Source organism: Microbacterium sp. MYb64 (assembly GCF_002979495.1).
Classification (GTDB): domain Bacteria; phylum Actinomycetota; class Actinomycetes; order Actinomycetales; family Microbacteriaceae; genus Microbacterium; species Microbacterium azadirachtae_A.
In genome coordinates this window covers 57,544-263,750 of record NZ_PCOW01000004.1, presented here as the reverse complement: position 1 = coordinate 263,750, position 206,207 = coordinate 57,544, and the positions used below count along the sequence as shown (strand labels likewise).

182 protein-coding genes, 1 tRNA gene, 1 pseudogene and 1 riboswitch (1 of these 185 running past the window's edge) are annotated in these 206,207 nt (G+C 71.3%); of the genes and pseudogenes, 83 read left to right on the top strand and 101 right to left on the bottom strand.

Annotation, left to right across the window (positions count from 1 at the left end; translation table 11 throughout):
• Together CQ044_RS06345 and CQ044_RS06340 are read left to right on the top strand one after the other, a co-directional pair.
• A partial coding sequence (locus CQ044_RS06345) for a MoaF C-terminal domain-containing protein (RefSeq protein ID WP_308736921.1) occupies positions 1-866 on the top strand: 866 nt, incomplete at its 5' end.
• A gap of 1 nt (position 867) precedes the next feature.
• Positions 868-2,517, top strand: a complete 1,650-nt coding sequence (locus CQ044_RS06340) for an amidohydrolase (RefSeq protein WP_105687683.1) — start codon at positions 868-870, stop codon at positions 2,515-2,517.
• 23 nt (positions 2,518-2,540) lie between these two features.
• Here the strand turns inward: CQ044_RS06340 and CQ044_RS06335 are convergent, their stop codons facing one another.
• On the bottom strand, positions 2,541-3,176 hold the full coding sequence (locus CQ044_RS06335) for a hypothetical protein (protein WP_105687682.1): 636 nt from the start codon (positions 3,174-3,176) through the stop codon (positions 2,541-2,543).
• Complete coding sequence (locus tag CQ044_RS06330) at positions 3,173-3,535, bottom strand: PadR family transcriptional regulator (RefSeq protein WP_105687681.1); 363 nt, start codon at positions 3,533-3,535, stop codon at positions 3,173-3,175. The genes CQ044_RS06335 and CQ044_RS06330 overlap by 4 nt, the downstream gene beginning before the upstream one ends.
• A gap of 169 nt (positions 3,536-3,704) precedes the next feature.
• On the opposite strand from CQ044_RS06330, the gene CQ044_RS06325 reads away from it, so the two are divergent.
• From CQ044_RS06325 to CQ044_RS06315, 3 genes are all read left to right on the top strand, one after another.
• The gene (locus tag CQ044_RS06325) at positions 3,705-5,222 is read left to right on the top strand and encodes a class I adenylate-forming enzyme family protein (protein WP_105687680.1); all 1,518 of its coding nucleotides are present in this window, start codon (positions 3,705-3,707) and stop codon (positions 5,220-5,222) included.
• Positions 5,219-6,499, top strand: coding sequence for a beta-ketoacyl synthase (locus CQ044_RS06320; RefSeq protein WP_105687679.1), 1,281 nt, complete (start codon positions 5,219-5,221; stop codon positions 6,497-6,499). The genes CQ044_RS06325 and CQ044_RS06320 overlap by 4 nt, the downstream gene beginning before the upstream one ends.
• A gap of 196 nt (positions 6,500-6,695) precedes the next feature.
• Positions 6,696-7,868, top strand: a complete 1,173-nt coding sequence (locus CQ044_RS06315) for an acyl-CoA dehydrogenase family protein (protein ID WP_105687678.1) — start codon at positions 6,696-6,698, stop codon at positions 7,866-7,868.
• Between the two features lie 119 nt (positions 7,869-7,987).
• On the opposite strand, the gene CQ044_RS06310 is transcribed toward CQ044_RS06315, so the two are convergent.
• Genes CQ044_RS06310 through CQ044_RS06290 form a run of 5 tightly spaced genes read right to left on the bottom strand, consistent with a single transcriptional unit; the run spans position 7,988 to position 13,702 of the window.
• Positions 7,988-10,297 (bottom strand): arylsulfatase, encoded by a 2,310-nt coding sequence (locus tag CQ044_RS06310; RefSeq protein WP_105687677.1) that lies wholly within the window; start codon positions 10,295-10,297, stop codon positions 7,988-7,990.
• The gene (locus CQ044_RS06305; protein ID WP_105687676.1) at positions 10,298-11,080 is read right to left on the bottom strand and encodes an ABC transporter ATP-binding protein; all 783 of its coding nucleotides are present in this window, start codon (positions 11,078-11,080) and stop codon (positions 10,298-10,300) included. It lies immediately after the preceding gene.
• Entirely contained in the window at positions 11,077-11,913 is an 837-nt protein-coding gene (locus CQ044_RS06300) for an ABC transporter permease (RefSeq protein WP_105687675.1), read from the bottom strand. Before CQ044_RS06300 ends, CQ044_RS06305 begins: the two co-directional genes overlap by 4 nt.
• The gene (locus CQ044_RS06295; RefSeq protein ID WP_105687674.1) at positions 11,910-12,692 is read right to left on the bottom strand and encodes an ABC transporter permease; all 783 of its coding nucleotides are present in this window, start codon (positions 12,690-12,692) and stop codon (positions 11,910-11,912) included. The genes CQ044_RS06300 and CQ044_RS06295 overlap by 4 nt, the downstream gene beginning before the upstream one ends.
• A gap of 5 nt (positions 12,693-12,697) precedes the next feature.
• Positions 12,698-13,702 carry an ABC transporter substrate-binding protein gene (locus CQ044_RS06290; RefSeq protein ID WP_258133173.1) on the bottom strand — a complete coding sequence of 335 codons (1,005 nt, stop codon included), beginning with the start codon at positions 13,700-13,702 and terminating at the stop codon, positions 12,698-12,700.
• 219 nt (positions 13,703-13,921) lie between these two features.
• Here CQ044_RS06290 and CQ044_RS06285 point away from each other — a divergent pair, with 219 nt between their 5' ends.
• Positions 13,922-14,545 (top strand): TetR/AcrR family transcriptional regulator, encoded by a 624-nt coding sequence (locus CQ044_RS06285; protein WP_105687673.1) that lies wholly within the window; start codon positions 13,922-13,924, stop codon positions 14,543-14,545.
• On the opposite strand, the gene CQ044_RS06280 is transcribed toward CQ044_RS06285, so the two are convergent.
• The 3 genes from CQ044_RS06280 to CQ044_RS06270 form a co-directional block, all read right to left on the bottom strand.
• Positions 14,542-16,044, bottom strand: coding sequence for a GMC family oxidoreductase (locus CQ044_RS06280; RefSeq protein WP_105687672.1), 1,503 nt, complete (start codon positions 16,042-16,044; stop codon positions 14,542-14,544). The two genes, CQ044_RS06285 and CQ044_RS06280, sit on opposite strands and share 4 nt — an antisense overlap.
• A gap of 3 nt (positions 16,045-16,047) precedes the next feature.
• Positions 16,048-17,481: an aldehyde dehydrogenase family protein gene (locus CQ044_RS06275; RefSeq protein ID WP_105687671.1), complete on the bottom strand. Its 1,434-nt coding sequence runs from the start codon at positions 17,479-17,481 to the stop codon at positions 16,048-16,050.
• A gap of 136 nt (positions 17,482-17,617) precedes the next feature.
• The gene (locus CQ044_RS06270; RefSeq protein ID WP_105687670.1) at positions 17,618-18,763 is read right to left on the bottom strand and encodes a DUF998 domain-containing protein; all 1,146 of its coding nucleotides are present in this window, start codon (positions 18,761-18,763) and stop codon (positions 17,618-17,620) included.
• 101 nt (positions 18,764-18,864) lie between these two features.
• On the opposite strand from CQ044_RS06270, the gene CQ044_RS06265 reads away from it, so the two are divergent.
• The gene (locus CQ044_RS06265; protein ID WP_105687669.1) at positions 18,865-19,515 is read left to right on the top strand and encodes an HAD-IA family hydrolase; all 651 of its coding nucleotides are present in this window, start codon (positions 18,865-18,867) and stop codon (positions 19,513-19,515) included.
• Positions 19,516-19,599: 84 nt separating this feature from the next.
• On the opposite strand, the gene ptsP is transcribed toward CQ044_RS06265, so the two are convergent.
• The 3 genes from ptsP to dhaK all read right to left on the bottom strand — a co-directional run bounded on the left by ptsP (position 19,600) and on the right by dhaK (position 23,815).
• Positions 19,600-22,068 carry a phosphoenolpyruvate--protein phosphotransferase gene (gene ptsP, locus CQ044_RS06260; protein ID WP_105687668.1) on the bottom strand — a complete coding sequence of 823 codons (2,469 nt, stop codon included), beginning with the start codon at positions 22,066-22,068 and terminating at the stop codon, positions 19,600-19,602.
• Positions 22,069-22,075: 7 nt separating this feature from the next.
• A complete protein-coding gene (gene dhaL, locus CQ044_RS06255; protein WP_105687667.1) occupies positions 22,076-22,714 on the bottom strand; it encodes a dihydroxyacetone kinase subunit DhaL in 639 nt (212 codons plus the stop codon).
• Between the two features lie 105 nt (positions 22,715-22,819).
• Positions 22,820-23,815: a dihydroxyacetone kinase subunit DhaK gene (gene dhaK, locus CQ044_RS06250; RefSeq protein WP_105687666.1), complete on the bottom strand. Its 996-nt coding sequence runs from the start codon at positions 23,813-23,815 to the stop codon at positions 22,820-22,822.
• A 262-nt stretch (positions 23,816-24,077) separates the two neighbouring features.
• On the opposite strand from dhaK, the gene CQ044_RS06245 reads away from it, so the two are divergent.
• Positions 24,078-24,845 (top strand): IclR family transcriptional regulator, encoded by a 768-nt coding sequence (locus CQ044_RS06245; RefSeq protein ID WP_045271933.1) that lies wholly within the window; start codon positions 24,078-24,080, stop codon positions 24,843-24,845.
• Positions 24,846-25,083: 238 nt separating this feature from the next.
• Here the strand turns inward: CQ044_RS06245 and CQ044_RS06240 are convergent, their stop codons facing one another.
• The gene (locus tag CQ044_RS06240) at positions 25,084-25,593 is read right to left on the bottom strand and encodes a phosphoribosyltransferase (protein WP_105687665.1); all 510 of its coding nucleotides are present in this window, start codon (positions 25,591-25,593) and stop codon (positions 25,084-25,086) included.
• A 60-nt stretch (positions 25,594-25,653) separates the two neighbouring features.
• Positions 25,654-26,091, bottom strand: coding sequence for an Lrp/AsnC family transcriptional regulator (locus CQ044_RS06235; RefSeq protein WP_181158196.1), 438 nt, complete (start codon positions 26,089-26,091; stop codon positions 25,654-25,656).
• 151 nt (positions 26,092-26,242) lie between these two features.
• Between CQ044_RS06235 and pdhA the strand changes: the two genes are divergently transcribed.
• Genes pdhA through CQ044_RS06220 form a run of 3 tightly spaced genes read left to right on the top strand, consistent with a single transcriptional unit; the run spans position 26,243 to position 29,942 of the window.
• Positions 26,243-27,400 (top strand): pyruvate dehydrogenase (acetyl-transferring) E1 component subunit alpha, encoded by a 1,158-nt coding sequence (gene pdhA, locus CQ044_RS06230; protein WP_219844926.1) that lies wholly within the window; start codon positions 26,243-26,245, stop codon positions 27,398-27,400.
• Positions 27,397-28,455 (top strand): alpha-ketoacid dehydrogenase subunit beta, encoded by a 1,059-nt coding sequence (locus tag CQ044_RS06225; RefSeq protein ID WP_105687664.1) that lies wholly within the window; start codon positions 27,397-27,399, stop codon positions 28,453-28,455. The genes pdhA and CQ044_RS06225 overlap by 4 nt, the downstream gene beginning before the upstream one ends.
• Positions 28,452-29,942 (top strand): dihydrolipoamide acetyltransferase family protein, encoded by a 1,491-nt coding sequence (locus CQ044_RS06220; protein ID WP_105687663.1) that lies wholly within the window; start codon positions 28,452-28,454, stop codon positions 29,940-29,942. The genes CQ044_RS06225 and CQ044_RS06220 overlap by 4 nt, the downstream gene beginning before the upstream one ends.
• 453 nt (positions 29,943-30,395) lie before the next feature.
• Here CQ044_RS06220 and CQ044_RS06215 read toward each other — a convergent pair.
• Positions 30,396-32,533: pseudogene (locus CQ044_RS06215) on the bottom strand (RecQ family ATP-dependent DNA helicase).
• Positions 32,534-32,616: 83 nt separating this feature from the next.
• Between CQ044_RS06215 and CQ044_RS06210 the strand changes: the two are divergent.
• The 6 genes from CQ044_RS06210 (at position 32,617) to CQ044_RS06185 (ending at position 38,255) form a co-directional block, all read left to right on the top strand.
• Positions 32,617-33,036, top strand: coding sequence for a pilus assembly protein CpaE (locus CQ044_RS06210; RefSeq protein ID WP_105687662.1), 420 nt, complete (start codon positions 32,617-32,619; stop codon positions 33,034-33,036).
• A 64-nt stretch (positions 33,037-33,100) separates the two neighbouring features.
• Complete coding sequence (locus CQ044_RS06205) at positions 33,101-34,624, top strand: ATP-dependent DNA ligase (protein ID WP_105687661.1); 1,524 nt, start codon at positions 33,101-33,103, stop codon at positions 34,622-34,624.
• Between the two features lie 200 nt (positions 34,625-34,824).
• On the top strand, positions 34,825-36,471 hold the full coding sequence (locus tag CQ044_RS06200) for a thiamine pyrophosphate-binding protein (RefSeq protein ID WP_105687660.1): 1,647 nt from the start codon (positions 34,825-34,827) through the stop codon (positions 36,469-36,471).
• A gap of 56 nt (positions 36,472-36,527) precedes the next feature.
• Complete coding sequence (locus tag CQ044_RS06195; protein ID WP_105687659.1) at positions 36,528-37,388, top strand: PhzF family phenazine biosynthesis protein; 861 nt, start codon at positions 36,528-36,530, stop codon at positions 37,386-37,388.
• Positions 37,389-37,443: 55 nt separating this feature from the next.
• Complete coding sequence (locus CQ044_RS06190) at positions 37,444-37,923, top strand: helix-turn-helix domain-containing protein (protein WP_219844925.1); 480 nt, start codon at positions 37,444-37,446, stop codon at positions 37,921-37,923.
• On the top strand, positions 37,920-38,255 hold the full coding sequence (locus CQ044_RS06185; protein ID WP_105687657.1) for a DUF86 domain-containing protein: 336 nt from the start codon (positions 37,920-37,922) through the stop codon (positions 38,253-38,255). The genes CQ044_RS06190 and CQ044_RS06185 overlap by 4 nt, the downstream gene beginning before the upstream one ends.
• Positions 38,256-38,276: 21 nt before the next feature.
• Here CQ044_RS06185 and CQ044_RS06180 read toward each other — a convergent pair whose 3' ends face one another.
• Positions 38,277-40,145, bottom strand: a complete 1,869-nt coding sequence (locus tag CQ044_RS06180; RefSeq protein ID WP_105687656.1) for an FAD-dependent monooxygenase — start codon at positions 40,143-40,145, stop codon at positions 38,277-38,279.
• Positions 40,146-40,324: 179 nt separating this feature from the next.
• On the opposite strand from CQ044_RS06180, the gene CQ044_RS06175 reads away from it, so the two are divergent.
• A complete protein-coding gene (locus CQ044_RS06175) occupies positions 40,325-41,023 on the top strand; it encodes an IclR family transcriptional regulator (protein WP_105687655.1) in 699 nt (232 codons plus the stop codon).
• 24 nt (positions 41,024-41,047) lie between these two features.
• Here CQ044_RS06175 and CQ044_RS06170 read toward each other — a convergent pair whose 3' ends face one another.
• Positions 41,048-42,232: an FAD-dependent monooxygenase gene (locus CQ044_RS06170; protein ID WP_105687654.1), complete on the bottom strand. Its 1,185-nt coding sequence runs from the start codon at positions 42,230-42,232 to the stop codon at positions 41,048-41,050.
• 90 nt (positions 42,233-42,322) lie between these two features.
• Between CQ044_RS06170 and CQ044_RS06165 the strand changes: the two genes are divergently transcribed.
• The gene (locus CQ044_RS06165) at positions 42,323-43,033 is read left to right on the top strand and encodes a TetR/AcrR family transcriptional regulator C-terminal domain-containing protein (RefSeq protein WP_105687653.1); all 711 of its coding nucleotides are present in this window, start codon (positions 42,323-42,325) and stop codon (positions 43,031-43,033) included.
• A 118-nt stretch (positions 43,034-43,151) separates the two neighbouring features.
• Here the strand turns inward: CQ044_RS06165 and CQ044_RS06160 are convergent, their stop codons facing one another.
• Positions 43,152-44,534, bottom strand: coding sequence for an MFS transporter (locus tag CQ044_RS06160; protein ID WP_105687652.1), 1,383 nt, complete (start codon positions 44,532-44,534; stop codon positions 43,152-43,154).
• A gap of 184 nt (positions 44,535-44,718) precedes the next feature.
• On the opposite strand from CQ044_RS06160, the gene CQ044_RS06155 reads away from it, so the two are divergent.
• The 9 genes from CQ044_RS06155 (at position 44,719) to CQ044_RS06115 (ending at position 54,775) form a co-directional block, all read left to right on the top strand.
• Complete coding sequence (locus CQ044_RS06155; RefSeq protein WP_105687651.1) at positions 44,719-46,251, top strand: fumarylacetoacetate hydrolase family protein; 1,533 nt, start codon at positions 44,719-44,721, stop codon at positions 46,249-46,251.
• Positions 46,251-46,916: a GntR family transcriptional regulator gene (locus tag CQ044_RS06150; RefSeq protein WP_105687650.1), complete on the top strand. Its 666-nt coding sequence runs from the start codon at positions 46,251-46,253 to the stop codon at positions 46,914-46,916. Before CQ044_RS06155 ends, CQ044_RS06150 begins: the two co-directional genes overlap by 1 nt.
• Positions 46,917-46,959: 43 nt before the next feature.
• Positions 46,960-48,498 carry a 5-carboxymethyl-2-hydroxymuconate semialdehyde dehydrogenase gene (gene hpaE, locus CQ044_RS06145; protein ID WP_105687698.1) on the top strand — a complete coding sequence of 513 codons (1,539 nt, stop codon included), beginning with the start codon at positions 46,960-46,962 and terminating at the stop codon, positions 48,496-48,498.
• A 117-nt stretch (positions 48,499-48,615) separates the two neighbouring features.
• The gene (gene hpaD / locus CQ044_RS06140; protein ID WP_105687649.1) at positions 48,616-49,779 is read left to right on the top strand and encodes a 3,4-dihydroxyphenylacetate 2,3-dioxygenase; all 1,164 of its coding nucleotides are present in this window, start codon (positions 48,616-48,618) and stop codon (positions 49,777-49,779) included.
• Positions 49,780-49,964: 185 nt separating this feature from the next.
• Complete coding sequence (locus CQ044_RS06135; protein WP_105687648.1) at positions 49,965-50,750, top strand: 2-keto-4-pentenoate hydratase; 786 nt, start codon at positions 49,965-49,967, stop codon at positions 50,748-50,750.
• A complete protein-coding gene (locus CQ044_RS06130; RefSeq protein ID WP_105687647.1) occupies positions 50,735-51,538 on the top strand; it encodes an HpcH/HpaI aldolase/citrate lyase family protein in 804 nt (267 codons plus the stop codon). Before CQ044_RS06135 ends, CQ044_RS06130 begins: the two co-directional genes overlap by 16 nt.
• A 197-nt stretch (positions 51,539-51,735) precedes the next feature.
• Positions 51,736-52,638: a hypothetical protein gene (locus CQ044_RS06125; protein ID WP_146116743.1), complete on the top strand. Its 903-nt coding sequence runs from the start codon at positions 51,736-51,738 to the stop codon at positions 52,636-52,638.
• Positions 52,639-52,758: 120 nt separating this feature from the next.
• Complete coding sequence (locus CQ044_RS06120; RefSeq protein WP_181158195.1) at positions 52,759-54,006, top strand: MFS transporter; 1,248 nt, start codon at positions 52,759-52,761, stop codon at positions 54,004-54,006.
• Positions 54,007-54,043: 37 nt separating this feature from the next.
• Positions 54,044-54,775, top strand: a complete 732-nt coding sequence (locus CQ044_RS06115; RefSeq protein ID WP_105687644.1) for a DUF6882 domain-containing protein — start codon at positions 54,044-54,046, stop codon at positions 54,773-54,775.
• Positions 54,776-54,787: 12 nt separating this feature from the next.
• On the opposite strand, the gene CQ044_RS06110 is transcribed toward CQ044_RS06115, so the two are convergent.
• The gene (locus tag CQ044_RS06110; RefSeq protein ID WP_105687643.1) at positions 54,788-55,264 is read right to left on the bottom strand and encodes a DUF4188 domain-containing protein; all 477 of its coding nucleotides are present in this window, start codon (positions 55,262-55,264) and stop codon (positions 54,788-54,790) included.
• Positions 55,265-55,331: 67 nt separating this feature from the next.
• Between CQ044_RS06110 and CQ044_RS06105 the strand changes: the two genes are divergently transcribed.
• Together CQ044_RS06105 and CQ044_RS06100 are read left to right on the top strand one after the other, a co-directional pair.
• Positions 55,332-55,916, top strand: a complete 585-nt coding sequence (locus tag CQ044_RS06105; protein WP_105687642.1) for a TetR/AcrR family transcriptional regulator — start codon at positions 55,332-55,334, stop codon at positions 55,914-55,916.
• A 36-nt stretch (positions 55,917-55,952) separates the two neighbouring features.
• Positions 55,953-57,041: an N-formylglutamate amidohydrolase gene (locus CQ044_RS06100; RefSeq protein WP_105687641.1), complete on the top strand. Its 1,089-nt coding sequence runs from the start codon at positions 55,953-55,955 to the stop codon at positions 57,039-57,041.
• Between the two features lie 34 nt (positions 57,042-57,075).
• On the opposite strand, the gene CQ044_RS06095 is transcribed toward CQ044_RS06100, so the two are convergent.
• A complete protein-coding gene (locus CQ044_RS06095; protein ID WP_258133172.1) occupies positions 57,076-58,455 on the bottom strand; it encodes an anaerobic C4-dicarboxylate transporter family protein in 1,380 nt (459 codons plus the stop codon).
• Between the two features lie 82 nt (positions 58,456-58,537).
• Between CQ044_RS06095 and CQ044_RS06090 the strand changes: the two genes are divergently transcribed.
• Positions 58,538-59,104, top strand: a complete 567-nt coding sequence (locus CQ044_RS06090; protein ID WP_105687640.1) for a hypothetical protein — start codon at positions 58,538-58,540, stop codon at positions 59,102-59,104.
• A 72-nt stretch (positions 59,105-59,176) separates the two neighbouring features.
• Here the strand turns inward: CQ044_RS06090 and CQ044_RS06085 are convergent, their stop codons facing one another.
• Complete coding sequence (locus CQ044_RS06085; RefSeq protein WP_105687639.1) at positions 59,177-60,058, bottom strand: bifunctional methylenetetrahydrofolate dehydrogenase/methenyltetrahydrofolate cyclohydrolase; 882 nt, start codon at positions 60,056-60,058, stop codon at positions 59,177-59,179.
• A gap of 129 nt (positions 60,059-60,187) precedes the next feature.
• A complete protein-coding gene (glyA, locus tag CQ044_RS06080) occupies positions 60,188-61,477 on the bottom strand; it encodes a serine hydroxymethyltransferase (RefSeq protein WP_105687638.1) in 1,290 nt (429 codons plus the stop codon).
• Positions 61,478-61,512: 35 nt separating this feature from the next.
• Positions 61,513-61,595: riboswitch (ZMP/ZTP riboswitch) on the bottom strand.
• 84 nt (positions 61,596-61,679) lie between these two features.
• Between glyA and CQ044_RS06075 the strand changes: the two genes are divergently transcribed.
• The 6 genes from CQ044_RS06075 (at position 61,680) to CQ044_RS06050 (ending at position 69,262) form a co-directional block, all read left to right on the top strand.
• On the top strand, positions 61,680-63,278 hold the full coding sequence (locus CQ044_RS06075) for a beta-N-acetylhexosaminidase (protein ID WP_105687637.1): 1,599 nt from the start codon (positions 61,680-61,682) through the stop codon (positions 63,276-63,278).
• Entirely contained in the window at positions 63,275-64,450 is a 1,176-nt protein-coding gene (gene nagA, locus CQ044_RS06070) for an N-acetylglucosamine-6-phosphate deacetylase (protein ID WP_105687636.1), read from the top strand. Before CQ044_RS06075 ends, nagA begins: the two co-directional genes overlap by 4 nt.
• A 465-nt stretch (positions 64,451-64,915) precedes the next feature.
• The gene (locus tag CQ044_RS06065; RefSeq protein ID WP_105687635.1) at positions 64,916-67,018 is read left to right on the top strand and encodes a sigma-70 family RNA polymerase sigma factor; all 2,103 of its coding nucleotides are present in this window, start codon (positions 64,916-64,918) and stop codon (positions 67,016-67,018) included.
• 10 nt (positions 67,019-67,028) lie between these two features.
• On the top strand, positions 67,029-67,430 hold the full coding sequence (locus tag CQ044_RS06060) for a YrdB family protein (protein ID WP_105687634.1): 402 nt from the start codon (positions 67,029-67,031) through the stop codon (positions 67,428-67,430).
• A 7-nt stretch (positions 67,431-67,437) separates the two neighbouring features.
• On the top strand, positions 67,438-68,856 hold the full coding sequence (locus CQ044_RS06055; protein ID WP_105687633.1) for an FAD-binding oxidoreductase: 1,419 nt from the start codon (positions 67,438-67,440) through the stop codon (positions 68,854-68,856).
• Positions 68,849-69,262 carry an NUDIX domain-containing protein gene (locus CQ044_RS06050; protein ID WP_105687632.1) on the top strand — a complete coding sequence of 138 codons (414 nt, stop codon included), beginning with the start codon at positions 68,849-68,851 and terminating at the stop codon, positions 69,260-69,262. The genes CQ044_RS06055 and CQ044_RS06050 overlap by 8 nt, the downstream gene beginning before the upstream one ends.
• Before the next feature lie 164 nt (positions 69,263-69,426).
• Here CQ044_RS06050 and nagB read toward each other — a convergent pair whose 3' ends face one another.
• The 3 genes from nagB to CQ044_RS06035 form a co-directional block, all read right to left on the bottom strand.
• A complete protein-coding gene (gene nagB / locus CQ044_RS06045; protein WP_105687631.1) occupies positions 69,427-70,206 on the bottom strand; it encodes a glucosamine-6-phosphate deaminase in 780 nt (259 codons plus the stop codon).
• Positions 70,207-70,270: 64 nt separating this feature from the next.
• Complete coding sequence (locus tag CQ044_RS06040; RefSeq protein ID WP_105687696.1) at positions 70,271-71,188, bottom strand: ROK family protein; 918 nt, start codon at positions 71,186-71,188, stop codon at positions 70,271-70,273.
• Between the two features lie 5 nt (positions 71,189-71,193).
• Positions 71,194-72,345, bottom strand: coding sequence for an ROK family transcriptional regulator (locus CQ044_RS06035; protein ID WP_105687630.1), 1,152 nt, complete (start codon positions 72,343-72,345; stop codon positions 71,194-71,196).
• A gap of 283 nt (positions 72,346-72,628) precedes the next feature.
• On the opposite strand from CQ044_RS06035, the gene CQ044_RS06030 reads away from it, so the two are divergent.
• Positions 72,629-74,107, top strand: a complete 1,479-nt coding sequence (locus tag CQ044_RS06030; RefSeq protein WP_181158194.1) for a L,D-transpeptidase family protein — start codon at positions 72,629-72,631, stop codon at positions 74,105-74,107.
• A gap of 145 nt (positions 74,108-74,252) precedes the next feature.
• Here the strand turns inward: CQ044_RS06030 and CQ044_RS06025 are convergent, their stop codons facing one another.
• Positions 74,253-76,472, bottom strand: a complete 2,220-nt coding sequence (locus tag CQ044_RS06025; RefSeq protein ID WP_105687628.1) for an NADP-dependent isocitrate dehydrogenase — start codon at positions 76,470-76,472, stop codon at positions 74,253-74,255.
• 264 nt (positions 76,473-76,736) lie between these two features.
• Between CQ044_RS06025 and CQ044_RS06020 the strand changes: the two genes are divergently transcribed.
• A complete protein-coding gene (locus CQ044_RS06020) occupies positions 76,737-77,189 on the top strand; it encodes a GNAT family N-acetyltransferase (protein ID WP_105687627.1) in 453 nt (150 codons plus the stop codon).
• A gap of 315 nt (positions 77,190-77,504) precedes the next feature.
• Here the strand turns inward: CQ044_RS06020 and CQ044_RS19510 are convergent, their stop codons facing one another.
• Positions 77,505-78,350, bottom strand: coding sequence for a hypothetical protein (locus CQ044_RS19510; protein WP_181158193.1), 846 nt, complete (start codon positions 78,348-78,350; stop codon positions 77,505-77,507).
• 198 nt (positions 78,351-78,548) lie between these two features.
• On the opposite strand from CQ044_RS19510, the gene CQ044_RS06005 reads away from it, so the two are divergent.
• Positions 78,549-79,394, top strand: a complete 846-nt coding sequence (locus CQ044_RS06005; protein WP_181158192.1) for an endonuclease domain-containing protein — start codon at positions 78,549-78,551, stop codon at positions 79,392-79,394.
• Between the two features lie 125 nt (positions 79,395-79,519).
• Here CQ044_RS06005 and CQ044_RS06000 read toward each other — a convergent pair whose 3' ends face one another.
• Both CQ044_RS06000 and CQ044_RS05995 read right to left on the bottom strand, forming a co-directional pair.
• A complete protein-coding gene (locus tag CQ044_RS06000; RefSeq protein WP_105687620.1) occupies positions 79,520-81,328 on the bottom strand; it encodes an ABC transporter ATP-binding protein in 1,809 nt (602 codons plus the stop codon).
• A complete protein-coding gene (locus CQ044_RS05995; protein WP_105687618.1) occupies positions 81,325-83,262 on the bottom strand; it encodes an ABC transporter ATP-binding protein in 1,938 nt (645 codons plus the stop codon). The genes CQ044_RS06000 and CQ044_RS05995 overlap by 4 nt, the downstream gene beginning before the upstream one ends.
• Before the next feature lie 544 nt (positions 83,263-83,806).
• On the opposite strand from CQ044_RS05995, the gene CQ044_RS05990 reads away from it, so the two are divergent.
• From CQ044_RS05990 to CQ044_RS05975, 4 genes are read left to right on the top strand one after another with little or no spacing between them, the layout of a single operon-like run.
• Positions 83,807-84,991: a M20/M25/M40 family metallo-hydrolase gene (locus tag CQ044_RS05990; RefSeq protein WP_105687616.1), complete on the top strand. Its 1,185-nt coding sequence runs from the start codon at positions 83,807-83,809 to the stop codon at positions 84,989-84,991.
• Entirely contained in the window at positions 84,988-85,893 is a 906-nt protein-coding gene (locus tag CQ044_RS05985; protein WP_105687614.1) for a GNAT family N-acetyltransferase, read from the top strand. The genes CQ044_RS05990 and CQ044_RS05985 overlap by 4 nt, the downstream gene beginning before the upstream one ends.
• On the top strand, positions 85,890-87,017 hold the full coding sequence (gene menC / locus CQ044_RS05980; protein ID WP_105687612.1) for an o-succinylbenzoate synthase: 1,128 nt from the start codon (positions 85,890-85,892) through the stop codon (positions 87,015-87,017). Before CQ044_RS05985 ends, menC begins: the two co-directional genes overlap by 4 nt.
• A 19-nt stretch (positions 87,018-87,036) precedes the next feature.
• Positions 87,037-88,638, top strand: coding sequence for a CdaR family transcriptional regulator (locus CQ044_RS05975; protein ID WP_105687610.1), 1,602 nt, complete (start codon positions 87,037-87,039; stop codon positions 88,636-88,638).
• Here the strand turns inward: CQ044_RS05975 and CQ044_RS05970 are convergent.
• From CQ044_RS05970 to CQ044_RS05910, 13 genes are all read right to left on the bottom strand, one after another.
• Positions 88,622-90,700 (bottom strand): prolyl oligopeptidase family serine peptidase, encoded by a 2,079-nt coding sequence (locus CQ044_RS05970; protein WP_105687608.1) that lies wholly within the window; start codon positions 90,698-90,700, stop codon positions 88,622-88,624. The genes CQ044_RS05975 and CQ044_RS05970 overlap by 17 nt on opposite strands.
• Positions 90,697-91,950, bottom strand: coding sequence for an erythromycin esterase family protein (locus CQ044_RS05965; RefSeq protein ID WP_105687606.1), 1,254 nt, complete (start codon positions 91,948-91,950; stop codon positions 90,697-90,699). Before CQ044_RS05965 ends, CQ044_RS05970 begins: the two co-directional genes overlap by 4 nt.
• A gap of 63 nt (positions 91,951-92,013) precedes the next feature.
• Positions 92,014-93,867: an ABC transporter substrate-binding protein gene (locus CQ044_RS05960; RefSeq protein WP_105687604.1), complete on the bottom strand. Its 1,854-nt coding sequence runs from the start codon at positions 93,865-93,867 to the stop codon at positions 92,014-92,016.
• 185 nt (positions 93,868-94,052) lie between these two features.
• Complete coding sequence (locus tag CQ044_RS05955) at positions 94,053-94,958, bottom strand: ABC transporter permease (protein ID WP_258133171.1); 906 nt, start codon at positions 94,956-94,958, stop codon at positions 94,053-94,055.
• A complete protein-coding gene (locus CQ044_RS05950; protein ID WP_105687600.1) occupies positions 94,955-95,905 on the bottom strand; it encodes an ABC transporter permease in 951 nt (316 codons plus the stop codon). The genes CQ044_RS05955 and CQ044_RS05950 overlap by 4 nt, the downstream gene beginning before the upstream one ends.
• Positions 95,902-97,959, bottom strand: coding sequence for a dipeptide ABC transporter ATP-binding protein (locus CQ044_RS05945; protein ID WP_219844924.1), 2,058 nt, complete (start codon positions 97,957-97,959; stop codon positions 95,902-95,904). Before CQ044_RS05945 ends, CQ044_RS05950 begins: the two co-directional genes overlap by 4 nt.
• A gap of 148 nt (positions 97,960-98,107) precedes the next feature.
• On the bottom strand, positions 98,108-99,160 hold the full coding sequence (locus CQ044_RS05940) for a dipeptidase (RefSeq protein ID WP_105687596.1): 1,053 nt from the start codon (positions 99,158-99,160) through the stop codon (positions 98,108-98,110).
• Positions 99,157-100,536 (bottom strand): serine hydrolase, encoded by a 1,380-nt coding sequence (locus CQ044_RS05935; protein WP_105687594.1) that lies wholly within the window; start codon positions 100,534-100,536, stop codon positions 99,157-99,159. Before CQ044_RS05935 ends, CQ044_RS05940 begins: the two co-directional genes overlap by 4 nt.
• A 107-nt stretch (positions 100,537-100,643) precedes the next feature.
• A complete protein-coding gene (locus tag CQ044_RS05930; RefSeq protein ID WP_105687591.1) occupies positions 100,644-101,150 on the bottom strand; it encodes a methylated-DNA--[protein]-cysteine S-methyltransferase in 507 nt (168 codons plus the stop codon).
• Positions 101,147-102,700: a DNA-3-methyladenine glycosylase 2 family protein gene (locus tag CQ044_RS05925; RefSeq protein WP_105687589.1), complete on the bottom strand. Its 1,554-nt coding sequence runs from the start codon at positions 102,698-102,700 to the stop codon at positions 101,147-101,149. Before CQ044_RS05925 ends, CQ044_RS05930 begins: the two co-directional genes overlap by 4 nt.
• A 226-nt stretch (positions 102,701-102,926) precedes the next feature.
• Positions 102,927-104,534 carry a bifunctional phosphoribosylaminoimidazolecarboxamide formyltransferase/IMP cyclohydrolase gene (gene purH / locus CQ044_RS05920; RefSeq protein WP_105687587.1) on the bottom strand — a complete coding sequence of 536 codons (1,608 nt, stop codon included), beginning with the start codon at positions 104,532-104,534 and terminating at the stop codon, positions 102,927-102,929.
• A gap of 33 nt (positions 104,535-104,567) precedes the next feature.
• Positions 104,568-105,188 carry a phosphoribosylglycinamide formyltransferase gene (gene purN, locus CQ044_RS05915; RefSeq protein WP_105687585.1) on the bottom strand — a complete coding sequence of 207 codons (621 nt, stop codon included), beginning with the start codon at positions 105,186-105,188 and terminating at the stop codon, positions 104,568-104,570.
• A 34-nt stretch (positions 105,189-105,222) separates the two neighbouring features.
• Positions 105,223-106,482, bottom strand: a complete 1,260-nt coding sequence (locus CQ044_RS05910) for a DUF6350 family protein (RefSeq protein WP_105687583.1) — start codon at positions 106,480-106,482, stop codon at positions 105,223-105,225.
• 115 nt (positions 106,483-106,597) lie between these two features.
• Here CQ044_RS05910 and CQ044_RS05905 point away from each other — a divergent pair, with 115 nt between their 5' ends.
• Positions 106,598-108,019, top strand: a complete 1,422-nt coding sequence (locus CQ044_RS05905; RefSeq protein ID WP_105687581.1) for an NCS2 family permease — start codon at positions 106,598-106,600, stop codon at positions 108,017-108,019.
• A 153-nt stretch (positions 108,020-108,172) separates the two neighbouring features.
• Here the strand turns inward: CQ044_RS05905 and CQ044_RS05900 are convergent, their stop codons facing one another.
• Entirely contained in the window at positions 108,173-108,928 is a 756-nt protein-coding gene (locus CQ044_RS05900) for an MBL fold metallo-hydrolase (protein ID WP_105687579.1), read from the bottom strand.
• Between the two features lie 70 nt (positions 108,929-108,998).
• Here CQ044_RS05900 and CQ044_RS05895 point away from each other — a divergent pair, with 70 nt between their 5' ends.
• The gene (locus CQ044_RS05895; RefSeq protein ID WP_105687577.1) at positions 108,999-109,949 is read left to right on the top strand and encodes a GlxA family transcriptional regulator; all 951 of its coding nucleotides are present in this window, start codon (positions 108,999-109,001) and stop codon (positions 109,947-109,949) included.
• 67 nt (positions 109,950-110,016) lie between these two features.
• Here CQ044_RS05895 and sucD read toward each other — a convergent pair whose 3' ends face one another.
• The gene (sucD, locus tag CQ044_RS05890) at positions 110,017-110,919 is read right to left on the bottom strand and encodes a succinate--CoA ligase subunit alpha (protein ID WP_045271984.1); all 903 of its coding nucleotides are present in this window, start codon (positions 110,917-110,919) and stop codon (positions 110,017-110,019) included.
• A gap of 27 nt (positions 110,920-110,946) precedes the next feature.
• Complete coding sequence (sucC, locus tag CQ044_RS05885; protein ID WP_045271985.1) at positions 110,947-112,113, bottom strand: ADP-forming succinate--CoA ligase subunit beta; 1,167 nt, start codon at positions 112,111-112,113, stop codon at positions 110,947-110,949.
• A 195-nt stretch (positions 112,114-112,308) separates the two neighbouring features.
• Here sucC and CQ044_RS05880 point away from each other — a divergent pair, with 195 nt between their 5' ends.
• Positions 112,309-112,980: a TetR family transcriptional regulator gene (locus CQ044_RS05880; protein WP_045271986.1), complete on the top strand. Its 672-nt coding sequence runs from the start codon at positions 112,309-112,311 to the stop codon at positions 112,978-112,980.
• Positions 112,981-113,139: 159 nt separating this feature from the next.
• Positions 113,140-114,372, top strand: a complete 1,233-nt coding sequence (locus CQ044_RS05875) for an acyl-CoA dehydrogenase family protein (protein ID WP_105687575.1) — start codon at positions 113,140-113,142, stop codon at positions 114,370-114,372.
• Positions 114,373-114,414: 42 nt separating this feature from the next.
• Here CQ044_RS05875 and CQ044_RS05870 read toward each other — a convergent pair whose 3' ends face one another.
• Positions 114,415-114,918 (bottom strand): hypothetical protein, encoded by a 504-nt coding sequence (locus CQ044_RS05870; protein WP_105687573.1) that lies wholly within the window; start codon positions 114,916-114,918, stop codon positions 114,415-114,417.
• Positions 114,919-114,978: 60 nt separating this feature from the next.
• Between CQ044_RS05870 and CQ044_RS05865 the strand changes: the two genes are divergently transcribed.
• On the top strand, positions 114,979-116,430 hold the full coding sequence (locus CQ044_RS05865) for an NAD(P)/FAD-dependent oxidoreductase (RefSeq protein ID WP_105687570.1): 1,452 nt from the start codon (positions 114,979-114,981) through the stop codon (positions 116,428-116,430).
• Positions 116,431-116,483: 53 nt separating this feature from the next.
• Positions 116,484-117,527, top strand: a complete 1,044-nt coding sequence (locus CQ044_RS05860) for an ATP-dependent DNA ligase (RefSeq protein WP_105687568.1) — start codon at positions 116,484-116,486, stop codon at positions 117,525-117,527.
• A gap of 314 nt (positions 117,528-117,841) precedes the next feature.
• Here the strand turns inward: CQ044_RS05860 and ligD are convergent, their stop codons facing one another.
• Positions 117,842-118,906, bottom strand: coding sequence for a non-homologous end-joining DNA ligase (gene ligD / locus CQ044_RS05855; protein ID WP_105687566.1), 1,065 nt, complete (start codon positions 118,904-118,906; stop codon positions 117,842-117,844).
• Positions 118,907-119,003: 97 nt separating this feature from the next.
• A complete protein-coding gene (locus CQ044_RS05850) occupies positions 119,004-119,894 on the bottom strand; it encodes a LysR family transcriptional regulator ArgP (protein WP_105687564.1) in 891 nt (296 codons plus the stop codon).
• A gap of 71 nt (positions 119,895-119,965) precedes the next feature.
• On the opposite strand from CQ044_RS05850, the gene CQ044_RS05845 reads away from it, so the two are divergent.
• Positions 119,966-120,634, top strand: a complete 669-nt coding sequence (locus CQ044_RS05845) for a LysE/ArgO family amino acid transporter (RefSeq protein ID WP_181158191.1) — start codon at positions 119,966-119,968, stop codon at positions 120,632-120,634.
• Between the two features lie 18 nt (positions 120,635-120,652).
• Here CQ044_RS05845 and CQ044_RS05840 read toward each other — a convergent pair whose 3' ends face one another.
• Positions 120,653-121,216, bottom strand: a complete 564-nt coding sequence (locus tag CQ044_RS05840; protein ID WP_105687562.1) for a TetR/AcrR family transcriptional regulator — start codon at positions 121,214-121,216, stop codon at positions 120,653-120,655.
• 55 nt (positions 121,217-121,271) lie between these two features.
• On the opposite strand from CQ044_RS05840, the gene CQ044_RS05835 reads away from it, so the two are divergent.
• Positions 121,272-121,745, top strand: a complete 474-nt coding sequence (locus CQ044_RS05835; RefSeq protein WP_105687560.1) for a DUF1772 domain-containing protein — start codon at positions 121,272-121,274, stop codon at positions 121,743-121,745.
• Between the two features lie 59 nt (positions 121,746-121,804).
• On the opposite strand, the gene CQ044_RS05830 is transcribed toward CQ044_RS05835, so the two are convergent.
• Positions 121,805-122,944, bottom strand: a complete 1,140-nt coding sequence (locus tag CQ044_RS05830; RefSeq protein WP_105687558.1) for a Gfo/Idh/MocA family protein — start codon at positions 122,942-122,944, stop codon at positions 121,805-121,807.
• A complete protein-coding gene (locus tag CQ044_RS05825; RefSeq protein WP_105687556.1) occupies positions 122,944-123,750 on the bottom strand; it encodes a sugar phosphate isomerase/epimerase in 807 nt (268 codons plus the stop codon). Before CQ044_RS05825 ends, CQ044_RS05830 begins: the two co-directional genes overlap by 1 nt.
• 123 nt (positions 123,751-123,873) lie before the next feature.
• Here CQ044_RS05825 and CQ044_RS05820 point away from each other — a divergent pair, with 123 nt between their 5' ends.
• Positions 123,874-124,482, top strand: coding sequence for a TetR/AcrR family transcriptional regulator (locus CQ044_RS05820; RefSeq protein WP_105687554.1), 609 nt, complete (start codon positions 123,874-123,876; stop codon positions 124,480-124,482).
• Between the two features lie 105 nt (positions 124,483-124,587).
• Here the strand turns inward: CQ044_RS05820 and rplA are convergent, their stop codons facing one another.
• From rplA to CQ044_RS05795, 5 genes are all read right to left on the bottom strand, one after another.
• Positions 124,588-125,274: a 50S ribosomal protein L1 gene (gene rplA, locus CQ044_RS05815; protein ID WP_105687552.1), complete on the bottom strand. Its 687-nt coding sequence runs from the start codon at positions 125,272-125,274 to the stop codon at positions 124,588-124,590.
• 11 nt (positions 125,275-125,285) lie between these two features.
• Positions 125,286-125,717, bottom strand: a complete 432-nt coding sequence (rplK, locus tag CQ044_RS05810; protein WP_045272000.1) for a 50S ribosomal protein L11 — start codon at positions 125,715-125,717, stop codon at positions 125,286-125,288.
• Positions 125,718-126,066: 349 nt separating this feature from the next.
• Positions 126,067-127,089, bottom strand: coding sequence for a transcription termination/antitermination protein NusG (nusG, locus tag CQ044_RS05805; RefSeq protein WP_105687549.1), 1,023 nt, complete (start codon positions 127,087-127,089; stop codon positions 126,067-126,069).
• 55 nt (positions 127,090-127,144) lie between these two features.
• On the bottom strand, positions 127,145-127,420 hold the full coding sequence (secE, locus tag CQ044_RS05800) for a preprotein translocase subunit SecE (RefSeq protein ID WP_045272112.1): 276 nt from the start codon (positions 127,418-127,420) through the stop codon (positions 127,145-127,147).
• A gap of 39 nt (positions 127,421-127,459) precedes the next feature.
• Positions 127,460-127,532: transfer RNA gene (locus CQ044_RS05795), tRNA-Trp, on the bottom strand.
• A 230-nt stretch (positions 127,533-127,762) separates the two neighbouring features.
• Between CQ044_RS05795 and CQ044_RS05790 the strand changes: the two genes are divergently transcribed.
• Positions 127,763-129,655 (top strand): HSP90 family protein, encoded by a 1,893-nt coding sequence (locus CQ044_RS05790; RefSeq protein ID WP_374954850.1) that lies wholly within the window; start codon positions 127,763-127,765, stop codon positions 129,653-129,655.
• Positions 129,656-129,733: 78 nt separating this feature from the next.
• A complete protein-coding gene (locus CQ044_RS05785) occupies positions 129,734-132,559 on the top strand; it encodes a hypothetical protein (protein ID WP_105687547.1) in 2,826 nt (941 codons plus the stop codon).
• A gap of 51 nt (positions 132,560-132,610) precedes the next feature.
• Here CQ044_RS05785 and poxB read toward each other — a convergent pair whose 3' ends face one another.
• Together poxB and CQ044_RS05775 are read right to left on the bottom strand one after the other, a co-directional pair.
• On the bottom strand, positions 132,611-134,335 hold the full coding sequence (gene poxB, locus CQ044_RS05780) for a ubiquinone-dependent pyruvate dehydrogenase (RefSeq protein ID WP_105687544.1): 1,725 nt from the start codon (positions 134,333-134,335) through the stop codon (positions 132,611-132,613).
• Positions 134,336-134,403: 68 nt separating this feature from the next.
• Complete coding sequence (locus tag CQ044_RS05775) at positions 134,404-135,027, bottom strand: NAD(P)-dependent oxidoreductase (RefSeq protein WP_105687541.1); 624 nt, start codon at positions 135,025-135,027, stop codon at positions 134,404-134,406.
• A 54-nt stretch (positions 135,028-135,081) separates the two neighbouring features.
• Here CQ044_RS05775 and CQ044_RS05770 point away from each other — a divergent pair, with 54 nt between their 5' ends.
• Positions 135,082-135,684, top strand: coding sequence for a TetR/AcrR family transcriptional regulator (locus CQ044_RS05770; RefSeq protein ID WP_105687539.1), 603 nt, complete (start codon positions 135,082-135,084; stop codon positions 135,682-135,684).
• Positions 135,685-136,060: 376 nt separating this feature from the next.
• Here CQ044_RS05770 and CQ044_RS05765 read toward each other — a convergent pair whose 3' ends face one another.
• The 6 genes from CQ044_RS05765 to gabT all read right to left on the bottom strand — a co-directional run bounded on the left by CQ044_RS05765 (position 136,061) and on the right by gabT (position 144,444).
• The gene (locus CQ044_RS05765; protein ID WP_105687537.1) at positions 136,061-137,422 is read right to left on the bottom strand and encodes an aldehyde dehydrogenase family protein; all 1,362 of its coding nucleotides are present in this window, start codon (positions 137,420-137,422) and stop codon (positions 136,061-136,063) included.
• An 87-nt stretch (positions 137,423-137,509) separates the two neighbouring features.
• Positions 137,510-138,973, bottom strand: coding sequence for an NAD-dependent succinate-semialdehyde dehydrogenase (locus CQ044_RS05760; RefSeq protein WP_105687535.1), 1,464 nt, complete (start codon positions 138,971-138,973; stop codon positions 137,510-137,512).
• Positions 138,974-139,021: 48 nt separating this feature from the next.
• On the bottom strand, positions 139,022-140,584 hold the full coding sequence (locus tag CQ044_RS05755) for an APC family permease (protein WP_105687533.1): 1,563 nt from the start codon (positions 140,582-140,584) through the stop codon (positions 139,022-139,024).
• Positions 140,581-141,531: a universal stress protein gene (locus CQ044_RS05750; protein ID WP_105687530.1), complete on the bottom strand. Its 951-nt coding sequence runs from the start codon at positions 141,529-141,531 to the stop codon at positions 140,581-140,583. The genes CQ044_RS05755 and CQ044_RS05750 overlap by 4 nt, the downstream gene beginning before the upstream one ends.
• Positions 141,528-142,946 carry an NAD(P)/FAD-dependent oxidoreductase gene (locus tag CQ044_RS05745; protein ID WP_105687528.1) on the bottom strand — a complete coding sequence of 473 codons (1,419 nt, stop codon included), beginning with the start codon at positions 142,944-142,946 and terminating at the stop codon, positions 141,528-141,530. Before CQ044_RS05745 ends, CQ044_RS05750 begins: the two co-directional genes overlap by 4 nt.
• 136 nt (positions 142,947-143,082) lie before the next feature.
• Positions 143,083-144,444 (bottom strand): 4-aminobutyrate--2-oxoglutarate transaminase, encoded by a 1,362-nt coding sequence (gabT, locus tag CQ044_RS05740; protein WP_105687525.1) that lies wholly within the window; start codon positions 144,442-144,444, stop codon positions 143,083-143,085.
• A 112-nt stretch (positions 144,445-144,556) separates the two neighbouring features.
• Here gabT and CQ044_RS05735 point away from each other — a divergent pair, with 112 nt between their 5' ends.
• Entirely contained in the window at positions 144,557-146,050 is a 1,494-nt protein-coding gene (locus tag CQ044_RS05735) for a PucR family transcriptional regulator (protein WP_105687523.1), read from the top strand.
• Positions 146,051-146,183: 133 nt separating this feature from the next.
• Here the strand turns inward: CQ044_RS05735 and CQ044_RS05730 are convergent, their stop codons facing one another.
• Positions 146,184-146,882: an MBL fold metallo-hydrolase gene (locus CQ044_RS05730; protein ID WP_105687521.1), complete on the bottom strand. Its 699-nt coding sequence runs from the start codon at positions 146,880-146,882 to the stop codon at positions 146,184-146,186.
• Positions 146,883-146,977: 95 nt separating this feature from the next.
• On the opposite strand from CQ044_RS05730, the gene CQ044_RS05725 reads away from it, so the two are divergent.
• From CQ044_RS05725 to phoA, 3 genes are all read left to right on the top strand, one after another.
• The gene (locus CQ044_RS05725) at positions 146,978-147,541 is read left to right on the top strand and encodes a TetR-like C-terminal domain-containing protein (RefSeq protein ID WP_181158190.1); all 564 of its coding nucleotides are present in this window, start codon (positions 146,978-146,980) and stop codon (positions 147,539-147,541) included.
• A 74-nt stretch (positions 147,542-147,615) separates the two neighbouring features.
• A complete protein-coding gene (locus tag CQ044_RS05720; protein WP_105687517.1) occupies positions 147,616-148,272 on the top strand; it encodes an amino acid deaminase in 657 nt (218 codons plus the stop codon).
• 334 nt (positions 148,273-148,606) lie between these two features.
• Positions 148,607-150,487, top strand: coding sequence for an alkaline phosphatase (gene phoA, locus CQ044_RS05715; RefSeq protein WP_105687515.1), 1,881 nt, complete (start codon positions 148,607-148,609; stop codon positions 150,485-150,487).
• Between the two features lie 165 nt (positions 150,488-150,652).
• Here phoA and CQ044_RS05710 read toward each other — a convergent pair whose 3' ends face one another.
• Entirely contained in the window at positions 150,653-152,104 is a 1,452-nt protein-coding gene (locus CQ044_RS05710; protein WP_105687513.1) for a helix-turn-helix transcriptional regulator, read from the bottom strand.
• A 163-nt stretch (positions 152,105-152,267) separates the two neighbouring features.
• On the opposite strand from CQ044_RS05710, the gene aceB reads away from it, so the two are divergent.
• The 6 genes from aceB to CQ044_RS05680 all read left to right on the top strand — a co-directional run bounded on the left by aceB (position 152,268) and on the right by CQ044_RS05680 (position 159,410).
• On the top strand, positions 152,268-153,953 hold the full coding sequence (gene aceB, locus CQ044_RS05705; protein ID WP_105687511.1) for a malate synthase A: 1,686 nt from the start codon (positions 152,268-152,270) through the stop codon (positions 153,951-153,953).
• A 45-nt stretch (positions 153,954-153,998) separates the two neighbouring features.
• Positions 153,999-155,594, top strand: coding sequence for an isocitrate lyase (locus tag CQ044_RS05700; protein ID WP_105687693.1), 1,596 nt, complete (start codon positions 153,999-154,001; stop codon positions 155,592-155,594).
• A gap of 118 nt (positions 155,595-155,712) precedes the next feature.
• On the top strand, positions 155,713-156,177 hold the full coding sequence (rraA, locus tag CQ044_RS05695) for a ribonuclease E activity regulator RraA (protein ID WP_105687509.1): 465 nt from the start codon (positions 155,713-155,715) through the stop codon (positions 156,175-156,177).
• A 92-nt stretch (positions 156,178-156,269) separates the two neighbouring features.
• Positions 156,270-157,034 carry a hypothetical protein gene (locus CQ044_RS05690; RefSeq protein WP_105687507.1) on the top strand — a complete coding sequence of 255 codons (765 nt, stop codon included), beginning with the start codon at positions 156,270-156,272 and terminating at the stop codon, positions 157,032-157,034.
• Positions 157,034-158,641, top strand: coding sequence for an HD domain-containing phosphohydrolase (locus CQ044_RS05685; protein WP_105687505.1), 1,608 nt, complete (start codon positions 157,034-157,036; stop codon positions 158,639-158,641). The genes CQ044_RS05690 and CQ044_RS05685 overlap by 1 nt, the downstream gene beginning before the upstream one ends.
• A 22-nt stretch (positions 158,642-158,663) precedes the next feature.
• Complete coding sequence (locus CQ044_RS05680; protein ID WP_105687503.1) at positions 158,664-159,410, top strand: isoprenylcysteine carboxylmethyltransferase family protein; 747 nt, start codon at positions 158,664-158,666, stop codon at positions 159,408-159,410.
• Here CQ044_RS05680 and CQ044_RS05675 read toward each other — a convergent pair.
• The 8 genes from CQ044_RS05675 to CQ044_RS05640 all read right to left on the bottom strand — a co-directional run bounded on the left by CQ044_RS05675 (position 159,407) and on the right by CQ044_RS05640 (position 167,604).
• A complete protein-coding gene (locus CQ044_RS05675) occupies positions 159,407-160,234 on the bottom strand; it encodes a fumarylacetoacetate hydrolase family protein (protein WP_105687501.1) in 828 nt (275 codons plus the stop codon). The two genes, CQ044_RS05680 and CQ044_RS05675, sit on opposite strands and share 4 nt — an antisense overlap.
• Positions 160,234-160,656 (bottom strand): RidA family protein, encoded by a 423-nt coding sequence (locus CQ044_RS05670; RefSeq protein ID WP_105687499.1) that lies wholly within the window; start codon positions 160,654-160,656, stop codon positions 160,234-160,236. Before CQ044_RS05670 ends, CQ044_RS05675 begins: the two co-directional genes overlap by 1 nt.
• Before the next feature lie 64 nt (positions 160,657-160,720).
• Positions 160,721-163,120: a bifunctional salicylyl-CoA 5-hydroxylase/oxidoreductase gene (locus CQ044_RS05665; RefSeq protein WP_105687497.1), complete on the bottom strand. Its 2,400-nt coding sequence runs from the start codon at positions 163,118-163,120 to the stop codon at positions 160,721-160,723.
• A 1-nt stretch (position 163,121) separates the two neighbouring features.
• Positions 163,122-164,783: an AMP-binding protein gene (locus CQ044_RS05660; protein ID WP_105687496.1), complete on the bottom strand. Its 1,662-nt coding sequence runs from the start codon at positions 164,781-164,783 to the stop codon at positions 163,122-163,124.
• A 29-nt stretch (positions 164,784-164,812) separates the two neighbouring features.
• The gene (locus CQ044_RS05655; RefSeq protein ID WP_105687495.1) at positions 164,813-165,679 is read right to left on the bottom strand and encodes an acyl-CoA thioesterase II; all 867 of its coding nucleotides are present in this window, start codon (positions 165,677-165,679) and stop codon (positions 164,813-164,815) included.
• Positions 165,676-166,116, bottom strand: coding sequence for a cupin domain-containing protein (locus CQ044_RS05650; RefSeq protein ID WP_105687494.1), 441 nt, complete (start codon positions 166,114-166,116; stop codon positions 165,676-165,678). The genes CQ044_RS05655 and CQ044_RS05650 overlap by 4 nt, the downstream gene beginning before the upstream one ends.
• A 181-nt stretch (positions 166,117-166,297) precedes the next feature.
• Positions 166,298-167,116, bottom strand: coding sequence for a PaaX family transcriptional regulator C-terminal domain-containing protein (locus CQ044_RS05645; RefSeq protein ID WP_105687492.1), 819 nt, complete (start codon positions 167,114-167,116; stop codon positions 166,298-166,300).
• A 17-nt stretch (positions 167,117-167,133) separates the two neighbouring features.
• Entirely contained in the window at positions 167,134-167,604 is a 471-nt protein-coding gene (locus tag CQ044_RS05640; RefSeq protein WP_105687490.1) for an Lrp/AsnC family transcriptional regulator, read from the bottom strand.
• Between the two features lie 165 nt (positions 167,605-167,769).
• On the opposite strand from CQ044_RS05640, the gene kynU reads away from it, so the two are divergent.
• The 3 genes from kynU (at position 167,770) to CQ044_RS05625 (ending at position 170,888) form a co-directional block, all read left to right on the top strand.
• Complete coding sequence (gene kynU, locus CQ044_RS05635; RefSeq protein WP_105687692.1) at positions 167,770-169,038, top strand: kynureninase; 1,269 nt, start codon at positions 167,770-167,772, stop codon at positions 169,036-169,038.
• Between the two features lie 55 nt (positions 169,039-169,093).
• The gene (locus tag CQ044_RS05630; protein ID WP_181158189.1) at positions 169,094-169,543 is read left to right on the top strand and encodes a hypothetical protein; all 450 of its coding nucleotides are present in this window, start codon (positions 169,094-169,096) and stop codon (positions 169,541-169,543) included.
• Positions 169,544-169,685: 142 nt separating this feature from the next.
• Positions 169,686-170,888, top strand: coding sequence for a pyridoxal phosphate-dependent aminotransferase (locus tag CQ044_RS05625; protein ID WP_105687488.1), 1,203 nt, complete (start codon positions 169,686-169,688; stop codon positions 170,886-170,888).
• 140 nt (positions 170,889-171,028) lie between these two features.
• Here CQ044_RS05625 and CQ044_RS05620 read toward each other — a convergent pair whose 3' ends face one another.
• From CQ044_RS05620 to paaA, 11 genes are all read right to left on the bottom strand, one after another.
• The gene (locus CQ044_RS05620) at positions 171,029-171,427 is read right to left on the bottom strand and encodes a VOC family protein (protein WP_105687486.1); all 399 of its coding nucleotides are present in this window, start codon (positions 171,425-171,427) and stop codon (positions 171,029-171,031) included.
• A 48-nt stretch (positions 171,428-171,475) separates the two neighbouring features.
• Positions 171,476-172,612, bottom strand: coding sequence for a UDP-N-acetylmuramate dehydrogenase (locus tag CQ044_RS05615; RefSeq protein WP_105687484.1), 1,137 nt, complete (start codon positions 172,610-172,612; stop codon positions 171,476-171,478).
• A 1-nt stretch (position 172,613) separates the two neighbouring features.
• A complete protein-coding gene (locus CQ044_RS05610; protein WP_105687481.1) occupies positions 172,614-173,015 on the bottom strand; it encodes a MaoC/PaaZ C-terminal domain-containing protein in 402 nt (133 codons plus the stop codon).
• Positions 173,012-173,482, bottom strand: a complete 471-nt coding sequence (locus tag CQ044_RS05605) for a MaoC family dehydratase N-terminal domain-containing protein (RefSeq protein WP_105687479.1) — start codon at positions 173,480-173,482, stop codon at positions 173,012-173,014. Before CQ044_RS05605 ends, CQ044_RS05610 begins: the two co-directional genes overlap by 4 nt.
• A 45-nt stretch (positions 173,483-173,527) precedes the next feature.
• Complete coding sequence (locus tag CQ044_RS05600; protein ID WP_105687691.1) at positions 173,528-174,310, bottom strand: sulfite exporter TauE/SafE family protein; 783 nt, start codon at positions 174,308-174,310, stop codon at positions 173,528-173,530.
• Positions 174,311-174,392: 82 nt separating this feature from the next.
• Positions 174,393-175,163, bottom strand: coding sequence for an enoyl-CoA hydratase/isomerase family protein (locus CQ044_RS05595; RefSeq protein WP_105687477.1), 771 nt, complete (start codon positions 175,161-175,163; stop codon positions 174,393-174,395).
• Positions 175,164-175,229: 66 nt separating this feature from the next.
• Positions 175,230-176,471, bottom strand: a complete 1,242-nt coding sequence (paaE, locus tag CQ044_RS05590) for a 1,2-phenylacetyl-CoA epoxidase subunit PaaE (RefSeq protein WP_105687475.1) — start codon at positions 176,469-176,471, stop codon at positions 175,230-175,232.
• Entirely contained in the window at positions 176,471-176,965 is a 495-nt protein-coding gene (gene paaD / locus CQ044_RS05585) for a 1,2-phenylacetyl-CoA epoxidase subunit PaaD (RefSeq protein ID WP_374954849.1), read from the bottom strand. The genes paaE and paaD overlap by 1 nt, the downstream gene beginning before the upstream one ends.
• A complete protein-coding gene (gene paaC, locus CQ044_RS05580) occupies positions 176,962-177,804 on the bottom strand; it encodes a 1,2-phenylacetyl-CoA epoxidase subunit PaaC (RefSeq protein WP_105687471.1) in 843 nt (280 codons plus the stop codon). Before paaC ends, paaD begins: the two co-directional genes overlap by 4 nt.
• A complete protein-coding gene (gene paaB, locus CQ044_RS05575; protein ID WP_045272044.1) occupies positions 177,801-178,106 on the bottom strand; it encodes a 1,2-phenylacetyl-CoA epoxidase subunit PaaB in 306 nt (101 codons plus the stop codon). The genes paaC and paaB overlap by 4 nt, the downstream gene beginning before the upstream one ends.
• Positions 178,103-179,071 carry a 1,2-phenylacetyl-CoA epoxidase subunit PaaA gene (gene paaA, locus CQ044_RS05570; RefSeq protein ID WP_105687469.1) on the bottom strand — a complete coding sequence of 323 codons (969 nt, stop codon included), beginning with the start codon at positions 179,069-179,071 and terminating at the stop codon, positions 178,103-178,105. The genes paaB and paaA overlap by 4 nt, the downstream gene beginning before the upstream one ends.
• A 130-nt stretch (positions 179,072-179,201) precedes the next feature.
• Here paaA and paaI point away from each other — a divergent pair, with 130 nt between their 5' ends.
• Positions 179,202-179,624, top strand: a complete 423-nt coding sequence (paaI, locus tag CQ044_RS05565) for a hydroxyphenylacetyl-CoA thioesterase PaaI (protein WP_105687467.1) — start codon at positions 179,202-179,204, stop codon at positions 179,622-179,624.
• Positions 179,621-180,922 carry a phenylacetate--CoA ligase PaaK gene (gene paaK / locus CQ044_RS05560; protein WP_105687465.1) on the top strand — a complete coding sequence of 434 codons (1,302 nt, stop codon included), beginning with the start codon at positions 179,621-179,623 and terminating at the stop codon, positions 180,920-180,922. The genes paaI and paaK overlap by 4 nt, the downstream gene beginning before the upstream one ends.
• A 98-nt stretch (positions 180,923-181,020) precedes the next feature.
• On the opposite strand, the gene paaZ is transcribed toward paaK, so the two are convergent.
• The 4 genes from paaZ to CQ044_RS05540 are packed head-to-tail and all read right to left on the bottom strand — an operon-like array spanning position 181,021 to position 185,913.
• On the bottom strand, positions 181,021-183,075 hold the full coding sequence (gene paaZ, locus CQ044_RS05555) for a phenylacetic acid degradation bifunctional protein PaaZ (protein ID WP_105687463.1): 2,055 nt from the start codon (positions 183,073-183,075) through the stop codon (positions 181,021-181,023).
• A complete protein-coding gene (locus tag CQ044_RS05550) occupies positions 183,075-183,974 on the bottom strand; it encodes a 3-hydroxyacyl-CoA dehydrogenase family protein (RefSeq protein WP_105687461.1) in 900 nt (299 codons plus the stop codon). The genes paaZ and CQ044_RS05550 overlap by 1 nt, the downstream gene beginning before the upstream one ends.
• Entirely contained in the window at positions 183,971-184,726 is a 756-nt protein-coding gene (locus tag CQ044_RS05545) for an enoyl-CoA hydratase/isomerase family protein (RefSeq protein ID WP_105687459.1), read from the bottom strand. Before CQ044_RS05545 ends, CQ044_RS05550 begins: the two co-directional genes overlap by 4 nt.
• Positions 184,726-185,913, bottom strand: a complete 1,188-nt coding sequence (locus tag CQ044_RS05540) for an acetyl-CoA C-acyltransferase (RefSeq protein WP_105687457.1) — start codon at positions 185,911-185,913, stop codon at positions 184,726-184,728. Before CQ044_RS05540 ends, CQ044_RS05545 begins: the two co-directional genes overlap by 1 nt.
• A gap of 145 nt (positions 185,914-186,058) precedes the next feature.
• Between CQ044_RS05540 and CQ044_RS05535 the strand changes: the two genes are divergently transcribed.
• Positions 186,059-186,730, top strand: a complete 672-nt coding sequence (locus CQ044_RS05535; protein ID WP_105687455.1) for a TetR/AcrR family transcriptional regulator — start codon at positions 186,059-186,061, stop codon at positions 186,728-186,730.
• A gap of 185 nt (positions 186,731-186,915) precedes the next feature.
• Here CQ044_RS05535 and CQ044_RS05530 read toward each other — a convergent pair whose 3' ends face one another.
• A complete protein-coding gene (locus CQ044_RS05530; protein WP_105687453.1) occupies positions 186,916-187,557 on the bottom strand; it encodes an MIP/aquaporin family protein in 642 nt (213 codons plus the stop codon).
• 233 nt (positions 187,558-187,790) lie between these two features.
• Between CQ044_RS05530 and CQ044_RS05525 the strand changes: the two genes are divergently transcribed.
• Positions 187,791-187,970: a hypothetical protein gene (locus tag CQ044_RS05525; protein ID WP_105687451.1), complete on the top strand. Its 180-nt coding sequence runs from the start codon at positions 187,791-187,793 to the stop codon at positions 187,968-187,970.
• Positions 187,971-188,039: 69 nt separating this feature from the next.
• Here the strand turns inward: CQ044_RS05525 and CQ044_RS05520 are convergent, their stop codons facing one another.
• Positions 188,040-188,927, bottom strand: coding sequence for an alpha/beta hydrolase (locus CQ044_RS05520; RefSeq protein ID WP_105687449.1), 888 nt, complete (start codon positions 188,925-188,927; stop codon positions 188,040-188,042).
• Positions 188,928-189,093: 166 nt separating this feature from the next.
• On the opposite strand from CQ044_RS05520, the gene CQ044_RS05515 reads away from it, so the two are divergent.
• The 5 genes from CQ044_RS05515 to CQ044_RS05495 all read left to right on the top strand — a co-directional run bounded on the left by CQ044_RS05515 (position 189,094) and on the right by CQ044_RS05495 (position 193,249).
• A complete protein-coding gene (locus CQ044_RS05515; RefSeq protein ID WP_105687447.1) occupies positions 189,094-190,317 on the top strand; it encodes a DNA polymerase domain-containing protein in 1,224 nt (407 codons plus the stop codon).
• A 220-nt stretch (positions 190,318-190,537) separates the two neighbouring features.
• Positions 190,538-191,368, top strand: coding sequence for a class I SAM-dependent methyltransferase (locus tag CQ044_RS05510; protein WP_105687446.1), 831 nt, complete (start codon positions 190,538-190,540; stop codon positions 191,366-191,368).
• An 85-nt stretch (positions 191,369-191,453) separates the two neighbouring features.
• Complete coding sequence (locus tag CQ044_RS05505; protein ID WP_105687444.1) at positions 191,454-192,275, top strand: N-acyl homoserine lactonase family protein; 822 nt, start codon at positions 191,454-191,456, stop codon at positions 192,273-192,275.
• A gap of 4 nt (positions 192,276-192,279) precedes the next feature.
• Positions 192,280-192,747 carry a MarR family winged helix-turn-helix transcriptional regulator gene (locus CQ044_RS05500; protein ID WP_105687443.1) on the top strand — a complete coding sequence of 156 codons (468 nt, stop codon included), beginning with the start codon at positions 192,280-192,282 and terminating at the stop codon, positions 192,745-192,747.
• A gap of 64 nt (positions 192,748-192,811) precedes the next feature.
• Positions 192,812-193,249: an SRPBCC family protein gene (locus CQ044_RS05495; protein ID WP_105687441.1), complete on the top strand. Its 438-nt coding sequence runs from the start codon at positions 192,812-192,814 to the stop codon at positions 193,247-193,249.
• A 33-nt stretch (positions 193,250-193,282) separates the two neighbouring features.
• Here the strand turns inward: CQ044_RS05495 and CQ044_RS05490 are convergent, their stop codons facing one another.
• The 8 genes from CQ044_RS05490 to CQ044_RS05455 all read right to left on the bottom strand — a co-directional run bounded on the left by CQ044_RS05490 (position 193,283) and on the right by CQ044_RS05455 (position 200,949).
• Positions 193,283-193,648, bottom strand: a complete 366-nt coding sequence (locus CQ044_RS05490; RefSeq protein WP_105687440.1) for a cupin domain-containing protein — start codon at positions 193,646-193,648, stop codon at positions 193,283-193,285.
• Entirely contained in the window at positions 193,645-194,553 is a 909-nt protein-coding gene (locus CQ044_RS05485; protein ID WP_105687438.1) for an NAD-dependent epimerase/dehydratase family protein, read from the bottom strand. The genes CQ044_RS05490 and CQ044_RS05485 overlap by 4 nt, the downstream gene beginning before the upstream one ends.
• Positions 194,550-195,524, bottom strand: a complete 975-nt coding sequence (locus CQ044_RS05480; RefSeq protein WP_105687690.1) for an amidohydrolase family protein — start codon at positions 195,522-195,524, stop codon at positions 194,550-194,552. Before CQ044_RS05480 ends, CQ044_RS05485 begins: the two co-directional genes overlap by 4 nt.
• Entirely contained in the window at positions 195,521-196,903 is a 1,383-nt protein-coding gene (locus CQ044_RS05475; RefSeq protein ID WP_105687437.1) for an amidase, read from the bottom strand. Before CQ044_RS05475 ends, CQ044_RS05480 begins: the two co-directional genes overlap by 4 nt.
• The gene (locus CQ044_RS05470; RefSeq protein WP_105687435.1) at positions 196,900-197,580 is read right to left on the bottom strand and encodes a TetR/AcrR family transcriptional regulator; all 681 of its coding nucleotides are present in this window, start codon (positions 197,578-197,580) and stop codon (positions 196,900-196,902) included. Before CQ044_RS05470 ends, CQ044_RS05475 begins: the two co-directional genes overlap by 4 nt.
• Before the next feature lie 71 nt (positions 197,581-197,651).
• Positions 197,652-198,941 carry an MFS transporter gene (locus CQ044_RS05465; RefSeq protein WP_105687433.1) on the bottom strand — a complete coding sequence of 430 codons (1,290 nt, stop codon included), beginning with the start codon at positions 198,939-198,941 and terminating at the stop codon, positions 197,652-197,654.
• 20 nt (positions 198,942-198,961) lie between these two features.
• Positions 198,962-199,939: an alpha/beta hydrolase gene (locus tag CQ044_RS05460; protein ID WP_105687432.1), complete on the bottom strand. Its 978-nt coding sequence runs from the start codon at positions 199,937-199,939 to the stop codon at positions 198,962-198,964.
• Positions 199,936-200,949, bottom strand: coding sequence for an alpha/beta hydrolase fold domain-containing protein (locus tag CQ044_RS05455; protein WP_105687430.1), 1,014 nt, complete (start codon positions 200,947-200,949; stop codon positions 199,936-199,938). Before CQ044_RS05455 ends, CQ044_RS05460 begins: the two co-directional genes overlap by 4 nt.
• 84 nt (positions 200,950-201,033) lie before the next feature.
• Here CQ044_RS05455 and CQ044_RS05450 point away from each other — a divergent pair, with 84 nt between their 5' ends.
• The 5 genes from CQ044_RS05450 to CQ044_RS05430 all read left to right on the top strand — a co-directional run bounded on the left by CQ044_RS05450 (position 201,034) and on the right by CQ044_RS05430 (position 205,699).
• A complete protein-coding gene (locus CQ044_RS05450) occupies positions 201,034-202,020 on the top strand; it encodes a LacI family DNA-binding transcriptional regulator (protein WP_105687428.1) in 987 nt (328 codons plus the stop codon).
• A gap of 208 nt (positions 202,021-202,228) precedes the next feature.
• A complete protein-coding gene (fabG, locus tag CQ044_RS05445; protein ID WP_105687426.1) occupies positions 202,229-202,978 on the top strand; it encodes a 3-oxoacyl-ACP reductase FabG in 750 nt (249 codons plus the stop codon).
• A gap of 8 nt (positions 202,979-202,986) precedes the next feature.
• Positions 202,987-203,430: a MaoC family dehydratase gene (locus tag CQ044_RS05440; RefSeq protein ID WP_308736919.1), complete on the top strand. Its 444-nt coding sequence runs from the start codon at positions 202,987-202,989 to the stop codon at positions 203,428-203,430.
• The gene (locus tag CQ044_RS05435) at positions 203,427-204,491 is read left to right on the top strand and encodes a phosphotransferase family protein (RefSeq protein ID WP_105687423.1); all 1,065 of its coding nucleotides are present in this window, start codon (positions 203,427-203,429) and stop codon (positions 204,489-204,491) included. The genes CQ044_RS05440 and CQ044_RS05435 overlap by 4 nt, the downstream gene beginning before the upstream one ends.
• Entirely contained in the window at positions 204,491-205,699 is a 1,209-nt protein-coding gene (locus tag CQ044_RS05430) for an acyl-CoA dehydrogenase family protein (protein ID WP_105687422.1), read from the top strand. The genes CQ044_RS05435 and CQ044_RS05430 overlap by 1 nt, the downstream gene beginning before the upstream one ends.
• A 39-nt stretch (positions 205,700-205,738) precedes the next feature.
• On the opposite strand, the gene CQ044_RS05425 is transcribed toward CQ044_RS05430, so the two are convergent.
• Positions 205,739-206,207, bottom strand: the 3' portion of a protein-coding gene (locus tag CQ044_RS05425; protein WP_105687420.1) for a TetR/AcrR family transcriptional regulator. 116 nt of this gene lie beyond the right edge of the window; only the last 469 of its 585 coding nucleotides appear in the window; its start codon lies off the right edge, out of view; its stop codon occupies positions 205,739-205,741.

The following is a 206,207-nucleotide window of genomic DNA, read 5'->3' as shown; positions in this document are numbered from 1 at the left end:
CGAACCACCCACCAAGGAGCATCATGAGCACCATGAACCCCGCCGACACGTCCACCTGGCTTCCGCTGGACGGCCTCGCCCCCGGCTTCGACGCGAACAAGGCGCCGCACACCACCGCCCTGTCCGGCCGCGAGATCAACCTCACCGCACCCAACGGCACCCGCATCGCGCACCGCTTCGCCGACGAGGAGGTCACCTGGACCTACTCCCCCGGTGAGGGCGACCCCACCGCGCCGGCCAGCGACACCGACGCCTACGAGGCGTTCGAGGTCGACGAGGATCTCTTCTTCGTGCAGTTCCACCACGACTACCTGCCGAACGAGGCCGTGTCCCTCGTGGTCGACCTGCGCGCGGGGCGCGTGCTGTCGATCCTCAGCGAGATCCTCCCCGCCGACGAGAAGGGCCGCACCCGCGTGCAGCACCACTTCGGCACCGCGACCATCGACGGCACTGCGCCCTCCGGCGACGAGCCGCACCCGACGACCGCGCTGATCGGCCGTCGCGTGGAGTGGGTGTACAGCACGGAGCACGCGTACGAGCACGTGTACCTGTCCGAGCGCTGGTACAGCTGGCAGTGCCTGGCCGGTCCCGAGCGCGGGCTCGCCGACACCGACGAGAACAGCGTGTGGGAGGTCCGCCCCGGCATCTACGTGTTCGCCTGGCGGGAGAAGGTCATCCCCTGCGCGTCGGTCACGATCGCCGACCACCGCGACGTCACCAAGATCCGCTCGCACGGCGTGCTGTTCGGGTTGGACGAATCGGGCGAGGTGCCCACGCACTTCACGTTCGGCGCCTGGGGCCGCCTCATCTCCGTGACGCAGCACGCGCCGGAGCTCGAGCCCGCGTACTTCGGAACCGGAGCCTGACATGACGACCGCCCCCGCCGAGCTCATCGTCGTCGCCGACGTCATCCGCACCGTGGATCCCGCGCGGCCCGCCGCCGAGGCGTTCGCCATCCGGGACGGCCGCATCGCCGCGATCGGCCCGCGCGCCGAGGTCGAGGCGCTGCGCGGACCCGGCACGCGGATCCTCGAGCTCGGCGGGGCCGCGGTCTACCCCGGCTTCGCAGACGTGCACAACCATCACGCGATGGCAGGACGCACGGATCTGTTCGAGCTGGCCCTGCCGTCCTCGCTCACCCTGGACGAGATCCTCGGCCGCGTGCGGGAGAAGGCGGCGACGCTGCCGGAGGACGCGTGGATCATCGGCGGACCCGTCGCGAGCACGTTGCTGCCGACGCTCGCGAACACGGCCTCCCGTCGCCTGCTGGACGAGGCCGGCGGCGGACGTCCTGTGATGCTCGTGGAGGACTCCCGGCACAACCGCTGGGTGAACTCACGCGCCCTCGAACTCGCCGGCATCAGGCCGGACTCGATTCCCGAGGGCGGTGTCACGATCCTGGACGACGAGGACGGCACCCCCACCGGCGTCCTGCTCGAAGCCGCCGGGATCCCCGTGCAGGAGGCCTACGACCGCTCGGGCGGACTGACCTCCGCGCAGCACAGGGCGGCGTCGGCGCACGGCGTGCGGCTCGCGAACAGCTACGGGATCACGGCCTTCCAGGACGCCGGCGTCTCCACCGACATCCTCGGCGCCCTCCGGGAGCTCGACACCGACGGCGAGCTCGACGCCTGGGTCGTGTCATCGCTCCTCATCAACGACGAGATCTTCGGATTCGACCCCATCGGATCCCCGCTCATCGCGCGCGGCGAGGAGTTCCGCACCGCGCACCACCGCCCCGATTTCGTGAAGATCTTCCTCGACGGGGTGCCGCCCGCACGCACCGCCTCGTTCCTGGAGCCGTACGTCGCCGACGCCGCGCACGGCGCGCACTTCCACGGCGAGACCATCATGACCTTCGACGAGCTGTACGGCTGGCTGCGGCAGGTCGCCGAGCGCGGCCTCGGCGCCAAGGTGCACTGCACCGGCGACGGATCGGCCCGCCTCGTGCTCGACGTCGCGGAGCGGCTGCGCACCGAGGGCTTCACGACGCCGATCCAGATCGCGCACGGGCAGTTCCTCGCCGAGGACGACATCCCCCGCCTCGCCGCGCTCGATGTCGTCGCCGACATCTCCCCGTTCATCTGGTTCCCCGGAGTCATCCCGCAGATGCTCGCCGAGGTCCTCGGCGAGCGGGCCGAGCACTCCCAGCCGAACCGCGCCCTCCTCGACGCCGGGGCGCTCGTCGCCGGCGGATCCGACTGGCCGGTGAGCGAGTCCCCGAACCCGCTCGAGGGCATCCAGGGTCTCGTGACCCGTGCGGATCCGCTGCGCCGCGCGCCGGGGACGCTCTGGCCGGAGCAGGCGATCACGGCCGAGGAGGCGCTGCAGGTGTTCACCCGCAACGCCGCGGTCGCGATGGGCCTCGCGGCCGAGACCGGATCCCTGGAGATCGGCAAATCGGCCGACTTCGTGGTGCTGGACCGTGACGCGATCGGCGGCCCCGCCGACGCCATCATCGACGCGCGCGTGCTGTCGACCTGGTTCGCGGGGCGCGAGGTGTACGCAGCGGGCTGAGCCCGGGCGCCGCGGGGCTCGACTCAGCGCAGTGGCGCGTCCCTGCCGCGCAGGCGCCAGAGCAGCCACAACGTGCCGGCCGGGATGAGGATCATCAAGACGAAGGCCACGTTCGCCAGGTCATAGGCGGTGGGGAGCAGCGGATTCCGGGAATCGGAGGTCGACCAGACCGAGAGCGCGCGGAGCAGCCCGCTGAGGAGGAACATCAGCGCCCACGCGACGAACGGCAGCAGGACCGCCACCGCCTTCTCCCAGCGCCGCCAGAACCGGCTCGACGTGACCAGCGCCGCGCCGATGACCCACCCGCCGATGGGGAACAGGAACCCGCCGAAGCCGAGCGCGAGCGCACCGACGATCGCGAACCACTTCGTGTCGACCATCGCCGGCTTGGCCCCGAACGCCGGCAGCGACGCGGGCGCCACGACGATGATGGGGGCGGGCGGCGCTGATGCGGCCTCGTCCCCGGCGGCCTCCGCGATCCGCACCGGATCCCCGAGCTGCGCGATCCGCTCCCGCACCGCCGTGGCGTCGAGGCCGTCGAGCTCTTCGGCGATGCCGCTGCGCAGCTCGTTCGCGACGCGCCAGGGCAGCTCCGCGATGGCCGCGTCGAGCCGGTTCAGGTAGTCGTCGCGCAGGTTCTGCGCCTCGGTCTCGGTCATGCTTCCCCCTCTGCGATCGTCCGCGCCATCGGCGGGACGTGGGCGATCAGTTCCGCCACACTGCGTGCGAACGGCGTCCAGGATGCCCGGAACTGCGCGAGCTGCTGCACGCCGCGATCCGTGAGCTCGTAGTAGCGGCGCACCGGCCCCGACGCCGAAGGGCGCTCGAACGTCCGCACCCAGCCGCTCTGCCGCAGCCGCGACAGCAGCGGATAGAGCGTGCCGATGCTGGCGATGAGGCCCTCCGCGATCAGCCGTTCGGACAGCTCCCAGCCGTACATCGGGCCGCGTGCGAGCAGGCCCAGCACGCAGTACTCGACCACGCCCTTGCGCATCTGCGCGCCGACGTCCGGTGTCATGCCTCACAAGCTAGCTTGCACGGCAAGAGAGGTCAAGGACGGGACACCGGCGGCCCGGCCGACCGCGGACCGCTGCCCGAGGCCCGGTCCTGTGACCGTGGCCCGGTCATAGACTGGATCGGCGAAGCCGGCCGCGCCCGGCGCGCACGCGTCACGGGAAGGGCGGGGAATGCCGATCACCAGGACCGTGCTCTCCGCCGCCGCCGAGCACCCCGCGCAGCAGGCGATCGTCAGCCCCGACGGCGCGCTCGACTATGCCGGCCTCGTCGCGGATTCGCGCCGCGCCTTCGCGGTGGTGGACGCGGCGCACCGCGCGCAGCTCGCTCCCCCGTCTCCCGCCCCTGAGACCGGCGGGATCCCGATCACCGCGGTCAGCGTCGCGAGCGCGTTCCACGCCGCGCGGATCGTCGCGGGCCTCGCCGGATACCGGGCTGTGTCCGCCACGATCGACCCGCACTGGCCCCTCCCGCACCGAGTGCACGTCATCACCGCCGCCGGTATCGGCCTCGTGATCAGCGACGACGCCCGGCTCGCCACGGCCCTCGGCGACGCCGGATGGACCGGATCCGTCCTCACGCTCGCCGAATTCCGGGATCGCGAGCGGGCGTCGATCCCGGCGGATCCGCCGACCGTGCGCGACGGCGACGAGGCCTTCCTGCTGCTCTTCTCCTCCGGCACCACGAGCGATCCGAAGGCGTTCCTGAAGACCCGGCGGCAGTACCGCGAGAACGTCGCGGTCTCCCGCGCGCACCTCGAGCCGCTGCCCGGCGTCGAGACCCTGGCCCCCGGACCGCTGTCGTACAGCCTCACGCTGTACGCGCTCATCGAGTGCCTCGCGACCGGCGGCGGGGCGCATCTCGCGGACGCGTTCGACGCCGCACATCTCGCCCGCCGCGTGGCCGCAGAGCGGATCACCCGCATCGTCGCGGTCCCGGCCGTGGTGCAAGTGCTGGTCGACGCCGCCCGCCGGGATCCGTCCGCATTCGCCGGGCTCGAGCTCGTCATCACCGGCGGCGCGAACCTGCCCTCCATCCTGCGCGAGGGGCTCGCCGCGGCGCTGCCGCACGTGCGACTGATCAGCTACTACGGCGCCGCCGAGATCGGCTTCATCGGCGACAGCCGCAGCGGCGACGGCACGCTGCTCGACGTGTACGACGAGTTGGCGGCCGAGATCCGCGACGACGACGGTGACGCCGTCCCCGAGGGCGAGCTCGGCACGCTGTGGATCCGCGCCGCGGCCTGCTCGGACGGATACCTCGCCGCGACGACCGACGCCGTGCTGCGGGGGCCCGACGGCTGGGCCACCGTGCACGACATGGGCCGCCTGGCGGGCGGGCGGCTGCAACTGGCGGGGCGCGCCGGCGACATCGTCGCGACCGGCGGGCACAAGGTCTCTCTGCCCGAGGTGGACCGCGCCTTCACCGCGATGCCCGGACTCGGCGCGGTCTGCGCGGTGGCCCTGCCCGATGCGCGGCTCGGCGCCGTGGTCGCGCTCGTGGTCGAGGACGGCCCCGACGCACCGGCCCCCAAGGCCGACCTGCAGGCGTGGGCGCGCGAGCGGCTCGCGCCGCAGTTCGTGCCGCGGCGGTGGTACCGCGTGCCGCGGCTGCCGCGCACGGCGGGCGGGAAGATCCGCCGCCCCGCCACGGCCGCGCTGGTCGAGTCCGGCGAGGCGGTGCGGCTGTGACCCGCGCGGATCGGCGCGTCGTCGTCACCGGCCTCGGCGCGATCACGCCGAGTGGCCTCGATGTCCCCTCGCTGTGGGACGCGGTCGTCTCCGGCCGCAGCGCGATCACGGCCCTCGATGAGCCGGAGTTCCGGGGCCTCGCCGTGCGGATCGGCGGCAGGGTCCGCGGATTCGACGCGACCGGGGTCGTGGATCCGCCGCTGAGCCGTCGCCTCAGCCCTCTGCTGCTCTGGGCGATCGCCGCCGCGGACCAGGCCCTCGCGGGCGCCGGCATCGATCCCGCTGCACTGAGCGCGGGAGGCGAGCTCCCCTGGGATCCGACGCGCACGGCCATCCTCGCCGCCACCGGATCCGGCCCGGTCGACGCGATGCAGGCGGCCACCCGCGCCCTCGACGCCCGAGGTCCGCGCGGCGTGCCGCTGAGCGTCGTCGTGCACGGGGCCCCTGATGCGGCGGCGGCGCTGCTCAGCGAGCGGTTCGGCGCCCGCGGCACCGCGCACGGCGTGACCGCGACGTGCGCATCGAGCGCGATCGGGCTCGGCGAGGGGCTGCGCCGCATCCGGCACGGCTACGCGGACGCGGTGCTCGTGGTCGGCATGGAGGACTGCCTCAACGCGGTGAACCTCGCCGCGAATGCGAACCTGCGGGCGCTCGCGAGCGGATACGAGGCGGATCCGACGGCCGCCAGCCGGCCGTTCGACCGCGGACGCCGCGGGTTCGTGATGTCCCAGGGCGCGGCCGCCCTGCTGCTCGAGGCGGAGGACGTCGCGCGTGATCGCGGCGCGGAGCCGCTCGCCGTGCTCGCCGGATTCGGCGAGTCGAGCGACGCGCACCACCCCACGGCTCCGCATCCGCAGGGCCGCGGCGCCGCCCAGGCCGTCGCCGCAGCGCTGGCCGACGCGGGACTCGATCCGTATGCCGCAGACGGCATAGACCACGTCAACGCGCACGGCACCGGCACGCCGGCCGGGGACGCGGCCGAGCTCGCGGCCCTCGACGCCGTGTTCGGCGATCACGCCAGGACGATCCCGGTCACGGCGACGAAGTCAAGCACGGGCCACCTCCTCGGCGCCTCGGGGGCGGTCGAGGCGATCATCGCGATCCGCACCTTGCAGACGGGCCTGATCCCGCCGACCGTCAACCTCGACGATCCGGAGTTCGCGGACTGGGACATCGTCCACGGCACCGCGCGCGACGCCGGGCGGATCCGCCGTGTGCTCTCCCCGTCGTTCGGCTTCGGCGGCCACAACGGCGCCCTCGTGCTGGAGCGGCCGTGATGGCGCGCCTCGGCCCTGTTCTCGGCCCTGCCGGCCGCCCCGCTCTCGGCCGTGTTGCCGGTTTTGGGGCGCACCATCACCGTTTGGGGCGCCGTACGCCGTCCCGACCCGGTGTCACGCGCCCCAAAACGCATGATGACGCCCCGAAACGACCCGGATCCGGGCCAGGATCCGCACTCTCGCCCCAGGAGGCACGATGACCGACCGTCTCACCCGCCACGCCGAGCTCGCCGAGCGCTATCTGCCGGATGAGCTGCTCGCACGGTTCCGCGAGCGCGCGGCCGTGTACGACCGGGAGAACCGGTTTTTCGACGAGGATCTCGCCGAGCTCACCGAGCGCGGATACCTGCTGCTGTTCATCCCGGAGGCGCACGGCGGGCCGGGGCTGAGCCTCGACGAGGTCTCGCACCTGCAGCAGCGGCTCGCGACCGCGGCTCCTGCGACGGCCCTCGCGGTCAATATGCACCTCATGTGCACGGGCGTCGCGAAGGCCCTCGCCGACCGCGGCGACCACTCCCTCGACGAGGTCTTCACCGAGGCCCTGGCCGGCGAGATCTTCGCGTTCGGGATCAGCGAGCCGTCCAACGACTGGGTCATGCAGGACTCGAAGACGGCCGCCGTGCCGCAGGCCGACGGCGGCTACCTCCTCAACGGGGTCAAGATCTTCACGTCGCTCTCCCCCGTCTGGACCCGTCTCATCACGCACGGCCGGGACGACACGGATCCGGACGCCCCGATGCTCGTCTACGGCTTCCTCGAGCGCGGCGCGGAGGGCATCACCGTGTCGGACCAGTGGAATGTGATGGGCATGCGGGCGTCGCAGAGCCGTGCCACGATCCTGAAGGATGTGCGCATGGCGCCGGAGCGGGTGAACCGCCGCATCGCCGTGGGCCGGGTTCCGGATCTGCTCACCTTCGCGATCACGAGCAACTTCCAGCTGCTGATCGGATCCGTCTACGCCGGCGTCGCCCGCCGCGCCCTCGATCTGGGTGCCGCCGGGCTCAAGAAGCGCCGCTCCGCCAAGGCCGGAGCGACCTACGCCGAGGTGCCGGAGTCGCGTACCAGGCTCGCCGACGCGCATCTCGACTTCCTGGCGGTGCCCGCGCAGCTCGAGGCGTACTGTCGCGACTTCGACGAGCTGCTCGACCACGGTGCGCGCTGGCCGCTGCTGCTCGTGAGCGCGCGCCTGAACGCCTCGACCGCCGCGCGCCGTGCCGCGGAGGCCGCTCTCATGTGCACGAGCGGAGGCGGCTTCGACAACGGCCACGAGCTGAGCCGGCTGTACCGCGACGCGACCGCCGGCCTGTTCCACCCGCCGAGCGCCGACGCCGCCCGCCCGATGTTCGCCGCCGCGCTGCTGGACGACTGACCCGAGCCCGCCCACCTCCGTCGACGCCCCCTCGCAGCACCCGGGCCCCCTCGCAGGTGCGTCACTGCGAGGGGGCGCGGATGCTCAGAGGGGGCGTCGACGAATCACGCCCGCACCCCTCAGTCCACGAGGTCGCGCATCTCCTGCTCGATCGCGCGGAGCACGGTCGCGTCCTCGGGCGACCGCTCCCCCGGCGCGTAGCGCAGGGAGAGGATCCGGCCGCCGCGGAAGCGGTAGGAGCGGTGCCGCTCGTAGATCTCCCGGTCCACCGGGCCGCCGTAGTCGTAGCCCACGCTGATCCCGGTGAACGGTGCCATGCCGACGAGCATGGGCACATCGTCCAGGCGGAGCTGCTCCACACCGTCCACGTCGACCGCGAGACTCCAGCGCAGCCCGAGATCGGCCCGCACCCGGAGGGCGACACGATGACGCCCCGGCCCCGGCGCGCTCGCGCGCACCCGGCGCATCGCCCCGTACGCGTTGTACGAGAGCAGTAGCCGATCCCCGTCCAGGGCGAGCAGGTATCCCCCGCCCTGGTCGCCGTGCGCGAGGACCACGCCCTCTGCGCCGACCTCGAGATCCAGCTCGGCGTGCACCTCGAAGGAGCGCAGCACGGTGAGCCGCGCGGACCGGAAGCGCTCCAGCGGCGGCCGGAACGGGACGAGGTCCACCGGCTCCGACAGCGGCGCCTCGGTGTCCGGCCGCACCGAGTGCAGCGTGCCGTCGTCGTCGAGCGGGAACACGGTGTTGCGCCACGCCTCCTCGCGCCACCGTTCGGCGAGGGCCTGCACCCGCTCGGGCTCGTGCCCCGCGCGATCGCGCGTCTCGGTCGGGTCGCTCGGCAGGTGGTAGAGCTCCCACGTGCCGCCGGCGGCACCCTGCGCTCGCGTCGGCGGGATCGGCGAGACCGCCTTCCACTCCCCTTCGACGAACGCGCGCCGGCCGACGCACTCGAAGTACTGCTGCTCCCGCCCCGGCGCCCCCGGATCCGCGAGGATCCCGACGATGCTGTCGCCGTCGACCTCTGGCACGGCCACCCCGTTCCACTGCTCCGGGCGGACGACGCCGGCGAGCTCGAGGAGCGTCGGGGCGAGATCCGACACGAAGACGAACTGGTCCCTGAGCCCCGGCGACGCCGCCCCGGCGGGCCAGGAGATCACGAGCGGCGCGTGCACCCCGCCCTCGTAGGTGCTCGACTTGAACGACCGGAACGGCGTGTTCGACACCCGCGCCCAACCCGTCGGGTACTGCCCGTACAGCCGCGGCCCGCCGATCTCGGACAGCTCGCGAGGCACATCGCCGACCCATCCGTCCGGGACGGCGCCGTGCAGCCCGAACTGCGAGAAGTAGCTGCGCGTGCCCGTCGGTCCCCCTTCGGCCGTGCCGCCGTTGTCGCTCGCGATCACGATGATCGTGTTCTCCCGCTCGCCGAGTTCGTCGAGTCGGTCGAGCAGCCGCCCCACGCTCTGATCGATCTCGTCGACCGCGGCGGCGTAGACCTCCATGTGGCGGGCGAAGAGCGCCCTCTCGTCGGCGCCGAGGTCGTCCCAGTGCGGGATCCGGTCGCCGTCCGCGAGGGCGTCGACCGGAAGCTCCGCGTGCGCGGGGACGATGCCGCGGGCGCGCTGACGGGCGAAGCGGTCCTCGCGCAGTGCGTTCCAGCCGCGCTCGTAGTGGCCCCGATAGCGCTCGATGTCCTCCTCCTTGGCCTGGATCGGGCCGTGCACCGAGGTGTGCGCGTAGTAGAGGAAGAAGGGCTTGCGCCGCTCGTTCACGCGGAGCTCGTCGATCATCCCGATCGCGCGATCCGTCAGCTCATCCGTCAGGAAGAACCCGTCGGGGAACTCGGCGACGTCGAGCACGGAGTTGTCCTGGACGAGGCGGTGCGGGTGATGCAGCGAGGTGAAGCCGTCCATCGAGCCGAAGTAGCGGTCGAACCCGCGCTGCAGCGGCCACGACGACCGGTCGGCGCCGTCGTGCAGCCGCGACTCGAGCGTCAGGTGCCACTTGCCGACCATGAAGGTCGCGTAGCCCCCCGCCCGCAGCGACTCCGCGAGCGTGGGCGCGGCCGCCGGCAGCTCGCAGGCGTAGCCCGGATAGCCCGGATCGATGTGCGCGACGAAGCCGAATCCCGCCCTGTGCGGGTTGAGCCCCGTGAGCAGCGCGGCACGGGACGGGGAGCACATGGGCGCCGTGCGGTAGTTCGTGAACAGCCAGCCGTCGGCCGCGAGTCCGTCGATGAACGGCGTCCTGATCTCGCTGCCGAACGGTCCGAGGTCGCTGAAGCCGAGATCGTCGACGAGCATGACGACGATGTTGGGCGCTCCCTCCCTAGCGGTCGGCCGAGGGCGCCAGGCGGGATCCGACTCGGAGGCGAACTCGCCGATGCGTCCGGCGAAGCCCTCGTAGCCGCGTGCGGCGCTGTGCATTCAGCCCGCCTTCCGGATGAGCCCGAAGATGCGGGTGCGGAGCTCGGCGAACGCCGCGGTGGCACGGGTCTCCAGCTGATCGCGAGGGCCGCCGAAGTCGATCTCGATGATCTCCGTCACGCGGGCGGGACGCTCTCCGAGCACGATGACGCGATCGGACAGGTACACGGCCTCGTCGATGTCGTGCGTCACGAGCAGGATCGTCATGCCGAACTGCTCGCGGATCCGCAGGCACAGGTCCTCGAGCTCGAACCGGGTCTGCGCGTCGACCGAGGCGAACGGCTCATCCATCACCAGCACCTCCGGCCGATAGGCGATCGCCCGGGCGATCGCGACGCGCTGCTGCATGCCGCCGGAGAGCTGCCACGGGTACTTCGCCTCCGCGCCGGCGAGACCCACCGCGGCGAGCGCCGACGTGATGCGCTCCTCCCGCTCCGCGGCGCTCAGTCGCAGGTGCCGGAGCGGCAGCCGGACGTTCTTCGCGACCGTGAGCCAGGGCATGAGCGAGCGCGTGTACTCCTGGAAGACGAGGGCCATCTCCTCTGGTGGGCCGTCGATCTCGACGCCGTCGATGCGCGCGGATCCCGAGGTGATCGGCTGCAGCCCGGTGAGGCACTTCAGCAGCGTGGTCTTGCCGATGCCGGACGGCCCGACGATGCAGGCCACCTCGCCGGCCTGCACGTCGAAGGTGAGGTCGGCGATGACCGGCACATCGCCGCTCTTGGTGCGATAGGTCTTGGCGAGGCCCTGGACGCTGAGCCGGGGGCTGGTGGTGATGCTCATTCGCTCTTCTCCAGTTGTTGTGAGGCGATGTACCAGCGCAGGACGGCGCGGCGGAACAGGACGAACAGGGCGGTGGACAGGTAGCCGAGCACGCCGAGCACGATGATGCCCGCCCACATGTCGGCGATCGCGAAGGACTGCTGCGCGAGGAGCGTCGCCGCTCCCAGGCCCGAGGAGGATCCGAGCATCTCGCTCGCGATCATCACCACGAACGCCGTGATGAGGCTCACCTGCATGCCGGAGAGGATCCGCGGGCTCGCGGCGGGCAGCGTCACCTGGAACAGGCGCTCCGAGCGGGTGAGCCGGTAGACCCGCCCCACCATCTGCAGCGTCGGCTCGCCCGCGCGCACGCCGTCGATCGTCGAGATGAGGATCGGGAAGAGCGCGGCGAGGGAGATCGAGAGGATGCGGGTGCCGTTGCCGAAGCCGATGAGCGACACGAAGATCGGCACGAGCGCGACCGGCGGGATCGCCCGGAAGAAGTGGATCGTCGGCTCGACGAACCAGCTGAGCGGCGCGATCAGACCGAGCGCGCAGCCGAGCAGCACGCCGGCGACCGTCGCGATGAGGAAGGACACGACGAGGTTCAGCACCGAGATGCCGATGTCGCCGAGGAACGCGGGCGTGCCGATCAGCTCGGCGAGACGCGCGAGGATCGCGGACAGCGGCGGGAAGAACGTGTTGGTGGATCCGGCCGAGACGATCCACCACAGCGCGACGAGGACGACGGGGACCGCGACCTCGACGAGGATCAGCAGCCAGCGCGGGGACGTGCTCACGCGGCGACCGCGCCGCAGCCGGGCGCTCGTCTGCACGGACGTGGTGAGGGTCATGCGTGTTCCGCCTTCCGATACTGCGGGTGCCAGTGCAGCAGCCGCCGCTCGCCCCACTGGCTGAGCCCCTGGATGAGCAGGCCGAGCACCCCGAGGATCAGCACGTAGCCGAACAGCTCGGGCTGGTTGCCGGAGATCTGCGACATGAGCAGGCTCTGGCCCAGCCCCGGCCCTCCTCCGAGGAGGCCCGCGACGACGGCGATGACGAGCGAGGTGGGGGCCGCGACGCGCAGCGCGGTGCCGATGTAGGGCAGCGCGCTCGGGATCACGATCCGGGTGAGGATCTCCGCGCGGCTCATCCCGTAGGAGGCGCCCGTCGCGCGGGCCACGGGATCGGTGTCGAACACGCCCGCGGAGGACTGCACCGCGATCGCGATGAACGAGCCGAAGAAGACCAGGAAGGTCCCCATCCCCGAGGTGGGGCCGAGCACGAGCACCACGACCGGGAGGATCACGATGGGCGGGATCGGCTTGAGGAACTCCAGCGGCACCCTGGTCGCGTGCATCGCGAGCGGAGAGGATCCGATCGCGATGCCCAGCAGCACGCCGACGAGCGCGGCGACGATGAGGCCGGTGAGCGCCATGACCAGGGTGGCCGCCATCGCCTGCCAGAGCTGCGGCGTGCCCAGCAGCCGGCCCGCCGCGCCCAGCGCCTCGAGGGCGGAGGGCAGCGGCGCACCGGCGAGCGGGCCGACCGTCGCCGCGAGCTGCCACACCACGAGAGCGGTCAGCGCACCGGCGGCGCCGAGCAGCGCGGGGAGGATGCGGGAGCGGGTCATGGCCGTCACTTCGTGAGGATGACGCCCGAGAGGTCGACCGGCTTCTTCAGGAACCCGAGATCCACCATCTTGTCGTCGGGACGCTGCAGGTCCTGGTCCGTGACGGTCGCCGGCCACACCGGCACCTTGACCTGATCGACCGCGAGCGTCGACGTCGTGTAGGCGAGACCGGCCTTGATGGCCTCCTCGGGGTGCGCGGTGGCGTACTCGTTGGACTTCGCGATCGCGCGCTGGAACGCGCTGACCACGTCCTTCTTCGAGGTCGCAGTCGCGTCCCCCGTCGTCCAGAGGCCCGTCGCACCGGTCTCGAAGAAGCCGATCGACGGCGCGGCGAGCTGGGGGTTGCCCGCGGAGAGCGCCTGCGCGGTGAAGGGGCTCACCAGCCCTGCCGCGTCGACGTTGCCGCTCTTCAGGGCGGCGACGGCCGAGGTGAAGTCGAGCACGACCCACTTCACGCCGGTCGCGGGGTCGATGCCGTTCTTCTTGAGCTGATCGGCGATGACGACCTCGAGCTGGGCCTTGCGCGCGGGGACCGCGATCGTCTTGCCGGCCAGCTCCTTCACGGACGTGATGCCGCTGGATGCGCTCGCGAACAGACCGGTGTCGTCGAAGGACGCGGGGTCGGAGGCGCTGGTCGCGGCGTCCGGGTAGCCGTCGGCGGGAGCGACGACCTTCATCTTCACGCCCTGGCTGAGCGCGTTCAGCAGCGGGATGCTGGGCGAGTAGGCGATGTCGACCTGGCCGCTCTGCGCGGCGGCGAGACCGGCGGGCGGGTTCGCGACGATCGAGGTCTCGATGCTGAGTCCTTCATCGGCGAAGAACCCCTTCGCCATCCCGGTCAGCAGGCTCCCGTCGGAGGTGAGCCCGATCGTGGCGACCTTGACCGTGGTCAGGTCGCCCTTCTTGCCCGGTTCGGCGCCGCCGGACGAGGACGAGCAGCCGGCGAGGGCGGCGGCCGCGCCGACGGCGACGACCGCGGCGGCGACACGGAGTGCGCGCGTGATGTGCATGTGTGCTTCCTGTCAGAGCGAGGGATGGGATCTCGGAGCGGAGGCGTCGCTGCGGTGCGACTTCATCGTCTTTAATCACCACTTGGTCACTTAAATATCCAACAAGGAGATAGTGTTGTCAAGATGTTTCGGATTCTTACGTGTCCAACTGGCCACGAAAGATGAGACGGGGCGCGGCTCGCCCGCCTCTAGGATCATCAGCATCGGAGGAGGACTGACGTGCCCAAGATCGTTGACCACGACGAACGGCGGGACCACATCGCGGATGCGGCCACCAAGGTGATCGCCAGGGAGGGTTTCGAGCGCCTCACGATGCGCCAGATCGCGGCCGAGGCCGGCTACACCCACGGCGCGATCGCCCGCTACTTCCCCACCAAGGAGAGCCTGCTCACGGCGTCCTTCGTCCGGCTCCATGTGCAGGCCAACGGGCGGATCCTCACCGAGGTCGCGGGCAAGCGCGGCCTCGACGCCCTGGAGCAGATGTGCCGCGAGATCCTCCCCTTCGGAGATCTCGGCCCCAAGTACGCGCGTGTCGTGATCGCCTTCTGGGATCACGCCTCGCAGGACACCAGGGTCACCCAGATCCACCGCGAGAACAACCAGCGCTGGCGGGACCAGTTCCGCCGCTTCCTCGTCGAGGCACGGGAGGACGGCGAGCTCGCCGATCACGTCGACATCGACACGGCGGTCGGCGAGGTCGCCTCGCGCAACGCCGGATGGCAGATGGTCTCGGTGCTGCTGCCGGAGGTCGCCGGAGACGAGCGCATCGAGGCGGGGCTGCAGGCCCTGCTCGGAGAGCTGCGCGGCCGGCCCGCCGACGGGCCGGCCCGCGCGGCCTCCTAGCCCGCGTCCTCGATCACGAACAGCGCACCGCGCTCGCCGATCACGGCGGCGGGGGCGTTCGTGTTGCCGGTGGTGATCGTCGGCATGACCGAGGCGTCGATCACCCTGAGTCCTGCGATGCCGTTCACGCGCAGACGCGGATCCACGACGGCGTCCGGATCCGATCCCATCCGGCAGGTGCCGACCTGGTGGTGGTAGGTGATCGCGGTGCGGCGCACCCAGTCCTCGACATCGGCGTCCGGCACGTCGGGGCCGGGGTAGGCCTCTGTCGCGCCCCACTCCCCGGCGAGCGCCGGCCTCGCGCCGATCCGGCGCGCCTGGCGCACGGATGCCGCGAGCGCGGCGACGTCGCGGTCGTCCTCGAGCGCGGCGAGATCGATGAGGAGCGGATCCTCGACCGCGGGCCCGGACAGGCGCAGCGCACCACGGCTGTGCGGCGTGACGAGCCCCGCCATGAGCGAGAAGCCGTCGCCGGGCCCGTGCACGCCGGGACGAGCCTCGAGCTCGCCCCACATCGGCACGGAGAAGTGGATGGGCTGGGTGTCGGGCTCAGCGAGGTCGTCGCGCGAGCGCCAGAACAGGTGCGTCTGCGTGACGGAGACGCCGGGTTCCGGGGCGCCGACCGGTCGCGCCGTCGTGAAGATCACCGGGGACAGCAGGTGGTCGTGCAGGTTCGCGCCGACCGCAGGGGCATCGCGGACCACGTCGATCCCGAGGGCTTCGAGATCCTCGCGCGGGCCGATGCCGCTGCGCAGCAGGATCGCGGGGCTGCCCAGGGCGCCGGCGGCGAGGATCACCTCGTCGGCACGGAGCTCGGACGCTTCGACGGGCTCAGCGACCGAGGTCAGGCGCACGCCCACGGCCACGCCGTCCTCGACGATCACCGAGTGCACCTCGGCGTCCGTGACGATCCGCAGATTGGCGGCGTCCTCGACCGGGCGCACATACGCCATCCAGGTGTTGACGCGCCGGGCATCCCGCATCGTGACCTGCTCCTGCGAGACGCCGTCGAGGGTGCCGCCGTTGTAGTCGGGGTTGTGCGCCAGCCCCTCCTGGACTGCGGCGTCGATGATCGACTGCTGGATCGGCACGAGCGGGTAGTCGTCGGTCACGGGGAGCAGATCGTTCTCGATCGCCTCGTAGACGGGCAGCACCTCGGACCAGCCCCAGCCGGTCGCGCCCGCGCTTTCCCAGCCGTCGAAGTCGGCCGCCGCGCAGCGCACCCAGATCATCGCGTTCAGGGCGTGGGATCCGCCGGTCACCTTGCCGCGCGGCAGGTGCAGCCGGCGGCCGGCCGCATGCTCCTGCGGCACCGTGTAGTAGTCCCAGTCCTCGGCGGCGTGCCAGAGCTCGCCGGCGCGGGAGGGTTCGTGGATCGCGGGGTTGGTGTCGTATCCGCCGGCCTCGATGAGCGTCACGTCGTACCCGGCGTCCACGAGACGCCGGGTGACGATGCTCCCCGAGGTGCCGGCTCCGACGACGATCGCGGAGCGGGCCATGGCTCAGGCCTTCCGACCGGGGCCGGAGACGACCTGCGGCACGGCGACGGACTTGAGGCCCGCGACGCCGAACTCGAGGCCGTAGCCGGAGCTCTTCACGCCGCCGAAAGGCACCATCGGGTGCAGCCCGCCGTGCGAGTTGATCCACACCGTGCCGGACTGCATGCGGGACGCGGCCTCGCGCGCCGCCTCGGGGTCGCTCGACCACACCGAGGCGCCGAGGCCCACGTCGACCGCGTTGGCGAGGGCGAACGCCTCGTCCACGTCGGAGTAGCGGATGATCGGCAGCGCCGGCCCGAACTGCTCCTCCTGCACGAGCGCGGCGTCGTTGTCGATGTCGGCCACGATCGTCGGCCGGTAGAACAGCTCGCCGAGCTCGGGGGCCGCCTCGCCGCCCGTCATGATGCGGGCGCCGCGCGCCCTGGCGTCCTCGACCAGACGCGAGACGATGTCGAACTGCTGCTTGTTCTGCAGCGGGCCCAGCACGTTGTTCTCGTCCAGGCCGTTGCCGATCGGCACGTTCGCGGCGATGCCGGCGAGCGCGTCGACGACCTGGTCGTAGAGCGAGTCGTGCACGTAGAGGCGCTTCATCGCCGCACAGGTCTGGCCGGTGTTGATGAACGCGCCCCAGAACAGGTCCTCGGCGATCGCGGCAGGATCCGTGCCCGGCAGCACGATCCCGGCGTCGTTGCCGCCGAGCTCGAGCGTGAGCCGCGCGAGGTTGCCGGCCGAGCTCTCGATGATCTTGCGGCCGGTGGCCGTGGATCCGGTGAACATGATCTTGTCGACGTCGGGGTGCGACGCGATCCGCGCGCCGACCTCGCGGTCGCCGGAGATCCCGATCAGCACATCGGCCGGCAGCACCTCGTTCATGACCGACAGCATCGCGAGCACGCTCAGCGGCGTGTACTCGCTGGGCTTGGCGACCACGGTGTTCCCCATCCGCAGCGACGGCCCGATCTGCCAGATGGTGATCATGAGCGGCCAGTTCCACGGGCCGATCGCGCCGACGACGCCGGCGGGCTTGTAGACGAGCTCGGCGTGCAGGTTCTCGTCGTCGACGAGCACCTCGGGCTCCAGCACCGTGGTCGCGTTCGTGCGCAGCCAGGCCGAGCACGCCCCCAGCTCGAACCGGGCGTTCGGGCCGTTCAGCGGCTTGCCCTGCTCCCGGGAGAGCAGCAGCGCGAGCGCCTCCGCATTCGCGTCGAGGGCGTCGGCCGCCGCGAGCAGCAGCTCGCTCCGCTTCGCGTGACCGAGCGCCTCCCAGGCGGGCTGCGCGGCCTTGGCGCGGGCGATCGCCTCGTCCAGGTCGGAGACGGTCTGCACCGGAGCGCGGCCGATGATCTCGCGCGTGGCGGCATCGGGGATGTCGCGGCCGGAGCCCTCGGGCGCCTGGATGCGGTCGAGCAGCGCGGACGCGGCGGACGTGTCGGTCATCGGTCTCTCCTTCGAGTGTGCGGACGACGGTCGATGCTCCCCATTGTCGTCCGGCGCGAAGACCGCCGGTTGTCGCCGAGTGCGCCGGACATGTCGTTCCGCGAAGGGATCCTGCCCGCCCGTCCGGCGCGTCGGCTCAGCGCCCTGCGACAGCCTCCGTGCGCTCGGGCCGCTCGGCGTCCCACGGCCCGTGGTCGGCGCCTGCGGTGCGCAGGAACACGATGATCCAGCTGAAGATCAGCACGGCGGCGATGAGCTCGACCGCGGTGAGGTTGTAGTAGCCGGTCGCGAAGAACACGCCGAGCAGCGCGATCACGAGCACGTAGACCCAGCCCAGCACCACGAACACGCGCGAGATCCGGCGCAGGAACCAGGGCAGTCCGATCACCACCGCGGCGAAGCACACGGCCATGCCCGTCGCGACCGTGTTGTGCAGCAGGAAGAAGCGATCCACCGGGAAGACCCCGACGCACGCCAGGAGCAGCCCGATCAGGATGAGCGCGACGCGCACGATCGTCCGCCCGCGCTCGTCCCGCGGCTCCGGCACGGGCAGCGCCGCGGTCGCGTACCGGGCGATCGTGGTGACCATCACGCCCGCGACGATGAGGGTGCCGTTGAACGCGGGCGACGAGGCGTTGCTCGACATGCCGAGCGCCGAGAGGTTGTCGCGCCACCAGTGCGGATCGCTCGCCTCGAGCATCGCCGTGAGCGCCCCGATCACGAGGAAGATCGACAGGATCAGCGAGATCGAGGTGGGGCTCAGCGCGATCGCGCTCAGGTAGCAGACGTACCCGGTGAGGGCGAGCGCGACGCCGACGAGCACCGCGCCGGGGAAGGCGAAGACAGGGGCGTCACGGAAGCCCGCCTCGAGCAGCGCGCCGAGCCCGGACAGGGCGAGCAGCGCGACGGCGCCGTGGGCGAGGGCGATCGCGGTCAGCTCGTACCAGCGCAGGCGCTGACCAGGGATCGCGAAGCCATCGTTCGCGATGTTCGGATCCTGCTTCTCCGGCGCCTCGGCCGCCTCGGCGCGCAGACCGATGCGGCCCGCCGTGAAGCTCAGCACGGCGACGGCGGCGCCGCCGATCGCGGCGACCGCGCCGACCGACCACGCCCCGGTGATCGACGGGGTGCGATGCCAGAAGATCAGGAGCGAGACGAGGAAGCCCAGCACGAACGCCACGGCCCCGGCGAGCAGCGCGTCGGTCTCGCGCATCTGCTGCCGCGTCGCCGAGGCGCGCGCATCCCGCAGACGCCGGATCAGTCGGTCCCACTCGGCTCTCATCGCGCCGCCCTCCCTCGTCTCGTCCGCGTCCCGTCCAGCCTATGGCCGCGCGGAGCCTGCGCTCGGGGAACGCGGAGCAGCGCCGCCACTACCCTGAGAACATGACCCAGACCTTCCGCGCCAGCGCCGCCCTGCTCGACATGGACGGCACGCTCGTCGACTCGACCGCCGTCGTGGAGCGGCTGTGGCTGGCGTGGGCGGAACCCCACGGGCTCGATCCGGAGTTCGTCCTGAGCGTCGTGCACGGCCGCCAGGGCCACCAGAGCATGGCGATCATGCTCCCGGACCGCCCGCACGAGGAGAACCTCGCCGAGAACCGCGTCATGCTCGAGCGCGAGAGCGGCGATGTGGACGGCGTCGTCGAGGTGCCGGGAGCCGCCGCGTTCCTGCAGGCCCTCGCCCCGTTCCCGCACGCGATCGTCACCTCGGCGGACGACCGGCTGATGCGCGTCCGCATGGGCGCCGCGGAGCTCGGCGTGCCGACCGGCCCCGTCACCGCGGAGCACGTGAGCGCCTCCAAGCCGGATCCGGAGGGCTTCCTGCTCGGCGCTTCCCGGCTCGGTGCGGATCCGGCGGACTGCATCGTCTTCGAGGACTCCGGCGCGGGGATCCAGGCCGCCCGCGCCGCGGGGATGCGCGTGATCGGGGTGGGCGCGGGATCCGCCGCCTATTCCCCCGACGCCGTCGTCGCCGATCTCACGCACGTGACGATCGCCCCCGCCCCCGACGGCTTCGTCCTGACGATCGACTGACGGCTACCGGGGTTTCAAGGCGCGCAAAGAGCTCCATTTCCCTCGGATTTGCCGCCATCTGCGCGCTTTGAAACCAAATTCCCGTCAGCCCAGGGCGGCGGCCACGGATGAGCGCGCCTCGGCGGCCGTCGCCGCACCGAGTGCGGCGGCCGCCGCGCGACGGCAGTCTTCGGCCGTCACCGTGCGCAGACGTGCGGACACCCGGTCCAGGGACCGCACCGTCATCGACAGGCTCGTGACGCCCAGCCCGACCAGTACGGGCGCGAGGGCCGGATCGCCGCCCGCCTCGCCGCACACGCCCACGGGCTTGCCCGCGGAGCGCCCCGCCTCCCCCACGGCGGCGATCAGACGAAGCACCGCGGGCTGCCACGGATCGTTGAGCGCGCCCAGCGGAGCCGACAGGCGGTCGGCGGCCATCGTGTACTGCGTGAGGTCGTTGGTGCCGAGGCTCACGAAGTCGACCACGGCGAAGAGCTCCGCAGCCATCAGCGCGGCGGCCGGCGTCTCGATCATGATGCCTGTCCGCGCGATCCCCGCCTCCCGGCAGGCGCCGGCGAAGTCGCGGGCCTCCTCGACCGTCGCGACCATCGGCGCCATCACCTCGAGCTGTGCGCTCTCGGCCGCGCCCGCCGCGGCGATCGCCGCGAGCTGATGCGCGAGGAGGGCCGGATGCGCCGCGGAGACGCGCAGGCCGCGCACCCCGAGCGCCGGATTCTCCTCGTCCGCCGCGGTCGCGAAGGGAAGCGGCTTGTCGCTTCCGGCATCGAGCGTGCGCACGACCACCTTGCGCCCCGAGAACGGTGCGAACACCCCGCGATAGGCGGCGACCTGTTCGGCGGCCGTCGGTTCTTCGGCGCGATCGAGGAAGCAGAACTCCGTGCGGAACAGGCCGATGCCCTGTGCGCGGGCCGCGGCCGCGGCGACCGCATCGGCCGCGCCGCCGACGTTGGCGAGCAGAGGGATCGCCGTGCCGTCCGCGAGCAGCCCGGTGCCGTCGAACGCAGGGACCTGGGCCACGGCGGCCACATCCTCCCCGGCAGGCGGGTCGAGACGCACGGTCCCGGCCTCGCCGTCGACGAGCACGGTCGTCCCTGGCTCGATGCCGACCGCGCCCGCCGCCCCGACGACCGCGGGGATGCCCAGCGCGCGGGCCAGGATCGCGGTATGCGAGGTCGGTCCGCCCTCCTCGGTCACGAGCCCCACGCACCTGCTGCGGCCCAGCGTCGCGGTCTCGGCAGGGGCGAGATCCCGCGCGACGAGGACGAACGGATCCGCACGATCGGGGACCCCCGGAATCTCCTGCCCGGTCAGCCTCGCCACGATGCGATCGCGCACGCTCCGCACGTCGACGGCGCGCTCGGCCAGGCGCCCGCCCAGGCCGCGCAGCACCTGCTCCTGATCCGCGGCCTCGTCCCACACCGCGCGGGCGGCGGACGCGCCATCGGCGCGCACGCGTGCGGCGGCGCCCGCGGCGAAGTCCGGATCCGCGGCCAGCAGCGCGGTCGCCTCGAGGATCTGCGCGGCCTCGCCATCCGATGCGGCCGCCGTCGCGCGCAGGACCGCCACCACTTCGGCCGCGGCGGGCGCGATCCGCGCCGCCTCCGCATCGCGTTCGGCGGTCGGCACCCGGTCTGCGGACGGCTCGGGGATCGCCGCGCCGAGCTGCGCAACGGGCGCGATCGCGCGCCCCGGGCTCACCCCGAGCCCGCGGAGCGTCGATCCGGGGGACGGGGGCGCCGGGGACGCCGCCGGGGCGGTTCCCCCCGAAGGGACGGTTCCGGGCGCCAACGGAGGGCCTTCCATCTCGCCGAAGCCGTCCTCGAAAAGCGCGGCCACGCGCTCCACCGCCGCGGGATCCCCGGTCAGCTGCACCTCATCTCCGGGGCGGGCCCCGAAGGCCAGCAGGCGCATCATGCTCGACGCGGGGACCGGATCCCCGTCCGGCAGTCGCCGCAGCCGCAGCTCCGCTCCCGCCGCGGCCTGCGCGATCATCGCGGCCGGACGCGCATGCACGCCCGCGGGGTTGCGCACGCGCACGGTGCGCGACGCCTCCCCCGGCCGCGAGACCGCAGACGCCGGCGCGCTCTCCTCGAGCTCAGGGCCCCCCGACCCGGCCGGAGCCTGCGGCTCGTCTCCCAGCTGCGCCGACTTCGCGATCAGCGCACCGTTCGCCTCCGCCGCGACGTCGTCCAGCGACGCGCCCTGCGCCGCGGTCACGGACGCCGCGAGCAGCCCCTCCACGAAGGGCGCGGAGGCGAGCCGCACCGGAACCGCGCTGGAGCGCAGCTCGAGCGCGAACTCGGCGCTCATCACCGCGGATCCGAGATCCATCAGCACGAGCACCCCGTCGCAGGCCTCGGCGAGCTCATCGATCGCCGCGGCCACGCGCGTCGCGTCCGTGCCGAGGATCGGAGCGCCGTCCGCGTCCGTCCCGGCGCCGGCGGCGAGTGCGATCGGCACGGTCCCGCCCGGCACCATCTGCGCGGCGAGCTCCTGTGCGGCCTCGGCGAGGCGCAGGCTGTGCGAGACGGCGACGATCCCGACGGCGCTCATCGTCGCCTCAGCCCGCGACGGCCGCGGCGAGCGTCTCGAACAGGAGCGTGGCCGACGCGGATCCCGGATCCATGTGCCCGGCGCTGCGCTCGCCGAGATAACTGGCCCTGCCCTTGCGCGCGACGAGGTCGATCGTGGCGTCACGGCCGGCCGCGGCGGCCGCGGCGGCGGCAGCGGTCGCCTGCGCCGCAGACTTCCCCTCGGCCAGCGCCGCATCCAGCGCGTCGATGGCCGGCGCGATCGCGTCGAACAGCGTCTTGTCGCCCGCCTCGGCCTTGCCGCGCGCGACGACGCCCTCCAGGCCCGCACGCAGACCGGCGGCGAGCGCGGACGGCTCGACGTCCGTCACAACGCCGAGCGTCGCCCCGATCCGCAGGAAGAACGTGCCGTACAGCGGACCGCTCGCCCCGCCCACCGTCGAGACGAGCGTCATGCCGACGGTCTTGAACAGCTCATCCGCCGTCTGCGGCGCGGTCTGCTCGACCTTCTCGACGGCCGCGGTCATGCCGCGCGCCATGTTCGCGCCGTGGTCGGCGTCGCCGATCGCGGAGTCGAGCTCGGTGAGCCAGTCGCGCTGCGTCACGACGGCGTCGCGGAAGCGGTGCAGCCAGTCGACGAGGACGGCGAGCGGGATGGTGTTCGACATGCAGGTGTTCTCCTTCGGTCGGTTCCTGATGCTCCCGTCGCGAAAGGTGCCGTTCTCGGATCCGGATTCCGACAGCTTCTGCGACGGGAGCGGTGTCAACAGGGGTCAGGCGCCCCAGCGCAGGCCGGGCGTCACGACGGGCGCGTCCCAGAGCCGGATCAGCTCGTCGTCGGCCTTGAGCACGGTGACCGAGCAGCCGGCCATGTCCAGCGACGTGATGTAGTCGCCGACGAGGTTGCGGGCGATCGTGACACCCGCCTTCTCGAGCAGCGCCGCGACCTCGCCGTACATGAGGTACAGCTCGATGAGCGGAGACGCCCCCATGCCGTTGACCATCACGATCGCCGGGGATCCGGTGAAGTCCATGTCGGCGAGGATCGGCTCGACGAGCTGCGCCGCGATGTCCCTGGCCGGCGCCAGCGGAACGCGGTGCCGGCCGGGCTCCCCGTGGATGCCGATGCCGATCTCCATCTGGTCCTCTGGCAGGTCGAACGTGGGCTTGCCCGCGGCCGGCACGGTGCAGCTGGTCAGAGCCATGCCCATGGACCGCCCCTGGCCGTTCACGCGCGCGGCGAGGTCGGCGACGGCGGCGAGGTCCTGTCCCTCCTCAGCGGCGGCGCCCACGATCTTCTCGAGCAGCACCGTGAGTCCGACGCCCCGGCGGCCCGCGGTGTAGAGCGAATCCTGCACGGCGACGTCGTCGTCCACCACGACCGAGCGCACCTCGATGCCGTCCATGGCGGCGAGTTCGGCGCCCATCTCGAAGTTCATGACGTCGCCGGTGTAGTTCTTCACGATGTGCAGCACGCCCGCGCCGCGGTCGATCGCCTTCGTCGCGGCCTGCATCTGGTCCGGCGTGGGCGAGGTGAAGACCTCTCCTGCGCATGCGGCGTCGAGCATGCCCGTCCCGACGAACCCGCCGTGCAGGGGCTCGTGACCGGAGCCGCCGCCGCTCAGCAGCGCGACCTTGCCCTCGGCCTTGCGCTCCCGGCGCAGGATCACGCGGTTCGCCATGTCGACGTCGAGCTCCGGATGCGCGAGCGCGAGCCCGCGCAGCGACTCTGCGAGCACGTCCTCCGGAGCGTTGATGAGCTTCTTCATCCTGCGACCTCCTTGTTGCAGTTCCACCAGCACGATGTCGTCCGAGCAGCACTCCGCAGCCGTGGGATCCCGACGGATCCGCCTTCCGGGGGCGTGCCACGACACGGAGGACGGGGCCTCTTGCGCCGGGGGCGACAGCACTCCAGAATCGGAATACTTTTCGTTAATGTCGAATATGCGATGAGGCCGTCGGATTGTCAAGGCATCGGACGGCCGGATCCGCACCGTCGTCGCCGCCGTCGTCGAGGAGGGAGCAGCACCGATGATCCAGGCGATCGATCGCGCCGCGAAGGTGCTCGAACTGCTGCAGGGATCCCGCCATCTCGGCATCACCGACCTGGCGACCGCGCTGCAGCTGCCGCCGTCGACCGTGCACGGGATCGTGTCGTCCCTGCGCGAGCACGGCCTCGTCGCGAAGGAGCGCGGCGGACAGCGGTATATGCTCGGCCCCACGCTGCTGAAGCTCAGCAGCGTCTACCTCGACTCCCTCGATGTGCGGGCGCGCTCGATGCGCTGGACGCAGGAGCTCGCGCGGCGCACCGGGATGGCCGTGCGGCTCGGCGCCCCGCATTTCGCCGAGGTGCTGGTGATCCATCACGCGCTCCGGCCCGACGACAGCCCGCAGATGCTGGAGACGGGGGCGGCGCTGCCGGCGCACGCCTCGGCCATGGGCAAGGTGCTGCTCGCGCACGACCTGGGCTTCCAGCGCGCGGTGTTCGCGGATCCGCTGACGAGCCTCACGGGCGACACCGTCACGGATCCCGCGGTGCTCGCGGCAGCCCTGCCCGCGATCGCCGAGCACGGCTACGCGACCGAGGTCGACGAGGCGGTGCTCGGCGAGTCGTCGCTCGCCTCGCCCGTCGCGGATGCCCGCGGCGACATCGTCGCGGCGGTCGCCGTGGTGTACCCCACGGCCGACGGCCCCGCGTCCGACGCCGTGCTGCACGCGCTCCGCGACACCGCGCGCAACATCTCCCGCGAGCTCGGCGCCTCGGCCTGGCCCCCGCGCATCGCTCCCCCCGACGACTGACCCCTCGCGACGCAGCCGCCCTCGCGGCGCAGTCACCCCCGCCGCACCATCCGCGAGACTGCATCTGGGCGACGAGACAGCGGGTGCGAAGCGCATTCTCGTCGCGGAGTTGCAGTCTCGCGGTCAATGGCCCGCGCGGCACCGCCGCCCCCTCAAGTGCACCTCCCACAACAGAGTCGTCCCCGTGAGCGCACGCTATGGGGTGCGCTCACGGGGACGACTCGAAAGAGAGAGGGGGTCAGGCGGTGGGAGGCAGCCCCAGGTCCTCCTCGCGGACCGTGCCCTTGGCCGACCACGGGAAGTCGATCCAGCGATCGGTGTCCTTCCACGCGTAGTCGGGCTGGATGATCGTGGTGGGCTTCGTGTAGATCGTGACCGAGCGCACGTCGGCGCCCTTCTCGCGCAGCAGCTCCACGGCGAGCGCGAGGGTGCGACCGGAGTCGGCCACGTCGTCGACGAGCAGCACGCGACGGCCGTTCAGGTAGTCCATGTCGAGGGCCGGCGGGATCACCTCCGGAGCGTCCAGCACCGTGCCGATACCCGTGTAGAACTCGACGTTGATCGCGCCGCAGTTCTTCGCGCCGAGGCCGTACGCGATGGCGCCGGCCGGCAGCAGCCCGCCTCGGGCGATCGCGACGACCACCTCGGTCTCGAAGCCCGATTCGAGGATGTCGCGGGCCAGATCCCGCATCGCCTCGCCGAAACCATCCCAGGTGAGCACTTCGCGCTCGATCACCGCATCCGTCATGGACCCATTCTGCCGTGCGGATCCCCTTCCGGGGTACGCGGATCCCTCACCGGGCCCCCCTCAGTTCCGGCCGAAGTCCTCGAAGATCAGGGTGGTGCGGGTCGAGCGCACCGCGGAGATGGCCTGGATGTCCTCGAGCACGATCCGCCGGAGGTCTCGCGCATCGCTGGCCCTCACCAGCAGGATCACGTCGAAGTCCCCGCCCACGAGCGCCATGTGCTCGACCTCGGGGATCCGCTGCAGTTGCTCCTGCACCTCCTGCCAGGCCGGCTGCTCGAGCGCGAGCATGACGTAGGCCGACGCGTGGTGGCCGAGCAGCACCGGATCCGTGCGCACCGTGTAGCCGGTGATGACCCCGGCATCGGTCAGCCTCTTGATGCGGGCATGAGCGCCCGCGCGCGAGATGTGCACGGTCTCCGCGATCGCCGTCATGGACACGCGCGCGTCACGGCGCAGTTCGTCGAGGATCGCCAGGTCGATGTCATCCAGCTCCGCCATGCGTGCACCTTCCCGCTCATGATTCATTGACACTCTGCATCATTCTGGCGTGGTTGCTCTGCAATCGTCCAGATTCGCCGGGATCTTGTTGGACGACTGCATTTCCGGACGCACACTGGAGGCATCACGTTCGGCAAGGAAGGCGGACCCGATGCAGCACACCATGCCTGCCACGAGCCACGCGCACGACACGGATCCCCGCGATCTGCTCCCCCGCGACGAGCCCGTGCGGCTCATCGACGAGACCGGATCCGCCCGCGTCGACGACGGCTACCCGATGCCAGAGGACGAGCTCCTCGGACGCGCCTACCGCGGCCTCGTCGAAGGGCGCCGGATCAACGACCAGGCGAACGCCCTGGTCCGGCAGGGGCGCCTCGCCGTCTACCCCTCCTCGCACGGCCAGGAGGCCTGCCAGATCGCAGCCTCGCTCGTGCTCGGCGCGCAGGACTGGCTGTTCCCGACGTACCGCGACTCGGTCTCCGTGATCGCCCGGGGCGTCTCCCCCGCCGACGCCATGGTGCTGCTGAAGGGCGACTGGCACTCCGGCTACGACCCGCACGAGCACCACGTGGCACCGCAGACCACGCCGCTCGCGACGCAGCTGCTGCACGCGGTCGGCTTCGCGCAGGCCGCGAAGCACCGCGGCGAGGACACGGTCGTGCTCGCGATGTGCGGCGACGGGTCCACGAGCGAGGGCGACTTCCACGAGGCGCTGAACTTCGCCGCTGTGTTCCACCTGCCCGTCGTCTTCTTCGTGCAGAACAACGAGTTCGCGATCTCGGTGCCGCTCTCGCGGCAGACCGCCGCCCCCTCGCTCGCGCACAAGGCGATCGGCTACGGCATGCCGGGCCAGCGCGTGGACGGCAACGACGTGGCGGCCCTCCTCGCGGTGCTCGGCGAGGCCGTGGACAGGGCGCGCGCCGGCGGGGGCCCGACCCTCGTCGAGGCGCACACCTATCGGATGCAGGCGCACACGAACGCCGACGACGACACGCGCTACCGCGAGCGCGCCGAGGTGCAGGCCTGGGCGGAGAAGGATCCGCTGACGCGCCTGCGCACGCTTCTCACCGCGCGCGGTCTGCTCGACGAGGCCCGCGAGCAGGAGCTCGCCGAGGGCGCCGAGACGATCGCCGCCGCGCTCCGCGATGCTCTCAACGCCGACACCGACCTCGATCCGGAAGACCTGTTCCGGTTCGTGCGCAGTACCAGGTCGCCGCAGCTGCAGGAGCAGTGGCACCAGCTGCGCGACGAGCTGGAGCGCTCCGGATCCGCCCACGAAGCATCCGCTCCCGAAGGAGGCATCCGATGACCATCGCCCACGAGGACGTCCGCGTGGACCCCGCGCACCCCGAGGACCGGACGGCGCCGACCGTGCAGACCATGACGATGGCGGCGGCGCTCAACCGCGCGCTCGCCGACGCGATCGAGGCCGACTCCGACGTCATCGTCTTCGGCGAGGACGTCGGCGCCCTCGGCGGGGTGTTCCGCATCACCGACGGCCTCACCGAGCGCTATGGCGAGGACCGCTGCTTCGACACGCCGCTCGCCGAGTCCGGGATCGTCGGCACCGCCGTCGGCATGGCCATGAACGGCATGCGTCCCGTGATCGAGATGCAGTTCGACGCCTTCGCCCTGCCCGCGTTCGAGCAGGTCGTCAGTCACGTCGCCAAGCTCGGCAACCGCACCCGCGGCGCCCTGCCGATGCCGATGGTGATCCGCATCCCCACGGGCGGCGGCATCGGCGGCGTCGAGCACCACTGCGACTCCTCCGAGGCCTACTACGCGCACACACCGGGGCTGACCGTGGTGTGCCCGTCCACTCCGCAGGACGCGTACTCGCTGCTGCGCGCCGCGATCGCGTCGCCGGATCCGGTGATCTTCCTCGAGCCGAAGAAGCTGTACTGGACGAAGGGCGAGGTCGACACGTCGATCGTCGGCGAGATCGGATCCGCCCGCATCGCCCGCGAGGGCACCGACGTGACGCTCATCTCCTACGGCTCCTCGGTGGCGACGTGCCTCGAGGCCGCAGGGATCGCGGCCGCCGAGGGACGCAGCGTGCAGGTCATCGACGTGCGCACCCTCACCCCGATCGACGACGCCACGATCACCGCCGCGGTGCGATCGACCGGCCGGGCCGTGGTCGTCGCCGAGGCGCCGGGCTACGCGAGCGTGGCGAGCGAGATCCAGTCCAGGGTGTTCGAGCGCTGCTTCGAGTTCCTCGAGGCGCCCGTGCGCAAGGTCACCGGCTTCGACACCCCGTTCGCGCCGCCGAAGTTCGAGCACTGGTACCTGCCCGACGCCGATCGCGTGCTCGACGCGATCGACACGCTGCACTGGCTCGACGAGCACGGAGAAGAAGCATGACCACCGCGACGACGAAGGTCTTCCGCCTGCCCGACCTCGGCGAGGGCCTCACCGAGGCCGGTCTCGTGCAGTGGCTGGTACAGGTCGGCGACACCATCCGCACCGACCAGCCCATCGCCGAGGTCGAGACCGCGAAGAGCGTCGTCGAGCTGCCGTCGCCGTTCGCGGGCGTGGTCCTGGCGCTGCACGGCGAGCCCGGCGAGACGATCGATGTGGGCGCCCCGGTGCTCGAGGTCGCGGATCCGAGCTCGGACCGGTTCCTGAGCGAGCGCAGCGAGACGAAGGACGCGGGCGGCGACGTCGAGAAGGACGCCTATCGCGCCGAGGAGCGTGCGGGATCCGGCTCCGGCAACGTGCTGATCGGCTACGGCACGTCCGAACGCGCCGGATCGGGTCGCCGCCGCGCGCGCCGCACGGCCGGCCAGCCCCTGGGGTCGTTGAGCGAGGACGCGGCGCCGCCGCGACCGAGACGAAACGCCGCACCAGAGCAGCCTCCCGCACCGACGTCCCCGTCCCCGGACGGGTTCCTGAGCGAGCGCAGCGAGACGAAGGACGGCCCGGTCGCGGTGCGCTCCCCGCTCGTCCGCCGGCTCGCGCGGGATCTCGGCGTCGATGTGCGTCGGATCGACCCCACCGGATCCGACGGCGCCGTCACCCGCGCCGACGTGCTGCGCGCGGCCGTCGACCAGGCGGTGGACGGGATGTCGCTGCACGCGCTCGCCTCCCCGGGCGGCACTCCCGCGGCAGCGCGCGGGACCGCTGAGCGCGCCGGGGGAACCGTCGACGGTCTCGTCGTCGCCTCCCGCGAGCGGATGTCGCCGCTGCGCAAGGCCGTGAGCGCCAAGCTCACCCGCAGCCGGTCCGAGATCCCCGAGGCCACGGTCTGGGTCGACGTCGACGTCACCGAGCTCTGGAACCTCCGCGCCGCCATGGCGCCGGAAGGCGGCAAGGCCCCCTCCGTCACGGCCCTCGTGGCGCGGTTCGTGCTGATCGCGCTCGCCGAGCACCCGCTCCTGGCCTCGCGACTCAGCGACGACGCGACCGAGATCCTCTCGTTCGACGGCGTCAACCTCGGCGTCGCCGCCGACACCGAGCGCGGTCTCATGGTGCCGGTGATCCCGCGGGCGCACGAGCTCAGCGTCGACGAGCTGGACGCCGCGCTGCGCGAGCTCGCGACGACCGCCCGTGCCGGATCCATGCCGCCGGAGCGGCTGCGCGGATCGACCTTCACGCTCAACAACTACGGCGGCCTGGGCGTCGACGGATCCGCCGCGATCATCAACCACCCCGACGTCGCGATCCTCGGCATCGGCCGGATGATCGAGCGCCCGTGGGTCGTCGACGGCGCGATCGTGGCCCGGCGCATCGCGCAGCTCTCGCTGGTCTTCGACCACCGCGTGTGCGACGGCGGCTACGCCGCATCGTTCCTCCGCCGCGTCATGGAACTCCTGGAGCACCCGGCCCGCGCCTTCGGCCGGGTGCGCTGACCCTCTGGCCGGGTGCCGCTGGCCCTCGCGCCCGGTTTGGGGCGCGTCTGCTCCGTTTGGGGCGCGTCTCGACGCCGAATCTCGCGGTGACGCGCCCCAAACCGCACGAACGCGCCCCAAAACCGGGTGGTAAAGGTACCGGGAGCACCGTCCGGAGCAGCATCCGGATCCGGGTCAGCATCCGGATCCGGTGCAGTATCCCTGGATCCGGAGCAGCATCTGGATCCGGATCAGCATCTGGATCCGGATTCGGATCCGCATCCAGATTCGGGGATACGACCCTTCGATCTCCGCCTCGATTCCTTCGGCCCGGCCCGGCCCCTAGGCCACGCAACTCACGTTTGGGGCGCAATCATTCCGTTTGGGGCGCGTCTCCTCACGAAATCCCGGTGTGACGCGCCCCAAAACGCGCTGGTGCGCCCCGAACCGAACGACGAACCGTCGGCGAGGCCCTCAGCCCCGCAGCGCGAGCACGAACGGCAGGACGTCAGTCGCACCCGCGCGGCGGAGGAGACGGGCGGCGACGGTGAGCGTCCACCGGCTGTCGGCCATATCGTCCACGAGGAGCACGGGACCCGCGGGGACATCGATGCCGTCCGCGCTGAGGCGGTCCCAGACCCCCGCGAGACGGAAGACGCTGTTGCCACCGGGGCCACCCGTCGGCCCGCCGTCCGCGAGACCGAGCGCGCCGAGATACGGGAGCCGGCCGATGCTCGCGAGCCCCTGCGCCAGCGACTCGACGAGCTGGGGCCTCGATCGCGACGGCATCGCGATGACCGCGGCCGGGCGCTCCGCCCAGCCCCACCCGGCCAGCACCCGCACGCAGGCCGCGAGCACCGACGGGGATACCGGCCCGTCGACGGCCCCGGCCGCGAACAGCTCCCGCATCGTGCCGCCCCAGCCCAGGTCGGTGAGCCGCGCGAGCGCGCGGCCCTCACCCGCCTGCTCCGCCGCGTCGATGCGCCCCCTCACCGGCACTCCGAGGCGGTCCGCCCCGGTCGGCCAGGCGCGACGCGGCTCGATCGGCACGCCGACCCGGTCGAGCGACGTCGTGGCGGCGTCCGCCGCCGCGGATCCGACCTGTGTCGGGAACCAGACGCCCGCGCAGTTGTCGCACCGCCCGCAGGGCACAGCGGTCGCATCGTCGAGAGTGCGCTGCAGGAACTCCATGCGGCACCCGCCGGTCTGCTCGTACTCGATCATGTGCTGCTGCTCGGCGAGGCGCTCCGCCGCGATCCGGCCGTAGCGCTCGGCGTCGTAACTCCACGGCTCCCCCGTGGCGATCCACCCGCCCTGCACGCGCCGCACCGCGCCGTCCACGTCGAGCACCTTCAGCAGCAGCTCGAGCGGCGTGCGCCGGATGTCGACTATCGCCTCGAGCGCCGGCGTCGAGACGGGCTGATCCCCGAGCGCCGCGATCACGCGCTCGGCGCGCTCCCGGTCCGGCATCGACGCGGTCGCGAAGTAGTGCCAGATGTCCCGGTCCTCCGCACCGGGCAGCAACAGCACGTCGGCGCTCTCGCTCGCGCGCCCCGCGCGACCGACCTGCTGGTAGTACGCGACGGGCGACGAGGGGGCGCCCGGTGCAGGACGAAGCCCAGATCCGGTTTGTCGAAGCCCATCCCGAGTGCGCTCGTCGCGACCAGCGCCTTCACCTCGTTGCGCTTCAGCATGCTCTCGGATTCGGCGCGCTCGTCCGGATCCGTCTGGCCCGTATAGGCGCGGACCTCGTGTCCGCGTTCGCGCAGCAGCCGTGCCGTGTCAACGGCGGCGGCCACCGTCAGCGTGTAGATGATGCCGGATCCCGGAAGGTCGTCGAGGTGGCTGAGCAGCCAGGCGAGCCGGCTCGTCGCATCCGGCAGGCGCAGGACCCCCAGCCGCAATGACGACCGCGCCAGAGGTCCACGGATCGTGAGCACCTCGGATCCGGATCCGGAGGGCTCGCCCTCCATGTGCGCGCCGCTCGTGCCGAGCTGCTCCGCGACATCGGCCACCACCCGGCTGTTCGCGGTCGCGGTGGTCGCGAGCACCGGCACGTCGGACGGCATCTGCGCGATCAGGTCGCGCAGCCGCCGGTAGTCGGGACGGAAGTCGTGCCCCCAGTCGCTGATGCAGTGCGCCTCGTCGACCACGAGCATGCCGATCCGGCGCACGAGGGCGGGCAGCTGCTGCTCGCGGAAAGAGGGGTTGTTGAGCCGCTCGGGCGAGACCAGCAGCACGTCGACCTCGTCGCGGTCGAGCTGCTCGAGCACATCGGTCCATTCGTGCGCGTTGGTCGAGTTGATCGCGACCGCACGCACCCCGGCACGCTCGGCGGCGGCGATCTGGTCGCGCATAAGGGCCAGCAGCGGCGACACCAGCACGGTCGGCCCCGCCCCGGCCTGACGAAGGAGCAGGGTCGCGACGAAGTACACGGCGGACTTGCCCCATCCGGTCCGCTGCACGACGAGCGCCCTGCGGCGGTCGGCCACCAGCGCCTCGATCGCCTCGAACTGCCCGTCGTGGAACACCGCATCGGGGCGGCCCACGAGCGCGCGCAGCGCTTCGAGCGCCTGATCCCTGATTCCGGCGGTGCCTGCGTTCGACGTCATGCCTCCACCCTGCCCTCCCCCGCGGACATCGCTCCACCGACGCGGTCGCGGGAATAGTCTCGGACGATGACCAGGAGAGCGGCGTGATCACCCGCGAGCTCGCGCTCGCCCTGCGTGACGCGGGCCTGGTCTGGCACCCGGCCGAGGGCGACCGCTTCCAGCTCGACCTGCCGGACGAGGTGGAGCTGGAGGCCGAGGCCGACACCTACACGGTCAGCACGATGACGATCGAGGCGCGGCGGACCCCGACCGGCACGATCCTCGCGTTCAACGGCACCACCGAGTGGGCGCTCGACGCGGTGACGCTGGGCGACGCGGTCTGGCTCCCCCGCGAGGATCAGCTCCGCGACCTCCTGCGCGGCACGTTCCGCCGCCTCGTGCGGCGAGACGACGCCTTCCGCGTCGAGATCGAGATCGCGGGCGAGCGCATGGGGTTCGAGCACCCGGATCCGTCCGAGGCCTACGGGCGCGCGCTGCTCGCGCTCGTCCGGCGCTCACGCTGAGACGGCGCCGGCGCCGACGGCGTCCTGGGCCCGCGATGTCGGAGCCCGGTGCGACAATGCCGTCATGAGGCTCAGCGCGCTCGTCACCGCGACCGGAGAGGCCGCCGCCACCTCGTCGCGCCTGGCCAAGATCGAGGTGCTGGCGCGACTGCTCCAGAGCGCGGATCCCGAAGAGCTCGCGCCGCTCGTCGGCCTTCTCCTCGCCTCGCCGCGGCAGGGCAGACTCGGCGTCGGGTGGCGCGGGATCACCGCGGTCCAGGCGACGCCCGCCGAGACGTCCTCCCTGACCGTCGCCGACGTCGACCGCGCACTCGACGACCTGGCCGCGGTGACGGGATCCGGATCCGCCGCCGCGCGCTCCGCCCTCCTCGCGGAACTGGCCGCCCGTGCCACGGCGGAGGAATGGGACTTCCTCGCGCGCGCGATGCTCGGCGAGCTGCGCACCGGCGCGCTCGCGGGCGTGCTGCTCGACGCGATCGCCCGCGCCGCCGACCGCCCCTCCGCCGTGGTCCGGCGGGCGGCGATGCTCTCCGGTGATCTCGGGACGACCGCGATCATCGCCCTCACCGGCACCCCGGAGGACCTGGATGCCGTGGGGCTCGCCGTGGGACGCCCCGTGCTGCCGATGCTCGCGGCGAGCGCCGCGACTCCGAGCGCCGCGCTGGAGATCACCGGCGAGGCCTCGGTCGAGTACAAGCTCGACGGCGCACGCATACAGGTGCACCGCCACGGCGATGACGTCCGGATCTTCACGCGCAGCCTCGCAGATGTCACGCACCGACTCCCCGAGATCGTCGAGATCGTGCGCGGGCTGCCCGCCCGCGACCTCATCCTCGACGGCGAGACGCTGTCGCTCGACGAGGACGGCGGTCCCCGCCCGTTCCAGCAGACCATGTCGCGGTTCGGCGCCGATGCCTCGCGCGAGCTCGTGCTGCGGCCCTGGTTCTTCGATCTGCTGCACGTCGACGGCCGCGACCTCCTCGACGAGCCGCTCTCGGAACGCCTCGCCGAGCTCGAGCGGGTGGCCGGCGCCTGGCGCATGCCGGGCATCGTCACCGCGGACGCCGAGGCCGCCGAGCGCCTCTCCCGGGAGGCGCTGGCCGCCGGGCACGAGGGCGTGGTGGTCAAGGCGATCGGATCCGCCTACGCCGCGGGGCGCCGCGGCAAGTCCTGGGTGAAGGTCAAGCCCGTACTCACCTACGACCTCGTCGTGCTGGGTGCGGAATGGGGATCCGGGCGCCGCCGCGGCTGGCTCTCGAACCTGCATCTCGGCGCGAGGGATCCGGACGGCGAGTTCGGCGAGCCAGGGGAGTTCGTCATGGTCGGGAAGACCTTCAAGGGCCTCACCGACGAGCTGCTGCGCTGGCAGACGGAGACCTTCCCCGGGTACGAGACGCGACGCACGGGCGCGGCCGTGTTCCTGCGCCCCGAGATCGTCGTCGAGATCGCGATCGACGGCGTGCAGCACTCTCCGCGCTACCCCGGCGGGATCGCGCTGCGCTTCGCCCGGGTCAAGCACTACCGCCCCGACAAGACCGCGGCCGATGCCGACACGATCCAGACCCTCCGCGCACTGCTGCGGGAGTGACCTGCCCCGGCGGCACCGCTCCCCGGAGAGCGATCCGCGCGCCCGTCCGGCGCTCGCTAGAATGAACGGGTCCGGCGCATGCGCGACCCGCTGCTGCGCCGGTGCTCGAAAAAGGGGCACGAAGCCCGCAGTGCGACGACGCGCTCCGGCGAGACACATACGGATCCTCGTTCCGTTGTCGTCTCGAAAGGCCGTTCAGCATGCCCACCGTCTCCGCGCACGTCGCCCTCACCCTCGCCCAGCACATCGACGCCGTCTTCGGCGTGATGGGCAACGGCAACGCCTACTTCCTCGACGCGATCGAGAAGCAGACCGACGCCACGTTCACCGCCGTCCGGCACGAGCAGGGCGCCGTGGTCGCCGCCGACGCGCACTTCCGCGCCTCGGGCCGGATCGCCGCCGGAACCAGCACCTACGGCGCCGGCTTCACCAACACCCTCACGGCCCTCGCCGAATCGGTGCAGGCGCGCATCCCGCTCGTGCTCGTCGTCGGCGACGAGCCCACGAGCGGCCCGCGCCCCTGGGACGTCGACCAGATCGCTCTCGCCTCGGGCGTCGGCGCCCGCACGTACACCGTGGGCCGCGCCGACGCGGCCGCCACCACGATCATCGCGATCGAGCACGCCCTCACCTATCGGGTGCCGGTCGTCCTGGCGATCCCCTACGACGTCGCCGCCCTCGAGGCGGGCGAGGCGGCCGCCGCCCCTGCTCCGCGCGTCCCGGCGCCGCAGGCGCCGAAGGGCGAGTTCGCCGAGGGCATGCTCGATCGGATCGCCGCGGCCCTGAGTTCGGCGAAGCGCCCGTTCCTGCTCGCGGGCCGAGGCGCCTGGCTCGCCGGCGCGGGCGAGGCCCTGGGTGCGCTGGCCGATGCGACGGGCGCCCTGACCGCGTCCTCCGCGCTCGGCCGCGGGGTGTTCCCCGACCAGCGCTTCGACCTCGGCGTGACCGGCGGCTTCGGCGCCGAGGGGGCGATGGAGCTGATCCGCGAGGCCGACGTCGCCGTGGTGTTCGGCGCCTCGCTCAACCAGTTCACGATGCGGTTCGGCGCGCTGTTCGCCCCGGGCACGCAGGTCTTCCAGATCGACGTGGCCCCCGCCGCCACGCACGCGCACGTCGGGGGCTTCGTGCGCGCCGACGCCCGGCTCGCGGCCGAGGCGCTCGGGTCGCGGCTGCACGGGGTCGAGGGATCCGGCTGGCGCGAGAGCGTCGACGTCTCCGCCGCCCGCGTCTACGAGGCCGGCGACGAGGCCGCGCCCGACGGCCGGCTCGACCCGCGCTCCGCGGCGCGCCGCATCGCCGAGCTGCTCCCTGCGGACCGCGTCGTGGTCTCGGACGGCGGGCACTTCATCGGCTGGGCGAACATGTACTGGCCGGTCGCGTCGCCCGACCGGATGATGATGATCGGCACCGCGTTCCAGGCGATCGGTCAGGGCTGGCCGAGCGTCGTCGGCGCCACGCGCGCCCGCCCCGAGGCGACCGTGGTGCTCACCTCCGGCGACGGCGGCGGTCTCATGGCGATCGCCGACCTCGAGTCGGCCGTCCGCGCCGCCGGAGGTCGGGGCATGGCTGTGATCTGGAACGACGCCGCCTACGGCGCTGAGGTGAACCTCTACGGCCTCAAGGGCCTGGCCCGCGAGCCCATGCTCATCCCCCAGGTCGACTTCTCCGCCTTCGCCGCCGCCGTCGGCGCGGAGGGGGTCGCGGTGCGCACGCTCGCCGACCTCGACCGCCTCGCCTCCTGGAGCACAGAGGATCCGGCCGACCGACCCTTCCTCGTGCTCGATCTGCGGATTTCCGGCGACGTGGTCGCTCCGTACCAGGAGGAGATCATCCGGGTGAACTCCTGACGCGTCGGGCGATCCGGGCCGGCCTCGGATCGCCCGCTCGCCGTAGGCTCGGTCTCATGAGCGCCAGCCCCGAGATCCTCCGCTACGCCGCCTTCGCCGATGCGCCCGAGGGCGGCAACCTGGCCGGCATCGTCCTCGGCGCCGCCGCTCTGACCGACGCCGAGATGCTGCAGATCGCGGCCGACGTCGGATATCCGGAGACCGCGTTCCTGCTCTCCTCCGCAACCATCGACGGCGTCCGGCGGCACCGGATCCGGTATTGGTCGCCCGCCGCGGAGGTCCCGTTCTGCGGGCACGCGACCGTCGCCACCGCCGTGGCGATCGCCGAGCGCGAGGGACCAGGCGCGATGGTCTTCGACACACCCGTCGGCGAAGTCGCGATCGCGGCGACATCAGCGGCGAACGGGATCGAGGTCTCCTTCACGAGCGTCGAGCCGACCGTGCGCGGGCTGGATCCGCAGGTCCTCGACAAGACTCTCGAGCTGCTCTCGCTGCGCACCGACGACCTGGATCCGGCCTACCCGCCGCGGGAATCGTTCGCGGGCAACTGGCACCCCGTGCTGGTGCTGCACGATCCCGAGATCTTCCACCAGTTCCGATTCGCGCCGGAGCCCGTCGCCGAGCTCATGCTCGCTCAGGGCTGGACCGGCACGATCACCGTGCTGCACGCCCTGTCGGAGCACGCGTTCCTCGCCCGCAACATCTTCCCCGTCGCGCGCATCACCGAGGACCCGGCGACCGGATCCGCCGCCGCCGCGACCGGCGCCTACCTGCGCGCGATCGGCCGCGTCCCCGAGGACCGCGTGGTGCGGATCCACCAGGGCGCGCACGTCGGCCGCCCGAGCCTGCTGACGGTCACGATCCCGGAGTCAGGCGGCATCGTCGTGACCGGCGGGGCGACCAGAATCCGGAGCTGAACCGCACCGATATCGCCTATTCGCGATATCGCGTTTCCGTGATATCGTGAAACCTGTGGGACGAGCAGCCGAGGTGATCCGCGACGCGAGGGCGCGCGCCGGCCTGACCCAGGTGGAGCTCGCCCGCCGCAGCGGAATCGCCCAGAACGTGATCAGCGACTACGAGCGCGGCAAGCGCGAGCCCTCCTTCGGCGCCGTCGACATCCTGCTGGGCGCGGCCGGCCTCACGATCGAGTACAAGCCGCTGCCCGAGTTGGAGCGCGTCCGGCGCAGGCGGGACGAGATCGTCGAGGTTCTCGCCGCGCATGGCCTCACGAACGCAGGCGTCTTCGGCAGCGTCGCCCGCGGCGAGGAGACGAGTTCAAGCGACATCGACATCCTGGTCGATGTGCCGCGCGGCGTCGGGCTGATCGCCATGCTCAGTGCTCAGGGAGAGCTGGAGAGGCTCCTCGGCCGCACGGTCGACCTGATCCCGCGCGAAGGCCTCAAGCCCGACGTCGCCGTAAACGTCAGCCGCGAAGAGGTGCCGCTTTGACCCGCGCACCGCGTGACCGTCTTCTCGACATGCTCGCCTCCTGCGACGCCATCGCCGACCACATCAACCGCGACGATACGGATGAGGGGATCCTGTTCGACGCCCTGCGCATGCGTCTGCTCGAGATCGGCGAGGCCGCGAAGGACCTGCCGACCGGACTCACGGACACCGAGCCGGAGATTCCCTGGTCGATGATCATCCGCACACGTGATCGCCTGGCACACCACTATTTCGATACGACCCACGCGATCGTCTTCGAGGCCGCGCACCACGAGGTCCCGGTGCTCGCGCAGGCCGTGCACCGGATGCTGGCTGTCCTCGACGAGGCGTAACCGCAGGAACCGGCCCGCTGATCACACCTCCAGGAAGGCGCCCTCCAGGAACGACGCGAGCTCGTCGACGCGGTCGAGCGGCAGGATCGCGGCGACGTACTGGTCCGGGCGGACCACCACCACGACGCCGTCGCGGGACAGCTCCCGCTCGGCGAAGATGTCCGTCGTCGACCAGTGCGAGGGCGCCGCGGCGTACAGCTTCTCCCAGTCGGTGAGACCGAGCGGGCCGGTCTTCGGCTGGAACAGCGCCGGCGCGGTCGTGACGTCGAGGTCCTCGTAGGACTGCTGCGAGATCGCCTTCACGTCGAACACCGCGTCCACGTCGCCGTCGACCGGGGTGAAGCGGGCGAGCACGGGCGCCGCGGCCTCGGCCCAGGCGTCCAGCCCCGCCCCCGACGCGTCGCCGAACGCGTACAGGCGCCAGCGGCCGTCGGCCTTGGCGTGGTGGCCCAGGTGGATGACGTTGCCGTCCGAGACGCGCACGACCTCGGCGCTCTTGAACCGCTTGCCGAGCGGGAAGCCCGCGGCCAGCGCCTGATGCGCGTCGGATCCGGTGATCATCGACGAGGTGTACTGCGTCATGAACCCCGAGGGGAACTCCGCCGTGGCGAGGTAGTACTTCGCCAGCTCCTGCGGGTCAGAGATCTCCTCGGGCTTGCGCGCCATGAGCGAGGACCACTCGCGGTCGAAGTCGATGAGCTGCTGGGCGACAGGATGCCGCTCGGCGCCGTAGGTCGACAGCAGCGCGGCGGGGGCGCGGCCGGTGAGCACCGAGCCGAGCTTCCAGCCGAGGTTGAACCCGTCCTGCATCGACACGTTCATGCCCTGCCCCGCCTTGGCGCTGTGCGTGTGGCAGGCGTCGCCGGTGAGGAAGACCCGCGGCGCGGCGACGGAACCGGGATCCACGTCGTCGAAGCCGTCCGTGATCCGGTGGCCGACCTCGTAGACGCTGTGCCAGGCGACCTCCTTCACGTCGATCGCGTAGGGGTGCAGGATCTCGTTCGCCTTGGTGATGATCGCCTCGATCGGCGTCGCGCGCACGGCGTGGTTGTCGTCTGCGGCGACCTCGCCGAGATCGATGTACATGCGGCTGAGGTAGCCGCCCTCGCGCGGGATGTGCAGGATGTTGCCCGCCTCCGCGTTGATCGCGCACTTGGTGCGCCAGTCCGGGAAATCGGTGTTGACCAGCACGTCCATGACACCCCAGGCGTGCGCGGAGATCCCGCCGACGTGCTTGCGGCCGATCGCCTCGCGCACGCCGCTGCGGGCTCCGTCGCAGCCGGCGACGTACTTCGCGCGGATGGTGCGCTCCTCGCCGGCGCGCTCCCCCGCGGAGTAGCGCACCTGCACCTCGACGGGGAACTCCCCCTCCTCGTGCACGGTGAGGCCGAGGAACTCCACGCCGTAGTCCGGCAGGATCCGTCCCGGGCCGTCGGCGGCTGCTTCGGCGAAGTAGTCGAGCACGCGCGCCTGGTTCACGATCAGGTGCGGGAACTCGCAGATGTCGTAGGCGTAGTCGGCGGTGCGCGCGGTGCGGACGATGTTCTGGCGGTTCTCCGGATCCGGGCCCCAGAAGTTCATCCAGCCGATGTTGTAGGCCTCGGCGACGATCCTCTCGGCAAAGCCGAACGCCTGGAAGGTCTCGACGCTGCGCGGCTGGATGCCGTCTGCCTGGCCGAGCACGAGACGTCCGTCGCGCTTCTCGATCATCCGCGTGGTGACGTCGGGATACTGCGACATCTGGGCGGCGAGGAGCATGCCCGCGGGTCCGGATCCGACGATCAGGACGTCCATCGTGTCGGGGAGGTCCGCGGGACGGTCGACGCCCGTCCCTGCGGCGGGGAGCACGCGGGGGTCGTGGGAGACGTATCCGTGGTGGTGGAACTGCATCGTCGTCGATTCCTTCCTGACGGCGCCGTCGGGCTCGGTTCGGGCTGGTGCGCGGATCGTGCGCTTCGCGAGAATTTCTTGCACCTCGCGACGTCGCGTTCTATATTCGAACATGACGTTCTACTATTGAACACAGACTATCCGAGGTCGCGCGAGCGATCAAGACGCGAGGAGCATTCATGGCCGGCGCCCCCGCATCGCAGACCCTCAGTCGCGGCATCCGGATCCTGGAGGTCCTCGCGGACGCGCGCGGACCGCTCTCGATCGACGAGATCGCCGCAGCGCTCGACGTGCACCGCTCGATCGCCTACCGACTGCTGCGCACTCTCGAGGACCACGGGCTCGTCTCGCGGGACGCGTCGGGCCTTGTCGCCCTGGGTGCGCGCATGGCCGCCCTCGCCGCCGGCGTCGCGAACGATCTGCAGGCTGAAGCCCTCCCCGAGCTCACCGCCGTCGCGAACGAGCTCGGCATGACCTGCTTCCTCGCGGTGCTCGACGGCGAGGAGTGCATCACGCTCGTGAGCGTGGAGCCGCGCCACGCGGTGGCCAGCGTCGCCCAGCGCCCCGGCGCGCGGCACTCTGTCATGGTGGGCGCCCCCGGCAAGGCGATCCTCGCCCAGCTCACCGAGCCGGAGTGGCCGTCGGGCGCCGGCGCGGCGCTGCGCGCGGAGGCCACCGGCGTGCAGGCCGCGGGATACGCCACGAGCCACGACGAGGTGATCCCCACCGTGCAGTCGGTCGCCGTGCCGCTCGCGCTGCGCGGGCAGCGTCCGGCCGCGATCGCCGTGGTGCACGTCGCCACGGACCGCACCGACGCCGAGATCGCCGCACGCCTGCAGCGCTCGGCGACGACGATCCGCGACGCGCTCGGAGCCTGACCGCGCCGTCCACCAGCCCCGGCCTCAGGCCAGCCCGTAGTCCGGAATGCTGTCGTCCGTCGCGAACGCATCGGTCATCCAGAGCATCGTGCGACGCATCAGCCCGTTCGAGAACGTCCAGTCCCGCATCCGGATGCGCGCGGCCGACGGCGGCGCGAGGAACGGGCCGGCGTTGCCTGTGCGCGCGATCTTCGTGGGCTTGCGCATGCGGCGGTCGTACGCAGAGAATGCCGCGACGTGGTCGCCGCGCGCGGCGACCAGTTCGCCCGCGAGCACATAGGCGCCGAGCAGCGCGAGCCCGGTCCCGAATCCTCCCAGCGTATTCGCATAGCCGGCGTCGCCCACGAGAGCCATGCGTCCGCGCGTGAACGCCTGCATGCGCGTGCGCGTGAGGGCGTCCAGGTAGAAGTCAGGCGCCGTCCGCACCGCCTCGACCGCGGCGGGTATCCGCCACCCACCGTCGGCGAAGGCGGCGGCGAGGAACTCCCGCTGCGAGTCCGTGTCATGGCGGTCGTAGTCGGCACTGTCACTCCGGAACACGAAAAGAGCGGGGGCCTTCTGGCCGCCGAGCAGCACGAGCCGGTTCGGCCGATTGTGCCCGTAGGCGACGGCCCGCCCGCTCGGCAGCACCGTCTGCAGTCCATCGAGGGGAACATGCCCGCTCGCGACCGCGTAGTAGTAGCCGCGCGACTCGACGAACTCCCGTTCCGGACCGAATCCGAGCCGGCGCACCGCCGAATGCACGCCGTCCGCGCCGATCACGAGGTCGAAACGCTCGGCGCCACGTCCCGCGAACGCCACGTCGACGCCGAACGGGGTCTCCGTGATCGCGGTGATCTCGTCCCCGAAGACGTACTCGGCGTCGCTCTCGGAGCTCCGGTGCAGGATCCCGGCCAGATCGCCCCGCAGGATCTCGATGTCGCCGCCGATGAACTCTCCCGGCACGACAGCGTTCACACGATCGGCGTCGTCGACCATCCGCCAGTCGGTCTTCGCGGTCTGCCGTGCGCGGACCTCCTCGATGATCCCCATCCGGGCGAGCAGCTCAAGATGGGTGCGGCCCTTGAAGTCGACCGCCTGTCCGCCGGGGCGCACGCCGGGAGACTTCTCGACCACGGTCACGTCGAACCCGTTGCGGCCGAGCCAGCGAGCCAGGGCGGGTCCGGCGATACTCGCGCCGGAGATGAGGATCTTCTTCTTCGTCGTCATGATGAGTCCTTCGTTCGCGGATTAATTGCGTCCCTCAGACACAATAACTATCCGCGTACGATGGACGCAATAACTTCGAGGAGATCGACGATGACATCCGCCGACGACACCGGCCCCGCAGACCCTGGGGTGCTGTGGGCCGCGACCCCGACGAGACGACGCGGCCCGAAGCCCCGGCATTCCCTGGACGGCATCGCCGAGGCGGCGATCGAGATCGCGGACGCGGAAGGCCTCGACGCCGTCACGATGCAACGCGTCGCCGCGAGCCTCGGCACCACGAAGATGGCCCTGTACCGCTATCTGCCCGGCCGCGCGGACCTCGACGCCGTGATGCTCGACCGCGCCCTCGGCGCCCCGCCGTCGCCGAGCGATGAACGCTGGGACGAGGCGCTCACGGCATGGACCGGCGCATTGTTCGCACGAGCCCTCGAGCGCCCGTGGTCGGTCGAGCTCGCACAGCGGCCGCACACCCCCGGCCCGCAGGAGCTCGTCTGGTATGAAACCGGACTCGCAGCCACCGATGGACTGCCGCTGACGGCCGGGGAGCGCCTCGACCTGCTCGCTCTGCTCTCTGGGCACGCCCTCTCACTCGTACGACAGCAGGCGGGTACGGGCGCGGCCGAGGAGGAGCTCGCGGCCGGCGTGGCCGCCGTTCTCACGATGCACGCAGGCCGCTTCCCGCGCACCTCGGCCGTCTTCGCGGATGCAGGCCGCGGAGCGCAGAGGGATGACGCGCTCCGGTTCGGCGTGCGACGGATCCTCGCCGGCATCGCCGCCCTGGTCGCCGAACGCACAGCCTGAGCGACGCGAAGCCCGAGGACGACGGCAGCTCTGCAGGACGATCGAACACGCATCGTCCTGCAGAGCTGCAAGGATCCTTCATAGTTGCGGGCGCGGAGCGCCCCCGCAAGATCCGGCCTCAGGCCCGCGAGAGCCCTCGGATCGGACTGACGGCCTGCTCGGCCTCGGCCTCCGGCCCGAGCGGGATGCCGCTGCGGTCGCGCAGCAGAAGGGTCGCGATGAGGCCGATCACGGTCATGCCCGCGAGGTACCAGGTGACCGCCATGGTGGATCCGGTCGTCTGCACCAGCCACTGTGCGATCGTGGGCGCGAAGGCGCCGCCGAGGATCGCGCCGATCGCGTACGAGATCGAGACGCCGGAGAAGCGGATCGATGCCGGGAACAGCTCGGTGTAGAGCGCGGCCTGCGGGCCGTAGGTGAGGCCGAGGCCGACGGTGAGGATCACGAGTGCGAGCGCGAGCATCGCGACGCTGCCCGTGTTCACGAGCGGGAACAGCAGGAAGACGCCCACGAGCTGCAGGATCCAGCCCGAGATGTAGGTGGTGCGCCGGCCGATCCGGTCTGCGAGCAGCCCGGCGATCCAGGTGAACAGCAGCCAGGTGACCGCGGACCCTGCAACCGCCCAGAGCACCGGGCCCTTCTCAAGACGGAGCGGCCCGTCCGGGTTGGTGGCGTAGTTCTGGATGTACCCGCCGGTCGTCATGTATCCGACCGCGTTGTTGCCGGCGAAGACGAGCGCCGCGACGACGACCAGCAGTGCGTGCTTGCGGAACAGCTGCACGATCGGCACCTTCGTCTGTTCCCTTCGCTCTGCGATCTCGGTGAAGACCGGGCTCTCTTCGACGCGACGGCGGACGTAGTAGCCGACGAGAATGAGCACGACCGAGAGCAGGAACGGCACGCGCCAACCCCAGGCGAGGAAGGCCTGTCCCGGGGCGATCGCGGTCATCACGGCCATGACGCCGTTGGCGAGCAGCAGGCCGAGCGGCACGCCGATCTGCGGTGCGGCGCCGAACAGACCGCGCTTCTTGCGCGGGGCGTGCTCGACGGCCATGAGCACCGCACCGCCCCACTCACCGCCGGCCGAGATGCCCTGCAGAACCCGCAGGAGGATGAGCAGAATAGGCGCCGCCATGCCGATCGCCTGCGTAGTCGGCAACAAGCCGATGAGTGCCGTCGACGCACCCATCAGGACAAGGGTGATCATGAGCACCGCACGCCGACCGATCCTGTCGCCGAAATGGCCCGCGAGGAACGCTCCGAGTGGACGGAACAGGAAACTGATGCCGATCGTGAGGAAGGCGACGATCTGCTCAGAGCCCTTGCCGAACGGCGAGAAGAACAACTGCCCGAACACCAGCGCGGTCGCCGAGGAGTAGATGAAGAAGTCGTACCACTCGACCGTGGTGCCGATCACGGTGGCGAAGACCACCCGCCGCCGGTCCGCCGCTGAGGCGATGGTTCCTGTGGGCGTGAAGCCCGGGGAGGATTCTGCGGACATGCTGTCTCCTTTGCATGGGACGTCGTCGTCTTGGCCGACATCGTCGTCGTGCCCGTCACGGGGGTTCAGGATCCTGCGGACGGATCCGGATGCCATGCTTGCCGGGCTCGACCCGATGATATACGATTTCGAATACGAAGCCAAGGGACACCCTCCCTGGCACCCACTGCGCGAGGAGGCGCCCATGTCCGCACCGATCGACCGGCCCGGCAAGATCATCGCGATCCACCTCAACTACCGCTCCCGTGCCGACCAGCGCGGACGCACTCCCGCCTCCCCCTCCTACTTCTTCAAGCCGTCCTCCTCCGTGGCCGGCACCGGCGGCGTCGTGGAGCGCCCCGCCGGTACCGAGCTGCTCGCCTTCGAGGGCGAGATCGCGCTCATCATCGGCACCGCCGCGCACCGGGTGAGCGTCGAGGACGCCTGGTCGCACGTCGCCTGGGTGACCGCCTCGAACGATCTCGGTCTGTACGACCTGCGCGCGAACGACAAGGGCTCGAACGTCCGCTCCAAGGGCGGCGACGGCTACACCCCGATCGGGCCGGACCTCATCCCGGCGGCCGACGTCGACCCCGCCGAGCTGCGCGTGCGCGCCTGGGTGAACGGCGACCTGCGCCAGGACGACGAGACCAGCGGCCTGCTGTTCCCGCTCCCGCAGCTGATCGCCGACCTCTCCCAGCACTTCACGCTCGAGCCCGGCGACATCATCCTGACCGGCACCCCTGCCGGATCCAGCGTGATCGTCCCCGGGGACGTGGTCGTGGTCGAGGTCGACGCCCCGCACTCCTCCAAGACGCTCACTTCCGGCGGACTGCGCACGACCGTCACACAGGGCACCGTCGCCTTCGACGGCGCCCTCGGATCCCTCCCCGCCGTGGACGACCTGCAGCGCGCGGAGGCCTGGGGCTCGCGCGAGGAGGCGGGCTTGCCCCTCGAAGAGACCACGCCCGCGGTTCCTGAGCGAGCGAAGCGAGACGAAGGACGCCCGGGTCTCGACCCGCAGCTCCGCGCCAAGCTCATCGCCGCGCCGACCGCCGGCCTCAGCGCCCAGCTGCGCAAGCGCGGCCTGCACGCGTGCTTCATCGACGGCGTCTCGGCCAATCTGCCCCGAGCCAAGATCGTCGGCACCGCGAAGACCCTGCGCTTCGTCCCCGCCCGTGAGGACCTCTTCAAGAGTCACGGCGGAGGTTACAACGCGCAGAAGCGCTGCTTCGACGCCGTGGACGAGGGCGAGATCATCGTGATCGAGGCCCGCGGCGACTCCACCACCGGAACGCTCGGCGACATCCTCGCGCTGCGCGCCAAGGCCCGCCGCGCCGCCGGCGTGGTCACCGACGGCGGTGTGCGCGATTTCGCGGCGGTCGCGGAGATCGGCCTGCCGGTGTTCTCTCAGGGCGCGCACCCCTCCGTGCTCGGCCGCAAGCACGTCCCCTGGGACGTCGACGTGACGATCGCCTGCGGCGGCGCCACGGTGCAGCCGGGCGACATCATCGTCGGCGACAGCGACGGCGTGATCGTGATCCCGCCCGCCCTCGTCGAGGAGGTCGTCGACGCCACCCTCACCCAGGAGGACGAGGACGCCTGGATCGCCGAGCAGGTCGAGGCCGGTCACCCGGTGGACGGGCTCTTCCCGATGAACGCCGCCTGGCGCGCGAAGTACGACGCCGTGCAGGCCGGCCGGTTCCTGAGCGAGCGCAGCGAGACGAAGGGCGACTGATGTCCGACGTCCTCGCCGGCAGCAAGTCGGAACAGGCGTACGCCTGGATCCGCGCGCGCATCGCCTCCCACGCCTACGGTCCCGGCTTCCGCCTGGTTCTCGGCACGATCGCGGACGAGCTCGGCATGAGCGTGGTCCCGGTGCGCGAAGCGATCCGGCGGCTCGAGGCCGAAGGGCTCGTCACGTTCGAGCGCAACGTCGGCGCGCGGGTCACGCTCGTCGACGAGAGCGAGTACGCGCACACCATGCAGACCCTGGGCCTGGTGGAGGGCGCGGCGACGTCGCTGTCCGCCCCGCTCCTGGACGCGGCGGCGCTCGATCAGGCGCTCGAGGTCAACGACCGGATGACCCGCCTCCTCGAGAACTTCGACGCGCACCGGTTCACCGAGCTGAACCGCCAGTTCCACTCCGTGCTCTACGAGCCGTGCCCGAACCCGCACATCCTCGACCTCGTGCATCGCGGCTGGGCGCGCCTGAGCGGCATCCGCGAATCGACGTTCGCCTTCGTCCCGGGACGCGCCGAGCACTCCGTCGAGGAGCACATCCAGATCGTGGAGCTGATCCGCACGGGCGCCGATCCGCTCGAGATCGAACTCGCCGCCCGCAACCACCGCTGGCGCACGCGCGACGCGTTCCTCGCGGCGCTGCACCCCGAGATCCTCTGACCGCACCACCGAAGCCATTCAGAACCACCCCGGAAGGACGATGATGACCGACGCCTATGCCCCGGCAGATCTGCCGGAGAAGATCCAGCACTACATCGACGGCGAGTTCGTCGACTCCCTCGACGGCGACACCTTCGAGGTGCTCAACCCCGTCACGAACGAGACCTACGTGCTCGCCGCCGCCGGCAAGAAGGCCGACATCGAGCGCGCGGTCGCCGCCGCCAAGCGCGCCTTCGACGAGGGCCCCTGGCCGCGCATGGTCCCCCGCGAGCGCTCGCGCGTGCTGCACAGGATCGCCGACATCGTCGAGTCGCGCGACGCGCGCCTCGCCGAGCTCGAGTCCTACGACTCCGGCCTCCCGATCACGCAGGCACTGGGCCAGGCCCGCCGCGCCGCCGAGAACTTCCGCTTCTTCGCGGACCTGATCGTCGCGCAGGCCGACGACGCCTTCAAGGTCCCCGGCAAGCAGATGAACTACGTCAACCGCAAGCCGATCGGCGTCGCGGGTCTCATCACGCCGTGGAACACCCCGTTCATGCTCGAGTCGTGGAAGCTCGGCCCCGCGCTCGCGACCGGCAACACGGTCGTCCTGAAGCCCGCCGAGTTCACGCCGCTGTCCGCATCCCTGTGGGCGGGCATCTTCGAGGAGGCAGGGCTCCCGAAGGGCGTCTTCAACCTCGTCAACGGCCTCGGCGAGGACGCCGGCGACGCGCTCGTCAAGCACCCCGATGTGCCGCTCATCTCGTTCACCGGCGAGAGCCGCACCGGCCAGATCATCTTCGGCAACGCCGCGCCGTTCCTGAAGGGCCTGTCCATGGAGCTCGGCGGCAAGAGCCCCGCCGTGGTGTTCGCCGACGCCGACCTCGACACCGCGATCGACGCCTGCATCTTCGGCGTGTTCTCGCTGAACGGCGAGCGGTGCACGGCCGGATCCCGCATCCTCGTGCAGCGCGAGGTCTACGACGAGTTCGTCGAGCGCTACGCGGCGCAGGCCAAGCGCGTCAAGGTCGGGCTGCCGCACGACCCGACGACCGAGGTCGGCGCCCTGGTGCACCCGGAGCACTACGACAAGGTCATGAGCTACGTCGAGATCGGCAAGGGCGAAGGACGCCTCGTCGCCGGCGGCGGACGCCCCGAGGGCTTCCCCACGGGCAACTACGTCGCCCCGACCGTGTTCGCCGATGTCGCCCCCGACGCCCGGATCTTCCAGGAGGAGATCTTCGGCCCGGTCGTCGCGATCACCCCCTTCGACACCGACGAGGAGGCGCTCGCCCTCGCGAACAACACGCGCTACGGCCTCGCCGCCTACATCTGGACCAACGACCTCAAGCGCGCGCACAACTTCGCGGGCGCCGTCGAGGCCGGCATGGTGTGGCTGAACTCGAACAACGTGCGCGACCTCCGCACCCCGTTCGGCGGTGTCAAGGCGTCCGGTCTCGGTCACGAGGGCGGCTACCGCTCGATCGACTTCTACACCGACCAGCAGAGCGTGCACATCACGCTCGGCGCCCCGCACAACCCGGTGTTCGGCAAGCAGGCGCCACCCGCCGAGCAGGACCTCGACGACCCGGACCCCCGCTGACCCGGATCCACTTCCCGCTCCCGTCGCGATTCTTGTCGCTCTGACGCGCTCATACCGACAACTTTCGCGACGGGAGCGGAACCCGAACCGACTTCTCTTTCACGCAAGGACGCTGACATGACCAATCGCGCCGACATGACGCTCACCTCCTCCGGCTTCTTCACGAGCCAGGAGGCGCCCATCTCCACCGAGAACCCCATCCCGACGCCCTCCTCCCCCGCCCCGGACGTGCTGCGCTGCGCGTACATGGAGCTCGTCGTCACCGACCTCGCCGCCTCGCGGGTGTTCTACGTCGACGTGCTCGGCCTGTACGTGACCGAGGAGGACGACGAGGCGATCTACCTCCGCTCCACGGAGGAGTTCATCCACCACAACCTCGTGCTGCGCAAGGGCCCGGTCGCGGCGGTCGCCGCGTTCTCGTACCGCGTGCGGACGCCGGAGGACCTCGACCTCGCGGTCGCGTTCTACACCGAGCTCGGCTGCGACGTGCGCCGCAACCCCGACGGCTTCGTGAAGGGCATCGGCGACTCGGTGCGCGTCGTGGATCCGCTCGGCTTCCCGTACGAGTTCTTCTTCCAGGCCGACCACGTCGAGCGGATGAGCTGGCGCTACGACCTGCACATCCCGGGCGAGCTCGTGCGCCTGGACCACTTCAACCAGGTCACGCCCGACGTGCCGCGTGCCGTGAAGTACATGCAGGACCTCGGCTTCCGCGTCACGGAGGACATCCAGGACGACGAGGGCACGGTCTACGCCGCGTGGATGCGCCGCAAGCCCACCGTGCACGACACCGCCATGACCGGCGGCGACGGCCCGCGCATGCACCACGTGTGCTTCGCGACGCACGAGAAGCACAACATCCTCGCGATCTGCGACAAGCTCGGCGCCCTCCGCCGCTCCGACGCGATCGAGCGCGGCCCTGGACGCCACGGCGTGAGCAACGCGTTCTACCTGTACCTGCGCGACCCCGACGGCCACCGCGTCGAGGTCTACACGCAGGACTACTACACGGGCGACCCGGACAACCCGGTGATCACGTGGGACGTCCACGACAACCAGCGCCGCGACTGGTGGGGCAACCCCGTCGTCCCGTCCTGGTACACCGACGCGTCGCTCGTGCTCGACCTGGACGGCAACCCGCAGCCGGTCGTCGCCCGCACCGACTCCAGCGAGATGGCCGTGACGATCGGCGCCGACGGGTTCAGCTACACCCGGCCCGCCGACGACGAGGCCATGCCGGAGTGGAAGCAGGGCGAGTACAAGCTCGGCCACCAGCTGTAATCCGGCCGGAGTACGGAGCCGGAGTACGGCTCCGGGCTCCGGGGCTTCCTGTCAGGACGCTTAACGGGGACCCCTGCACCCCGATGCGTTCTGACAGGAAGCCCCTGCGCCCTCCGCCTCACCTCGTCCGCAGGTGTGCGGCCGAGCGTGTACAACGAAGAAGAACGAGAGGGAAAGAAGATCTGATGCTCCCCGAATCCACCATCACCGCGCTCGCCGCAGAGCTGGCCGAGGCCGACCGCACGCACAGCGTGATCCCGCGCATCACGGCGCGCCACCCCGAGGCGACCGTCGAGGACTCGTACGCGATCCAGGGCGTCTGGCGCGACGCACAGGTGGCCGCAGGGCGCAGGCTCGTGGGGCGCAAGATCGGCCTGACCTCGAAGGCCATGCAGCGGGCCACCGGCATCACGGAGCCCGACTACGGCGTGATGTTCGACGACACCGTGTACCCGTCCGGATCCGAGATCCCGGTCGATCACTTCTCGAACGTGCGCATCGAGGTCGAGCTCGCCTTCGTACTGAAGGAGCCGCTCTCGGGCCCCGACTGCACGCTCGAGGACGCCCTCGCCGCGATCGACTACGCCGTGCCGGCGCTCGAGGTGCTGAACTCGCACATCGAGCTCGAGGGCCGCACGATCGTGGACACGATCAGCGACAACGCCGCCTACGGGGCCATGGTGCTCGGCACTGTGCACAAGCGTCCCGACGAGATCGACCTGCGCTGGGTGCCCGGCGTGCTGTCGCGCAACGGCGAGATCGAGGAGACCGGCGTCGCCGCCGGCGTCCTGGGTCACCCGGCCACGGGCGTCGCGTGGCTGGCGAACAAGTTCCATCAGCACGGCGCGTGTCTCGAGGCAGGCGAGATCATCCTGGCAGGATCGTTCACGCGCCCGATGTGGGTGGCGCGCGGCGACGAGGTGCTGTGCGACTACGGACCGATGGGAACGATCGAATGCCGCTTCGTCTGAATCCGACCTTCCGCGAGCACCTGGCCGGTGCCGACCGCGCCCTCATCGGGATGTGGTCGTGCACGGGCAGCCCGCTCGTGACGGAGATCGCGGCCGGCAGCGGCCTGGACTGGCTGCTCATCGACGGCGAGCACTCCGCCAACACGCTGGACTCGCTCCAGGTGCAGCTGCAGGCCGTCGCCGCCTACCCGATCACGCCGCTCGTGCGCGTGCCCTGGAACGACCCTGTGACCATCAAGCAGGTGCTCGATCTCGGCGCGCAGAACCTCATCGTGCCGATGATCTCGTCGGCCGACGAGGCGCGCGCCGCGGTGGCGGCGACCCGCTATCCCCCCGCGGGCGTCCGCGGCGTCGGATCCGCCCTGGCTCGCAGCGCCCGCTGGAACCGCGTCGAGGGCTACCTCCTCCAGGCCGCGCAGCACGTGTCCCTGACCGTGCAGATCGAGACCTCGGCGGGCGTCGCCGCGGCGGCCGAGATCGCCGCCGTCGACGGCGTGGATGCGGTGTTCGTCGGCCCGTCCGATCTGTCGGCGTCGATGGGCCTGCTCGGGCAGCAGACCCACCCCGACGTCGTCGCCGCGGTCGAGCACGTGTTCGCCGCGGTGGCAGCCGCCGGGAAGCCGGTCGGCGTGAACGCGTTCGACCCGGCCGCGGCCGATGGGTACATCGCCGCCGGCGCCTCGTTCGTCGCCGTGGGCGCAGACGTCGCACTGCTCGCCCGCGCCTCCGAGTCCCTCGCGAAGCGCTTCCTCCCGGCGCCGGGCTCCGGCCCCGCCGCCAGCTACTGACCTCCCCCCGTTCAAAGCGCGCAAATGGCTCTATCCCGGCCTGGGATGGAGCCATTTGCGCGCTCTGAAGAAGACGAGCTGTGGATAACCGGATCCAGCCAGGAGCGGGTCGGCAGAGTGTCGGGATGGGACGCAGAACGGAACTTCCCGATGAGCTCGGTGGCGAATTCTCTGCCGCGCTCGCTCGCAGACACGGCGTGACCCGATCCCGCCTGCGCGGTGGCGACCTCCGCGCGCCGTTCTTCGGAGTTCGGATCGCTGCCGACATCTCCTTCGAGGTCGATGCGGAAGATCCGTACCAGCGCCAGCGTCTGCGACGGATCGCGCGGGCGCGCGAATACGCACCGCGGCTGCACAAGGGCCACTTCTTCAGCCACCAGACCGCCGCCTCGATCTGGGGTGGCCCTCTGCCGCTCGCGTTCACGGAGGATGGGCGGATCGCCGACGACTTCCCTCCACACGTGTGCGCGCTCGGACCGCTCGCCGAGCCGCGCACCTCCGGAATCATCGGCCACCGCACTCGATGGTCCTTCACCGCGATGACGGAACACGACGGGCTGCGGGTCTCATCACCGGCAGCGACCTGGGCGTCGCTCGGATCCCTGCGCCTGCACGACCTGATCGCCCTCGGCGACTACTTCTGCCGCGAATGGCGGCAGGGGCGCGGCCGCCCCGATCCCGGCAGGACGCCTCTCGCGACGCCGGACGACCTGCGGCGGATGCTCGAGGTCGGACGCCGCATCGGAGCCGACCGGCTGCGGGCCGCGCTGCCGCGGATACGGCAGGACTCGTGGTCGCCGCGGGAGAGCCTGGTGCGCTGCGTGCTCGCGGATGCAGGGCTTCCCGAACCGCAGCTCAACGTGGACGTGTTCGACGATGCCGGCCGGTTCCTCGGCTGCGTGGACATGTCGTACGGCCAGGAGAAGGTCGCCGTCGAGTACCTCGGGATGCTGCACGGCGCGACCTGGGCCGCCGACGTCGAGCGGATCGCCGCGCTGCGCGCCGCGGGCTGGATCGTGATCGAGGTGACCGCTCCTCTGCTGAAGCGTCCGGAGGAGCTGGCCCGTCGGGTCGCCTCCGCCCTCCGCCGGGCCCGGTGATCGGCGCAACGGAAACAAAGTGCGCAAATGGCTGTATCCGCGCCGAATATCGAGCCATCTGCGCGCTTCGAAACCGGAGCAGAACCGGCCGGACCGAACGGACCTGCCAGGATGGGGCGGGTGAAGAAGGCCCTCGCAGCTCTGCAGGACCGCGGGTTCCGCTGGTTCTTCCTCGCGCGCACCCTCACGCTCGTCACGGGCTCGATGTCGTCGATCGCTCTCGCGTTCGCGGTGCTGAGCATCGACAACGATGCCGGTGCGCTCTCGATCGTGCTCACCGCGTTCACCGTGGCGAACATCCTCTTCCTGCTGCTCGGCGGCGTCGTCGCGGACCGGCTGCCGCGCGCGCTCGTGATCCAGACCAGCTATGTGGTGGACATCCTCTCCATCGGCACCACGGCCGCGCTGCTCTTCACGCACACCGCCACCGTGCCGCTGCTCGCCGGCCTCGCCGCGCTGAACGGAGCCTCCGCCGCGTTCGTGATGCCCGCGATGCAGGGGCTGATCCCGCAGTTGACCACGCCCGGCCATCTGCAGCAGGCGAACGCGCTGCTGTCCTTCGCCCGGTCCGCCACCACGATCGCGGGCCCGGTGGTCGCGGGAGGCATCGTCGCCCTCGCCGGTCCTGCCTGGGTCATGGTGATCCAGGCGGCGGGCTGGGCGCTCGCGATCGTCTTCCTGGCGCTCGTGCGCCTGCCGCCACCGGTCCGCGGGCAGCGCGCAGGACTGTTCCACGATCTGCACGACGGGTGGCGCGAGTTCTGGTCCCGCCCGTGGCTCTGGATCGTCGTGCTCTCGTTCATGGTCCTCAACGCGATCCACGTCGGCGCCTGGGGCGTCGCGGGTCCGTACATCGCCAAGAACGACCCGCTCCTCGGCATCGCAGGGTGGGGCTGGGTCGTCAGCGCGGAGGGCGCCGGCGTGCTGGTGATGACGCTGCTGCTGCTCTGGCTGCCGCTGCGGCGTCCGCTGCGGCTCGGCATGCTGGGGATGAGCGCGCTGGCGATCCCGCTCATGCTCCTCGGGGTGCACCCCTCGGTGCTGCTCCTGGTCGCCGCGGCCTTCGTCGCGGGCGCGGGCGTCGAGGTGTTCAGCACCGGCTGGAACGTCACGATGATGGAGCAGATCCCCGAGGACAAGCTCTCCCGGGTGTCCAGCTACGACATGCTGGGCAGTTTCGTCGCGATGCCGATCGGCACGCTCGCCTTCGGCTGGCTGATCGCACGCGCCGACGTGACGGCGCTCATGGTGGGCTCGGCGATCGTCTACGCCGTCATCGCCCTGGGCACGATGCTGGTCCCGAGCATCTGGCGCATGGGACGGGCGACGACTCCGGCCGAACGCGAGCCCGTCTCGGACGGCGCCTGACTGGCGCATTCATAGGCGTCCGCGGCAGGATGAGGGCATGACCTTCCCCGCCCTCGCGCCCCTCGCCGACCGCGCCGCGCTGTTCGCCGCCCTCCGTCAGGACCAGCTGGTCGCGGCGACCGCCGCTCTGGGCGAGCACCGCTGGGACGCCGATCTCGCGGCGGGCACCCTCACCTTCACGTCCGAGACGGATCCGAACCGCCGACTCGTCGCGCGTGCATCGCTCGTCGCCACGATCGCCCCGGGACCCCGCTCGCTGATGTGGGCCTGGGCGCACCCCCAGGGCGGATCCGACGCGTCGGTCGCGAGCCTGCGAGACTACGGCACGACGTACTCGATCGAGGAGCTCTCGAACGCGGAGCTGCCCTTCCCGGCCGAGGCCGACGCGGACCTGGACGGCTGGATCGCGGGCGCCGCGCACCAGATCGGCGCGATCGCCGAGGAGATCACCGGACGCTCGCCGTACTACTCCGCACCGGTCGGCAGCGGCACGCGGGCCGTGTTCCTGCTCGACGCTCCCCTTCCTCCGCTCACGGTCTCCGACGCCGTCGTCGCGCTGCCGCGGATCCTGTCCGAGCTGACGCTGTCCGACGCCCGCTCCTCGGTGTGGGATCTGGCGAGGCTCGCAGGCTGGAACATGCAGTGGGCCGACGAGGCCTACTCGGCAGCGGTCGTCAGCGACGCGAGCGGCAGCGCCACGTTCCGCTTCGACGAGTACGCCCGCATCGCCGGCGTCGAGTCGCAGCTCGGGCAGGTCCCGCAGGCCTGAACAGCGGGCTTCTCAGCGACCGAGCCGCTGGCGTGCCGTGTTCCTGCCCGCGCCGATGGGTTCGTGAGCCGTGGCGGCGGCGAGTCCGAACAGGGGCATGTCGGCGTAGACCGCCTCCATCTCCCCCGCCGGCACCTGGTACGTCTCGTGCCAGACCCCGACGCTGCCGGATCCGAGCAGCGTGCGCATGAAGTCGCGCCACGGCTGCAGATGCGGGGCGTCCCGGTCCGCCGCGAAACGCTGCAGGTGCTCCGGGCTCTCCCAGTACGAGAGCAGGATCGTCGTACGTCCGAGCCAGCTCTCGCAACCGAGCATGCCCGCCTCGGGATGCTCGGCGAGATGCCGCAGCATCTTCGGCATCTGCCGCGCCACGCGCTGCACGCGACCCAGCTGCCACCACTTGTTCGCCCGCATCCCGATGACGAACACCGTGATGTCGCTGCGGTCCACGGCCGCCGTGTACCGACCGGGGAAGACCTTCTCGCTCATCGCCGTTTCCTCTCGAACGTTGTTATAGAACGTTGTTACAGAACGACGTTACGATAGGATCGCTGCCATGGCAAGACCCATCACACACGACGCGAACCTGCGCTCCCGACTGATCGAGGTCGCTTCGGCGATGATCGACCGGGACGGTCCTGAGCGCTTCTCCGTGCGCGAGGTGGCCGGGGGCGCCGAGACCTCGACGTCGGCCGTCTACTCGCTGTTCGGCAGCAAGGCGGATCTGATCACCGCCGTGGTCGCGGACTCGTTCGCCTCGTTCGCCCTGGCGCAGCGCGAGGCGGAGCCCCGGGGCCTGCGCGCCCTCGGCGAGGCGTATCGCGCGTGGGCGCTGGAGCATCCCGACCGCTACCGGCTCATGTTCAGCGGCGCGATCGCCGGCGCGCCCCACGGCATCACCGGAGGCGGCGATCCGGAGCCCGATCCGGAGCTGGACGCGCTCCTGCCCCTCGCCCGCACCCTCACCGGCGCGGACCGGGTCGACGAGGATGTCGACCTGCGCAGTACGCTGGCCGTCTGGGCGCAGGTGCACGGCGCGGTCAGCCTCGAGCTCGCGGGCGTCGCCCCGCCCTGGATCGACACCGACGCGGTGTACGCCACGGTGCTCGACGCGATCGCCGCGGTGCACCCCGGCCGCTGACGCTCACCCGGCAGGCGGCTGGGTAGCATGAGCCGCATGAGCGCCCTCGACCTCATCCCCGCCGGCCGCACGTTCACCCCCGACGACATCGTCGTCTACGCGGATCCGCAGCGCCGCTCGCTCGACGAGGCGCTCCGCGACGCCGACCTGCTCGTCAGCTGTCCGCACGCCGGGGCGGAGATCCCCGAGGAGCTCGCCGAGTTCCTCTCCCCCGCGCTCACGCGACGTCTGCAGTACGACTTCACGGACGTCGCGACGGCCGCGATCGTACGGCGCTGGGCGTCGCAGGATCCGCGGGTGGTCGCTGTGATCAACCCGCATCCGCGACTCGTGCGCGATCCCAACCGCGCGAGGCCCGCGGACATCGCCGCCGATCTGACCGCCGCGATCGAGCGCGTGCGCGCGGCCGGCCCCTGGCAGAAGGTGGACCTCTCCGGAGTGGATGCGATCCGCCCCGTCACGTTCTCGTTCTTCCCGATCATCGAGGTGCCCGGCACCGAGGCGGGGCTGCACCGTCTCGTCGACGCGTTCGTCGAGGTCGCGGAGCGCGGTCTCGGGGTGTACGAGCGCACCCGCGACGACCTGACCGAGCGGATGGTCGCGGAACGCCTGCGCACCGGGGGCCGCCTCACGCGGCTGTCGTTCCACGACACCATGAACACCACGACCACGAAGGACGGCGCCGTCGACGTCCCCCGCGCCGAGAAGGACCGGCTGCCCCGCATCGTCGCGCTCTCCAACCGCGGCGACGCCCGCGGCGAGGAGCGCGATCCCGCCGATCCGCCGACCATGGCTCCCGCGCGTCTGCGCGCTCTGGCCGAGGCGCACCGCGTCGGCTTCGAAGCCGCCGACACCGGCGACGTCGCCCTGAACCGTCCCTACCTCGGCAGCCAGGAGATCCTCGCCGCCGGTGCCCGGTTCCGCGCGCTCACGGACCGGGCGGCCGCGGCCGGCGCGGAGTTCGATGCCGTGCAGGCGGAGTTCCTCCGCGAGTTCCTGCTCGGCGACGAGGCGACCGCACAACTGCACCGGCCAGGCACCGACTGGATCACCGAGGACCCCGCCCACGTCGACCGGCTCGCCGCGGCCTGCCGTCGCTCCTGGGACCTGTACCGCGCAGGCTGATCCGTAGCGGGGCCCGTCGTCGGACGGGCGCGGATCACCCGCCCCAGAGCACGCCGAACAGGGCGCCGAACCCGATGGTCGTCACCGCCAGGATCAGCGTGGGCGCGAAGAACGAGTGGTCCACGAGCTTGGTGCCGAGCTTCGTGGTGCCCGAGGTGTCGAAGTTCGCCGCGGCGATCTGCGATCCGTTGGTCGGCAGCAGGTAGATGCCGGCGAACGCCCCTGCCCACATACCGGAGAGCAGCCCGAGCGGGATCCCCGCCGCCAGGCCGATCGGCACGATCGTGCGGGTGGCCGTGGACTGGCTCGTGGTGAGGACGCAGACCAGGAAGACGCCGAGCGCGAAGATCCACGGCGCCGCGGTGACGAGGCCGCCGACGCCCTCCGAGATGAGCTTCGCGTGCGCGCCGAGGAAGGTGTCGGTGAGCCACGCCAGGCCGAACAGCGCGATCGCCGAGACCATACCGGCCTTGAACACCGTCATCGTGGGGATCTCGCCGACCTTGGGACGGGAGACGAGGAGGATCACGGTTCCGGCGACGAACATCACGATCTCGATGATCGGCGTCATGCTCACGGGGTCGCCCGAGGCGTCGAGCGGGCGGAGCGCCTTGAACAGGCCGAACAGCACGATCACGGCGACGCCGAGCAGGAAGATGATCGCCGCGTTGCGGCCGGCGGTGGTCACGGTCACGTCCGCCTTGACCTCGGCGGCACCCGTGCGCGGCGGCGCGAGCTCGCCGCGGGCGATCTTCGCCTGCACCTCCGGATCCTCGGCGAGCTCCCTGCCGAGGCGGTTCACGACGAAGCTCGACACCACGATGCCGACGACGGCGGCCGGGATCGTCACCTTGAGGATGTCCACGAGCTCGAAGTTCCATGGCGCGACATCGGTGAGCGTCACCATCGCCGCCATCGCCGCCGAGACCGGGCTGCAGGCGAGCGCGACGCCGGTCGCGACCACCGACAGCGAGAGGGGGCGCGACGGCCTGATGCCGTTGCGGTACGACAGATCCTGGATCACGGGCAGCAGCGGATAGAGGATGTTCGACGTCCCCGCCCCGACCGAGAACAGGAACGAGATCAGCGGTGCGACCAGCGTGATCTGCTTCGGACTGCGCGCGATGAGCTTCGCCGCGACCGACACCATCCAGTCGATCCCCCCGGCGGACTGCATCATCGAGGAGGCGAGCACGACGGACAGCACGATGAGGAGCGCGTCCACGGGCGGCGACCCCGGCGGGACCCGGAACACGAAGACCAGGATCGCGACGCCCGTCCCTCCCCAGAGGCCCAGGCCCACGCCGCTCGAGCGCGTGCCCATCACGATGCAGCCGAGCACCACGAGCAGTTCTGCGATGAACAGGGCGATCTGCATGTGCGTCTCCTCGAGGGTCGCGGACGCGGCCAGCATATTGGTCCTCCGGCCGGCCGCGCACCCCCTGTCCGGCGCGGCGCCCCTACCCGCCCGCTCGGTCGCATGACAGTCTGGACGCATGAAGAATCTGATCGTGCGGTTCGCGTCGCTCTACGTCTTCAACGTCGTCGTGCTGCTCGTGATCGGCTGGCTCACGCCCGCGAGGGTGGGCCTGCACGCGCTGTGGGCGTCCGTGATCCTGACTCTGGCGACGCTCCTCCTCAAGCCGATGCTGAACAAGGCCGCCACCTCCCTGTCGGCCGGCGGCACCAAGGTCGTGCAGTACCTCGCCGTGTTCGTGGTCGAGTTCCTGATCTGGCTGCTCACGGTCTGGCTGAGCGGCGTGCGCGCCGGGAACCTCTGGGGCTGGATCATCCCGCCGGTGATCCTGCTGATCGGCTGGGTCGTCTACGACCAGATCGACGACGCGCTGTCCCGCAAGGCCGGCGAGCTGTACGACGCCGCCGGGGCGAAGATCTCCGGGTCCCGCCGCGGATCCGCCTCCCCTGCTTCGTCCACCGCGGCCGCTTCGTCCACCGCGGCCGCTTCGTCCACCGCTTCCTCGCCGGCGGCCGCCGCAGGGCGTGAGGAGCTCAAGGACGGCCTCACTCCCGAGCAGCGCCGGATGCTCGACGAGCTCGGCTGACCTTCGGCTCTCCGTACGCAGAACGGGCGGATCCGACCTGTCGTCGGATCCGCCCGTTTCGTTCGTGCGGGCTCAGGCCGCGGTGCGCTCCGCGGCCTCGACCACGTTCGTCATGAGCAGCGCGACCGTCATCGGGCCCACGCCGCCCGGGTTCGGCGAGATCCAGCCGGCGACCTCTGCGACCGCCGGATCCACGTCTCCGTGGACCTTGCTCTTGCCGGTCTCCGGATCCGTCTCGCGCGTCACGCCCACGTCGAGCACCGCGGCGCCGGGCTTGACGTCGGCGGCGGTGATGAGGTGCTTGACGCCGGCACCGGCGACGATGACGTCGGCCTCGCGCAGGTACGGCGACATGTCGGGCGTTCCCGTGTGCACCTGGGTGACGGTGGCGTTGATGTCGCGGCGCGTGAGCAGCAGCCCCATCGGGCGTCCGATCGTGACGCCCCGGCCGACGACCACGACGTGCTTGCCCTTGAGGTCGTAGTCGTTGCGCAGCAGCAGCTCGATCACGCCGCGGGGCGTGCAGGGCAGCGGCGTGCGGATCGGCGCGTTCACGTTCAGCACGAGCCGGCCGAGATTGGTCGGGTGCAGGCCGTCGGCATCCTTCGCGGGGTCGATCCGCTCGAGGATCGCGTCGGTGTCCAGGTGCTTCGGCAGCGGCAGCTGCACGATGTAGCCGTGGCACGCCGGATCCGCGTTGAGCTCGTCGATGACGGCCTCGACCTCGGCCTGCGTGGCGTCGGCGGGCAGTTCGCGCTGGATCGAGTTCATCCCGATCGCCTCGGACTGCCGGTGCTTCATCCCCACGTACAGCTGCGAGGCGGGGTCCGCCCCGACCAGCACCGTGGCGATGCCCGGGACGATGCCCTTCTCCCGCAGCGCGGCGACCCGCTCTGCGAGCTCTGCCTTGATCTCCGCCGCAGCGGCCTTGCCATCCAGAATCTTCGCGGTCATGTCAACACTCCTTGATACCCTCCGCGGTTCTTATGACCGCGAGACTGCAACTCGGCGACGAGACAGCGCCTCTCGTGCGCACTCTCGTCGCGGAGATGGAGTCTCGCGGTCAGGAAACGGGCCGTGCGCTTACTGCTGCAGGTCCGGGTAGAGCGGGAAGGCGGCCGCGAGCGCGTCGACGCGGGCGCGCAGCGCCTCGACCTCGGCGGGATCCGCATCCACACCGAGCTGCAGAGCGAGGGCGATGACGTCGGCGACCTCGGTGAACTCGGCGTCGCCGAATCCGCGGGTCGCGAGCGCCGGGGTGCCGATCCGCAGACCCGAGGTGACCATCGGCGGACGCGGGTCGTTCGGGACGGCGTTGCGGTTGACCGTGATGTGGATGTCGTGCAGCAGATCCTCGGCCTGCTTGCCGTCGATCTCGGCGTCGCGCAGGTCGACGAGCACGAGGTGCACATCGGTGCCGCCGGAGCGGACCGCGATGCCCGCGTCCTTCACGTCCTGCTGCGAGAGGCGGTCGGCGATGAGGGCGGCGCCGCGCAGCACGCGCTCCTGGCGCTCCTTGAACTCCGGGGTGCCGGCGATCTTGAACGCGGTCGCCTTGGCGGCGATCACGTGCATGAGCGGACCGCCCTGCTGGCCGGGGAAGACGGCGGAGTTGATCTTCTTCGCGATCTCGGGGTCGTTCGTGAGGATGAAGCCCGAGCGGGGGCCGCCGATGGTCTTGTGCACGGTCGAGGAGACGACGTGCGCGTGCGGCACCGGGTTCGGGTGCAGGCCCGCGGCGACGAGACCGGCGAAGTGGGCCATGTCGACCCAGAGCAGCGCGCCGACCTCGTCGGCGATCTCGCGGAACGCGGCGAAGTCGAGGGTGCGCGGGTAGGCGGACCATCCGGCGATGATGACCTTCGGCTTGTGCTCGATGGCGAGGCGGCGCACCTCGTCCATGTCGATGGTCGAGGTCTCCGGGTTCACGCCGTAGGCGACGATGTCGTAGAGCCGGCCGGAGAAGTTGATCTTCATGCCGTGCGTGAGGTGACCGCCCTGGTCGAGGGACAGGCCGAGCAGGGTGTCGCCGGGGCGGGCGATCGCGTGCAGCACCGCGGCGTTCGCGGTCGCGCCGGAGTGCGGCTGGACGTTCGCGAACTCGGCGCCGAACAGCTCCTTGGCGCGGGCGATCGCGAGCTCCTCTGCGACGTCGACCTCCTCGCAGCCCCCGTAGTAGCGGCGGCCGGGGTAGCCTTCGGCGTACTTGTTGGTCAGCACGGATCCCTGCGACTGCAGGACCGAGACGGGGACGAAGTTCTCCGAGGCGATCATCTCGAGGAACGTCTGCTGACGCTTCAGCTCACGGTCGAGGACCTGGGCGATCTCGGGATCCACCTCGGAGAGGGGCGCGTTGAAGAAACGGTCGGTCATGGCATGCTCCTTTGACGGTTACGAAGAGAAGGGTGCTCATCGGCCCAGGCGCGCGGTCGAATCCATGACGGTCGCTCCCCGGTGGTGACCCACCCAGACGCCAGTCGCGACATTCCGAGCCTAGCGGATCGTGATGGGGATCCGGAGGGCGATGACGCCAGGGCGTCTCCGCCCCCCGGCCCGGGCACGGTACGTTTTGTTCATGGTCCTGCATGATGCACCGTCGCTCATCCCGTTCCCCTCCTCCGTCCGACTGGGCGAAGAGTCCGTCCCGCTCCGGTCCGTGCGCCTCACGGGCGACCACGGCGCGGTCGCGCTGCTGCGCGCGGACCTGCAAGCGCTGCTCGGCCGCGATGCGCTGAGCGATACAGGGACCACCGAGATCGCCCTCGGGCTCGACGCGACGCGAGGATCCGCCGAGGGCTACACGCTCGACGCCGGCGCCGAGCGGATCCGCATCACCGGGCACGATGCCGCCGGCCTCTTCTACGGCACCCGCACCCTGCTGCAGCTGCTGCGCCGCGGCGAGCGCCCCGGAAACGCGGACGACGAGTCCGACTGGTCCGTCCCCGGAGTCCGCATCGAGGACGCACCGCGGTTCCGCTACCGCGGTGTCATGCTCGATGTCGCCCGCCACTTCTTCGGCGTCGCCGACGTCGAACGCTGGATCGACCGCGCCGTCTCGCTCAAGTACAACCACCTGCACCTGCACCTCACGGACGACCAGGGCTGGCGCATCCAGATCGACGCGTGGCCGCGGCTCACCGCCGCCGGGTCCGGCGGCGACGCGACCGGCGGACCAGGGGGCTTCTACACGAAGGACGACATCCGCGAGATCGTCGCCTATGCCGCCGCCCGGCACATGACGGTCGTCCCCGAGATCGACCTGCCGGGCCACACCCACGCGATCGGGCTCGGGTATCCCGACCTCGTCGAGCTCCCGGCGATCACCGAGGCGAACGTCACGGAGGCGGCCGCGCTGAACCAGCCGCTGCCGGTGCACGGCGTGCACTACGCGGCCTGGGGCGTGGGGCATTCCTCGGTGAAGATCCACGAGGAGCGCACCTACGACCTCATCCGCGACGTTCTCACCGAGGTCGCCGAACTGATGCCCGGCCCGTACCTGCACATCGGGGGCGACGAGTGCCTCGGCACGTCCGCCGCCGACTTCGCGCTCTTCTTCGAGCGGGCGGGACGCCTGGCCGCGGCGACCGGGAAGACCCCCGTTGCCTGGCACGAGGCGGGCGCCGTCGACGGCCTCGTCACGGGCATGATCGGGCAGTACTGGGGATCCGCCGTGCCGCAGGGCGACCACGCGGCGCACGCCCGTCGCTTCGCGGAGCGCGGCGGCGCGCTCATCCTGTCGCCGTCCGATCGCGCCTACCTCGACATGAAGCCCCGCGCCGACCACCCGCGCGGGCTGGCCTGGGCCGGCATCGTTGCGCTGCGCACCTCGTACGACTGGGATCCCGCGATGGTGCTCGACGGCGTTCCCGCCACGTCGATCCTCGGCGTCGAGGCGCCGCTGTGGACCGAGTCCGTCACCACGCTCGCCGAGGCCGATGGACTCGCGTTCCCGCGCATCGCCGCACAGGCGGAGATCGGCTGGTCGGAGCAGAATGGAGCAGAGCGCTCCTGGCGCTCGTTCCGCGCCAGGGTCGCGCAGCTGGTCCCCACCTGGGAGGCCTCCGGCATCGCCGTCGACCGCGCCGCGCTGGACGACGACCCGGAGCACGACGAAGGCGTCCCGCAGGCCCACACCAACCCCGCATCCGCCCCGAGCACCGAGGAGACCGCATGACCGTCCGCACCGAGAGCTCCGCGCAGGGGTCGCTCGTCATCCATTCCGCCCGCATCGTCTCCGGGGGCTCTGTGGTCGACGACGGCTGGGTCCGGATCGAGGACGGGGTCGTCGCGGAGCGCGGCACCGGTTCCGGCTGGGCTCCCGCGGACGCGGTCGTGGATGCGCGCGAGGCGGCGGGCGCAGGAGCGATCCTGACCCCGGGCTTCGTCGACATCCACGGTCACGGCGGTGCCGGCGCGGCCTTCGACGACGGCGTCGAGGCGATCCGTACGGCCCGCGCGATGCACCGCGCACACGGCACGACCCGCGCGGTCGTCTCGCTGATCACCGCGACCCTCGACGAACTCGCCGAACGCGTCGGCATGATCGCCGACCTCATGCAGACGGATCAGGACCTGCTCGGCTCGCACCTGGAGGGGCCGTTCCTCGACCCGGGGCACATGGGCGCGCACGATCCGGAGCTGCTGCGCGCACCGGCCGCCGCCGATGTGCAGCGACTTCTCGACGCGGGCCGCGGCACCGTGCGCCAGGTCACCGTCGCCCCCGAGCTCGACGGAGGGCTGGAGGCGATCCGCCTCATCGTCGCCGCGGGCGCCGCGGCCGCGGTCGGACACACCGACGCGGATGACGACACGATGCGAGCCGCGTTCGATGCGGGTGCGACGATCCTCACCCACGCGTTCAACGCGATGCGCCCGGTGCACCACCGCAACCCCGGGCCCGTGCTCACCGCCGCGCACGACGAACGGGTGACCCTCGAGGCCATCGCCGACAACATCCACCTGCACCCGCAGGTCATCAAGCTCGTGTTCGACGAGGCGCCGGGACGGGTCGCGCTGGTCACCGATGCGATGGCGGCGGCAGGATCCGCGGACGGCGACTACATGCTGGGATCCCTGCACGTCACCGTCCTCGACGGCGTGGCCAGGGTGGACAGCGGATCGATCGCCGGATCCACGCTCACGCAGGACGTGGCGCTGCGCCGCGCGATCGAGGCCGGCGTCCCGCTGGCCGACGCGGTGCTCGCCCTGACGCGCACCCCTGCGCGGGCGATCGGCGTGGCCGACGAGCTGGGCGAGCTCGAACCGGGTCGCCTCGCCGATGCGGTGCTGCTGACCTCGGACCTCGATGTCGCGGCCGTGTGGACGGGTGCGCCGCTGCGGCACTGACCCGCGTCCTCGACTCGGGCGGGGCCGCCGCTCCCCAGCGGCGGTCCCCTCCCGCAGTCTCCCCAACCCTCCGGTACCCGATCAGAGGATTCCCCATGTCAGAGCGGGTCGGCCCGGAACTCCTCCCCCGAGGTGCCGGGCCGACCCCGCCGGCGGATCCCCATCCGCCGGAGCCTGTGCTCGCCGCCCCCCGGTGGCCTACGCAGACTGTCTCTGACAGGAGAGATGGCGGCGTTCAGGATCCATTACGCGAGTTCGCAAGAATTCTTCAGAAAAGTTTTGAGACGCTGTCTCACGCGCCTCGGAACCGAGTCTGACGCGCGCGGCCCCTGCCGACGACCGGTGATTTCGTTCGCGCCCTGGCGCATTCCCCCCTCGAGGGTGAAGAATGGAGATTCCCGCGTGATGAGAACCAGGGGTTTGCGTCTCTTCTGATGAGCACGCTTCCGACCTGAGAACCGAGAGATGACCGACCACACCATTTCACCGAGCGATGCCGCGCCCGAATCGGCGCGGAGCGACTCCGACCTCGTGCTGCGCACCCGGTCGGGAGACGCAGGCGCCTACGCCGAGCTGTGGCGACGGCACTATGCATCGGGAATCACGGTGGCGCGGTCGATGACGAGCACGTTCGACGCGGACGATCTCGTCCAGGAGTCGTTCGCCAAGATCTATCAGGCCATCCAGAAGGGCGGAGGCCCGACCGGTTCCTTCCGCGCCTACCTCTTCACCAGCATCCGCAACACCGCGGCCGGCTGGGGTCGCGCACGCCGCGAGGCCCCGATCGACGAGCTCGATACCGTCGCCGACCCCGCCTCGACCGACCAGGCGGCGAACGACGCGCTCGACCGCAGCCTCTCCGCCCAGGCCTTCCGCAGCCTCCCCTCGCGCTGGCAGGAGGTGCTCTGGTACTCCGAGATCGAGCAGATGAAGCCGGCCGAGATCGCGCCGCTGCTGGGTATGAGCGCCGGCGCCACGGCTCAGCTCGCCTTCCGCGCGCGCGAGGGCCTGCGCGAGGCCTGGATCCAGGCGCACCTGAGCACCGCCGAGGCGGGATCCGTCTGCGAGTGGACCATCGAGCGCCTCGGCGCGTACTCGCGCGGCAACCTCGGAGTGCGCGACCGCGCCAAGCTCGAGAACCACCTCGGCGAGTGCGCGCGCTGCCTGATCGTCGCGGCCGAGGCCAAGGAGGTCTCGCACCGCCTCGCCTTCGTGCTGCTGCCCCTGGTGCTCGGCATCGGCGGGTCCGGCGCCTACCTCGCGATGCTGCAGAGCGGGTCCGCCCCGATCGTCGCCCTCGCCGCGATGCCCTCGAGCGTCGTCCAGGGCGCCGTCGTGGCCGGTTCCGCCGGCGTCGGCGCGGCCGGGGTCGCCGGTCACGGTGCGGCGAGCGCGGCCGGAGCAGCGGCGCACGGCACCGCAGGCGCGGCGGGCTCCGCCGGTTCCGGAGGCTCCACAGGAGGAGTCGTCGCCGGCTTCGGCGCTCTGGTCGGCGCAGGCTCGGCGGCGCTCGTGATCGCGGGCGCGATCGTCGCAGCGGCCGTGGTGCCGGGGTTCACGGCGAACCCCGCGTCCACTTCGGCCCCCTCCGCCTCGGATCAGGGCGAGTCCGGCATCGTCGCGCAGATGTCTCCGCCGGTCAATCTTCCCGTCTTGCCGCCCGTGCCCGCCCCGGCCCCCGAGCCCGCTCCGCTGCCGGAGAAGCCGAAGCCGATCGTGAGCGTCCCGGTCGAGGTCCCGAAGAACGTGCCGGCGAGCGATCCCACTCCCGTCGTCCCCGTCGAGCCGACCACTCCCGTGGAGCCGGGCAAACCGGGTACGGACCCCGGCACCGACCCTGGAACAGATCCCGGGACGGACCCGGGGACCGACCCTGGAACGGACCCCGGCACCGACCCCGGGACCGACCCTGGCACCGACCCGGGGACCGACCCCGGCACGGACCCCGGCACCGGGCCCTCGTTCGCATGGGGCAAGGCGACCATCGTGGTCGACGACAATCTCCGCACGCACGTCCTGATCCCGCTCACGGGCACTCCCGGCACGACCATCCAGGTCTGGATCAACGGTCGGAAGGCGCGAGGCGACGAGATCGTGCTGGACATCGAGGGCGCCGGCACGGCGGACATCCGTCCGAACGTCGCCGAGATCCTCTCCAACGCCGCCGTGAAGCTGCGCACCGTCGTCGCCGGCACACCGGGTGCCTGGCGGACGACCTCCCTGGCGGAACTGGCAGTGACGGGTTCGACCTCAGACCAGACGCCGACACCGCCGCCGACCACGCCCGCGACGCCCCCTCCGCCCGCGACGCCCCCGGCCGAGACGCCCGGGACCGGCGTCCCCGCCTCTGAGCCGGCGGCTGCGCCGGCCGCGCCTGCTCCGACGGAGCCTGCCCCGGCACCGGCCGAGTCCGTCGCCCCGGCGCCCACCGACCCGGCTCCGGCGCAGACCGAGCCCGCCGCCACCGCCCCCGAGACCGCTGGTCCGGCGAGCACACCGACGACCGCGGCCACGGACGCCCCCGCTGCCCCGGCGGACTCCGCCGTCGCCCCCGCTCCTGGCGCGTAGAATTGTCGGCATGTCCGCCGACACCCCCGCCCAGAATCCCGGAGCGCCCGCGTCGCTCCCCCTGCAACAGGGTGTGCTCCCCCGCGCCACCGCGCTCGACATCGTCCGCGTGATCGTCCTGGTTGCCGCGCTCGCCTCGCTCGTGCTGTGGGGCCTCGCCGCGTGGACGCTTCCGTGGAACCTCGTCGCCGCGATCGGCGCGCCGGTGGTCACGCTGCTGCTGTGGGCCCTGTTCCTCTCGCCGCGGCCCGTGCTGGTCGTGCACCCGTTCGTGCGCGCCGCGGTCGAACTGCTCCTCTACGCGGCCGTGACGGTCGCCTGGTGGACCATGGGCCAGGCCTGGATCGGACTCGGGTTCGCCGTCGTGGCGATCGCGACCGGACTCATGGCCGGCCGCCGCTCCCTGTCCTGAGGCCGCGATGACCGCCGCCGTGCTGGATCGGCTCCGCACCGCGCTGGGCGACCGCGTCGACACCACGGACGCCGCGCTCGAGGCCGCGCGCGCCGACCGGTCGGGTCACGCGTCCCCGACCGCGCCCCTCGCCGTCGTGCACGCGGAGTCGACCTCCGACGTGCAGGCGACCCTGCGCATCGCACAGGAGACCGGCACGCCCGTCGTCGTACGCGGCGCAGGCACCGGACTCGCCGGTGCCGCGATCGCGGGCGCCGGCGAGATCGTGCTGTCCACTCTGCGGATGCGGCGGGTGCTCGAGATCCGCCCCGACGACCTCCTCGCCGTCGTGGAACCCGGGATCCTGAACGCCGAGCTCGATGCGGTCCTCGCCGAACACGGACTCTGGTGGCCGCCGGATCCCGCCAGTCGCGACATCTCGACGATCGGCGGCAACGTCGCCACGGGCGCGGGCGGGCTCCTCTGCGCGAAGTACGGCGTCGTCCGCGATGCCGTGCTGGCGGTCGATCTCGTGCTCGCCGACGGCCGCCTGCTGCACCTGGGGCACCGCAGCGTGAAGGGCGTGACCGGCCTCGATCTCACGTCGCTCGTGATCGGATCCGAGGGCCGGCTCGGCGTGATCGTCGGCGCCACGCTGAAGCTGCGCCGGGTCGTGCAGGGTGCGCCGTGCACGATCGTCGCGACCTTCCCCGGCGTGCGCGATGCGGCGCGCGGATCCGCAGCCGTCACCGCCTCGGGAGCGGAGCCCGCGATCATGGAGCTCATGGACGCGCGCTGCCTCACCGCCGTGCACGCGCTGCTCGAGCTGGACCCGCCGGCCGACGGCGTGGCCCAGCTGACGATCCAGACCGACGGCCGCTCGGCCGCAGTCGAGGCCGAACAGATCGCGGCCGTGCTGCGCGCGGCGGGCGGCACCGTGACCGTGACCGACGACCCCGGCCGCGGCGAAGAGCTCCTGCGGATCCGCCGGTCGATGCACGCCGCCATGGCCGCGCTGGGCACTACTCTCATCGAGGACGTCTCGGTGCCGCGCAGCGCGCTGCCGGAGATGTTCGACGAGATCGCGCGCATCGAGCGGGAGTACGGGATCGAGATCCCCACGGTCGCGCACGCCGGCGACGGCAACCTGCACCCGAACTTCATCGTGCAGACCCCCGAGATCCCCGCGCGCATCTGGCAGGCGGCCGACGATCTGTTCCGCGCCGCGATGCGGCTGGGCGGCACGCTCACGGGCGAGCACGGCATCGGGACGCTGAAGAGCCGCTGGCTCGCCGAGGAGCTCGGCGAGGACCAGTGGCAGCTGCAGCGCGACATCGTCCGGGCGTTCGATCCGGCCGGAGTCCTCGCCCCGGGAAGGGTCTTCGCACCCCGCACCGCAGAGCCCGACACCGCAGCGCCGAACAACACAGAGGAACCCCATGCCTGACATCCACGTCTCCGCCGCCATCATCACCGACGCCGCAGGACGCGTGCTGGTGGTGCGCAAACAGGGCACGGAGCGGTTCATGCAGCCCGGCGGCAAGCCCGAAGCGGGCGAGACGGCCGCACAGACCCTCACGCGCGAGCTGCACGAGGAGCTCGGCCTGCGGATCGACGAGGACGCCCTGCGTCCGCTCGGCGTCTTCGTCTCCGCGGCGGCGAACGAGCCGGGTCACCGCGTCGTCGCGACCGCGTTCGCCACGACCGCCGAACCCGAGGACGTGCAGGTGCAGGCCGAGCTGGCCGAACTGCGCTGGATCACCCCCGCCGATGCGGAGTCGCTGCCTCTCGCCCCGCTCAGCGAGGAGCACCTGCTCCCGATCGCGTGGCCTGGGCTCCTCTCCGGTCGCTGAGCGCCCTTCGTCTCGCTGCGCTCGCTCAGGGACCGATCCATGATGCGCTCGCTCAGGGACCGACCCATGATGCGGTCGTTGAGCGCCCTTCGTCTCGCTGCGCTCGCTCAGGGACCGATCCATGATGCGGTCCCTGAGCGAGCCGAAGGCGAGACGAAGGGCGGTCAGATCCCCTGCCAGGCCGGCTTGTTGGCGAAGGTGTAGCGGTAGTAGTCCGCGAGCCTGAGCTTGGACGCGGCCGCCTCGTCGACGACCACCGTGGCGTGCGGGTGCAGCTGGATCGCCGAGGCCGGCATGATGGCCGAGAGCGGGCCCTCGACGGCGTCCGCGATGGCCTGCGCCTTGCCCTCGCCATAGGCGAGCAGGACGAGGTGGCGGGCCTCCAGGATCGTGCCGAGGCCCTGGGTGATGCAGTGCCGCGGCACCTGGTCGAGCGCGTCGAAGAAGCGCGCGTTGTCCTTGCGCGTCTGCTCCGTGAGCGTCTTCACCCTGGTGCGCGATGCGAACGAGCTCCCCGGCTCGTTGAAGCCGATGTGGCCGTCGGTGCCGATGCCGAGCAGCTGCACGTCCACCCCGCCCGCCGCACGGATCTTCGCGTCGTACTCCGCACCCGCGTGCTCGATGCCGTCCTCGGATCCGTCCGGAACGTGCACGAGAGCCGGCGTGAGCCCCAGGGGCTCGACGACCTCACGGGTGATCACGGAGCGGTAGCTCTCCGGGTGGGAGGGATCGATGCCGACGTACTCGTCCAGGGCGAAACCGCGCACGTGCGAGACGTCGACGCCGTCGAGCCGGGGGCGCAGGGCGGAGTAGACCGGCAGCGGAGTGGATCCGGTCGCGAGCCCGAGCACCGCGTCGGAGCGTCGGCCGATGAGCCGGGCGATCTCTGCGGCGACCAGTTCGCCGGCGGCGATGGAGTTCTCGACGATGACGACTTCGGCCATGGATGTTCCCTCGTGTGTGTCGGTGACGTGGATTCGAAGATGCGGGTTCGACGCGGCGCGGCGATCAGACGAGCTCGGCGGGCAGCCGCGCGGCTCCCACCAGGGCGGCGCCGAGCGCTGCCGCCGGGGATCCTGCCGGCAGCAGTTCGATCCTCTCATCCAGATGCAACGAGCCGATGAACGGCGACTCCGCGCCCTCCTGGCGCAGTCGGCGCACGATGTCGTCGAGCAGGCGGTCGCCGAGGGCCGTGACTCCGCCGCCGATCACGACCGTCTCGACGTCGGCGCTCAGCACCAGGCTGCGCACGGCGGACGCCGCCCCGAAGGCCACGCCCTCGCGCAGCTCGAGGGCGAACGCGTCGCCGCGCTCCGCGAGATCGAAGACGTCGCGGAGCGGCAGTTCGCCGCCGCGCCCCCAGGCCTTGCTGACGGCGCCTCCCCCGCAGAAGGTCTCGATGCAGCCGCGCTGACCGCAGCCGCACACCCGTCCGCGCGGGTCGACCGAGAGATGTCCGACCTCGCCGGCCGTGCCGTGGGCACCGCGCCACAGCGCGCCGTCGATCACGATCCCCGCCGCGACCCCTGTGCCCAGGTTCAGGTAGGCCATCGAATGCGCATCCCCGCGCAGGGATCCGGCGCCGAGGGCCGCGGCCTTCACGTCGTTCTCGACGGAGACGGGCACGGGCAGCCGGACGCGCACGGCGTCGGCGAGGTCGAGCTGGGTCACTCCGAGGTTCACGGCGTGCAGCACGCGCCCGGCGTCGGCGTCGATCAGGCCCGGGATCCCGATGCCGACGGACGCCACGTCCGCGACCGGGAACCCGCCTTCGCCGGCCAGCGCCTCGATCGCGTCGTGCACGGCGGACACGACCGCGTGATCGCCCCAGCCCGTGGGGATGCGGGTGCGGGCGAGGATCGCCCCGTCCGCCGCGAGGGCGAGCGCGTCGATCTTGGTGCCGCCGACATCCAGGCCGACGCGGATCCGGCTCACGAAACGCCCAGCTGGCCGGACAGGACCATGACAGCGGCCCCGCGCAGCACGATGTCGTCCTGGGCGGTCAGCCGGATGGCGACGTCGTCGAACACGCCCTCCAGGGTGCGCTCGGTGAGCGTGCGGGTCGCCGCGTCGATGAGCGTTCCTGCGAGCAGGTCGGCGGGACCGGACAATACGATCTCGGAGAGGTCGAGCGCGGCGACGATCGGTGCGATCGCGACGCCGAGCCGCGTTCCGGCCTCGCGCAGGACCTGCTCCTCGGACGTCGGATCCTCGGCGATGCGCGCGCGCAGCCGGGATGCACTCAGCCACGCCTCGAGGCACCCGTCCTTGCCGCATGCACAGCGCGGCCCGCCGTCGGTGCCGACGACGACATGGCCGATCTCGCCGGCCGCGAAGCGGCTGCCCACGAGCGGCTGGCTGTCCGAGATGAGCCCCGCGCCCACGCCGCGGCCGATCTTGATCAGCAGCATGTCGGGGCGCGCCTGGCCGAACGTGTACTCCGCGAGCACCGCGGCGTTCGCGTCGTTGCGCACCAGCACGGGGAGGTCGAGGGCCGCGCTGAGCAGGCGCTCCAAGGGGAAGTCGACCCAGTCCAGGTTGGGCGAGTTCAGCACCATCCCATCGGGGCGGACGATGCCGGGGGCACCGACGCCGATGCCGAGCACCGGCGCGGTGGACAGCCCGACGAGCTCCTCCGCGAGAGAGCGCACCGCCTCATAGGCGGCCGTGCCGCCGTTCGGACGCGGCACCTCGCGCCGCTCGAGCACCACGCCGTCCAGGCTGATGAGCGCGCCCTCGAACACGCCGGGGCCGGACAGGTCGAGGCCCACGATGCGATGTCCGTCGCGATCGATGTCGATGAGGATGGGCGGCTTGCCCGGACCGGTCGTCTCGCGGATGCCCTTCTCCACGACGATGCCGTCATGGATGAACTCGCCGACGAGGTCCGAGATCGTCACACGGGTGAGACCGGTCTCCCGGGAGAGGTCGGCGCGGCTCATCGCACCCGAGTGGTACAGCGTCTGCAGCACCAGCGCGCGGTTGTGCCCGCGCGCATGCTCCGGAAGCACCTTGGTGCTCGTGCGCAGCTTGCGCGCCGACCCGAAGCGGTGCGGGCTGGAGTCGCCGCTCTCCGCGTTCATCGGCTGACGCTGCTCATCCGTGGGACCATGTTTGTTAGTACACCTTACGAACGGAGTGAAAATCAAGCCCGGTCACGCGCGGCGCGATGCGGGGTTATCCGAACGTTACCGGATCCGGGCCGACGCTCCGCATGTTTCCCGCGCGCGGCGCCGGACAGCAGACTCCCCCGACCACCGATCCGGGCCGCACCCGCCCGTCCATGTGCTTCCGTTGCCGTTTTGTGATATGGCATCCCGTATCCTTGAAAGACTGACAACGCTCAAGGGCAAGGGGGGTGTGCACGTGACGGATCTGGTAACAGCGGCGGGGGCTCCGACAGAGGAGAACTCGATCGTCGACGGCACGGACGCGACCACGGAGGCCGCGACCGGAGACGGCGCCGGTGACCGCCACGCGGAGTGGGCGCCCTCCGAGGACGCTCCGCGCAAGAAGCGCCACATCGGACGATGGGTCGGCATCGGCCTCGGCGTGCTCGCGCTGGGCCTCGGCGCCGCGTCGACGATCCTCATCGCCCCCGGCACCGCGATCGCGGGTGTGCAGGTCGGCGGCATGACCCCCGGCGCCGCTGCGGAGGCCGTCAGCAACCACCTCGGCGCCATGCAGGTCACGCTGACCGGCGACGGTGGCGGCAAGCACGTCACCGGATCCGACCTGGGCGTGCACATCGACGCGACGAAGCTCGCCGACAAGGCCTTCGCCGACCATCCGATGTGGAACATCACCAGCTGGATGTCGGCGCCCATCGCCGGCACCATCACCCTCGACGACCGCGCCGCCGAGCACGCGCTGCGCGCGCAGGTCCCCACGGTCTACCAGGACGCCACCGACGCCACGGTCGCGTTCCACGGCACCGGCTACGCGGCGACACCCGCGAAGGACGGATCCGGCATCGACCTCAAGGCCCTCACCGCGGCGATCACCGCGGCGGCCGAGAAGGGGCAGAGCTCCCTCGCCTTCGAGGCGAAGGCCGCACCGGTCGCGCCGGCCATCAGCGACAAGACCGCTGCCGCCACGGTCGCTCAGCTCAACACCATGCTCTCCGCGATCGGCTTCTACGTCGGCACCGAGCGCACGGTCCCCGTCGATGCGGCGACCGCCGCCGGCTGGATCACCCTCACGCCGGACAACGGCAAGCTCACGATCACCGCCGATCAGGCGGCCATCCAGAAGACCGTCGACACGCTCGCGCCGAAAGTCGACCGCGCACCGGTCAACGCCACGACCATCGTGAACTCGGCGGGCGAGACGCTCGACGACATCACGCCGGGCGTCACGGGCCGGCAGCTCGGCGATGTGTCGGGCACCGCGGCCGCGTTCGCCTCGCAGATCTCCAAGGGCAACGGCAGCTTCGCCCTGCCGGTCAAAGACACCCCGTTCGCCTCGACCTCGCTGCTGCGCAAGATCGACGTGAACCTCAGCACCGAGACGCTGACCGTCACCGAGAACGGCAACGTGGTCGACTCCTGGCTGATCTCCTCGGGCCGCGGCGACTTCGCGACCCACACCGGGTCCTATGCCGTGAACTGGAAGCTCGAGAGCCAGAACATGGGCAGGACCGACCTCACCCAGGCGCCGTTCTACTACCAGCCCGACGTGAAGTGGGTCATGTACTTCAACGGCGACGAGGCCCTGCACGGCGTGTACTGGCACGACAACTGGGGCACCCCGATGAGCCACGGCTGCGTCGGAATGCCGGAGTGGCGCGCCGAGTGGCTGTTCGACTGGAGCCCGCAGGGCACCGAGGTCAACGTCCACTACTGATCCGGATCCCGATCCCGCCTGCGAAGGGGCCCGTCGCATCGTGCGGCGGGCCCCTTCGCGTGCCCCGGAGTGCGGTCTGCGCACCCGCCAGGGGGATCGACGAAGGGGGCGGGCGCCGCGGCGCCCGCCCCCTTCGTCGATCCGGTCAGTTCAGGCCGTCGATGACTGCGTTCAGCGTCGCCGAGGGACGCATGATCTTGGCCACGAGAGCACCGTCGGGACGGTAGTACCCGCCGATCTCCACGGCCTTGCCCTGCACCGCGGTGAGCTCGGAGACGATGCGCTCCTCGTCGGCGGCGAGCGCGGCGGCGACGGGGGCGAACACGGCGGCGAGCGCGGCGTCCTCGGTCTGCGCAGCCAGCTCCTGCGCCCAGTAGAGGGCCAGGTAGAAGTGGCTGCCGCGGTTGTCGATCGTGCCCAGGGCACGGCCCGGCGAGCGGTCGTTCTCGAGGAACGTGCCGGTCGCGGCGTCGAGCGTCTTCGCCAGGATCGCAGCCTTCGCGTTGCCGGTGCGGTCGGCGAAGTGCTCGAACGACGCGGCCAGGGCGAAGAACTCGCCCAGCGAGTCCCAGCGCAGGTAGTTCTCCTCGACGAGCTGCTGCACGTGCTTCGGGGCGGATCCGCCCGCGCCGGTCTCGAAGAGCCCGCCTCCGGCCAGGAGCGGCACGATCGACAGCATCTTCGCGCTGGTGCCGACCTCGAGGATCGGGAACAGGTCGGTGAGGTAATCGCGCAGCACGTTGCCGGTGACCGAGATGGTGTCCTCGCCCTTGCGCATGCGCGCGAGCGAGTAGCGGGTCGCGTCCTCGGGGGCGAGGATCTCGATCGTCAGGCCGTCGGTGTCGTGGTCCTTGAGGTACTCGGTCACCTTGGCGATCAGCGCGGCGTCGTGCGAGCGCGCGGGGTTGAGCCAGAAGACGGCCGGGGCGCCGGTCGCGCGGGCGCGGCTCACCGCGAGCTTCACCCAGTCGCGGACCGGGACGTCCTTGGTCTGCGTCGCACGCCAGATGTCGCCCGCGTGCACCTCGTGCTCGAGGACGACCTCGCCGGCCGCGTTCACGACCTGCACACGTCCGTCGGCGGCGATCTCGAAGGTCTTGTCGTGGCTGCCGTACTCCTCGGCCGCCTGAGCCATGAGGCCGACGTTCGGCACGGTGCCGATCGTGGCGGGGTCCAGCGGACCGTTCGCGATGACGTCCTCGATCGTGGCCTGGTACACGCCGGCGTAGGAGGAGTCGGGGATGACCGCGAGCGTGTCGTCCTCGCCGCCGTCCTTGCCCCACAGCTTGCCGCCGTTGCGGATCAGCGCGGGCATCGACGCGTCGACGATCACGTCGCTCGGCACGTGCAGGTTCGTGATGCCCTTGTCCGAGTTCACGTAGCTGAGACGCGGACCGTTCTCCATGGCGCGGAAGAAGGCCTCGGCGATCTCCTCGCCGCCCTCCAGGTCCGCGAGCCCGGCGAGGATGGATCCGAGGCCGTCGTTGGCGGTGAGGCCGGCCGCGGCCAGCTTGTCGCCGTACTGGGCGAACACGTCCTTGAAGTAGGCGCGCACGACGTGGCCGAAGATGATCGGGTCGGAGACTTTCATCATCGTGGCCTTGAGGTGCACGGAGTACAGCACGTCCTCCGCCTTCGCCTCGGCGAGGGTCTCTGCGAGGAAGGCGTCCAGCGCCGCCGCGTTCAGGAAGGTCGCGTCGACGATCTCCCCCGGCAGCACCTTGAGGTTCTCCTTGAGGACGGCGACCTGGCCGTCCGCGGAGACGTGCTGGATCGTCAGCACGTCATCGCCCGGCGAGACCCAGCTCTTCTCGTTCGCCTTGAAGTCGTCGTGCCCCAGGGTCGCGACATGGGTCTGCGAGCCCTCGGCGAACGCCTTGTTGCGGTGCGGGTGCTTCTTCGCGTAGTTCTTCACCGCGAGCGGCGCGCGGCGGTCGCTGTTGCCCTCGCGCAGCACCGGGTTCACCGCGGATCCCTTGATGCGGTCGTAGCGGGCGCGGACGTCCTTCTCCTCGACCGTGGTCGCGTCGTCCGGGTAGTCCGGGATGTCGAAGCCCTGCTGCTTCAGCTCGGCGATCGCCGCCTTGAGCTGCGGGATCGACGCCGAGATGTTCGGCAGCTTGATGATGTTCGCCTCGGGGGTGGTCGCAAGGCCCCCGAGCTCGGCGAGAGCGTCGCCCACGGCCTGGCCGGCGCTCAGGCGCTCGGGGAAGGCGGCGAGGATCCGGCCGGCGAGCGAGATGTCGCGGGTCTCGATGTCGACGCCCGCCTGGTGGGCGTAGGCCTGGACGATCGGCAGCAGAGAGGCCGTGGCCAGCGCCGGCGCCTCGTCCGTGTAGGTGTAGATGATGGCGTCGTCGGTCACCGGGGTCTCCGTTTCACGCAGGAAGGGGTTTCAGACAGCGACCTCGCGTGGATGCGCACGCGGTATCGCGCAGATTTATCTCGATACCAAGATACCTGCCCTTCGTCGATTCCCGAGCGCTCGCTTCCCCTTGCTCCGCTCGCCCTGGATCCGCCCGGGGGCCGTTCGCCCGCGGCGACTCCCCCGGCCAGGGGGAAGGTGAACTTCTCCCCACGTTTCGCCGCGCTCCGCCACGAGCGCCGTCCAGGGGTTAGCCTGGGGACCATGACGGAACTGCGACTGGTCGAACTGTCCGCGGCGACGATCGTCGCCGTCAACAATCTCTCCCTGAAGCCCGGGCAGGAGCAGTACCTCGCGCCCGTCTCCTACGGAATCGCCGCGACCGTCATGAACCCGCAGACCAGCTGGCAGCGGGTCGTGCTGGACGACGAGGAGGTCGTCGGCTTCGTCAGCGCCAACTTCGACCCCGATGCCCCCGAGGAGCATTTCCGCTCCGTGCTGTGGCGCATCAACGTCGACGCCGACGACCAGGGCCGCGGCGTGGGCCGGTTCGCCGTGCAGAGCCTGATCTCCGAGGCCCGCGCGCGCGGCTTCGGGCACCTGAATGTGATCTACGAGGCGGGCACCGGCGGTCCGGAGGCGTTCTTCCAGCGGGTCGGCTTCACGCCCGTCGGAGAGACGGAGTACGCCGAGGTGATCGCGGAGATCCGCTTCTGAGGTCCGGCACGCCCCACATCTGAGCACCGGGGCGCCCGCGACGCGCGTACGCTGTGATCGGCGGCGGGGTTTCGAATCCCCTCCCCCATCGAAGCCCCGTCGTCTTCTCCTCCCCGCGGAGCAGGCCCCGCCGGACTCGCCGCCCTGTGGTCCGGCGCGTGGAGCGCGCCGCAGGGTTCGCCGCGGTCGCGTCCGCAGGGTTCGCCGCGCGCCGCGGTCGCGTCCGCAGGACGTGTGCAACTCCGCAGGACGGATCCGCCCGATGCGTCCTGCAGATGTGAAGACATCCTGCAGAGCGCGCCGCGCCGCGTGCGCTCAGTCGCGCTCCTTGCGCTGCTTCTGGCCGCGCTCGCGCGCGTTCCACGCGGCGATGGCCGAGGCCGCCGCATCCGCCGCGCGGTCCAGGGCGTCGGCCGACATTGCGATCACCTGTTGAGCGGTGTCCTGCCAGCCCGTCGCGCGCGATGTGCGCTCGCGCTCGGGATCCCGGCCCTCGGCGCGGGCGTGCGCGTCGCGCTCAGCGGTGTCGAAGGCGCGCTCCAGCCGGGTCACCGCGTCGCGATAGGCGCCGAACTCGGCCGGGGCGATCCGGCGGGCGGGGTCGGGGCGGGTCTGCCGAGCCTCGTCCAGCGCGAGCAGGAACGCGGCGGTCGACGGATCGCCGGCGTCGCCGATGGTCGGGTAGGCGATGAGCTTCGCGGGATCCGTCTCGTAGGCCATCCAGCGCGTCACCACGGCGTCGTGGGCGGCGATCGCGCGCGGCAGCGGGCGCCGGTGCGGATCCGCGTTCAGCGCCAGATCCGCCCGTGCGGCCTCCAGCTGGGCGCGCCGGGCGCGCACCGACGCGGACGCCGCCTTCGCGCCGGCCTCGGCGTCGCGCAGCGCGCGGCGGGCATCGGACACCTCGACCGGATGAGCGGACCCTGCGGCTCGCCCCGCGACGCGGCCGGCGAGCTCCGCCCTGGCGACGCGCACCGCGACACGGGCCTCAGTAGCCGCCCGCTGCGCGGACTGCAGATCGAGGCGCGCGGCGTCGTAACCGAGCCGACGTCCTCCGGCGGCCGCACCGCGGCGAGCGCCGAGCACGATCACCGCACCCGCGCCGGCGATGACCGGCGCGATCCACCAGAGTTCCGCGGCGACCGCCCAGAAGGGATCCACGCCTCGAGCCTACCGATCACATTTCCACAGGGCATTTGCACTTCCACAGGACAGATCCTCCGGATCCATCCTGCAGAGTTGCGGCCCTCCTGCAAAACGCGGGGGGCATCGTCCTGCACAGATGAGGGTCGGCACCTCTTCCACCCTGATTCCGCGGATCGTCCCCCATGCTCTCCCGCCGCAGCCCAGGCTGTCGGCATGGACCTGCACACCTGGCTCTCTCTTCGCAGCGGCATCGGACATCGCGACGACGCCGCGGCGGCCGGCTTCTCCCCCGCCCGCGTGCGTGCCGCCATCCGCGGCGGCGCCGTGCAGCGCATCAGAGCCAAATGGATCGCGCTACACTCGGCCCCGATCGAACTGGTTCGTGCAGCGGCGGCCGGCGGTGCGCTCACCTGCGTGTCTCTGGCCCGACGACGAGAGTGGTGGGTGCCGCCCGACGACGACGGCACGCTGCATCTGCACCTGCCCCGGCATGAGTCGGTCCGGGACCGCGGCGTGCAGGCGCACTGGGCGAAGCCGCTGGGCCCCGACCGGCCACGGTCCCTGGAGGCGTCTGTCGAAGACGCGCTCTCGCACGCCGCCCAGTGCTTCCCCCTCGACCAGGCGACCGCGATCTGGGAGTCGGCGATCCGCGCCGAGGCCATCGCCCTCGAATCTCTTCGCCAGGTGACGTGGCGGAGCACCGCGGCCCGCCGCGTCGCCGAGCACACGCGCGGAGACACCGGGTCCTCGCTCGAGACGATCTTCCACGTGCGGCTGAGCGGCTGGGGCGTGCGACTTCGGTTCCAGGTGCACCTCGCCGGCCACGACGTGGACTTCCTGATCGGCACGCACCTCATCGTCCAGGTCGACGGATGGGCGCACCACTCGACATCGGCGGACCGCACGCGCGACATCGCGCATGATGCCGAACTGCGCCTGCGCGGCTACACCGTGCTCCGGTTCTCCTACAGGCAGATCATCTACGACTGGCAGAGCGTCGAGAGGATCCTCATCGCAGCCATCTGCCGCGGCGCCCATCTCGCCCCGGTGCGCGCATGAGCCCGTCTATGCGTGGAGCGGTCCCGTCCTCACGGAGAAAGGACGTCTGCACCTCTGCAGGAGGATCCATCCGGATCCGTCCTGCGGAGGTGCAGACGTCCTGCAGTGCTGCGGCGACTGAGTCCCTACACCAGCGTCTGCTGCCAGGCGGCGTGCAGCTGGGCGAACTTGCCCGTGCCGGCGATGAGGACGTCGGGGGCGTCGTCCTCGATGATGCGGCCGTGCTCCATGACGAGCACCCGGTCGGCGATCGCCACGGTCGACAGACGGTGCGCGATGATGATCGCGGTACGGTCCGCGAGCAGCGTCTGCAGCGCGTCCTGGATCAACCGCTCCGACGGGATGTCGAGCGATGCCGTCGCCTCGTCGAGGATCAGCACCGCCGGGTCGGCGAGGAAGGCGCGCGCGAACGAGATCAGCTGTCGCTGCCCCGCCGAGACGCGGCCGCCGCGCTTGTTCACGTCGGTGTCGTAGCCGTCAGGGAGCGAGTCGATGAACGCATCGGCGCCCACGGCCCTGGCCGCGGCCCGGATCTCCTCCATCGTCGCGTCGGGCTTGCCGAGCGCGATGTTGTCGGCGACCGTGCCGCTGAACAGGTACGCCTCCTGCGTGACCATGACGATCGCACGGCGGAGGTCCTTCGGGTGCAGATCGCGCAGATCCACCCCGTCGAGCGTCACCGCGCCGGCGGTCGGGTCGTAGAAGCGCGACACGAGCTTCGCCAGGGTCGACTTGCCCGCGCCGGTCGTGCCGACCAGGGCGATGGTCTGCCCCGCGGGGATGTCCAGGGAGAAGTCGGGCAGGATCACCCGGTCCTGGGCGTAGCCGAACTCGACCTCGTCGAAGCGCACGTGCCCCTTCGACTCCCAGAGATCGACCGCCTTGATCGGATCCGGAACGGTCGGGACCTCGTCGAGCACGCCCGACACCTTCTCCAGCGCCGCCGTGGCGGACTGGAAGGAGTTCAGGAACATCGCGATCTCCTGCATGGGCGCGAAGAAGTTGCGCACGTACAGCACCGCGGCCAGCAGGATGCCGACCCCGATGTCACCGCTCGCCATGCGGACGCCGCCCCACACCACGACCACGCCGAGGGTGAGCGCCGCGACCGCCATGAGCCCGGGCTCGAACGTGCCGAACAGCAGCATCGAGCGGCGGTTGACATCGCGGTAGTCGCCGGCGACCTCCTGGAACGACACGTCGTTGCGAGGCTCCTTGCGGAACGCCTTCACCGCGCGGATGCCGGTCATGGTCTCGACGAACTGCACGATGACCTTCGCGCTGATCACCCGCGACTCGCGGTAGACGAGCTGCGAGCGCTGATAGAACCAGCGCATCAGGTAGATCAGCGGGATGCCGGCGAGCACCAGGACGACGCCGGACTCCCAGTCCACGAGCACGAGCGCGATGAACGTGAAGAGACCGTAGAGAAGCCCGGACACGAGCTGGTTCAGGCCGCCGTCGAGCAGCTCCCGGATGGAGTCGAGGTCGCTGGTCTGGCGCGAGATGATCCGGCCCGAGGTGTAGCTCTCATGGAACTCGAGGCTCAGCCGCTGGGTGTGCAGGAACATGCGCTTGCGCAGGTCCAGCAGCACCGCCTGCGTGATGCGGGCGGTGAGCACGGCGTACCAGCCGATCAGCGCGGATCCGACGATGCCGACGACGAGGAACACGATCCCGACCATGATGGTCGGCATCCAGTCCGCGTGCTTCAGCACCGCGGGCAGCGCCGTGTTCAGGCCGTAGGCGACGAGCGCCGGACCGGCGACCTGCGCGGCCGTGGAGATCACCAGCACGAGGGCGGTGAGCGTGATCTGCACCTTGAGCGGCGCGATCAGGGATCCGAACAGCCGCAGCGAGCGGCGACGAATCGCCTTGCTCTCCTCGTTCGTGAGGTCGGAGCGGTCCTCGTCCTGGGTTCCGATGACGCTCATGCCTGCACCTCCTCGTTCTCGGCGTGGGTGTCTTTCGCCGCGCCGTCGGGTGACGGCGGTGTTCTGTGAACCGCTTCGGGAGCCGAGGCGGAGGCCCCGGAGGCGCCGGCGACCACGGGGATCGCCCCGGTGCGCGCGGCCTCCTCGGCCTCGAGGCTCGAGATCACGTGCCGGTAGTGCGCGCTCGTGCGCAACAGCTCCGAGTGCGCGCCCACGGCCGTCACCTTCCCGTTCTGCAGCAGCGCCACACGGTCGGCGAGGGCCACGGTCGACGGGCGGTGCGCGACGATGAGCGCCGTGGTCTCGGCGAGCACGTGGCGCAGCGCCTCCTCGACGAGCGCCTCGGTGTCGACGTCGAGCGCCGACAGCGGGTCGTCCAGCACGAGCACCTTGGGCTTGGCCGCCACGGCACGCGCGAGCGCGAGCCGCTGACGCTGGCCGCCGGAGAGGCTCAGCCCCTCCTCGCCGATCATCGTCTCGACGCCCTCGGGGAGCGTGTCGACGAAGCCGGCCTGTGCGACGTCGAGCGCCTCGCGGAGCACCTGCTCCGCCTCGGCGCTGTGCACGTCGAGATCGGCCCTGCCGAGCAGCACGTTCTCGCGCACGGTGGCCGAGAACAGCGTCGCGTCCTCGAACGCCATCGCGATGTGCGTGCGCAGCTCGGCCAGGGTCAGGTCGCGCACATCGACGCCGTCGAGCGTCACCCTTCCGCCGGTCACGTCGTACAGGCGCGTGGGGAGGGTCGTGAGCGTGGTCTTGCCGGATCCGGTGATGCCCACGAGTGCCATGGTCTCTCCGGGGCGCAGCACGAGATCGATGCCGTCGAGCAGGTCCCGCTCGTGCGGGCGGGCGTCCTGGTAGCGGAAGCGGGCGCCCTCGAACGCGAGCTCGCCGCGGGGCTCCGCAATGCTCACCGGGCTCTCCGGATCCGTGATCGTGTTCTGCTCGTCGTAGATCTCGAACACGCGATCGGTGGCCGTGCGCGCGTCGAGCATGAACGAGAACAGGAAGCCGATCGACTCGATCGGCCAGCGCAGCACGGTCGCCATCGCGAAGTAGGCGAACAGCTCCGGCGCGTTCAACGCGCCCTGCGCGATCAGCCAGATTCCGGCGACGAGGTTGAGCGCGAACGCGATCTCGGGCATGAGCACGAGCCAGAACCAGATCCAGCCGACGGAGCGGGCCTTGCTCAGCTCGGTCTCGCGCAGCGACTCGGCCTGGCGCGCGAACTTGACGAGCGCATGCTTGCCGCGCCCGAACGCTTTGAGCACGCGGATGCCGTGCACGCTCTCCTCGACGCTCGTGGCGAGGTCGCCGGCCTGGTCCTGGCTGCGCCTGGTGAGCACGCCGTAGCGCTTCTCGAACAGGAAGCCCGAGATCCACAGCGGCACCGCGGTGATGAGGAAGATCGTGCCGAGCAGCCAGTGCCAGCGGAACAGCAGGGCCGCACCGATCACGATCGTGAGCAGGTTGACGACCAGCAGCACGAGGCCGAACGCGAGCCAGCGGCGGATGAGACCGATGTCCTGCATCATGCGGCTCAGCAGCTGGCCCGACTGCCAGCGGTCGTGGAACGCGACCGGCAGGCGCTGCAGGCTCGAGTACAGCTGCGTGCGCATCCGGTACTCGACCTGCGTGGCGGGGTTGAGCACGAACTGCCGGCGCAGCCACACCATGAGCGCCTCGCCGAGGGCGAGCACGGTCACGGCGACGGCGCCCCAGATGATGGCGCCGATCTCGCCGGTCGCGATGGGGCCTTCCAGTACGACCTGCAGCAGCAGCGGGATGCACAGCGCGATCACGGCCGCGGCGAGCGCGGAGAGCCCGCCGCCGATGAGGCGACCGGCGACCGGCTTCACGAAGGGAGCCAGCCGTGCGAGCGCACGGGGCGTGGAGAGAGGGACGGTGGACGATGACGAGGATTCTTTAGGCATGATTCTCAGCAGTGACGTATCGCATCAGGGGATGACAGGGGACAAGAAGGAGCGGATGCGATGCATCCGTGCGATGAGCGGCCGGTGTGGGCCGAGGAGGACCGGAGCGGTCAGTCCTCGGCGGGAAGGAAGAGCGAACCGGTGACAGCGCTGATCGACGACGCAATGTTGATCGTGGGCATGGTGTCCTCCTCGGTTCGACGGCCGCCGGGTCGGTTGACGCGACAGCCGTCCAGCCTATGTTTATGAGCCGCCTGAGCGCAAGCGTTTTCCCGAAACCGATCTCACGTTCGTGACGAGACCGCGCAGGCACGTCGAGGCCCCCTCTGCGTGCCGGCGCCCCCTCCTGTGTTCGCCCACACAAGGGGGCGCGGATAGCGGGAGGGGGCGTCGACGAGATGAGGCGCGTGCGGATCCTGATGCGGATCCTGGGCCGGTCGTCGGATCGAATCAACTGAGGCATCGGGTTTCGGCGGAGCGGACAGTCGGACGCGGGATCGACCTCAGCAGGATGGGAGCACGATCCGATTCCTAAGGAGCCGCTATGCCGGAACCCGTCGAGACGATGGTCGCGGAGATCCTGCGCCTCGTCCGCTGCGAGTCGCCGTCCGACGACCTCGCCGCCGTCGCCCGCAGCGCCGACGCCGTGGCCGAGCTGGGCACGACGCACCTCGGCGCGGCGCCGGAGCGGATCGTGATCGACGGCCGCGCTCACCTGCGCTGGCGCTTCCCCGGCGCGCCGCGGATCCTCGTGCTCGGCCACCACGACACCGTCTGGCCCGTCGGCTCGCTCGACGAGCTGCCCGCCCGTGCCGACGAGGAGACGTTGGCAGGACCCGGGTCCTTCGACATGAAGGCCGGCCTCGTGATCGCCTTCCACGCGCTCTCGCAGCTGGCCGACCTCGCCGGGATCACGGTGCTCGTGACAGGAGACGAGGAGCCAGGCTCGACCACCTCGAGGGTGCTCATCGAGGATGAGGCTCGCGCCGCGGTCGCCGCCCTCGTACTCGAGGCCGCGGGCCCCGGTGGCGCTCTGAAGATCGCCCGCAAGGGCGTCTCGCGCTACGAGATCGCCGTGCACGGGCGCGCCTCGCACGCCGGGCTCGATCCGGAGCAGGGCGTGAACGCGACCCTCGAGCTCGCACATCAGGTGCAGGCCGTGGCGGTGCTCGGCGACGCCGAAGCGGGCACCACCGTCACCCCGACGCGCACCACCTCCGGCACGACGACGAACACGGTCCCCGCACAGGCCTCGTTCTCGGTCGACGTGCGCGCCCTCTCCGCCGCGGAGCAGGAGCGCGTGCACGCGGGGATGCTCGCGCTCACGCCGCGGATCCACGGCGCCCGCGTCGTGGTCGATGGCGGCATCAATCGCTCCCCGCTCGCGGAGGACTCCTCTGCCGAGCTGTTCCGACGGGCGCAGCGGGTCGCGGATCGACTCGCACTGCCTCCGCTCACCGGGATCAGCGTCGGCGGGGCCTCGGACGGCAACTTCACCGCGGGCGTCGGCACCCCGACTCTGGATGGCCTCGGCGCGGTCGGCGGCGGCGCGCATGCCGCGCACGAGCACGTGCTGATCGCCGAGCTGGAACCCCGCGCGCGGCTGCTCGCCGGACTCATCGAGGAGATCCGCACCTCACCGCCGGGCGCGGTGCGTCCGATCGCGGCCGCGGTGCCCGTTCCTGCCGCGGCTGCCATGTCCGCCCCGACCGCCACTCCCGCACGATGACCGGATCCTCCGCCCTCCCGGTCGGCGCACGGGACGACGTGGCCGAGGAGGCCGCCCGTGCCGCGACGGCCGCCGAGACCCGGTCGGGCGTCGAGATCCGGCCTCTCGACGACATACGAGACCTCGCGGCCGTTCGCGCCCTGTATGAGGGGATCTGGGACACGGGGGCGACGAACCCACCGGTCACCGCCGACATGCTCCGCGCCCTCGTGCAGGCGGGCAACTACGTCGCCGGCGCGTTCGACGACGCTTCGGACGGACGGGAGCTCGCGGGCGCGTGCTTCGGGTTCTTCGGCCCGCCCGCCGCACGCACCCTGCACAGCCACATCGCCGGGACGACTCCGCGCGTGCGAGGGCGCCACCTCGGCTTCGCCCTCAAACTGCACCAGCGCGCCTGGGCCCTGCATCGCGACATCGACACGATCACCTGGACCTACGATCCCCTCATCCGCCGCAATGCGCACTTCAACCTCGGCAAGCTCGCCGCCTCGGTCGGCACGTATCTGCCGCGGCTCTACGGCTCCCTGGACGACAGCATCAACCGCGGCGACGAGACGGACCGGATCCTCGTGCGGTGGGAGCTGCGCTCCCCGCAGGTCGTCGGCGCGGCAGCGCACCGCCCGCACCTGGTCGACGCCGCTGCGGCCCGCGCGGCGGGCGCGGGCATCGCCTTGCGGCCCGACGACTCCGAAGCGCCGCGACGCGGAGCGCTCGGCGCAGGCACGGTGCTGGTCGGCGTCCCGGCCGACATCGAGAGCATGCGCGAAACGGATCCGCGGCGCGCGGCCGACTGGCGCATCGCGCTGCGCGACGTCATGGTCGGGCTGCTCGCGGAAGGCGCGACCGTGCGCGGCTTCGACCGCGACGGCTGGTACATCATCGACAGACAGGAGAGGTCATGAGGCTCGAAGGCGTGGAGATCCGGACGATCCGGATGCCCCTGGTCTCGCCGTTCCGCACCTCGTTCGGCACCGAGACGGTGCGCGAGGCGGTGCTCGTGCGGGCAGTCGGCGCGGACGGCGAGGGCTGGGGCGAGTGCGGCGCGAGCGCGCTGCCGTTGTACAGCTCGGAGTACACGCCGGGGGCGGTCGACGTGCTGTCCGATGTGCTCGTACCGGCGCTCGGCGGCTGCGGCGACCTGGACCCGCACCGGGTCGCCGGGATCCTCTCGCCGTTCAAGGGACACCGCCAGGCCAAGGCCGCCCTCGAGACCGCGATCCTGGACGCCGATCTCCGGGCGCGCGGAGTGCCGCTCTCGTACCACCTGGGCGCGGTGAAGGACCGGGTCGCGTGCGGCGTCTCGGTGGGCATCACCCCGACCATCCCCGCGCTCCTCGACGCGGTCGCCGGGTATCTCGCAGACGGCTACGTCCGGATCAAGCTGAAGATCGAGCACGGATGGGATCTGGAGCCCGTGCGCGCCGTGCGTGAGCGCTTCGGAGACATCCTGCTCCAGGTCGACGCGAATGCGGCCTACGGCCGAGCCGACATCGAGCACCTCGCGAAGCTGGACGCGTTCGACCTGTCCCTGCTCGAGCAGCCCCTCTCCGCCGACGACCTCGGCGGGCATGCGATGCTCGCCCGGCGGATCAGCACGCCGATCTGCCTGGACGAGTCGATCCTGTCCGCCGAGCACGCCGCGCACGCGATCGAGCTCGGCGCCTGCAGCATCGTGAACATCAAACCGGGTCGCGTCGGCGGTTACCTGGAGTCCCGCCGGATCCACGACCTCTGCGTCGCGCACGGCGTGCCGGTCTGGTGCGGAGGAATGCTGGAGACGGGGATCGGACGCGCCGCCAACCTCGCGCTGGCCGCCCTGCCCGGTTTCACCCTCCCCGGCGACACCTCGGCCTCCGAGCGCTACTACGAGACGGATCTGACACCACCGTTCCGCCTCGAGGACGGACACATGACCGTGCCGACGGGTCCCGGCATCGGGGTGACGCCGGACACCGCGGTGCTCGACGAGGTGACCGTCTCGCGCGCCTGGATCCCGCTCGCGGGGGCCGTACCCGGCGCGTGCTAGCGTCGCGAAGGTGCCCCCGATGAACCATCGTCCGCAGGTCACGCTGGTGCGCGTTCTCGAGGCGCTGGACACCACCCTGCTCACCGTCGTGTGCGGCACGGTCGCCAGGGAGCGCACGATCGAGGCGATCGTGATCCACGACCCGCGCGACGAGCCGGACGCCCCGCGCAACTCCCTCGTGATGGGCGTCGGCGTAGAGGATCCGGCGCTCGTGCGGCGCCTGCTCGCGCAGGCCGGCGTCACCGCGCTCGTGGTGCGCGCCCCGTTCGCCGCCGACGACGCCCTGCGCGCCGAAGCCGAGGCGACCGGCGTCGTGGTGCTCGCACTGAACCCTGGCACCACCTGGGCGCACCTGGCCGGCATGCTCCGCTCGCTCATGACGCCGGGGGACCCGGACGAGGCGCGGCCGGTCACGTTCGGCGGAATCCTCGCGGGCGACCTGTTCGCCGTGGCGGACGCGATCGCGGCGCTGCTCGAATCGCCGGTCACGATCGAGGACCGCAACGCGCAGCTGCTGGCCTTCTCGAACGGCCCGGAGCAGCAGCGCGCTCCGGGCATCCGCGCGCGGCCGCTGCCGTCTCAGGATGTGCGCGCTCTGGAGGAGAGCGGGGCACTCGCGCAGATCGCCCGGAGCGAGTGGCCCGTCGAGGTCGCCACGGGAGCCGACGGCGACGAGGTGCGCACCGCGATCGCCGTGCGCGCGGGGGACGAGGTGCTCGGCACCATCTGGACCGCGGGTGCGCTCACCGCCGAGCGGAGCGCATCCCTGCACGACGCCGCGAAGCTCGTGGCCATGCACATGGTCTGGCAGCGCACCGACGCCGACGTCGAGCGCCGACTGCGTGCCGACCTGCTGCGCACCGCGCTCGGAGGCGGCCCCTCGGCGGGCGAGGCCGTGCACCGCCTCGGCCTCCGCGAGGAGACCTGCGTCGTGCTCGCGCTCACCCTGCACGACCCGGCCGCCGAGCAGCTCTCGCACGCGCACCTGGCCGCGGAACGCAAGCGCGTGGCCGATGCGTTCGCCGTGCACCTGTCGTTCGCGCACCCGCGCTCGGTTTCCGGCCTCGTCGGGGACGTCGCGTACGCGGTGCTGCCGCTCGCGTCCGCGGCGGACGCCGACACCGAGGGCGACAGCGCCGTGCGCGTGGCGACCGAGTTCCTGAGCAGGATGCGCTCGGCGCTGCGACCGCTCATCGGCGTGGGGATCGTGGTCGCGGAGACCGCGCTCCTCCCCCGCTCCCGGGCGAGCGCGGACCGCGCGCTGCGGGTGCTGCGCGCCGGGATCGTGGACCGGCAGGTCGCCCGCCTCGACGAGGTGCATGCCGAGGCCCTGCTTCTCGAGCTCGCCGGACCCGCGCGGGACATCCCCTCCGGACCGCTCGCGCGCCTGCTCGCCTACGACGAGACCCATGGCAGCAGCCTCACCGAGACGCTCGAGGCGTGGCTCGACGCGTTCGGAGACGTCGGCGTGGCTGCCGCCGCGAAGTTCGTGCACCCCAACACGTTCCGCTACCGGCTGCGCCGCGTGGCCGAGGTCGGCCGCATCGACCTCGACGATCCGAACGCGCGCTTCGGCGCGATGATGCAGCTGCGGCTGCGCGCCATCAACCCCGAGCGCTGAACCCCGCCGCGGGATCCGCGGCCACGGGATCCGGCAGGTCCAGCGCCCCCAGAAGACACGCCAGCCAGGCCGCGTCCTGCGCGACTATCACGTCGTGCCCCGTCCCGGATCCGTGCCCCGCGTTCTCGTAGACGTGCAGCAGGATCGGCGCCGGGCCGCGCTGGGCCGCCTGCATCCGCGCGACGAACTTGCGCGCCTGCCACGGCGGGCAGCGGGGGTCGTTCGCCCCCGCCTCGACGTAGAGCAGCGGATACTCCGCCGGGCGCACCCTTTCGTACGGGGAGAGCGAGATCATGCGGGCGACGTCGACCGGATCCTCGGGGTCGCCCCAGGCCTTGCGGATCACGAACTCCAGATACGGATTGCGGAACCCGCCGACGAGGTCGAGCAGCGGGGCGCGCGGCAGCACCGCGGCCCACAGCTCCGGGCGCGCGGTGATCGCGTTGCCGCACATGAGTCCGCCGTCGGACCCGCCCGTGAGCGCGAGCCGGCCGGGGGCCGCGGAGCCCTCGGCGAGCACGTGCTCTGCCACGGCGATCAGGTCCCCGTCGCGGGTGCCGCGACGCTCCCGGTCCGCGGCCCGGAACCACGCACTGCCGAACTCTCCTCCCCCGCGCAGGTAGGCCTGCACTACGGTGCCGCCGGAGGCGAGGAAGGCCGCGAGGTCCGGCTGGTACTGCGGAAGCGTGGGGATCCCCGCGGCGCCGTAGGCGGAGATCAGGGCAGGGGCCGAGCCCTGGGCGCAGCGTGGGCGCACGAGGTGGTACGGGATCGCGGTGCCGTCCTGAGCGATCGCTTCGCGCATCTCCGCGGTCGCATCGATCACGATCTCCGGGTCCCGCAGAACCTCGAGCGCGCCGCCGGGACGATGCCGGTAGACGCCCCACGACGTGGTGAGCGTCGAGAAGGCGAAGAGGAAGGATCCGTCCCTGCTTTCTGCGGAGAGCCCGGTGAGCGGGAAGAACGGGGCGGCGAGCGCACCCTCCCCCGGCAGGGGCACCACGCCTTGTTCGGCTCCGTCCGCGTCCAGGATCCGCACCCTCGCGGCGGTGCGGTGGAACTCGCTGAGGTACAGCGCGTCCCCGACCGGGAGGACCGCGCGCAGCACCGCATCGCTCTCCGCCACGAGCTCGGTCCAGCACGACGGGTCCGCCGGATCCGCGGCGTCGAGCGGGATCGCGACGAGCCGGCGCCGCGGCGCGTCCAGGTCGGTGACGGCGACGTACCGGTGGCCGACGATGTGCCCGGAGACGGTCTCGCGCCCCGGCCGCAGGAACGGTCTCCAGCCGGCGCCGGGATCGGTGAGATCGCGCACGGCGACCGGGAACGGCGTGCCCACGCGGTGGGCCGCGACCGCCCAGCGTCCATCCGCGGAGAACTGGATCCGGGTGTACTCGCGGGAGCCTTCCGGGACCGGGACGTCCTCGATCGCGGAGGGCCCGTGATCGCCGAGGGTTCGCCGGTAGACGACCTGGCGGAAGTCGTGGGCGGTGCCGCCGAGGCCGAGGAATGCGAAGCCCGTGCTGTCGGCGAACCAGGAGATCCCGCCGCCCCAGGAGCTGTGCAGGAGCTCCGGTGGTGCGTCGTCGCGGCGAGCGCCGGTCCGCACGTCGACGAGCTCGACCCTGTTGTGCTCGCTGCCGTCGGTGCACACGCCGAGAGCGAGCACCGTGCCATCGGGCGAAGGGGCGAACCAGCTGAGCACCGCGGTGCGCCCCGGCTCGTCGAAGCGGGCGAGATCCACGAGGGAGCGCCCGGGGCCATAGGGCTCGTCCGCGACCTGCAGCTCCCGCCCCTCGACGCGGAACCAGTGCCCGCCTCCGCTCCGGGGCAGCTCAGGCCACGCGCCCGCATGGCTGCGCTCGACGACGGCGCGCACGGCGTCGCGATCGTGCCCCGCCCAGATGGTCTCCTCGGCATGCGCGGCCTGCGCCTGCTGCCAGTCGGCGACCTCGCCCGGCACCGCGGCGTCGTCCTCGAGCCATCGGTAGGGATCCGGCACCGCGATGCCGGCGACGATCTCGACCGTGTCCTGCGTGCGGGTATCCGGTGCGGCGCTCATCCGAGATCCTCTCGCGGAGCGGCGGCGGACGTCGTCGTGGAAAGGCGCGGCACGGCGTCGGCCTCGGGGACGCCCGGTGCGAACTCGGAGCGCAGCCGGTCGAGATGGCCCGGCACGAGCGAGGCCCTTTGCCGATGGGCGACCGCGTCGAACGCGACGGTCACGTCGGCGAGGGGATCCATCCCGCCCGCGGCGTGCGTGCCCGCGACCTCCTCCCACAGCACGGAGGGCGCCGTACGCAGGTCGACGAGCACGTCGCCGAGCCGGTCCAGCGCGTGTTCGAGCGAGTCCGGGGCCGGCTCGCGCTCCGAGAGCGTCGCCTCCCAGTCGAAGGGCCGGGGCGAGCGCTCCGCGAAAGACACGACGGGGCCGTGCCCGTACGTCATGCCGATCACCCGCAGCGCGTCGCCGAACCGGGAGTGCAGCAGCGTGCCCATCGCGGGGCGGCCGTGCAGCGGCTCGCGGCGCACGTGGGCGTTGTGCGCGAGGACCAGGATCCGCTCCTCGCGCTCCGCGATCCACGCGACAGTGTCGGCCATGAGCTGCTCGCGCGGATAGGCGCCGGGCGTGCCGTCCCAGGCCAGCTCCGCGAGGAACGCACGGAGGGTCGCCGCGCTGCGCCGGGCGACATCATCGCCCTCGCGGTCGGCGCGCGCGCACAGGTCGGCGATGCCGTCGCGGAAGCGCGCCCGCGCCGCGTCGTCCAGGCCGTCCCAGGCGATCGCCGCCTCGGTGCGCCCGCCCAGGTCGGTGAGGCGCCGCAGCTCCTCGTCGCCCTCGTGAGCGGGAACGCGCTCAAGGCACACCCGCACTGCCACGCCCGGCGAGGTCGACGATCCCGGCAGGTCCATGCCCCAGAAGTGCAGCGGTACCCGCCCCGGGCCGCGGCGGCGGACGTTCTCGGCGCGCATCCACGCGAGCTGGCTCCGGACGGCCTCGGAGGCGCCGAAGCCGTAGGTGATCCCCGTCCGGGCGACGTCCTCGACCTCGCCCGGACCGCCCTGGACCCACGCGTCGACGGCCAGCCCCTCCGCGAAACCCGACTCGCGCACGAAGGCCGTGAAGCCGAGCTCGGTCGCGAGCGTGCGGAACAGCCCGTCGCCGAGCCGGGCGAAGTCGTCGATCCCGTGCGCGCCCTCGCCGATCAGCACGATGCGCGCGTCGCCGACGAGGGCCCGCGCCGACTCCGGATCCCAGGGCTCGCCAGGGGCCGCCAACGGGCGGAGGTACGTCAGGGGGGTTTCACGCATCGGGGATGATCCTCTCACCGCGACGGGGCCGGCCCGATCCGACCGGCCCCGTCCACGGATCCGCTAGTTCTGCTTCTCGGTGAAGTACCACTGCTCCGGGGAGTAGATGAACTTCAGCAGTCCCTCAAACGTGTCCGGCGGGCCCGAGAGAGCGCTCTTCCACACGATGAGGTTGTCGGGGGTGGGCAGGAACAGCACGGGCAGGTCCTTCGACAGGAGCGTCGTCTCCGCGCTCAGCGCGTTCGGATCGGATCCGAACACGCTCGCCTCGATCGCCTTGTCCGCCGCGGGGTCGCTGTAGCTGCCGAGGTTGAAGCTGCCGCCCGTGTTGAAGGCGCCGTTCGCGGTGGGATACGAGGTCATGACCAGGGGGCCCGTGTCCTGCATCGCCCACTCGTCCGTGTTCGCCGGAGCTCCGGGGTTCGTGTAGTTCTCGTACATGTAGTTGAGCGACTTCGAGACGACCTTCACCTCGATCCCGATCTTCTTCGCCTCCGAGGAGAACGCGAGGTCACGCGCTCCGACGTAGCTCGGCGAGCTCGCCGAGGCGAGCGTGAACGAGATCTTCTGCCCCTGCGCGATCCCCTCTCCGCACTGGTCGGATCCCGATCCCGGCTTGTCGCAGGTGGTCCCGGCCTTGTCGACCTTCCAGCCGTGCGCCGTGAGCAGCTTCTCCGCGGCCTTCGGGTCGAACGGATAGGGCGCCTTGTCGCCGAAGTCCGGCGGGAACGCCGAGCCGAGACCGACGGTGGCGTAGTTCTCGCTCGCGGCGCCGTTGTAGACGCCGCGGCTCTTGATGTAGCCGGGCTGGTCGACGAGGTGCTGCAGGGCCTGGCGCATGTAGGGCTGGGCGACGATCTTGTCGAAGCCGCCGGTCGTGTTCGCGAAGTTGATCACGAGCGGATCCGAACGCGCCGGGGCCGGGGCCGCGTAGACGTTGTATCCCTTCTTGCGCAGGTCCTCGATCTTGGCGGAGTAGCTCGAGTCGAGGCGACCGACCGTGATCGTGCCGGCCTGGTACTGGTTGTAGATCGCTGCGGCCGAGGTGAACGCCTTGAAGTCCACCTGCGTGAGCGTGTGCTTCCCGGGCCCCGTGTAGGCCTCGTTGGGCGTCAGCGAGAACGAGCCGGTCGTCGGCTCGAAGCTCTTGAGCGAGTACGGGCCGTTCACGACCTGCCACAGCGGGTTCGTGGCGAACGTCGCCTGATCCGAGGACTGCCCGGTGAGGAACGTGTAGATCGCGCTCGCGTTCGCGGGATCCGTATAGTCCAGGACGGGTCCTCCCGTCGTCGCGATGCTCCAGTCCGCCGAGGGGATGACGACGAGCTGCTGCAGGAGCGACTCCAGGTATGCGGGGTTGTACGCCTTCTCGAGCGTGAGCACGACGGTGTCGGATCCCTGCGCGATCGCGGTCACCCCGTCCGGGAACTGCCCCGGCGTGTAGAACGCCCAGTTGGCCGCGCTCTGGGCGACGGCGGCCTTGAGGATGTCGAGCGAGAAGACCACATCGCCGGCGGTGACCGGCTTGCCGTTGGACCAGCTGTTCTTCTTCATCGAGATCGTCACCGTGCGGTCGCCGTCGCTGTAGGACGGCGCGGTGGCGAGGCTCGTGTCCGCATTGCTCTTGCCGTCGGCATCGGCCCGGTACAGCGTCCGCCACATCAGGTCGTTGCCGATCACCGCGCCGTTCGCCTCCGCCGGCGGGTACGGGAAGATGTAGTTCGGTGCGAGACCGGGCGTCATCGCGATCGTCACGACGCCGCCGTCGACGCTCTTGCCGCTCGCCGCCGGAATCGTGCGGTACTGGGAGGGGTCGACCTTCGCGGCGCCGGCCGTGCAGCCGGTCGTGATCAGCGCGGCTGCGACCGTGAGCGCGATCAGGAGGCTTCGTCGCCTCCGGGGGACCTGCGCGTTCATGCTGTGCTCCTTCTTCGGGTGGTCGGGATTCGTCGGGCGGGCCGTTTCGGGTGTTCGGGATCCGGGGCCCGCCGCGGGTCGGATCCGGTGCTTCGAGAGTGCAGGACGCCGGGCGCGGCCCGTTCAGAGATCCGGACAGTTTCCGCGCGGCGCGCCTGTCTGGCTGGACACACCCCCGCGCGGAGTCATCGGCGCCGGTCCAGCACGTCGCGCAGGGCGTCGCCGAGCAGATTCAGCCCGAGCACGACGAGCACGATGCACAGGCCGGCGGGGTAGATGAGCCACCAGTTCCCCGCGGTGATGTACACGACGCCGCTCGAGAGCTGGCTGCCCCAGTCGGTGACCGGATAGCTCAGCCCGAAGCCGAGGAATCCGAGCGCCGCGATCACGAGGATCGCATCGGCCACCTGGAACGTGAGGTTCACGATGATCACGCCGAACGTGTTCGGGATGAGGTGCGTGAAGATGATCCTGCGATCTCCCGCGCCCATGAGGCGCGCGGCCTGCACGAACTCGCGCACCCTCAATGACAGCACCTCGCCGCGGATGAGCCTCGCCGACACGAGCCAGGAGAACCCTCCGATGACGAGGCTCAGCGTGAGGGGCGTCGCCGTGAAGCGCGCCGCGATGATGAGCACGAAGAACAGGAAGGGGATCGCGAGCAGGACATCCACGAACCGCATCATGATCCCGTCGACGACGCCGCCGGCGAGACCCGCCACCGCGCCGTAGACCGTGCCGAGAGTCGTCGCGAAGACCGCGGCGAGCAGACCGATCTCGAGTGACACCTGCCCGCCCAGCATGAGCCGGCCGAGCACGTCGAAACCGTTCGGATCGGTGCCGAGCGGGTAGCCCTCGCCGGGTGGCAGGAGCGCGTCGAGCAGGTTCACGTCGGTCTGGTTCGTCGGATACAGCAGAGGCCCCGCGAAGCTGAACAGGACGAGCAGCACGAGCATCGACGCTCCCGCCACGGCCATCGGGCTGCGCCGCAGCGCGCGCAGGACGGCGCCGGCGGCGAGGGGGCGCGCCGCCGTCGCGGTCTGGACGATGACGTCGGTCTTCTCCGACATCTCAGGGTGTGCGGTGGTCATCTGCTCAGCTCGATCCGTCGGTCCGCGCGTGCGACCACGAGGTCGGCGAGGAGGTTGCCCAGCACGGTGAGCGCGCCACCGATGAGCGTGTACGCCAGCAGCACCGGATAGTCCTCGCGGTGCAGGCTGTTCAGGAACAGGAGGCCGAGCCCGGGGTAGTTGAACACCGACTCGACGATGAGGTTGCCCGCCAACAGCGTGGGGATCATGACGCCGACGAGCGTGATGAGCGGGATGCAGGCGTTGCGCAGCAGGTGCCGCATCAGGACGACCCGCTCCGGGGCTCCCTTGGCGCGGGCGACCTTGATGTAGTCCATGCCGAGCTGCTCGAGCGCCGCGGAGCGCTGGTATTGCGAGAAGACGACCACGTTCGTGAGGGCGAGTGTGGTCAGCGGCAGCGCCATCGCGCGCGGATCCGTGAACACGGCCCAGGGCGAGGTGGATTGCGAGGCCTCCGCGGGGAAGAGCGGCACGAGCTGGCTGAGCAGCGCGATCAGCAGGAGCGCGACCAGGAAGGACGGCGTCGCATAGAGCAGGTAGGCGATGCCGGTGGCGGCGCGGTCGACGACGGTGTTCCGCCGGACCGCCTGGAGGATCCCGAGGGGGATCGCGATGAGGAGAGCGAGCACGAGGCCGGACAGCGAGAGCACGGCGCTGCGTCCGGCGTTCTGCGCGAACAGGACGGAGACCTCCTCGTTCAGCTTGTAGGAGCGCCCGAGGTCGCCGTGCAGCAACTGCACGACGTAGTCGACGTACTGCGCGAAGAGCGGGCGATCGAAGCCGTTCTCGCGGTTGAACGCCTCGACCGCCGCCGCCGAGGCCTGCGGCCCGAGCACGACCCGACCAGGGCTGTCGGAGATGAGGTGCAGCATCACGAAGATCACGATCGAGATGCCGATCAGCACGAGCAGCGAGATCAGGATCCGCCGCATCAGGTAGGAGATCATGCCGCCGCCTCCTTCTCGGTCCGGTCCGCATCCGCGGTCGGGACGCCGACCCTCTCCATGGTCTTCGGCTGCAGCGGGAAGTGGCAGGCGACGTCGTGGCCGGTGCCCACGGCCTCCAGCGTCGGCTCCACCGTCGCGCACAGCTCGGTCGCGAGCGGGCATCGCGTCCGGAACCGGCAGCCGCTGGGAGGATCCAGCGGGCTGGGCAGCTCCCCGCGCACGCGCTCGGCACCGGCCGGCGCCGGGGCGTCGGGATCCGCGACGGGCACCGCGGCGAGGAGGCCCGCGGTGTACGGGTGCGCGGGCCGTTCGTAGACGTCGTCGGTCGCGCCGAGCTCGACGATCTTGCCGAGGTACATGACCCCGACCCGGTCGGACAGGTAGCGGATGACCGAGAGGTCGTGCGAGATCACGACGCTGCTGAGCCCGCGCTCGCGCTGCTGCGTGCGCATCAGGTTGAGCACCTGCGAGCGGATCGAGACGTCGAGTGCGCTCACCGGCTCGTCCGCGACGAGGACGTCGGGATCCAGCGCGAGAGCGCGGGCGAGCCCGACGCGCTGACGTTGCCCGCCGGAGAGCTCGTGCGGATAGCGCTCCAGGATCGACGGCCCGAGCCCGACGCTGTCGAGGAGCGCGATCGCGCGCTCGGTGCGCTCGGCCGCGGTGCCGATGCCCTGGATCGTGAGAGGCTCGCGCAGGATCGTGCCGATCGTCATCTTCGGGTCGAGCGCGGCGCCCGAGTCCTGGAACATCATCTGCAGCTTCGCCCTGCGGGCGCCGAGTTCGCGCCGGCTCACGCCCGAGATCCTCGCCCCCTCGAGGTGCACCTCACCCGCGGTCGGCCGGTCCATCGCGACGAGCATGCGCCCCAGCGAGGACTTGCCGCATCCGGACTCCCCGACGAGCCCGAGGGTCTCCCCCGCACGGACGTCGAAACTCACTCCGGAGACCGCCTTCACGGTACGACGGCGTCCCTTCGGCGCCCAGCCCGAGACCGCATGCTCCTGCACGAGGTCGACGACCTCGAGCCGTGACTCGGACGGCGTCCCTGCAGCGGCCGCGAGAGGAAGCGAACGGCCCTGCGGCACGGTCGTCGCCCCATCGACCGGGTTCCAGCACGCGAAGACGTGCCCGCCAGCGCCGTCGAGTGGCGGACGCTCGGCCCGGCAGCGGTCCGTCGCGGCCGCGCAGCGCGGCGCGAAGCGGCACCCCGAAACCGTCTCCGCGGGATCGGGCGGGGAGCCGGGGATCGAGAACAGCTCGACACCGCGGTCCTGCTCGAGCGACGGGATCGAGTCGAGCAGCGCGCGCGTGTAGCGATGCCTCGTGCTCCGGAACAGCGCCCGCGTCGGGCCGGTCTCGACGAGCCGTCCGGCGTACATGACGCCGACGCGGTCGGCGTGCCGGGCGACCACGCCCATGTCGTGCGTGACGAGGATCATCGCCATGCCGAGCTGCTCCTTGAGCCGGCCCAGCAGCTCCAGGATCTCGGCCTGGATCGTCACGTCGAGCGCCGTCGTGGGCTCGTCGGCGATGAGGAGGTCCGGTTCGGCAATGAGCGCCATCGCGATCATCACGCGCTGGCGCATGCCGCCGGAGAGCTGGTGCGGATAGTCGCGCAGGCGCTCGGACGGCCGGGGGATCCCGACGAGCGCGAGCATCTCCTCGGCTCGGCGCAGCGCCTCGGGGCGGCGCGCCATTCCGTGCAGCAGCAGCGGTTCCGCGACCTGGTCGCCCACACGCCTGGTCGGGTTCAGCGCGGTGAGCGAGTCCTGGAACACCATCGAGATCCGGCGTCCGCGCAGCGTCCGGTACGCGTGCGGATCCATCCCTGCGAGCTCCTCGCCGTCGAAGCGGATGGAGCCGCTCGTGATCGTGGATCCGCTCGGAAGCATGCCCATGATCGACAGGCCGGTCATCGACTTGCCGGATCCGGTCTCGCCGACGATGCCGAGTGTCTCGCCGCGGGCGAGGTCGAGGTCGACGCCGGTGATCGGGCGCACGGTCCGTTCTCCCGTGCGGATCTCGACCGAGAGGTCTCGAATCGTCAGCATTGCGCGCTCCCTTGCGCCTGCCGCTCCACGCGGCCGGCCCTGTTCTTCCATGATCCTGCGACACCGCGGTCGCGCCGAGTTCGTCCGCTTGATCGAACGGCGCACTCGCTGTTCGTTCACCCCGACGATTCGCACCGTCAGGGCGGCCTCAGCGGCCCGAGGGACGGCCGAGCTGCTCCCGGAAGAGCCGCTGCACGTTCCCGCCGAGCACGCCGAGGATGTCGGCCTCGGCCCACCCCCGGCGCAGCAGCGCGTCCGTGATCAGCGGCAGGCCCTCCGGCCCCTCGAGCCCCGGAAGATACACGTCGGCGGGGACGCCCTGCACCTCGGTGACCACGCAGCACGGCGGCGTGGTCTCGCCGATGACCTCCCGCACGAAGTCGGGCCCGAGGCCCACGTGCTCGCTCCCCGCGATCGCCGCGATGTGCTCGAGATGATCCACGAGCCGGTCGATCGTGGCGGGCTCCTCGTCCAGGAACGGCGCGAAGAAGTTCGCGCAGATCACGCCGCCGCCTGCGGCGATCGCGGCGAGGTGCTCATCCGAGAGGTTGCGATGATGGTCGCGCAGCGCCCGCGCCGAGGAGTGCGTCGCGATGACAGGCCGCGTCGCGATCTCCAGCACGTGCGAGACGCCCGCGGCGCCGAGGTGGCTGAGGTCGACGAGCATGCCGACCCGCTCCATCTCGCGCACCGCCGCGACGCCGGCGCCGGTGAGCCGGCTGCGGGCGGCATCCTCGCCGGACCCGTCCGCGAAGGCCCCGCGGCCGAAGTGGGTCAGCGACCCCACGCGTACGCCCAGGCGGTGCATCGTCGTGATCAGCTCGACGTCGGCGTCGAGACCCGGCATGCCCTCGAGCGCAAGCACGAGGGCGATCCGCCCGTCCGCGATCGTCCGGTCCACGTCCTCACCCGAACGGCAGAGCGCGACACGACCAGCGTTCTCCTCTGCGAGGCGGTGCGCCGCCTCGATCATGCGCAGAGTGCGCCGCAGTGCTCCCTCGGGGCGGTACGGGTCCTCGATGAACACGGGGAGCACCTGCAGATCCACCCCGCCCGACTCGAGCTGCGGCAGCCAGCGCTCGCGGAAGAAGCTCCCCCAGCGCTCGGGCGGGCGCGCCACGACCGCGCAGAGCAGGTCGTTGTGGGCATCCGCGACCACGGCACGGCGATGCAGCGCCCCCGTGAAGGACAGCGCGGTCACGAGGACACCCGTCGATCCGCCCTGCCGGTATGCAGGAACAGCGCTCTGCCCGCGCCGTCGTCGCCGAGGAAGGCGACCGGCTGGCGGACCCCGCCCTCCGCCTCGACAGGGAGCAGCACGTCGCCGCGCCAGCCGACGAGCTCGGTCCGGAACGGCAGGTCGCCGAGATCGGCGACGACCCCGTGCGGGACGCGGTCGAGCCAGACCCGCCCCTCCGCGGTCCGGCTGATCGTGGTCAGGGCCGTGCTCGAGGCGTAGCGGCCGACGAAACGGTCGGCGTGCGGGGGCGGGGAGCCGGCCGGAGCCGGGGCGGGTGCCGCAGCGATCCCGGCGAGCTCCTCCAGCACGGCGTCGACGAGCGCCGTGAAGATCGGATGCGGTTCCCCGCCGTTCGCGAGAACGGCGACGGCCACGCCCTCCTCCGGCAGCACCCGCAGGCTCGCGGACTGACCGATCGTGTTGCCATCGTGGCCCGGAATCGTGCGCCCCTCGCGGGCGAACAGCTCCCAGCCGAGCCCCCAGGCGGCGCCCTGGGCGATGTCGGGAAGGACGATCTGCGCGGTACGCATCGCCTCGACCGTCGCACGGGAGAGCAGGCGGGAGCCGTCGGAAGCGAGCCCGTCCGCGAGATGGAGGCGGGCGAACGCGAGCAGATCGCCCGCGGTCATCGCCAACCGCGATCCCGCAGGCGCCCCTGCCCGCTCCATGGCCCACACGGTCGTCGGCGCGAACTCGCCGTCATCCTGTCCGAGATGGCCGACGGCCGCGCGGTGGAGGATCGCCTCCGACGCGTCCACCGCGGCGTGCCGCAGCCCGAGCGGGTCCAGCAGCCGTTCGCGCAGCACCCGCTCGTACGGTGCCCCGCGGAGGACCTCGACGATGCGGCCGAGGGTCGAGAACCCCGCGTTGTTGTAGGAGAACATCTCGCCGGGGGCGAAGAGCTGCGGCGTCTCGGCGAGGACCCCGACATAGGTCTCGAGGGCGTCGTCCCCGTCGCCCGTGTCGACGAAGACGTCGCCCTCGAAGCCCGCGGTGTGACTGAGCAGGTGCCGCGGCGTGATCGCAGCGGCGGCCTCCTCGTCGGCGACCCGGAAACCCGGAAGCACCTGCTGCACCGGTGCGTCCAGGTCGAGCAGGCCCTCCTCGACGAGTTGCATGACCAGCGTCGCGGTGAAGACCTTGGTGATGGACCCGATCTGGAAGACGGATGCGGTGTCCGCCGCGACGCCGGTGCCGCGATGGAGCACCCCCGCGGCGTAGGCGAGCGTCTCGTCGCCGACGCCGATCGCGAGCGAGACGGCCGGCACACGGTGCCGCGCCATCAGCGCGGGGATGCGCTCCTGGACCCAGGCCTGGACGGTGGCGAGCTGCGACATGGTCCTCCTCGACGTCGACTCACCTCGAGGCTAGAGCCCGGCGCGCCCGCCCGATTCGTCGGTCGGCACCAGTCCGAGGCCGCCGGATCGTCCGGGCCGCCAGCCCGTCACGCGGCGATCGCGTGCGCGGCCTCCCGGTCCAGCAGGCGGCGCTTGACGTCCTCGCCCCAGGCGAAGCCGCCGAGGGTGCCGTCGACGCGCAGCACGCGATGGCAGGGCACGAACAGGGCGGGTGCGTTGCGCGCGCAGATCGAGGCGGCGGGGCGCACGGCGCCGGGCTTGCCGAGGGCGACCGCGAACTCGGTGTAGGTGAGCGGCTCACCGGGGGCGATCCGTCGGAGCGCCTCCCACCCCGCGCCCTGCATCTCGGTGCCGAACTGGCGCACCTCGACCGCGTCGATCGCGGCGAGGTCGCCCGCGTAGTAAGCGGCGACGGCGTCCGCCGCGGCGGTGGCGCCCTCGACGACCTCCGCCGGACGGTTCTTCTCGGCGAGGCGATGCAGGATCGCCTCGTGGTCGGTGGTCCATCCGGAAGCGAGCACGCGGTCCTGCTCGTCGGCGAGGATCGTGAACGGGCCGTCGGGGGTGTCGATGGTCTGGATGATGGCGGTCATTTCGAGCCTTCCGTGATCGAGATGGTCTGAGTGGTCTTCGGAGTCTTCGTGGTCTTCGGGATCTTCGGGGGCTTCGCCGGGACCGCGCGCCAGAGGTGCGCGGTGAGGTAGCTGCGCCAGGGCGCCGTGCGGGCGGCCCACGCGTCCAGGGGCCCGGCCTCGGAGGGGAGCCCTGCGCCGCCGGCGCCCGCGCGGGCGGCGACGTCGCCGGGCAGGAACACGTCGGGGTCGCCGAGCACGCGCATCCGGACATAGTCGGCCGTCCACGGTCCGATCCCCGGCATCGCCAGCAGCGCGGCGCGCTGCGCCTCGCCGTCGTCGCCGAGCGTCAGCCGCAGGGAGCCGTCGGCGAGGGCCGCCGCGGCACCGGTGACGGCTCTGATCCGCGCCGCGGGACCTCGCAGCACCTCGTGCCCGTGCTCGGCGATCGCGGCCATGGTGGGAAACAGGATCCCTTCTCCCTGGGCGTCGCCGGTGGATCCGACCCGCTCCCCGAGTTCCTGCGCGAGCAGCGTCAATGCGGTGCGCGCCGCAGCGACCGTGATCTGCTGCCCGATCATCGCGCGGATGAGCATCTCGTGCGGATCCGCCGCTCCCGGCACTCTGATGCCGGGAACCCGGGCGACCAGCGGCGCGAGGTGCTCATGCGCGGAGAGCGCGGCGTCGACGGCCAGCGGATCCGCGTCGAGGTCGAACAGCCGCCGTGCGCGGGCGACGAGGGGCGCGAGGTCGCCGAGCTGCGCCAGGCGGGCGCGCAGGTGCAGGCGATCGGCGTCGTCGAGGCTCAGCTCGAACCAGCCGGGCCCGCCGCCGAGCCGCAGGTGCCGCGAGAAGCGGCGCTCCCCCACCTCCTCGACGCCGGGAAGCGCCCGCGCGCGCATCCACGCGAACAGACCCTCCGCGTCGAACGGCTTGCGGTACGGCAGCAGCAGATCGATCTCACCGGGCACCGCGGTCGCGGCGGCCAGCGCATCGCGGCCGTGTCGCCGGGCGCGCAGCTCGCCCGGCGCGAGGCCGAACACCTCGCGCACGGTGTCGTTGAACTGGCGCACGCTCGCGAATCCCGCGGAGAACGCGACGTCGGCGATCGGCAGGTCGGTGCCGACCAGGAGCATCCGGGCGGTGTGCGCACGATGGGCGCGGGCGAGCGCGAGCGGTCCTGCTCCGAGTTCTCCTGCGAGCAGCCGGGTGAGGTGCCGGGAGGAGTATCCGAGTCGTGCGGCGAGTCCTGGAACGCCCTCGCGCTCGACGACGCCGTCCGCGATCAGGCGCATCGCACGCGCGGCGACGTCGCCCCGCAGATTCCACTCGGGAGAGCCGGGGGCCGCCTCCGGCAGGCAGCGCTTGCAGGCGCGGTAGCCGGCCTCGTGCGCGGCGGCGCTCGTGGGGAAGAACGTGACGTTCTCGGGCTTGGGGGTGCGGGCAGGGCAGCTCGGGCGGCAGTAGATCCCGGTCGAGTGCACGGCCGTGACGAACTGCCCGTCGAAGCGGGTGTCGCGCGCGTCGATCGCGCGGTACCGCTCGTCGAAGGTCATTCCGGGGAAGCTCATGCCTCCACTCTGGCACGTCCGAAACCCGCAGGCTCGCGGAAATCGGACATGACAGTGCGCGCCAGTCCACGATCCCTCGTCGCAACAACAAAGGACGATTGCACGTCTGCAGGACAGGATCCGTGGATCCGTCCTGCAGACGTGCAATCGTCCCGCAGAGTTCGACCTGGGGCGCCTGCCCCGCTCAGCCGAAGCCGGGGCCGGGGCCGGGGCCGGGGACGCCGACTCAGTGGAAGAAGTGGCGCTCGCCCGTGAAGAACATCGTCACGCCGGCCTTGCGGGCGGCGTCCACGACCTCCTCGTCCCGGACGGATCCGCCCGGCTGCACGATCGCGGTGACGCCCGCGTCGATGAGCACCTGGGCGCCGTCGGCGAACGGGAAGAACGCGTCGGAGGCGGCGACGGATCCGGCGGCGCGGTCGCCGGCGCGCTCGACCGCGAGGCGGCACGAGTCGACGCGATTGACCTGGCCCATGCCGACGCCGACCGTGGCGTTGCCCTTGGACAGCACGATCGCGTTCGACTTCACGGCGCGGCATGCCTTCCACGCGAAGATGAGGTTCTCCATCTCGAGGTCGTCGGGGCGCTCGCCCGAGACGAGCTCCCAGTTCTTGGCGACCGAGACGATGTCGTCGGGGAACCGGTCCGCATCCTGCAGCAGCAGGCCGCCGGAGACGAGGCGCACGTCCATCTGCTCCTGCTGCCAGTCGTCCGGCAGCTGCAGCAGACGCAGGTTCTTCTTCGCCTTGAACACCTCGAGCGCCGCCGGCTCGAAGGCCGGGGCGACGATGACCTCGGTGAAGATGTCCTTGAGGTTCTCCGCCATCTTCAGCGTCACGGTGCCGTTCGCGGCGATCACGCCGCCGTAGGCCGAGACGGGGTCGCACTCGTGCGCGCGCAGGTGCGCGCTCGCGATCGGATCCAGGGCGTTGGGCGCGGTCGTCGCGATGCCGCACGGGTTGGCGTGCTTGATGATCGCGACCGCCGGGTGGACCATGTCGTACGCCGCGCGCAGGGCCGCGTCGGCGTCCACGTAGTTGTTGTACGACATCTCCTTGCCCTGCAGCTGCGTGGCCTGGGCGATGCCGTGCCCGCCCGCGCGCGTGTAGATCGCGGCACGCTGGTGCGAGTTCTCGCCGTAGCGCAGCGTGGCGAGGCGCTCCGCGTTGATCGTGAGGTGCTCCGGCAGCTCGCTGTCGCTCGACAGCGTGCCGTCGGAGAACCACTGCGCCACGGCCGTGTCGTAGGCGGCGGTGTGCGCGAAGGCGCGGGCGGCGAGCTCGCGACGCTGGGCGAGCGTGGTGCCGCCCTCGTCGAGCGAGCGGACGAGCGACGGATACGACTCGGGCGACACGACGATCGCGACGTTCGCGTGGTTCTTCGCGGCGGCGCGCACCATGGCGGGGCCGCCGATGTCGATCTGCTCGACCACGTCGTCGCCGACCGCGCCGGAGGCGACGGTCTGCACGAACGGGTAGAGGTTCACCACGACGAGCTCGAACGGGCTGATCCCCCGCTCCGCGAGCTGACGCTCGTGGTCCTCGAGCCGCAGGTCGGCCAGCAGGCCGCCGTGGATCGCCGGGTGCAGCGTCTTCACGCGCCCGTCCAGCATCTCGGTGACGCCGGTGACGGCCGCGACATCGGTGACCGCGAGGCCCGCGTCCCGGATGGCCTGCGCGGTGGATCCGGTCGACACGATCTCGACGCCGTTGTCGGCGAGCGACTGCGCGAGCGGCACGAGGCCGGTCTTGTCGCTGACGGACACCAGGGCGCGGCGGATGCGCACGGCGTCGCGGGGGCGGTAGAGGGACGGATCGTGGGCAGGACCGGCCATCGGGTTTCCTTCCGGGTAGGCGTCAGTTTCTCGTCAGCGGCCAGCGGCCGAGGGGGATCCGAGATCGTGGGGGCGGGCGCCGAGTTCGAGGGATCCCTCGGCGATGCGGCGGACGACGTCGATCAGCAGACGCCGCTCGACGGGCTTGATGCGCTCGTGCAGGGAGGACTCGGTGTCCCCCTGCTGCACCGGCACGCGCTCCTGCGCGAGGATCGGTCCGCTGTCGACGCCGTCGTCGACCACGATCACGCTGGCCCCGGTCTCGCTCGCGCCGGCCGCGAGCGCGTCGCGCACGCCGTGCGCTCCGGGGAACTCGGGGAGGAAGGCCGGGTGCGTGTTGATGATGTGCGGAGCCCAGGCGGCCACGACGTCGCGCGGCAGCAGGCGCATGAGCCCGCTCAGCACGATGAGGTCCGGTCGCCAGACCTTGAGCTGCGCGTCGAGCTCCGCGCCCCACGCCTCGCGGCTGTCGAAGGCCTCCCAGGGGACGACGAAGGAGGGGATCCCGAAGGCCTCGGCGTGCGCGAGCCCGTCGGCTTCGCGATCGGCCCCGATCACGATGACGCGCGCCGGGAATCCGGGGTCGGCGGCCGCGTCGAGGAGGGCACGAAGATTCGAGCCGGTGCCCGAGATGAGTACGGCGACCGTCAGCACCCAGACAGTCTAGCCGGGAGGCCCCGGCCGCCGATCACGTGAGACGGTCCGCCGACCGGTCCCTGTCGTCGTCGATCCGGGCCGCCTCGACGTCGCCGTGGCGGCGCGGTGCGAGCAGCAGGATCCCGGCGCCGACGAGCACCTCGAGTCCGAGCGCGAGCGCGAGCGGACCCGGATCGGGCCCTGCGACGGCGAGACGTCCCGGCCCGAGGGATCCGTGCGACAGCGCCGCGAGCAGTGCGCCGAATCCGCCCGCGAGGGCGGCGATCCCGAGAGCAGTCACCGCGCGCGGCACGATCCCGGCCTCCACGCCCGCCGACACCTGCCGCGAGCGGATCACCCACCCCGCGAACGCCCCCGCGGCGATCGGCAGGAGCACGACGACGAGCGCCCACGGCGACGAGCTGTCCGGCACGAGACCCAGCAGCGGCACCCCCGGCACGACGCCCAGCACGGTGCCCGCGGGAGAGACGGCGGTGCCCGCGCCGATCGCGAAGCCGGGGCCCGCGATCCAGGCCACCGCCCACGCCACGAGCGTCGGCACGTACGCGAGCTGGGCCAGGCCGATCACGACCACGCCGAGGCCGTCGGCACGCAGCGACTCGAAGAGAGCCACGCTCTGCCCGCCGCGGACGATTCCGGCGATCGCCACGGCGAGGCCTGCGGCGCCGACGACGCCGGCCATGGCGACCGCGGCTCCTCGCACGATCTCGCCGGGAACATGGGCCCAGTCCGGCCAGCGGTCCAGCGCGTCCTGCACCCGGTCGATCACGCCGCCGTCACCCTCGCTCCACGCCGTCGCGACCGCCCCGGCGAGAGCACCGCACAGGAACACGAGCGGCGGGAACAGGATCGCGAGCCAGAGCGGCGCCTTCAGCGCTCCGAGGCCGCCGGTCAGCGCGGCGAGCGCGGAGATCACCGCGAAGGTCGCCGTTCCGCTCAGGACGCCGGAGATCCAGGATCCGGCGAGCGCGGCCCTGCGGCCCGACCGCGCCGCGAAGATCGCCGTGAAGCCGAGGAACAGCAGAGGAGGCACCGAAAGGGCGAAGGACGCCGCGGACGGATCCAGTCCGACCGCGCGCACGAGCGCGTCAGGAAGGACGACGGAGAGCGGGACGCCGTGGCCGAACTGCCAGAGCGTCGCGGCGCTCGGCCAGAGGGCTCCCCAGTCGGCGTTCGTGCCGAACGCGACGGCCCAGATCACGGCGAGGGGCGCGAGCAGCACGGCGAGACCGATGGCCGCCGCGACGATCGCATCGACCGCCGCCAGGAGCACGATGAGGAGGCGTTGCATGACGGATTCGAGCCTACGTGCTCCGCCCCGCGCTCCACTGCGGGCGCGCGGGCCGCGATGCCGACGGCGCGGAGGCGCCCTTCCCCACGATACGGTTTTCCGCGGAGGTCCCCCCATGACTACAGTCCCCCCGCCCGTGTCCGACCCGGTCACCGCCGAGCCGAAGAACGCCGTCGATCGCTTCTTCGAGATCACCAAGCGCGGATCCACCATCGGCACCGAGGTCCGCGGCGGCATCGTCACGTTCGTGACGATGGCCTACATCGTGATCCTCAACCCGATCATCCTGTCCACCCCGGACGTCGCAGGGCACACACTGCCGGGCGGAGCCGTCGCCGCGGCCACGGCGCTGACCGCCGGCGTCATGACGATCCTGTTCGGACTGATCACCCGGCTGCCGTTCGCGTTCGCCGCCGGCCTCGGCATCAACGCGTTCCTCGCCTTCACCGTGGTCGGCTCCGTCACCTGGGCCGAGGCGATGGCGCTCGTCATGATCAACGGCGTCATCATCGTCCTGCTCGCCGCGACCGGCCTGCGCAAGCTCATCTTCGACGCGGTTCCCGTGCAGCTCAAGCTCGCGATCACGGTCGGCATCGGCCTGTTCATCGCCTTCATCGGATTCGTGAACGCCGGTTTCGTGACCTCGACGAAGCAGGCCTCTCCTCCGGTCGATCTCGGCGTCGGCGGATCCGTCGCCTCCCTCCCGACTCTGCTCTTCGTGCTCACCCTGCTGATCGGCGGCGTGCTCATCGCGCTCCGCGTCAAGGGCGCGATCCTCATCGCGCTCGTCGGCGGCTCGTTGCTCGCCGCGATCCTGAACCTCATCTGGCCGTTCGGGCAGGACTTCGGCTTCACCGGCAGCATCGTCGGCCTCCCCGACCTGAGCCTGATCGGCCGGGTCGACTTCGGCTTCGACCTCGCGAAGGTCGGCGGCGTGACCCTGGTGATGTTCATCTTCACGCTGCTGTTCTCGAACTTCTTCGACGCGATGGGCACGATGACCGGCCTCGCGAAGGAGGCCGACCTCGCCGACGAGAAGGGCGACTTCCCGCGCATCAAGTCGGCGCTCGTCGTCGAGGGCGTCGGCGCGATCGTCGGCGGCGGCACGTCCTCCTCCTCCGCGACCGTCTTCGTCGAGTCGGGCGCCGGCATCGGCGAAGGAGCGCGCACGGGTCTCGCGACGACGATCACGGGCGTGCTCTTCCTGCTCGCGATGTTCTTCACGCCGCTCACCGCCCTCGTGCCCAGCGCCGTGGCCGCCGCGGCACTGGTGCTCGTCGGTGCGATGATGCTCTCGCAGATCAAGAACATCGATCTCGGCGACTTCCGCGTGCTGCTGCCGGTCTTCCTCACGGTCACCGTCATGCCGATGACGTACTCGATCGCCAACGGCATCGGCGCCGGCTTCGTGAGCTGGATCGTCGTGAACGCCCTCACCGGCCGGGCCAGGACGATCCACCCGTTGCTCTGGGCGGTCGGCGTCGGGTTCGTGCTGTTCTTCGCCCGCGGCCCCATCGAGGCACTGCTCGGCGCCTGATCTGCCCGGATCCGCGGGGATCCGCCCGGATCCGTCGAGGCCCCCTCACAGCGTCGAGGCCCCCTCCTGGGAACGCTCCTGGGAGGGGGCCTCGATCCTGGGAGGGGGCCTCGACGTATGCGGAGCACGCCCCGCCGCCCGCCGGCCGCGCCGTCAGAGCGCGAGCGGCACGCCGGGCTCCGGCAGGCGCAGCCGGTCCGCGAGACCCGCATAGCCGAACTCGCGCACGAGGCGCTCGCGGGTCTCGGAGAAGTGGTGCCAGCCCTCGGCGTGCACGGGCACGATCACCGCGTCGCCGAGCTCTCGTGCGGCCGCGACCGCGGTGCGGGCGTTGAGGGTGAGGTCGGCATCGCCGAAGCGCCCGACGTTGGCCGCCCCGGCGAACAGCACGGCGAGGTCGATCCGACCGACCCGCTCGGCGATGGCCGTGACGACATCGACCGAGGCGTTGTCGCCGGAGACGTAGACCACGGGCTCCCCCGGCGCGCTCAGCACGAAGCCCGTCACGGTGCCGGAGAGCTCCTCCGCCCCCTCCGGACCGTGCAGCGCGGGCACCGCGGTCACCTCGACATCGCCGAGACGATGCGTCTGCCACGGGGCGAGTCCTGTCACGCCTTCGACGCGTTCCGCCGCCTCAGGCGTGGACAGCACCGCGCCGGCGCGAGGCAGGAAGGCGCGTCCCGCCTCGTCGAGGTTGTCGGGGTGCTGGTCGTGCGAGAGCAGCACGGCGTCGATCTCGCCCACCTGGTCGGCGGTGAGCGCGGGTCCGCTCAGCTTGTGCAGCGCGATGCCGCCGTCGTAGCTGCGCGGCGCGTCGAACGTCGGGTCGGTCAGCAGGCGCACGCCCGCGTACTCGATGATCGCGGTCGGTCCGCCGATGAGGGTGAGGGTCACGGAGTTCTCGGTCATGGATCCATCGTGTCCGCATCGCCGGCACCACGGGAGTGGCCCTGGTGACACCTTTCGATAAGATCGGGCCATGCGCACCGCCGCCGTCCTCGCCTTCCCGGGGATCAGCCCCTTCCACCTGTCCGTGCCGCTCATGGTGTTCGGCGGCGTCGGCGTGCGCTCGGTCGAGGCCGCGTACCGCACCGTCACGGTCGCGGAGGAGCCGGGGCCGGTGCGCACCGCCGCCGGCCTGGACCTCGTCGTGACCGAAGGACTCGACGCCCTCGCGACCGCGGACCTCGTCGTGATCCCGAGCTGGGAGCCGGACCTCGCGCCCAGCGCCGCGCTCCTCGACGCCGTGCGCTCGGCGCACGCCCGCGGCGCGCGGATCCTCGGCCTGTGCCTCGGCGCCTTCGTCGTGGCCGCGAGCGGCATCGCCGAAGGCAGGGAGGTCTCCACGCACTGGTCCGCGGGGCCGCAGCTCGCCGCGCGGCATCCCGAGCTCACCGTGCGCTGCGAGGCTCTGTGGACGGATCTCGGCGACGTGGTCACGTCGGCCGGGGTGGCCGCGGCTCTGGACTGCTGCCTGCACATCGTCCGTACGGAGCTCGGCAGCGCCGTCGCCGCCGACCTCGCGCGCTCGCTCGTGATGGCACCGCATCGGGAAGGTTCGCAGGCGCAGTTCCTCTCCCGCCCGCTCGCCGCCGACCGGAACGGCGACGAGATCGACCAGGCGATCGCCTGGGCCCTGGGGAGGCTCTCCGAGTCGACGCCGATCGACGACTGGGCGGGCGCCGTGCACCTGTCCCGCCGCACGTTCACCCGGCGCTTCCGCGATCGCACCGGCACGAGCCCAGGAGACTGGCTGCTGCAGCGCCGCCTGGACGAGGCGCGCCGGCTGCTAGAGGCCTCCGACCTGCCCGTCGACGCCGTCGCGCACCGCACGGGCTTCGGCAGCGCCGTGACCCTGCGCCACCACTTCCGGGCGCGCTACGGCACGACCCCTGGCGCGCACCGCAGGGCGTTCGCGGACCCCTTATGACAGAGTCGTCCCCGTCAGCGCACGCTCTGGGGTGCGCTGACGGGGACGACTCGGATGATGCGGTGCCTTACAGGGCGGCGTAGACCTCGCGCAGCAGGGCAGCGGTCTCGGACGGCGTCTTGCCGACCTTGACGCCGGCGGCCTCGAGGGCCTCCTTCTTCGCCTGCGCGGTGCCCGCGGAGCCGGAGACGATGGCGCCGGCGTGGCCCATGGTCTTGCCCTCGGGAGCCGTGAAGCCCGCGACGTAGCCGACGACCGGCTTGGTGACGTTGGCCTTGATGAACTCCGCCGCACGCTCCTCGGCGTCGCCGCCGATCTCGCCGATCATGACGATCGCCTTGGTCTCGGGGTCGGCCTCGAACGCGGCGAGCGCGTCGATGTGCGTCGTGCCGATGACCGGGTCGCCGCCGATGCCGATCGCGGTGGAGAAGCCCAGGTCGCGCAGCTCGAACATCATCTGGTACGTCAGGGTGCCCGACTTCGAGACGAGGCCGATCGGGCCCTTGCCGGTGATGTTCGCCGGGGTGATGCCCGCGAGAGCCTCGCCCGGGGTGATGATGCCGGGACAGTTCGGGCCGATGATGCGGGTCTTCCCGCCCTTCTCGACCGCGTACGCCCACGCCTCGGCGGAGTCGCCGACCGGCACGCCCTCGGTGATGACCACGAGCAGCGGGATCTCGCTGTCGATGGCCTCGACCATGGCGTCCTTCGTGAACGCCGGCGGCACGAAGGCGACCGACACGTTGGCGCCGGTCTTCTCGATGGCCTCGGCGACGGATCCGAACACCGGCAGCTCGACGACGTTGCCGTCCTTGTCCGTGTGCGAGACCGTGGTGCCGGCCTTGCGCGCGTTCACGCCGCCGACGACGTTCGTGCCCGCCTTCAGCATGAGGGCGGTGTGCTTGGTGCCCTCGCCGCCCGTGATGCCCTGGACGATGACCTTGGAGTCCTTGTTGAGGTAGATCGACATGTTCCTAGTCCTTGTCTCGTCAGGGGGTCAGGCGTTCGCCAGCTCGGCGGCCTTGTCGGCGCCCTCGTCCATGGTGGCGGCGAGCGTGACGAGCGGGTGGGCGGCGGCCTTGAGGATCGCGCGACCCTCCTCGACCTGGTTGCCGTCGAGGCGCACGACGAGCGGCTTGGTGGCCGTGTCGCCGAGGATCTCGAGGGCCTTGACGATGCCCTCCGCGACGGCGACGCAGCTGGTGATGCCGCCGAAGACGTTGACGAAGACGCTCTTGACCTGCTCGTCGCCGAGGATCACGTCGAGGCCGCTGGCCATGACCTGCGCGTTCGCGCCGCCGCCGATGTCGAGGAAGTTGGCCGGCTTCACGCCGCCGTGGTTCTCGCCGGCGTAGGCGACGACGTCGAGGGTCGACATGACCAGACCCGCGCCGTTGCCGATGATGCCGACCTGGCCGTCGAGCTTGACGTAGTTCAGGCCCGACTCCTTGGCCTTGGCCTCGAGCGGGTTCTCGGTCGCCTTGTCGGCGAGCTCCTCGTGCTCGGGGTGGCGGACCTCGGAGGCGTTGTCGTCGAGCGTGACCTTGCCGTCCAGGGCGATGATGTCGCCCTCCTCGGTCTGCACAAGCGGGTTGACCTCGACCAGGGTCGCGTCCTCGCCCTTGTACACCTCGTACAGCTTCACGAAGACGTCGGCGACCTTCTCGGCGAGACCGGGCTCGAAGTTGCCGGCCTTGGCGATCTCGAGCGCCTTCTCGGGGGTGATCCCCTCGAGCGGGTTGACCTCGACGCGGGCGAGAGCCTCGGGCTTCTCGACGGCGAGCTGCTCGATCTCCATGCCGCCCTCGACCGAGGCGAGGCTCAGGTAGGAGCGGTTGGAGCGGTCCAGGAGCACCGAGAAGTAGAACTCGCGGGCGATGCGGGCGCCTGCGGCGACCATGACGCGCTTGACGACGTGGCCCTTGATGTCGAGGCCGAGGATCGCCTTGGCCGCCTCGTACGCCTCGTCGGGGTTCTTGGCGACCTTCACGCCACCGGCCTTGCCCCGGCCGCCGGTCTTGACCTGCGCCTTGACGACGACCACGCCACCGAGCTTCTCCGCCGCTGCCTTCACCTCCTCGGGGGTGTCAGCGACGATGCCGGCGAGGACCGGCACTCCGTACTTCTCGAAAAGGTCTCGTGCCTGGTACTCGTAGAGATCCACGTGCAGTCCTTCGCTGGTTGCGACGAATGGGACGCGACAGGAATTCTGTCGGGTGTCGATGTGATTCGACCCGATAGGCCAGCCTACTACCGCGGAATCACGCTTCCTGACCGTATGAACCGCCCCTTGTCTGGCCCCCGAGACGTCGGATGACTCCGGAGCCCCGCGCAGGATCCGGACAACTAGGCTCCTCCTATGACCGAGCACGCCGACGTGTCCCCCGCTCGCACCGCCGTGGTGCGCGCCGCGCTCGAGCTGTTCTCCGCCCAGGGCTTCGACTCGACCTCGGTCGAGCAGATCGCCAAGGCCGCAGGCATCTCGCGCTCCACGTTCTTCCGCCAGTTCGGCGGCAAGGACGATGTCGTCTTCGCAGACCATGAGGAGCTGCTCGACGGGCTGCGCCGCTACCTGGAGCGCCCGCACGCGAACCCGTGGACGGCCGTGTGCGACGGGTCGCTGATGGTCTTCCGCTCCTTCGCCGCCGATCCGGAGATGGCGAGGCTGCGCTACCAGGTGGTGCGCGAGGTGCCCACCCTGCGCGACCGCGAGATCGTGACCGTGTTCCGCTACGAGCGCCTGTTCGACGAGTATCTGCGCCGCTCGATGCCGGATCTGGATCCGCTCGACGCGGTCGGATTCGCCGCACTCGTGACGGCCGTGCACAACCACGTGCTGCGCCGGCTGCTGCGCGGATCCCGCACCTCGGCCGCCGCGCTGCGCCGCGCCCTCGACGACGTGCTGCGCCGCTACGGCGTGCACCCCGACAGCGCCGCGGATCCCGGCGAGGACGCGGTCGTCGTCGCGGTGTTCCCGCGCTCGATGCCCATGGCGGAGATCACTCGCCGCCTCCGCGACGAACTGGACTGACCCTGCGGCGCGTCCGCCCGCCCGCATCCGCGGCGGGCGCCTTCGGCGCGCTCCGACGGGCATTCCCCCGCGCATTCCCCCGTGCACGGGATACGGCGAATGGCGGTACGCTGTCTCATGAATCTTGAGACTGAGTCTCACTCCCCGGATGGAGACCCCATGAGCAACGACGCCCTCTTCCCCGGCGAAGCCGTCACCTCCTACGACGTGACGGGACGCCGCGGCACCGACTACTACGAGGTCTTCTCCGACATCCCCGCCGCCGACCGCGCGCACTGGGAGCGAGCGCAGGCCTACGTCGACGAGGTCGGCCCGCAGATGCGGGAAGCGTGGGACCGCGCGGAGTACCCGCTCGCGGTCGCGCACCGCATGGGCGAGATGGACCTCGTCGTGGACGGCATCGTCCACCCCGCCCTCACCCGGATGAGTCCACTCGCGGCGGGCCTGGTCAACATGGAGATCTCCCGCGGCGACGGCTCCCTCGGCACCGTTCTCGCCGTGCAGGGCGGCCTGGCCCTGCGCACGCTCGCGCTGTTCGGCAGCGCGGAGCAGCAGGAACGCTGGCTCGTCGCGCTCGCCGACGGCTCCGTGCTCGGATCCTTCGCGCTCACCGAGCCCGATCACGGATCCGATTCCGTCTCGCTCGAGACCGTCGCGCGCCGCGACGGCGAGGAGTGGGTGCTGCGCGGGGCGAAGAAGTGGATCGGCAACGGCGCCTCCGGCGGCATCACCTTCGTCTGGGCGCGCGTCGACGACGAGGGCGCCGCCGAGCACGGCACCGTGCGCTGCTTCCTCGTCGAGCAGGAGCGCCCCGGCTACCAGGGCTCCGTGATCACAGGGAAGGTGTCGCTGCGCGGCATCCACCAGGCGCACATCCGCCTCGACGACGTGCGCGTGCCGCTCGACGCGGTGCTGCCGGGTACGCGCAGCTTCAAGGACGCCTCGACCGTGCTGTACGCCACGCGTTCCGGGGTCGCCTGGTCCGCGCTCGGGCACGCGACCGCCTGCTACGAGGCGGCCCTCGCGTACGCGAAGACCCGTGTGCAGTTCGGCAAGCCGCTCGCGAAGTTCCAGATGGTCCAGGAGCGGCTCACGCACATGCTCGAGGACCTGACCGCGATGCAGCTCTACTGCCGCCGAATGGCCGACATGGACGAGGCGGGCACGATCCTGCCGAGCCAGGCATCACTCGCGAAGTTCCACAACACCCGCGCCGCGCGGCGGGTCGCCCAGATCGCCCGCGATCTGCTCGGCGGCAACGGGATCCTGCTCGAGAACGGCGTCATGCAGCACATGGCCGACATCGAGGCGATCCACACCTACGAGGGCACCGAGAGCATGCAGGCCCTGCTGATCGGCCGGGACATCACTGGGATGAGCGCGTTCGCCTGACGGGCGGGCCGCTCGTCCCGGACGCACGGCCCGCGCTGCGACTCAGTCGCAGCCGCAGCCTCCGGACGGCGTCTTCACCATGAAGCAGACATCGCAGATGCCGTAGTCGCGGTCCTCGACCGGGGTGGCCTTCGGGGCGCGCGGCTCGGGCTTCGGCTTCGCGGGGGCACGGGTGCCCACGGCGCGCGCAGGACGCGAGACGCCGGCCGGTGCTCCGAGCAGCTCGCTGGGGTGCGTGACGTAGAAGTACGGCGCCCTGCCCTCGCTCGGCGCGAGCGGCAGCGCGCGGCCTGCCACGAGGACCTGCTCGTCCTCGGCGAAGCCGTTGGTGTAGGTGCGCCCGATGTGCAGGGCCGCGCCCTCGCCCCGGCGGACCGCCTCGATGTAGCGACCGCGGTCGATGAAGGTGCTGATGTCGACGGCCTCGACGATCGCACGGATGAAGTCGTGGTTGACCGGATCGATGCGCTGGCCGCGCAGTGCCTCGGCGAGCGACTTGTAGGGACGGGAGCTTCCGGTGGGGGTGGGACCCTGGACTTCGTTCATATTGCTTCAAGGATCCCACGTTCTGCTCGGTGCGTCCTGCGCGCGTGAAAGACTGGCGGCATGCCCCGTGCCACCGTCATCGGAAGCGGGCCGAACGGGCTCGCCGCGGCCGTCTCGCTCGCGCGAGCCGGCTACACCGTCGAGGTGCTCGAAGCCGGTGCCACGATCGGTGGCGGCGTACGCAGCGCCGCCGTCACGCTGCCCGGATTCGTGCACGACGTGTGCTCGGCCGTGCACCCCGCCGCCTACTCCTCCCCGTTCCTCCGCGCCTTCGGCCGGGACCGGATCGACTGGATCATTCCGGAAGCGGCATATGCGCATCCCCTCGACGACGGGCGGGCAGGAATCGCGTGGCACGACCTCGAGCGCACGGCTGATGCTCTCGGTCCCGATGCCCGCGCCTGGCGCGCGCTGCTGCGGCCGCTGAGCTCGCACATCGACGGCGTCCTGGACTTCACCGGCGGATCCCTGCTGCGGATCCCCCGCGCTCCGGTCACCGCGGTGCGCTACGGACTGCGCACCCTGGAGCAGGGCTCGGCGATGGCGAAGCGCACCTTCCGCACGCCGGAGGCGGCCGCGCTCGTGGCGGGCGTGGTCGCGCACGCGAACACCGCCCTGCCCGCGCTGAGCGGCGCCGCCGCGGGCCTGCTGCTCATGGCACAGGCGCATGCCGGGGGCTGGGCGTACCCGCGCGGCGGCGCGCAGCGGATCGCCGACGTGCTCGCCGAGGATCTGCGCGCGCACGGCGGCACGATCCGCACGGGCACGCGCGTGGTCGACCTCTCGGCGCTGGACTGGGGGGATCCGGCCCGCGGCGACGTGCTGCTGCTCAACACCTCCCCGCGGCTGGCGCTCACGCTGCGCGACGTTCCCCCGCACTACGCCACGGCGATCCGCGCGTACCGCTACGGCGCCGCGGCGGCGAAGGTGGACTTCGCGCTGGACGGGCCGGTGCCCTGGACCAACCCCGACGTCGCCCTCTCCCCGACCGTGCATGTCGGCGGCACGCGCGCCGAGGTGTGGGCGAGCGAGAACGCCGTCGCCCAGGGGCGGGTATCGGAGCGCCCGTACGCGCTCGTCGCGCAGCCCTCCGTGCTCGACGGCACTCGGGCGCCCGCAGGCAAGCAGGTGCTGTGGGCCTACATCCACGCCCCCGCGAACTCCGACGTCGACGCGACAGAGCTCGTCATCCGGCAGATCGAGCGGTTCGCCCCCGGATTCCGCGACCGCATCCTCGCGAGCCATGCCGTCACCCCGCGCCAGCGCGCGCACCTCAATCCGGCCGAGATCGGCGGCGACATCTTCGGCGGCGCGTTCACGATGCGCCAGGCCGTGGTCCGGCCGGTGCTCTCCCCCACGCCGTGGCGCACCCCGATGGCCGGCGTCTACCTCGCCTCGTCCGCGACGCCGCCCGGCCCCGGGGTGAACTTCATGGCCGGCTGGCACGCGGCGCGCACCGCGCTGGCCGACGCCGGAGAGCGTGTCGAGCTCGGGGACCTGTTCGGATCCTGACCAGTGGGCTTGCCCGATGGCCATTGAGGGCTGTCGGGCGGCAGGATGGGTCCATGCGCTACGAGATCCCCGCACCGATGCTCGCGAAGGCCGCCACGACCGTGCCGGATCCGGCGAAGTTCCCCGACGGCCTGCTGTACGAGCCGAAGTGGGACGGCTTCCGCGGACTCGTGTCCTGGGACGGCGAGACCGTCGAGATCGGGTCCCGCGGGGCGAAGCCGCTGACCCGGTACTTCCCCGAGCTCGTCGAGGCGATCCCGCGGCTGCTGCCAGGTCCGTGCCTGCTCGACGGCGAGATCGTGGTCGCCACCGGACCCGAGGGTTCACAGCGGCTGGACTGGGAGGCGCTGAGCCAGCGCATCCACCCCGCCGCCTCCCGGGTGCAGAGGCTGTCTGCCGAGACGCCCGCGATGTTCATCGCGTTCGATCTGCTCGCGGCGGGTGACGCCGATCTGCAGCCGCTGCCCTTCGCCGAGCGCCGGGCTCGGCTCGAGCAGTTGCTCGCCGACGTGCCGCACCCTCTGCACCTCACCCGCACGACGACGGATCCCGACACCGCCCGGCGCTGGCTCGCCGAGTTCGAGGGTGCAGGGCTCGACGGCATCGTCGCCAAGCCGCTGGACCAGCCGTACGCCCCCAACAAGCGCACGCTGTTCAAGGTCAAGCACGCCCGCACCGCCGACGTCGTCGCGCTCGGCTACCGCATCCACAAGAGCGGATCCGGGGTGGGATCCCTCCTCGTCGGCCTGTACGGGGAGGACGGCGTGCTGCGCCAGGTGGGCGGCGTCGCCGCCTGGAGCGACGCGATGCGCCAGCAGCTGGTCGAGGACCTCGCGCCCCTCGTGGAACGGGACGAGTCCGGCGCCGCCGTCACGGGAGACGGCGAGCGCTCGCGGTTCAGCGCATCGAAGGACACCTCGTTCGTGAGGCTGCGCCCCGAACGCGCGCTGGAGGTGCGCTACGACCAGCTCGAGGGCTGGCGCTTCCGGCACACCGTGCAGTTCGAGCGCTGGCGCGACGACCGGGACCCCCGCTCCTGCACGTACGAGCAGCTGGAGACGGTCGACGGCTACGACCTCGCCGACGTCATCGACTGACGTCCACTCCTCGTTTCGGGGCGCACTCCGACGTTTTGGGGCGCACCCGGACACGGATCCACGGCCTCACGCGCCCCAAAACAGGCAGACCCGCCCCAAACAGGCCGCCGGCTCACCTGAACACGGGCGACGGACGCACAGCGACGTCTCGGTGCCCTCCGACGTTCGCACCTCGATTCGGGGCGCACTCCGACGTTTTGGGGCGTACCCAGACACGGATCCACGGCCTCACGCGCCCCAAAACGGCCCGAGACCGCCCCAAAACGGGCCGAGCCCAGCCCCGAACAGGCCTGGCCTGACCCGCAGCGGCCGGCTCAGCGACCGGGGGTGGGCTCTCCGTTCTCGTCCCAGTTCGCGGCGACCTTCTTCGAGGGCTGCACACGCGGGGGCTCGCCGGGCATCTTGGGGAACTCCGGCGGGAACGGCATCTCGCCGAGCCCGTTCTCCACGTCGCGGTCCCACCAGCTCAGCAGCGTGTCGATGCGCCCCGGAGCGTCCTGCATGTGCGCCCACGGATCGCCGAGGTCGGCGAGCCGCTGCGGCACGGTGCGGACCGTGAAGCGCTTCGGATCCACGTCGTCCAGCTCGTCCCACGAGATCGGGGTCGACACGGTCGCGGCCGCGAGCGCGCGCGGGCTGTAGGCGCCCGCCATCGTGCGATCGCGGTTGGCCTGATTGAAGTCGACGAAGAGGCGCTCCCCGCGCTCCTCCTTCCACCACGCCGTGGTGACGCGCTCGGGCATCCGGCGCTCCAGCTCGCGTCCCGCGGCGATCACGGCATGCCGCACGGTGAGGAACTCCCACTCCGGCACGATCGGGCAGAAGACGTGCAGCCCGCGGTTGCCACTGGTCTTGATGAAGGCCTCGAGCCCCGCCTCGCGCAGCACGGAGCGCAGCTCGTGCGCCGCGGGGACCGCCTCGGCGATGCCCGTACCGGGCTGCGGGTCGAGGTCGATGCGCAGCTCCACCGGATTGTCGGTGTCGGACGCGAGCGACGCCCAAGGGTGGAACACGACCGTGTTCATCTGCACGGCCCAGACGATCGCCGCCGTCTCGGTGAGCACGATCTGCGGATGCTTGCGGCCACTGTTGTACGTGCACATCACGCTCTGCACGAAGTCGGGGGTGCCCTTGGGCGGATTCTTCGAGAAGAAGCTCTCGCCGTCGATGCCGTCGCGGTAGCGCTCGAGCGAGACGGGCCTGTTGCCGGTCGAGGTGAGGAACGGCGTCGACACGGTCTGCACGTACTCGGCGAGCTCGGCCTTGGTGATGGGGCCGCCCTCCGCATCGGGCCAGATCGCGCGGTTCGGACTGGAGATGTCCAGCGAACGGTCGCCGTCGGGGCCGGGGACGGTCAGCGTGATGCGCTCGGATGCCATGCCTCGACCCTAGGACGCGCCGCCGACGCCGCGCCAGCATCCGGGCCGGCCGCGCGGATCCGAGAGCCGGCCGCGCGGACCCGAGGGTCGGCCCGTCTCAGCGCAGCACGCGATCGGCTTCCGCGCGGATCTCCGCCGCGATCGCGTCCAGCAGCTCGGAGCGCAGGTTCCACTGCTGCCAGAACAGCGGCGAGGCGAGCTCCTCGTCGTCGAGCCGCACCAGGCGTCCGTCGGCGAGGCCGGCCTCCGCATGAGGGACCGGAAGCAGCGCCCACCCCAGACCCAGCTCCACGGCGACCGAGAAGTCCGCCGAGGCGGGCACATGATGCCGGGGAACAGGCCAGGGGTCGACGCCGCGCTCGCGCAGCCAGTCCTGCTGCAGCACGTCGCGCCGGTCGAAGTCCACGAACGGCGCCCGCGCCAGCGCCTCGGCCGACGCGCCATCCGGGAACCAGCGCCGCGCGAAGCCCGGAGATGCCGCGGCCACGTAGCGCAGCGCGCCGAGCGCCTCGACCCTGCATCCGCCGACCGGATCCGACTCGCTCGTCACCGCCGCCATCACGGTGCCCGATTCGAGCATCCGCGCCGTGAAGTTCTGGTCGTCGCGGTGCAGATCGAACTCGACATCGTACTGCTCGGAGAGCCGGGCCAGCGGGGCCAGGAACCAGGTCGCCATCGAGTCCGCGTTGACCGCGAGCGGGATCCTGATGCGCGTGCCCTCCCCCTCCGCGGACAGGCCGAAGCCGGCGATCGCGTCGCGTTCCAGGAGGGCGACCTGACGGCCGAACCGGGCGACGGCCTCGCCGGCTTCGGTCGCTCTCGCGGGCTTGCTGCGCACCAGCAGGATCCGGCCGAGCTGCTGCTCCAGGGTCTTGATCCGCTGACTCACGGCGGACGGGGTCAGGAGCAGCCGGCGGGCCGCCGCATCGAAGCTTCCCTCGTCGAGCACCGCGGCCACGGTCCGCGCGGATTCCGGATCCACCTGCACATGAGGGATTCTAATCTGGCTTAAGGAATCTTCGCTGGTGCTGAATCCGAGTCCGACCCTATTCTCGATCCGTGCTCATCCTCCTCTCCGGCCTCGGCCTCATGTTCTCGCTCATCATCGCCGTCGGCGCGCAGAACGTGTACGTGCTGCGCCAGGGGCTGCGCCGCGAGCACGTGCTGCCCGTCGTCCTGATCTGCGCCGCCTCCGATGCCGCGCTCGTGCTCGCGGGCACCGCGGGTCTCGGCTACCTCGTGAAGACCCTCCCCTGGCTCATCGTGGTGGCCCGCTGGGCCGGCGCGATCTCGCTCGTCGTCTACGGCATCCTGGCGGCCCGCCGCGCGTGGAAGTCCGGCGGCGAGGCGCTGCTCGCCGACCCGCGCGCCGCGGAGGAGAGCTCGACGGGCGGCGGAGCCGGCGGCACCGCGACACTGACCCGCACCGCGCCTCTCGCCCCCGTGATCCTGGCGACGCTCGCCTTCACCTGGCTGAACCCGAACGTGTATCTCGACACGGTGCTGCTCATCGGCGGGGTCGCGGCCACGCACGGCGACGGCCGCTGGCTGTTCGCCGCCGGCGCCATGATCGCGAGCGTCACGTGGTTCTTCGCCCTCGGGTTCGGCGCGCGCCACCTCGGCCGCTGGCTGCGCACGCCGCGCGCCTGGCGGATCCTGGACACCGTGATCGCCGCGCTGCTGGTCGTGATGGGGGTCAGCCTGGTGCTGCCGGTGTTCTTCGGCTGAACCCGCCAGAGCGACCCGTCAGGACCGGAACAGCGCGAGGATCCCCTCGAGACGCGCCTCTTCCAGAGCGGGGTCGAGGCGCTCGGACGCCGCCAGCCGGGCCACGCCGTGAAGCGTGCTCCACAGCAGCTCCGCTCGAACCACCGCCGCCTGCTCGTCGCCCGCCCCCGCCACCGCGCCGAGGAAGGATCCGAACGCCTCGCGCAGCGGCGCCGGCGTCTCCGCGGCTGCGAAGACGATGCCGGTGCGCGCCTCGAACATCGCCTCGTAGAGGGCGGGGTGCGTACGGGCGAACGCGAGGTAGGTGCGCACCACGTGCGCGAGACGGTCGTCCTCGCCGATCGGATCCGCGAGCTCCGCGGCCATCTCGGCGAAGCCCGCGACCATGACCTGCTCGACGATCTCGTCCCTCCCGCCCGGAAAGGAGCGGTACAGGATCGGCTGGCTGAAGCCGATCTCGGCAGCCAGCCGCCGGACGGTCACCGCGGGCCAGCCCTCCCCCTCGGCGACGCGTCGAGCGGCGCGGACGATGGAGCGGGACCGCTCGGAGGGATCCGTGCGCGGGGGCGTTGACGGGGTCATGGCACGATGTTAGCATCGCTAACTGTTAGCACTGCTAACGCGAAAAGGAGAAGCCATGTCCCTCGCGATCGTCATCACCGCCATCGGCGCCATCACCGCCATCGCCGTCATCTTCGGCACGGACGTGCTCGCCGCCGTCGTGCTGCGCGCCGTCTACGCCGAGGTCGATGCGCCGACCCTCGTGCAGGTGGTCGGGCGCGGGCACTACTACGGCGACCGTCGGCTGCCGGTCGTCGGCATCGCCGGCGTCGCGCTCACCGCCGCGACCGTCGCACTCTCGGCGCTCGCCGGCAGCACCGCCGCAACAGTCCTCGCCGCCGTCGCGCTCGCGGCACTGCTCCTCTGGCTGCTGCTGTTCGCCCGCATCGCGAAGCCGATCAACGCCACCCTCACCGCCGCCGCCCTCGCGGGCACCGTGCCGGCCGACGCCCGGACGCTGCAGGATCGGTGGGAGTCGATCATCCCCCTGCGCGCCGCCCTGCAGGGACTCGCACTGGTGCTGCTGTGCGTCGCACTCGTGGCGCGCTGAGCCTCGGCTGTCGGGTCGAGGGGCCCGTCGCCCGAGCGGCAGGCCCCTCGAAACGAAGCTCAGAGCGTCGCGACGTACGGGTCGAAGTCGGCCCCGAGGGAGCCGACTTCCCCCAGAGTGCTCTGCACCGTGACGAAGCTGCGGGACTCGGCCGACTCCTCGATCGACAGCAGCGTGTCGAGCACGTGCGCACCGAACTCGCCGGTCGCGACGTGCGGACGGCCGGCACGGATCGAGCGCGCCATGTCGAGCAGGCCGAGGCCGCGGCCGGAGACCACGCCCTCCTGAGCGATGTCCACGACCTCCTGCTCGATGGGCTCCGGCGGGATGAAGAGACGGGTGAGCGGCCGGGTGATCGTGATCGGACCGCCGAAGGTGTTCGGATCCGGGATCGTCAGCGTGCCCTCGGTGCCGGTGATCTCGACGATCCCGTGGCGCAGCATCGGCGAATCGGTGCTGTACAGGCTCTGCGCCTGACCGCCGCGCTCGAACTCCATCAGCACGCCCAGCGTCGAGGGGATCTCGACCGGGAACTCCTCGCCGGCCTTCGGTCCCTGCTGCACGCGCCGGGTCGGGGCGCCCTGCAGTCCGAGGGCCGCGACCGCGGCGACCGGGCCGAAGACGTGCACGAGGGTGGAGACGTAGTACGGGCCCATGTCGAGCAGCGGACCGCCGCCCTTCGCATAGAGGAACGCCGGGTCCGGATGGAAGATCTCCGGCCCCTGCCACTGGAACGTCGTCTGCGCGAAGAGCGGGCGGCCGATGTCGCCGCGCGCGATCACGCGCTTCGCGGTCTGCACGCCAGGGCCGAGCACGGTGTCGGGCGCCGCGCCGACGCGCAGCCCGAGCTCGGCGGCCTTGGCGCCGATGCGCGCGGCCTCCTCACGGCTCACGCCGATCGGCTTCTCGGTCCACACGTGCTTGCCCGCGTCGAGGGACGTCAGCGAAACGCCGACGTGCTCGGCAGGCGGGGTGATGTTCACGACGAACTCGATGTCGGGATCGCCGAGCACGGCGTCGACGTCGCCGGAGACGGGCACCCCGTACTTCGCCGCCTGGGCCTTCGCCCGCTCGGGGATGAGGTCCGCGACGGCGAGCACCCGCACGTCGGGGAACCGGGTGAGGTTCGTCAGGTACTGGTCGCTGATGTTCCCCGCGCCGATGATGCCGACGCCGACGGGGCCGGACGACGCTGCCATCAGCGGGCCACGTTCTCGTCGAGGAAGATCCGGCTCTGCTCGATCGCGGAGAGGATGTCGCCGTCGAAGCGGTCGAACTCGACGATCGCGAGCTCGAGCGCGGGAGCCGCCGCGGCGGCAGCGGCGAGCGGCACGACGCCCTGACCGGCTGGCACCTGATCGGCCGGCGGGTAGGCGCGGATCGCCTCGGGATCGAGCGTGCCGTCCTTGGCGTGCACGGCGACGACGCGGTCGCCGAGGCGCTCCAGCAGGGCGACCGGGTCGGCGCCCGCGCGGGCGGCCCAGTACAGGTCGACCTCGAGCAGGACGCGCTCGTCGAGCAGCCCTGCGAGCACCTCGAGCCCGGTGACGCCGTCGAACACGGCCTCCAGCTCGTGCGCGTGATTGTGGTAGCCGACGCGCAGGCCGTGCGCCTCCGCGGCGACCGCGGCGGCGTTGAGGCGCCGGGCGGTGTCCTCGATCTGCGCGACCGACTCCCAGCGGGCGGGCTCGGTGTAGGGATCGATGACGATGCTCATGCCGAGGGTCTTCGCTGCGGCGAACACCTCGTCGTGCGACGGGACCGCGATCGAGGTCCCGGATCCGTCCGGATTCACGAACGAGTCGGATGCGAGGAACGCGTGCCCCGAGGGCGCGACCAGGCTGGCGGCGGCGAGGGCGGCGGCCAACGGCGCGGCACGGTGCACGAAGTCATAGGGCTCGACCGTGGTGAACCCGCGGGCTGCGACGGCGGCGAGCGTTCCCTCGAGGTCGTCGTCGAGCTGCGACTTCAGGGTGAACAGCTGGATGGATGTCTGGACCGGCATCGGTAACTCCTTGGGTGTCTGCGGTGACTGGTTCGTGAGCGGAAGCGAGGGCCGGCTCGCCGTGACGAGCAGACTAGCATCAAAAACCTCCGCATGGAGGTTTTTCATGCGTAGAATCATCACATGCCCGCCGCCGACCCGCCGATGCCTCGCCAGGGCGTGTACGCCAAAGGCGTCGCCCGACGCCAGGAGATCCTCGATCGCAGCATCGAGGTGTTCGCGGCACGTGGATCCGGTCGCACCAGCCTTCGCGCCATCGCCCGGGAGATCGGAGTGACCCACGCGGCCCTCTCGCACTACTTCGGCTCTCTGGAGGAGCTGCTGGTCGCGGTCTACGAGGAGAGCAGTCACCACGACGAGGATTCCGTGCCTGCGGACACCTCGCCGATGACGATGATGATCGAATCCGCGCGCGCCAACCGCGAGGTGCCCGGCCTCGTGCAGCTGTACTCCTCGCTGGTCGCAACAGCTCTCGAGGACGACCACCCCGTGGCGCATGCGTTCGCGAGCACCCGGTTCGCGAACCTGCGCGCCGAGCTCGGCGACCGGATCCGTCAGCAGCAGAGCGACGGGCGGATGCGCGCCGATGTGGATCCGGTCGCCGCCGCCGCACTCGTCATCGCCGCCTCGGACGGCCTGCAGACCCAGTGGCTGCTCGACGACGACGCTCCGCAGCACGAGGCCCTTACCGTCCTCGAGCGGCTGCTGCGCGAGCCGGGTACCGACGGATAGCGCCTCCGCGGCTCCCGCGAGCATCGAGTCCCGGATACGCAGAAGACCCCCGCCCCCGAGGGGCGAGGGTCTTCCGAAGAGCGTCTCCTGAGCCTGTCGAAGGGCTCAGATGGCGTTGACGTCCAGCGGGATGCCGGGGCCGAACGTGGTCGACACCGCACCCTTCTGGATGTAGCGGCCCTTGGAGCTGGACGGCTTGAGGCGAACGATCTCCTCGAGCGCGGCCTTCATGTTGTCGTCGAGCTGCTCGGCCGAGAACGAGGCCTTGCCGACGACGAAGTGCACGTTGGCGTGCTTGTCGACGCGGAACTCGATCTTTCCGCCCTTGATCTCCTCGACGGCCTTGGCCGGGTTCGGAGTGACGGTGCCGGTCTTCGGGTTCGGCATCAGACCACGCGGGCCCAGCACCTTTCCGAGACGGCCGACCTGGCCCATGAGCTCCGGGGTGGAGACGGCCGCGTCGAACGAGGTCCAGCCTCCGGCGACCTTCTCGATGAGCTCGGCGCCGCCGACCTCGTCCGCACCCGCGGCGATCGCGGCCTCAGCGGCCGGACCCGTCGCGAACACGATGACGCGGGCGGTCTTGCCGGTGCCGTGCGGGAGGATGACGGTGCCGCGCACCATCTGGTCGGCCTTGCGCGGGTCGACGGAGAGCTTCAGCGCGACCTCGACGGTGGAGTCGAACTTCGCGGAGCCGGTCTCCCTCGCGAGGGCGACAGCCTCGGTCGGGGTGTAGAAACGATCCGCGTCGATCTTCGCGACGGCGGCGTTGTAAGCCTTGGACTTAGCCATTGTTATCTCCCTCAGCCCTCGACCGTGATGCCCATGGAACGGGCGGTTCCGGCGATGATCTTGGACGCGGCGTCGATGTCGTTCGCGTTCAGGTCGGCCTGCTTCTGCTCGGCGATCTGACGGACCTGCTCGGCGCTGATCTTCGCGACCTTGACGGTGTGCGGAGTGGCGGAGCCCTTCTGCACGCCCGCAGCCTTCTTGATCAGCTCGGCCGCCGGCGGGGTCTTCAGGATGAACGTGAAGCTGCGGTCCTCGTAGACGGTGATCTCCACGGGGATGACGTTGCCGCGCTGCGACTCGGTCGCGGCGTTGTACGCCTTGCAGAACTCCATGATGTTGACGCCATGCTGACCGAGCGCGGGGCCGATCGGCGGCGCCGGGTTGGCTGCACCGGCGTTGATCTGAAGCTTGATCAGGCCGGTCACCTTCTTCTTCGGTGCCATAGTGATTCCTTTCTCGAGCGGATCGGGCCCTTCGACAAGCGCAGGGACCGAGTTCTCTCCCGCAGATCCGGCATCTCCGGAACGCGGTGGCGTTCGCGCGCCGCCCCTTCGACAAGCTCGGGGACCGCGCACAAACCATAGAAGTCTACCGGATCCCTGGCGCGTCCGCGCACGGGCGACCCCGGGCCGGAACACCTGCACGATCCGGGTACGGATGCAGGACCATTCCGGCGGATCCGTCGTGCATCCGTAGCAGGATCCTGCATCCGTACGACCGCGCTCACGCCCACACGCGAGAACGGCCGCCCCCGAGGGGACGGCCGTTCTGCAGTGCGCTTCCGGGGAAGCGTCAGATCATCTTGGTGACCTGGTCGAACGACAGCTCGACCGGGGTCTCGCGCTCGAACAGCGAGACGAGCACGGTGAGCTTGCCGCTCTCCGGCTTGATCTCGGAGATCGAACCGGGAAGACCCGCGAACGAGCCCTCCTTGATCGTGATGGTCTCGCCGATCTCGAAGTCGACCTCGGCCGCGAGCGGACGGGCCACGGCGGTGCCGCCCTTGGCCGTGACGGCCTTGGCGGTCGGGATGTCCTTGACCTCGACGAGGGACTTCAGCATGCTGAACGCCTCTTCGAAGCGGAGCGGGGTCGGGTTGTGTGCGTTGCCCACGAAGCCGGTGACGCCGGGCGTGTGCCGCACGACGGACCAGGTGTCCTCGTTGAGCTCCATGCGCACGAGCACGTAGCCGGGGATCCGGACGCGCGTGACCATCTTGCGCTGACCGTTCTTGATCTCGACGACGTCCTCCATCGGGACCTCGATCTGGTAGATGTCGTCCTCGACCTCGAGCGTCGACTTGCGCTGCTCGATGTTGGCCTTCACCTTGCGCTCGAAGCCGGCGTAGGAGTGGAGGACGTACCACTTGCCGGGGAGCATGCGGAGATCCATGCGGAAGGACTCGTAGGGGTCCTCCTCCACGATCTCCTCGTCGGTCTGGTCCTCGTCGCCGTTCACGTCGGGACCGTCGTAGGGAGCCACCTCGTCGGCGGCCGCGGCCTCACGATCGGCGGCTTCCTCGGCCACGGAGTCGTTGAGAACCTCTGCGGCGGCCTCGGATTCGGCTGCTTCGTCCAGGTTGAGAGCGTCGTTCACGATCGCGTCTGCCTCCGGGTCTTCGTCGATGTCGATGTCTTCTTCGTCCACGTCGTCCTCGTCGCCCTCGATGTGCAGGGCGACCTGCTCGGCGGGCGTGACGGCGCGCTCTTCGGAGGCGAGGATGTCGCCCTCCTGGGCCTCATCGTCCTCGCTGGACTGCTCGGCGGCGGTCGCCCAGTCGACGTCGTCTCCGAGATATCGTTCGCGTTCGGACACTGGTTCTTCTCTCCTTCAGGTTCGGCCCGGGGTCAGATGCCGCCGGGCCGCGGGATCACGCGGTTTTCCCGGGAACCCCGAAGACTTGCGTCGTCAGCCACGAGAAGGCCATGTCGAGCCCGTACACGAGGGCCATCATCACGATGACGAACCCCAGCACGACAAGGGTGTACTTGACGAGCTCCTTGCGCGTGGGGGTGACCACCTTGCGGAGCTCGGCGATCACCTGACGGAAGAACAGCGCGATGCGACCGAAGAAGCCCAGCTTCTTGTCGCGGCCCGCGCCGCCGTTCGCCGTGGGAACCACAGCGCCCGATGCGTCCTGAACCATCCTCGAGTACCTTTCGTGTGCCGGCTGCGCGCCGACGCGCAGGGCGGACAGGAATCGAACCTGCAACCTGCGGTTTTGGAGACCGCTGCTCTGCCAATTGAGCTACCGCCCTAGAGATCCGGAGATCTCTGTCCGCACCCGCTCCCGCGTTCCGGAGGACCCGGGCACGGCGAAAGAATGCAGACAACAACTGCTCGTCCAGTGTACGGCATCCGCACCGGCCCTCCGAACCGGGGCCGCATCTCGGGCGCGGCACGCCCGCTCCGGAGGAGTCCGCGCCCCCGCCGCACCGCGAGCGCCGACGCTTGGTTGTTAGGCTCGCCGTACGGCTGCGCAGCCCTCATGGACGCTGCGGCCGCGGAGGGGGAATCGATGGCGGCGGAGGATCCGGCACGGGCGGAATCGCAGCAGTTCCAAGTGGACCTGCGCGGCGTCGTCGACCTGCTCAGCCGGCACATCTACTCCGGGCCCCGCGTGTACCTGCGCGAGCTGCTGCAGAACGCCCGCGACGCGATCGCGGCACGGCGGGAGGTCGACGGACACGGCGGCACCATCCGGATCAGGCCGCTGCCCGCCGAGGGCGGCGAGTTCGTCCTGACCGACGACGGCGTAGGACTGACCGCGAGCGAGGTCGCCGAGCTGCTCGCGACGGTCGGCCGCAGCTCCAAGCGCGACATCTTCGACCTGCCCCGCAGCGACTACCTCGGACAGTTCGGCATCGGCCTGCTCAGCTGCTTCATGGTGGCGGACGAGATCGTGATCCGTTCCCGCAGCGCCCGCGGCGGACGCGGAGTCGAATGGGTCGGATCCGCCGACGGCACCTTCCGGGTGCGCGAGCTCGACGACGACCTGCCCCTCGGCACGAGCGTGCACCTCGTGCCGCGCTTCGACGCCGGCGACCTGCTCCGCGCAGACGCCGTGCGCGAGCTCGCGACGACCTTCGCCGAGTTCCTGCCCACGACCGTGCTGCTGGAGCTGCCAGGCGGCGACGTGCAGATCACGCACGAGGCGCCCTTCCTGGACCCGCGGCAGGATCCGGCCGCGACCGCGGCCTATGGCCGGGAGCTGATCGGATCCGCTCCTCTCGACGTCATCGAGCTCGCCGAGCCCGCCACCGGCACGCGCGGCGTCGCGTACGTGCTGCCCTTCGCTCCCCCGCCGGGAGCGCGCCAGGCGACGCGGATGTACCTCGGCCGCATGCTGCTCTCCGAACGCGCAGACGACGTGCTGCCGGAGTGGGCGTTCTTCGTGCGCGCGGTGATCGACTCGACCGGGCTGAACCCCACCGCGAGCCGGGAGTCGCTCGTCGACGACGAGGCGCTCGCCCTCGTGCGGCAGCAGCTCGGCGGAGCGCTCAGGCGCTGGGTGCTCGAGCTGGGCCTGAGCGCCCCGCACCGGCTCGCCCAGTTCGTCGCGGTGCACGAGGTGGGGCTCAAGTCGCTCATCCGGCACGACGACGAGCTCGCCCGGTTCATCACGCGCTGGCTGACCGTCGAGACCACGCACGGCACGATGAGCGTGGGGGACCTCGTCGAGCGCTACGAGCGGATCCGCTACGCCGAGACCGTCGACGAGTTCCGCCAGGTCGCCGGCATCAGTCGCGCCGAGCAGATCCTGGTGAACGGCGGCTACCTGTACGACGCGGATCTGATCCGGCGTCTGCCGGAGCTGTATCCGGCGGTGACGGTCGAGCGCGTCGACGTCGTGGGCGAGCTGGACCGGCTGGACCCTCCGCCGCTCGACGACAGGTCTGCGGCGATCGCGCTCGAGGATCGTGCGGCCTCGGTGCTCGCCGAGGTCGGCTGCGCCGTCGTGGTGCGCACGATCGACCAGCCGGAGCTGCCGTCGCTGTACGTCGCGGATCCCACCGTGCTCCGCCGCATCGACCGCACCAGGACCAAGGGCATCACGGGCGCACTCTGGGGCGGCGTGCTGGATCGCATCGACGGCGCCGTGGGCGAGGACCGGGACGACGACCTCGCGGCCCGGCTGTGCCTGAACTGGGGCAACCGCGTGGTGCGCTCGCTGAGCGCGGTCGCCGACGACGCGGTGTTCGCGCGCACCGTGCAGCTGCTCTACATCCAGGCCCTGCTCGCCGGGCACCGCCCGCTCGGCGACGCCGACCGGGCGCTCATGACAGGCGCGCTGTCCGACCTCGTCGCCCTTTCGGCCGGAGTGACAGCCCTCGAGCTGCCCCCGCTGGCCGACGACCCCGACCCTCTCACCCCGTCCTGAGGACGGGGTGAGCTCCCCGCCGACAGCGGGACCGCACTTCCCCCGCCCAGAGGCGGGTCCGCACACCCGGAGGAACTCATGGCAGAACAGAAGACGCAGCTGGACCGGCTCCTCGAAGAGATCGACCGCACGCCCTGGGGCCCCCAGGAGCAGGCGCTCGTCGCCGAAGCCGTCGCGCTCGCGCAGGAGATCGGCGACGAGCAGCTCGAATACCAGGCCAGGATGCGGCAGACCGCCTCGGCGAACATGGGCGGTCTCACCGACCTGATGCTGAGCTCGTTCGCCTGGTGCCTCGCGCACCACGACGCGGATCCGGCCCGGTTCCCCGCCGACATCGACAACGGCGCGGCCGACCTGATGTGGCAGTTCAAGTGGATGGCGTCCTCGCTGCGCAGCTCGCCCGCGTTCTCGCCGGAGCAGATCACCGCGGTGCTCGACGACATGGAGGCGCACTACCGCACGGCCGGACTCGGCATGAGCGGCGTGCTGATGGCCCGCTTCGAGGATGCGCACGCGGCAGGGCGGATGGACGACGCGGAGCGGCTGCGCGTGCAGCTGGAGGCCACGCCGCGCGACTCGCACAGCCACTGCGACGCGTGCGGCCGGAGCCAGGTGGCGGGATTCTTCGCCGACACCGACCGCGATGAGGACGCGATCCGCCTCGTCGAGGAGATGCTCGAGGGCGGTTTCTCCTGCGGAGAGGAGCCCGAGCACGCCCTGTCGGTCTCGCTGCTGCCGTACCTGCGCCTCGGCCGCGGCGAGCAGGCGCGTGCGGCGCACCTGCGCAGCTACCGGCTCGCGAAGGACAACCCGGATCTGCTCACCGCGATCGCGAACAGCATCCGGTTCTGCGCGCTGAGCGGCAACGAGGCCCGCGCGCTCACCCTCATCGAGCGGCACCTCCCCTGGCTCGCCCACGACGCCCTCAACGCGCAGGGCCACTTCCGGATGCTCACCGCGATCGGCACCGCCCTCGACGCGGTCACGGCGGCGGGGCACGGCGACACACCGGTGCGCGGGGCCGACTCCCCCGATCTGGAGCGGTTCTTCGGCGCCCACGGCGGCGCGGACGGCACCGCATGGTCCGCCGCAGAGCTCGCGGCGGCCGCCTGGGCCGCGGCGGAGCGGATCGGCGCGCGGTTCGACGAGCGCGACGGCACCGACAACCACGCGCGACGGCTGCAGTTCGCGCGCAAGACCGCCGGCGACCGCTACGACGTGCCGATCCGCAGCGACGTGTTCGCGGCGCCCACGGTGGACGCGACCCCGACCGACGACGAGGGCTGGTACCGCCGCGTGCTCGACCTCGCCGGCTACGGCGCGGCCGCGGACACGCTGGACGCCCTGGCGCATGTGATCGACAGGGTCGATCCCGAACGCCGCGCGGTGCTCACCGGCCAGCGGCTCGCCGCCCTGGTGAACCTGGAGCGCATCGAGGAGGCGACCGAGCTCCTGCCCGATCGCCTCCGGTCCCTGCGCGCCGCGGGCCGCGACGCTCAGGCCGACGTCGAGGAGCGGTTCGGGCTGGCCCTGTTCGGCACCGCGACGGCGGCCGACAACGCCGCCCTCGCGGAGCTGTTCGCCGCGTCCGCGGATCCGTCCGGGCCTGCCGCGCTGACTCCGGCGGCGCGGGGTGACATCGCCCTCACCCTGGCGTTCGAGTTCGGCGACGAGGACCCGGCCGCGGCGCTCGAGCTCTCCGAGCAGGCGGCGGCGCTGTTCGCCGAGGCGGGAGACGCCCGCCTCGGGCACGGCGCCGAGATCGGCGCGGCGATGGCGCTGCTGCGCGCCGAGCGCGTCGACGAGGCGCTCGCACGGATCGACGCGCTGCTGGCCGACCCCGCGATCACGCGCGGCGTGCGCGCGCGGATGCTCGAGATGCGGGCGCGCGTCCATGGCGGGCGCGGCGCGTTCGCCGAGGGGGCGGTCGACGCCGACGAGGCCGGCCGGATCCTGGCGGAGCTCGGCAGCATGTCGCGCTTCGCAGGGGCGCAGATGCTCGCCGGCGCGCTCTGGGAGGACGCGGAGGAGCCGGAGCAGGCGCTCGCGCGCTACCGTGTCGGCGCCCGCCTGCTGGAGCAGCACGGAGGAGATGTCGCAGGAGCGAAGTACCGGGTGGCGCGCAGCATGCTGAACTCCGGAGCGGTGGAGGAGGCTGCGGAGCTCTTCGGCGAGGTGCTGCAGCTCGAGGAGGCCGATGAGGTCCCCGCAGGCAGCAGGGCGATGACCGCGCTCATGCTCGCGCGCTCTCTCCGCGCAGCCGGCGAGGGCGGGCAGGCGTACGGCGCCTTCGGCTACGCCGCGGAGCTGTTCGGCGAGGCCGAGAACCCCGCCGATCAGGCGCTCGCGCTGATGAACCGCGCCCAGATCCTCGCCCAGTACGACGAGCGGGATCAGGCGATCGAGACCCTCGAGGAGGCCGCGGCGCTCGTCCGCACGGCCGAAGACGCCCCGGCCGCCGTGGTCGAGGTGCTGCACAACCTCGGCCAGTCCTACGGCGCGCAGCAGGATCCTCGCGCCTTCACCCTGTTCGACGAGGTCGAGGCCGTCGCGCGCGCGAACGACGCGGACTGGGTCGTCGCCGACGTCACGGACTCCCGCGCCAGGGCGCTGCTGTCCGCGGAGCGGGTGGACGAGGGCGTGGCCGCAGCACTCACCGCCTCGGATGCGTTCGCCGCCGTCGGCGACGCGCAGTCCGCCGGTGGCTCCGCGCTGCTCGCCGCCCGCGCTCTCAACGGCGGAGGGCGCTCGGCGGATGCCGTCGCCGCCTACCGCGCGGTGCTCGACCAGTCGGCGGACATCCCGCCGCTCCGCCAGATCGCCGCGCTCGAGCTCGGCGATGTCCTGCAGGGTCTCGGCCGTGACGCAGAGGCCGCCGAAGTGCGCCGGCTCGCCGAGGACTGAACCGGATCGGATCCGATCCCGCCGAGAGCCGAGGATCGGATCCGACCCTGCTCAGAACAGCTGGCGCCAGTTGGCCTTCGCCAGGTCGAGCAGCTCGTCGCCGCGCCCGGAGAGCACGGTGCGGATCGCGTACAGCGCGAAGCCCTTGACCTGCTCGGCGTTCACCGCCGGTGGCATGGACAGCTCCTGCCGCTCGGTCACGACATCCAGGAGCGCAGGCCCGTCATGCGCGAGCACCTCGGCGAGCGCGCCGGGAAGATCCTCGCTGCGCTCCACGCGGCGCCCGAAGATGCCCATGGCCTCCGCGACGGCGGCGAAGTCGGGGTTGTGCAGATCGGTGCCGTAGTTCACGAAACCCGCGGCCTTCATCTCCAGCTCCACGAAGTTGAGCGAGGAGTTGTTCACCACGATGGTCTTCACCGGCAGCCGGTTCTGCGTGAGCGAGATGAGCTCGCCGAGCATCATGGTGAGCCCGCCGTCGCCCGCGAGCGCCACCACCTGACGGTCCGGCTCGGTCGCCTGCGCGCCGATGCCGTGCAGCAGGGCGTTCGCCATGGATCCGTGGTTGAAGGATCCGATGAGCCGGCGCCGGCCGTTCATGTGCAGATAGCGGGCCGCCCAGACCGTGGGCGAGCCCACGTCGGCGGTGAAGACGGCGTCCTCCGCTGCGGCCTCGTCGAGCAGTCGCGCCAGGTACTGCGGGTGGATCGGCGCCTTCCCGCGAGACGGCACCGCGAGCTCGTCGAGCTTGGCCCTGGTCCTGCGGTAGTGCGCGGTGGCATCGTCGAGATGCGCCCGCCGGCGGTCGGCCTTGAGCCGCGGCAGCAGCGCCGCCGCGGTCGCGCCGACATCGCCGACGAGGCCCAGATCCAGGGGGTGACGCCGCCCCAGGTTCTCCCCGCGGATGTCGACCTGGATCGTCGTCGCGGTCGCCGGGTAGAACTGCGGATAGGGGAAATCGGATCCCAGGATCAGCAGGGCGTCGGCGCCGTCCATCGCCCGGTAGCCGGAGGCGAAGCCGAGAAGGCCCGTCATCCCCACGTCGAAGGGGTTGTCGTACTCCACGAACTCCTTGCCGCGGAGGGCGTGCACGACGGGCGCGGCGAGGCGGTCCGCGAGAGCCACGATCTCGTCGTGCGCCCCCTCCGCACCCGCGCCGGCGAGGATCGTCACCTTCGATGCGGCGTTCAGCAGCGTCGCCGCGCGCTCCAGCTCCGCACCGCTCGGCACCACCACGGGCCTGCTGCGCTCGATCACGGTCACGCGGTCGTCCTCGGCCTGCGCGAGCGCGATGTCGCCGGGGATGACGAGCACGGCCACGCCGCGCTTCTCGATCGCCTGGCGCATCGCGATCTCCAGCAGCCGCGGCATCTGCGCCGGGTCGGACACGTACTCGACGTAGACGCTGCACTCGCGGAACAGCTCCTGCGGATGGGTCTCCTGGAAGTACTGCGTGCCGATCTCGCTGGTCGGGATGTGCGCGGCGATCGCGAGCACGGGCACCCGCGAGCGGTTGGCGTCGTAGAGGCCGTTGATGAGGTGCAGATTGCCCGGCCCGCACGATCCGGCGACGACGGCGAGCTCCCCTGTCAGCGCGGCCTCCGCGGCCGCGGCGAAAGCGGCCGTCTCCTCATGGCGCACATGCACCCAGCGGAGTGCGCCGTCCTTGCGCAAGGCGTCGGTGAAGCCGTTCAGGGAGTCCCCGGGGATCCCGTACACGCGCTTCACCCCGTTCGCGCGGAGGGTGCTGACGATGTTCTCGGCGACGGTGGTCATGGCGGCCTCTCGTGAAAGCAAACAGGACATCTCGAGGCTACGCCCGCAGGCGGCAGGCGGGGCCGTCGCTACTCCGTGATGTAGACGGCGTGCCGGATCCACTCCGGACGCGACAGCGCCTGCACCGCCGCGCGCCCCACCGTGTCGAAGCGGGTGCTGTAGTGCCAGCGCACGGTGCGGTCGACGCTCACCCGGTAGTCGGCGCCCCCCGTGCCGGGGATGAGGCGGGACGGGCGCAGGCTCGTCCACTCCGCAGCGCTGGCGGCGAGGGCCGCGTCCATGGCCCGGGTGTCGGTGTTGTTCGCCTTCAGCACGCGCTCGAGGATGGGCTTCGCGACGAACCGGGACAGCGGGTCGTCCTGCGCCACATACGCCCCGGACGCGGACACGGCGATCACGCGGGCTACGCCGGCGGCGTCCATCGCGGCGAGAAGCGCCGTCATGCCCTCCTGGAGCAGCACGACATCGCCGTCCGCGCGGACGTGCCCGATCGTGGAGATCACCGCATCGGCGCCGCGCAGGGCGGCGGTGAGCCCGGCGACGTCCCGCGCGTCCGCAGTGGCGACGATCGTCCCCTCCGGCGCGGACTCGGGCCTGCGCACGACCGAGACGACCTCGTGACCGGCGGCGAGGGCGTGCGCGACCGCGGCCCCGCCCGATCGACCCGATGCTCCGACGATGACGACACGCATCCGCTTCTCCTTCTCGTGAGGGGTGAGTGATTACTCACTCACTATACTCGGATCATGGCCGCGTCCACCCCTGCCCCCTCATCGCGTGAGCGGATCCTCGATGCCGCGCTGCGCGTGATGCGCGAACGGGGACTCGCGAACACCACGACGAAGCTCATCGCGGCGCAGGCCGGCCTGTCCGAGGCGATGCTCTACAAGCACTTCGCCGACAAGCAGCAGCTGTTCCTCAGCGTGCTGCGGGAGCGCACGCCCCGCGCCCGCTTCGAGGCGGATGCCGGGGGCGAGAGCCTCGCCGCCGGACTCGCCGCGCTCGTCGCCGACCTCATGGCGTTCTTCACCCGCACGTTCCCGATCGCCGCCTCGATCTTCGGGTCGCCGGCGCTGCTCGCCGAGCACCGCGAGGGCGTCGCCTCGCACGGCGGCGGCCCCGCGACCGTGATCGACGGCGTCCGCGCCCGCCTCGTCGCGGAGCAGGACGCGGGCCGGATCCGCGCGGAGGCCGACACCGCCTCCGCCGCGCGCATGCTCGTCGGGGCGGCGTTCCATCAGGGCTTCCTCGCGGCGTTCGAGGGCCTCGACGCGGTGCCCGATGCCGACCGCATCGCCGCCGGCATCGTGGACGCAGTGCTTCCAGGCCTGGTCCCCGCGGCCGACTGAGCGCGGATCCCGCGATCAGGGCGGATCCTGCCGCTCCCGTCGCAACGCATGCCGCTTTCGCGCGCCCGTAACGGCACCTTCTGCGACGGGAGCAGACGGAAGGACACTCCCGTCGCAACGCATGCCGCTTTCGCGCGCCCGTAACGGCACCTTCTGCGACCGGAGCAGACGGAAGTACACTCCCGTCGCAACGGATGCCGCTTTCGCGCGCCCGTAACGGCACCTTCTGCGACCGGAGCAGACGGAAGGACGCTCCCGTCGCAGAGCGGGGACGGCGAAGGGGCGGCCGTCGCAGGATATGCGACGCCCGCCCCTTCCCTCCGGCGCGCCCCTCGATCGAGCAGGGACGGGCCGGAGGAGATCCGAGCTGCCGGAATCAGGCCACGCGGATGAGCTTCTTGTTCACGAACTCGTCGGCGGCGAGCAGGCCCAGCTCGCGCGAGGTGCCGCTGCGCTTCACGCCGCCGAAGGGCAGCTCCGGGCTGTCGGCGAGCACGACGTTGACGTAGACCATGCCCGCGTCGATGCTGTTCGCCACGCGCTCGGCCTGGGCCTCGTCGGTGGTGAACACGTAGGAGCCGAGACCGAACGAGGTGTCGTTCGCGAGCGCGACCGCCGCGTCCTCGTCGGCGACGCGGTACACCACGGCCGCCGGACCGAACAGCTCCTCGCGGTACACGTCCATCGCGGGCGTGACGTCGGCGAGCAGCGTCGGCGCGTAGAACGCCCCGTCACGGGTGCCTCCGGTGAGCAGGGTCGCACCCTGCGCCACGGCGTCGTCGACCTGCTTCTGCAGGTTGATCGCTGCGGCCTCGGAGACGAGCGGGCCGAGCACCGTGTCCTCCCGCGTGGGGTCGGCCGGCGTGACCGCGGACAGGGCCGCGACGGCCTTCTCCACGAACGCGTCGTAAAGACCGTCCACGACGATGAAGCGCTTGGCGCCGTTGCAGGCCTGTCCGTTGTTGTCCAGGCGCGCGTCGACGGCGGCCTGCACCGTGGCATCCAGGTCGTCGGTGGACAGCAGGATGAACGGGTCGGATCCGCCGAGCTCGAGCGCGACCTTCTTCAGGTTGCGTCCCGCCACCTCGGCGACGGCCGCTCCGGCGCGCTCGGATCCGGTCACCGAGACGCCCTGCACGCGCCAGTCGGCGACGATCGTCGCCGACTGCTCGTTCGTGGCGTACACGTTGACGTATCCGCCGTCGGGCAGGCCGGCGTCGCGGTAGATCTCCTCGAGGAGCGCCGCCGACTCGGGGCACTGCGGTGCGTGCTTGAGGATGATCGTGTTGCCGATCGCCAGGTTCGGGCCGGCGAACCGGGCGACCTGGTAGGCCGGGAAGTTCCACGGCATGATGCCGAAGAGCGCACCGAGGGGCGCCTTGCGGATGACCGCGGTGCCCTCGCCGAGGATGTCGAGCGGCTGGTCGGCGTTGATCTTCTCCGCGTTGTCGGCGTAGAACTCGATGATGTCGGCGGCGAAGTCGACCTCGCCGACCGCGGCGGCGAGCGGCTTGCCCATCTCGCGGACGATGATCGCGGCGAACTCGTCGCGACGGGCGCGGTGGCCCTCGGCGATCTTCCGCACGACCGCGGCGCGCTCGGCGACGGGCGTGGCCGCCCACACCGAGGCCGCGGCGTGGGCGCGCGCGATGGCGTCCTCGATCTGCGCGTCGGTGAAGGTCTCGTAGGTGGCCAGGGTCTCGCCCGTGGCCGGGTTGACGACGGCGTAGTCGGTCATTCCGGTTCCTTTCGGTTGGTCAGATCGTGGTGGCGGGAGGGGACGGAACGCGGCGCCCGGAGGACGACCGCGTTCCGTCCTGGTGTCTCAGTCGACCGGGATCAGCGTGTACTTGGTGGACAGGTACTCGTGGATGCCCTCGAAGCCGCCCTCGCGGCCGACGCCGGACTGCTTGACGCCGCCGAAGGGGGCGGCCGCGTTGGAGACGACGCCCACGTTCAGACCCATCATGCCCGTCTCGAGCGCGTCGATCATCCGGTGCCCGCGGGCGAGGTCCTGCGTGAACACGTAGGACACCAGGCCGTACTCGGTGTCGTTCGCGAGGCGCACGGCCTCCGCCTCGTCGGCGAAGGTCGCGATCGCGAGCACCGGGCCGAAGATCTCCTCGCGGAGGATCTCGCTGCCGGCCTGCACGTTCGCGAGCACGGTCGGCTCGTAGAAGGATCCGACGCCCTCGAGCGCCTTGCCGCCGGACAGCAGCGTCGCACCCCGCTCGACGGCGTCGCCGACGAGCTCCTGCGCCTTGGCGACCGCATCGTGGTCGATCAGCGGGCCGATCGAGACGCCGTCCTCGGTGCCGCGGCCGATCTTCATCGCGTCCACGCGCTCGGTGATGCGCCGCGCGAACTCGTCCGCGACGTCCTGGTGCACGATGAACCGGTTGGCCGCGGTGCACGCCTGGCCGATGTTGCGGAACTTGGCTGCGAGGGCGCCCTCGACGGCCTTGTCCAGATCCGCGTCCTCGAAGACGACGAACGGGGCGTTGCCGCCGAGTTCCATCGACACGCGCAGCACGCCCTCCGCCGCCTGGGCGATGAGCTTGCGGCCGACCTCGGTGGACCCGGTGAAGGACAGCTTGCGCAGCCGCGGGTCGGCGATGATCGGCGCCGACAGCGCGGAGGAGCGCGAGGTCTGCACGACGTTCACGACACCGGCGGGGAGCCCTGCCTCCTCGAGCAGCTTCACGAAGTACATCGTGGTGAGCGGGGTCAGTGCCGGGGGCTTGATGACCACGGTGCAGCCGGCGGCGAGCGCGGGCGCGATCTTGCGGGTCGCCATCGCGAACGGGAAGTTCCACGGGGTCACGAAGAACGACGGACCCACGGGACGCTGCGAGACGACCATGCGGCCGGTGCCCTCGGGGTTCAGGCCGTAACGGCCGGAGATCCGCACCGCCTCCTCGCTGAACCAGCGCAGGAACTCGCCGCCGTAGCCGACCTCGCCACGGGCCTCCGCGAGCGGCTTGCCCATCTCGATCGTCATCAGCAGCGCGAGGTCCTCCTTGTGCGCCTGCACGAGGTCGAACGCGCGGCGAAGGATGTCGCTGCGGGTGCGCGGCGGGGTCGCGGCCCAGGAGTCCTGCGCGGCGACGGCCGCGTCGAGCGCCCGCATGCCGTCGGCCGGCGAGGCATCGGCGATCGTGCGCACGACGTCGTTGGTGGCGGGGTCGTGCACGTCGAAGGTCTTATCGCCCTCGGCGGCGACCCACTCGCCCGCGATGTAGAGCCCGGTGGGGACGCTGTCCAGCAGCGTCTTCTCCTGATCGGTCATGAGTGCTCCTTCTTTCTCGATATCTGTTTGCGGGATCCGCGCAGCGCCTCAGCGGCGGCGCAGGCTCTCCGGTGCGGCCATGGTGAGCGTCTCCCCGCGGAAGAAGCCCGGGGATCGGAAGTACTGGACGATCATCACCACGACGCCCAGCAGGATGACCGAGACGCCCAGGATGAACACCAGCCCGACGCCTCCGATCTGCGAACCGCTTCCGGTCGCCCCCGGCGTCCAGCTCTCCACGAGGGAGAGCACGAAGATGCCGAGGAGGATGATCCCCCCGATGAGGGGGAACAGGAACGTGAAGAACACGTTCCGCGCCGAGTCGAACCACTGCTTGCGGAAGTACCACACGCAGGCGAACGCCGTGATCCCGTAGTAGAAGCAGATCATGATCCCGAGGGCGGCGATTGTGTCCCAGAGCACGGTGTCGCTCACCAGGCGCATGATCGCGTAGAACGCGCTCGCCACGATCGCGGCGACCACGGTCGCGTAACCAGGGGTGAAGAACCGCGGGCTCACCGTGGCGAACTTCGGCGGCAGCGCCCCGTAGTGCCCCATCGCGAGCAGCGTGCGGGCCGGGCTCACGAACGTGGACTGCAGCGACGACGCGGAGGAGGTCAGCACGGCGAGGGACACGAGGAACGCGAGCGGCCCCATGATCGGACCCGACAGCGCGAAGAACACGTTCTCCTGGATGCCCTCGTTCCCGAGGCCCAGCTCACCGGTCCCGACACCCGCGAACATGATCATGCCGATCGTCAGCAGCAGGTAGACCGAGATGATGGTGATCACGGTCGTAGTCGCCGCGCGCCCGGGGGTGCGCTCCGGATCCTTCGTCTCCTCGTTCATGGTGAGCGTGACGTCCCAGCCCCAGAACATGAAGATCGACAGTGAGAGGCCGGTCACGAGGGCGCCGACCGAGGAGATCGCGAACGGATCGAACCACTGGATGTCGAAGCGGGTGGGATCGAAGGCGTCGCCGCTCGCGCCGCGCACGATCGCGACCACCGCGAACACCAGCAGCACGGCGAGCTGGAAGCCGACCAGCACGTACTGCAGCTTCTGCGAGGTCTGCATGTCGCGATACGAGATCCAGGTCGCGCCGAGCATGAACAGCAGGCACACGCCCACGTTGATGAACGGGTTGGAGGCGAGATCCGAGATCGAAGGATTCTGCGCGATCTGCGAGATCAGCAGGAACAGGAAGTCGACCGCGATGCCGGCGAGGTTCGACAGCACCAGGATGGTCGCTGCGATGAGTCCCCAGCCGGCCATCCAGCCGATCCAGGGTCCGAACGCGCGCGTCGCCCAGGTGAAGGACGTGCCGGAGTCGGGCATCTCGCGGTTCAGCTCGCGGTAGCCGAACGCCACGAGCAGCATCGGGATGAAGCCGACCAGCAGCACGGCCGGCACCTGGGTGCCCACGGCGGAGGCGGTCGGGCCGACGCCGGCGGTGAAGGTGTAGGCGGGGGCGATGCAGGAGATGCCCATCACGATCGCGCCGAGAAGGCCGACCGTGCCGACGCTCAAGCCCTTGCGGGAGATGCCGCCGGTCACCGAGTCTGAGGGCGCGTCGGTCGGCGCGGCGATGCGCTCGTCGGTGGCGGTCATGCGTCGGCTCCCTTCGCGGTCTCGGTGGTGGTGGTGTCCGGTGCGGTCTTGTCCGGTGTGTCGGCGAGCGGGTCATGACTCGTGCGCGGCACGACGATCATGGGGACCGGCAGCACGTGCAGCATCTTGGCCGCGGTCGAGCCGAGGAAGAGCCGGCGCGGCTGCGCGAGCCTGCTGGATCCCACGATGAGCATCTCGCCAGGTTTCCAGGCCAGGCGCGCCACGGCCTCCTCGACGGTCTCGCCCGGCGCGTGCTCGAGCTCGGCGTCGACGCCCTCTGGGAGTGCGTCGGACGCCCGGGCGAGCACGTCCTCGCCGAGCGCGTCGTCGACCAGGCGCATGGCGCCCGTGCCGAGGCCCGCCGGTACATCGAACGGCACGAGCGAGATGAGCCGGAGGCCGCTATCCGTCATGGCGGCGAGCCGGACGGCCGCGTCCAGCAGCACATCGGCGCCGGGCCGGGTGCCGATCGCCGCCGTCACCCTGGACACGTCCGTGTCTGCGTCGATCCCGCGCGCGAGCCCCGCGGGGGCGAGCGCCACGGGCACCGGAGAGGAGTGCAGCAGCTCGCTGGCGACGCTCCCGATCCGGTGGTAGCCGAACAGTCCGCCGTTGGCGGCGCCGACCACGATCAGCCCCGCCCCGAACTCCTCCGCGGCCTCGACGAGACCCTCGGCGAACGACTCCCCCGGGCGCACGTGGCCGGAGTGCGAGACGCCGGCCGGAATGCGTCCGGCGGCGTCGCGCAGCCACGTGCGCGCCTGCTTCTGGATGTGCGTCTCGTAGGAGCGCTCCGGCGGCACCGCGGCCGACAGCGCACCCTCACGGGGCAGCACCGTCACGACGTGCAGGTGCGCTCCGGCGCTGCGCGCGAGCCGTACGCCCAGCGCGAGGGCGTCGGATCCGGAGTTCGTCGGGCGGAAGCCGACGACGATGGCTCGGGTCATGCGCCATCCAGGGCGGGCTCGCGCAGCTCGTCGGCGACGGCGGAGCGGTCCGCTTCGAGGATCTGCGCGGCGGCGAGGCGACCCATACGGATCGCGCCGTCGACGTGCTGGTAGCCGGCACCCGCAAGGTCGGAGCAGGCGAAGTGGATCGGGCCCACGGAGGCGCGGAGGTCCTTGCCGTAGCGGTGCAGGCCGCCCATGTCGAAGCTCGCGGCGTACGCGCCACGGGTCCACTCCTCGGTGCCCCAGTCGCTCTCGTAATACACGACCGGGTTCTTCGCCTCGGGGCCGTAGTAGTGGGAGAGGGACTCGAGGATCCGCTCCTTGCGCTCCTCGGCGCTCAGCTCGAAGACGTCGTCGGCGTTCTGGTCGCTCACGAAGCCGACCAGAGTGCCGCGCTCGTCGGCGTGGTTGGTGTTGTCATACGCCTCGTGCACGAGCTCGTACGGGCTGAACGCGGTGCCGGACAGGCCCTGCTCGCGCCAGAACGGACGGTCGTAGACGGCGTGCACCTTGATCACGAAGCCCATCGACAGGTGCTGGTGCATCTGGTGCTGGCGGCGCGGCAGCGACGGCACGAAGGAGATCCGGTCGTAGAGCACCGGTGCGTGCGCGAGGATCGCGTAGCGGGCGCGGACCGTGAGCGCGTCGGTGGTCGCGGTGACGCCGCCGGTCCCTGAGCCCGTCGAAGGGCCCCACTCGAGGGTGCGGACGGGCTGGTTCAGCAGCACGTCGTCGCCGAGGCGCTCCGCGAGCAGCTGCGGGACCTGCTGCAGACCGCCCACGACGCGCTTGTCGAGGATGAAGTCGGCGTCGACGAGGTTCGAGTACGAGCCCGCGGATGCCGCCATCAGCAACGACTGGAGCAGCGAGAACGCGTGGGTCGGCTTGGTGAGCATCGCGGATCCGGTCGCGAACGCGAGGTTGCGCACGGCCTCGTCGTCGTCGCTCTGCTCGCGCAGCCACGCGTCCCAGGTGACGGAGTCCCACTCGGCGGCCTTCGGGTGCGCGTACGGGCGGTCCGGGTCGATCTCGGCGACCATGGCGTCGAGGCGCTCGGTGATCTCGGCGATGACCTTCTCGGTCTCGGCGGAGACCGGGAACATCTCACCCGTGAAGCGGTGCAGCGCGCCGTCGGGGCCGACGTAGACGCTGTCGCCCTCGCGGTAGCGGCTGAAGGTCTCCAGCCCCAGCTCGTCGATCGTCTCGATCAGCGCGTCCTGGTCGGGCGAGACCCACTGGCCGCCGATCTCGAGCATGGCGCCGTCGATGACGTCGGTCCACAGCCGCCCGCCGACACGGTCGCGGGCCTCCAGGACCACGACCGACAAACCCGCCTTGCGCAGTTCGTTCGCGGCGGTGGTGCCTGCGGCGCCCGCTCCCACGATGAGCACGTCACGGGTGATATCGGCCAATTTCGACTCCTTCATCGGTTTGCGCGGTGGTGCGCGGTGCAGGCGGTGCTGCGTCTTGTCCTGCTCTGTCTTGCGTGTTCAGAAAAGTTGCCGGGCGCGATCCAGCATCCCCCGATCCCGATCGCGCCCGGACGTCTCAGTGGGCCGCGAGGGCTTCGGCGATGACGTCGAGACCCTCGTTGAGGAGGTCGTCGCCGATCGTCAGCGGCGGGAGGAAGCGGATCACGTTGCCGAACGTGCCGCAGGTGAGGACGATGACGCCCTGGGCGATCGCGGCCTTCGCGACCGCGCCGGTGAGCGCGGCGTCCGGGGCTCCGGTGGCGGGGTCCACGAACTCGGCGGCGATCATGGCGCCGTGGCCGCGGATGTCGCCCACGCGCGGGTCGGCGGCCTGGATCGCGGCGAGGCGGTCCTTGAGCAGCGCGCCGATCTCGACGGCGCGCTCCAGCAGGCCCTCGGTCTCGTAGGCGTCGATCGCGGCGAGCGCGGCGGCGCAGGCCACCGGGTTGCCGCCGTAGGTGCCGCCGAGGCCCCCGGAGTGCGACGCGTCCATGATCTCGGCGCGGCCGGTGACGGCGGCCAGCGGCATGCCGCCGGCGATGCCCTTGGCCGTGGTGATGAGGTCGGGCTCGATGCCGAAGATCTCGCTCGCGAACATCGCGCCGGTGCGGCCGAAGCCGGTCTGCACCTCGTCGGCGATGAAGACGACGCCGTTCGCGCGGCACCACTCGACGATCGCGGGCAGGTAGCCGTCGGCGGGGACGATGAAGCCGCCCTCGCCCTGGATCGGCTCGATGATGACGGCGGCCAGGTTGTCGGCGCCGATCTGCTTCTCCAGCTGGAGGATCGTGCGGGCCGCCGCCTCGGCGCCGGACAGGCCGTCGCGGAACGGGTACGAGGCCTGCGCGCGGTACACCTCGGGGGCGAACGGACCGAAGCCGCTCTTGTAGGGCATGGCCTTGGCGGTGAGCGCCATGGTCAGGTTGGTGCGGCCGTGGTAGCCGTGGTCGAAGGCGACGACGGCCTGGCGGCCGGTGTGCTTGCGGGCGATCTTGATCGCGTTCTCGACCGCCTCCGCACCCGAGTTGAACAGGGCGGTCTTCTTGGCGAAGTCGCCGGGGGTGAGGCGGTTGAGGGCCTCGGCGACCTCCACGTACGACTCGTACGGGGAGATCATGAAGCAGGTGTGGGTGAACTGCGCGGCCTGCGCGGCGATGGCCGCGGCGACCTTCGGGTGCGCGCTGCCGACCGTGGTCACGGCGATGCCGGATCCCAGGTCGATGATCGAGTTGCCGTCGGCGTCGACGACGACGCCGCCGCCCGCGGCGACCGCGGCGACGGGCACGGTGTGCCCCACTCCGGCGGGAACGGCCGAGGCCTTGCGGGCGAGGATCTCGGCCGAGCGCGGGCCGGGGAGCTCGGTGACGAGACGGCGCTCCTGGGGAAGGGAGGGGCCGCCGAGGGGAAGCGTGTCTGCCTGCGCGTCGATGGTGCTCATGGCGTCGAGACTACGGAGGTCCCCGCCCGGCAGCATTCGCCGTGGCGTACAATCTGGATCACGATTTCGCCGACCCGGCCACGTCGCGATCGGCTGCGAAGGAGCCCCGCCCATGGACCAGCAACCCACGCTGCGCACCCTGCTCGGTCGCGTCGACCTGCATCTGCGACTGGTCGGATCCGAGGCTGCGCTGCCCACCGGATCCCTCGACCTCCCGCTGCGCTGGGTGCACAACTCCGACCTCACGGATCCCACGCCCTTCCTCGCCGAGGATCTCGCCCTGCTCACGACGGGTACGCAGTTCGCCGACGACGACCCCGCAGGCACCCGCGCGTACGTGCAGCGCCTCGTCGACAGGGGGGTGGTGGGGCTGGGCTTCGGCACCGAGGTGCACCGGAGCGGAATCCCGGCGGACCTCGCCACCGCCTGCGCGCAGTCCGGACTGCCGCTGTTCGAGGTGCCGTACGGCACGCCGTTCATCGCCGTCGCGCGGGCGCACTCGGAGGCGATCGCGGCGCAGGCGTATGCCAGGCGCACCTGGGCGCTGGAGACCCAGCGCGCCCTGTCGGTCGCGGCGCTCCGCCCGCACGGGCTGGAGTCGACGCTCACCGAGCTGTCCCGGCGGCTCGGCTGCCGGGTGGGCATGTACGACGCCTCGGGGCAGCTCGTGCACGAGCACCCCTCCGGCGGGGCATCCCCGGTCGTCGCCGCCGCGGCGGCGGACCTCCTCGCCCGCGGCGGCTCCGCGAACCGCGTGGTGCAGGACGGCGACGCGGCGCACACCCTGCTCACCGTGGGGCGCGCGGGGCACCTCCGCGGGGTCGTCGCGATCGCGAGCGGCACTCTGGATCCGGAGACCCGCGCCGTGGTGACCTCGGTCATCGCGATGGCCGGGCTCTCGCTCGAGCAGAGCGAGCAGCTGGCCCGCAGCCGGCGACGACTGCACAGCCAACTGCTCGCCTCGCTGCTCGCCGACGACCCGACCCTGGCGCGGCGAGTGCTCGGCGCTCTGCCGCCGGCACCCGTGGTGGTCGCGGTCGCCGCAGGGCCGCGTCAGGGCGCCGTCGTCGAATGGTGGGAACGGCAGCACGGCGACGCCGCACCGGCCGTGTTCCTCGCCGAGTCGGAGGACGGGCTCGTGATGTGCCTGAGCGTCGCGGACGCCGGGGTGCTGGACGAGGTCGCTGCACGCACAGGGGTGCGCATCGGGGTCTCGGCACCCGAGGAGTACGGCGGATTCTCCCGCGCTCACGCACAGGCGCTCACCGCACTGCGCCGCGCGGGCGAGGCCGTCACGCGCTATGCCGACAGTGCGGAATCGAGCGTGCTCGCGGCCTTCGCGACCGATGAGGCGCGCCTGATCGCCGAGTCCCTGCTGGCGCCCCTCCGCCAGCACGATGCGCAGGAGGGGGCGGAGCTGGAGCGATCGCTGCGGGTCTGGCTCGAGCACGACACCCGCCTGGAGCCCGCCGCGGCCGCGCTCGGGGTGCACCGGCACACGCTGCGCACCCGGATCGCCCAGGCGGCGTCGATCCTCGGCGCGGATCTCGGATCCTTCCCGGCGCGCGCGGAGCTCTGGGCCGCGCTGCGGACCGCGGGCGACTGACCGGACCGCTGTCAGCTCTGGCCCCGTCCAGGGCGCCCACACCCCTTCGGGTCGCAGAAACTGCTCGAAGGCTGAGGTCGCAGCAGCAGAAATCGCGACCCGAACGGGAGAACCGCGACCCGAACGCTCGCGGTCAGCGCTTCCGCGCCGCGATCATCTCGGCAGCGGTGCCGTGGAAGATCGGGCCGTGCCCGACCACGATCGTGCCCTCCGGCAGGTCGCGCAGGCGCTCGAGGCTCTCCGGCGTCTGCTCCGGGGCATCGCTGAACGGGCCGAGCTGCACGTCCGTGGATCCGTTCAGCACGTGGCGTGTGGTGAGGGCGTCGCCGACGAAGATCGCGTCGGCCGCAGGGACGCGGATGGCGACGGATCCGGGAGAGTGGCCGGGGAGGCCGATGATCTCCGGCGATCCGGGCAGGTCCAGCACGTCCCCGTCCCGCATCGTGCGCACTGCGCCGAGGTGCTTCGTGCGCATCCCGCCTCGGCGCAGCGCCGCGGCGAAGAACTGCAGCGCCGGCCCGAGCCGCATGGCGCCGCCCGATGCCCCCGGCGTCTTCTCCCCCTGTGCGCGACCCGCGTCCGCCTCGTGCACGAACGTCGGCACGTCGTACTCGGTGCGCAGCCACTCGGCGATGCCGATGTGATCGCTGTCGCCGTGGGTGAGAACGACGCCGCGGATGTCCTCGGGGCGGCGACCCGCTGCGGCGAGCGCCTGCTGCAGGATCCGCCGGTCGCCCGGCAGGCCCGCGTCGATGAGCGTGATGCCCTCGTCGGTGACGACGGCATGCATGGCGACGATGTCGTCGCCGATCCGGATGAGCTCTGCGTTCATGATGGCTACGCTATATAGCTATGATGGCTACTGTCAATAGCCATATGATCGAAGAACGGCAGCCGGCTCGCACGGCCGCCACGGAGGAGGATCCGATGCCCGCACCGCAGCGCGTGACCCGCGCCGCACTCACCGCCGCCGCGCGCGCCATCGCCGAGGACGAGGGCATCGACGCCGTCACGATCAGCGCGGTCGCGACAGCCGTCGGCGTGCGCCCGCCCAGCCTGTACAAGCACGTCGACCACCGGCACGACCTGCTGCGACTGATCGCCGACGACGCCGCCCGCGAACTCGACGAGGACGTGGCCGCCCTGGCCGGATCCGCGACCGATCCCGCCGCAAAGCTCACGGCGATCGCGCGGGCGTTCCGGGCGTTCAGCGCCCGCTCCCCGCGCGCGTCCTCGCTGCTGTTCTCCGGCGCCGCGCTGGGCGCGGGGCCGCAGTCCGAGGGGATGATCGCGCTCACGCGCACCCTGCTGAGCGCCGTGCAGGCCACGACGCCGGCCGATCCGCTCCCCGCCGCTCGCACGCTGACGGCATGGGCGCACGGCTTCTGCACCATGGAGCAGGCGGGCGCGTTCCAGCTCGGCGGCGACGTGGACGAGGCGTTCGAGTTCGGCCTGACCACGCTCGTGGGGGCGCTCACCGCGCGCGGCTGAGCACTTCTCCGCGCACTCCCCGCGCGGCGGCGGTGACCCTGCCCGCGGTGGGCGCACCGGCGTAGTGTGGGCTCATGGGAGGCATCGAGGATCTGAACCGCGCGGTCGCCGCTGCGGCCTCCGCCCCCAGCGCCGCCACTGAGGCTCTCGAGGCGATCGATGGACTCGTGACCGCGATCGATGCGGATCGCGCCGCCGGCCTCTTCGGCCGTTGGGGTCTCGCCACCGCGGTCGACGGACGCACCGGCGAAGCGCTCCTCCCGCAGCCGCTCTTCGAGGCGCTGCACGAGCGGGCGGGGCTCGAGGCGACCTGGCCGATCGGCAACGCCGGGCTGCTGCAGACCTACGGCTCGCTCCTCGCGCCCGACGCCACGGGCGACCGCAACCGCGAGCGCTGGCTCGGTGCGGAGCTCGCCACGGGGCTGGGCCTGGACGGCGCGCACTTCGTGCCGTGGGAGGGATCCCGCACGCTGCTCGACCGCGCCACCGAGGCCGCCGCGGTGCTGCTCGCTTCTGGCGGGGAGTTCTCCTGGTACGCGCTCGCCGAGGGCAGGGCCACGCGGGCCGTGCTGAGCCACGAGTACGACGGATCCCGCGCCCTCGCCTACGCAGTGGCGCCGGCGCCCGGGACGTCGCCGCTCCTGGTCGCGCTGCTCCCGGTGGCGCAGGCCGAGACGGTCCGCCGCGACCTCGACGAGGCCGCCTCGCGCCTGCGCTGGAACGCCGCCTGACCCCACCACTTCCGAGTCGTCCCCGTCAGCGCACGCCATGGGCTCCGCTGATGGGGACGACGCGGAGATGGAGAGCACCCATATTTCGAGTCGTCCCCATGAGCGCACGCCATGGGCTCCGCTGACCGGGACGATACGGAGGGGTCCGATCCGAATCCCAGGCCGGATCCGGCCCGGATCCAGCCTCCTCATAGTTCGCATTCAGCGGATTCATCGATTCGTCACCCGGGCGTCACCCGCCGTACCCCTGCCGCTGGTGGGCTGGACGGGCTCGGGCTCGGCGTGCACGCACGTGAGCCGACGGGCCTCCCCGCTCCCCCAGAGGAAGACAGCCATGAACGCCAGAACCACGTTCGCGCGCTCCGCGATCGCGCTCACCCTCGTCGCCGGCGCCGCGCTGGCCGCACCCGCCGCCTTTGCGGCGGGCCCCTCCGACCCGTCCGTCCCCGGCGGTGCGACCCGCAACGACGGCGACCAGACCGCGGCGCTGCGCGACGCGATCGTCGCGGGTCCCGCGAAGAACGTGATCCTGCTCATCGGCGACGGCATGGGCGACTCCGAGATCACGGTCGCCCGCGACTACCAGTACGGCGCCGGCGGGCGCCTCCCCGGCATCGACGCGCTTCCGCTGACCGGCTCCTACACGACGTACTCGCTGAACAAGGACGGCTCGGCCGACTACGTCCCGGATTCGGCCGCGACCGGCTCGGCGTGGGCGACCGGCACCAAGACCTACGACGGCGCGATCTCCGTCGACATCGCAGGCAAGGGGCACGACACGCTGCTCGAGCTCGCCAAGGCGAACGGGCGCAAGACCGGCAACGTCTCCACGGCGGAGCTGCAGGACGCGACCCCCGCGGTGCAGGCCGCGCATGTCGCAGGACGCAAGTGCTACGGCCCCGACTCGGCCAAGCAGTGCGGCGCCGACCTCCTCGAGAACGGCGGCAAGGGCTCGATCAGCGAGCAGATCCTGGACACCCGCGCCGACGTCACGCTCGGCGGCGGATCCGAGTCGTTCGAGCAGACCGCGAAGGCCGGCGCGTGGCCGGGCGCGACCCTGTTCCAGCAGGCCGCGACCCGCGGCTACCAGGTCGCCCGCACGGCCGCCGACCTGGCCGCGATCAGCACCGCGGACCAGGCCGGCCCGGTCCTGGGCACGTTCAGCGCCGGGAACTTCCCCACCCGCTTCGCGGAGACCACGGCCACCGTCGGCGGCGCCGACGCACCCCCGGTCACGTGCACCGAGAGCGCCGACCGCCTCGACTCCTCGCTCTCGCTCGCATCGCTCACCCAGAAGTCGATCGACCTGCTCAAGGGCGACAAGGGCTTCTTCCTGCAGGTCGAGGGCGCCTCGATCGACAAGCAGGACCACGCCGCCAACGCGTGCGGTCAGATCGGCGAGACCATCGACCTCGACGAGGCCGTGCAGGTCGCGCTCGACTTCGCCAAGGCCGACGGGAACACCCTCGTGATCGTCACCGCCGACCACGCGCACACCTCGCAGATCGTGGACAGCACCCCGCCGACCTCGCTCTCGATCGCCCTGAAGACCACCGAGGGATCCACGATGAAGGTGTCCTACGGCACCGCCGGTGCGGGCGGCTCGCAGCAGCACACCGGAAGCCAGGTGCGCATCGCCGGCTACGGCCCCGGGGCCGCGAACGTCGTCGGCCTCACGGACCAGACCGACAACTTCTTCACCATCGCGGGAGCCCTGCAGCTGAACCGCGACCTGCCCGCGCTCTCGGCCGGCGCCACCCTCACGGTGCCGGAGAAGGTCGCGCCCGGCGGCACGATCGCCCTCGCAGCCGCGGGGCTGAACGGCGACCGCCAAGTGAACGGATCCGTCTCCGCCGCGGGCGCAGCGGCACGGGCCGCAGCCGAGACGGTCGGGCGGACCGACGTCATCGACGGCGGTGTCGGGCTGTCGCTGACCGCCCCGACCGAGCCGGGCGAGTACACGGTCGCCCTGACCGGCGAGCAGACCGGCAAGGCGCTGACCGCCACGTTCACGGTCGCCGAAGGTGCCCCGACCACGCCGACGGCATCGCCGAGCCCCACCGCTCCGGCCGTGGCCCTGCCCCCGACCGACGGCAACGGCGGCAGCCTCGCGCTCACCGGCGGTACCGTCGGCGCCGCGGCCCTCGTCGCGCTCGCCCTGATCGCCGCAGGCCTGCTGCTGGCCCGCGCCCGCGCTCGCGCCCGCCGCGCCTGACTCCGGCTTCCACCACCGAGTCGTCCCCGCCAGCGCACCCTATGGGCTCCGCTGGTGGGGACGACCCAGAGGTAGCGAGCACCCGCCGCACCCACATTCCGAGTCGTCCCCGCCGGCGCACCCTATGGGCTCCGCTGGCGGGGACGACTCGGAAGTGGGGCGGGCTCAGGCGGGGGCGTGGGCCTCGAGGAACTCGTACACGTCCGTCGTGTCGACGCCGGGGAACGCTCCCGTCGGCAGCGTCGCCAGCAGGGTGCGCGGGGTGCGCACGTTCGGCCAGGACTGCTCGCGCCAGCGCTTCTCGAGATCGGCCGGAGCGCGCCGGCAGCACACCTCGACCGAGTGCTTCGAGACGCCGCGGTTGGGGGTGTCCCGCCCGATGAACCACTTCGTGTCGTCGAAGCGCACCCCCACGCTCACCGAGTGCAGGCCCTCGCTCGATGGTTCCACGCGGGCGGTGCACCAGTAGGTCCCATTGCCCGTGTCGGTGTACTGGTAGTACGGGTTGAACCGGTCCTCCTCCTCGAACACGACCCGGCTGGTCCACTTGCGGCAGCACATCTGCCCCTCGATGGATCCGAGCCGGTCGGTCGGGAAGTTCACGTCGTCGTTCTCGTACGCCTTCGTGATCGTGCCCGATTCGTGCACCTTGAGGAAGTGCACCGGGATGTCCAGATGCCGGGTGGCGAGGTTCGTGAACCGGTGCGCGGCCGTCTCGTAGGACACGGAATAGGCGTCGCGGAGGTCCTCGATCGAGATCGCGCGGCGCTCCTTCGCGTCCTTCAGCACGGGCACGAGGTGCTCCTCTGGCATGAGCAGCGCACCCGTGAGGTAGTTGGTCTCCACGCGCTGCCGCAGGAACTCGGCGTAGCTGCGCGGCTCGGAGTGCCCGAGGATGCGGCTGGAGAGCGCCTGCAGCACGGCGGTGCGCGCGTCGCCCTTGCCCGGCACGCGGCTGGAGAGGTACAGCCGCCCATGAGCGAGGTCGGCGACGCTGCGCGTGGACTGCGGTAGATCGGGCGCGTAGTGCAGGGTGAAGCCGAGGTGCGCGGCGATGTCGCTCGCGCTGCGCTGCGTGAGCGGCCCGCCAGGGTGATGCACGGCGGCGAGGATCTCCGCCGCCTTCTTCTCGAGGTCGGCGAAGTGGTTGTCCTGACGGCGCATGAGGTGGCGCAGCTCGACGTTCGCACGGCGGGCCTCCTCGGGAGTCGCCGCACGCTCGTCGCGGAGCTTGTCGATCTCGCCGTGCAGGGCGAGCAGCGCCCGCAGCGCCTCGTCGGGAACGGTCTTCGAGATCCGGAACGGGGCGATGCCGAGAGCCTGAAAGGTCTGCCCCTTCATCGCGCGCTCGACCGCGATCTCCATCGCGGCGCGCTCGTCGAGAGGCTGCTCGGCGAGGATCTGGTCGATCGTCGTGTCCAGCACGCGGGCGATCTGCTGGAGCTGGGTGAGCTTCGGCTCGCGCTTGCCGGTCTCGATCATGGACACCTGGCTCGGCGCCCGTTCGATCGCCGTCGCGAGCTGCTCGAGGGTTATCCCCGCCGCCGTGCGGAGCTGTCGGATGCGTCGTCCGATCGTGAGAGCGTCGACCTCTTCTGCCGTGTCTGCGGTGACCATGGCGCCGATTCTGTCACGAAAACAGAAATCTGAGCAAACTTCTCCTTCGATTTGGTCTGACCGACTTCAGATCTTCACTCAGAGTGGTCACAAGCCACCCCGGCTACTTCGACAGGCTCAGCAGCCGATGCCGGACCGGATCCACTCACGGAGGAGACAGATCATGACCATTCCCACCGCGTCGCCGACCGCCCCGATCCGGACCGTCGGCACTGCCGTCTCCGGCACCGAGGGCCCCGCGATCCGCATTACCGGTCCCCTGCACGACCGCTTCGGCGAGATCCTCACGCCCGCGGCCGTGGCCTTCCTCACGGAGCTGCACCACCGCTTCGGCGGGCGCCGGCACGACCGCCTCGCCGACCGCATGCGCCGCCGCTTCGAGATCGGCAACGGGCACGACCCGCGCTTCCGCGACGACACCCGGCACATCCGCGAGGACGCCGACTGGCGCGTCGCCGGGGCGGGCCCCGGCCTCGAGGACCGCCGCGTGGAGATCACCGGCCCGACGGATCCGAAGATGACCATCAACGCGCTGAACTCCGGCGCCAAGGTGTGGCTCGCCGATCAGGAGGACGCGACGAGCCCGACCTGGAGCAATGTGATCGGCGGTCAGCTGTCGCTGCGCGACGCGATCCGCGGACGCCTGACCCACACGAGCGAGGACGGCAAGGAGTACCGCGTCACCGCAGAGCAGACCCCCACGATCGTGATGCGGCCCCGTGGCTGGCACCTCGTGGAGAAGCACCTCGAGTTCACCGATCGCACCGGACGCCGCATGGACGCCTCGGGCTCCCTGGTGGACTTCGGCCTCTACTTCTTCCACAACGCGCAGGCCCTCATCGAGGCCGGCCGCGGGCCGTACTTCTACATCGCCAAGCTCGAGTCGAGCGAGGAGGCGAAGCTCTGGAACGACGTGTTCACGTTCAGCGAGGAGTACTTCGGGATCTCCCGTGGCACGATCCGCGCGACCGTGCTGATCGAGACGCTCCCCGCCGCGTTCGAGATGGAGGAGATCCTGTTCGAGCTGCGCGAGCACTGCGCGGGTCTGAACGCCGGACGCTGGGACTACATCTTCTCGATCATCAAGAACTACCGCGGTCGCGGCGCGCGCTTCGTGCTCCCCGACCGCAGCGAGGTCACGATGACGGTGCCGTTCATGCGGGCGTACACCGAGCTGCTCGTGCAGACCTGCCACAAGCGCGGCGCCTTCGCGATCGGCGGCATGAGCGCCTTCATCCCCAACCGGCGCGACCCCGAGGTGACCGCCCGTGCGATCGAGAAGGTGGCGGCCGACAAGAAGCGCGAGGCCGGCGACGGCTTCGACGGCACCTGGGTGGCGCACCCCGACCTCATCCCGACCGCCCTGGCCGAGTTCGACGCCGTGCTCGGCGAGCGCCCCAACCAGCTCGACCGTCAGCGTCCCGACGTGCCGGTGCGCGCGGAGGATCTGCTGGACGTGCACATCGGGCGCCCGATCACGGCCGAGGGTGTGCGCGACAACGTCTCCGTGGCGATCCGCTACCTCGAGGCCTGGCTGCGCGGGATCGGCGCCGTCGCGATCGACAACCTCATGGAGGACGCGGCGACCGCCGAGATCAGCCGCTCTCAGGTGTGGCAGTGGATCCACCAGGGGCAGTCCACGCAGGACGGCACCCTGATCACGGCCGAGTACGTCGAGGGCCTGATCGCCGCGGTGCTCGCCGAGACGCCGCGCCCTTCGGCAGGCTCAGGGACCGACGACCGCTTCGAGGACGCCGCCGCGGTGTTCCGCGAGGTGGCGCTGCAGCCCGAGTTCCCGGCGTTCCTGACGCTGCCCGCCTACTCCCGCTTCCTCGTCGAGACCGCCTGACCCGCTCGGCACCCGACCATTCGCCCACGAACGAAGGACATGACCATGACTCGCTACCAGGACGACATCGACGCCATCCAGGCGCTGAAGGCGGCGGCCGGATCCCCGTGGAACGCCATCGACCCCGAGTCCGCCGCCCGCATGCGGGCGCAGAACCGCTTCCGCACCGGACTCGAGATCGCGCAGTACACGGCCGACATCATGCGCCGCGACATGGAGGAGTACGACGCCGACTCTTCGCTGTATACCCAGTCGCTCGGCGTCTGGCACGGCTTCATCGGGCAGCAGAAGCTCATCTCGATCAAGAAGCACCTGAAGTCGACGAACAAGCGCTACCTCTACCTCTCCGGCTGGATGGTCGCGGCCCTCCGCTCCGAGTTCGGGCCGCTCCCCGACCAGTCGATGCACGAGAAGACGGCGGTGCCCGCCCTCATCGAGGAGCTCTACACGTTCCTGCGTCAGGCCGATGCCCGCGAACTCGACCTGCTCTTCACCCAGCTCGACGCGGCGCGCGCGGCCGGCGATGACACCTCGGCCGAGTTCATCCAATCCCAGATCGACGACTACGAGACCCACGTCGTCCCGATCATCGCCGACATCGACGCGGGCTTCGGAAACCCGGAGGCGACCTACCTCCTCGCCAAGAAGATGATCGAGGCGGGCGCGTGCGCGATCCAGATCGAAAACCAGGTCTCGGATGAGAAGCAGTGCGGCCACCAGGACGGCAAGGTCACCGTGCCGCACGAGGACTTCATCGCCAAGCTCAACGCGGTCCGCTACGCGTTCCTCGAGCTCGGGATCGACAACGGCGTCATCGTCGCCCGCACCGACTCGCTGGGCGCCGGCCTCACCCAGAAGCTCGCCGTCACGCAGGAGCCGGGCGATCTGGGCGACCAGTACAACGCGTTCCTCGACGTCGAGGAGGTCTCCGAGGCCGAGCTCGGCAACGGCGACGTGATCATCAAGCGCGACGGCCGTCTGCTGCGGCCCCGCCGACTCGCGAGCAACCTCTACCAGTTCCGTCCGGGGACCGGCGAGGAGCGCGTCGTGCTGGACTGCATCACCTCCCTGCGCAACGGCGCCGACCTGCTGTGGATCGAGACCGAGAAGCCGCACGTCGAGCAGATCGCCGGCATGGTCGACGCGATCCGCGCCGAGATCCCGAACGCGAAGCTCGTCTACAACAACAGCCCGTCGTTCAACTGGACGCTGAACTTCCGTCAGCAGGTCTACGACCTCCTCGCGGAGCAGGGCGAGGACGTCTCCGGCTACGACCGCGGCGCGCTCATGAGCGTCGAGTACGACGACACCGAGCTGGCGCGTCTCGCCGACGAGAAGATCCGCACCTTCCAGCGCGACGGATCCGCGCGCGCCGGGATCTTCCACCACCTCATCACGCTGCCGACCTACCACACGGCCGCGCTGTCGACGGATGACCTCGCGAAGGGCTACTTCGGCGACGAGGGCATGCTCGCGTACGTCAAGGGCGTGCAGCGCCGCGAGATCCGCGGCGGGATCGCCACCGTCAAGCACCAGAACATGGCGGGATCCGACCTCGGCGACAACCACAAGGAGTACTTCGCCGGCGACGCCGCCCTCAAGGCCGGCGGCCAGCACAACACGATGAACCAGTTCAGCTGACCTTCCCTTGCCATCCTGTGCCGAACTCAGTCATCACTCCCCGTTTTTGGGCCATCACCCGACGGAACAGGCGTGATCGACTGAGTTCGGCACACTCGCGACCGGAAGGATCCACCGCATGACCTCCACCGCAGACCTCTACGACGAGCACGGCGACGACCTGCAGTCCCTCGCCCTGCAGCTGCGCGACTTCGGCGGGCACCGCGCCTTCGAGGGCCCGATCCGCACGGTGCGCTGCTTCCAGGACAATCAGCTCGTGAAGGACCTCCTCGCCACCCCCGGTGACGGCGCCGTGCTCGTGATCGACGGATCCGGATCCCTCGGCACCGCGCTCATGGGCGACATGATCGCGGCGAGCGCCGTCGCGAACGGCTGGGCCGGCGTGGTCATCCACGGCGCGATCCGCGACAGCGCGGCGATCGGCCGGCTGCCGCTGGGCGTCAAGGCCCTCGGCACGAATCCGCGCAAGAGCACCAAGACCGGGACCGGCCAGGTCGACGTGATGCTGCGCTTCGGCGATGTGGAGTTCTGCCCCGGCGCCGTGCTCTACGCGGACGAGGACGGCGTGCTCGTCGAACGCTGACAACGGCTGCGGAGAGACGGCCTCGCGGGCCGGCGCAGAACTCGGGGCCGATGCCTCATGCGCCGACCCGGCGGCGGCGCGAAGGTGGATCCATGTCCACCGCATCGACACCCCAGGCGGCCGCCGCCGACGTGACAGACCGCCCCCGTCTTCCCGATGGCGACGACGAGAGGTTCACCGGGTTCGGCGTGCTCGGCCTCACGTTCCGCAGCGGCGACTGCCTCGCCCTGCGCGTGATGACCGGGACCAGCATCGGCCCCGCCTACCGCGCCGTCTGGCACCGCGCACCCGCAGGCGACTGGCACATGTTCGTCACCACGGATCCGGAGCACAGCTGCCCGCGGTACTTCAGCGCCGCGGCGACCTACGAACGCGTGCCGGAGATCGACCTGAGCTGGACGGATCCAGCCCGACTGCAGGTTCGGATCGTCGGCGTGCTGGATTGGAACCTCCTGCTGCGGGCCACACCGGCGACACGGGCCATGTCGGCGCTCGGCGGCGCCCTGCCCGACGCCGCCCGGCGCAGCGATCCGTTCCTCGGCGCGATGGGTCCCATGGCCCGGCCGATGCTCCGCACGGGGCGAATGCGAATGGTCGGCGCGGCGCCCAATCGGCAGCGCTTCCAGGTGGTTCCGACGCGGATCTGGCGGGTCTCGGCCAGCACCGCCCGCATCGGCGGCCGGGACCTCGGTCCGATCGGCCCCCTCGATCGGCAGATCGGGCTCGGCGACTTCTGGATGCCGCAGCGCGGGCTCTTCTACGTCGGCGACGCGCGCTTCAGCGCGTTCGACCCCGCCGTTCACGCGGCCGTCGCGGCGCCCGCGGACGGACTCGCCGGGGATGCGCGGCAGCGCTGATGTCCCTGGCCCTGCAGGAGCGCATCGCCGACAATGGACCTGTGGGCGCGACAGCCGGTGCTCCGACCAGGGGCGAGATGCTCGCGGCGGTCTCCGTCGCGATCGACCTGGGTCTCGGCCAGCCCGCGGAGCACATGATGCGCGCGGCCGTCCTCGCCGACCGGCTCGCCGCGCGGCTGGGACTGGACGAGGCGCAGCGCGGCGCCGCCTACCAGTCGACGCTGCTCATGTGGATCGGCTGCACGGCCGACTCGCAGGAGTACGCGCGCTGGTTCGGCGACGACATCGCCGTGCGCAGCGCCTCGTACCTGGTGGACTGGTCGGGACTGCCCTTCCTGCGGTTCCTGGTCGAGCACGTCGCGCAGGGCCGCCCGCTCGTGCAGCGCGCGACGACGCTCACCGCGCTCATGATCGACTCGCGTGGCAGCCTCGGCACGCTGCTGCACTCGCACTGCCTCTCCGCCGCCCTGCTGGCCGAGCGCCTGGGCCTCCCGCACGCGGTGCAGGAGGCCGTGTCCGCGGCCTTCGAGCGGTACGACGGCCACGGGCTCCCCCGGAGCCTCTCCGGCGACGCGATCCCGCTCGCGATGCGGATCGCCCAGCTCGCCGACACCGCAGAGGTGCACGACCGCCTCGGCGGAACAGAGGCGGCGATCCGCATGGCCCGAGAGCGCCGCGGCGGGCAGTTCGATCCCGAGATCGTCGATGCGTTCACCGCCGATGCGGAAGCGCTGCTCGACATCCCGCACGGATCCGCCGCGTGGACCGCCGCCCTGGAGTGCGCGCCCGATCGCGACGACGTGCTGCACGGCGAGGCCCTCGATGCGGCCGTCGCGGCGATCGGCGACTTCGCCGACCTGAAGTGCCCGTTCCTGCTGGGGCACTCGCGCGGCGTGGCCGAGATCGCGGCGACGGCGGCCAGGGCGGTCGGGGTCCCCTCCGACGAGGTGACGGCCCTCCGACGCGCGGCGCATCTGCACGACGTGGGACGGCTGGGCGTCTCGAACCTGGTCTGGTCGAAGCCCGGCGCTCTCGACGACGGCGACTGGGAGCACGTGCGAATGCACCCCTACCTCGGCGGCCGCGTGCTCGCGCGGATCCCCGGGCTCGCCGCCGAGGCGGCACTGGTGCGCGCGCATCACGAGCACCTGGACGGCAGCGGCTACCCGGCCGGCACGGCGGGCACGAGCCTCACGCGGTCCGACCGCCTTCTCGCCGCCGCCGTCGCCTACCGGGCGGCGACCGAGCCGCGTCCCTACCGTGCGGCGCTCGAGCCCGCCGAGGCGATCGCCCGCCTGCACCGGCGCGTGGCCGCGGGGCACCTGGACGGGGAGGCGGTCGCCGCGGTCGCATCCGCGGCGACCGGCCCCCTCGGCGCGCGGACCCCGCGCACCGCCCTTCCTGCCGGGCTCACCCCGCGCGAGGCCGAGATCCTGACGCTCGTCGCGCAGGGCCGCAGCAACCGCGAGATCGCGACGGCGCTGACGCTCAGCGAGAAGACCGTGCGCAATCACGTCGAGCACACCTACGCGAAGATCGGCGTCGCCAACAGGGTCGGCGCGAGCCTGTTCGCGATCGACCACGGCTTCATCGGCCGCTCGGCGTGAACGACCGCGGATCGGGGATGTCATGACGCGAGTGCTCGCCACGGCCTACGCGGTCGTCGCCTATCTGGCCTTCCTCGCCGTGATCGTCTGGGCGGTCGCGTTCCTCGCGGATCTGGGCACCTGGACCACCGTGGACCGCGGTCCGGTCGCCGCGCCGCCGATCGCGGTCGCGGTCGACCTCCTGCTCCTCCTCGTGTTCGCGCTGCATCACTCATTCTTCGCGCGGACCTCCGTCAAGCAGCGACTGTCGCGGGTGCTCGCACCCCGGATCGAACGCTCGACGTACGTGCTCACGGCCGGCCTGCTGCTGGCTCTGGTGCTGTGGCAGTGGCGTCCGATCCCTGCGGTGATCTGGCACGCGCACGCCGAACCATGGCGCGCGGCGCTCTGGGCCGTCTTCGCCCTCGGGTGGCTGATCGCGATCGGCTCGACGTTCATGATCGACCACCTGGAGTTCGTCGGGATCCGACAGGCCGTGTCCGGCGGATCCCGGGCCGCCGCCTTCCAGGCACGCTGGCTCTACGCGTTCGTGCGGCATCCGCTCATGCTCGGCCTGCTCCTGGCGTTCTGGGCCGCGCCGACCATGACGTGGGGGCATGCGCTGTTCGCGGCGGCGTTCAGCGCCTACATCGCGATCGGGATCCGCTTCGAGGAGCGCGACCTTCGCGCGAATCTCGGCGAGCCCTACCGCCGGTATGCCCGGCGCACCCCTGCGCTCGTGCCTGGACTGCGCCCGCGGGGCGGGCGGCGTGCTCGCGCCAGGATCTAGGCGGACCGGATCCGGTTGCGGAGCTCGCCGATCCCCTCGATCGCGGTCGTGACGATGTCCCCGTCCTGCAGCCAGCGCGGATCCGCCATTCCGAGCGCGACACCGCCCGGGGTTCCGGTGAGGATGAGGTCGCCGGGTCGGAGCCGGGTGATCTGCGAGACGTAGGAGACGAGGTCGGCGGCGTCGAAGACCAGCTCGCGGGTGTTCCCGTCCTGCACCTGCTCGCCGTTCACGGCGCAGACGATGCGGAGTCCGGCACTCGGATCGACCTCGTCCGCGGTGACGACGAACGGACCGATCGGCGTGGTGGCGTCGAACGCCTTGCCCTGCAGCCACTGCAGGGTGCGCCGCTGCCAGTCCCGCATCGAGATGTCGTTCGCGACCGTGTAGCCGAGGATCGCGGCCGCCGCCTCGTCCCGGCCCGCGCGGTGCACCTCGGATCCGACGACCACGGCCAGCTCCGCCTCCCAGTCCAGCTGCGCGGTGTCGTGGACCCGGATCTCGTCCGCCGGTCCCGTGAGGGTGTCGGCGAACTTGGCGAAGAGCGTCGGGTGCTCCGGCACGGCGCGCCCGGTCTCGAGGATGTGGTCGCGGTAGTTGAGACCGCAGCAGAACACCTTCGCGGGCCGCGGCAGGGGCACCCCGAAGGCCCCGAGATCCAGATCCTGCCGGGTCCGCCCCCGGAGCGCGGTCTCGGCCCGCTCCCGCCAGCCCTCTCCGGCGACGAGCTCCTGCGCATCCGCCTCGTCGAGCAGCACCCAGCCTTCGGCGTCGCCGACCGCGGCCCGGGTGCCGCCGGCGACGCGGACGGTCGCGACCCGCATCAGTCCCGATCCCCGTCGGCGGTCACGGCCTCACCGAGGTGCGCGACGCCCTGGATCTCGATCATCGCCTCCTTCTGCCACAGCCGGGTGACGCCGATCCCCGCCATCGCCGGATACTCGGTGCCGGCCATCTCGCGCCAGCGCCGCCCGATCTCGCGACCGTTGGCCTGGTAGTCGTCGACGTCGGTGAGGTAGATCGTGACGTCCACGAGGTCCTCTGGCTTGCCGCCGGCCGCTTCGAGCGTGACGAGCACATTCGAGAACGCCTGCGCGAACTGCTCGACGATCCCCCCTGGCACGATCGCGCCGGTGCGGTCCATCGCGGTCTGCCCGCCGAGGTAGACGAACTCGCCGGCGCGCACTCCGTGCGCGAAACCGCTCGGGGCGATGAGGGTTTCGGGGTTGATGATCTGGCGGGTCATGGTTCTTGTCCTCCTGCGTGGATGCGTATGGGGAGCGGGCTCAGGGACCGGATGCGGTTCGGGCTCAGGGACCGACCGGCGCGAGGGCTTCGACGGCCTCGCGCTGCGGGATCCACCGGCGGTGCTCCGGCGCGCTCTCGCCTGCGCGCTCGTCCCGGACGAGCGAGAGCCGCGGTCGCACGGCGTCGGTGCGGGCGGTCGGCGGCTTGCGCGACCCGGCGCGGAACGGCGCCACCCAGTCCGCGCCCTCCCCGCGGTAGCCCTGGTCCGCGGCCGCGTGCAGCGTCCACTGCGGATCCCAGAGGTGCGTGCGGCCGAGCGCGACGAGGTCGGCGCGACCGGCGAGCAGGATCGAGTTGACGTCGTCGTGGCTGGACACCGCGCCCACCGCGATCACGCTGACGCCGGCCTCGGCTGCGACCCGATTGCGGATCGCGTCGGCGAACGGCGTCTGGTAGCTGCGGCCGAACTGCGGCTTCTCCTCCTTGGCGATCTGTCCGGAGGACACGTCGATCGCGTCAGCTCCGTGCGCGATGAACGCGCGGGCGATCTCGATCGCGTCCTCGAGCTCGTTGCCACCTTCGCACCAGTCCACGGCCGAGAGGCGCACGGTGAGCGGACGTTCGGCCGGCCACGCGGCGCGCATGGCGTCGAACACCTCGAGCGGGTAGCGCAGGCGGTTGTCCAGATCGCCGCCGTACTCGTCGGTGCGCCGGTTCGAGACCGGCGAAAGGAACGACGAGATGAGGTAGCCGTGGGCGGCGTGCAGCTCGGCGAGGTCGAACCCGGCCTCGGCCGCGCGACGCGTGGCCGCGACGAACTCCTCGCGCACCCGGTCCATGCCGGCGCGATCGATCTCCTGCGGCGCGTGATTGGCCGGGCCGTAGGGCAGCGGGGACGGCGCGAGGGTCTCCCAGTTGCCCTCGGGCAGCGGATCGTCGATCCCCTCCCACATGAGCTTGGTGGATCCCTTGCGGCCGGAGTGGCCGAGCTGCACGCCGATCTTCGCGGTCGACCGGCTGTGCACGTAGTCCGCGATCCGCCCCCATGCGTCGCGCTGCTCGTCGGTGTAGAGGCCGCCGCAGCCCGGCGTGATCCGCCCCTCGGCCGAGACGCAGACCATCTCCGTCATGACGAGACCCGCGCCGCCCGTGGCCTTGGATCCGAGATGCACGAGGTGGAAGTCGCCGGGCACCCCCTCGACCGAGGAGTACATGTCCATGGGCGACACGACGACGCGGTTCTTCAGCGCGAGCGCACCGATCCGATGCGGACGGAACATCGCCGGCTCGTCCTCGGTCCGGCCCGCGAAGCCCGCCCCGCGCACGACGTCGGCGGCGAAGACCGGATCCCGCAGGGCGAGGTTGTCCAGCGTGATGCGCCGGCTGCGGGTGAGCAGGTTGAAGGAGAACTGCAGCGGCTCCTGGTCCGCGTACTGGCCGATCCGCTCGAACCACTCGAGCGACGCCTGCGCGGCGCGCTGGGTGGACGCGACGACGGGGCGGCGTTCGAGCTCGTAGGCGTCCAGCGCATCGTCGAGCCGGTCGTGCTCGTGCAGGCAGGCGGCGAGCGCGAGCGCGTCCTCCATGGCGAGCTTCGTGCCGGAGCCGATCGAGAAGTGCGCGGTGTGCGCGGCGTCGCCGAGGATCACGAGGTTCTCGTGGTGCCAGTGCTCGTTGCGCACCGTGGTGAAGTTCAGCCACTTGGAGTTGTTCGTGAGCACCTCGTGGCCATCGAGCACGTCGGCGAAGAACCCGCGGATCCGCTCGACCGAGAAGTCGTCGCTCACCCCGGGCGGGAAGACCTCCTGCTCGGTCGCGTCGAAGCCTGCCGCGCGCCACACGTCCTCGTGCATCTCGATGAGGAACGTCGAGCCCTGGTCGGAGTACGGGTACCCGTGCAGCTGCATGATGCCGTGCGGGGTGTGCAGCACCGCGAACGTGAACGCCTCGAACACGCGATCCGTGCCGAGCCACATGTACTTCGACACGCGGCGGTCAAGGTCAGGTCCGAAGGCCTCGGCGAACTGTCCGCGCACACGGGAGTTCACGCCGTCCGCGGCCAGCACGAGGTCGTACTCCGCCATGAGCGCGGCGGCGTCCGGCGCCTCGGCGCGGAAGCGGATCTCGGCGCCGAGCTCGATCGCCCGCTGCTGCAGCAGTTGCAGCAGCTCCTTCCGTCCCATCGCGGCGAAACCCTGGCCGCCGACGGTGTGGGTGGTCCCGCCGAAGAGCACGTCGATGTCGGTCCAGCGGGCGAACTGCTCGCACATCCGGGCGGCGATGACCGGATCCGCGTTCTCGATCCCGCCGAGGGTCTCGTCGCTGAACACGACGCCGAAGCCGAACGTATCGTCGGGGGCGTTGCGCTCCCAGATCGTGACCTCGTGCGAGGGGTCGAGCTGCTTCATGAGGGCGGAGAAGTAGAGCCCTCCCGGGCCCCCTCCGATCACGGCGATGCGCATGTCAGGCCCCCTGGGAGACGGGCGCGGAGAGGGCGGCCTCGGCCGCGGCCCTGTCGCGCAGGATGAAGTGCTGCACCTTGCCGCTGGGATTGCGGGGCAGCTCGGCGAGATAGTCGATGCGGCGAGGGCACTTGTAGAGCGCGAGCCGCGACTTCACGAGCGCGAGGATCGAGGCGGTGAGCTCCTCCGAGACCTCGACGTCGGCACGGGGGACGACGTAGGCGTTGACGATCGTGCCCCGATCGGCGTCGGGGCGTCCCACGACCGCGACCTCAAGCACGTCCGGATGCGCGGCGATCGCCTCCTCGACCTCGGGGGCGCCGACGTTGTACCCCGCCGTGACGATCATCGAGTCGCTGCGGGCGTAGAAGGTGAAGTAGCCCTCCTCGTCCTGCACGAAGGTGTCGCCGGTGATGTTCCACCCGTCGTGCACGTACGCCGTCTGCCGCGGGTCGTTCAGGTAGCGGCACCCGGTGGGGCCGATGACCCCGAGCCGCCCCGGCTCCCCCGGTCCGAGGATCCGGCCGTCGTCGTCGAGGATCGCCGCGCGGTAGCCGGGCACGGCACGCCCGGTGGATCCGGGGCGGATGTCGTCGCCCGACGCCGAGATGAAGACGTGCAGCATCTCCGTGGATCCGATGCCGTTCACGAGCCGCACACCGGTCGCCTCGGCCACCGCCTCGAACGTCTCCCGGGAGAGGTGCTCCCCCGCCGAGACGCCGACCCGCAGCCGGCGGAGAGCCCCGGCGAGGCCCTCCTTGAGAATCGCGCGGTAGCCGGTCGGGGCCGTGTACAGCACTGTGATCCCGAGCTGTTCGATGAGTCGCGCGAGCTCGAGCGGGGTGGCCCGCTCAAGGATCACCGCCGCTCCTCCCGTGCGCAGAGGGAACACCACCGCGCCGCCGAGGCCGAACGTGAACGCGAGCGGGGCCGTCGTCGCGCTGACGTCGTCCGGAGTGAGGTGCAGCACGTGCTTCGCGAAGGTGTCGGCGTTGGCGAGGATGTCGCGGTGGAAGTGCATCGTGATCTTCGGCGCGCCCGTCGTGCCGCTGGTCGCGCCGAGCAGCGCCACGTCATCGGCGGCCGTGTCGACCGCCGCGAACGCACCGTCCTTCTCATCGCAGGCGCGCATCAGGCGGTCCTCCTCGCCGCCGAACACCAGGAGGCCGCCCTCCGGCAGCAGGTCGCGAAGGGCGCCCTCGACGACGTCGAGATCGCGGTGGTCGACGATCGCCGCCGACGGGCGCACCCGCTCGAACACGTTGCGCACCTCGCTCTCCTTCCAGGCGACCATCGTCGTGACGACGACCGCGCCGGCCTTGAGCGCGCCGAGCCAGCAGGCCACGGCCCAGGGCCCGTTCAGCATCCGCAGGGCGACGCGATTGCCCGGGACGATGCCGAGATCCTCCGTGAGCACCTGTGCGACCTGATTCGCGCGGCGCTGCAGCTCCCCGTAACTCCACCGTGTGCCGTCGCCGAGGATCACGGCGTCGCGATCGGGTCCGAACGCCTCGACCGCGCGGTCGATGAGCTCGGCGGCCGCGTTCAGCCGAGCCGGGTACTGCACGTCGGGGATGGTGAACTCCAGCGTCGGCCAGAGCTCTACCGGCGGCAGGGCGTCCCGGGCGAAGGTGTCGACGTGGGCTGAGCGGGAAAGCTCCATTGCTGGTCCCTTCGAGATTCGAGGTGTGGTCAGAGGGCGCGACCGGGGCGGATCATGCCCTCCTGGGCGACGGTCGCGATGAGGCGGCCGGTGCGGTCGAAGAAGCGGCCGAGGCCCAGCCCGCGGCCGTCGGAGATGCCGGCGGACTCGTGCGCGTACAGGAGCCATTCGTCGGCGCGGGCGGGCGCATGGAACCACATCGCGTGGTCGAGGCTCGCGGTCACGAGGCCCTCGTCCCGCCACGGCAGGCCGAGCACCCGCAGCACGGGCTCGAGGATCGTGTAGTCGCACACGTACGCGATCGCGAGCTGGTGCGTCACGGGGTCGTCGTCGAGAGCCTGGAACGCGCGCACCCAGACCGCCTGATGCGGCACGCGCTCGCCCTCGACCCGCACGTACACGGGTCCGGGGACGTGCCGCATGTCGAAGCTGCGGTCGTGCGACCAGTAGTCGACATCGGCGCCCGCGTAGCCGGCGAGCGCCTCGGCGCTGGAGGGCAGAGTCTCGGGATCCGGGACCTCCGGCATCTCCGGCCCGTGCGCGGGGAACTCCTCCGGCACATGGAAGGACGCGGTCGCGAGGAACGCGAGCCTGCCGTGCTGGTGCCCTCGAACGTGCCTCGTGGAGAAGCCGCGGCCATCCCGGAGAAGCTCGACCTCGTATCGCACGGGCTCCGCGATATCGACGCCCCGCAGGAACGTCGAGTGCACCGAGTGCAGCAGGCGATCGCCGTCGACCGTGCGGATCGCCGCCGCGGCGCTCTGCGCGACGGTGTCGCCGCCGTAGGCCTTCGGCCACGGGACCGGCTGAGGCTGCGCCGAGAACGCGCGATCGGCGTGCTCCGGCGCGCACTCGGTCAGGGCGATCGCCCGGAGGAACGCGGCGGAGGTGCTCATGCGCGGTGGAAGCCCTCGAGCACGGCGTCGTCGACCTCGTCGAGGTTGATCACGATGTTGTCCGGCGTCCGCGTGGTCAGCCACACGAGCTCCTCGGTGGTGGACATGTTCGCCTCGACGTGCGGCATGAACGGCGGCACGAACACCCAGTCCCCCTCGGTCATGTCGAGGAACTCGGAGTAGTCCTCGCCGAAGTAGATGCGGCCCTTCCCGCGCAGCACGTAGCCGCCGGTCTCCGCCTCGCCGTGGTGGTGCGGCAGCGAGCGGTACCCGGGCTCGTTGGACACCTTGCCGAACCAGATCCTCGTCGCCTCGGTGTGCTGCGGCCCGACGCCCGAGACGCGGATGCAGCCGCCGGAGGACATCGTCTGGGTGTCCTCCTCGCCGCTGCGGGTGACCTGCGGGACGCGGTCCCAGCGCAGTTCGTTCTCGGTCATCGGAGCTCCTCTGCTCTGTCCGGTGCACGCGGCCGCCCGCGGCGCTGCGAGGTCTGCCGCCTCGTCCCCAGAAGTGTCACATGCGTGATGATCGTCACACAAGTGCAATATCCAAAACTGTCGAAGACGACGAAGATCCCTGACAGCACCATGCGGTGCGACCAGGGATCTCCCGGGGCGATCAGCTCAGGACGGTGGAGACGAAGCGCTCGGCAGCGGGTTCGAGCCGGCGATGCAGCGCGGAGAACAGCCGCTCCGCTTCGACCCCGACCCACCGGTCCGGCAGATACTGCAGCGGGATCCCGGGATCCAGATAGGTCAGGCGCCGCCACTGCGTGATCGCACCGACATGCGCGGCGAAGGCCTCGCGATCACTCAGTTCACGGCTCATCATCGGGGCGAAGCCGTCGACGAACCCGCGGTACAGAGGCTCGAGGGCCGGCAGATCCCACCAGCGTCCGACCGCCTCGGCCGGGTCGTCCTGCGACACCCGCTCGCCGAGGAAGAGCTCGACGTAGCGGTCGAGATCCGCACGGCGCAGCGCGGTGCGCGTCTCGTCCGCGATCAGCCCGGGGGCGATCCACAGTCCGCCGCTGATCTGACCGAAGCCGAGCCGCTGCAGGAGCTTGCGCAGCTGGTGCCGCAGCGGGCGCTCCCGTTCGGGAACGCTGAAGGAGGCGAGCAGCCACGGATCCGAGGGCTCGGCGCGCCGCTCCTCGAAGATACGGTGGTCGCCGGCGGAGAACACGCCTTCGAGGGAGTCCGCGAGTCGGTACGCCGCGGCGCCGCCGGAGCGGACGCTGACCAGCACCCCCCGACGCTTGAGCCGGGAGACGGCCGAGCGCACTCCCGGCGCGTCGGCGCCGAGCGCCGCCAGCATCCGGATCAGGTCGGAGACCTGGATCACTCCCCCGTGCGCGCGCACGTAGCGGCCGAAGACGGTGATGATCAGGTGCTGCAGCCGCGCGGTGGATTCGGCCGTCGCAGCGCTCTCACTCATGCGAGGAGCCTACTGACTCACGACGGGATGACGGCGACCCCTGGGTGCTGCTCGAAGATGATCTGGGTCTGGGTCTGCCCGAGTGCGGGGACGGATCCGAGGTGCGTGCGCAGGAAATCCCGGAGCCCCGGAACGCTCGCGCAGGCGACATGGATCACGAGGTCGTGCACGCCGCCGATCAGATAGACCCGCTGCACACCGGGGATCGTGCGCAGGCGAGCCGTGATGGCGGGCACCTGGTCGCGGGCGTCCTCCTTGACGGCGACCATGATGAGCGCCTCGACCCCGGCGCCGGCCGCAACGGGGTCGAGCTCGGCGTGATAGCCGCGGATCACGCCGGCCTCCTCGAGCGCGCGCACCCGTCCGTGGCAGGTCGAGCGCGGGAGGCCGACCCGCGCGGCGAGTTCCTTGTTCGACAGGCGCCCATCCCCGGTCAGCTCGTCCAGGATCCGCCGATCCGTCGGCGTGAGCCGGATTCCGTCCGCCATTGTGCCTCCTCCGGCGTCATCGATCCGGTGATCCCACGCACAACGTCGTGATTCTCGGATATCTGTCGGAATCCTAGGCGATTCTCCGTCGATTCGTCATCATGGATCCTGATCTCCGTATCTCCGGCCGACCGCGCCGGATCCATGACCGAGGAGGATTCCACGATGACGGACGCCACCGCGCCGATCACCCGCGAGCAGTGCGAAGAGGCCGATCGGAACGATCCGCTCGCCGGGCTCCGCGCGCGCTTCGCCCTCCCCGAGGGCATCGTGTACCTCGACGGCAACTCGCTCGGCGCACTCCCGCGCGACGCCGTCGCCCGGGCGGCCGACGTGGTGAGCCGGGAGTGGGGCGCCGACCTCATCGGCAGCTGGAACAAGAACCACTGGTTCGCGCTGCCCCTCCGGATCGGCGAGAAGATCGGCCGGCTCATCGGCGGCGGCGCGGGCGAGTGCGTCGCGACCGACACCACGTCGGTGAACGTCTTCAAGGCCGTCTCGGCCGCGATCCGGCTCCAGCAGCAGGACGCCCCCGCGCGCCGGGTGATCGTGTCGGAGCGGGAGAACTTCCCCACCGACCTCTACATCGTCGAGGGCCTGATGGCGCTCCTCGACCGCGGCTATTCGCTGCGGCTGATCGACGCTCCGGAGGATCTGGGCGCCGCCCTCGACGAGGACGTCGCCGTCGTGCTGCTCACCCAGGTGAACTACCGCACCGGCCACCTCTGGGACATGAGGGAGGCGACGGACCGGATCCACGCGGCGGGCGCCCTGGCCGTCTGGGATCTCTGCCACTCCGTGGGCGCGGTGCCCGTGGCCGTCGCGGACGCCGGCGCCGACTTCGCCGTCGGCTGCACGTACAAGTACCTCAACGGCGGCCCGGGCTCCCCTGCCTTCTTCTGGGTCGCAGAGCGCCATCTCGACCGGGTCGAGACGCCGCTGACCGGCTGGTGGGGGCACGACCGCCCGTTCGCGATGACCGACGCGTACGCTCCGGCGCCGGGCGGGCGGCGCTTCCTCGTGGGCACCCAGCCGATCCTGTCGATGGCGACCATGGAGGTCGGGCTCGACATGCACCTCGAGGTCGACCAGGAGGCTCTGCGCCGCAAGTCGCTCGCGCTGACGACGCTGTTCATCCGGCTCGTCGAGACGCGGCTCTCGGGCCATCCGCTCACCCTGATCACGCCGCGCGAGGACACGCAGCGCGGCAGCCACGTGTCGTTCCGGCACCCCGAGGGCTACGCGGTGATGAAGGCGCTCATCGCGAACGGCGTGATCGGCGACTACCGCGAGCCCGAGGTGCTGCGATTCGGGGTCACCCCGATGTACCTCGGTCACGCCGACGTCTGGGACGCCGTGGAGACCCTGCGCCGCGTGCTCGACGAGGAGCTGTGGCGTGCGCCCGAGTTCCAGGAGCGCGACGCGGTCACCTGAGAGCGGGCCCGCCCGGAGCGGCCGCCTCGCCTGCGGGGCGGCCTACTCTGGTGACATGACCGCCCCGACCGCAGCGCGCGCCCTCCTCGAAGACCTCGTCGACGAGTTCCAGCGCGACTATCCGCGCGGAGCACGGCTGCTCGCGGTCGCGAGCCCCTCAGCCACGAGGTCGGCCGCGTTCGCGGACGACCTCGCCGACGCCCTGCGCGCCAGGGGAGTCGCGGTGTCCGTCGCCACGCAGGACGATCGCGACGAGGCGGGCCTGCGCGCGGACATCGTGGCGCCGTTCCGCGCCGCGGGCGGGGACGCGGTCGAGATCGTCTCCGGCACGACCGCGCTGCTCGCCGAGCGCACCCGCGGACTGTGGCACTTCTCCGTCTGGCTCATCGAGGGCGACGAGGTTCCGCACACGGCGGCGACCGCACTGGTCGACGTGACGGATCCGAAGGCACCGACGCGGCGGCTCGCCGACTACTGCGCCGTCCCGCCGTCGTTCCTGACCTGAGCGGGCGCGTTATCCCGCCATTGCCGGCCCGATCGGGCACCGGATCCCGCCGCCCGCGCCTGTTCGCCACGACGGAGAACGCCGCCTGTGCTTTGTACGTCATGGCCATTTCGCACGACAGGCGCGCGAGTACGCTGGTGGCGTGACCGAACGCGCGCCTCTCTCCCGCAAACTCTCCGCCATCGCCGAGTCCGCCACGCTGAAGGTGGATGCCAAGGCCAAAGCCCTCAAGGCCGAGGGCAAGCCCGTCGTCTCGTACGCCGCGGGCGAGCCTGACTTCGCCACCCCGCAGTTCATCGTGGACGCGGCGGCCGAGGCTCTCGCCAACCCGGCGAACTACCGCTACACCCCCGCGGCCGGCCTGCCCGAGCTGCGCGAGGCGATCGCCGCGAAGACGCTGCGCGACTCCGGCCTCGAGGTCTCGCCGAGCCAGGTCATCGTCACGAACGGCGGCAAGCAGTCCGTCTACCAGGCGTTCCAGGCCGTGGTGAACCCGGGCGACGAGGTGCTCCTTCCCGCGCCGTACTGGACCACCTACCCCGAGGCGATCCGCCTCGCCGACGGCGTCCCGGTCGAGGTCTTCGCCGGCGCCGACCAGGAGTACAAGGTCACGGTCGACCAGCTCGAGGCCGCGCGCACCGCGCGCACCACGGTGCTCGTGTTCGTCTCGCCGTCCAACCCGACCGGATCCGTCTACTCCCCCGAGGAGACCGCCGCGATCGCCGCCTGGGCGCTCGAGCACGGGATCTGGATCATCTCGGACGAGATCTACCAGAACCTCACCTACGAGGGCGTGAAGGCGACCTCCGTGGTCGAGGCGCTGCCCGAGGTCGCCGGTCAGACCATCCTCGTCAACGGCGTCGCGAAGACCTATGCGATGACCGGCTGGCGCGTGGGCTGGATGGTCGGCCCCGCCGACGCGATCAAGATCGCCGGCAACCTCCAGTCGCACCTCACGAGCAACGTGAACAATGTCGCGCAGCGTGCAGCGATCGCCGCGCTCAACGGCCCGCAGACCGAGGCCGAGCAGTTCCGCGAGGCGTTCGACCGCCGCCGCACGCTGATCGTCTCCGAGCTGTCCAAGATCGACGGCCTCGTGGTGCCCAACCCGACCGGCGCGTTCTACGTCTACCCCGACGTGCAGGGCCTGCTCGGCCGCACCTGGGGCGGCGTGACCCCCACCACCTCGCTCGAGCTCGCCGACCTCATCCTCGACCAGGCCGAGGTGGCCGTGGTCCCGGGCGAGGCGTTCGGCCCGTCCGGCTACATCCGCATGTCGTACGCGCTCGGCGACGACCAGCTGCTCGAGGGCGTGCAGCGCCTGCAGCGCCTGTTCGCCTCCTGACGCGCACCGCGTTCCACGTCGACGCCCCCTCCGGCTGTCCGCGCCCCTCCTGAATTCCGCAATTCAGAGGGGGCCTCGGTCGCCAGAGGGGGCCTCGACGTATCCGGCCGGTGCACCGCGGGCAAGCGTCGGTCTGCGCGTCAGTCCTCGTAGCCGACGAGCCAGTGCACGCCGAAGCGGTCCACGAGGGTTCCGTCGTGCGCGCCCCACGGCCGCTCCTGCAACGGGTCGATCACGCGGCCGCCGTCGCCGAGCTGGGCGAACCAGCGCGTGAGCGTCTCCGGATCCGCCGTGCCGAGGAGCGAGAAGAACATGCCGTTCATGTGCACGGCGTCCTCGTCCGGCCCCGCATCGGCGGCGGCGAGCTCGACAGGGCCGCGGATGAGCATGCCGTGCGCGATCGCATCCCCCGGGCCGTCCGCCCGCCCGAACTCGGCATAGGTGTGCATCGTCACCTCGCCGCCGAAGATCGCCTGATAGAACGGCAGCGCGTCGACGGCGGTCCCGGGGAACAGGATGTAGGGCACGAGTCCGGTCATGCTGCGAGCGTACGCCCCGGATCCGGCCTCAGCCGAGCAGCAGGACGGCTAGAGCTCGACGTCGACGAGCACCGGCTCCGGCTGCAGCAGCAGGCCGAACTCGGAGTGCACCCGGCTCTGGATGAACCGGGCGAGCTCTGCGATCTCCCCCGCGGTCGCGCCCCCGCGATTCGTCAGGGCGAGAGCGTGCTTCGTGGACACGCCGGCGCGCGAACGCGGCAGCTTGAAGCCCTTGCCGATGCCGGCGTGCTCGATGAGCCAGGCCGCGCTCACCTTCACGTCGCTCGGCGGCGCCTCCGGCTTCGGCGCGAGACCGTAGTACGACTCGAGCGGGATCACGGTGACCGTGTCGAGGTCGGGCGTCACCGGCCAGCGCGGGCACTCGGACGGCAGCGTGCGCGCCACCGCCTCGGAGACGATCGCGTTCTGGAAGAAGGATCCGGCGCCGTGCGTATCGGGATCCGCCGGATCGAAGAGCATGCCCTTCGCAGCGCGGGTGGCCAGGATCCGCTCGCGCACCCAGGCGAGGGGCACCGGGTCGTCGCCGGTGAGCTGCAGGGCGCGGCGCAGCTGCTCGCCGCGCACGACCCGTCCCGCATCGCCGGTCACGGCGAGATCGAGCGTGACGGACAGGATCACGGCACGGCGCTCTGCGACGGAACCGTAGTGGTGCTTGAGCACCGACGTGCGGAAGCCGAGGCCGAGCTCGGACGCCGGCGTGACGACGACCTCGCCGGAGTGCTCGTCGAGCAGCTCCACCTCGACGAGCGTCTCCTGGATCTCCTGCCCGTAGGCGCCGATGTTCTGCACGGGGGCGGCGCCGACCGTGCCGGGGATCCCCGACATCGCCTCGATGCCGGCGTACCCGCGCTCGACCGCGTAGGCGACGAGCGCATCCCAGTCGTGCCCGGCCTGCGCGCGAAGCCGGATCCGGCCGGCGTGCGGGGACGGAAGCTCCTCGATGCCGCTCGTGCGGATGCGGATCACCGTGCCGTCGAAGGGCGCGTCCCCCGCGAAGAGGTTCGACCCTCCGCCCAGCACGAACCACTCGTCGCGGGTCGCCCACACCGCACGGAGGGCGGAGACGAGCTCGTCCTCGGTCGCGGCGTCGATCATCCGCGCAGGCGCCGCACCGGTCTGCAGCGTGGTCAGCGCGGCGAGGCGGATCGGATCGATCTCCGCCATGTCAGAGCGAGTCCGCTGCGACGCGCAGCTGCGCTTTGACGAGCACCGTGGTCTCGGCGAACCGGACGGTCAGGTCGATCCGCACCGCGGTCTCGTCCATCGCGCCGACCTTGGCGGTGATCGCGACGTCGGCGCCGGTCTGCGGGTCGACCACGATCGGGCGTGCGAAGCGCACGCCGTAGTCGAGGATCCGCGCGGTGCCGGGAAGGGCGGCGACCGCGACGGACGAGGCGACGCCCATCGTGAGCATGCCGTGCGCGAGCACGCCGGGCAGGCCCACCTCGGCGGCGACGTCGTCGCGGTAGTGGATGGGGTTGAAGTCGCCGGACGCGCCGGCGTAGCGGACGAGCGCCTCACGCGTGAGGTGCACGGTGCGCTCGGCGATGATGTCTCCGACGTTCACGCGGCGGCCTCCTCGTTCTCGGCCGGGGCATCGCTCACGAGCAGCACCGACGTGGCGGTGACGACGTGCGCGCCGGCGGCGTCGCGGATCTCGGCGTCGCTCGTGATCATCGCGGCGGGACCCATCGCTCGGATCCCGGTGACGGTCAGTCGGGCGGTGAGCTCGTCGCCGGCCACGATCGGGCGCGTGTAGGCGAAGCGCTGCTCGGCGTGGATCGTGCGGGACAGCACGATCCCGGAGTCCTCGAGCCCCAGCAGCTGCTGCAGCGTGAGGTCCTGGATGACCATCGCGAAGGTGGGCGGGGCGACGACATCGGCGAAGCCGAGCGCCTGGGCCGCCGCGACATCGGTGTGCTGCGGGGCGTCGGCGAACACGGCGCGCGCGAACTCGCGCACCTTCTCGCGACCGACGAGGTAAGGGGCCGTCGGCGGGAACTCCCGGCCGACCAGTTCAGGATTCACGGGCACCCCTCGATCCTATCGAGCGGCGCCGATCGCTCGCCGAGCGGCCGCTCAGGCGGTGCGGGGCTTCCGCCCGCGGATCGCCTTCAGCGCAATCTGCACCGCGATGAACGCCAGGTACACCGCGAACAGGATGTTGCCCACGAACGGGTCGATGAGCGTCGCGAGCCAGGCGCCGAGCGCCGTGGTCGTGCAGGCGGAGAGGCCGATGAAGGCTGCGGCGACCAGATCCACGTTGTGATTGCGCAGGTTGCCGATCGTGCCGGAGATCGCGGTCGGGATCATCATGAGCAGGGACGTGCCCTTCGCGACGAGGTCGCTCGTGCCGAACGCCAGCATGAGCGCCGGCACGACCACGATCCCCCCGCCGACCCCGATGAGGCCCGCGAGCACGCCGGTGAACAGGCCCAGCACGAGCAGCAGCGGGCCGGTCACCCAGGTGAGTTCGAGCACGGCGCCCCGCGACGGGATGACCAGGAACAGGCTCACGATCACGATCACGAGGAAGCCGACGAAGCACCAGCGCAGCGCGGTCTGCGAGATCCGCGGCAGCAGGCGGGTGCCGATCTGCGCGCCGACGACGGATCCGACCGCGAGGATCAGCGCCGGGATCCACGCCACCGAGTCGTGGACGGCGTACGAGATGACGCCCACGAGCGCGGTCGGCACGATCGCGGCGAGCGAGGTGCCAGCCCCCAGACGCTGGTCGAAGGCGAGCAGCAGCACGAGCAGCGGGACGATGACCGTGCCGCCGCCGACGCCGAAGAGGCCGGAGAGGAGACCAGCGGCGAGCCCGATCCCGATGAAGGACGCGTAGGCGCGCGGCCCCCGCATCCGCTCGACGGCACCCTCGACCACGCTCGCTCCTGTCCGCCGTTCCTGGCGGAGCAGCACCGTCCAGCGTAGTCGCGCGGGCTCAGTGCCCTTCGAACAGCGGCGGGCGCTTCTCCTGGAACGCCGCGAAGCCCTCGCGGTAGTCGTCCGTGTCGCAGAGCGCCGCCTGGGCCGCGTTCTCCTGGCGCATCGAATGCCACAGCCCCAGGCGCTCGTCGCGGAGAGCGGCGACCAGGCGCTTGCTCGCGACGAACGCGGCCGTCGCGCCCTGCGCCGCACGGGCAGCGGCCGCGAGCGTGGCCTCGTGCACCATCTCGGGGAGCATCGCCTGGGAGAACAGCCCGGCCGTGACCGCCTCGGATCCGCTCATCAGCCTGCCGGAGTAGATGAGGTCGAGCGTGCGGTGCGCGCCGAGCCGCTCCACGAACAGCGCGTGTCCGCCCGAGTCGAGCGTCGCGCCGAGCGCGGCGAACGGGGATCCGATCTTCGCGGTGTCGGCGACGTAGACGACATCGGTCGCGATGAGCAGGCCGAGGCCCACCCCGAGGCAGGCTCCCTGCGCGGCGGCGAAGGTCGGTGCGGGGAAGGACGACATGCGCTGCAGCACGGGCGTGACGATGCCGTCGAGGTAGCCCATCACGTCGTCGTCGCGCGGATCGACGCCCGAGATGTCGCGGCCCGCGCAGAATGCCCTGCCCTCGCCGGTCAGCACGAGGGAGCGCACACCGGCGCGCTCGGCCTCGGCGTAGGCGTCTCCGAGGTCGCGCACCGCCTGCTCGTCGAGGGCATTGAGCTTGTCGGGGTTGTTCAGCGTGATGTGGGCGACGGCGCCGTCGATCGCGAGGTCGATCATGGTTCCTCCTTGGTCCCTGAGCTTGTCGAGGTGATCCCTGAGCTTGTCGAAGGGCTCCTGCGCCGTTCAAACGTCGTAGTCGACGACGACGCGATCGGTCGTGGGGTGGGACTGGCACGTGAGCACGTAGCCGCGGTCGAGCTCGTCCTGCTCGAGCGCGTAGTTCTCCGTCATCGTGACGGATCCGTCGACGAGGCGCGCCCGGCAGGTGCCGCACACGCCCCCCGCACACGCGAAGGGCACGTCGGGACGCACGCGGAGGGCGGCGTTCAGGATCGACTCGTTGGCCGACACCGGGGTGTCCACGGATCCGGACTGTCCGTCCAGGGTGAACTCGATCGTGCGCACGGGCTCGTCCTCGCGCACCTCGATCGGACGCCCGGCCTCAGGGCGCTCCTGCCCCGGCTCCCCCGTCGTGAACAGCTCGTAGCGCACGTGCGCGGACTCGACGCCGATGTCGGCCAGGGTGTCGCGGCACAGCTGCACGAGATCGAACGGCCCGCACAGGAACCACTCGTCGACCGTCGCCGGCAGCACGAGCGCGTCGAGGATGCCACGCAGACGCCCCTCGTCGATGCGGCCCGACAGCAGCGGAGCCGAGCGCTGCTCGCGGGTGAGCACGTGGTGCACCGCGAAGCGCGCCGGGTAGCGGTCCTTGAGGTCGGCGAGGTCGTCCAGGAACATCACGTCGGTCGCCCGGCGGTTCGTGTACACGAGCGTGAACCGGCTGGAGTCGGAGCGCGCGAGCACCGTGGCGGCGAGCGCCATGAGCGGCGTGATTCCCGACCCCGCGGCGATGCCGACGACGTGCGCCTCGTCGAGCGCGGCGAGCGCCGAGGTGAAGGTGCCCTGCGGGCTCATCACGTCGATCCTGTCGCCCTCGTGCAGCTCGCTCTGCGCCCACGTGGAGAAGCGGCCTCCGCGGTCGCGCTTGATCGCGACGCTGATGGTCCCCGAGCCCGTAGAGGGGTTCCACGCCGGCGGCCGGCAGAGGGAGTAGGAGCGGCGCACCTCGTGACCGTCGAGCTCGGCGCGCAGGGCGACGTGCTGCCCGGCGAGGTAGTCGAACTCCCCCGCGAGCTGCTCCGGCACGGCGAAGGTGACCTCGATCGCCTCGTCGGTGAGCGGACGCACCTCCTGGACGGCGAGGGTGTGGAAGCGGGTGCGCCGGCGCGGGGATGCCGCGGTCCCTGAGCCCGTCGAAGGGCCTCCGACGACGCTGTTGAGGAGCGAGCCGGCGACACGTTCGGTCGCGGCTTCCTCGGGGGCGGCGGTGTGCGCGGCCGCGCCCAGATGCCAGAGCGTCATCAGATCACCTTGAAGTGGTCGAAGGGCTCGAGGCACGCGCGGCACTCGTAGAGCGCCTTGCACGACGTGGAGCCGAAGCGGGAGAGCTCGCGGGTGTCCAGGGACCCGCACCGCGGGCAGCGGACGCCGAGGGAGATGCGCACCGGCCCCTGAGCCCGTCGCAGGGCCGCGTGTCCGCTCGGCGGGGCGATGCCGTACTCGGTGAGCTTGCGCTTGCCCTCCTCGGTCATCCAGTCCGTGGTCCAGGCGGGTGCGAGCACGAGGCGCACCTCGACCTCGCCGAAGCCGGCCCGGATGAGCGCGAGTTCGACGTCGTCGCGGATCGTGTCCATCGCAGGGCAGCCGCTGTAGGTCGGAGTGATGTCGACGCGGATCCGATCGCCGTCGACGGTGATGTCGCGCAGCACGCCGAGGTCCTCGATCGTCAGCACGGGGACCTCCGGATCCTTGACCGCGGCTGCCGCCTCCCAGGCGCGCTCGCGCAGCCCGGTCACCACGTCGCCCCCGGGTGACGACGGGCGAGCACCTGCATCTCGGACAGCAGGTGACCGAGCCCGGTCGCGTGGGATCCGTGCCGCCCGCCGCCGGCCGAGGCAGAGCCGGCGGGGAAATCCAGCTCGGCTTCCGCGAACACGGCTTCGACCACGGCATCGAAGCCAGCCCGCAGCGACGAGGGCCGCACGGCGGCATCGCCGAGGCGGTCGATCAGCTCGTCGTCGCGGAACAGCTCGGCCGCATAGGGCCAGACGTCTGCGAAGGCGCGGATGATCCTGGCGCGCGACTCCTCGGTGCCCCCTGCCAGACGCAGCACCCACTGCACGGCGTGGTCGCGGTGGTAGTCGACCTCCTTGACGGCCTTCTCGGCGATCGCGGCGAACGTCGCGTCGGTGCTGCCCCGCAGCGCGGAGTACAGCTCGAGCATGTAGGTGCTGACGAGGAGCTGGCGCGCGATCGTCTGCGCGAAATCGCCGTTGGGCTGTTCCACGAGCCAGGAGCTGCGGAACTCGGCCTCGTCGCGGAAGTATGCGAGGTCGTCTTCGCTGCGCCCGTCCCAGGATCCGGCGTAGCGCAGGAACGATCGCGCGTGCCCGAGCAGGTCGAGGGCGATGTTGCCGAGCGCCACGTCCTCCTCGAGCTCGGGGGCGTAGGTGATCCAGGCTCCGAGCTGCTGGGACAGGATCAGGGCGTCGTCGCCGAGCCAGAGCGCGTACTCTGCGATGTCGGCGGAGGCCGCGCGCTCCCCGGAGCCGGCCAGCTCCGCGGCGAGCGCGAGCTCGTCGACCGAGACGTCGCCGTGCGGGTCGATCGCACCGTCCAGATCGTGGGCGCTCACAGGTGCGGCACCCCCTCGGAGGCCGTGTAGTACACGGCGTGGCGGTAGTTCTTGCCGGCGGGGCTCTCGAAGAACGCGCCCTTGTCGTCGGGGTCGCTTGTCGTGATCGCATCGGCGGGGACGACCCACACCGACGTGCCCTCGTTGCGCCGCGTGTACAGGTCGCGCGCGTTGCGCAGCGCCATGTCGGCGTCGGGGGCGTGCAGGGATCCGACGTGCACGTGGCTGAGGCCCCGGTTCGCGCGGACGAACACCTCGAACATGGGCCAGCTCTCTTCGGGGGATGCTCCGGGGGTGGTCATGCCGCCACCTCCTGCCGAAGAGCCTGCTTGCGGGCGTACTCCGCGGCGGCCTCCCGCACCCAGGCACCCTCCGCGTGCGCGTCGCGACGGCGCTGCAGCCGCTCGGCGTTGCACGGCCCGTTGCCGCGGACGACCTCGAAGAACTCGTCCCAGTCGATCTCGCCCATCGCGTACTGACCCGTCTCCTCGTCGAGGCTGAGCTCGGGATCCGGCAGGGTCACGCCGAGGATCTCGGCCTGCGGCACGAGCATGCCGACGAAGCGCTGGCGCAGGTCGTCGTTCGAGAAGCGCTTGATCTTCCACTGCATCGACTGTGCGGAGTTCGGAGACTGGTCGTCCGGCGGGCCGAACATCGCGAGCGCCGGCCAGTACCAGCGGTTCACGGCGTCCTGCGCCATCGCGCGCTGCTCCTCCGATCCCTGCATGAGGGTCAGCAGGATCTCGAAGCCCTGGCGCTGGTGGAACGACTCCTCCTTGCAGATGCGCACCATCGCACGTCCGTAGGGACCGTAGGAGGCGCGGCACAGCGGCACCTGGTTGCAGATCGCGGCGCCGTCGACGAGCCACCCGATCGCGCCCATGTCCGCCCAGGTCGGCGTCGGGTAGTTGAAGATCGAGGAGTACTTGGCCTTGCCGTCGATGAGCTGCTGCATCATCTCGTCGCGTGTGATGCCGAGCGTCTGTGCGGCCGAGTAGAGGTAGAGCCCGTGCCCGGCCTCGTCCTGCACCTTCGCCATGAGGATCGCCTTGCGCTTGAGGCTGGGAGCGCGGGTGATCCAGTTGCCCTCTGGCTGCATCCCGATGATCTCGGAGTGCGCGTGCTGGGAGATCTGCCGGATCAGCGTCTTGCGGTACGCCTCCGGCATCCAGTCGCGCGGCTCGATGCGCTGCTCGTTCTCGACGAGTTCGTCGAAGAGCGCCTGGGCGTCCGGATCCTCGGTCAAGGCCACGGGGGAAACAGTCATCGTCGACTCCTGAGTGAATTACCTACCGTTCGTACAGTAATTATGGCACACTCGTATCGTTCGCAGAAGGACGACCTTCCCGAACCGGCACCGCACCCCGGTCCGCGCCGCTCAGTTCGAAGGAGAACAGATGACCGACCCCGTCGCCGACCTGCGTCCGATGATGCAGCGCGATCGCGCCTCATCCGCCCTCGGCATGCGCGTGGAGGTGGACGAGCCGGGCCGCGCCGTGGTCTCGATGATCGTGCGCGAGGACATGCTGAACGGCTTCGACATCACGCACGGCGGGCTGGTCTTCGCCCTGGCCGACACGACCTTCGCGATCGTCTGCAACGAGGATGAGAAGGTCACGGTCGCCGCGGGCGCCGACATCACCTTCCTGAAGTCCACGCGCGCCGGGCAGGTGCTCACGGCCGCGGGGACGCGCCGCGCGCGCAACGGTCGCACGGGCCTCTACGACATCACCGTGACCGACGAGACCGGCGACATCGTCGCCGAGTTCCGCGGCCGCTCGATCACCACGAACCGTCCTTTCCCCGAGGAGAATTCATGACCGACACCGCCGTCGGCGCCGCGCGCAACGACACGGCCACCTCCCTGACCCCGGACGAGCTGCACGCCCTGCAGCTCGAGCGCCTGCAGTGGTCCGTGCATCACGCGTACGAGAACGTGCCGTTCTACCGTCTCGCTTTCCAGCGGGCCGGGATCCACCCCGACGACATCCGCACCCTCGCCGACGTCGCGCGCCTGCCGTTCACGACCAAGGACGACCTGCGCGAGTACTACCCGTTCGGCATGTTCGCGGTGCCGATGGCCGATGTGCGCCGCATCCACGCGTCCTCGGGCACCACCGGCCGGCCGACCGTCGTGGGCTACACCCAGACCGATCTCGACAACTGGGCCGACCTCATCGCGCGCTCGCTGCGCGCGGCCGGAGTGCAGCCCGGCTGGAAGGTGCACAACGCCTACGGCTACGGCCTGTTCACGGGCGGTCTGGGCGCTCATGCCGGCATCGAGCGTCTCGGCGCGACCGTGATCCCGATGTCGGGCGGGCAGACCGCCAAGCAGGTCCAGCTCATCCACGACTTCGAGCCCGACGCGATCATGTGCACCCCGACGTACCTCCTGACGATCGCCGACGCGCTCGAGCAGGCGGGGATCGATCCCCGCTCCACCTCGCTCAAGGTCGGGATCCTCGGCGCGGAGCCGTGGACCAACGAGATGCGCCTCCAGATCGAGCAGCGCCTGAACATCGACGCCGTCGACATCTACGGGCTCAGCGAGGTCATGGGACCCGGCGTCGCGATGGAGGCCGCCGCCACGAAGGACGGCCCGCACATCTGGGAGGACCACTTCCTGCCCGAGATCATCGACCCCTCCACGGGCGAACCGGTCGCGGACGGCGAGCCGGGCGAGCTCGTGTTCACATCGCTCACGAAGCAGGCGTTCCCGGTGATCCGCTACCGCACCAGGGATCTCACCCGGCTGCTTCCCGGATCCGCCTTTCCCGCGATGCGGCGGATGGAGAAGATCACCGGCCGCGACGACGACATGATCATCCTGCGCGGCGTGAACCTGTTCCCGACCCAGATCGAGGAGATCGCGCTCGGCATCGAGACGCTCACCCCGCACTTCGTCCTCGAGCTCACCCGGCAGGGCCACCTCGACGCACTGAAGGTGCGGATCGAGCGGCATCCCGACATCGACGCGGCGAGCGCGCTGGCCGCGGCCGAGGTGCTGAAGCTGCGGATCAAGACCTCGATCGGGACGTCGGTCGACGTGCAGGTCGAGGAACCGGGATCCCTCCCCCGCAGCGAAGGCAAGTACAAGCGCCTGTACGACCTGCGCTGAGGGCGGCGGGTGTTCCGAACTCAGTCGATCCGCCGCCGTTTCGCCCTCATGTCGGTGAAAGAGCGAGAGATCGACTGAGTTCGGAACGCCGCCGGCACTCAGGCCGGGGCCAGCGCCTTCTCCACGAGCGTCAACACGTCGTAGGTCGCCACGATCTCGTCGCGCTGGTTGTGGATCACCGCGTCCCAGCGCACCTCGCCGTACTCATCGGTCTCGCGCGGGATGATCTGCTTCGCGGTGAGGGTCACCCTGATGGCATCGCCGGGCTTCACCGGCGTCACGAACCGCAGGTTCTCCAGCCCGTAGTTCGCGAGCACGGGTCCCGGCTCGGGCGAGACGAACAGCCCGGCCGCCCACGACACCAGCAGGTAGCCGTGGGCGACCCTCCCGCCGAAGAACGGGTTCGCCTCGGCGGCCTCCTCGTCCATGTGCGCGTAGAAGGTGTCGCCCGTGGAGTAGGCAAAGGCCTCGATGTCCTCGAGCGACAGCTCGCGCAGGCCGGACTCCACCTGGTCCCCGAGGCGCAGCTCCGCGAGCGACTTGCGGAACGGATGCACCGCGCGGTCCGTGCCGGCGCCGGTGTGCCAGACGCCCGTGATCGCGGTGAGGATCTCCGGAGTGCCCTGGATCGCGGTGCGCTGCATGAAGTGCATGACCGCGCGGATCCCGCCGAGCTCCTCGCCGCCGCCCGCACGTCCGGGGCCTCCGTGCACGAGGTGCGGCACCGGGGAGCCGTGCCCGGTCGACGTCTTCGCGTCGTCGCGGTTCAGGAACAGCACGCGGCCGTTGTACGCGGCGATGCGCGTGAGCAGCTCGGTCGCGACCTCGGGATCCCTCGTGGCGACGCTCGTCACCAGGGATCCCCCGCCGAGTCCGACGAGCTCCGCGGCCTCCGCGACGGTCGAGTACCCGAGCACGCTCGAGACCGGGCCGAACGCCTCGATCTCGTGCACGGCCGGCGAGGTCGTGTCCGCGAAGCCGACGAGCATCGGCGCGACGAAGGCGCCTTCCGGGGCGGGCCCCGTCGTGCCATCGGCGTGGACGACCTCCGGCGCGTCGACGGATCCCAGGAGCAGCTCGCCGCCGGCCTCGCGCAGCGCCGCGACCTGACGCAGCACCTCGTCGCGCTGCGCGGTCGAGACGAGCGGTCCCATCGTGACGGACTCAGCGTGCGGGTCGCCGATCACGACGCGCTCGGCGATCTTCGCCTGCAGCGCGGCGACGAGCGGGTCCACGAGCGGCGCCGGAACGATCGCGCGACGGATCGCCGTGCACTTCTGGCCCGCCTTCGTGGTGAGCTCGATCATGAGCTGCTTCACGTAGGCCTCGAACTCGGGGGTGTCCGGCGTCGCGTCCGGGCCGAGCACGGAAGCGTTGATCGAGTCGGTCTCGCTCGTGAAGCGCACGCCGTCGGCGGTCTGGGCGCGCAGCCCCGCGGCGGTCGACGCGCTGCCGGTGAAGGCGACGAGGTCGCCGAGGCGGAGCAGGTCGAAGATCCCGGGGAGGGATCCGCTCACCAGCTGCAGGGATCCGTCCGGCAGCAGCCCCGAGTCGATGAGGATGCGCACCCACGCCTCCGCGATGTAGCCGGTCGGGGTCGCGGGCTTCACGATCGAGGGCACCCCGGCGAGGAACGCCGGGGCGAACTTCTCCAGCGCGCCCCACATCGGGAAGTTGAAGGCGTTGATCTGCACGGCGACGCCGGGCAGACGCGTGTAGACGTGCCGGCCGAGGAAGGATCCGTCCTTCGAGAGCGGCTCGACAGGGCCGTCCAGGAGGACCTTCGCGTTCGGCAGCTCGCGACGGCCTTTGGACGAGTAGGTGAAGAGCACGCCGATGCCGCCGTCGACGTCGGCGTAGGAGTCGCGGACCGTGGATCCGCTGCGCTTCGAGAGCTCGTACAGCTCCTCCTTGTGCGCGGTGAGCACCACGGCCATCTGCTTGAGCAGCATCGCCCGCTGGTGGAAGGTGAGCGCGCCGAGGCTCCGCTGGCCGACCGTGCGGGCGTAGTCGACGGCGCCGGCGAGGTCGATGCCCGTCGAGTCGACCCGGACGATCTCCTCCCCCGTCGACGCGTCGCGCACGACGGTCCCGCCCTCGGAGGGGGAGGCCCACCAGGCTCCCTGCAGGTAGCTGGGCAGCAGCTCCGTCATCATCCTTCGCTCCATTCGTAGAATCCGCGGCCGGTCTTGCGGCCCAGGTGTCCGTCCGCGACCAGATCGCGCAGCAGCTGCGGCGGCGCGAACCGCGCGCCCAGCTTGGCCTCCAGCTCCTCGGCGATCCCCAGTCGCACGTCGAGCCCGACGATGTCGGTCGTGCGCAGCGGACCGGTCGGGTGCCGATAGCCGAGCTCCATCGCCGCGTCGATGTCGGGGGCGGTCGCGACGCCCTCCTCGAGCATCCGGATCGCCTCGAGTGCGATCGCGACACCGAGCCGGCTCGACGCGAACCCCGGAGCGTCGGCGACCACGACCGCGGTCTTGCCGACGGCAGCGACCCAGCCGCGGGCGTCATCGACGAGCTCCTGGTTGGTGGAGGCGCCCACGACCACCTCGACGAGCGCCGAGGCGGGAACCGGGTTGAAGAAGTGCAGACCGAAGAAGCGCTCCGGATGCGCGAGCTCCGCACCGAGATCATCGATCGAGATCGAGGACGTGTTCGACGCGATCGCGGTGCCCCGGGCGACCACCGCCTCGATCCGGCGCAGGCTCTCGACCTTGAGCACCCGGTCCTCCGGCACGGCCTCGATGACCAGCCCGGCGTCCGCGAACACTTCGGCATCGGTGCTCGTCTCGAGCGCGCCCTCGAGCGCCGCGATCGTGCGACCGGTGCTGCCGCGCTCGACCGAGCGCAGCAGGCTCGCGCGGATCCGCTCCCCCGCTGCGGCAGCTGCAGTCTCATCCCGCTCGACCACGACGACCTGGGATCCGGCGAGCAGGAACGCGTGCGCGATCCCCGCGCCCATGCGTCCGCCGCCGAGCACGCCGACGCGTTCGGGCATCGCCGCCGCGTCTCGACTCTCCTGCGGCTCGCTCGACCAGGATGTGCTCATCGGCGGCTCCTCCGTTCCAGGAAGGCGGTCATCCGCCGGTGCTTCTCGGTGCTCTCGAACAGCTCGGCCTGCAGCTCGAGCTCGATCTCGGGATGCCGGTCGGGCGTCGCGAGGAGGGCCGTCTTGGTGTGCCGGGTGGCGAGCGGATCGTTCGCGGCGATGCGGTCGGCGATCGCGTGCGCCGCGGCGAGCAGGTCGTCGGGCTCGTGCAGCGACGACAGAAGGCCCCAGGCGAGCGCCTCCTGCGCGCTCAGCTGTCGCCCGGTCAGCAGCAGCTCCGCCGCCCGCGCCTCGCCGACGATCTGCGGCAGACGCCAGGTCGCCCCGGCGGCGGCGATGATGCCGAGCCCGGTCTCCGGGTTGCCGATGCGCGTACCGGGCGTGCCGATGCGGATGTCGGCGGCGTAGGCGAGCTCGGCGCCGCCACCGAGGGCGTAGCCGTCGACCGCGGCGATCACCGGCATGGGCAGCGCACGGATACGCCGGAACGCCGTCGTGTTGATGCCGGCCCTCGCATCCTGCGCCCGGCGGTCGCGCAGCTGGGCGATATCCGCGCCGGACGCGAAGATCCCGCCGGATCCGATCAGGATCAGGATCCGCGGGTCCTCCTCGAGCTCGGCGCACAGCGCGTGCAGCTCGTCGATCATCGTCTGATCGATCGCGTTGCGGGTCTCAGGCCGGTCCAGGGTCGCGGTGACCCTGTCCTCGGCGCGCTCGATGCGCAGGCGGCGGGCCGTCGATGCCTCGGCCATCACACCCGCTCCACGATCATCGCGGTGCCCTGGCCCACGCCGACGCACATGGTCGCCAGCCCGTAGCGTGCGCCCTCGCGCTCCATCCGGCCGAGCAGGGTGATCAGGATCCGGCTGCCGCTCGACCCCAGGGGGTGGCCGAGCGCGATCGCGCCGCCGTCCGCGTTCACGATGTCGGGGTCGAGGCCGAGCCGTCGCATCGAGGCGAGCGACTGGGTCGCGAACGCCTCGTTCAGCTCGACCGCGCCGAGGTCGGCCACGGTGAGCCCCGCCTTGGCGAGCGCCTTCTCGGTCGCCGGCACCGGCCCCAGCCCCATGATCTCGGGGGCGAGCGCGGCCGAGGCGGACGCGACGATGCGCGCCCGCGGCGTCAGCCCGTGCCGTTCGATCGCCGCGGATCCGGCGACGACGATCGCCGAGGCCCCGTCGTTGAGCGAGGAGGAATTGCCCGCGGTGACGACGCCGCCGCCCGCGACCACGGGACGCAGCCCCGCGAGGACCTCGAGCGTGGTGTCGCGGCGCGGACCCTCGTCGGTGTCGACGAGCCCGCCGCGCGGGGTCGGCACGGCCACGATCTCGGGGGCGAGGCGGCCTGCGTCGATCGCGGCGATGGCCCGCTCGTGGCTGCGCAGCGCGAAGGCGTCGGCGTCCTCGCGCGTGATGCCGTCGAGGCGCGCGACCTCTTCCGCGGTCTCGGGCATCGAGAAGGTGGCCTTGTCACGCGCGGCGAGACGCGGGTTCGTGAACCGCCAGCCGATCGAGGTGTCGAACGCCTCGCCCGGCTTCGCCCACGCCCGCTCGGGCTTCGCCTGCACCCAGGGGGCGCGCGTCATCGACTCGACGCCACCCGCGATCATCGCGTCGGCGTCGCCCGCGCGGATCGCCTGCGCCGCGAGCGCGACGGCGGACATCCCCGAGGCGCACAGCCGGTTGACGGTCAGGGCGGGCAGCGTGTCGGGGAGGCCGGCGAGCAGCACCGCCATGCGGGCGATGTTGCGGTTGTCCTCCCCCGCCTGATTCGCGGATCCGAGGAACACCTCGTCGAAGGCGTCATCGGGAACGCCGGAGCGCTGCGCGGCCTCCCGGATGACGAGCGCGGCCAGATCGTCGGGGCGGACCGCGGCGAGGGCGCCGCCGTAGCGTCCGACCGGCGTGCGCGCACCGCCGATGAGATAGGCCTCCGACATACTCGTCCTCCCGGGGTCTTCGTCGACGGGGTGCGGGGGTCCGGGACCCGAAACTGTTTCCCGACCGATCGTTCAGTAAAAGGATGACAGACGGATCCCCGCCGGGCAAGTCCGCCCGGAAGTCCGATGGGGGAGAATGTTGCGGATGAGCACGGGATCCGCGCACGCGAGCGAGACGGCGAGCATCGCCGAGGCCTCTGAGGAGGCGCCGGCCGGCGAGCCGACGCCCCGGGCGCGCCGCGGGCGCCCGGGCTACGACCGTGCGCAGGTGCTCGAGATCGCGGTGCGCCTCTTCAACGAGCAGGGCTACGACGGCACGAGCGTCTCCTCGCTCGCTGCGGAACTCGGACTCAGCAAGGCGGCGCTGTACCACCACTTCGCGTCGAAGGAGCAGATCCTCGAGATCGCCCTCGACGATGCGCTCGGAGGGCTGGAGTCGGTGCTGGACGGAGCCCTGGCCGACGAGGGCACGGCCGCCACGCGGCTGGTGACCGTGATCGCGGGAGCCGTGCGCGTGCTCACCAGCAGGCTGCCGCAGGTCACGCTGCTGCTGCGCGTGCACGGCAACAGCGAGGTCGAGCGGGCCGCCTTGGAGCGCCGCCGCATCTTCGATCAGCGCGTCGCGCACCTGGTCGGGCAGGCGCAGCAGGAGGGTGCCCTGCGCCGTGACATCCGCCCCTCCGTGACGACGAGGCTCATGTTCGGCATGATCAACTCGATCATCGAGTGGTACCGCCCGGCGCACACGTCGCTCACCCCCGAGGAGCTCGTCGACGACGTGACCCGGGTGATCTTCGACGGCCTCCGCGCGCGCTGAGCGGGATTCTCGCCCGACGCCTCCCGCCCCGCTGCAGCCTCACCACTTCCGAAGGATCCTTGCAACTCCGCAGGACGGGATTCGCCGATCCATCCTGCGGGGTGGCAAAAGTCCTGCAGAGTTCGCCCCGCAAAAACGGATCGCCCCGCGCTCGAGCGAGCACGGGGCGATCCAGGAGAGACGGGTCAGGCAGCGGCCTTCTTGTCGTTGCTGCTGAGCACGCGGAACAGGATCGCGGCGATCGCGGCGCCGACGAGCGGGGCGACGATGTACAGCCACAGGTTGCTCCAGGCGAACTGGCCGCTGATGGAGAGGCCGAGCGCGACGGCCGGGTTGAACCCGCCGCCCGAGATGCCGCCGACCGAGACGGCGCCGACGAACACGGTGCCACCGATGGCCAGACCGTAGAAGGAGTTGTTGTCGTTGTCCTTCGAGGTGGCGACGTTCAGCACGACCCAGACCAGGGCGAGCGTGAACAGCGCCTCGACGAGGAAGGCCGGGCCGACCTGGATCTCGGTCGCCTTATCGGCGTGCGGCCAGACCGCGAAGCTCGCGAGGGCGGCGAGCGCGCCACCGATGAACTGGGCGACGATGTACGCGACGAAGTCCGTGACGCCGATGGCGCCGCGAATCAGCGCGCCGAAGGACACGGCGGGGTTGAGGTGGGCGCCGGAGATGTGACCCGCGGCGTAGACGAGCACGGTCAGCGCGAGGCCGATCGCCAGCGGCGTCAGCGGGCTCTTGCTGTTGATCGCGCCGATGATGCTGAACACGAAGAGGAACGTCGAGATCGCCTCGGCGAGTGCCTTTCCAGCAGTACCAGTCATTTCGAATGCCTTTTCTCTCAGGTCGAGGGTGAGGGCGGAATCTCCCGCACGCCGGCCGGCGCACCCTGGATTGCCGAGCCAGAATACCGGATTCCTGTCAATCGGCTGGGAACCGGAGCCACAATCCGGAACATCCGTGAGGGATCTCTTGACCCCCGGATCGAATCATCCTACGATTTCATTATCCGGTAGAGCAATTCCACTATTCGGAATCTTAAGCGAGAGAAGAGGCGATGATGCCCCAGACCCCCGACACGCAGGACCACCGCCCCGAGCACCAGGGCGCCTCCGAGCGACGCGCAGCGATCTATCCGCTCATCGACGTCGACCCCGATTTCCACATCCCGGCCCGCCGCGAGGGCGCGCTCACGAGGATGCTGGTCGCGCTGCGGATCCTCCCCCAGGCCTCCTGACGAGAACGCGAGAACGCGCGTCACAGCCCTGGCGCAGCCCTCGCCCTGGGCGCGGTGCGCTCGGCCCTGTCAGCGCCGTGCGTCGAGCACCTCGCGCAAGCGCGCGGCGAACCCGGCCGGATCGCTCGGGAAGCCCGGCTGCTCGGTGAAGCCGCCGTGGTTGCTCGGGAACTCGGTGGCCGCTCCCCCGAGTGCCGCCGCGACCGAGCGTGCGGCACGCGCCGGCATCGTCTCGCCGGACTCGGCGCCGAACGCGATCACGAGACGCTCGCCGAAGCCTTGGAGCTGCGCGATCTCCGGCACGTACGCGAGGGTCGAGGGCATGTTGCGGAAGAGCGGATCCGTCCGCCCGCCGTCGTCCGCCGTCGGGAGGCCGAACATGCTCGGATCCGCCGCAGGCGCGTCGAGGTAGTCGCCCGGGACCAGCCCGTCGAACATCACGAACTGGATGAACTTCGCCAGCGCAGGGCCGGAACCCTCGGCCGCATAGGTGCGCTTCTGATCGGCGACGACCGCGAGCACGGCCTCCCGATCGGGCAGGAAACCGGCCACGGGCGGTTCGTGCACGACCGCGACGTTCACGTCACCGGGGTGGATGGCGAGCAGCGCGAGCAGGTTCACGCCCCCGCCGCTGCTCCCGAAGGCGTCCACCGGGCCGACGCGCAGTGCGGCGATCACGCGGTGCAGATCGTCGGCGTGCCGCTGCACCGTGAGGTCGGAAGTACCGACCGGGTTGCGCCCGGCACCGCGCGGGTCGTAGGTGATGACGGGACGGTCTCCGAAGTGCGAGGCGAGGATCGCGAACCCCGTCGCGTCCATGGGTGCCCCGAAGAGGAACAGCGCGGGGCGCTCGGCCGTCGCCGTCGCGAGGTCGCCGTGCACGTCATAGGTGATCGCGTCCTCGCCCTCCCCGACCGTGTGCGTGATGACTGCGCGGGCTGCGGCGTCGTTCGCCATGGGATCCTCCAAGTCTCAAATACAACTAATCGGTTGTAGATTACGGCTTCGCGCCGGGGAGCACAAGGACATCGCCATGCTCCGGCGCCGACTGATCGCAGGTCGCCGCGGCCGGGCTTCCTCGCCCCTCTCGCCACGGTAGACCTTTGCGATCTAACGTGGGTCCATGGCAGGGCGAGCCGAGACGTTCATCGAGATCGACCGCACGGAGGTGCGCGTCTCGCACCCCGACAAGGTCGTCTTCCCGCAAGCGGGCCTGACCAAGCTCGACCTCGTCGAGTACTACGTCGCGGTCGCGGAGGGCGCGCTGCGCGGCGCCGGCGGCCGGCCCATGGTGCTCAAACGGTTCGTGAAGGGCATCGGCGCCGAGCCGTTCTTCCAGAAGCGCGTGCCAGAGCATCCGTCCTTCATCGGCACGGCGGTGCTGCGCTACGCATCGGGCGGCTCCGCGGAGGAAGCCGTCCTCCACGACGCCGCGGGGCTCGCCTGGGTCGTCAACCTGGGATGCCTCGACCTCAACCCGCACGCGGTGCGCGCCGGCGACCTCGACCACCCGGACGAGCTGCGGGTCGATCTGGATCCGATGCCCGGCGTCGAGTGGTCGCAGATCGTCGACACCGCGTTCGTCGTGCGCGAGGTCCTCGACGACTGCGGCCTCGTCGGCTGGCCGAAGACGAGCGGCTCCCGGGGCATGCACATCCTCGTCCGCATCAGGCCGGAGTGGGACTTCGCCTCCGTGCGCCTCGCCGCCGAGACTCTCGCGCGCGAGGTCGAGGCCCGCGCACCGGGGCTCGCGACCGCGCGCTGGTGGAAGGAGGAGCGCGGCGAGAGCGTCTTCGTCGACTTCAACCAGAACGCGAAGGACCGCACCGTCGCCTCCGCATATTCGATCCGGCCCCTCCCGGATGCACGCGTCTCGACGCCGCTCGCGTGGGACGAGGTGCGACTGCGGCGCCCGGAGGAGTTCACCGTGCCGACCGTGCGCGCCCGGTTCGCGGAGATCGGCGACCCGCATCGGGGCATCGACGAGGAGGCGGGGTCGCTGTCGGCCCTTCTCGCCCTGGCCGAGGAGCTGGGACCGGCCGAGAAACCGCCGCGCGGATCCGACGGATCCGGCCGCCGGGCCTCGACCATGCCGCTCATCGAGATCGCCCGCACCAAGACGAAGCCTGAGGCGCTCGCCGCGCTCGAGCAGTGGCGCGTGGCGCATGCGTCCGTCTCATCACTGCTGCATCCCGCCGACGTCCTGGTCGACGGAATGCGCGGATCGAGCTCGCTCTGGTACCGGGTGCGCATCAATCTCCAGCACGTCCCGGAGGACCAGCGCCCGCCACAGGAGCCCCTGCTCGCCGACTACGACCCCTGGGCCGGCAAGGTCTGGCCCAGCTGACGCCGCCTGTCGCCCGCCCATTCGATCCGCGAGACTCCATCTCCGCGACGAGACTGCAGCTTTCACGCGCAGTCTCGTCGCGGAGATGGAGTCTCGCGGGTGGTGCGCAGCACTCGGGTGGTGCGCGGCACGCGGGCAGGACTGGCGGGACCGTACCCCGCGATCGCTGGACAGCGCTGCGCGAGCGGCGTACAACGGTCGGCAGAGGATGGGGGCAGAGATGGCCGACGACGCCGCGGCGAAGCTGTTCCGGGGCGCGGTTCCGGATGCCTACGAGCAGCTCATGGTGCCGCTCATGTTCCAGCCCTATGCCGACGACATGGTCGCTCGCGCGGTGGCACGGGGTCCGTCCGCGGTGCTCGAACTCGCCGCGGGGACGGGTGCGGTCACACGAGGACTCGCGGCTGCATTGCCCCGGGAGGCCACGCTGGTCGCGACGGATCTCAATCCGGGCATGCTCGCCGTCGCAGAGGCGCGCGGTGCGCCCCGTCCCACTGGCGCTCCGGACGTCACGTGGCAAACGGCCGACGCCCAGGCGCTCCCCTTCGATGACGCGTCCTTCGACCTCGTCGTGTGCCAGTTCGGGGTCATGTTCTTCCCCGATCGGCCCGCCGCGCACGCGCAGGTGCGACGCGTGCTCCGGCCCGGCGGCACCTATCTGTTCTCGACCTGGGACTCGATCGAGACCAACGCCGTCGCCCTCGCGGTCGACGAGGCCTACCGTCGCGTGCTTCCGGATGCGCCGCCGAACGTGATCACCCGCGTCGCACACGGCTATCACGACCCGGTCAGGATCCGCGCGGATGCCGAAGCGGGCGGACTCATCGTCGAGGCGATCGAAGCCGTGGATCTGGTGGGCGTCGCCGAGTCGGCCGCCGCAGCCGCCGCGGCGATCCCGCACGGCAGCCCAATGCGCGCAGAGCTCGAACCTCTGGGCGACGAGACCCGCGCCCGCATCGAGGCGATCACGGCCGAGCTCCTCGCGCAGCGATTCGGCGCCGGGCCCATCCGCACACCGATCCGCGCCTTCGTGGTCACCGCGCGACGCTGACCGTCGCGGCGCCGGACGGTCCCGCGTGGATCCGTGAACGAGCCCCACACTTCCATTTCCGTGTCAGAACATATAGTGTCGTGACATGCAATCACTTGAGAAGGTCTCTGTCATCAGTACGGGGAGTGTCGCGATCCGTCCCGAGCACGTCACCCGCTCCGGCGCTCCCTTGCTCTGGTGGCTCTCGACATCCCGCCGCTGGACGCCGCCCCGCCCCATCAACGTCTACGTCATCGAGCATTCGAACGGTCTCACACTGTTCGACACCGGCCAGAACCGGGCGTCGGTTACCGATCCCGACTACTTCCCCCGCGGTCTGAACGGTTTCTTCTATCGCCGTCTGGCGCGATTCGAGATCGCGCCCGATGAGACACTGACCGCCCAGCTCGCCCGGATCGGCTACGACATCGCCGATGTCGACACCGCCGTGATCTCCCACCTGCACCAGGACCACATCGGCGGCCTCGCCGAGCTGGCGCATGCGAGGATCATCGTCGGCGAGGCCGAGCTCGAAGCCGCCAGGGGCCGTTTCGCCGAACTCGACGGCTACCTCGGGAAGCACATCTTCCTTCCGGAACTGCGCTGGGAGCCGCTGCGCGGCGAGCTCGACCTCTTCGGCGACGGGTCCGTCACCCTGTTCCCCACGCCCGGCCACACACCCGGATCCCTCTCCGCCCTGGTGCAGCGGGCGGGACTGCCTCCTCTCCTGCTCGTCGGAGACCTCACCTACGACGCAAGGCTTCTCGAGAAGGGAGTGATCCCCGGCGTCGGCCACAAGGCCGGCCTGCGGGCGTCGACCCGACGTGTCGCAGAACTCGCCGAGCGTCATCCCGGCCTGGTCGTCCTCGCCGCTCACGATCCGGCGGCCCAGGGCCTCCTGACGAAGGCGAATCGCGCCATAGAGTAACGGCATGAGGCAAGCAGAAAAGATCCGCTATCTCCTGCTCGCCGCGCAGCGCGAAGGCAACCGCCGACTCGCCGCGGCACTCAAGCCGATCGGGTTGTCGCCGGCGCAGTCCGAGGTCCTCAGGATCCTCGGCGACCACGGAGAGCTCACGGTCTCGGGAGTCGGGCGGATGCTGGTCTGCGACAGCGGCACCAACCCGTCGCGCCTCATCGAGCGCCTCGTGCTGGCGGGGCTCCTGGAGCGCACCGACGATGGCGACGACCGCCGCCAGGTGCACGTCCGCCTGACCCCGGCGGGGATCGCCAAGGAGCAGGAGACCCGAGCCATCGAGGACGCGATGTACGAAGCGATCGACGGGCTCCCCGGCGCCGCAGACCTCATCGCCCCTCTGGAGCTCCTCGTCTCCGGCCATCCCGCCGGCGAGGCCCTGAAGCTCCGCACCACCACCCACCACGTTCGGCGTCACGAGTAGGCCAGACGCCCGGGAAACCATCCCCCTGGCCTGACGTCGACGTCATCGTTCCTTGGAGGAACACATGACATTCAGGCTGGACATCGACGTCACGGCCCCGGCGGCCGAGGTATTCGCCTTCGTCGCGGACTTCAGGACCACACCTCGTTGGTACTCCGCTGTGCAGCGCGTCGAGCACGTGCGCGGGTCGGGAGGCCTAGGCACCCAGTACTCGGTGCACCGCACACTGCCGACCGGATCCGTGGTCAACGTCGTCGAAGTCACGAGCTACGTCGAAGGCGAGGAGGTCACCTTCACGTCGATCACGGGCCCCACGCCCTTCGTCTACCGATATCGGATCGCGCCTGGGCCGCTCGGGTCGCGCCTCGTGCTCGAAGGCAGCATCAGCACCGAGGGGCTTCCCGGGGTCGCGAAGCTGCTCTCCCCGGTGGCGGAACGACTGTTCAAGCGCGGGATGCAAGACAATCTCGGAGCGCTCCGAGACCTGCTCGAAACGGCATGACACGGGCATCCCAGGGCGCGCCGGCCGCCGCGACTAGCCCAGTTCGCGCAGCGGGGCGGTCCGGTCGCCGCCGACGTCCCCGGTGTTGACAGTGCCCTGCGGCTCGAACAGGATCGCGTGGACCTCGCCCACCGCCTTCGGACAGTGCTCGACGCCCCGCGGCACGACGAACACGTCGTTCGGATTCAGGACGACATCACGATCACGGAGCTGGATGACGAGCTGCCCGCTCACCACCAGGAACAGCTCATCGGTCTCCGGGTGCGAGTGCCAGACGAACTCGCCCTGCAGCTTGACGACCTTGACGTCGTAGTCGTTGACGCTGGCCAGCCGATGCGGCTGCCAATGCCCCGCGATCGCAGAAAGGGCGTCGTGCACGTTGCGAACATCGTCTGTCATGCCCTGAGCCTAGGTCGCTCCGCCTCGATCGCGCGCCGCACCCCGACGGAGAAGGGAGTGGGAGCGATGCCGAAGCGCCGCTCGAAGGCGGAGGAGTCGAAGAGGTACGGATGCTCGTACTGGTACCCCATCTCGAGAGTCTCCTGCGCCTCGCGGTCGACGAGGGCGGCGAGGCGCAGGAGACCCCGGGTCAGCACCCGCGCGCGACCGGGCCCTCCTGCGGCGATGTCGATGTAGTCGACGCCGCGGAGGGCTTCCGCCGTCGGCAGATGCCAGACGCCCGTCTCGGTCGAGCGGCCGAGCGCCGCCAGCCCGCGGCCGATGTCGGGCGTGTACGTCATCGAATGCGCCAGCCCTGCGTCGAAGAGCCACCGCCCCGCGCGTCCGCGGCCCAGGGCGTCGATCACCAGCCGATTGAACACGCTCGTGCGCGCGCCCGGCCCGTAGAAGTCGGCGGCCACACCCACGACGACGTTCGGGAAGGACCGCAGCAGCTCCCTCGCCTCGGCGCGGATCCGGCCCTTGCGGCTGATCGGCCGCAGGGGCGTGTCCTCGCGCATCGGCCCCTGCGCCCGGCCGTAGGCGTAGACGTTGTCGAGGTAGACCAGCCGCGCGCCGGCGTCCTGCGCCGCCTCCGCCGCATTCCGCACGATCACCGGCCAGTCGCGCGCCCAGACCGTGTGGTCGTACGGGAGACCGGCCACGAGGTGCACCACGTCGGCTCCGGCGACGGCCGCACGGGTCTGGGCGGCGTCGAGGAGATCCGCCTGCCGCGTCCGCACGCCGTCCGGCACGACGACGGGGCCCCGCGCGACGGCGACGACCTCGTCGGCGCCGCCGGCGAGCGCCGCGACGGTCTCCTGCCCGATCACCCCTCTGGCACCCAGCACGGCGTGGACGCTCATGCGCCCGCCCCCGCTCCGCCTGTCCAGCGCAGGTCGAACAACTCGTCGGCGTTCCCCGCGCGCACCGTCCGGGCCTGGGCTTCCGTGAACACCGCGCTGTGCTGCGCGACGTCGGCGAGGAGCTCTCCGGCCGCCTGGAACGGATAGTCGGTGCCGAGCACCAGCCGGTCGGCCCCGAGCACCTCCGCCGCGGCCCGCAGCGCCGCCGGGTTCACGTGCGTGACGGTGTCGAACCACGCCCGCCGCGCGGCGACGTCCGGAGGTTCCGGGGCGTCGGGGGCCTCCCAGGGCTGCTGGGCCCGCATCCGCGGAAGGAGCATCGGCAGCGCACCGCCGAGATGCGTGCCGATGACCTTCAGGTGTGGGAACCGCGCGAGGTGTCCGGCGAGGAGCAGATCGGCCATCGCGATCGTGTCCTCGATCGGCGCTCCGACGGCCCAGCGCATCGGGCGCTGTGCGATCAGCGGGCTGCGCGCATCCGCACCGACCGGATGGATCAGCACCGCGGCAGACCGGGCGTCGAGCGCCGCGAAGAGCGGATCGAATGCGGGGTCGGTGAGCGCCCCACCCAGAATGTCGGTCGTGAGCGCGACGCCGACGAAGGCCTCCTCCGCCAGCCGATCCAGCACGGCGAGAGCGTCGGAGATGTGCGGAAGCGGGAGCGCGAGGAACGCACGGAACCGGTCGGGGTGGCGCTCGACCAGCCGGGCGTACTCGTCGTTGACGTGACGAGCGGCCGTCGAGGCGGCCGCGGCGTCCTCGAGGTGCGGCACGAGCGGAGTGGCGGAGAGGATCTGCAGGTCGATCCCCGCCTCGCCCATCTGCGCGAAGCGCTGAGCGAGGTCGCCCGGCTCGTCGGTCGCGCCGAGCGCCCGGTACATGTCCAACCCCGTGACGCAGGACTCCGCCAGCAGGTCGAGGTAGGCATGCGTCCACAGGTGCGCGTGCACGTCCACGACCGGAGCGGTCATCGCACAGCCCCCGCTCGCACCCGCGGCCGTCGATCGCGCCATGGCAGCCGCTCCTCCACCTCGGCGGCCAGCCGGAGCAGCTGCCTGTCGCGATCCCGTGCTGCCCAGAGCTGCACGCCCAGCGGCACGCCGGATCCGTCGAGACCGCCGGGGATGCTGATCGCAGGCGTCCCGGTGACGTTGGCCGGAGAGGCGAGCGGCGCGGCCTCGAGCGACCTCATGAGCCACTCCTCCCCCGAATCGCGCTCCGCACCGCGCCCGAACTCCCCGATCCGCGGCGCCGGGGCCAGCGTGGTCGGCGACAGCACCGCATCGACGGTGCCGAACAGCGCTTCGACGCCCCGGACCAGCGTGCCGGCGTCATCCCACGCCGCCGCCCGATCCGCGTCGGTGAGCGAGGCACCGTACGAATGCAGCGCCGCGGTCTGCGGTTCCAGCAGCCCTGCGGGGTCGCGCTGCAGCGCCGCGGCGATCGCGTCGACCCACTCCGCGGTCGTTGCGGCCCAGATCACCGCCGTCGCGTGCGCGTGCGTCGCCCAGGAGACCCCGAGGTCGACGGGGCCGGTGACGACCTCATGACCCGCATCGCGCAGCGCCTCCGCCACCGCCTCCGCCCCGTGCCACGACGCAGGGTCGACCGCCCGGGAGCCGAGAGCACCGTCGGTGAGGAGGATCCGCAGCCGCCGGTCCACGGCCGGCGCCGTGGAGTCGGCGACCGCGTCGAACAGGGTCTGGGCGTCGCGGACCGAACGGGTCACCGCGAACGGCACCGCCAGGCCCTCGACGGGATCGGGGTCGGGGGCCCACGACACGGCGCCACGCGTCGGCTTGAGCCCCACCAGCCCAGTGTGCGCCGCCGGCACCCTGATGGACCCTGCCGCGTCGGTGGCGTGCGCGATCGGCACCACACCCGCGGCGACTGCTGCGGCGCTGCCGCCGCTGGACCCGCCGGGCGAGCGGTTGGGCGCGAACGGGTTGCGGGTCGCGCCGGTGGCCGAAGACTCCGTGACCACGGCCGCGGCGAACTCCGGCACGGTCGTGCGCCCGAGCGGCACGAGCCCCGCCGCCCGGAATCGGTCGACGAGCGCCGCTCGCTGCACCGGCATGAGCGAGGCGGCGAGGCGGGACCCGATCTCCATGCGGCGCCCCGGGATCGGCGCACCCATGTCCTTGAGCAGCATCGGCACACCCGCGAACGGTCCGCCGCCGAGCACCGGTTCCGGATCCGCCCAGGTCTCCACGATCGCGCCGAGCACCGGATCCACCTGCTCCGCCGCGGCGAGCGCGAGCTCCACGAGCTCCGCCGGAGTCGTCTCCCCCGCGCGGATCGCTGCGGCCGCCGCCGTCGCGTCCAGGTCGGCGTATTCGTCGAGATTCATCGTGCATCCTTTCCGTAGTGCCCCCAGAACACGGACACCGCACCCTCGGTGACCACGGGGAGTTCTGATCGGTCGAAGTCCTTCGGCCGGAACGTCGCGACGAGCTGCGGCGCCCCGATGCCCATCGCGATGAGCTGGCGCAGCGGCAGGTCGCCGTCGGGCAGAGCGAGCAGTCCCTCGCGCGCCATCATCGCGAGCGCGTCGGCGAGCGGACGGTCACCGTATGCCGCGTTCGTACGCGCCCAGAGTTCCGCCAGCTGCGGGAAGCGCTCCGCCTCGCCGATCACCGTGCGGCGCAGATCGATCGTGGCGGGCTCCAGCAGCCGCTGCGCCCAGGCGAGCAGGAAGGAGCGCAGAGCACTGCGCGCCGAGTCCGCATCCGACCACGGGCCCACGTCGGGGAGGCCGGTGTACGCGGCGATGAGCGCATCGCCGACCGCGTCGAGGAAGAGTCGCTCCTTGGTCTCGGCGTAGGCGTAGATCGTGGGCTTGGAGACGCCGGAACGACGCGCGATGTCGTCGACAGATCCGCCGAGGAACCCGTGCCGGCGGAACTCCACGACCGCCGCGGCGCGCACGGCGGCGAGGCGTTCCCTTGCGCGCGGCGTGCCGACATTCAGCTCCGGGAGTCCGCAGTCCTCGCGGAGCCCGTGATCCCGATCCGTGGTGATGGTCATGCAGAACTTAACTGATGAGTTAAGTTTCTATTCCCGCTCTCACGCCGAGATCCCTCCGACAAGGTCCGGCCTCAGCGCACGGCTCTGATCGGAAGCACGGCGAGTCCGCCCAGGGCGCCGAAGACGATCGCCGCGACGAACAGTGCGGAGTAGTTCTGTCCGCCTCCGCCGATCGCGAGCAGCGGGATAGCGAGCACCGGGACGAGGACCTGCGGCACCTGATAGGACAGCGCCACGATGCCGAGATCCTTTCCTGCCTCCTCGAAGGTGGGCAGCACCTCGGTCATCATCGCGATGTCGACAGAGACGAACGATCCCTGCGCGGCGCCCACGAGCGTCATCGCCACGAGGAAGACCGGCAGGTCCGGCGCGACGGCCGCCAGCACCAGCCCGGCGGCCGACAGCAGGGCCGAGAGCCACACGATCGCCTTGCGCCGGCCCGTGCGATCGGAGATCCAGCCGAAGACCAGCGTGGTGACGACGCTGGCGCCCGTGAAGATGAGCACGACCGTCGCGAACAGTCCAGAGGCGCTCTCCTTCGGCACCCCGAGACGGTCGATGATGAAGAAGAGGAGATAGGTCGACACCGTCAGGATCGACATGGTCACGAGCATCCTGCATGCCCATGCCCAGAAGAAGTCGCGGTATCGCACGGGGTTCAGCCAGTAGGTCGCCAGCACGTCGGACCATCGCCAGCGCGGAGGCCGATCGGTGCGCACGATGTCGTGCAGGCAGAAGAAGAGGATCCCGCAGAGCAGCGTCCCGATGGCCCCGGGGACGACGAACCAGGTCCACTGCGCGTCATTGGGCAGGGCCGCGACGAGCGCGGAGCCGACGACGAGCGCGACCGCGTTCGCCGCGCTCGCGGCGGCCGACACCCGTGCGCGGATGCTCGTGCGGATCTGATCGGCGAGAAGCGCATGGACAGCGGCGTTGGCGGCCCCGTAGCCGGTCTGCGCGATCGCCCACCCGAGGACGATCTGCCAGAGCTCGGTCGAGAAGGCGAGCACCAGCACTCCGGCGAGCCCTGAGAGCGCGCCGGCGAGGATCCACGGCCGCCTCTTGCCGAGTTTCGACATCGTGCGGTCGCTGAGGCGTCCGAACAGAGGGGTGATCAGGATGACGATCACGCCCCCGATGGCCGCGACGATCGACAGCTCGACGCCCTTGGCGCCGTCGTCGGCGAAGGCGAGCATCTTGGGGATCGATGCCCCGATGAGCGTGCCGAGCACGAGGCTCAGCCCGAACCAGGCGGCGACGAAGGCGACGAGGAAGCCGCGGGGCTGCGGCGAGCCCGGGATGCCGCCCAGGACGGCCGGGTCCGAGGGATCCGCGGGCTCGAGTGTGGTTCGGGACGTCATCGTCTCTCCTCGGAATCGGTTCAGGCCGCAGACGGTGCGGAGCGGTAGGCGCGGGTGAGTTCCTGCGCGTGCTGCGCCTGCCACGCACGCGCGCCGGGGAAGACGGCCGTGAGACCGGGAGTGCCGTGGAGGTGTCCTGGGCCGACGACGAGTTCCGTCTCGACACCGGCCTCCGTCAGTCGCGCGGCGAAGGCGATCCCGCCGTCACGGAGCGGATCGTGCTCGCCGACGAAGATCAGCGTCGGCGGGAAGCCGGAGAGGTCATCCGCGTCGAGCGGAGAGGCGTCGCTGTCCGCGGGCCCGTCCGGGCCGACGTACAGTCCCGCCACCCACGCGAACTCCTGGCGCCAGGGTTCTCCGGCCTGCTCGGCCGCGTGGCCCATGGGGCGCAGCGCGAGAGCAGGGACCTCGAGGTCGACGTGCACGAGCGGGACGCTCCCGCGAAGGCGCAGCACGGTGCTCGCAGCGATCGCCGCTCCCGCGGAGTTGCCGCCGATCCCCACCCGAGCCGGATCCACGCCGAGCCGCGCACCGCCTTCGATCAGGGCTTCGAGCGCCCTGGCCGCGTCGTCGCTGGCGGCCGGGTAGGGATGCTCCGGTGCGAGACCGTACTCGAGGGAGAAGATCTGCACGCCGCTGTCCAGAGCGCGACGCGCGCACAGCCGCTCATTGATCTGCTCGTCGACCGCACCGCCGAAGAAACCGCCTCCGTGCAGCCAGAGCTGGGACGGGAGGGGACCGGTCCCGCCACCACGGCGGTACCGCCGCATGCGGAGCAGCCCGCGAGGCCCGGGGATGACGACGTCCTCTCGGTCCACGCCGTCGGGAACCGGCAGCACCGCATCGACGGCCAGCAGATCGGAGAGCCGGCGTTCGGCGGCGCGTCGCAGGAGCGGGTCCCGGCTCTTCAGTCCGGGGAGCCCCGGCGAGATCTCCTCGATGCGGGCGATCCAGCCGACGATGCCGGGATCGAGGGCGAGTTCGGCGGGCAGGCTCATCGCGCGACGTCCGGGTAGACGACCGGTTCGTCATGCAGCGTCCGCAGCACCGCCACGAGCTCGCGGTGCAGGTGATCCGCGGCCGGGACGTGGCCCCGGTAGGTCCCCGATCCGTGACTCTGCCCGATCACGCGCAGGCAGGTCGCGGGCACTCCCGCATCGGCGAGTGCTCGGGCGTAGGCCTCGCCGTCGCCGCGCAGGGCGTCGAGCTCCGCCGTGTAGATGACCGCGGGCGGGAGGCCTCGCAGGGAGGGGGCGCGCAGCGGCGAGGCGTACGGCTCGCGGGCGGTCGCGGGATCCTTGCCGAGGTACTGGGCGATGATGCCGCGCGCGAACCGGCGGAACAGCGCCTTGGGCACCAGGGAGGACTGCGCCTCGGGTTCGAGGTGCGCGCCCGTCGTGTCCAGCAGGGGCATCTCCAGCACCTGAAGTCGCACCGGCCGGTTCTTCCGGTCCCGGTTCATCAGCGCGGTCGCCGCGGCGAGGTTGCCGCCGGCCGATCCGCCGCCCAGCGCGAGCCGGTCCGGATCCCCGCCCAGTTCGCGGGCGTGGGTCGCCGCCCATTCGAAGACCGCCCAGCACTGCTCTGGCTGGGCGGGGTAGGTCACCTCGGGCGCGTGCGAGTACTCGCCGGCCACGACGATGATCCCGGCGTCCCTGGCGCGCTCGCGGAACATCGCATCCCACCACACCCAGTCGATTCCGGCGAGCTCGAAACCTCCCCCGAAGAAGTAGACCAGGACGGGCAGCCCCGCATCCACCGCGGCGCGTTCCGGCGTCGGCCAGTAGACCCGCAGCCGTGCGTCCGGATGCCCTGGCACGGGGATCGTGTGCTCTTCGGTGGCCGCGGGAATGGGGGCGATTCCGAGCTCGGCCGTCATCACCGGATCGAACGCGGCCGCGTTGCGCCGTCTCTCCTGCGCCGTCTTCCCCTGTGGCGGCTGCAGCGGCGCGAGCCGCCGTTCGACTGCCTCGACGAATGCGTCCACCTTCGGCCTGTTCCGCGCCATCCTGATGACCTCCCTCGGTCTCGGCACTATTGTGTGGGCATCGAAGTACTTCGATGAAGTACTTTTGCAACGAAAGGGCGAGACATGCGCGGATCCCCGAAGGTGACCATCTACACGGTCGCCGAGCGCGCCGGGGTGAGCATCTCGACCGTCTCGCTCGCGATCAACGCCCCGCATCGCGTGAGCGAGCAGACGCGGGTGAAGGTGATCGCCGCCGCGGGCGCACTGGGTTATCGCACGGCCTCGACCCGTCGTCCTGTCACGGGCATGAGGGTCGCGGTCGCCGCGCCGTTCACCACCTACCAGACGTACTTCCGGCGCTTCGCCGGGATGCTCCTCCGCGCCCGCGACACCGCGATCGAGCTCGCCGCCCACGATCTCCCGTCCGCAGCCAGCGCCAAGGCGCCGCTGTTGGACGCGCTGCCGGCGCGCGGCGGGATCGACGGACTCATCGTGATGGGGGTGCCGCTGGGCAGCGCCGCGCTCCGGGCGAGCCGTGACGCCGCGCTCCCCCTCGTCCTCGTGGATGTGCGCCGCGCCCGTCCGGTCGGTGAGGATCCGCCGGTCGTCCTGCTCGATGACGAGGCCGGCGGACGCCTCGCCGGCGAGCATCTTCGCGCGCGCGGCCATCACCACGTCGTCTACCTGGGCGAGCCGCTCCTCTCGCGCGACTACATCGCCGCCGGACAGCTGCGCATGCGCGGCCTGTCCGACTACGTCAGGATCACCCCGATCGTGTGCGAGCTCGACGCGGATCCCACCCCACGCCTGCGCGAGGTCCTGTCCGGCGCCGATGCGCCGACCGCGATCATGGCCAACCACGACGAACTCGCCGCCCGCGCCTGGCAGGGCCTGCGCGCAGAGGGCTTCTCGGTACCCGGCGACGTGGCGATCCTGGGCTTCGACGACGGCCCGCTCGCCCAAACCCTCGACCTCACCACCGTCCGGCAGCCCTTCGAAGAGTCGGGCCGGCTCGCCCTCGAGATGCTCATCGACACGATCGCCCAGCCGACGAGATCGATCCAGCGGATGGAGCTCGCGCCGAGTTTGATCGTGCGGACGAGTACCTGAGCCGGACTCCGACGTGGAGGCCCGGATCGCCGCGCCTCTCCGGATCGCTACTCTGCGGGTTTCCGAGTGCTCCCTCCGCGTCCGGAACGGAAACATACCGCGCGGTCGGTATGCTTGCCCCATCGAGCATGCATGTCGGCGCCATCCGCTTCGCTCCGGAGGCGCCCATCCGCTCGATGAGCCCACTCCAGCGTTGAAGGGAATCTCCATGAACCGAACCGCCATCGTCACCGGCGCCGCCCGCGGGATCGGCGCCGCCACCGCGCGGCGACTCGCGCGAGAAGGCCATGCGGTCGCCGTCCTCGACCTCGACGAGAGCGCCTGCGCGGAGACGGTCCGCGACATCCGTGCCGAGGGAGGACAGGCGATCGGCGTGGGCGCGGATGTGGCCGACGCCACCGCGGTGACGTCCGCCGTCGACCGGATCGTCGACACGCTCGGGCCGCCCACGATCCTCGTCAACAACGCAGGAGTCCTCCGCGACAACCTGCTGTTCAAGATGACCGAGGATGACTGGGACACCGTGCTCTCGGTGCACCTGCGGGGGGCCTTCCTGATGTCCCGGGCTGTGCAGTCTCACCAGGTCGAGGCGCAGTGGGGACGTATCGTCAACCTCTCGTCCACCTCTGCGCTGGGCAACCGGGGCCAGGCGAACTACGCCGCAGCGAAGGCGGGCGTGCAGGGGTTCACGAAGACACTCGCGATCGAGCTCGGGCGCTACGGCATCACGGTCAACGCGGTCGCGCCGGGGTTCATCGTCACCGACATGACCCGCGCCACCGCCCAGCGGATCGGCATCGGTTTCGACGAATTCGTCGCGCGCGGCGCCGCCGAGATCCCCGTCGGCCGGCCCGGAGAACCCGAGGACGTCGCGGCGGCGGTGTCGTACTTCTGCGCATCCGACACGGGCTTCGTCTCCGGCCAGGCGCTCTACGTCGCCGGCGGCCCGCGCGCATGACGATCTCCGTGGAATCCCCGACCGTGCTCCTCGAGAGGATCGGCGAGAGCGCGACAGGCGAGTGGTTCCTCGTCGATCAGGACCGGATCCGGGCGTTCGCCGACGCCACCGAGGACTGGCAGTGGATCCACCTCGACGAGACCCGCGCGGCCGCCGGCCCGTTCGGCACGACGATCGCGCACGGGTACCTGACGCTCTCCCTGCTGACCCGACTCACCGCCGGCCTCCTCGTGGTGGACAGCACGGCGATGGCCATCAACTACGGCCTCGACAGGGTGCGGTTCCTCGAGCCCGTGCCCAGCGGCTCACGCGTGCGCGCGACCACCGAGCTGACCGGCGCGACGACGACACCACAGGGCATCAGGGCATCGCTCACCACAACGGTCGAGATCGCCGGCCGCACGCGTCCCGCCCTCATCGCCGACACCGTCGCGCTCTTCGTCCCCGCATGAGCACGCGCGTGGAGGGGTGGGACGAGCAGGGAACGCCGGGACTCGACGTCGCAGGCCTGACCTCGTGGCTCGCCGAGACTCATCCCGAGCTGATGCATCGACCCTTGAGCGCGACGATCATCGCCGGAGGCAAGAGCAACCTCACCTACGCGATCGACGGCGCGCACATCCCCCTCGTGCTCCGCCGTCCGCCGCTCGGTCATGTGCTGTCCAGCGCCCACGACATGCGGCGCGAGCACCGCGTGCTCTCGGCCCTCGCCGACTCCGCCGTCCCGGTGCCCCGTGTCATCGACGTCGATGACGACCGCGTCCGGGAGAGGGTGACGGGCACGATCTTCCTCCTCATGGAACGGGTGCCGGGCCAGGTGCTCACCACGTCGGCGCAGAACGCGCCGTACTCGGCCGGAGGGCTGCGTGCGCTGAGTCTCGACCTCGCCCACCGCCTTGCCGACCTGCACGCCATCGATCCGGAGAGCGTCGGGCTCGGCGGCTTCGGTCGGCCGGAGGGCTACCTCGTCCGGCAGCTGTCGACGTGGCAGAGGCAGCTCGAGTCGTCGCGGTCGCGGAGCACGCCGGCCCTCGATGAGCTGCAGCTCGCGCTCTCCCGGGGTCTGCCTGCGGCGTCCAGGGCCGGCATCGTGCACGGCGACTATCGACTCGACAACGCCCTGGTCGTCGATGACGGCGACGTGCCACGGATCTCGGCGATCCTCGACTGGGAGATGGCGACGCTGGGCGACCCGCTCGTGGATCTGGGGATGCTGGCGGTCTACTGGGACATCGGGCGCATGCCCGGCGGCGTCGCGGACGTCGTGCCGAGCGCCGTCGATCCTCGCGTGGGGTACCTGCTCTTCGACGAGGTGGCGGACGCCTACGCGGAGCAGACCCGGATGCCTCTCCCCGATCTGCGGTGGTACCGCGCCTTCGGGGCGTACAAGCTGGCTGTGATCCTCGAGGGCATCCATTTCCGCTTCCGCACCGGCGGCACCGTCGGCGCGGGATTCGACCAGGTCGGCGCCATCGTGGAGCCGATCGCCCGCCACGGCCTCGAGGAGTACTGATGGATTTCGCACCGGACGCGCGCGCCGACGAGTTCACCGAGCGCGCGCGCGCGTTCCTGCACGATCGGGTGATCCCCGCCGAGCCTGAGTTGGAGCGGCATCTCAAGGAGTTCCAGGACGGCTGGGGCACTCCCCCGATCGTCCGGGAGCTGCAGGCCGAGGCGCGCTCGCGCGGGCTGTGGAATCTCTTCCTCCCCCCGCACGGCACCGAGGACTCCGGGCTGACGAACCTCCAGTACGCGCCCGTCGCGGAGGTGACGGGCTGGAGCCCGCGACTGGCCCCGATCGCCTTCAACTGCGCCGCCCCCGACACCGGCAACATGGAGCTGCTCCGCGAGTTCGGCACACCGGCTCAGCAGGCGGAGTGGCTCGAGCCGCTGCTGCGCGCCGAGATCCGCTCGTCGTTCTGCATGACGGAACCCGAGGTCGCGTCCTCGGATGCCACCAACATCGAGACGCGTATCCGTCCCGATGGCGACGGATACGTGGTGACGGGCCGCAAGTGGTGGTCGACCGGCGCGATGAACCCGGACGCCGCCGTCTTCATCGTGATGGGGAAGACGGATCCGAACGCCGACCGGCATCATCAGCAGTCGATGATCCTGGTGCCGCGCGATGCGCCGGGCGTACGTGTCGTGCGTCCTCTCACGGTGCTCGGCTTCGACGATCGCGATCACGGCGGCCACGCCGAGATCGTCTTCGACGGAGTGCGCGTGCCGGCGTCCAACCTCATCGGCGCGGAGGGGGACGGTTTCGCGATCGCCCAGGCCCGCCTCGGTCCTGGCCGCATCCATCACTGCATGCGGGCGCTGGGGATGGGCGAACGCGCGCTGTCGCTGCTCCGCGAACGCGCGAGCACCCGCCGAGCGTTCGGACGACTCCTCGCGGAGCAGGGCGTCGTGCAGGAGCTCGCGGCCGAGTCGCGGATACAACTGGAATCGCTGCGGTTACTGGTCCTGAAGACAGCGTGGCTGATGGACGAGGTCGGCGCGCGGCAAGCGATGACGGAGATACAGTCCATCAAGATCGCCGTGCCGCGGGCCGTTCAGCAGATCGTCGACCGGACGATCCAACTGTTCGGGGCAGCAGGCCTCTCCGGCGACACCCCGCTCGCCGAGCTCTTCGCCGGCGTCCGATCCCTGCGCATCGCCGACGGCCCCGACGACGTGCACCTGGCCCGTCTCGGCCGCGCGGAGCTGAATCGCTGATGCCGTCCGAGACCTGCGCACACCGGCCTGGGCGACGGATCAGCCGCCCGGCCGGCGCAGGCTCGCGAGGAACAGGTCGGCGAGTTGCGCCGCGACGAGGCCCGGCTCCTCCGGGCCGTCCGGCGAGTACCACTGGGAGAGGTAGTGCACGTCGCTGAAGAAGTGGGCGACCAGCACCGCCACCGGGATGTCCTCCCGATAGCGTGACTCGGCCTGCCCCCGCACGATCAGTGCGGCGAACCGATCGTGGTACGCGCGACGGCGTCGGGTGACCTCCTGCTGTCTCGGCGCGCTGAGAAGGTGCATGCTGCGGAAGAAGACCGCCGCCTCCGCCAGGTGATCGATGGTCGTCTCCAGCACGTCGACGCATGCCGCGCGGAGTACCGCGTCGGTCGGACCGCCACGGTCGATGATCTCGTCCAGGCGAGACCTCTGCAACGACAGGAGCCCGTCGTAGATGCCGAACAGAAGGTCGTCCTTCGATTGGAAGTAGTGATACAGGGCCCCT

Coding starts and splice junctions, on each gene's coding strand:
- CQ044_RS06340 (WP_105687683.1), top strand. CDS start 868: ATGACGACCGCCCCCGCCGAGCTCATCGTCGTCGCCGACGTCATCCGC.
- CQ044_RS06335 (WP_105687682.1), bottom strand. CDS start 3,176: ATGACCGAGACCGAGGCGCAGAACCTGCGCGACGACTACCTGAACCGG.
- CQ044_RS06330 (WP_105687681.1), bottom strand. CDS start 3,535: ATGACACCGGACGTCGGCGCGCAGATGCGCAAGGGCGTGGTCGAGTAC.
- CQ044_RS06325 (WP_105687680.1), top strand. CDS start 3,705: ATGCCGATCACCAGGACCGTGCTCTCCGCCGCCGCCGAGCACCCCGCG.
- CQ044_RS06315 (WP_105687678.1), top strand. CDS start 6,696: ATGACCGACCGTCTCACCCGCCACGCCGAGCTCGCCGAGCGCTATCTG.
- CQ044_RS06310 (WP_105687677.1), bottom strand. CDS start 10,297: ATGCACAGCGCCGCACGCGGCTACGAGGGCTTCGCCGGACGCATCGGC.
- CQ044_RS06305 (WP_105687676.1), bottom strand. CDS start 11,080: ATGAGCATCACCACCAGCCCCCGGCTCAGCGTCCAGGGCCTCGCCAAG.
- CQ044_RS06300 (WP_105687675.1), bottom strand. CDS start 11,913: ATGACCCTCACCACGTCCGTGCAGACGAGCGCCCGGCTGCGGCGCGGT.
- CQ044_RS06295 (WP_105687674.1), bottom strand. CDS start 12,692: ATGACCCGCTCCCGCATCCTCCCCGCGCTGCTCGGCGCCGCCGGTGCG.
- CQ044_RS06290 (WP_258133173.1), bottom strand. CDS start 13,702: ATGCACATCACGCGCGCACTCCGTGTCGCCGCCGCGGTCGTCGCCGTC.
- CQ044_RS06280 (WP_105687672.1), bottom strand. CDS start 16,044: ATGGCCCGCTCCGCGATCGTCGTCGGAGCCGGCACCTCGGGGAGCATC.
- CQ044_RS06275 (WP_105687671.1), bottom strand. CDS start 17,481: ATGACCGACACGTCCGCCGCGTCCGCGCTGCTCGACCGCATCCAGGCG.
- CQ044_RS06270 (WP_105687670.1), bottom strand. CDS start 18,763: ATGAGAGCCGAGTGGGACCGACTGATCCGGCGTCTGCGGGATGCGCGC.
- CQ044_RS06265 (WP_105687669.1), top strand. CDS start 18,865: ATGACCCAGACCTTCCGCGCCAGCGCCGCCCTGCTCGACATGGACGGC.
- ptsP (WP_105687668.1), bottom strand. CDS start 22,068: ATGAGCGCCGTCGGGATCGTCGCCGTCTCGCACAGCCTGCGCCTCGCC.
- dhaL (WP_105687667.1), bottom strand. CDS start 22,714: ATGTCGAACACCATCCCGCTCGCCGTCCTCGTCGACTGGCTGCACCGC.
- dhaK (WP_105687666.1), bottom strand. CDS start 23,815: ATGAAGAAGCTCATCAACGCTCCGGAGGACGTGCTCGCAGAGTCGCTG.
- CQ044_RS06245 (WP_045271933.1), top strand. CDS start 24,078: ATGATCCAGGCGATCGATCGCGCCGCGAAGGTGCTCGAACTGCTGCAG.
- CQ044_RS06240 (WP_105687665.1), bottom strand. CDS start 25,593: ATGACGGATGCGGTGATCGAGCGCGAAGTGCTCACCTGGGATGGTTTC.
- CQ044_RS06235 (WP_181158196.1), bottom strand. CDS start 26,091: ATGGCGGAGCTGGATGACATCGACCTGGCGATCCTCGACGAACTGCGC.
- pdhA (WP_219844926.1), top strand. CDS start 26,243: ATGCAGCACACCATGCCTGCCACGAGCCACGCGCACGACACGGATCCC.
- CQ044_RS06225 (WP_105687664.1), top strand. CDS start 27,397: ATGACCATCGCCCACGAGGACGTCCGCGTGGACCCCGCGCACCCCGAG.
- CQ044_RS06220 (WP_105687663.1), top strand. CDS start 28,452: ATGACCACCGCGACGACGAAGGTCTTCCGCCTGCCCGACCTCGGCGAG.
- CQ044_RS06205 (WP_105687661.1), top strand. CDS start 33,101: ATGAGGCTCAGCGCGCTCGTCACCGCGACCGGAGAGGCCGCCGCCACC.
- CQ044_RS06200 (WP_105687660.1), top strand. CDS start 34,825: ATGCCCACCGTCTCCGCGCACGTCGCCCTCACCCTCGCCCAGCACATC.
- CQ044_RS06195 (WP_105687659.1), top strand. CDS start 36,528: ATGAGCGCCAGCCCCGAGATCCTCCGCTACGCCGCCTTCGCCGATGCG.
- CQ044_RS06180 (WP_105687656.1), bottom strand. CDS start 40,145: ATGCAGTTCCACCACCACGGATACGTCTCCCACGACCCCCGCGTGCTC.
- CQ044_RS06175 (WP_105687655.1), top strand. CDS start 40,325: ATGGCCGGCGCCCCCGCATCGCAGACCCTCAGTCGCGGCATCCGGATC.
- CQ044_RS06170 (WP_105687654.1), bottom strand. CDS start 42,232: ATGACGACGAAGAAGAAGATCCTCATCTCCGGCGCGAGTATCGCCGGA.
- CQ044_RS06165 (WP_105687653.1), top strand. CDS start 42,323: ATGACATCCGCCGACGACACCGGCCCCGCAGACCCTGGGGTGCTGTGG.
- CQ044_RS06160 (WP_105687652.1), bottom strand. CDS start 44,534: ATGTCCGCAGAATCCTCCCCGGGCTTCACGCCCACAGGAACCATCGCC.
- CQ044_RS06155 (WP_105687651.1), top strand. CDS start 44,719: ATGTCCGCACCGATCGACCGGCCCGGCAAGATCATCGCGATCCACCTC.
- CQ044_RS06150 (WP_105687650.1), top strand. CDS start 46,251: ATGTCCGACGTCCTCGCCGGCAGCAAGTCGGAACAGGCGTACGCCTGG.
- hpaE (WP_105687698.1), top strand. CDS start 46,960: ATGACCGACGCCTATGCCCCGGCAGATCTGCCGGAGAAGATCCAGCAC.
- hpaD (WP_105687649.1), top strand. CDS start 48,616: ATGACCAATCGCGCCGACATGACGCTCACCTCCTCCGGCTTCTTCACG.
- CQ044_RS06135 (WP_105687648.1), top strand. CDS start 49,965: ATGCTCCCCGAATCCACCATCACCGCGCTCGCCGCAGAGCTGGCCGAG.
- CQ044_RS06130 (WP_105687647.1), top strand. CDS start 50,735: ATGCCGCTTCGTCTGAATCCGACCTTCCGCGAGCACCTGGCCGGTGCC.
- CQ044_RS06115 (WP_105687644.1), top strand. CDS start 54,044: ATGACCTTCCCCGCCCTCGCGCCCCTCGCCGACCGCGCCGCGCTGTTC.
- CQ044_RS06110 (WP_105687643.1), bottom strand. CDS start 55,264: ATGAGCGAGAAGGTCTTCCCCGGTCGGTACACGGCGGCCGTGGACCGC.
- CQ044_RS06105 (WP_105687642.1), top strand. CDS start 55,332: ATGGCAAGACCCATCACACACGACGCGAACCTGCGCTCCCGACTGATC.
- CQ044_RS06100 (WP_105687641.1), top strand. CDS start 55,953: ATGAGCGCCCTCGACCTCATCCCCGCCGGCCGCACGTTCACCCCCGAC.
- CQ044_RS06095 (WP_258133172.1), bottom strand. CDS start 58,455: ATGCTGGCCGCGTCCGCGACCCTCGAGGAGACGCACATGCAGATCGCC.
- CQ044_RS06090 (WP_105687640.1), top strand. CDS start 58,538: ATGAAGAATCTGATCGTGCGGTTCGCGTCGCTCTACGTCTTCAACGTC.
- CQ044_RS06085 (WP_105687639.1), bottom strand. CDS start 60,058: ATGACCGCGAAGATTCTGGATGGCAAGGCCGCTGCGGCGGAGATCAAG.
- glyA (WP_105687638.1), bottom strand. CDS start 61,477: ATGACCGACCGTTTCTTCAACGCGCCCCTCTCCGAGGTGGATCCCGAG.
- CQ044_RS06075 (WP_105687637.1), top strand. CDS start 61,680: ATGGTCCTGCATGATGCACCGTCGCTCATCCCGTTCCCCTCCTCCGTC.
- nagA (WP_105687636.1), top strand. CDS start 63,275: ATGACCGTCCGCACCGAGAGCTCCGCGCAGGGGTCGCTCGTCATCCAT.
- CQ044_RS06065 (WP_105687635.1), top strand. CDS start 64,916: ATGACCGACCACACCATTTCACCGAGCGATGCCGCGCCCGAATCGGCG.
- CQ044_RS06060 (WP_105687634.1), top strand. CDS start 67,029: ATGTCCGCCGACACCCCCGCCCAGAATCCCGGAGCGCCCGCGTCGCTC.
- CQ044_RS06055 (WP_105687633.1), top strand. CDS start 67,438: ATGACCGCCGCCGTGCTGGATCGGCTCCGCACCGCGCTGGGCGACCGC.
- CQ044_RS06050 (WP_105687632.1), top strand. CDS start 68,849: ATGCCTGACATCCACGTCTCCGCCGCCATCATCACCGACGCCGCAGGA.
- nagB (WP_105687631.1), bottom strand. CDS start 70,206: ATGGCCGAAGTCGTCATCGTCGAGAACTCCATCGCCGCCGGCGAACTG.
- CQ044_RS06035 (WP_105687630.1), bottom strand. CDS start 72,345: ATGAACGCGGAGAGCGGCGACTCCAGCCCGCACCGCTTCGGGTCGGCG.
- CQ044_RS06020 (WP_105687627.1), top strand. CDS start 76,737: ATGACGGAACTGCGACTGGTCGAACTGTCCGCGGCGACGATCGTCGCC.
- CQ044_RS06005 (WP_181158192.1), top strand. CDS start 78,549: ATGGACCTGCACACCTGGCTCTCTCTTCGCAGCGGCATCGGACATCGC.
- CQ044_RS06000 (WP_105687620.1), bottom strand. CDS start 81,328: ATGAGCGTCATCGGAACCCAGGACGAGGACCGCTCCGACCTCACGAAC.
- CQ044_RS05995 (WP_105687618.1), bottom strand. CDS start 83,262: ATGCCTAAAGAATCCTCGTCATCGTCCACCGTCCCTCTCTCCACGCCC.
- CQ044_RS05990 (WP_105687616.1), top strand. CDS start 83,807: ATGCCGGAACCCGTCGAGACGATGGTCGCGGAGATCCTGCGCCTCGTC.
- CQ044_RS05985 (WP_105687614.1), top strand. CDS start 84,988: ATGACCGGATCCTCCGCCCTCCCGGTCGGCGCACGGGACGACGTGGCC.
- menC (WP_105687612.1), top strand. CDS start 85,890: ATGAGGCTCGAAGGCGTGGAGATCCGGACGATCCGGATGCCCCTGGTC.
- CQ044_RS05975 (WP_105687610.1), top strand. CDS start 87,037: ATGAACCATCGTCCGCAGGTCACGCTGGTGCGCGTTCTCGAGGCGCTG.
- CQ044_RS05970 (WP_105687608.1), bottom strand. CDS start 90,700: ATGAGCGCCGCACCGGATACCCGCACGCAGGACACGGTCGAGATCGTC.
- CQ044_RS05965 (WP_105687606.1), bottom strand. CDS start 91,950: ATGCGTGAAACCCCCCTGACGTACCTCCGCCCGTTGGCGGCCCCTGGC.
- CQ044_RS05960 (WP_105687604.1), bottom strand. CDS start 93,867: ATGAACGCGCAGGTCCCCCGGAGGCGACGAAGCCTCCTGATCGCGCTC.
- CQ044_RS05955 (WP_258133171.1), bottom strand. CDS start 94,958: ATGACCACCGCACACCCTGAGATGTCGGAGAAGACCGACGTCATCGTC.
- CQ044_RS05950 (WP_105687600.1), bottom strand. CDS start 95,905: ATGATCTCCTACCTGATGCGGCGGATCCTGATCTCGCTGCTCGTGCTG.
- CQ044_RS05945 (WP_219844924.1), bottom strand. CDS start 97,959: ATGCTGACGATTCGAGACCTCTCGGTCGAGATCCGCACGGGAGAACGG.
- CQ044_RS05935 (WP_105687594.1), bottom strand. CDS start 100,536: ATGTCGCAGCTCGCCACCGTCCAGGCCTGGGTCCAGGAGCGCATCCCC.
- CQ044_RS05930 (WP_105687591.1), bottom strand. CDS start 101,150: ATGACCGCCATCATCCAGACCATCGACACCCCCGACGGCCCGTTCACG.
- CQ044_RS05925 (WP_105687589.1), bottom strand. CDS start 102,700: ATGAGCTTCCCCGGAATGACCTTCGACGAGCGGTACCGCGCGATCGAC.
- purH (WP_105687587.1), bottom strand. CDS start 104,534: ATGGCCGGTCCTGCCCACGATCCGTCCCTCTACCGCCCCCGCGACGCC.
- CQ044_RS05910 (WP_105687583.1), bottom strand. CDS start 106,482: ATGCAACGCCTCCTCATCGTGCTCCTGGCGGCGGTCGATGCGATCGTC.
- CQ044_RS05905 (WP_105687581.1), top strand. CDS start 106,598: ATGACTACAGTCCCCCCGCCCGTGTCCGACCCGGTCACCGCCGAGCCG.
- CQ044_RS05900 (WP_105687579.1), bottom strand. CDS start 108,928: ATGACCGAGAACTCCGTGACCCTCACCCTCATCGGCGGACCGACCGCG.
- CQ044_RS05895 (WP_105687577.1), top strand. CDS start 108,999: ATGCGCACCGCCGCCGTCCTCGCCTTCCCGGGGATCAGCCCCTTCCAC.
- sucD (WP_045271984.1), bottom strand. CDS start 110,919: ATGTCGATCTACCTCAACAAGGACTCCAAGGTCATCGTCCAGGGCATC.
- CQ044_RS05880 (WP_045271986.1), top strand. CDS start 112,309: ATGACCGAGCACGCCGACGTGTCCCCCGCTCGCACCGCCGTGGTGCGC.
- CQ044_RS05875 (WP_105687575.1), top strand. CDS start 113,140: ATGAGCAACGACGCCCTCTTCCCCGGCGAAGCCGTCACCTCCTACGAC.
- CQ044_RS05870 (WP_105687573.1), bottom strand. CDS start 114,918: ATGAACGAAGTCCAGGGTCCCACCCCCACCGGAAGCTCCCGTCCCTAC.
- CQ044_RS05865 (WP_105687570.1), top strand. CDS start 114,979: ATGCCCCGTGCCACCGTCATCGGAAGCGGGCCGAACGGGCTCGCCGCG.
- CQ044_RS05860 (WP_105687568.1), top strand. CDS start 116,484: ATGCGCTACGAGATCCCCGCACCGATGCTCGCGAAGGCCGCCACGACC.
- ligD (WP_105687566.1), bottom strand. CDS start 118,906: ATGGCATCCGAGCGCATCACGCTGACCGTCCCCGGCCCCGACGGCGAC.
- CQ044_RS05840 (WP_105687562.1), bottom strand. CDS start 121,216: ATGACCCCGTCAACGCCCCCGCGCACGGATCCCTCCGAGCGGTCCCGC.
- CQ044_RS05835 (WP_105687560.1), top strand. CDS start 121,272: ATGTCCCTCGCGATCGTCATCACCGCCATCGGCGCCATCACCGCCATC.
- CQ044_RS05830 (WP_105687558.1), bottom strand. CDS start 122,944: ATGGCAGCGTCGTCCGGCCCCGTCGGCGTCGGCATCATCGGCGCGGGG.
- CQ044_RS05825 (WP_105687556.1), bottom strand. CDS start 123,750: ATGCCGGTCCAGACATCCATCCAGCTGTTCACCCTGAAGTCGCAGCTC.
- CQ044_RS05820 (WP_105687554.1), top strand. CDS start 123,874: ATGCCCGCCGCCGACCCGCCGATGCCTCGCCAGGGCGTGTACGCCAAA.
- rplA (WP_105687552.1), bottom strand. CDS start 125,274: ATGGCTAAGTCCAAGGCTTACAACGCCGCCGTCGCGAAGATCGACGCG.
- rplK (WP_045272000.1), bottom strand. CDS start 125,717: ATGGCACCGAAGAAGAAGGTGACCGGCCTGATCAAGCTTCAGATCAAC.
- secE (WP_045272112.1), bottom strand. CDS start 127,420: ATGGTTCAGGACGCATCGGGCGCTGTGGTTCCCACGGCGAACGGCGGC.
- CQ044_RS05790 (WP_374954850.1), top strand. CDS start 127,763: ATGGACGCTGCGGCCGCGGAGGGGGAATCGATGGCGGCGGAGGATCCG.
- CQ044_RS05785 (WP_105687547.1), top strand. CDS start 129,734: ATGGCAGAACAGAAGACGCAGCTGGACCGGCTCCTCGAAGAGATCGAC.
- poxB (WP_105687544.1), bottom strand. CDS start 134,335: ATGACCACCGTCGCCGAGAACATCGTCAGCACCCTCCGCGCGAACGGG.
- CQ044_RS05775 (WP_105687541.1), bottom strand. CDS start 135,027: ATGCGTGTCGTCATCGTCGGAGCATCGGGTCGATCGGGCGGGGCCGCG.
- CQ044_RS05770 (WP_105687539.1), top strand. CDS start 135,082: ATGGCCGCGTCCACCCCTGCCCCCTCATCGCGTGAGCGGATCCTCGAT.
- CQ044_RS05765 (WP_105687537.1), bottom strand. CDS start 137,422: ATGACCGACTACGCCGTCGTCAACCCGGCCACGGGCGAGACCCTGGCC.
- CQ044_RS05760 (WP_105687535.1), bottom strand. CDS start 138,973: ATGACCGATCAGGAGAAGACGCTGCTGGACAGCGTCCCCACCGGGCTC.
- CQ044_RS05755 (WP_105687533.1), bottom strand. CDS start 140,584: ATGACCGCCACCGACGAGCGCATCGCCGCGCCGACCGACGCGCCCTCA.
- CQ044_RS05750 (WP_105687530.1), bottom strand. CDS start 141,531: ATGACCCGAGCCATCGTCGTCGGCTTCCGCCCGACGAACTCCGGATCC.
- gabT (WP_105687525.1), bottom strand. CDS start 144,444: ATGAGCACCATCGACGCGCAGGCAGACACGCTTCCCCTCGGCGGCCCC.
- CQ044_RS05735 (WP_105687523.1), top strand. CDS start 144,557: ATGGACCAGCAACCCACGCTGCGCACCCTGCTCGGTCGCGTCGACCTG.
- CQ044_RS05730 (WP_105687521.1), bottom strand. CDS start 146,882: ATGAACGCAGAGCTCATCCGGATCGGCGACGACATCGTCGCCATGCAT.
- CQ044_RS05725 (WP_181158190.1), top strand. CDS start 146,978: ATGCCCGCACCGCAGCGCGTGACCCGCGCCGCACTCACCGCCGCCGCG.
- CQ044_RS05720 (WP_105687517.1), top strand. CDS start 147,616: ATGGGAGGCATCGAGGATCTGAACCGCGCGGTCGCCGCTGCGGCCTCC.
- phoA (WP_105687515.1), top strand. CDS start 148,607: ATGAACGCCAGAACCACGTTCGCGCGCTCCGCGATCGCGCTCACCCTC.
- CQ044_RS05710 (WP_105687513.1), bottom strand. CDS start 152,104: ATGGTCACCGCAGACACGGCAGAAGAGGTCGACGCTCTCACGATCGGA.
- aceB (WP_105687511.1), top strand. CDS start 152,268: ATGACCATTCCCACCGCGTCGCCGACCGCCCCGATCCGGACCGTCGGC.
- CQ044_RS05700 (WP_105687693.1), top strand. CDS start 153,999: ATGACTCGCTACCAGGACGACATCGACGCCATCCAGGCGCTGAAGGCG.
- rraA (WP_105687509.1), top strand. CDS start 155,713: ATGACCTCCACCGCAGACCTCTACGACGAGCACGGCGACGACCTGCAG.
- CQ044_RS05690 (WP_105687507.1), top strand. CDS start 156,270: ATGTCCACCGCATCGACACCCCAGGCGGCCGCCGCCGACGTGACAGAC.
- CQ044_RS05685 (WP_105687505.1), top strand. CDS start 157,034: ATGTCCCTGGCCCTGCAGGAGCGCATCGCCGACAATGGACCTGTGGGC.
- CQ044_RS05680 (WP_105687503.1), top strand. CDS start 158,664: ATGACGCGAGTGCTCGCCACGGCCTACGCGGTCGTCGCCTATCTGGCC.
- CQ044_RS05675 (WP_105687501.1), bottom strand. CDS start 160,234: ATGCGGGTCGCGACCGTCCGCGTCGCCGGCGGCACCCGGGCCGCGGTC.
- CQ044_RS05670 (WP_105687499.1), bottom strand. CDS start 160,656: ATGACCCGCCAGATCATCAACCCCGAAACCCTCATCGCCCCGAGCGGT.
- CQ044_RS05665 (WP_105687497.1), bottom strand. CDS start 163,120: ATGCGCATCGCCGTGATCGGAGGGGGCCCGGGAGGGCTCTACTTCTCC.
- CQ044_RS05660 (WP_105687496.1), bottom strand. CDS start 164,783: ATGGAGCTTTCCCGCTCAGCCCACGTCGACACCTTCGCCCGGGACGCC.
- CQ044_RS05655 (WP_105687495.1), bottom strand. CDS start 165,679: ATGAGCACCTCCGCCGCGTTCCTCCGGGCGATCGCCCTGACCGAGTGC.
- CQ044_RS05650 (WP_105687494.1), bottom strand. CDS start 166,116: ATGACCGAGAACGAACTGCGCTGGGACCGCGTCCCGCAGGTCACCCGC.
- CQ044_RS05645 (WP_105687492.1), bottom strand. CDS start 167,116: ATGAGTGAGAGCGCTGCGACGGCCGAATCCACCGCGCGGCTGCAGCAC.
- CQ044_RS05640 (WP_105687490.1), bottom strand. CDS start 167,604: ATGGCGGACGGAATCCGGCTCACGCCGACGGATCGGCGGATCCTGGAC.
- kynU (WP_105687692.1), top strand. CDS start 167,770: ATGACGGACGCCACCGCGCCGATCACCCGCGAGCAGTGCGAAGAGGCC.
- CQ044_RS05630 (WP_181158189.1), top strand. CDS start 169,094: ATGACCGCCCCGACCGCAGCGCGCGCCCTCCTCGAAGACCTCGTCGAC.
- CQ044_RS05620 (WP_105687486.1), bottom strand. CDS start 171,427: ATGACCGGACTCGTGCCCTACATCCTGTTCCCCGGGACCGCCGTCGAC.
- CQ044_RS05615 (WP_105687484.1), bottom strand. CDS start 172,612: ATGGCGGAGATCGATCCGATCCGCCTCGCCGCGCTGACCACGCTGCAG.
- CQ044_RS05600 (WP_105687691.1), bottom strand. CDS start 174,310: ATGCGGGGGCCGCGCGCCTACGCGTCCTTCATCGGGATCGGGCTCGCC.
- CQ044_RS05595 (WP_105687477.1), bottom strand. CDS start 175,163: ATGATCGACCTCGCGATCGACGGCGCCGTCGCCCACATCACGCTGAAC.
- paaE (WP_105687475.1), bottom strand. CDS start 176,471: ATGACGCTCTGGCATCTGGGCGCGGCCGCGCACACCGCCGCCCCCGAG.
- paaB (WP_045272044.1), bottom strand. CDS start 178,106: ATGACCACCCCCGGAGCATCCCCCGAAGAGAGCTGGCCCATGTTCGAG.
- paaA (WP_105687469.1), bottom strand. CDS start 179,071: ATGACTGTTTCCCCCGTGGCCTTGACCGAGGATCCGGACGCCCAGGCG.
- paaI (WP_105687467.1), top strand. CDS start 179,202: ATGACCGACCCCGTCGCCGACCTGCGTCCGATGATGCAGCGCGATCGC.
- paaK (WP_105687465.1), top strand. CDS start 179,621: ATGACCGACACCGCCGTCGGCGCCGCGCGCAACGACACGGCCACCTCC.
- paaZ (WP_105687463.1), bottom strand. CDS start 183,075: ATGACGGAGCTGCTGCCCAGCTACCTGCAGGGAGCCTGGTGGGCCTCC.
- CQ044_RS05550 (WP_105687461.1), bottom strand. CDS start 183,974: ATGAGCACATCCTGGTCGAGCGAGCCGCAGGAGAGTCGAGACGCGGCG.
- CQ044_RS05545 (WP_105687459.1), bottom strand. CDS start 184,726: ATGGCCGAGGCATCGACGGCCCGCCGCCTGCGCATCGAGCGCGCCGAG.
- CQ044_RS05540 (WP_105687457.1), bottom strand. CDS start 185,913: ATGTCGGAGGCCTATCTCATCGGCGGTGCGCGCACGCCGGTCGGACGC.
- CQ044_RS05535 (WP_105687455.1), top strand. CDS start 186,059: ATGAGCACGGGATCCGCGCACGCGAGCGAGACGGCGAGCATCGCCGAG.
- CQ044_RS05530 (WP_105687453.1), bottom strand. CDS start 187,557: ATGACTGGTACTGCTGGAAAGGCACTCGCCGAGGCGATCTCGACGTTC.
- CQ044_RS05525 (WP_105687451.1), top strand. CDS start 187,791: ATGATGCCCCAGACCCCCGACACGCAGGACCACCGCCCCGAGCACCAG.
- CQ044_RS05520 (WP_105687449.1), bottom strand. CDS start 188,927: ATGGCGAACGACGCCGCAGCCCGCGCAGTCATCACGCACACGGTCGGG.
- CQ044_RS05515 (WP_105687447.1), top strand. CDS start 189,094: ATGGCAGGGCGAGCCGAGACGTTCATCGAGATCGACCGCACGGAGGTG.
- CQ044_RS05510 (WP_105687446.1), top strand. CDS start 190,538: ATGGCCGACGACGCCGCGGCGAAGCTGTTCCGGGGCGCGGTTCCGGAT.
- CQ044_RS05505 (WP_105687444.1), top strand. CDS start 191,454: ATGCAATCACTTGAGAAGGTCTCTGTCATCAGTACGGGGAGTGTCGCG.
- CQ044_RS05500 (WP_105687443.1), top strand. CDS start 192,280: ATGAGGCAAGCAGAAAAGATCCGCTATCTCCTGCTCGCCGCGCAGCGC.
- CQ044_RS05495 (WP_105687441.1), top strand. CDS start 192,812: ATGACATTCAGGCTGGACATCGACGTCACGGCCCCGGCGGCCGAGGTA.
- CQ044_RS05490 (WP_105687440.1), bottom strand. CDS start 193,648: ATGACAGACGATGTTCGCAACGTGCACGACGCCCTTTCTGCGATCGCG.
- CQ044_RS05485 (WP_105687438.1), bottom strand. CDS start 194,553: ATGAGCGTCCACGCCGTGCTGGGTGCCAGAGGGGTGATCGGGCAGGAG.
- CQ044_RS05480 (WP_105687690.1), bottom strand. CDS start 195,524: ATGACCGCTCCGGTCGTGGACGTGCACGCGCACCTGTGGACGCATGCC.
- CQ044_RS05475 (WP_105687437.1), bottom strand. CDS start 196,903: ATGAATCTCGACGAATACGCCGACCTGGACGCGACGGCGGCGGCCGCA.
- CQ044_RS05470 (WP_105687435.1), bottom strand. CDS start 197,580: ATGACCATCACCACGGATCGGGATCACGGGCTCCGCGAGGACTGCGGA.
- CQ044_RS05465 (WP_105687433.1), bottom strand. CDS start 198,941: ATGACGTCCCGAACCACACTCGAGCCCGCGGATCCCTCGGACCCGGCC.
- CQ044_RS05460 (WP_105687432.1), bottom strand. CDS start 199,939: ATGAGCCTGCCCGCCGAACTCGCCCTCGATCCCGGCATCGTCGGCTGG.
- CQ044_RS05455 (WP_105687430.1), bottom strand. CDS start 200,949: ATGGCGCGGAACAGGCCGAAGGTGGACGCATTCGTCGAGGCAGTCGAA.
- CQ044_RS05450 (WP_105687428.1), top strand. CDS start 201,034: ATGCGCGGATCCCCGAAGGTGACCATCTACACGGTCGCCGAGCGCGCC.
- fabG (WP_105687426.1), top strand. CDS start 202,229: ATGAACCGAACCGCCATCGTCACCGGCGCCGCCCGCGGGATCGGCGCC.
- CQ044_RS05435 (WP_105687423.1), top strand. CDS start 203,427: ATGAGCACGCGCGTGGAGGGGTGGGACGAGCAGGGAACGCCGGGACTC.
- CQ044_RS05430 (WP_105687422.1), top strand. CDS start 204,491: ATGGATTTCGCACCGGACGCGCGCGCCGACGAGTTCACCGAGCGCGCG.